This window comes from Pseudovibrio sp. Ad5 (genome assembly GCF_001623095.1).
Taxonomy (GTDB): Bacteria; Pseudomonadota; Alphaproteobacteria; order Rhizobiales; family Stappiaceae; genus Pseudovibrio.
In genome coordinates, this window is sequence record NZ_LMCH01000066.1 from 1 (window position 1) to 228,587 (window position 228,587).

At 51.6% G+C, this 228,587-nt stretch carries 218 protein-coding genes and 4 tRNA genes (1 of these 222 running past the window's edge); 118 read left to right on the top strand and 104 right to left on the bottom strand.

Annotated elements, in window-relative coordinates; translation table 11 throughout:
* The first annotated feature begins 1,071 nt into the window (after window positions 1-1,071).
* The gene (locus tag PsAD5_RS25055) at window positions 1,072-1,542 is read left to right on the top strand and encodes a cupin domain-containing protein (RefSeq protein ID WP_208988825.1); all 471 of its coding nucleotides are present in this window, start codon (window positions 1,072-1,074) and stop codon (window positions 1,540-1,542) included.
* On the opposite strand, the gene PsAD5_RS25060 is transcribed toward PsAD5_RS25055, so the two are convergent.
* Window positions 1,535-2,512, bottom strand: coding sequence for an arginine deiminase-related protein (locus PsAD5_RS25060; RefSeq protein ID WP_208988827.1), 978 nt, complete (start codon window positions 2,510-2,512; stop codon window positions 1,535-1,537). The genes PsAD5_RS25055 and PsAD5_RS25060 overlap by 8 nt on opposite strands.
* Before the next feature lie 436 nt (window positions 2,513-2,948).
* On the opposite strand from PsAD5_RS25060, the gene PsAD5_RS25065 reads away from it, so the two are divergent.
* From PsAD5_RS25065 to PsAD5_RS25075, 3 genes are all read left to right on the top strand, one after another.
* Complete coding sequence (locus tag PsAD5_RS25065) at window positions 2,949-3,542, top strand: NAD(P)H-dependent oxidoreductase (protein WP_208988829.1); 594 nt, start codon at window positions 2,949-2,951, stop codon at window positions 3,540-3,542.
* Between the two features lie 64 nt (window positions 3,543-3,606).
* Window positions 3,607-4,395: a creatininase family protein gene (locus tag PsAD5_RS25070; RefSeq protein WP_063294120.1), complete on the top strand. Its 789-nt coding sequence runs from the start codon at window positions 3,607-3,609 to the stop codon at window positions 4,393-4,395.
* Between the two features lie 94 nt (window positions 4,396-4,489).
* Window positions 4,490-5,695 (top strand): hypothetical protein, encoded by a 1,206-nt coding sequence (locus PsAD5_RS25075; RefSeq protein WP_063294121.1) that lies wholly within the window; start codon window positions 4,490-4,492, stop codon window positions 5,693-5,695.
* Between the two features lie 98 nt (window positions 5,696-5,793).
* Here the strand turns inward: PsAD5_RS25075 and PsAD5_RS25080 are convergent, their stop codons facing one another.
* On the bottom strand, window positions 5,794-6,450 hold the full coding sequence (locus PsAD5_RS25080) for a nucleotidyltransferase family protein (protein WP_208988831.1): 657 nt from the start codon (window positions 6,448-6,450) through the stop codon (window positions 5,794-5,796).
* Window positions 6,451-6,790: 340 nt separating this feature from the next.
* Window positions 6,791-7,462, bottom strand: a complete 672-nt coding sequence (locus PsAD5_RS25085; RefSeq protein ID WP_208980862.1) for a nucleotidyltransferase family protein — start codon at window positions 7,460-7,462, stop codon at window positions 6,791-6,793.
* A gap of 409 nt (window positions 7,463-7,871) precedes the next feature.
* Between PsAD5_RS25085 and pyrC the strand changes: the two genes are divergently transcribed.
* Both pyrC and PsAD5_RS25095 read left to right on the top strand, forming a co-directional pair.
* Entirely contained in the window at window positions 7,872-8,918 is a 1,047-nt protein-coding gene (gene pyrC / locus PsAD5_RS25090) for a dihydroorotase (protein WP_063286651.1), read from the top strand.
* Between the two features lie 195 nt (window positions 8,919-9,113).
* On the top strand, window positions 9,114-9,809 hold the full coding sequence (locus PsAD5_RS25095) for an orotate phosphoribosyltransferase (RefSeq protein ID WP_057461032.1): 696 nt from the start codon (window positions 9,114-9,116) through the stop codon (window positions 9,807-9,809).
* A gap of 142 nt (window positions 9,810-9,951) precedes the next feature.
* On the opposite strand, the gene PsAD5_RS25100 is transcribed toward PsAD5_RS25095, so the two are convergent.
* Window positions 9,952-10,491, bottom strand: a complete 540-nt coding sequence (locus PsAD5_RS25100) for a chloramphenicol phosphotransferase CPT family protein (protein WP_063286650.1) — start codon at window positions 10,489-10,491, stop codon at window positions 9,952-9,954.
* 408 nt (window positions 10,492-10,899) lie between these two features.
* Here PsAD5_RS25100 and PsAD5_RS25105 point away from each other — a divergent pair, with 408 nt between their 5' ends.
* Window positions 10,900-13,773: a M16 family metallopeptidase gene (locus tag PsAD5_RS25105; RefSeq protein ID WP_063294122.1), complete on the top strand. Its 2,874-nt coding sequence runs from the start codon at window positions 10,900-10,902 to the stop codon at window positions 13,771-13,773.
* 51 nt (window positions 13,774-13,824) lie between these two features.
* Here the strand turns inward: PsAD5_RS25105 and PsAD5_RS25110 are convergent, their stop codons facing one another.
* Genes PsAD5_RS25110 through gstA form a run of 3 tightly spaced genes read right to left on the bottom strand, consistent with a single transcriptional unit; the run spans window position 13,825 to window position 15,043 of the window.
* Window positions 13,825-14,046, bottom strand: a complete 222-nt coding sequence (locus tag PsAD5_RS25110; protein ID WP_057461730.1) for a tautomerase family protein — start codon at window positions 14,044-14,046, stop codon at window positions 13,825-13,827.
* Window positions 14,046-14,435, bottom strand: a complete 390-nt coding sequence (locus PsAD5_RS25115; RefSeq protein ID WP_057461729.1) for a nuclear transport factor 2 family protein — start codon at window positions 14,433-14,435, stop codon at window positions 14,046-14,048. The genes PsAD5_RS25110 and PsAD5_RS25115 overlap by 1 nt, the downstream gene beginning before the upstream one ends.
* On the bottom strand, window positions 14,435-15,043 hold the full coding sequence (gene gstA, locus PsAD5_RS25120) for a glutathione transferase GstA (RefSeq protein WP_063294123.1): 609 nt from the start codon (window positions 15,041-15,043) through the stop codon (window positions 14,435-14,437). Before gstA ends, PsAD5_RS25115 begins: the two co-directional genes overlap by 1 nt.
* A gap of 128 nt (window positions 15,044-15,171) precedes the next feature.
* Here gstA and PsAD5_RS25125 point away from each other — a divergent pair, with 128 nt between their 5' ends.
* Window positions 15,172-16,053, top strand: a complete 882-nt coding sequence (locus tag PsAD5_RS25125) for a LysR family transcriptional regulator (protein WP_063294124.1) — start codon at window positions 15,172-15,174, stop codon at window positions 16,051-16,053.
* A 30-nt stretch (window positions 16,054-16,083) separates the two neighbouring features.
* On the opposite strand, the gene PsAD5_RS25130 is transcribed toward PsAD5_RS25125, so the two are convergent.
* Window positions 16,084-16,875 carry an MBL fold metallo-hydrolase gene (locus tag PsAD5_RS25130; protein WP_084406049.1) on the bottom strand — a complete coding sequence of 264 codons (792 nt, stop codon included), beginning with the start codon at window positions 16,873-16,875 and terminating at the stop codon, window positions 16,084-16,086.
* Window positions 16,876-16,989: 114 nt separating this feature from the next.
* On the opposite strand from PsAD5_RS25130, the gene PsAD5_RS25135 reads away from it, so the two are divergent.
* Window positions 16,990-17,982 (top strand): GlxA family transcriptional regulator, encoded by a 993-nt coding sequence (locus tag PsAD5_RS25135; protein WP_063294125.1) that lies wholly within the window; start codon window positions 16,990-16,992, stop codon window positions 17,980-17,982.
* Here PsAD5_RS25135 and PsAD5_RS25140 read toward each other — a convergent pair.
* Together PsAD5_RS25140 and PsAD5_RS25145 are read right to left on the bottom strand one after the other, a co-directional pair.
* Window positions 17,979-18,464, bottom strand: a complete 486-nt coding sequence (locus tag PsAD5_RS25140) for a RidA family protein (protein ID WP_063286643.1) — start codon at window positions 18,462-18,464, stop codon at window positions 17,979-17,981. The genes PsAD5_RS25135 and PsAD5_RS25140 overlap by 4 nt on opposite strands.
* An 81-nt stretch (window positions 18,465-18,545) precedes the next feature.
* A complete protein-coding gene (locus PsAD5_RS25145) occupies window positions 18,546-19,520 on the bottom strand; it encodes a hypothetical protein (RefSeq protein ID WP_063294126.1) in 975 nt (324 codons plus the stop codon).
* Between the two features lie 371 nt (window positions 19,521-19,891).
* On the opposite strand from PsAD5_RS25145, the gene PsAD5_RS27740 reads away from it, so the two are divergent.
* The 4 genes from PsAD5_RS27740 to PsAD5_RS25160 all read left to right on the top strand — a co-directional run bounded on the left by PsAD5_RS27740 (window position 19,892) and on the right by PsAD5_RS25160 (window position 23,180).
* The gene (locus tag PsAD5_RS27740; RefSeq protein WP_063300249.1) at window positions 19,892-20,203 is read left to right on the top strand and encodes a hypothetical protein; all 312 of its coding nucleotides are present in this window, start codon (window positions 19,892-19,894) and stop codon (window positions 20,201-20,203) included.
* Window positions 20,204-20,227: 24 nt separating this feature from the next.
* Window positions 20,228-20,680: a cysteine rich repeat-containing protein gene (locus PsAD5_RS25150; protein ID WP_057461724.1), complete on the top strand. Its 453-nt coding sequence runs from the start codon at window positions 20,228-20,230 to the stop codon at window positions 20,678-20,680.
* 407 nt (window positions 20,681-21,087) lie between these two features.
* A complete protein-coding gene (locus PsAD5_RS25155; protein WP_082830561.1) occupies window positions 21,088-21,360 on the top strand; it encodes a hypothetical protein in 273 nt (90 codons plus the stop codon).
* A 41-nt stretch (window positions 21,361-21,401) separates the two neighbouring features.
* On the top strand, window positions 21,402-23,180 hold the full coding sequence (locus tag PsAD5_RS25160) for a M10 family metallopeptidase C-terminal domain-containing protein (RefSeq protein ID WP_153041422.1): 1,779 nt from the start codon (window positions 21,402-21,404) through the stop codon (window positions 23,178-23,180).
* Window positions 23,181-23,230: 50 nt separating this feature from the next.
* Here the strand turns inward: PsAD5_RS25160 and PsAD5_RS25165 are convergent, their stop codons facing one another.
* Window positions 23,231-23,827: a DJ-1/PfpI family protein gene (locus PsAD5_RS25165; RefSeq protein ID WP_063294129.1), complete on the bottom strand. Its 597-nt coding sequence runs from the start codon at window positions 23,825-23,827 to the stop codon at window positions 23,231-23,233.
* Window positions 23,828-24,067: 240 nt separating this feature from the next.
* Here PsAD5_RS25165 and PsAD5_RS25170 point away from each other — a divergent pair, with 240 nt between their 5' ends.
* On the top strand, window positions 24,068-24,544 hold the full coding sequence (locus tag PsAD5_RS25170; RefSeq protein ID WP_063294130.1) for a hypothetical protein: 477 nt from the start codon (window positions 24,068-24,070) through the stop codon (window positions 24,542-24,544).
* A gap of 38 nt (window positions 24,545-24,582) precedes the next feature.
* Here the strand turns inward: PsAD5_RS25170 and gltS are convergent, their stop codons facing one another.
* Window positions 24,583-25,839 (bottom strand): sodium/glutamate symporter, encoded by a 1,257-nt coding sequence (gene gltS, locus PsAD5_RS25175; protein WP_208986409.1) that lies wholly within the window; start codon window positions 25,837-25,839, stop codon window positions 24,583-24,585.
* 163 nt (window positions 25,840-26,002) lie between these two features.
* Between gltS and PsAD5_RS25180 the strand changes: the two genes are divergently transcribed.
* A complete protein-coding gene (locus tag PsAD5_RS25180; RefSeq protein ID WP_063294132.1) occupies window positions 26,003-26,821 on the top strand; it encodes a methyltransferase in 819 nt (272 codons plus the stop codon).
* Window positions 26,822-26,982: 161 nt separating this feature from the next.
* Window positions 26,983-27,948, top strand: a complete 966-nt coding sequence (locus PsAD5_RS25185) for a 2Fe-2S iron-sulfur cluster-binding protein (RefSeq protein WP_063294133.1) — start codon at window positions 26,983-26,985, stop codon at window positions 27,946-27,948.
* Window positions 27,949-27,952: 4 nt separating this feature from the next.
* Here PsAD5_RS25185 and PsAD5_RS25190 read toward each other — a convergent pair whose 3' ends face one another.
* Both PsAD5_RS25190 and PsAD5_RS25195 read right to left on the bottom strand, forming a co-directional pair.
* Window positions 27,953-30,871: a putative bifunctional diguanylate cyclase/phosphodiesterase gene (locus PsAD5_RS25190; RefSeq protein ID WP_063294134.1), complete on the bottom strand. Its 2,919-nt coding sequence runs from the start codon at window positions 30,869-30,871 to the stop codon at window positions 27,953-27,955.
* Between the two features lie 196 nt (window positions 30,872-31,067).
* On the bottom strand, window positions 31,068-31,532 hold the full coding sequence (locus tag PsAD5_RS25195) for an RrF2 family transcriptional regulator (protein WP_208860038.1): 465 nt from the start codon (window positions 31,530-31,532) through the stop codon (window positions 31,068-31,070).
* Window positions 31,533-31,865: 333 nt separating this feature from the next.
* On the opposite strand from PsAD5_RS25195, the gene PsAD5_RS25200 reads away from it, so the two are divergent.
* From PsAD5_RS25200 to PsAD5_RS25225, 6 genes are all read left to right on the top strand, one after another.
* Window positions 31,866-33,200 (top strand): globin-coupled sensor protein, encoded by a 1,335-nt coding sequence (locus PsAD5_RS25200; protein ID WP_084404321.1) that lies wholly within the window; start codon window positions 31,866-31,868, stop codon window positions 33,198-33,200.
* 435 nt (window positions 33,201-33,635) lie between these two features.
* On the top strand, window positions 33,636-34,982 hold the full coding sequence (locus PsAD5_RS25205) for a substrate-binding protein (protein WP_193757817.1): 1,347 nt from the start codon (window positions 33,636-33,638) through the stop codon (window positions 34,980-34,982).
* Between the two features lie 117 nt (window positions 34,983-35,099).
* Entirely contained in the window at window positions 35,100-36,128 is a 1,029-nt protein-coding gene (locus tag PsAD5_RS25210; RefSeq protein ID WP_057461714.1) for a branched-chain amino acid ABC transporter permease, read from the top strand.
* A 7-nt stretch (window positions 36,129-36,135) separates the two neighbouring features.
* Window positions 36,136-37,290 carry a branched-chain amino acid ABC transporter permease gene (locus tag PsAD5_RS25215; RefSeq protein ID WP_373456209.1) on the top strand — a complete coding sequence of 385 codons (1,155 nt, stop codon included), beginning with the start codon at window positions 36,136-36,138 and terminating at the stop codon, window positions 37,288-37,290.
* Window positions 37,291-37,302: 12 nt separating this feature from the next.
* Entirely contained in the window at window positions 37,303-38,058 is a 756-nt protein-coding gene (locus tag PsAD5_RS25220; protein ID WP_057461712.1) for an ABC transporter ATP-binding protein, read from the top strand.
* Window positions 38,055-38,834, top strand: coding sequence for an ABC transporter ATP-binding protein (locus tag PsAD5_RS25225; protein WP_063294136.1), 780 nt, complete (start codon window positions 38,055-38,057; stop codon window positions 38,832-38,834). Before PsAD5_RS25220 ends, PsAD5_RS25225 begins: the two co-directional genes overlap by 4 nt.
* Before the next feature lie 200 nt (window positions 38,835-39,034).
* On the opposite strand, the gene PsAD5_RS25230 is transcribed toward PsAD5_RS25225, so the two are convergent.
* On the bottom strand, window positions 39,035-40,030 hold the full coding sequence (locus PsAD5_RS25230) for a hypothetical protein (RefSeq protein WP_208988833.1): 996 nt from the start codon (window positions 40,028-40,030) through the stop codon (window positions 39,035-39,037).
* Window positions 40,031-40,322: 292 nt separating this feature from the next.
* On the opposite strand from PsAD5_RS25230, the gene PsAD5_RS25235 reads away from it, so the two are divergent.
* A complete protein-coding gene (locus PsAD5_RS25235) occupies window positions 40,323-41,573 on the top strand; it encodes a cyclic nucleotide-binding domain-containing protein (RefSeq protein ID WP_057461710.1) in 1,251 nt (416 codons plus the stop codon).
* Window positions 41,574-41,625: 52 nt separating this feature from the next.
* Here the strand turns inward: PsAD5_RS25235 and PsAD5_RS25240 are convergent, their stop codons facing one another.
* The 3 genes from PsAD5_RS25240 to PsAD5_RS25250 form a co-directional block, all read right to left on the bottom strand.
* Entirely contained in the window at window positions 41,626-44,811 is a 3,186-nt protein-coding gene (locus PsAD5_RS25240) for an efflux RND transporter permease subunit (RefSeq protein WP_063294137.1), read from the bottom strand.
* Window positions 44,812-44,814: 3 nt separating this feature from the next.
* Complete coding sequence (locus PsAD5_RS25245) at window positions 44,815-45,969, bottom strand: efflux RND transporter periplasmic adaptor subunit (protein ID WP_208986407.1); 1,155 nt, start codon at window positions 45,967-45,969, stop codon at window positions 44,815-44,817.
* 219 nt (window positions 45,970-46,188) lie between these two features.
* Complete coding sequence (locus PsAD5_RS25250; RefSeq protein ID WP_063294138.1) at window positions 46,189-47,109, bottom strand: SDR family NAD(P)-dependent oxidoreductase; 921 nt, start codon at window positions 47,107-47,109, stop codon at window positions 46,189-46,191.
* Window positions 47,110-47,316: 207 nt separating this feature from the next.
* Between PsAD5_RS25250 and PsAD5_RS25255 the strand changes: the two genes are divergently transcribed.
* From PsAD5_RS25255 to PsAD5_RS25270, 4 genes are all read left to right on the top strand, one after another.
* Window positions 47,317-48,102, top strand: a complete 786-nt coding sequence (locus PsAD5_RS25255) for a potassium channel family protein (protein ID WP_063294139.1) — start codon at window positions 47,317-47,319, stop codon at window positions 48,100-48,102.
* A 160-nt stretch (window positions 48,103-48,262) separates the two neighbouring features.
* Complete coding sequence (locus PsAD5_RS25260; RefSeq protein WP_208980856.1) at window positions 48,263-49,093, top strand: alpha/beta hydrolase family esterase; 831 nt, start codon at window positions 48,263-48,265, stop codon at window positions 49,091-49,093.
* Window positions 49,094-49,290: 197 nt separating this feature from the next.
* Complete coding sequence (locus tag PsAD5_RS25265) at window positions 49,291-50,574, top strand: CaiB/BaiF CoA transferase family protein (protein ID WP_063294141.1); 1,284 nt, start codon at window positions 49,291-49,293, stop codon at window positions 50,572-50,574.
* Window positions 50,575-50,576: 2 nt separating this feature from the next.
* On the top strand, window positions 50,577-52,214 hold the full coding sequence (locus tag PsAD5_RS25270; protein ID WP_063294142.1) for a thiamine pyrophosphate-binding protein: 1,638 nt from the start codon (window positions 50,577-50,579) through the stop codon (window positions 52,212-52,214).
* Between the two features lie 69 nt (window positions 52,215-52,283).
* Here the strand turns inward: PsAD5_RS25270 and PsAD5_RS25275 are convergent, their stop codons facing one another.
* Together PsAD5_RS25275 and PsAD5_RS25280 are read right to left on the bottom strand one after the other, a co-directional pair.
* Window positions 52,284-52,808: a DUF302 domain-containing protein gene (locus tag PsAD5_RS25275; protein ID WP_063294143.1), complete on the bottom strand. Its 525-nt coding sequence runs from the start codon at window positions 52,806-52,808 to the stop codon at window positions 52,284-52,286.
* Window positions 52,809-52,921: 113 nt separating this feature from the next.
* Complete coding sequence (locus tag PsAD5_RS25280) at window positions 52,922-54,127, bottom strand: YeeE/YedE family protein (protein WP_063286624.1); 1,206 nt, start codon at window positions 54,125-54,127, stop codon at window positions 52,922-52,924.
* 466 nt (window positions 54,128-54,593) lie between these two features.
* On the opposite strand from PsAD5_RS25280, the gene PsAD5_RS25285 reads away from it, so the two are divergent.
* Both PsAD5_RS25285 and PsAD5_RS25290 read left to right on the top strand, forming a co-directional pair.
* Window positions 54,594-55,979 carry a tetratricopeptide repeat protein gene (locus PsAD5_RS25285; protein WP_063294144.1) on the top strand — a complete coding sequence of 462 codons (1,386 nt, stop codon included), beginning with the start codon at window positions 54,594-54,596 and terminating at the stop codon, window positions 55,977-55,979.
* A gap of 100 nt (window positions 55,980-56,079) precedes the next feature.
* Window positions 56,080-57,231, top strand: a complete 1,152-nt coding sequence (locus PsAD5_RS25290) for an OpgC family protein (protein WP_063286622.1) — start codon at window positions 56,080-56,082, stop codon at window positions 57,229-57,231.
* Window positions 57,232-57,442: 211 nt separating this feature from the next.
* Here the strand turns inward: PsAD5_RS25290 and mdoH are convergent, their stop codons facing one another.
* Window positions 57,443-59,317, bottom strand: coding sequence for a glucans biosynthesis glucosyltransferase MdoH (gene mdoH / locus PsAD5_RS25295; RefSeq protein WP_063294145.1), 1,875 nt, complete (start codon window positions 59,315-59,317; stop codon window positions 57,443-57,445).
* A 114-nt stretch (window positions 59,318-59,431) separates the two neighbouring features.
* Here mdoH and PsAD5_RS25300 point away from each other — a divergent pair, with 114 nt between their 5' ends.
* The 4 genes from PsAD5_RS25300 to PsAD5_RS25315 are packed head-to-tail and all read left to right on the top strand — an operon-like array spanning window position 59,432 to window position 62,767.
* Window positions 59,432-60,409 (top strand): zinc-dependent alcohol dehydrogenase, encoded by a 978-nt coding sequence (locus PsAD5_RS25300; protein ID WP_063294146.1) that lies wholly within the window; start codon window positions 59,432-59,434, stop codon window positions 60,407-60,409.
* Window positions 60,410-60,427: 18 nt separating this feature from the next.
* Window positions 60,428-60,847: a 6-pyruvoyl trahydropterin synthase family protein gene (locus tag PsAD5_RS25305; RefSeq protein WP_057461690.1), complete on the top strand. Its 420-nt coding sequence runs from the start codon at window positions 60,428-60,430 to the stop codon at window positions 60,845-60,847.
* A complete protein-coding gene (locus tag PsAD5_RS25310) occupies window positions 60,840-61,949 on the top strand; it encodes a glycosyltransferase family 4 protein (RefSeq protein WP_063294147.1) in 1,110 nt (369 codons plus the stop codon). The genes PsAD5_RS25305 and PsAD5_RS25310 overlap by 8 nt, the downstream gene beginning before the upstream one ends.
* Window positions 61,946-62,767, top strand: a complete 822-nt coding sequence (locus tag PsAD5_RS25315) for a hypothetical protein (protein WP_063294148.1) — start codon at window positions 61,946-61,948, stop codon at window positions 62,765-62,767. Before PsAD5_RS25310 ends, PsAD5_RS25315 begins: the two co-directional genes overlap by 4 nt.
* A 33-nt stretch (window positions 62,768-62,800) precedes the next feature.
* Here PsAD5_RS25315 and PsAD5_RS25320 read toward each other — a convergent pair whose 3' ends face one another.
* Window positions 62,801-63,370: an NUDIX domain-containing protein gene (locus tag PsAD5_RS25320; RefSeq protein ID WP_063294149.1), complete on the bottom strand. Its 570-nt coding sequence runs from the start codon at window positions 63,368-63,370 to the stop codon at window positions 62,801-62,803.
* A gap of 84 nt (window positions 63,371-63,454) precedes the next feature.
* On the bottom strand, window positions 63,455-64,282 hold the full coding sequence (locus PsAD5_RS25325; RefSeq protein WP_063294150.1) for a RibD family protein: 828 nt from the start codon (window positions 64,280-64,282) through the stop codon (window positions 63,455-63,457).
* Window positions 64,283-64,419: 137 nt separating this feature from the next.
* On the opposite strand from PsAD5_RS25325, the gene PsAD5_RS25330 reads away from it, so the two are divergent.
* Window positions 64,420-64,977: a cytochrome b gene (locus PsAD5_RS25330; protein ID WP_057461680.1), complete on the top strand. Its 558-nt coding sequence runs from the start codon at window positions 64,420-64,422 to the stop codon at window positions 64,975-64,977.
* On the opposite strand, the gene PsAD5_RS25335 is transcribed toward PsAD5_RS25330, so the two are convergent.
* Together PsAD5_RS25335 and PsAD5_RS25340 are read right to left on the bottom strand one after the other, a co-directional pair.
* Window positions 64,967-65,743, bottom strand: coding sequence for a precorrin-6A/cobalt-precorrin-6A reductase (locus tag PsAD5_RS25335; protein ID WP_063294151.1), 777 nt, complete (start codon window positions 65,741-65,743; stop codon window positions 64,967-64,969). The genes PsAD5_RS25330 and PsAD5_RS25335 overlap by 11 nt on opposite strands.
* Window positions 65,743-66,861 carry a cobalt-precorrin-5B (C(1))-methyltransferase gene (locus tag PsAD5_RS25340; protein WP_063294152.1) on the bottom strand — a complete coding sequence of 373 codons (1,119 nt, stop codon included), beginning with the start codon at window positions 66,859-66,861 and terminating at the stop codon, window positions 65,743-65,745. The genes PsAD5_RS25335 and PsAD5_RS25340 overlap by 1 nt, the downstream gene beginning before the upstream one ends.
* A gap of 107 nt (window positions 66,862-66,968) precedes the next feature.
* Between PsAD5_RS25340 and cobA the strand changes: the two genes are divergently transcribed.
* Together cobA and PsAD5_RS25350 are read left to right on the top strand one after the other, a co-directional pair.
* On the top strand, window positions 66,969-67,808 hold the full coding sequence (gene cobA / locus PsAD5_RS25345) for a uroporphyrinogen-III C-methyltransferase (RefSeq protein WP_084404320.1): 840 nt from the start codon (window positions 66,969-66,971) through the stop codon (window positions 67,806-67,808).
* The gene (locus tag PsAD5_RS25350) at window positions 67,805-69,163 is read left to right on the top strand and encodes a cobyrinate a,c-diamide synthase (protein WP_063294153.1); all 1,359 of its coding nucleotides are present in this window, start codon (window positions 67,805-67,807) and stop codon (window positions 69,161-69,163) included. The genes cobA and PsAD5_RS25350 overlap by 4 nt, the downstream gene beginning before the upstream one ends.
* A 9-nt stretch (window positions 69,164-69,172) precedes the next feature.
* Here PsAD5_RS25350 and cobM read toward each other — a convergent pair whose 3' ends face one another.
* Genes cobM through PsAD5_RS25385 form a run of 7 tightly spaced genes read right to left on the bottom strand, consistent with a single transcriptional unit; the run spans window position 69,173 to window position 75,778 of the window.
* Entirely contained in the window at window positions 69,173-69,952 is a 780-nt protein-coding gene (gene cobM / locus PsAD5_RS25355; RefSeq protein WP_063294154.1) for a precorrin-4 C(11)-methyltransferase, read from the bottom strand.
* Complete coding sequence (gene cobJ / locus PsAD5_RS25360; RefSeq protein ID WP_063294155.1) at window positions 69,949-71,802, bottom strand: precorrin-3B C(17)-methyltransferase; 1,854 nt, start codon at window positions 71,800-71,802, stop codon at window positions 69,949-69,951. Before cobJ ends, cobM begins: the two co-directional genes overlap by 4 nt.
* Window positions 71,775-72,497, bottom strand: coding sequence for a precorrin-2 C(20)-methyltransferase (gene cobI, locus PsAD5_RS25365; protein WP_208988835.1), 723 nt, complete (start codon window positions 72,495-72,497; stop codon window positions 71,775-71,777). Before cobI ends, cobJ begins: the two co-directional genes overlap by 28 nt.
* Complete coding sequence (locus PsAD5_RS25370; RefSeq protein ID WP_063294157.1) at window positions 72,494-73,720, bottom strand: bifunctional cobalt-precorrin-7 (C(5))-methyltransferase/cobalt-precorrin-6B (C(15))-methyltransferase; 1,227 nt, start codon at window positions 73,718-73,720, stop codon at window positions 72,494-72,496. Before PsAD5_RS25370 ends, cobI begins: the two co-directional genes overlap by 4 nt.
* Window positions 73,717-74,403, bottom strand: a complete 687-nt coding sequence (locus PsAD5_RS25375) for a precorrin-8X methylmutase (protein ID WP_063294158.1) — start codon at window positions 74,401-74,403, stop codon at window positions 73,717-73,719. The genes PsAD5_RS25370 and PsAD5_RS25375 overlap by 4 nt, the downstream gene beginning before the upstream one ends.
* A 2-nt stretch (window positions 74,404-74,405) precedes the next feature.
* Window positions 74,406-75,515 carry a sirohydrochlorin chelatase gene (locus PsAD5_RS25380; RefSeq protein WP_063294159.1) on the bottom strand — a complete coding sequence of 370 codons (1,110 nt, stop codon included), beginning with the start codon at window positions 75,513-75,515 and terminating at the stop codon, window positions 74,406-74,408.
* Window positions 75,515-75,778: a DUF6732 family protein gene (locus PsAD5_RS25385; protein WP_063286606.1), complete on the bottom strand. Its 264-nt coding sequence runs from the start codon at window positions 75,776-75,778 to the stop codon at window positions 75,515-75,517. Before PsAD5_RS25385 ends, PsAD5_RS25380 begins: the two co-directional genes overlap by 1 nt.
* A gap of 436 nt (window positions 75,779-76,214) precedes the next feature.
* On the opposite strand from PsAD5_RS25385, the gene PsAD5_RS25390 reads away from it, so the two are divergent.
* The gene (locus tag PsAD5_RS25390; RefSeq protein WP_057461659.1) at window positions 76,215-76,748 is read left to right on the top strand and encodes a glycine cleavage system protein R; all 534 of its coding nucleotides are present in this window, start codon (window positions 76,215-76,217) and stop codon (window positions 76,746-76,748) included.
* Window positions 76,749-76,867: 119 nt separating this feature from the next.
* A complete protein-coding gene (gene guaD, locus PsAD5_RS25395; protein ID WP_063294160.1) occupies window positions 76,868-78,193 on the top strand; it encodes a guanine deaminase in 1,326 nt (441 codons plus the stop codon).
* Between the two features lie 26 nt (window positions 78,194-78,219).
* Here the strand turns inward: guaD and PsAD5_RS25400 are convergent, their stop codons facing one another.
* From PsAD5_RS25400 to PsAD5_RS25425, 6 genes are all read right to left on the bottom strand, one after another.
* Window positions 78,220-79,605, bottom strand: coding sequence for an MFS transporter (locus PsAD5_RS25400; protein ID WP_208988837.1), 1,386 nt, complete (start codon window positions 79,603-79,605; stop codon window positions 78,220-78,222).
* Window positions 79,606-79,821: 216 nt separating this feature from the next.
* Entirely contained in the window at window positions 79,822-81,570 is a 1,749-nt protein-coding gene (ggt, locus tag PsAD5_RS25405; RefSeq protein ID WP_063294161.1) for a gamma-glutamyltransferase, read from the bottom strand.
* Between the two features lie 35 nt (window positions 81,571-81,605).
* Entirely contained in the window at window positions 81,606-82,325 is a 720-nt protein-coding gene (locus PsAD5_RS25410; protein ID WP_063294162.1) for an aspartate/glutamate racemase family protein, read from the bottom strand.
* A gap of 100 nt (window positions 82,326-82,425) precedes the next feature.
* A complete protein-coding gene (locus PsAD5_RS25415) occupies window positions 82,426-82,764 on the bottom strand; it encodes a hypothetical protein (RefSeq protein ID WP_057461653.1) in 339 nt (112 codons plus the stop codon).
* A 147-nt stretch (window positions 82,765-82,911) separates the two neighbouring features.
* Window positions 82,912-83,475: a UbiX family flavin prenyltransferase gene (locus PsAD5_RS25420; RefSeq protein WP_063294163.1), complete on the bottom strand. Its 564-nt coding sequence runs from the start codon at window positions 83,473-83,475 to the stop codon at window positions 82,912-82,914.
* A 5-nt stretch (window positions 83,476-83,480) separates the two neighbouring features.
* Window positions 83,481-85,049, bottom strand: coding sequence for a UbiD family decarboxylase (locus tag PsAD5_RS25425; RefSeq protein WP_063294164.1), 1,569 nt, complete (start codon window positions 85,047-85,049; stop codon window positions 83,481-83,483).
* Window positions 85,050-85,198: 149 nt separating this feature from the next.
* On the opposite strand from PsAD5_RS25425, the gene ubiT reads away from it, so the two are divergent.
* The 3 genes from ubiT to ubiV all read left to right on the top strand — a co-directional run bounded on the left by ubiT (window position 85,199) and on the right by ubiV (window position 87,732).
* Window positions 85,199-85,735: a ubiquinone anaerobic biosynthesis accessory factor UbiT gene (gene ubiT / locus PsAD5_RS25430; protein ID WP_057461648.1), complete on the top strand. Its 537-nt coding sequence runs from the start codon at window positions 85,199-85,201 to the stop codon at window positions 85,733-85,735.
* Window positions 85,736-85,806: 71 nt separating this feature from the next.
* Entirely contained in the window at window positions 85,807-86,826 is a 1,020-nt protein-coding gene (gene ubiU / locus PsAD5_RS25435; protein ID WP_057461646.1) for a ubiquinone anaerobic biosynthesis protein UbiU, read from the top strand.
* Window positions 86,827-86,835: 9 nt separating this feature from the next.
* On the top strand, window positions 86,836-87,732 hold the full coding sequence (ubiV, locus tag PsAD5_RS25440; protein ID WP_063286599.1) for a ubiquinone anaerobic biosynthesis protein UbiV: 897 nt from the start codon (window positions 86,836-86,838) through the stop codon (window positions 87,730-87,732).
* A gap of 33 nt (window positions 87,733-87,765) precedes the next feature.
* On the opposite strand, the gene PsAD5_RS25445 is transcribed toward ubiV, so the two are convergent.
* Window positions 87,766-88,440, bottom strand: a complete 675-nt coding sequence (locus PsAD5_RS25445) for a GntR family transcriptional regulator (protein ID WP_057461644.1) — start codon at window positions 88,438-88,440, stop codon at window positions 87,766-87,768.
* Window positions 88,441-88,627: 187 nt separating this feature from the next.
* On the bottom strand, window positions 88,628-89,071 hold the full coding sequence (locus PsAD5_RS25450) for a YqaA family protein (RefSeq protein WP_063286598.1): 444 nt from the start codon (window positions 89,069-89,071) through the stop codon (window positions 88,628-88,630).
* Between the two features lie 204 nt (window positions 89,072-89,275).
* Here PsAD5_RS25450 and PsAD5_RS25455 point away from each other — a divergent pair, with 204 nt between their 5' ends.
* Complete coding sequence (locus PsAD5_RS25455; protein WP_063286597.1) at window positions 89,276-90,286, top strand: proline racemase family protein; 1,011 nt, start codon at window positions 89,276-89,278, stop codon at window positions 90,284-90,286.
* Window positions 90,287-90,463: 177 nt separating this feature from the next.
* Window positions 90,464-91,726 carry a glycerate kinase type-2 family protein gene (locus PsAD5_RS25460; protein ID WP_063294165.1) on the top strand — a complete coding sequence of 421 codons (1,263 nt, stop codon included), beginning with the start codon at window positions 90,464-90,466 and terminating at the stop codon, window positions 91,724-91,726.
* Between the two features lie 42 nt (window positions 91,727-91,768).
* Here the strand turns inward: PsAD5_RS25460 and PsAD5_RS27935 are convergent, their stop codons facing one another.
* On the bottom strand, window positions 91,769-92,125 hold the full coding sequence (locus PsAD5_RS27935; RefSeq protein ID WP_153039921.1) for a hypothetical protein: 357 nt from the start codon (window positions 92,123-92,125) through the stop codon (window positions 91,769-91,771).
* A 194-nt stretch (window positions 92,126-92,319) separates the two neighbouring features.
* On the opposite strand from PsAD5_RS27935, the gene PsAD5_RS25465 reads away from it, so the two are divergent.
* A complete protein-coding gene (locus PsAD5_RS25465; protein WP_063286657.1) occupies window positions 92,320-93,255 on the top strand; it encodes an AraC family transcriptional regulator in 936 nt (311 codons plus the stop codon).
* A 150-nt stretch (window positions 93,256-93,405) separates the two neighbouring features.
* A complete protein-coding gene (locus PsAD5_RS25470; protein WP_063286595.1) occupies window positions 93,406-93,774 on the top strand; it encodes a hypothetical protein in 369 nt (122 codons plus the stop codon).
* Between the two features lie 62 nt (window positions 93,775-93,836).
* Here the strand turns inward: PsAD5_RS25470 and PsAD5_RS25475 are convergent, their stop codons facing one another.
* Window positions 93,837-95,171: an MATE family efflux transporter gene (locus tag PsAD5_RS25475; protein ID WP_063294166.1), complete on the bottom strand. Its 1,335-nt coding sequence runs from the start codon at window positions 95,169-95,171 to the stop codon at window positions 93,837-93,839.
* 251 nt (window positions 95,172-95,422) lie between these two features.
* Between PsAD5_RS25475 and PsAD5_RS25480 the strand changes: the two genes are divergently transcribed.
* Entirely contained in the window at window positions 95,423-95,884 is a 462-nt protein-coding gene (locus tag PsAD5_RS25480; protein ID WP_063294167.1) for a hypothetical protein, read from the top strand.
* A 96-nt stretch (window positions 95,885-95,980) separates the two neighbouring features.
* Window positions 95,981-98,638: a hypothetical protein gene (locus tag PsAD5_RS25485; RefSeq protein ID WP_063294168.1), complete on the top strand. Its 2,658-nt coding sequence runs from the start codon at window positions 95,981-95,983 to the stop codon at window positions 98,636-98,638.
* A gap of 46 nt (window positions 98,639-98,684) precedes the next feature.
* Here PsAD5_RS25485 and PsAD5_RS25490 read toward each other — a convergent pair whose 3' ends face one another.
* Together PsAD5_RS25490 and asd are read right to left on the bottom strand one after the other, a co-directional pair.
* Window positions 98,685-99,482, bottom strand: coding sequence for a phytanoyl-CoA dioxygenase family protein (locus PsAD5_RS25490; RefSeq protein ID WP_063294169.1), 798 nt, complete (start codon window positions 99,480-99,482; stop codon window positions 98,685-98,687).
* 91 nt (window positions 99,483-99,573) lie between these two features.
* On the bottom strand, window positions 99,574-100,467 hold the full coding sequence (gene asd / locus PsAD5_RS25495) for an archaetidylserine decarboxylase (RefSeq protein WP_063294170.1): 894 nt from the start codon (window positions 100,465-100,467) through the stop codon (window positions 99,574-99,576).
* 225 nt (window positions 100,468-100,692) lie between these two features.
* Here asd and PsAD5_RS25500 point away from each other — a divergent pair, with 225 nt between their 5' ends.
* The 3 genes from PsAD5_RS25500 (at window position 100,693) to PsAD5_RS25510 (ending at window position 105,558) form a co-directional block, all read left to right on the top strand.
* Entirely contained in the window at window positions 100,693-104,337 is a 3,645-nt protein-coding gene (locus PsAD5_RS25500; RefSeq protein WP_063294171.1) for a hypothetical protein, read from the top strand.
* A 127-nt stretch (window positions 104,338-104,464) separates the two neighbouring features.
* Window positions 104,465-104,941 carry a hypothetical protein gene (locus tag PsAD5_RS25505; protein WP_063286588.1) on the top strand — a complete coding sequence of 159 codons (477 nt, stop codon included), beginning with the start codon at window positions 104,465-104,467 and terminating at the stop codon, window positions 104,939-104,941.
* A 161-nt stretch (window positions 104,942-105,102) separates the two neighbouring features.
* Entirely contained in the window at window positions 105,103-105,558 is a 456-nt protein-coding gene (locus PsAD5_RS25510; protein WP_063294172.1) for a hypothetical protein, read from the top strand.
* 178 nt (window positions 105,559-105,736) lie between these two features.
* Here PsAD5_RS25510 and PsAD5_RS25515 read toward each other — a convergent pair whose 3' ends face one another.
* Complete coding sequence (locus PsAD5_RS25515; protein WP_063294383.1) at window positions 105,737-106,000, bottom strand: hypothetical protein; 264 nt, start codon at window positions 105,998-106,000, stop codon at window positions 105,737-105,739.
* 454 nt (window positions 106,001-106,454) lie between these two features.
* On the opposite strand from PsAD5_RS25515, the gene PsAD5_RS25520 reads away from it, so the two are divergent.
* Window positions 106,455-107,042, top strand: coding sequence for an AlbA family DNA-binding domain-containing protein (locus tag PsAD5_RS25520; RefSeq protein WP_084406050.1), 588 nt, complete (start codon window positions 106,455-106,457; stop codon window positions 107,040-107,042).
* On the top strand, window positions 107,042-107,731 hold the full coding sequence (locus tag PsAD5_RS25525) for a hypothetical protein (RefSeq protein ID WP_063294173.1): 690 nt from the start codon (window positions 107,042-107,044) through the stop codon (window positions 107,729-107,731). The genes PsAD5_RS25520 and PsAD5_RS25525 overlap by 1 nt, the downstream gene beginning before the upstream one ends.
* 16 nt (window positions 107,732-107,747) lie before the next feature.
* Here the strand turns inward: PsAD5_RS25525 and PsAD5_RS25530 are convergent, their stop codons facing one another.
* Both PsAD5_RS25530 and PsAD5_RS25535 read right to left on the bottom strand, forming a co-directional pair.
* Window positions 107,748-108,206 (bottom strand): hypothetical protein, encoded by a 459-nt coding sequence (locus PsAD5_RS25530; RefSeq protein ID WP_208988838.1) that lies wholly within the window; start codon window positions 108,204-108,206, stop codon window positions 107,748-107,750.
* Between the two features lie 11 nt (window positions 108,207-108,217).
* Window positions 108,218-108,406: a hypothetical protein gene (locus PsAD5_RS25535; protein WP_057461619.1), complete on the bottom strand. Its 189-nt coding sequence runs from the start codon at window positions 108,404-108,406 to the stop codon at window positions 108,218-108,220.
* Window positions 108,407-108,565: 159 nt separating this feature from the next.
* On the opposite strand from PsAD5_RS25535, the gene PsAD5_RS25540 reads away from it, so the two are divergent.
* Window positions 108,566-108,955, top strand: coding sequence for a VOC family protein (locus tag PsAD5_RS25540; RefSeq protein WP_057461617.1), 390 nt, complete (start codon window positions 108,566-108,568; stop codon window positions 108,953-108,955).
* Between the two features lie 9 nt (window positions 108,956-108,964).
* Here PsAD5_RS25540 and PsAD5_RS25545 read toward each other — a convergent pair whose 3' ends face one another.
* Complete coding sequence (locus PsAD5_RS25545) at window positions 108,965-109,636, bottom strand: helix-turn-helix domain-containing protein (protein WP_057461615.1); 672 nt, start codon at window positions 109,634-109,636, stop codon at window positions 108,965-108,967.
* 312 nt (window positions 109,637-109,948) lie between these two features.
* Here PsAD5_RS25545 and PsAD5_RS25550 point away from each other — a divergent pair, with 312 nt between their 5' ends.
* Window positions 109,949-111,649 (top strand): thiamine pyrophosphate-binding protein, encoded by a 1,701-nt coding sequence (locus PsAD5_RS25550; protein WP_063294174.1) that lies wholly within the window; start codon window positions 109,949-109,951, stop codon window positions 111,647-111,649.
* A 5-nt stretch (window positions 111,650-111,654) separates the two neighbouring features.
* On the opposite strand, the gene PsAD5_RS25555 is transcribed toward PsAD5_RS25550, so the two are convergent.
* Window positions 111,655-112,317 carry a Crp/Fnr family transcriptional regulator gene (locus tag PsAD5_RS25555; RefSeq protein WP_082596559.1) on the bottom strand — a complete coding sequence of 221 codons (663 nt, stop codon included), beginning with the start codon at window positions 112,315-112,317 and terminating at the stop codon, window positions 111,655-111,657.
* Between the two features lie 96 nt (window positions 112,318-112,413).
* Here PsAD5_RS25555 and deoD point away from each other — a divergent pair, with 96 nt between their 5' ends.
* Complete coding sequence (deoD, locus tag PsAD5_RS25560; protein WP_057461610.1) at window positions 112,414-113,142, top strand: purine-nucleoside phosphorylase; 729 nt, start codon at window positions 112,414-112,416, stop codon at window positions 113,140-113,142.
* Window positions 113,142-113,384: a YgjV family protein gene (locus tag PsAD5_RS25565; protein WP_057461608.1), complete on the top strand. Its 243-nt coding sequence runs from the start codon at window positions 113,142-113,144 to the stop codon at window positions 113,382-113,384. Before deoD ends, PsAD5_RS25565 begins: the two co-directional genes overlap by 1 nt.
* Window positions 113,385-113,494: 110 nt before the next feature.
* Here PsAD5_RS25565 and PsAD5_RS25570 read toward each other — a convergent pair whose 3' ends face one another.
* A complete protein-coding gene (locus PsAD5_RS25570) occupies window positions 113,495-114,331 on the bottom strand; it encodes a nuclear transport factor 2 family protein (RefSeq protein ID WP_193778174.1) in 837 nt (278 codons plus the stop codon).
* 76 nt (window positions 114,332-114,407) lie between these two features.
* Here PsAD5_RS25570 and PsAD5_RS25575 point away from each other — a divergent pair, with 76 nt between their 5' ends.
* The gene (locus tag PsAD5_RS25575; protein ID WP_063294176.1) at window positions 114,408-115,316 is read left to right on the top strand and encodes a LysR family transcriptional regulator; all 909 of its coding nucleotides are present in this window, start codon (window positions 114,408-114,410) and stop codon (window positions 115,314-115,316) included.
* Between the two features lie 109 nt (window positions 115,317-115,425).
* Here the strand turns inward: PsAD5_RS25575 and PsAD5_RS25580 are convergent, their stop codons facing one another.
* A complete protein-coding gene (locus PsAD5_RS25580) occupies window positions 115,426-115,878 on the bottom strand; it encodes an Lrp/AsnC family transcriptional regulator (RefSeq protein ID WP_057461604.1) in 453 nt (150 codons plus the stop codon).
* A gap of 120 nt (window positions 115,879-115,998) precedes the next feature.
* Here PsAD5_RS25580 and rocF point away from each other — a divergent pair, with 120 nt between their 5' ends.
* Both rocF and PsAD5_RS25590 read left to right on the top strand, forming a co-directional pair.
* The gene (rocF, locus tag PsAD5_RS25585) at window positions 115,999-116,925 is read left to right on the top strand and encodes an arginase (RefSeq protein ID WP_063294177.1); all 927 of its coding nucleotides are present in this window, start codon (window positions 115,999-116,001) and stop codon (window positions 116,923-116,925) included.
* A gap of 37 nt (window positions 116,926-116,962) precedes the next feature.
* Window positions 116,963-117,991 (top strand): ornithine cyclodeaminase, encoded by a 1,029-nt coding sequence (locus tag PsAD5_RS25590; RefSeq protein ID WP_063294178.1) that lies wholly within the window; start codon window positions 116,963-116,965, stop codon window positions 117,989-117,991.
* A gap of 140 nt (window positions 117,992-118,131) precedes the next feature.
* On the opposite strand, the gene PsAD5_RS25595 is transcribed toward PsAD5_RS25590, so the two are convergent.
* Window positions 118,132-118,836: a hypothetical protein gene (locus tag PsAD5_RS25595; protein ID WP_063294384.1), complete on the bottom strand. Its 705-nt coding sequence runs from the start codon at window positions 118,834-118,836 to the stop codon at window positions 118,132-118,134.
* 1,027 nt (window positions 118,837-119,863) lie between these two features.
* Here PsAD5_RS25595 and PsAD5_RS25605 point away from each other — a divergent pair.
* Window positions 119,864-120,169: an NIPSNAP family protein gene (locus tag PsAD5_RS25605; RefSeq protein ID WP_057461598.1), complete on the top strand. Its 306-nt coding sequence runs from the start codon at window positions 119,864-119,866 to the stop codon at window positions 120,167-120,169.
* 27 nt (window positions 120,170-120,196) lie between these two features.
* Here the strand turns inward: PsAD5_RS25605 and PsAD5_RS25610 are convergent, their stop codons facing one another.
* Window positions 120,197-120,799 (bottom strand): hypothetical protein, encoded by a 603-nt coding sequence (locus tag PsAD5_RS25610; RefSeq protein ID WP_063294179.1) that lies wholly within the window; start codon window positions 120,797-120,799, stop codon window positions 120,197-120,199.
* 373 nt (window positions 120,800-121,172) lie between these two features.
* Between PsAD5_RS25610 and PsAD5_RS25615 the strand changes: the two genes are divergently transcribed.
* Window positions 121,173-122,159, top strand: a complete 987-nt coding sequence (locus PsAD5_RS25615) for a nucleoside recognition protein (RefSeq protein WP_208988839.1) — start codon at window positions 121,173-121,175, stop codon at window positions 122,157-122,159.
* Window positions 122,160-122,259: 100 nt separating this feature from the next.
* On the top strand, window positions 122,260-123,423 hold the full coding sequence (locus PsAD5_RS25620; protein WP_063294180.1) for a nitroreductase family protein: 1,164 nt from the start codon (window positions 122,260-122,262) through the stop codon (window positions 123,421-123,423).
* 10 nt (window positions 123,424-123,433) lie between these two features.
* Here PsAD5_RS25620 and PsAD5_RS25625 read toward each other — a convergent pair whose 3' ends face one another.
* From PsAD5_RS25625 to PsAD5_RS25695, 15 genes are all read right to left on the bottom strand, one after another.
* The gene (locus PsAD5_RS25625; protein WP_208988840.1) at window positions 123,434-124,573 is read right to left on the bottom strand and encodes a hypothetical protein; all 1,140 of its coding nucleotides are present in this window, start codon (window positions 124,571-124,573) and stop codon (window positions 123,434-123,436) included.
* A gap of 136 nt (window positions 124,574-124,709) precedes the next feature.
* Window positions 124,710-125,438 (bottom strand): MBL fold metallo-hydrolase, encoded by a 729-nt coding sequence (locus PsAD5_RS25630; protein WP_063294181.1) that lies wholly within the window; start codon window positions 125,436-125,438, stop codon window positions 124,710-124,712.
* A gap of 190 nt (window positions 125,439-125,628) precedes the next feature.
* A complete protein-coding gene (locus PsAD5_RS25635; protein WP_063294182.1) occupies window positions 125,629-126,924 on the bottom strand; it encodes an amidohydrolase family protein in 1,296 nt (431 codons plus the stop codon).
* A 27-nt stretch (window positions 126,925-126,951) separates the two neighbouring features.
* Complete coding sequence (locus PsAD5_RS25640; RefSeq protein ID WP_063294183.1) at window positions 126,952-127,893, bottom strand: ABC transporter permease; 942 nt, start codon at window positions 127,891-127,893, stop codon at window positions 126,952-126,954.
* A gap of 3 nt (window positions 127,894-127,896) precedes the next feature.
* Window positions 127,897-128,988: an ABC transporter permease gene (locus PsAD5_RS25645; protein ID WP_063294184.1), complete on the bottom strand. Its 1,092-nt coding sequence runs from the start codon at window positions 128,986-128,988 to the stop codon at window positions 127,897-127,899.
* Entirely contained in the window at window positions 128,985-130,532 is a 1,548-nt protein-coding gene (locus PsAD5_RS25650; protein WP_063294185.1) for an ABC transporter ATP-binding protein, read from the bottom strand. The genes PsAD5_RS25645 and PsAD5_RS25650 overlap by 4 nt, the downstream gene beginning before the upstream one ends.
* A gap of 79 nt (window positions 130,533-130,611) precedes the next feature.
* Window positions 130,612-131,622 (bottom strand): BMP family protein, encoded by a 1,011-nt coding sequence (locus PsAD5_RS25655; protein WP_063294186.1) that lies wholly within the window; start codon window positions 131,620-131,622, stop codon window positions 130,612-130,614.
* 610 nt (window positions 131,623-132,232) lie between these two features.
* On the bottom strand, window positions 132,233-133,225 hold the full coding sequence (locus PsAD5_RS25660; RefSeq protein ID WP_084406051.1) for a Gfo/Idh/MocA family protein: 993 nt from the start codon (window positions 133,223-133,225) through the stop codon (window positions 132,233-132,235).
* Window positions 133,226-133,388: 163 nt separating this feature from the next.
* Window positions 133,389-134,276: a peptidylprolyl isomerase gene (locus PsAD5_RS25665; RefSeq protein ID WP_063294187.1), complete on the bottom strand. Its 888-nt coding sequence runs from the start codon at window positions 134,274-134,276 to the stop codon at window positions 133,389-133,391.
* Window positions 134,277-134,282: 6 nt separating this feature from the next.
* Window positions 134,283-134,996: a respiratory nitrate reductase subunit gamma gene (gene narI / locus PsAD5_RS25670; RefSeq protein WP_063294188.1), complete on the bottom strand. Its 714-nt coding sequence runs from the start codon at window positions 134,994-134,996 to the stop codon at window positions 134,283-134,285.
* 2 nt (window positions 134,997-134,998) lie between these two features.
* Window positions 134,999-135,721, bottom strand: a complete 723-nt coding sequence (gene narJ, locus PsAD5_RS25675; protein ID WP_063294189.1) for a nitrate reductase molybdenum cofactor assembly chaperone — start codon at window positions 135,719-135,721, stop codon at window positions 134,999-135,001.
* On the bottom strand, window positions 135,718-137,259 hold the full coding sequence (gene narH, locus PsAD5_RS25680; RefSeq protein ID WP_057461585.1) for a nitrate reductase subunit beta: 1,542 nt from the start codon (window positions 137,257-137,259) through the stop codon (window positions 135,718-135,720). Before narH ends, narJ begins: the two co-directional genes overlap by 4 nt.
* A complete protein-coding gene (locus tag PsAD5_RS25685) occupies window positions 137,256-141,005 on the bottom strand; it encodes a nitrate reductase subunit alpha (protein WP_063294190.1) in 3,750 nt (1,249 codons plus the stop codon). Before PsAD5_RS25685 ends, narH begins: the two co-directional genes overlap by 4 nt.
* 25 nt (window positions 141,006-141,030) lie before the next feature.
* Window positions 141,031-142,416: a NarK family nitrate/nitrite MFS transporter gene (locus PsAD5_RS25690; protein ID WP_063294191.1), complete on the bottom strand. Its 1,386-nt coding sequence runs from the start codon at window positions 142,414-142,416 to the stop codon at window positions 141,031-141,033.
* Window positions 142,417-142,478: 62 nt separating this feature from the next.
* Window positions 142,479-143,825: an MFS transporter gene (locus PsAD5_RS25695; RefSeq protein WP_063294192.1), complete on the bottom strand. Its 1,347-nt coding sequence runs from the start codon at window positions 143,823-143,825 to the stop codon at window positions 142,479-142,481.
* A 235-nt stretch (window positions 143,826-144,060) separates the two neighbouring features.
* Between PsAD5_RS25695 and PsAD5_RS25700 the strand changes: the two genes are divergently transcribed.
* The 4 genes from PsAD5_RS25700 to PsAD5_RS25715 all read left to right on the top strand — a co-directional run bounded on the left by PsAD5_RS25700 (window position 144,061) and on the right by PsAD5_RS25715 (window position 148,187).
* A complete protein-coding gene (locus PsAD5_RS25700; RefSeq protein ID WP_063294193.1) occupies window positions 144,061-145,002 on the top strand; it encodes a LysR family transcriptional regulator in 942 nt (313 codons plus the stop codon).
* A gap of 365 nt (window positions 145,003-145,367) precedes the next feature.
* Complete coding sequence (locus tag PsAD5_RS25705) at window positions 145,368-146,201, top strand: bifunctional allantoicase/(S)-ureidoglycine aminohydrolase (protein ID WP_063294387.1); 834 nt, start codon at window positions 145,368-145,370, stop codon at window positions 146,199-146,201.
* Between the two features lie 6 nt (window positions 146,202-146,207).
* Window positions 146,208-146,711: an ureidoglycolate lyase gene (locus tag PsAD5_RS25710; RefSeq protein WP_063294194.1), complete on the top strand. Its 504-nt coding sequence runs from the start codon at window positions 146,208-146,210 to the stop codon at window positions 146,709-146,711.
* 30 nt (window positions 146,712-146,741) lie between these two features.
* The gene (locus tag PsAD5_RS25715; RefSeq protein ID WP_063294195.1) at window positions 146,742-148,187 is read left to right on the top strand and encodes a uracil-xanthine permease family protein; all 1,446 of its coding nucleotides are present in this window, start codon (window positions 146,742-146,744) and stop codon (window positions 148,185-148,187) included.
* A gap of 43 nt (window positions 148,188-148,230) precedes the next feature.
* Here the strand turns inward: PsAD5_RS25715 and PsAD5_RS25720 are convergent, their stop codons facing one another.
* Window positions 148,231-149,427, bottom strand: coding sequence for a Gfo/Idh/MocA family protein (locus tag PsAD5_RS25720; protein ID WP_063294196.1), 1,197 nt, complete (start codon window positions 149,425-149,427; stop codon window positions 148,231-148,233).
* Window positions 149,428-149,615: 188 nt separating this feature from the next.
* On the opposite strand from PsAD5_RS25720, the gene PsAD5_RS25725 reads away from it, so the two are divergent.
* Complete coding sequence (locus PsAD5_RS25725) at window positions 149,616-150,221, top strand: class I SAM-dependent methyltransferase (RefSeq protein ID WP_208981648.1); 606 nt, start codon at window positions 149,616-149,618, stop codon at window positions 150,219-150,221.
* 8 nt (window positions 150,222-150,229) lie between these two features.
* Here PsAD5_RS25725 and PsAD5_RS25730 read toward each other — a convergent pair.
* Window positions 150,230-150,319: transfer RNA gene (locus PsAD5_RS25730), tRNA-Ser, on the bottom strand.
* Window positions 150,320-150,486: 167 nt separating this feature from the next.
* Complete coding sequence (locus tag PsAD5_RS25735) at window positions 150,487-152,481, bottom strand: methyl-accepting chemotaxis protein (protein ID WP_208981647.1); 1,995 nt, start codon at window positions 152,479-152,481, stop codon at window positions 150,487-150,489.
* A 584-nt stretch (window positions 152,482-153,065) separates the two neighbouring features.
* Between PsAD5_RS25735 and rplU the strand changes: the two genes are divergently transcribed.
* The 11 genes from rplU (at window position 153,066) to PsAD5_RS25790 (ending at window position 159,503) form a co-directional block, all read left to right on the top strand.
* A complete protein-coding gene (rplU, locus tag PsAD5_RS25740; RefSeq protein WP_057461735.1) occupies window positions 153,066-153,641 on the top strand; it encodes a 50S ribosomal protein L21 in 576 nt (191 codons plus the stop codon).
* 46 nt (window positions 153,642-153,687) lie between these two features.
* Window positions 153,688-153,957 (top strand): 50S ribosomal protein L27, encoded by a 270-nt coding sequence (gene rpmA / locus PsAD5_RS25745; protein WP_057461576.1) that lies wholly within the window; start codon window positions 153,688-153,690, stop codon window positions 153,955-153,957.
* Between the two features lie 156 nt (window positions 153,958-154,113).
* Window positions 154,114-154,719, top strand: a complete 606-nt coding sequence (locus PsAD5_RS25750; protein ID WP_063286544.1) for a GNAT family N-acetyltransferase — start codon at window positions 154,114-154,116, stop codon at window positions 154,717-154,719.
* Window positions 154,720-154,953: 234 nt separating this feature from the next.
* On the top strand, window positions 154,954-155,544 hold the full coding sequence (locus tag PsAD5_RS25755; RefSeq protein ID WP_082830551.1) for a GNAT family N-acetyltransferase: 591 nt from the start codon (window positions 154,954-154,956) through the stop codon (window positions 155,542-155,544).
* A complete protein-coding gene (locus PsAD5_RS25760) occupies window positions 155,541-156,107 on the top strand; it encodes a GNAT family N-acetyltransferase (protein WP_063286543.1) in 567 nt (188 codons plus the stop codon). The genes PsAD5_RS25755 and PsAD5_RS25760 overlap by 4 nt, the downstream gene beginning before the upstream one ends.
* The gene (locus PsAD5_RS25765; protein ID WP_063286542.1) at window positions 156,104-156,670 is read left to right on the top strand and encodes a GNAT family N-acetyltransferase; all 567 of its coding nucleotides are present in this window, start codon (window positions 156,104-156,106) and stop codon (window positions 156,668-156,670) included. Before PsAD5_RS25760 ends, PsAD5_RS25765 begins: the two co-directional genes overlap by 4 nt.
* A complete protein-coding gene (locus PsAD5_RS25770; RefSeq protein ID WP_063286541.1) occupies window positions 156,667-157,227 on the top strand; it encodes a GNAT family N-acetyltransferase in 561 nt (186 codons plus the stop codon). The genes PsAD5_RS25765 and PsAD5_RS25770 overlap by 4 nt, the downstream gene beginning before the upstream one ends.
* A 1-nt stretch (window position 157,228) precedes the next feature.
* A complete protein-coding gene (locus tag PsAD5_RS25775; RefSeq protein WP_063294197.1) occupies window positions 157,229-157,777 on the top strand; it encodes a GNAT family N-acetyltransferase in 549 nt (182 codons plus the stop codon).
* A gap of 5 nt (window positions 157,778-157,782) precedes the next feature.
* Complete coding sequence (locus PsAD5_RS25780) at window positions 157,783-158,367, top strand: GNAT family N-acetyltransferase (protein WP_063294198.1); 585 nt, start codon at window positions 157,783-157,785, stop codon at window positions 158,365-158,367.
* Window positions 158,367-158,945 (top strand): GNAT family N-acetyltransferase, encoded by a 579-nt coding sequence (locus PsAD5_RS25785; protein WP_063294199.1) that lies wholly within the window; start codon window positions 158,367-158,369, stop codon window positions 158,943-158,945. The genes PsAD5_RS25780 and PsAD5_RS25785 overlap by 1 nt, the downstream gene beginning before the upstream one ends.
* Window positions 158,946-158,951: 6 nt before the next feature.
* A complete protein-coding gene (locus tag PsAD5_RS25790) occupies window positions 158,952-159,503 on the top strand; it encodes a GNAT family N-acetyltransferase (RefSeq protein WP_208988841.1) in 552 nt (183 codons plus the stop codon).
* A gap of 50 nt (window positions 159,504-159,553) precedes the next feature.
* On the opposite strand, the gene PsAD5_RS25795 is transcribed toward PsAD5_RS25790, so the two are convergent.
* The 4 genes from PsAD5_RS25795 to PsAD5_RS25810 all read right to left on the bottom strand — a co-directional run bounded on the left by PsAD5_RS25795 (window position 159,554) and on the right by PsAD5_RS25810 (window position 162,209).
* Complete coding sequence (locus PsAD5_RS25795) at window positions 159,554-160,279, bottom strand: hypothetical protein (RefSeq protein ID WP_063294200.1); 726 nt, start codon at window positions 160,277-160,279, stop codon at window positions 159,554-159,556.
* Window positions 160,280-160,388: 109 nt separating this feature from the next.
* A complete protein-coding gene (locus tag PsAD5_RS25800) occupies window positions 160,389-160,976 on the bottom strand; it encodes an OsmC family protein (RefSeq protein WP_063294201.1) in 588 nt (195 codons plus the stop codon).
* 100 nt (window positions 160,977-161,076) lie between these two features.
* Window positions 161,077-161,709, bottom strand: coding sequence for a TetR/AcrR family transcriptional regulator (locus PsAD5_RS25805; RefSeq protein ID WP_057461564.1), 633 nt, complete (start codon window positions 161,707-161,709; stop codon window positions 161,077-161,079).
* A 293-nt stretch (window positions 161,710-162,002) separates the two neighbouring features.
* Window positions 162,003-162,209: a cold-shock protein gene (locus PsAD5_RS25810; RefSeq protein WP_057461563.1), complete on the bottom strand. Its 207-nt coding sequence runs from the start codon at window positions 162,207-162,209 to the stop codon at window positions 162,003-162,005.
* An 857-nt stretch (window positions 162,210-163,066) separates the two neighbouring features.
* Between PsAD5_RS25810 and PsAD5_RS25815 the strand changes: the two genes are divergently transcribed.
* The 11 genes from PsAD5_RS25815 to PsAD5_RS25865 all read left to right on the top strand — a co-directional run bounded on the left by PsAD5_RS25815 (window position 163,067) and on the right by PsAD5_RS25865 (window position 174,279).
* Window positions 163,067-163,612 carry a GNAT family N-acetyltransferase gene (locus PsAD5_RS25815; protein WP_063294202.1) on the top strand — a complete coding sequence of 182 codons (546 nt, stop codon included), beginning with the start codon at window positions 163,067-163,069 and terminating at the stop codon, window positions 163,610-163,612.
* A 276-nt stretch (window positions 163,613-163,888) separates the two neighbouring features.
* Complete coding sequence (gene obgE, locus PsAD5_RS25820; protein WP_063294203.1) at window positions 163,889-164,935, top strand: GTPase ObgE; 1,047 nt, start codon at window positions 163,889-163,891, stop codon at window positions 164,933-164,935.
* Window positions 164,935-166,065 carry a glutamate 5-kinase gene (gene proB / locus PsAD5_RS25825; protein ID WP_063294204.1) on the top strand — a complete coding sequence of 377 codons (1,131 nt, stop codon included), beginning with the start codon at window positions 164,935-164,937 and terminating at the stop codon, window positions 166,063-166,065. Before obgE ends, proB begins: the two co-directional genes overlap by 1 nt.
* 52 nt (window positions 166,066-166,117) lie before the next feature.
* Window positions 166,118-167,413, top strand: a complete 1,296-nt coding sequence (locus PsAD5_RS25830) for a glutamate-5-semialdehyde dehydrogenase (protein ID WP_063294205.1) — start codon at window positions 166,118-166,120, stop codon at window positions 167,411-167,413.
* Window positions 167,410-168,075, top strand: coding sequence for a nicotinate-nucleotide adenylyltransferase (locus PsAD5_RS25835; protein ID WP_084404626.1), 666 nt, complete (start codon window positions 167,410-167,412; stop codon window positions 168,073-168,075). The genes PsAD5_RS25830 and PsAD5_RS25835 overlap by 4 nt, the downstream gene beginning before the upstream one ends.
* A gap of 126 nt (window positions 168,076-168,201) precedes the next feature.
* Window positions 168,202-168,633 carry a ribosome silencing factor gene (gene rsfS, locus PsAD5_RS25840; RefSeq protein WP_208860027.1) on the top strand — a complete coding sequence of 144 codons (432 nt, stop codon included), beginning with the start codon at window positions 168,202-168,204 and terminating at the stop codon, window positions 168,631-168,633.
* 155 nt (window positions 168,634-168,788) lie between these two features.
* Window positions 168,789-169,271 carry a 23S rRNA (pseudouridine(1915)-N(3))-methyltransferase RlmH gene (gene rlmH / locus PsAD5_RS25845; protein WP_063294206.1) on the top strand — a complete coding sequence of 161 codons (483 nt, stop codon included), beginning with the start codon at window positions 168,789-168,791 and terminating at the stop codon, window positions 169,269-169,271.
* Window positions 169,272-169,553: 282 nt separating this feature from the next.
* Window positions 169,554-170,930 (top strand): murein hydrolase activator EnvC family protein, encoded by a 1,377-nt coding sequence (locus PsAD5_RS25850; RefSeq protein ID WP_208981645.1) that lies wholly within the window; start codon window positions 169,554-169,556, stop codon window positions 170,928-170,930.
* Window positions 170,927-172,261 carry a S41 family peptidase gene (locus PsAD5_RS25855; RefSeq protein ID WP_057462750.1) on the top strand — a complete coding sequence of 445 codons (1,335 nt, stop codon included), beginning with the start codon at window positions 170,927-170,929 and terminating at the stop codon, window positions 172,259-172,261. The genes PsAD5_RS25850 and PsAD5_RS25855 overlap by 4 nt, the downstream gene beginning before the upstream one ends.
* A 175-nt stretch (window positions 172,262-172,436) precedes the next feature.
* Window positions 172,437-173,660 carry a divergent polysaccharide deacetylase family protein gene (locus tag PsAD5_RS25860; protein ID WP_208980847.1) on the top strand — a complete coding sequence of 408 codons (1,224 nt, stop codon included), beginning with the start codon at window positions 172,437-172,439 and terminating at the stop codon, window positions 173,658-173,660.
* A gap of 118 nt (window positions 173,661-173,778) precedes the next feature.
* Window positions 173,779-174,279, top strand: a complete 501-nt coding sequence (locus PsAD5_RS25865) for an RNA pyrophosphohydrolase (RefSeq protein ID WP_063294207.1) — start codon at window positions 173,779-173,781, stop codon at window positions 174,277-174,279.
* Between the two features lie 111 nt (window positions 174,280-174,390).
* On the opposite strand, the gene PsAD5_RS25870 is transcribed toward PsAD5_RS25865, so the two are convergent.
* Window positions 174,391-174,708 (bottom strand): DnaJ family domain-containing protein, encoded by a 318-nt coding sequence (locus PsAD5_RS25870; RefSeq protein WP_063286529.1) that lies wholly within the window; start codon window positions 174,706-174,708, stop codon window positions 174,391-174,393.
* Window positions 174,709-174,823: 115 nt separating this feature from the next.
* On the opposite strand from PsAD5_RS25870, the gene PsAD5_RS25875 reads away from it, so the two are divergent.
* The 3 genes from PsAD5_RS25875 to PsAD5_RS25885 all read left to right on the top strand — a co-directional run bounded on the left by PsAD5_RS25875 (window position 174,824) and on the right by PsAD5_RS25885 (window position 177,004).
* Window positions 174,824-175,276, top strand: a complete 453-nt coding sequence (locus PsAD5_RS25875; protein ID WP_057462746.1) for a MarR family winged helix-turn-helix transcriptional regulator — start codon at window positions 174,824-174,826, stop codon at window positions 175,274-175,276.
* Window positions 175,277-175,333: 57 nt separating this feature from the next.
* On the top strand, window positions 175,334-176,389 hold the full coding sequence (hisC, locus tag PsAD5_RS25880; RefSeq protein WP_063294208.1) for a histidinol-phosphate transaminase: 1,056 nt from the start codon (window positions 175,334-175,336) through the stop codon (window positions 176,387-176,389).
* Window positions 176,390-176,521: 132 nt separating this feature from the next.
* Window positions 176,522-177,004, top strand: coding sequence for a helix-turn-helix domain-containing protein (locus PsAD5_RS25885; RefSeq protein WP_063294209.1), 483 nt, complete (start codon window positions 176,522-176,524; stop codon window positions 177,002-177,004).
* A gap of 6 nt (window positions 177,005-177,010) precedes the next feature.
* On the opposite strand, the gene PsAD5_RS25890 is transcribed toward PsAD5_RS25885, so the two are convergent.
* Window positions 177,011-177,700 (bottom strand): TetR/AcrR family transcriptional regulator, encoded by a 690-nt coding sequence (locus PsAD5_RS25890; RefSeq protein ID WP_063294210.1) that lies wholly within the window; start codon window positions 177,698-177,700, stop codon window positions 177,011-177,013.
* A gap of 118 nt (window positions 177,701-177,818) precedes the next feature.
* On the opposite strand from PsAD5_RS25890, the gene PsAD5_RS25895 reads away from it, so the two are divergent.
* Window positions 177,819-178,733 carry an oxidoreductase gene (locus tag PsAD5_RS25895; protein ID WP_063294211.1) on the top strand — a complete coding sequence of 305 codons (915 nt, stop codon included), beginning with the start codon at window positions 177,819-177,821 and terminating at the stop codon, window positions 178,731-178,733.
* 12 nt (window positions 178,734-178,745) lie between these two features.
* Here the strand turns inward: PsAD5_RS25895 and queG are convergent, their stop codons facing one another.
* Together queG and PsAD5_RS25905 are read right to left on the bottom strand one after the other, a co-directional pair.
* A complete protein-coding gene (queG, locus tag PsAD5_RS25900; RefSeq protein WP_063294212.1) occupies window positions 178,746-179,882 on the bottom strand; it encodes a tRNA epoxyqueuosine(34) reductase QueG in 1,137 nt (378 codons plus the stop codon).
* A 20-nt stretch (window positions 179,883-179,902) separates the two neighbouring features.
* Complete coding sequence (locus tag PsAD5_RS25905) at window positions 179,903-180,595, bottom strand: glutathione S-transferase family protein (protein WP_057462740.1); 693 nt, start codon at window positions 180,593-180,595, stop codon at window positions 179,903-179,905.
* Window positions 180,596-180,744: 149 nt separating this feature from the next.
* Here PsAD5_RS25905 and PsAD5_RS25910 point away from each other — a divergent pair, with 149 nt between their 5' ends.
* Window positions 180,745-181,554: an undecaprenyl-diphosphate phosphatase gene (locus PsAD5_RS25910; protein WP_063294213.1), complete on the top strand. Its 810-nt coding sequence runs from the start codon at window positions 180,745-180,747 to the stop codon at window positions 181,552-181,554.
* A 47-nt stretch (window positions 181,555-181,601) separates the two neighbouring features.
* On the opposite strand, the gene PsAD5_RS25915 is transcribed toward PsAD5_RS25910, so the two are convergent.
* Window positions 181,602-182,789, bottom strand: coding sequence for a hypothetical protein (locus tag PsAD5_RS25915; RefSeq protein ID WP_063294214.1), 1,188 nt, complete (start codon window positions 182,787-182,789; stop codon window positions 181,602-181,604).
* A gap of 250 nt (window positions 182,790-183,039) precedes the next feature.
* Window positions 183,040-184,026, bottom strand: coding sequence for a complex I NDUFA9 subunit family protein (locus tag PsAD5_RS25920; protein ID WP_084406053.1), 987 nt, complete (start codon window positions 184,024-184,026; stop codon window positions 183,040-183,042).
* Window positions 184,027-184,256: 230 nt separating this feature from the next.
* On the opposite strand from PsAD5_RS25920, the gene PsAD5_RS25925 reads away from it, so the two are divergent.
* The 8 genes from PsAD5_RS25925 to ptsN all read left to right on the top strand — a co-directional run bounded on the left by PsAD5_RS25925 (window position 184,257) and on the right by ptsN (window position 190,336).
* A tRNA-Leu gene (locus PsAD5_RS25925) sits at window positions 184,257-184,343 on the top strand.
* 112 nt (window positions 184,344-184,455) lie between these two features.
* Window positions 184,456-185,076, top strand: coding sequence for a ribonuclease D (locus PsAD5_RS25930; RefSeq protein ID WP_057462737.1), 621 nt, complete (start codon window positions 184,456-184,458; stop codon window positions 185,074-185,076).
* Window positions 185,077-185,328: 252 nt separating this feature from the next.
* On the top strand, window positions 185,329-185,991 hold the full coding sequence (gene lptC / locus PsAD5_RS25935; RefSeq protein ID WP_208980846.1) for an LPS export ABC transporter periplasmic protein LptC: 663 nt from the start codon (window positions 185,329-185,331) through the stop codon (window positions 185,989-185,991).
* On the top strand, window positions 185,988-186,557 hold the full coding sequence (lptA, locus tag PsAD5_RS25940) for a lipopolysaccharide transport periplasmic protein LptA (protein WP_208981640.1): 570 nt from the start codon (window positions 185,988-185,990) through the stop codon (window positions 186,555-186,557). Before lptC ends, lptA begins: the two co-directional genes overlap by 4 nt.
* Before the next feature lie 70 nt (window positions 186,558-186,627).
* Complete coding sequence (lptB, locus tag PsAD5_RS25945) at window positions 186,628-187,371, top strand: LPS export ABC transporter ATP-binding protein (RefSeq protein ID WP_244271713.1); 744 nt, start codon at window positions 186,628-186,630, stop codon at window positions 187,369-187,371.
* A gap of 74 nt (window positions 187,372-187,445) precedes the next feature.
* Entirely contained in the window at window positions 187,446-188,984 is a 1,539-nt protein-coding gene (rpoN, locus tag PsAD5_RS25950) for an RNA polymerase factor sigma-54 (protein WP_063294215.1), read from the top strand.
* Window positions 188,985-189,202: 218 nt separating this feature from the next.
* Window positions 189,203-189,793, top strand: a complete 591-nt coding sequence (gene hpf / locus PsAD5_RS25955; protein ID WP_084404313.1) for a ribosome hibernation-promoting factor, HPF/YfiA family — start codon at window positions 189,203-189,205, stop codon at window positions 189,791-189,793.
* 75 nt (window positions 189,794-189,868) lie between these two features.
* The gene (ptsN, locus tag PsAD5_RS25960; RefSeq protein WP_057462732.1) at window positions 189,869-190,336 is read left to right on the top strand and encodes a PTS IIA-like nitrogen regulatory protein PtsN; all 468 of its coding nucleotides are present in this window, start codon (window positions 189,869-189,871) and stop codon (window positions 190,334-190,336) included.
* Between the two features lie 151 nt (window positions 190,337-190,487).
* Here the strand turns inward: ptsN and PsAD5_RS25965 are convergent, their stop codons facing one another.
* Together PsAD5_RS25965 and PsAD5_RS25970 are read right to left on the bottom strand one after the other, a co-directional pair.
* Entirely contained in the window at window positions 190,488-190,748 is a 261-nt protein-coding gene (locus PsAD5_RS25965) for a BQ00720 family protein (RefSeq protein WP_008548441.1), read from the bottom strand.
* A gap of 161 nt (window positions 190,749-190,909) precedes the next feature.
* On the bottom strand, window positions 190,910-191,338 hold the full coding sequence (locus PsAD5_RS25970) for an Hsp20 family protein (RefSeq protein ID WP_057462731.1): 429 nt from the start codon (window positions 191,336-191,338) through the stop codon (window positions 190,910-190,912).
* 352 nt (window positions 191,339-191,690) lie between these two features.
* Between PsAD5_RS25970 and PsAD5_RS25975 the strand changes: the two genes are divergently transcribed.
* Complete coding sequence (locus tag PsAD5_RS25975; RefSeq protein ID WP_063294217.1) at window positions 191,691-192,257, top strand: MAPEG family protein; 567 nt, start codon at window positions 191,691-191,693, stop codon at window positions 192,255-192,257.
* A 104-nt stretch (window positions 192,258-192,361) separates the two neighbouring features.
* On the opposite strand, the gene hutX is transcribed toward PsAD5_RS25975, so the two are convergent.
* From hutX to PsAD5_RS26035, 11 genes are all read right to left on the bottom strand, one after another.
* Window positions 192,362-192,856 (bottom strand): heme utilization cystosolic carrier protein HutX, encoded by a 495-nt coding sequence (gene hutX, locus PsAD5_RS25980; RefSeq protein ID WP_063286518.1) that lies wholly within the window; start codon window positions 192,854-192,856, stop codon window positions 192,362-192,364.
* Window positions 192,853-194,223 (bottom strand): heme anaerobic degradation radical SAM methyltransferase ChuW/HutW, encoded by a 1,371-nt coding sequence (gene hutW / locus PsAD5_RS25985; protein ID WP_063294218.1) that lies wholly within the window; start codon window positions 194,221-194,223, stop codon window positions 192,853-192,855. Before hutW ends, hutX begins: the two co-directional genes overlap by 4 nt.
* 199 nt (window positions 194,224-194,422) lie before the next feature.
* Complete coding sequence (locus PsAD5_RS25990; RefSeq protein WP_057462727.1) at window positions 194,423-195,526, bottom strand: sn-glycerol-3-phosphate import ATP-binding protein UgpC; 1,104 nt, start codon at window positions 195,524-195,526, stop codon at window positions 194,423-194,425.
* 2 nt (window positions 195,527-195,528) lie between these two features.
* Complete coding sequence (ugpE, locus tag PsAD5_RS25995; protein ID WP_057462726.1) at window positions 195,529-196,371, bottom strand: sn-glycerol-3-phosphate ABC transporter permease UgpE; 843 nt, start codon at window positions 196,369-196,371, stop codon at window positions 195,529-195,531.
* A 10-nt stretch (window positions 196,372-196,381) separates the two neighbouring features.
* Window positions 196,382-197,263 (bottom strand): ABC transporter permease subunit, encoded by an 882-nt coding sequence (locus PsAD5_RS26000; protein ID WP_057462725.1) that lies wholly within the window; start codon window positions 197,261-197,263, stop codon window positions 196,382-196,384.
* A 177-nt stretch (window positions 197,264-197,440) separates the two neighbouring features.
* The gene (locus tag PsAD5_RS26005; protein ID WP_063286516.1) at window positions 197,441-198,748 is read right to left on the bottom strand and encodes an extracellular solute-binding protein; all 1,308 of its coding nucleotides are present in this window, start codon (window positions 198,746-198,748) and stop codon (window positions 197,441-197,443) included.
* 685 nt (window positions 198,749-199,433) lie between these two features.
* The gene (locus PsAD5_RS26015; RefSeq protein ID WP_063294219.1) at window positions 199,434-199,922 is read right to left on the bottom strand and encodes a fasciclin domain-containing protein; all 489 of its coding nucleotides are present in this window, start codon (window positions 199,920-199,922) and stop codon (window positions 199,434-199,436) included.
* A 121-nt stretch (window positions 199,923-200,043) separates the two neighbouring features.
* Window positions 200,044-201,459, bottom strand: coding sequence for a cryptochrome/photolyase family protein (locus PsAD5_RS26020; protein ID WP_063294220.1), 1,416 nt, complete (start codon window positions 201,457-201,459; stop codon window positions 200,044-200,046).
* A gap of 259 nt (window positions 201,460-201,718) precedes the next feature.
* Window positions 201,719-201,794, bottom strand: a tRNA-Ala gene (locus PsAD5_RS26025).
* Window positions 201,795-201,919: 125 nt separating this feature from the next.
* Window positions 201,920-201,995: transfer RNA gene (locus PsAD5_RS26030), tRNA-Ala, on the bottom strand.
* A 132-nt stretch (window positions 201,996-202,127) separates the two neighbouring features.
* Window positions 202,128-202,505: a TIGR02300 family protein gene (locus PsAD5_RS26035; RefSeq protein ID WP_063286512.1), complete on the bottom strand. Its 378-nt coding sequence runs from the start codon at window positions 202,503-202,505 to the stop codon at window positions 202,128-202,130.
* A 205-nt stretch (window positions 202,506-202,710) separates the two neighbouring features.
* Here PsAD5_RS26035 and aroA point away from each other — a divergent pair, with 205 nt between their 5' ends.
* From aroA to rpsA, 3 genes are all read left to right on the top strand, one after another.
* Window positions 202,711-204,066: a 3-phosphoshikimate 1-carboxyvinyltransferase gene (aroA, locus tag PsAD5_RS26040; RefSeq protein WP_193757816.1), complete on the top strand. Its 1,356-nt coding sequence runs from the start codon at window positions 202,711-202,713 to the stop codon at window positions 204,064-204,066.
* The gene (cmk, locus tag PsAD5_RS26045; protein ID WP_063286511.1) at window positions 204,063-204,698 is read left to right on the top strand and encodes a (d)CMP kinase; all 636 of its coding nucleotides are present in this window, start codon (window positions 204,063-204,065) and stop codon (window positions 204,696-204,698) included. The genes aroA and cmk overlap by 4 nt, the downstream gene beginning before the upstream one ends.
* Before the next feature lie 195 nt (window positions 204,699-204,893).
* Window positions 204,894-206,591 carry a 30S ribosomal protein S1 gene (gene rpsA / locus PsAD5_RS26050; RefSeq protein ID WP_063286510.1) on the top strand — a complete coding sequence of 566 codons (1,698 nt, stop codon included), beginning with the start codon at window positions 204,894-204,896 and terminating at the stop codon, window positions 206,589-206,591.
* A 162-nt stretch (window positions 206,592-206,753) separates the two neighbouring features.
* On the opposite strand, the gene PsAD5_RS26055 is transcribed toward rpsA, so the two are convergent.
* A complete protein-coding gene (locus tag PsAD5_RS26055) occupies window positions 206,754-207,956 on the bottom strand; it encodes a GNAT family N-acetyltransferase (RefSeq protein WP_208988843.1) in 1,203 nt (400 codons plus the stop codon).
* 383 nt (window positions 207,957-208,339) lie between these two features.
* Here PsAD5_RS26055 and PsAD5_RS26060 point away from each other — a divergent pair, with 383 nt between their 5' ends.
* The 6 genes from PsAD5_RS26060 to PsAD5_RS26085 all read left to right on the top strand — a co-directional run bounded on the left by PsAD5_RS26060 (window position 208,340) and on the right by PsAD5_RS26085 (window position 213,121).
* Complete coding sequence (locus tag PsAD5_RS26060) at window positions 208,340-209,044, top strand: SDR family oxidoreductase (protein WP_063294222.1); 705 nt, start codon at window positions 208,340-208,342, stop codon at window positions 209,042-209,044.
* Window positions 209,045-209,912: 868 nt separating this feature from the next.
* On the top strand, window positions 209,913-210,224 hold the full coding sequence (locus tag PsAD5_RS26065) for a chorismate mutase (RefSeq protein WP_063294223.1): 312 nt from the start codon (window positions 209,913-209,915) through the stop codon (window positions 210,222-210,224).
* A 222-nt stretch (window positions 210,225-210,446) separates the two neighbouring features.
* On the top strand, window positions 210,447-211,454 hold the full coding sequence (sppA, locus tag PsAD5_RS26070) for a signal peptide peptidase SppA (RefSeq protein ID WP_057462716.1): 1,008 nt from the start codon (window positions 210,447-210,449) through the stop codon (window positions 211,452-211,454).
* On the top strand, window positions 211,447-211,749 hold the full coding sequence (locus tag PsAD5_RS26075) for an integration host factor subunit beta (protein ID WP_057462715.1): 303 nt from the start codon (window positions 211,447-211,449) through the stop codon (window positions 211,747-211,749). Before sppA ends, PsAD5_RS26075 begins: the two co-directional genes overlap by 8 nt.
* A 135-nt stretch (window positions 211,750-211,884) precedes the next feature.
* Window positions 211,885-212,115 carry a LapA family protein gene (locus PsAD5_RS26080; protein WP_057462714.1) on the top strand — a complete coding sequence of 77 codons (231 nt, stop codon included), beginning with the start codon at window positions 211,885-211,887 and terminating at the stop codon, window positions 212,113-212,115.
* Between the two features lie 43 nt (window positions 212,116-212,158).
* Window positions 212,159-213,121, top strand: coding sequence for an ornithine cyclodeaminase family protein (locus PsAD5_RS26085; RefSeq protein WP_063294224.1), 963 nt, complete (start codon window positions 212,159-212,161; stop codon window positions 213,119-213,121).
* 101 nt (window positions 213,122-213,222) lie between these two features.
* Here the strand turns inward: PsAD5_RS26085 and PsAD5_RS26090 are convergent, their stop codons facing one another.
* Together PsAD5_RS26090 and PsAD5_RS26095 are read right to left on the bottom strand one after the other, a co-directional pair.
* Window positions 213,223-213,861, bottom strand: coding sequence for a trimeric intracellular cation channel family protein (locus PsAD5_RS26090; RefSeq protein ID WP_063294225.1), 639 nt, complete (start codon window positions 213,859-213,861; stop codon window positions 213,223-213,225).
* Between the two features lie 315 nt (window positions 213,862-214,176).
* The gene (locus tag PsAD5_RS26095; RefSeq protein ID WP_063294226.1) at window positions 214,177-214,845 is read right to left on the bottom strand and encodes a hypothetical protein; all 669 of its coding nucleotides are present in this window, start codon (window positions 214,843-214,845) and stop codon (window positions 214,177-214,179) included.
* A 308-nt stretch (window positions 214,846-215,153) separates the two neighbouring features.
* On the opposite strand from PsAD5_RS26095, the gene PsAD5_RS26100 reads away from it, so the two are divergent.
* On the top strand, window positions 215,154-215,546 hold the full coding sequence (locus PsAD5_RS26100) for a hypothetical protein (protein ID WP_057462710.1): 393 nt from the start codon (window positions 215,154-215,156) through the stop codon (window positions 215,544-215,546).
* Between the two features lie 90 nt (window positions 215,547-215,636).
* Here PsAD5_RS26100 and grpE read toward each other — a convergent pair whose 3' ends face one another.
* From grpE to PsAD5_RS26130, 7 genes are all read right to left on the bottom strand, one after another.
* Window positions 215,637-216,275, bottom strand: coding sequence for a nucleotide exchange factor GrpE (grpE, locus tag PsAD5_RS26105; RefSeq protein WP_063294392.1), 639 nt, complete (start codon window positions 216,273-216,275; stop codon window positions 215,637-215,639).
* A 203-nt stretch (window positions 216,276-216,478) separates the two neighbouring features.
* The gene (trxA, locus tag PsAD5_RS26110) at window positions 216,479-216,799 is read right to left on the bottom strand and encodes a thioredoxin (RefSeq protein ID WP_063286502.1); all 321 of its coding nucleotides are present in this window, start codon (window positions 216,797-216,799) and stop codon (window positions 216,479-216,481) included.
* Window positions 216,800-216,911: 112 nt separating this feature from the next.
* Window positions 216,912-220,382, bottom strand: a complete 3,471-nt coding sequence (addA, locus tag PsAD5_RS26115) for a double-strand break repair helicase AddA (RefSeq protein WP_063294227.1) — start codon at window positions 220,380-220,382, stop codon at window positions 216,912-216,914.
* Complete coding sequence (locus tag PsAD5_RS28400) at window positions 220,382-220,915, bottom strand: PD-(D/E)XK nuclease family protein (protein ID WP_208988844.1); 534 nt, start codon at window positions 220,913-220,915, stop codon at window positions 220,382-220,384. The genes addA and PsAD5_RS28400 overlap by 1 nt, the downstream gene beginning before the upstream one ends.
* Window positions 220,884-223,505, bottom strand: coding sequence for a double-strand break repair protein AddB (gene addB, locus PsAD5_RS26120; RefSeq protein ID WP_208988846.1), 2,622 nt, complete (start codon window positions 223,503-223,505; stop codon window positions 220,884-220,886). Before addB ends, PsAD5_RS28400 begins: the two co-directional genes overlap by 32 nt.
* A gap of 97 nt (window positions 223,506-223,602) precedes the next feature.
* Window positions 223,603-224,292: a hypothetical protein gene (locus tag PsAD5_RS26125; RefSeq protein WP_063294228.1), complete on the bottom strand. Its 690-nt coding sequence runs from the start codon at window positions 224,290-224,292 to the stop codon at window positions 223,603-223,605.
* Window positions 224,293-224,448: 156 nt separating this feature from the next.
* The gene (locus PsAD5_RS26130) at window positions 224,449-224,985 is read right to left on the bottom strand and encodes a winged helix-turn-helix transcriptional regulator (RefSeq protein WP_063294229.1); all 537 of its coding nucleotides are present in this window, start codon (window positions 224,983-224,985) and stop codon (window positions 224,449-224,451) included.
* Window positions 224,986-225,025: 40 nt separating this feature from the next.
* Here PsAD5_RS26130 and PsAD5_RS26135 point away from each other — a divergent pair, with 40 nt between their 5' ends.
* From PsAD5_RS26135 to PsAD5_RS26150, 5 genes are all read left to right on the top strand, one after another.
* On the top strand, window positions 225,026-225,403 hold the full coding sequence (locus PsAD5_RS26135; RefSeq protein WP_063294230.1) for a VOC family protein: 378 nt from the start codon (window positions 225,026-225,028) through the stop codon (window positions 225,401-225,403).
* A gap of 158 nt (window positions 225,404-225,561) precedes the next feature.
* Window positions 225,562-226,830 (top strand): glycosyltransferase, encoded by a 1,269-nt coding sequence (locus PsAD5_RS26140; protein WP_206599750.1) that lies wholly within the window; start codon window positions 225,562-225,564, stop codon window positions 226,828-226,830.
* 272 nt (window positions 226,831-227,102) lie between these two features.
* Window positions 227,103-228,035: an IS110 family transposase gene (locus PsAD5_RS26145; RefSeq protein ID WP_063294232.1), complete on the top strand. Its 933-nt coding sequence runs from the start codon at window positions 227,103-227,105 to the stop codon at window positions 228,033-228,035.
* 44 nt (window positions 228,036-228,079) lie between these two features.
* Window positions 228,080-228,319: a hypothetical protein gene (locus tag PsAD5_RS27940; protein ID WP_153041423.1), complete on the top strand. Its 240-nt coding sequence runs from the start codon at window positions 228,080-228,082 to the stop codon at window positions 228,317-228,319.
* 241 nt (window positions 228,320-228,560) lie between these two features.
* On the top strand, window positions 228,561-228,587 hold the beginning of the coding sequence (locus tag PsAD5_RS26150) for a hypothetical protein (RefSeq protein ID WP_063294233.1). 300 nt of this gene lie beyond the right edge of the window; 27 of the gene's 327 nt are visible here — the first part of the coding sequence; it begins with the start codon at window positions 228,561-228,563; its stop codon lies beyond the right edge, outside the window.

Sequence of the window (228,587 nt, forward strand, 5' to 3'; positions counted from 1 at the left end):
AAATCTTTGGTGTTCTGAAAAACGTAAACTAAGTCAGCTATTCCGTAACAGCGTCTTGTTACCAAGACACTCGCGAATAACCGCCGTCCACGTTTCTCTTTCTTCTTCCGTATTCAATTGTCAATGAACAGGGCTTTCACCCACACTCAAAAGAGTAAATCACTCACCAACTCAATCATTTCCGATCGAGCCTGAGCGATCAATCCTTTCGAGGAACTCAAGAGCGCATCGTGCCGTCGCCGGCAGCGCCGTCGCTCTCGATGAGCTGGGTTATAGGCCTGAGCCCTCCAACCGTCAACCAGAAAACGACAAAAAAACCCAAAAACATCACCCACCTATGTGTAAAACATACCTAATCCGCAGAAACCCGCCGTTTCAATTCCACACCGTCCCTGTGGGGGATAAATCTATCTAATCAATCTCCCCCAACGAGAGGTTTAAAGGCGCCTTATTTCCCCGTAATCACACCAGCCATTCTCCATGCTCCAACTCCCGGCCACCAAAGACTCAGGGAGAACATTACAGGAATAGACCGCGATCAAATCAGGCTGCACTCTCTCAGAACGCTGGCAAGCAGACTTCGGAGCAATCCGCGTTCTTTGAAAACTGAATAATGAATGAGGGTGCATGGTGGTCGTGGCACAGGCTGCAGCGCCTGAACTCGCCGAGATGGCATTAATGTGCTGAGACGCCCAATGGAAAGCCCCGCCATTGCGTTCGTTTGCGTGATTTTGCGTGAAACAGCGTTTTTGTGCGTTCAAATGTTCAAAACGGCAAGGAAACAGTGCGTTTGGGAAGACGGAGGACTAAGAACGGCATCATCAAACGCCTCCTGCTCCGACCAACTGAGAGACAGCACTTATCCTCCTTCTATCAAATCTTATAAACGCAAACCAAAAAACTATCCCCGCCGAAGTGGGCCTACTGCTTATAGAAATGGCGAAAAATTCTGCGAGATAATTTTAGTTGCTTCTTATCAGCTGGCTTCATGAGGAGTTTAACATGCTCTCAAATCCCGGCACCTTGGATTTTCAGTTGAGCTATGTTCTGGCCGGAACATTGGAGGTCCCTATGAAGACCATTATACTCGCTGCGACTACACTGTTTTTTGCAGGCTTAGCTCTTCCTTCTGCTCAGGCCGGACAATGTCCTCCTGGCCAGGAAGGTTCAGCCATTGACGATAGCGCTCCAACGGAAAACTATTTGGTAGAGACTGAAGAACTCGATGCTATCGATCTTGGCAAAGAGAAGGTCAACATCCCTGATCATAACCTTCGTATGCGGACCATTACGGTTCAACCGGGAGGGCACGTTCTTTTACATGGTCATGAAAATCGACCGGCTCTGGCGCTGGTCACAGAAGGCGAGTTTGTTGAGTATAGTAATGAATGCGGTGTGCCGGTCATTCATAAGCTTGGTGAAGTGATCAACGAAAACTCTGAGGTGCAGCATTGGGTCAAAAATAAAGGTGACACGCCAGCTGTTCTGACGGTCACCGATATTGTGGACTTAAACGATACTCAGCAGGGAAACTTTAAGTAGCTTCAGTTTCCAGCTCAGGTTCAACTTCGCGCAGGTTGAGATGGATGCCTGCCATAGCGCAGCGGGCTGAGCCGCCTGCTTGTTCAATGGTATCCAGCTTCAACTGAACAATCTTGGTGCTCTGCTCAATCAGATCGATCTGATCCTGATGTAAAGAAGAGTATGCTCCCTCGGACATAACAAGAAGCAAGCCTTCTGTTTTGCTATGCAACTCAATGGAACGTCCTGAACAGGCTTCAATTTGCTCGTTGTTCAACTGAACAACCTGACGTCCAGACTGCTCTAAACGGCGAAGGATCTCTGCTTTTATTGCAGGATCAGTGATCAAGTCTGATCCAATCAATGCGATGCCAGTGCCAATGCAAAGAATTTCATTGGTGTGAGTAACAGGCTTGCCATCAGTGTGTTGCGCCTGAAAAATCACAGGCTCATATTTGAAATGATCACAGAACTGTTCCAGAGCCTGCTGATTTGCATGACTTGACGGGACTGCATATACAACGCGCTCGACGTTATCGAACACCATTGCGCCCGTTCCTTCGAGGAACTGCTGCTCATCTTCCAGCTCTGAAAAATCAACTACATCCTGAACGCGGTATTCGGATTTAAGAAGCTCGATTACATCACTACGACGTTCTTTTCGACGGCTCTCCGCCTGCATTGGGTAGATGGTGACATAACCGCCTGCATGCGTTGATAGCCAATTGTTCAGAAAAACAGAGTGTGGTGTATCACGAGACTTATCTTCGAACAGATGAACATCAACACCATGCCTACTCAACTCATCTGCTGCGGCAGAAATCTCAACATATGCCTGTTCTGCAAAATCGATGTCTTTTTGAGATTCACCAATAAGACTGCGAGCACTGCTCTGAGCTGCATCTTTGCTTGTGCTGAAAAACAAAGGGCGGATCATAACAACGGCAGATGGAGCCTGAACGGATCGGAGAGTAGGTCTGTGGTTCGTCATTGGTTCTGCTTCTTTTTGATGAGTTACACAGTGCACCATTCATAGGGCGCAGATTATTTTTGGGAGGATTGGAAGCGGTTTTCATTTTTGATTGGCGATTTCGCTTCTTCTTACCGGGCTCATCTCCTCCTGATGGCTCGCGGCTTGTTTTCTGAATTGGTCTTTCAGAAAGTACGCACTAAAAAATATACAAAATTGTGTAAATATTGAGGCATTACCCAAAAAGCACCGCTGAGTAAGCATAGTAAAACCAAGAAATACGTAGATTTATACTATTATTATCATCACGTTACAGAAAACATTAGCTGAGTTAGGGAGGATTACGAACTAGACGATTTTCATGCGATCATGATGATGAAACTCAATGAGAAGCCAGCCTCAACTCATTTAAGGCGTGGTAGAAATTGATAGAAAAACATTTGAACCGGATAAGAACATGCATACGCTGATCGTCTATTGCCATCCAAACTCTGAAAGTTTCAGCAAGGCTGTCCTTGAACAGGTGGTAAAGACACTCAGGCTTCAAGACGTCAGCCTGGATCTCATTGATCTTTATGAGGAGGGTTTTCAGCCAATTTTAACCAAGGGCGAACTGGATAGCTATTTGGATACCTCCCTCAACCAGCAAGGTCTTGAGCACCACATTGACGCGTTGCAGCGCTGCGACACGCTCATCTTCATTTATCCAACCTGGTGGTATGGCTTGCCTGCCATGATCAAAGGATGGCTTGATCGCGTGCTGGTACCGGGTGTTGCTTTTAAGCTGACTGAAGAGGGGGCGATCAAACCAAATTTGCAGAACATTAAGAAACTTGCCGTTTTTACCACCTGTGGTGCGCCAAGATGGCTTAGTTTTCTTATGGGTATGCCCGGCAAGAAAACCGTTTTGCGGGGCGTGCGTGTGCTTTGCAACCCATGGGTAAAAACCAGATACGCTGCCCATTACAACATGGACAGCTCTACTGAAACCTCAAGGCTTCGCCATTTAAAGGTGATTGATCGAAAAACCCGCAGCCTTTGCAAAGCTTAGCCCCTCTTCTCAGGCCAAACCAAAGATGGCCTGCGGACAGCGACTGACTCTAGAGGTATCTGCCATGTTTCCTCGACGCTATTGGATGGATTTTAAAACCTCAGACTTTGAGAATATTGATGCTCAAAGGACGATTGCGATTTTGCCGACAGCTGCTGTTGAGCAACATGGTCCCCATCTCCCGCTTGGAGTGGACACATACATTAATGAGGGTATGCTTGAGACCTTGTGCGCCCGTGCACCGGAAACGCTGGACTTCCGTATTTTGCCTTTACAATGCATTGGGAAGTCTGATGAGCATATTCATGCGCCCGGGACACTGTCGCTAAGAGCCGACACAGCGGCAAAACATTGGATCGACATTGGCACTTCGGTTGCGGCCTGTGGCATCCGGAAAATGATCATTGCCAACTCTCATGGCGGGAACCTGGACTTGATCGGCATTGTCGCGCGGGAGCTTCGCATTCGCTGCAAGATGTTGGTTGGCAAATGTCATTGGTCCAGCTTGGGAGCGCCAAAAGGGCTGTTTAGCGAGGAAGAACTGAAGTTTGGGCTGCATGGAGGCGATGAGGAAACTTCGTTGATGCTGCATTTTCGGGCAGACCTTGTTGACATGTTGCATGCACAAGACTTCCGCTCAACAGCTCAAGATCTTGATGAGAATGCCCGGCTGGGGCCAACCGGGCTCCCTTCTTATGGCTGGATTGCTTCTGATTTGAACCCGCATGGGACAGTGGGAAATGCTGCAAATGCAAGTTCAGAAAAAGGGCGTTTGACCGCCGAGCATCAAGTGGATGGTTTTATTGAGTTTTTACAAGAGACAGCGGATTTCGACATCAATCGGTTTGATTAATGTTTCCTGTTGTTAGCTTTGGCGAAATTCTTTGAGGCAACCAGGAGAACCTGTTTTAATTGGTTTTAGTCAGTACTGTATGTGGAGTCGAGCAATGCAATTTCTAAAAGTGATTTCAGTTTTTTTGCTCACACTTTTCAGTACGCCAAGTATCAGTTTTGCAGCAGACAGTCTCAGCCTTTCAGGCGGGCAACAATGGCTTGTTTTTGCCAGCAAACAGGATGCGACCGAAGCTGTGCAGCTGGCGGAAGGCTTTCAAGAAGCTCTGCAAGGGACACCCTATCAGGATAAAGTGCGGGTGGTTCGCTCAGAAAACGGCTGGTTTGGAGTGGTTGTTGGCCCTGTAAACTTTAAAAATCTGCAACTGGCACGCCAGCAGATTTCGATTGATTTGCCTGAGGATGCTTATCTGTCTCACGGGCGCCGCTACTTGGAGACTGTTTGGCCCGCCAGAAACTTGCGTTTTGGAGAGTTTGAAGCGCAGAACCATTTTTCTCTGAAACTCGAAAAGCTGCGTGTTGATGCGGGCCTCATCACGGAACAGACTGACCCGAATGATGAATTCTCAAAGAATTCAAAGGTACAGGTTGTTGGATGGACCGGGCAGAATAAAGTGTTCTCGTTTGAGACGGAGCCAAGTTATTTTCCTCAGTACGGCCAGAGCGTTGAGGTTATTCGTCTTGCCAAGGAGACTGAGTTTCCTCAGGTCGTGATCAAGCAGTTTACGGGCGGGGCGCATTGCTGCGTGGAGCAACAGATCATCACGCAAAATCGAGAAGGGAGCTGGGTGATGGTTCAGGGTGCGGTGCTGGATGGCGGGTATGGCTATAGCTTTGAGGACTTGGATGGTGACGGCACACTTGAGCTTGTGAGTGCGGACAACAGCTTCTTTTATCTTTTCGCGCCATACGCAGGCAGTTTTGCGCCGCTTTACATTGAAAAGCTCTACTACGACGAAATCACCGATGTGAATATGGACCCAGTCTATCAGGCCGCTTTTCGTAAAGAACTGGCCTATCTCGAGGAGTTAGCTGGCTCTGAGAAGTCGCTTTGGGGCGAGAATGGTTTCCTTGCAGGTTGGGCAGCTCTTCGGGCGCGGTTGGGAGACGGGATGGCGGCTGTCGCACAAGCCACAGAGAGAAGCCGGAGTGATCAAGAAGATTTCCGGAAGTATGCCTGCCCGGATGGAGCGCCAAGTTCAAAGTGCGATTACGAGAATGCAGTTGCTCTGCCGTTTCCGGTTGGTTTAACCGTACATTTGATAGGAAGAGGCTATTTGCTAGTTCAGCCGCTTCGTTAGGACACAGTCCATTCACGTGCGAAGATCTATCTCTTTGTTTGCACACGTATTCCTGCCTAGAGGCCGGAACACCTTTTGGGAAAACGCCCCAGCAAAAGCTATCTGAGAACAACTCCCGGCCACATGGCTTCAACGCGGCGGAGTTTATAGAGGAAGTGCTCTTCGTCGCAGTATCCGGTATTGCGTTCCATCTTCATTGAAAAAACGCCAGACAAACCGAACGGTGCCAGAACGGTGAAGGTTCCGTTGGTCTCCAAGCGGACGCCGAGCGCATAGGTTTGGACGGGATCGCGTACCAAAGCTTCTGCAGTGCATGTGACTGGTGTTCCATTGCTCATCCGCTCGCTATCATGATGGATGACATGGCCTGCCTGATTGGACAGGTGCACCTGATAAGGCCCAGCGCTCAGGATCTGACGGATATGGCGCAGGTAGGTGGCTTCTTTTTCGAGGGCTTGCTCTGATGGATCGTAGTAGGTGATGTAGAGCTGGTGATTGCCAGCCATGGCGGGCTTGCCCTTCAACGCAGTCCAAAGAGGCCATGCGATGGAGGGGCCGGAGATGCACCAGTCCGGCAGGCGGAGGGATCTGATGCCCTTCATTGCGGAAATCAGATGCGCGTTGGAGCGCAGGACCAGCTCAAGTAACCGCTTGCGATCCTCCTCACTGGTGAGTTGAGGGTCCGCGAGCGTTGCCTGATCCAGGTACTCCAAGTTGGCATTGGCCAAAGCTAAGTGACGCACTAATTTTGGCATAGCCCTGATGACGCCTGCACCGGTTCATTTCAGAGTATCGGGTGATCAAACCGGATCACTGGTGATGCTCTGACACTTCATGTTTATGCATATCCTGATCCGAGGACTGGAACCCATGCCTCGGGGAGATGCTCTACTCTTTCTAACTACTAAAAGATTCCAATGAGATAATCCATTGGTGGGTTGGGCCTTGGTAAACAATGTTGAGGATCAATTGCGGGTCGCTTGTTGTTATGGCTCGGTTCGTTATCTCAATTCTTACAAGTGGTTGGCGTGCAAAAGCCCACTTTTGAGATCGAAAAGCGGGCTTTTGGGTAGGCGGATAAAATTTGGGGGCAGCCTACCAAGGGACGATTGTTAGTTCTGGCCAGTGCTTGGTGAGACGGTTGGCTTTGCGGGTGAAGGTTTCTTCGTTGGGCAGGACTTTGTTTGGGAGCATCTGCATTTGGAAGATGGGTTCCAGTCCGAAGGGGGCTTCGATCTGCAGGCGGTCATCGTCGTGCAGGCGGGCGGCGACGGAGTGGGTTGTTGAAGCGTAGTAGAGGAGAGACTCCAGCGAGCAGCCTAGTTTGGGGTAGTCCATGCCGAAGTGCTTGGGGAACCAGAGGTGCACGCGGGCCTGATTGCGGATTTCAACTGGAAGCCCCAGCGGTTCGCAAGCTTTGGCGAGGCTGGTGATCACACGGTCTTCGGCCTCGTAGGACGTGTCAGCCTCATCATGGTAGATCAGGTCGTAGTCTTTGATGCCGTGTCCGGCCTCCCTGCCCGTCAGTGCGTTCCAGACACTTTGGTAGATTGCGCCTGACGCGAGCCAGGCATCTGGCAACCGGGCGTCACGCAGGGTCTTCAGCAGATCATAGAGCACGGTTGAGCGGATGACCTCTTCGATAAAGTACACGCGCCCCTGCTCACCTGCGCCATGGTGAACAGGGGAAACACGTGATGGCAAGGAGGTGATCTTCTCCTTGAGAGTTGAATGGCCGGATGAGGCGAAGGTCGTGAAAACTGACATGGACACGATTTTCATTTGAAAGAGATCAAGCTGTGAAGACTGCCGTAACGACTCGCCTGCAAAAACCAGAACTAAAAGTGAATTAACTTAGTACATAACAGGAACATTATGATAATCCACCCACCAGATCAATCCATGTAAATTTGGGGCTTGGCGACCTGTGAGAATTGACAGGTAGATTCGCATAGGATTTGTGCGGGGCACTTTGAAACTATGAAGATGTGGATAGTGGGAAGTACCTAGCTGCGTACTTTTCGCAATGTTACGCAGCGCATTTCACCCGAAGGGCTAGTTCCCATAACTACGTATTTGTGCGAGATGCTCGAAAGCATCAGTTTTTCCTTGAGATTTGGTGGCATTGGGCAGTAAACCGGTGTCGCGCAGCCTTTCGACCACACGGAGCATGAAGATGACCGAGACCCGCCTGACCATTAGACGGCCTGATGACTGGCACCTGCACTTACGTGATGGCGAGATGCTGAAGGCCGTTCTGCCGTCAACTTCTGCAAACTTTGGCCGCGCGATCATCATGCCTAATCTGGTCCCACCTGTTGTCACCAGCAAGGATACTGCCGGGTATCGGGATCGCATTCTGGCAGCCATGCCAGAGGGGCACGACTTCACTCCCCTCATGACGCTTTATCTCACAGAGACCACCGATGCGGATGATCTGGAGCAGGCAGCCAAGTCTGGTCTGGTGACTGCGGTGAAGCTTTATCCTGCTGGCGCGACAACCAACTCACAAAGTGGTGTGCGCGACTTTGATAAGGTGGCGGGTGTTCTGGAACGCATGGCCGAGATCGGTTTGCCGCTTCTGGTCCATGGTGAGGTCACAACGTCTGACGTGGACATCTTTGATCGTGAAGCAGTGTTCATTGAGACTGTGCTGGACCCGATCCGCCGCAAGTTCCCTAAGCTGAAAGTGGTGATGGAGCACATCACCACGGAAGAAGGCGTCAATTATGCCAAGTCTGGTGGTGACAATCTGGCGGCGACGATCACCACGCACCACCTGATCATCAACCGGAATGACATTCTGGTCGGTGGCATCAAGCCTCACTTCTATTGCCTGCCTGTGGCGAAGCGTGAGAAACACCGCCTTGCGCTGCGTGCTGCGGCCACTTCTGGCGATGCCCGTTTCTTCCTTGGAACGGACAGCGCCCCGCATCTTGACCAGAACAAGCTGTGTGAGTGTGGCTGTGCTGGCATCTTCTCCGCACCAAATACCATGAGCTGTCTGGCACATGTGTTTGAGCAGGAAGGCGCACTCGACAAGCTTGAGGCATTTTCCTCTCTCAATGGTCCGGCGTTTTATGGCATGGCACCAAACGAGGCGACCATTGATCTGGTAAAGGCCGATGAAAAGGTCAGTTACCCGCCGAGTATTCCAACACCGGACGGGCCGGTGACCCTCTTCAATCCGGGATTTGATATATTCTGGAAGGTTGAGACCTAAAGATGAGTTTCAAAGCAGTTTGCACCTAATATGGCCGGGGCAAGCTGCTTTTTTTTGACGTGAATGCGTGCGATGCCAGCTCCCTGTCATCCCACACATTCCAGATCTTTGTTTTCGCGCGTATTCTTATCCGAAAACCGGAACCACTTTTCGGGAATACGCTCTAAACCACCTACTGTGACTTGAGGGACAGCGATGTTTTCCAATTCTTTTCCTGACCGCGAAGTGATGGCGGAACTGACCGCAAAAATGCTCATGGAAATCAAGGCGGTGAACTTCCGTCCAGAAGAGCCGTACATTCTGGCATCCGGTCTTGCGAGCCCGGTTTACATCGACTGCCGTAAACTGATCTCCTACCCGCGCATTCGTGGCACCCTGATGGAGTTTGCCGTGGCAACCCTGCTGCGTGATGCGGGCTTTGAGAAGTTTGATGCGATTGCAGGCGGTGAGACGGCTGGTATTCCGTTTGCTGCGTGGATTGCAGACAAAATGGCACTGCCAATGCAGTATGTGCGCAAAAAGCCAAAGGGTTATGGCCGTGATGCGCAAATTGAGGGTGATATTCACGAGGGGCAGAACGTTCTGCTGGTGGAAGACCTGACCACCGATGGCGGGTCCAAGATCAAGTTCTGCGAAGCGCTGCGCAAGGCGGGTGCTGAAGTGACCGACACGCTGGTGGTGTTCTATTACGACATCTTCCCGGAAACGAAAGGCAAGCTGGCAGAACATGGTGTGAACCTGCACTACCTTGCCACATGGCACGACATCCTGCGCGTTTGCCGCACAAACGATTACTTCTCAGCTGAGAAGGTGAACGAAGTTGAGAAGTTCCTCAATAATCCGCTGGAATGGTCCGCCGCCAACGGTGGTGTCAGCGAACTGCCGCTCTAAGCGGTTCTTTAGCCAGACATATTGGTTTCATGAAAACGCAGGGCCTTTGCTCTGCGTTTTTAGTTGGCAGGCTTAGCCGTATTAACAACTCTAATTCAGTTTCAAAGCCTCAGCCATCTAAACCATGCAACAATCGGCACCCTCACCGCGTCGCAAATTCAGATTTTCTAATGCCGGAGCGCCACCCTTCAAGAATGGCTGTTACATTGTGTTCTGTTGATGCGGTGTTTCTGATCTCAAGATCGTAAACACGATCAACATGGACTGAGTGGAAATCTTGCTCTGCACTCCCGATGGGTCGGTCTCCTCTGGCGATTTCACGTTGCTTCAACGCTTCTAAATCACAATGCAAACCAACAAAGTATACATCAAACGGCTGAAACAGCTCTTTTAGCTCCGGAAGCCAATCAGGATTGTCGAGAATATGCTCCACAATCAGATTATTGCCAGCATGGGCATACGCAGCTAGTGATGCGTGAAAGCCTTCAAAGAATGCTTTTCTCAGGTTGGACCAATTAAAATCCCCATTTTTGAAGCGTTTCGTCGGCAGTACTCCCCCATCCCGCAGATGATCGATTGAAATATGCCAGAACGGCAGCTCAATCGCGTTTTGCAGCGCAACTGCAGTGGTTGACTTTCCGCTACTTGAGGGACCGTGCAGAATAATAATTTGCCCGTTCATATTGGTATTCCATAAAAAATCAAAAGCTTAGAAATGCGGACTGATCTCATAAATCCAGAGAGCCCGTGGATGGCGAGTCAGCCAACCAAAATCATTGCACACTTAAATCTGATACCAAACCAACCATAGTTTTTTATCCACCTGCGCTGCTTTGCCACAAAAGCAACATGAACCAAAAGCATATGAAAAACAGCAAAGTTTATGATAATTACGCAGATGTAGCTTTTATGAGGTGAAGACCTCGCGGGTACTCGGGTTCAGCTTAGGAATTATTTTGTGACGGGCTTCAACAAAGTCTGCAAAACCTGCGCGCTGAAGCATGGGGGTGTGCTTTCGTGAACATCTTCACACCGGGAACACCAATACAAGAGCACATAGGCAATTTGGGCAGGGCGCAGGGAAACAACAATGCACGTAATCAGACACCTTATGGTGCCAGCACTGCTGAGCACTGGACTGGTCTTTTCTGTTCCTGTTTATGCGCAGGATGCCGCGGCCCCTCAGCCCAAGCCGGCGTTGCAGGTTGCTCAAGATCAGCAGTCCTATTGGTTTCCTGAGACTGACCTTAAACTGCATCCCAGAATAATCTCTCGTCAGCTGCCCAATGGTATGCGGTATTTGCTGGTTCAGAGCCAATCCCCCAAGAACCAGATTGAGGTTCGTATGGCGGTTGATGCTGGCTCTTCCTTGGAAAAAGGGTTGGAACCGGGTGCTGCTCACTATTTGGAGCATATGGCGTTTAACGGTTCTACCAATGTGCCGGAAGGCGAGATGGTGGCCTTGCTGGAGCGCGCGGGACTGGCGTTTGGCGCTGGAACCAATGCAGCGACCACATTGAACAGCACCACATACCGCCTTTCCCTGCCCTCAGCTGATGCGGAGTTGCTGGACACTGCGCTGTTTATTATGCGTGAGACAGCAAGTGAACTGACGCTCTCAACAAGTGCTATTGACCGTGAGCGCGGTGTTGTCGCCTCTGAAGTGCGCGGCAATTACGGTCCGAGCTATGACGCGCTGGTTGCCAGATTTGATTACCTTTATCCGGGCATTAAACAGCGCACTTTGCTGCCGGTTGGCACAATGGACGGCATTGATGCCGTTGACCAGGCAACCCTGCGCGATTTTTATGAGAGCTATTACACGCCCGGTCGGACCACAGTGGTTGTGACTGGCGATATTGATGTTGAAGCAACAGAAGCTGCTATTCAAAAGCACTTTGCGGATTGGGAGCGCCCTGCGAATGCAGAGCAGCTGGACAGCGAAGAGCCGGATTTTGGGAGATTGAAGGTTGCCGAAGCCCCGCGTGCTGCGCTTTTTGTAGAACCGTCTTTGCCTACCGTGTTGAGCATCTATCTCGTCAAACCTTCTCAAGAGCTGATTGATAACCAACAAAACCGCATTCAGAACACGCTGCGCAGGATCGGGATCAGTATTTTGAAAGAGCGGCTGCGTGATGCAGCCCTTGCCTCTCACGATACTATGGTCACTGCCGGCACGGATTATTACAGCGAGGACTTTGCCGACACCGTTGTTGCCAGCGCGACCGTTGCCACCGACAAGTGGCAGGACGGTTTTGCGTTGCTGGAGCAGAAACTTCGGCAAACACTGGCTTATGGCGTGACACAGGAAGAAGTTGACCGGCAGTTGGTGAACCGGCTCAACTCGCTGGAAGTTGCGGTGAAAGCGGAAGAGACTATTCCAAACCGTGCAATCGCCAATATACTCGTACGCGATGTGCTCAATGAGAGTGTCACCACATCCTCTGCTGATGATCTGGCCTTCTTCCAGAAACACTTTTCTGATCTGAAAGCGCCGCAAGTCTCAAAAGCACTGCTTGAGCTTTGGGAAGGCGCAAAACCAAACCTGTTTATGACGACTGCCGAGGCCTTTCCAAATGCTGAAGAGACCATTCTTTCCGTGTTTGAAGAAAGCCAGAAGCAGCCAGTTGCAGCCTTTGAAGCCAAGTCGTTGACCAGCTTTGACTATGAAAGCTTTGGCCCCAAAGGCAAAGTTGCCCAGCAGACAATCAGCAGTTTTGGGCAAATCCGCTCTTACACTTTTGAAAACGGCGTGGTGCTGAACTTCAAGCGGACTGACTTTGACAAGGGTAAGGTGTTTGTGTCTCTGCGCACGGGCCGCGGTATTGAAGACCTGCCGGCTGATAAAGATGGCTTGGCCGGTTTCTTCCAGAGCGCGTTTATTGTTGGTGGTCTTGGCAAGTACTCGGTCGCTGATCTGGACAAGGTACTTTCTGGTACTCAGGTTGGCGTTGGTCTTTCCTTTGGCGAAGATGGTATTTCCGGGCAATACGGAACAACGCCGGACGATCTGAAGCTGCAATTGCAGGTGGTCGCAGCGTATTTGACGGATCCGGCTTATCGTCCTGAGGGGCAAGCGTTTTACCAAAAGAGCCTGAAAGAGACCTACAAGAACTCCCGCAGTTCTGCTGAAGCTGTTCGTGGCCGCGAGTTCTCCCGCATTTTGCATAGCGGCGACAAACGCTGGGGTGCAGGAAGTGAAGAAGATCTGCTGGAGCGGAACTATGAGGAGTTGAAGCCAATCATCTCCCGCATCGCACAAAAGGGCCCGATCGAGATTGGTATTGTAGGCGATCTTGAGGTTCAAACCGCTCTGGATGCGGTTGCCGAGACTTTCGGCGCTTTACAGCAATCCTTTGAGGCTCCAAAGCATAGCTACGCAACTGGTATTGAGTTTCCAGAGGCGCAGGCTGTATCTTTGACCCATGAGGGTGACAGTGACGCGGCGCTTTTGCAGCATTATTGGAAAACCAGCGATGATGCAGATGCAACGCAGAGCTATACGCTGCAGTTGTTGCAGGGCGTCATAGAGCTACGCCTGCGCGATAAACTGCGTGAGGCTATGGGCGCGACTTACAGCCCTTATGCGTTCAGCATGAACTCCAATACAATCAAAGGCTTCGGCTATATTGGAATGTCCAGCAAGTTGAAACTGGATGATGTGGATGCGGCGGAGACTGTTTATCAGGATATCGTCAAAGAGCTGCAGGTGAAGGGCAATATCACAGCGGATGAGTTGCTGCGTGCGCGCCAGCCTATTCTGGAAGCCATGAACAATGCCGAACACAGCAATGGATTGTGGTTTGAACTGGCAAGTCAGGCTGTAAGCTATCCTGAGGCGATCCAGCGCTATCAGAATTACACGACAATTCTGGAGCAGATCACCCCGGACGATCTAGTCGTGACAGCATCGGATTTTCTGGTGCCAGACCGGAATGTGACGCTGAAGATTCTGCCGCAATAAGGCGAACTGAAAAACGCAGGGTTTGGGCCCTGCGTTTTTGCTTGAGGTGTTTTAAGAGACCTGCTGGCGATACTGGATGACTGGCAGGCCGCCAATGCCCCAGTCTTCAAGAGCAACCTCATCAATCACCACAAAGGTCGTGCTTGGCTTTTTGTTGAGCACGCGGGACAGAAGCTCTGTTACGCCTTGGATCAACTCGGCTTTTTCGTCTGCGGTTGGGCCTTTGCCATCCGGTCCACCTTCCCTGGTGATCTTGATGTTTACATATGGCATCAGCTTGCCTCCGGCTTTGCGATGTAGGTGAAGATCTTGGTCATGATCCGCCAACCGTGCTGGTCTTTGGTCAGAGTGAGGAAGTCCAGATACTCGCGGTTCATCATGGTCATTGAGGCTTTGACGAAAGCCATTTGAGAGCCGCCGAATTCCATAGAGTGGATGCGGTCCTGTCGCGGCTCCCCTTTGCTTGCGGGCGGGATACGGCGATCCACCATTTCGAAGTACTCGCTCAGGGACTTATGCATGTAGTCCCCTTCGATCATGTTGACGTAGCGCGCATCGGGGTGGAATACCTCAGCCAGAGCCTTGGTATCGGCGTGATAGAGGCCGTCAAAATAGCCTGTCATCACTTTCTGAACTTCTGCAATGGCTTGTGGGTTGCTCATCAGATCAGGCCTTCAGCTTTCATTGCTGCCTGTGCCGATGGGCGCTGGCTTGTGCGCTGGACAAAGGCAGCGAGGGACGGCCAGTTGATCAGATCGACGCCGACGAAATTCGACCAGTTGCAGACGACGAAAAGATAAGCATCTGCAACAGAGAACTCCGCGCCCAGGAGATAGGCTCTGCCGTCACTGAACAGAGCCTCCAGATAGTTGAACTTGGCGGCAACGTTCTTTGCGGCCTTTTCCTTGTCCTGTGTGGTTGCTGATGCGGTGAAGAACGGGGTGAATGCTTTATGGAGTTCTGAGCTGGTGAAGTTCAGGTACTCCTGCAAACGCGTACGGGCAACGGTTCCAGCTGCTGGAGCAAGCCCGTGTTGCGGGTGATTGTCTGCTAGGTATTGGAGGATTGCAGCGCCTTCGGTGAGCACTTCTCCTGAAGCCAGTTGGAGGGCCGGAACATAGCCTTTCGGGTTGATGGTTTTGAAATCTACGCCCGTGCTGGTCTTCCCTGCATCTGTGTCTACGCTGTCGATCTCGTAGGTGGCTGCGATCTCATTCAGCGTGATGTGTGTTGCCAGGGAACATGCGCCGGGTTTGTAAAACAGTTTCATTGGAAGCTCTTTCCTCAAGGTGTTTGTTATCAGGCTTTGAGGAAGTAATGCCTCTCATGATTAATTGATAATATTGAATATTCACGATAATGATTAGAAATTCAGATCATGTTGGATGAACGTATTTTATGACTTATGAGCAGCTGGTTGTTTTGCATGCGATTGTGACAGAAGGAACTTTTCGCGGTGCGGCGGATCGCTTGCACAAGTCTCAGTCCGCCATCAGCCACATGCTCAAGAAGTTAGAGGCCGAGATTGATATGGTTCTGCTGTCCAGAGAGGCGTATCGGCCTAAACTGACGCCTGCGGGAGAGGTCTTTTACCGGCAAGCCATCCGCGTGATGCAGCAGATGAATGAGCTGGGTAGTCTGGCGAAAACGCTGAATGCAATACAGGAGGCTGAAGTCTCGCTGGCGATTGCGGCAACGTTGCCGTTACAGCGCGTTCTTGAGGTTATTGGCCATGTGCGGGCGAAGTTCCCTGCAACCCATATTCACCTGTCGCGCGAGAGCATGAGTGGTCCGATTGAACGGCTGCTCCACGATCGGGCTGATATTATTATCGCGAGCATGGATGGTGTGCCCGTTGAACAGGTGGAAGCAGTGTCTTTTGCGGATGTTACCATCCTACCTGTTGCGCACCCCGCGTTTGAACCTGCACAGAGTAAGCATATGAAAACCATAGCTGAAATGCAGACATATACGCAGATTATCGTGGCGGACAGCGGCAGCGGGGCTCTCAGCCAAAGCCGGGATTTGTTGCCGGGTGGTTTGCGTTGGACGGTCACGGACTTTGCGGCCAAGAAGGAGATCCTGCAGGCCAAACTCGGTTGGGGCGGCATTCCCGAACATATGATCATCGAGGAACTGGCGCGTGGCGAACTGGTTCAGTTGAACGTTGAAGGCTTCCAGCCACGCCAGTCCCGCCTGTTTCAAATCCGCAAGCGCGACAGAGACGTTGGCGTTGTCGCGCAAGCCATCTGGGATGACCTGATGGGAACCGAGAGCTGAGCAGGCACGCGCCGGATCGCCTCATTGTGGTCAGGCGAACTCCGGCTGTTTGTTGAACGTGAGTGTTTCGCCGTCTGCCGGGATCAGGAGTTTGTCACTGACACCAGATTTTTGCGCCAGATCCCGTAGTTGCGTTCGCTTTACAGGGCAATGGTTTATGGCTTCCAGATGGTTTGCGATAACTTGTCCCGGCGCTAGTCTGATGAACTCCATGATCTCATCCAGCGACATGAGGATGTCCTTGCCGATATCCAGACTTGCGTTGCCTGCTGCGACAACTGCGATGTCGGGCCTCAGGGTTTTGAGGCAGTGGCGGACATCTTTGGTGAGGACAGTGTCGCCGGAAATGTAGAGCGAAGGTGCATCGGGCAGCTCGAGAAAGTAACCCACGCCGGGGCCCATGAATCTCGCAATCCAGCCGTAGCCGTGAACCGTTGGGATTGGGGTGATGTAACCGTCGAAGAAGGGTTGGCGTTGCTCATCCTTCAGCGGCACGGTGGGAATTCCCCTTTTCCCAATGAAACTCTCATCATCCAAACGGCAGTAGGTCGGGATTTTCTTGGAGAGCAGAAGTTTCTTTGCTGCGCCATCCAAATGATCTGAATGGCCGAGCTGACAATGCGTTACCAGTGCCGCAGTAAGCCCTTCAAGGTGCTGCTGCGCACCATCAGGCAGCGGAACCATCGGATTTCTCCGGCTTTTATGTCGGATGAAGCTGTAGCTTGGCAGTGATCCAACCTTACCCAACATGGGATCAACCAGTATGCGGTGTTGCTTGTGCTCAATGATGAGGGTTGCATTGCGAAGAAAGTGAAGTTTCATCCTGACCTACTGCTCTAACCTGACCTTGGTCCGTTGATCCTAGTTTTTGGCAGGAAATTTGATATAGTCCGACTAGACACAAATCATACATAATCCGCCACATGAGATTTGAGCATGACTTCAACCATTGCGATTTTGCTGCTGGAGAACTTTCTGGGGCTCGCAGCCTTTGGGTCCGCAGACATGTTCAAGACTGCAAACCAGATTGCAGAGGTGCGTGGCGACGAGGTCATGCCGTTTCAGGTCCGGACTTACTCATTAGATGGCGAGCCTGTTCGATCTTCAAACGGTATTTTGGTGACACCCGATAGCTCCTTAGAGGAGATTTTTGCGCCTGATGTGGTGTTTCTTCCCGGCATTGGCACGACCTCAGCGCCGCAATGTACGATCAGCACAAACTGGTTCCGTGGTGTTGCTGAGCAACTTCAACGCCATTCTCAAAACGGCAGCATCATTGCTGCGAGTTGTACCAGCACGTTTCTACTTGCTGAAGCGGGACTGCTGGAGGGAAAGCAAGCCACAACAACCTGGTGGAAGCAGAAGGAATTTAGCGCGGCTTATGAAGGTGTGGAGCTGGCCGGTGATGAAATTCTCGTTGATGCAGGCAATGTCATTACCAGCGCTGCGGGCACTTCTTCTTTGGACCTTGCACTACATCTCATCAACCGGCTGGAAGGCCCTGCCCTTTCCAGATTATGTGCGCGATTTATGGTTCTTGAAGAAAACCGAGGCTTGCAGCAGCCCTTCATGATCCCGTGGCATGAAAAAACACGGGATGAGACGATTGAACGTGCGGACCAATGGGTGCAGAACAATTTGTCCTCACGCCCCCTCAAAGTACAGGAGCTTGCTGGCTTTTTGGGTATGAGCACACGCAGCCTGTTGCGGCACTTTAAGCGAGAACTGTCACTGTCTCCGCAGCAATTCATTTTGAACATCCGCTGTGAGCGTGCGAAGTCTCAGTTGGAGTATACGACGACACCAATAGCCACGATCTCTGAGGCACTGGGCTATTCTGACGAGAACGCGTTCAGACGCTCGTTCCTTTCGCAGGTTGGCGTCTCACCAGCCCAGTACAGGCAGAAGTTTCGCAGGCAAGCACCTTAATCAGCAGGTGCTTTTTCTGGCACAATTGCAATCGCATCCACTTCAAACTCAATGATTTCCGTTGCGAGGACCGGCACTGGAATGAGTGTGCTTGCTGGTGGGCTGGCACCAAAGATTTCGCGGCGCTTTTTGTTGACATAGTCCAGTCTGGACTGGTCATGATCTTTAATCAGTACGGTGATTTTCACCGTGTCTTCCACGCTGCTCCCAGCAGCTTCGAGCGCTTTGATCAGGTTGTCGAACGTTCGGTCGACCTGTTCCTCAAAGGTGTTTGATCCATCCTTGGAAATGCCCACCTGACCCGCCACATATGCGATGCGAGCACCCGGAGCGACAACGACAATCTGCGCGTACCCAGACTTAGTTGAATCTGACAGGGTGTCAGGATTGATGATGGTCTTCTGGTCAGTCTCTGCAGCCAATGCTGAGCCACTCAACAAGATTGCAGCGCACATTGCGAGGGCTTTGCCTGTGGTTTTCATGGGGCACTCATTTCCTGATTGTGTCGTTCTGTCGTAGGCGGCGTGTTGGCCAGCGGCGATTAGCTCAGCTTGCGCCTAAGGTCACTTTTTGCCGGATTTGCCTTTGGGTGGTGCTTTTGCCTTGGGCTCTACTTTGAAGCAGGCTTTCATCTTTTCAACTTCACCCTTCAGCTTCGGAATATCTGAGCGCACAGACTTTACCTTGCCGTTCTTGAGAGCGGTCTCGACCTTCTTGATCAACTTGTTTGCGGAGGCTTTGTGTTTGTTGAACTCGGCGACTTTGTCCGGATTATTCAAAGTACCCAGCTTGCCAGACAGGTTTTTGATGTTCTTTTGGGCATCCTCGACAGCAGCTTGATATTCTTTCTTCCGTTTTGCGATGTCCTCACTGTTACCAGGTCGCAAATCGAGCATCACGGTTTTGGCTTCTTCCAACTCTTCTTCAGCTTCGAGGAATTTGTCAGCTTCCAACGTCTTCAAAGTTTGATCCAGCCCATCTCTGGCTTCTGAGTAGATATCCTCAAACTCTTCGCGGGCGTTCTCATCCTGAATTTTTTCTTTTTCCTTACCCAGCTCGCCCAGTTCAGCCTTGGCAGCATCAATTTTCTCACGCAACTCGGCGTAGGCCTCTTCCGGATCTTTTGCTGCGGAGTAATAAGCTGCTTCCAGCGCATCCCTCATGAACTCAAGCTGGTCCACGGCGTCACTGATTGCGCCTCCAGCATCGCCACTGCCCATACTGGCCTGTGCTTTGTCGATATTACTATCGACTGCAACATAGGCCTGATCAAAGTGTTGGAGGTGCACCGCAAGCTCTCGGTCAAGTTTCGCCTTGCCGGCAATCTCAGATCGCCTGGCATATGTATCCTTCAATGTTTTGCGTAGGTAATTGATGTGATCCGCGACAGGCGTTTTGCCATCAATGCGCAGGTTCTCTTTGGGTTCGCGCTCAAAATTTTTCGTCGGACCAGTCCACTTGAGGTTACAAGCGCTTAGTACATTTTCCACCCAGGCTTTGACCTCTGGTGACATGGTTTGTGCGTCTACATCCGGCATTCAGCAACTCCAGACCAATGCGGTGACAGCTTAATTTCTTTGCGACCCATTATGCTTAGCTAGAAAGCTCATGCCTCCATATATGAGAGTTTGAGTGAAAACAGCTTGAAGGAGATCTCTCAAGCTTTGAGCAAACTTGAAGCGTTCACCCCATAAAAACTTGATGCTGACTTGAACAGGTGCCCCACGAAGTGGCCTGAGGTTTTGTATGACTAAAACGCGAGGAGCCTCTGAAAGATAACTCTAACGTTTGTCCTTAAGCATCTTCAAATGCGTGGAAGCCGACGGCTGAAGCGATTGGCAAAAACCCAATGCACCCGTTCATCGGACTGGTTTGGTGCCAAAGACCACATCAACTCAGGGAAACAAACATGCGACTGAAACTACTCGCAGCAGCGGTCATCGCAGGATCACTCGGCTATACCAGCCAGATCGACTTTACCGAGCTTCCAACAGGCGTGGCTCTCCTCTTTTCTGTCGGCAAAGCTAACGCCCAAAACCCTCATCTCAATCAATCAAGACGCGTATCACGGCGAACATCTCGCAGAACATCCAGACGCACCAACTATCGTCAGTCCATATCTGGCTGCAGCCCATACAATTCTTACTACAATTGTGGCGGCGTCTATTACAGACCTGTCCTTCAAAACGGCGTGACTGTCTATATCGTTGTTAATCCGTAATTTTTCTATTCTGGAGACCCCAAAATGATTAAATCACTCGGAGCTGTCTTGTTCGGTCTTGGCTTGTTGGTTGCGGCCACCGGACACAATGCGATGGCGCAGGATACAGCAGGAAAGAATGCAGCCCAAGGCGTTTTTGAAGCCTGTGAACCAGAGATAAAATCTCATTGTAAGGAAGTGACACCCGGAGAAGGTCGCATTTTTGCATGCATGTATGCCTACGAGGATAAACTCAGTAAGCAATGCTCCACTGCGATTGATGATTTCGCCGATGCCCTGGACTTTTTCTTCGCGAACGCCAGACAGGCTCTGGCAATTTGTGCTCCAGATATTGAAGCTCAGTGTTCAGAAACAGAAGTTGGCGGTGGTCGTGTTCTAACCTGCCTGAGTGAAAAGCAGGACAAGGTTGGCGCTGAGTGCAAAGAAGTGATCGAAGTCTTCAGTGAGAAGTTTGGCCTGAAAGATGAGGACTCTTGATTGCCGTAGCGTAGATTGCTGGCTGATTAGAAAAACAATTAATCAGCCAGCTCATCCACGTGAAATCTAATGAATAAAACTAACCCAACCACCATAGGCGCAATATAATTACATTAATTGACGTAATTTTAGTTGATAATAATACACGATAAATCTACCTAATCTATCATTTATGCCAGATCTTTGATGAATAATGCTTTTTGCATGTATTCACCTAAGGATATTTCGTTTTTCTGCCCCTTCGTCAACTGTTAGAAAATTCACGTACGCATGATCATTACATAATGTGTGGGAGGCCATCGGTAGACGTCATTTCTACCGGTCATGAATAACTATTGTTTGTTGCCTGACCTGTGTTTTGCTCTTCTCTGATGGTCCATGAGCTTTTGAACTGGATGCTGTGACACATGAAGAACGCCAGATTGCTTATTGCGGTTGTTGCTTTCTGTTTCTCCGCTTTCGGCGTGAGAGCCTCAATGCCGGTTAATCCTGACCGGCCCTACTCAGACCCCACTTGTTCCTATGCCATTGAACGGTTGAAGGAGGCTGTGGCTGGCAGCCCCTTGCAAAGCAGCAAGGAGCAACAGCGGACTGTTCAATATGCCATTGAGCAAGTGGAACGTGCGTGCCTGGAAGATGCTGGGCGGACGGACGACCTTCCGAAGCCCCAGCGAAAATGAACTCATTCATCTGAATGTCCATTTTAAGCTGGAGAAACATAATGACAAATCTCTATGAGACCAGAGATGCCGCAGACAACGCGTCTACATCCTACCGTTTAAGGGATACGGGGCAGGATGCGCAGAGATCGGACAACAATATCTTCGAGACAGTTCAGGGCACTATTGCCAGTGACGGCGACCACGACTGGTATGAAGTTGAGCTGGTTGCCGGGCAGACTTACACCTTTGCTGCTATTGGCACTTTTGATGGCGAAAGCCGCTTGGTTGACCCTTATCTGCGCCTGCGGGATTCCGATGGGAACTTGTTGGTGGATGATGATGACGGCGGACCGGGCACGCACTCCACCATTACGTTTACCGCAGCAACCAGCGGAACTTTCTATCTTGATGTGGCGTCCTATGGTGATGAAGGCACCGGCCAGTACGGCTTGTCTGCTGTGGAAGGCGACAAAGCTTATTATGACGGCAATATGGGTGCTGGTGCCTTGCTTCGCCCTGGCCTCTCATGGAGTGGACCGGGTACAGCTGCGACAGTGACTTATGGCTTCCGTGAGAACAACAACGGGGTTGAAGACACGTTTGCGCATGTCATTGATGAGCAGATTGCAGCTATTGAGAAGGTGTTGGCCTCCTACTCAGAAATTGCCAATATCTCGTTTGATCGGGTGAACCCGGGCGGATACACCGACGATGCGACCATGCTGTTTTCCAACTACAACTCCACCACGGATGGTGCTGGTGCCTATGCATACTATCCAGGTTCGCCGGACGCTGGTGAAAATGAAGGCGACGTTTGGTTGAACACGAACAGTGTTTCAACTGATGAGTTGCCAACCGGCTCTTACAGCCACTTTGCTGTGATGCACGAGATCGGCCATGCTGTGGGGCTGGCCCATCCGGGGGACTACAACGCTGGTCCGGGTGTTCGCATTACTTATGATGAGCATGCTCAGTTCCGTCAGGATACGCAGCAGTATTCTGTGATGAGCTATTTTGATGAGAGTAATGCCGATTCCAACCTCGGTTACGGCGGTTTCCCGGATACGCTCATGCCGCTGGATGTTCTGGCGCTTCAGCAGCTTTACGGGGTGAATATGACCACCCGTGCGGATGACACGGTCTACGGCTACAACTCCAATGCTGGTGGTGCCTATGATTTTTCCGAGGGCATGCCCAGCGCGGTGACCATTTGGGATGCCGGTGGTAATGACACCATCGACATGTCAGGTGCTGGTAAGGTCAACCAGATGATCAGCCTCATTGATGGCTCCTTCTCCGATGTGGGTGGTGGCCTAAGTAATCTGGCAATTGCTTACAATGCCGTTATTGAAAACGCGATTGGCAGTGGCGGTAATGACACCATCATGGGCAATGCGGCTGGCAATACTCTAGTTGGCAAAGCTGGCAATGATACGCTGCTCGGCAACGGTGGCAAGGACAAGCTGATTGGCGGAAACGGTCACGATACCCTGCGTGGTGGCTCTGGTAACGATGTGCTGAAAGGCGGTGCCGGGGACGACACTCTGGACGGAGGCTCTGGTGCGGACAAGTTGATTGCAGGTGCTGGTGACGACACGCTCACAGGCGGTTCAGGCTCTGACAACTTCTGCTTCTTCAATCTGGGAGGTGATGACACCATCAACGACTTTGAACTTGGCAGTGATCTCATCATGATCAAGAGCCGCATGGCAGAGTTTGCCAACCTCACCATCTTTGACGATGGCGGAGATACCGTGATCACCTTTGGAACAAACTCCATTTCTCTGGTGAATGTGGATGCTGCACTCCTTGGCGAAAGCGACTTTGCTTTCGTGTAGTCAGCAGAAACTGGTCAGTGCCCTATCAACCCAGGGCACTGACTCAGGTTTTAAGAGGTAGCCTCAGCCATTGCTGGTTCCAAATGCTCTGCGCCAAGCATGGCCTTAAACTGCTGAAGAGCGTCAGTGGCGAGCCCGGCGGCTTCAAGAACAGCTGCTGAAAAGGATACCGGGGCCGTTCCAGGAGCGGAAATCACACCACGATCCGAGATGGCGGATGCACTTGACTGGTAGTGTTCAGCACCTTTGTAGTTTTTCGCATTTTGCTGCAGGAATTCTGCGTTGTTTGATGTGTGTCTCGCTTCATTTAGCAGACCTGCTCTGGCAAGAGCCAATGTGCCACCGCAAATTCCAGCTACAGCACCACCGCGCTCGTGGTGAGCCCTGAGCAGATCTGCGATATCCGGAGCCTGTTCAGTTTCCCAGATTGTTCCCCCAACAACGACAATAACACTTGGTTCAAACGTCCTGATCTCATCCAGCTTACGCGAGACAATCGCAGCCAGCCCGCCTTGCGATTTCACTTCACCGACCTGAGGGGTGAAGAACTCAACCTGCATGCCGAAAAATGGGCCGCCAGTGCCAGCAATCAATGCGTATTCCCAATCGGCAAAGCCTTGGGTGAGGATCACTGCAATCTTCGTCATTTCAAATATCCTTTTGAACAATCATCCGGGTTGATCGCCATCGCTTACAATAGATTCTGTTCACTATATGTTCCAGAGACAGGATTGGCTATCCCTTTCTTATGAGAACGACAAAACAGATGCTCTTGCTTCCATACAGGCAGATTTCTTTGATCTGAACTACCACATCAAATCCCAGGGATTTAGGTCTTGGCTGAGATGTGTTGCCCTGTGAGTTCAAGTTGAGTTGGGGAGGCATAAATGGGGCAATGGAAACTTCCTGTTCAGGCTGCGATTGCAGCACTGATGATGGGGTGTGCCACGTTTGTTGCTTTTGCAATTGATGGCAAGCCGCCACAGCATTATCCAGAGCTGGTCGGGCAATGGGTGGTGATCAAGAAAGATGCTGTTTACTGGCATCGGGATATCCAAAGTCAGGAGAACGGACCTTCTCATTTGCGAATAGATGAGCAAACAGGACCGGTGCTGGAGGGAGTTTTCTTCTGGCAGGTCAGTCCCGGGTCCGGGCGAGATCATGATGGGCTGTCCGAGGTCTCAAAATCCAAAGAGCCTGTGATTGGGATGATCGGATGGGATGGCGCGTCCATTACACTTGTTGAGCACCCTGACACAGGCACTATGCAGGGGCGCATGATAAACTCTGACACAATGGAGCTGGTGCACTATGAGGCCGGACCGTATGCAACGATCTCGCGATATTTGCTCGTGCGACCTTAATTACTCCAGCCATGTTTTGAACTTCAACTTCATGCTCATCAAAGCGCAATCAGGTTTGAGATCACCCAGGTGTTCATCAGGTCAATGAAGAAGCCGCAGGTGAGTGGCACAATGAGGAATGCTTTAGGCGATGCACCAAACTGACGGGTGACGGAGGTCATATTCAACACGGCTGTGGCCGTGGAACCGAGCGCTATCCCGCCAAAGCCTGCTGCGATAACGGCTGCATCATAATCCTTGCCCATGGAGGTGAAGACGATAAAGAGTGCATAGCTAATGGCAAGCGCGATTTGCAGAGACATCACCAGTGCGACGAAGCCCATAAACTGCCAGACCACCAACAGGTCCATGGTCATCAGCGCGATGCTGAGGAAAATACCGAGGCTGATGTCTGAGATCATCGCCATGCCTTTTTCGCGGCCAACATTGTCGTAGTTGCGAAACAGCAGGCGGCCCACGTTGTTTATGATGATGCCTGCGACAAGAATTGGCACGAATACCGGAATAACGACACCAGCTTCCTGCAGGCCAAGATACATCATGTAGCCGATGAAAATTGCCATGTTTATGAAGAAGACGGCGCCCAGAACATCGTAGTAGTGCAGATTCAGCTTACCATCATCCTTGAAATTCTGCCCGACAGCTTCGTCTGTGCTAAGGGATCCTGCCAGTTTATGCCGTTTCATGAGGTACTGAGCAATTGGTCCGCCGATGATACACGCAGACACGATGCCAACAGTGTTACAGGCAATGCCGATCTCCTGCGCATTTGCGACGCCAAGTTCTGAAGCAAAAATTGGTGCCCATGCAAGCGTTGTCCCTACCCCACCGGATAGCGAGACTGACCCGGCGATGATGCCTGTGTGTACTGGATAGCCATAGACGCTGGCCGCCCCCATACCGACAAAATTCTGAACACCAAGAAACACCGAGGAAATGATGATGAGAATGACAAGTGGTTTGCCACCTGTAAGAAGGTCACTCACCTTTGCACGAAGGCCAATTGCCGCGAAGAAATAAATCAGAAAGAAATCAATCGGTTCTGTCGAGAATTTAAGTTTCACACCCCACCAGACCGTCAGCACAGTAACAAGAATGGCGCACAGCAATCCGCCAGCCAGAGGGTCAGGGATCGTCAGTTTGCGAAGGGCTACACTTTTTCGAACGAGCTCTCGTCCGACAAACAAAACAAGGATTGCAATTGTGATTGTCGTAAATGGATCAATCTCAATTAGTTCAGGTTGCGCACCTTCCATACGGGCCTCACTGTTCACCAGCCTTGGTTCTATCAGCATGACCTCACTTGCCGTTTAAAAGTGATCTGCGTATTTTAATCGGGGTGATCCATTTTATTTACTCTGATGCGGCAACAAAACCTTATGTATTGCGTAGATTTTCGAGAATTTCTTGTGTAAGGAAGACCTTCAATTTCAATATTACAGCGGCTCAACTGTCCCCATGACTAAACTAGACAATGAAGCACTTGCTGACGCATATAACCGGGCTCTGGATCTGGAAAAAGCAGGCAAGTTTGACGAGGCTGCTGAAGCCTACAAAGCAGTTCTGGAGTTAGATCCGGAAGATCATGGTGGCGTGGCCGTTCGTCTGGCAAGTATGGGCAAAGGAAATGCGCCCCTCAAAGCGCCGGATGCTTATGTGAGCACGCTGTTTGATCAGCATGCCGAAGTGTTCGACATGGTTCTGGTGGATCAGCTTGGCTATTCCGTTCCACTGATGGTGCGTGACAAGATTGAAAAGCTGGAACTCGGCTCCTTCAAACGTTTGCTGGATCTTGGTTGCGGAACTGGCCTGTCCGGCGAAGCCCTGAATAATCTGGTGCCCCATAAAACCGGCGTGGACATTGCCGAGGGGATGGTTGAAGTTGCGGATGAAAAGGAAATCTACGACGACCTTTACGTGGGTGAAGTGGTTGAATTTCTCAAGGTTGAGGAAGAAGAGCGCTGGGACCTCATCGTCGCGACTGATGTGCTGCCCTACATGGGCGAACTGGAAGAGTTTTTCGCCGGTGTAGCGGACAATATTGAAGCCAATGGCGTCTTTGCATTTTCCTCTGAGACACTTCCTGCAGAGGAGTTAGGCGAGCAGAACTTCATGGTGGGCAAGTACCATCGGTTTGCGCATGCTGAGAGCTATGTTCGGAACTTGCTGGAGAGCAGTGGTTTTACCATTCTTGATCTTTCGCCAATCACCGTTCGCTTTGAACAGGGTGAGCCAGTTCCGGGTCATCTGGTTATTGCGGCCTACAAGAAGAGCTAAGGGCGTAAAAATAACTAGATAAAGTCAGGTGACTATTAATTGTTAAAATTGTATTAATGTCGCGAATGACTTAGATTTCCCCCTAGGAAATAAGCGTGTAGTTCTATAACTTGCACAACCGTAGATACGTCCGTCACATACGCGGAGCAACATGGGTGCCCATGACCAGTCTTAATATCAATGGCAGATCAATTGATGCCAAGCTTGGTGAAACACTTCTAGAAGTCGCTGAGCGTGGTGGACTAGCTTTGCAGTGTGACTGCGGGAATAGCACTTGTGAAAGCACGCGCGTTACTGTGATTTCCGGTGAGGTGGAAGCCAATGGCTCTCGGCTGAAAAGTACCGTTCTTGCTTGTAAGGCAACGGTTGCTGGCGATGCTGAGCTGAAGCTGCCCGCATCCTCTGAATTGCAGTCGCTTAAGGGGCATGTTTCTGCAGTGCGGAAGGTTTCGGATGACCTTTTCGAGTTGCGCCTGAGCTTTACCAAGCCGATTTCATGGCGTCCGGGCCAGTATTACCATGTCGAGTTTCGTGGTCAGGAACGGGTGAACCTGTTTGCCAGTTTTGCTCTGGATGCCGGGACTGAGTTCAATACGCTGATCTTTCTCATAGAACGGGCCAACACCCCTGATCTCTTCGCAATGCTTGCGAAGAAGGGCGATGTGAAGGGGCGGGTTGGCATCACCGGCCCTTATGGCTCTTCCTTCCTTGGGCATGATGACGAGCCGCTGATTATGGTTGCCGGACCGAACAGCCTACCTCCGATCTGGGCGATGGCTTTGAGTTCTGCCATGGGGCAGCCGCGCCGTGAGAAGGTGCTCATTCTGGATCAGTCGCTGAAGCAGGACCAGTTTCAGCAGGTGTTTAACTGGCTGAACCGTCGTGGCATACAGCCGATCTTTGCGAACCTGCAAGGTGATGGCGCAACTGAAACCCTGCAGGCACTGCTGCCAGATCTGACCGAGTTTGACATGGCTTACATGGCTGGTTCACGCAACTTTATTGCCAGCCTTGAGCATGTTTTCATCGATGCGCAAGCCACTTACGGACGCATTCCAAACTTTCAGCCATGGGATGATGCAGCCGAGCAAGTTAATGGCTCCGCCGCGATGGAACCTGCTGAGTGAAGATTTAGCCTGCGGCTTTCTTGGTCAGTTTTGAGTTGTTGACCTGCGCTTCCAGCGTGACGCCGCGTGCTTCTTCCAGCATCCAGAAAAGCGCCTGATTGGGAGGTGCAGGCTTGCCAAAGTAATAGCCCTGCGCTTCAGAACATCCCATTGCCGTCAATTGCTCTGCGATCTCTTTGCTTTCAACGCCCTCTGCTGTTGTTGTGATGCCGAGGCTGTTTGCAAGATCGATGACGGAGTTGACGATGAAGCGGGAGTCATCATCTTCAGTCATACTCATCACGAAAGACCTATCGACTTTGATCCTGTCAAAGGGGAAGCGGCGGAGTGTACTCAGTGAAGAGTAGCCTGTTCCAAAGTCATCCATGGAAATCTTAACGCCGATTTGTTGCAGCTTCGCCAGAGTCTGGCGCACCCGCAGATGATCTGCCAGCAACACAGTTTCTGTCACTTCCAGCTCAAGCCGTCCGGGATCCAAACCCGTATGAGCCAGCACATCATCAACAACGGGTAGTAGCTGCTCGCAGTAAATTTGACGTGGTGACAGGTTGACTGCCAAATTCACCCGCTTGGGCCAACCGACAGCCAGAGAGCAGGCTTCATCCAGTACCCATGCCCCGATTTCCAGAATCAGACCTGTTTCTTCTGCCAGGGGAATAAACTCGAATGGTGAGATGAAACCGTAGCGCGGGTGGTTCCAGCGCAGTAGTGCTTCAAACCCCGAGATTTCGCCGGTTGCCAAGATGACCTGTGGCTGGAAGTAAACCTCCAGCTCCCGATTTGCAGTGGCTTTGTAGAGATCAGTGATCAGGGTCTGACGCTGCTTGATTTTGGCAGCCATATCATCTTCGAAGAAGCGGAAGGTGTTTCGACCGTCATTTTTGGCCTGATACAAGGCAAGATCGGCAAAGCGGATAAGCTCATCCACGTTTTGATATTCCTTGCTGAATGTCGCGATACCAACACTTGCGGCAACCACAATTTCATGACCTTCCAGGAAACACGGAGAAGCGATGACTTTCAGCACTTCTTTGGCAAGCTGTTCCAGATCTTCACGAGAAGCAGGCAACTTAGATAGGATCGCAAACTCATCACCACCGAGACGGGCGACCATTTCTTTGTTCGCCACCTTTTCTCGCAGGATTTTTGCGACGTGGCACAAGAGCTTATCACCAACTGCATGACCCAATGAATCATTGATGGTCTTGAACTCATCAAGGTCCAACCACAATATGCCGAAGTGCTCATCTTGTGCCAGAGCAGCTTGTTTCATCTCTTGCAAGCGCTCATTCATCAGCAAACGATTGGGCAGTTTGGTCAAGGCATCGTGCGTTGCGAGATAGCTCAGGTGATCACTGATGCGCTGCCTGTCGGTGATGTCTTCGAAGATCGCAACCCAGCCGCCGCCATCTTGCGGTTCCAGCGTCATCAAGATGACCTGCTCACTTTGCAAAGTGAGTGTAAATGTGCTGCGAACGGTACTCGGCCAGTGTTGTTGTGCGACGGAGTTTTCGCCATCATCCTGCAAAAACTCCTGGGCCAGAGGCATACATTGGACCATTTCATCCCATGTCATGCCAATTTTACCTTCGCCTTGTTCACAAGCGAAGATGTCATCAAAGCGCTGATTGAACACAATCAATCTTTTCTGTGTATCGAACATACACAACCCATGGGACATATTGTTCAATGCAGCGTCGAATAACGTATTCTGCTTCACCAATTCCTGTTCTTTTTTGCGCAATTCCTTGTTCTTGCGCTGGATATTGAGGCGCAAACTGTCACGCTCCCGAGCGGAGGCTTGGAGCACTTTAACAGCGCGGGCGATCTCACCGACTTCATCCATCCTTCTGGTGCCCTCTACCCGCACATCAAAATTACCGCCCGCCACATCAGAGAGGGCATCTGCGATACGCTGCAGTGGCTGGGACATTTTGCGGGAAACAAACAAGGCTACGATGAAGATGATAAGACAGGCGGTAAAGCCCAACACAATAAGCCGCTGGAAAGTCTGAGCGCTGGTCTCTTCGCCCACATTGCGTAGGCGTTCCTGCGCGTCCAGCAAGACTTCCAGTGGCTTGAAGGCGCAAATCACGAGCGGTGATGGACCGTTGTCGCAGTACTCGAATGCAGTGTTCAGGATCTTAAGTTTACGCAGGTTTTCAGGCATTTGCAGCGCTTCGACCGGTGCATGTGGCGAGGCACCAACCAGCTTGTCCTGATAGAAAATCGCAATCTCGGCACCTGAGATTTTGCTGTATTCGTCAATCACACCAGAGTTGAAGGGAAACCACCGCTGCGCCACCAAGGCTCCACGCCACTGGGTACCCGGGTCGATGAGTGAGGAATAAAGGACCTGAGAGACGCCTGCATCAGGCTCCCCCGGCAATAACGGGCCAAATTGGGTGGCTGGAAGAAGCGTGTATCGGACGGCTGGACCTGTGCCCGTGGACGGCGTCCAAACAGTGCTAAGCGACTGTTTCAGATGAACTTTGAGGAGTTGCTTCTGGATCAGCCCCGGATCAGCGCGCTTGGATGCTCCGACGATCTGGCCACGGTAGTTCAGCAGGATAATGGCATCAAGCGGCGTGCCTTCCTGCACCAGTGACAGGATGTTCACATCCCCTGCCCAGACGCGTGTTTCTGCAGCTTTTACGATGTCACCGCGCTCACCAATGGCAGAAAGGCTTGCTGCTGTTTCGGATAGCTGAGACTGAATACGGTGTCTCACCAGCGCTACGTCACGCTCAAGCGTGGTGGAGAATTGGTTTACGGCGATCTGGGAGAGCTGTTCGCTTTGGAGTTGGAGCGTTCTTTCCCACTGAATTACAACGAGAAATGTCAGCGCGAAATAAGATAGAGCAATGGCGACAACAGAGATGATTGCTAGTTTAAGAGAAATTGAGTGCCGGACTCGTCTCATAGAAATTGCCTGCGCCGAACAGTTTGCTATTCGCCAAATGAACAAAAACCTCGTGCGTGAGGGCACAGAGGTCTCATGAACAAGGCCTGATTGTCGCGAAACTGTCTTAAGCAGGCGTGAGCACTACCAAACTATGAGTTTTGTCGGTTAATGCTCACGAAAGCAGGTTGGTTAAATGCACTTTAATTGCATCGTACTAGGCAGAGAGCTCTAGCTTTCTCTCAGCGTTCACCTCAACGCTTGTCCTAATTTCGTCTGCGTTTTCAATAATCTGCGTCAAGTTGATTGCATCCAACTCTTCCATGAAAGAGTTCAGCGCATGCTTCAGCTTGCCTTTGAAACGGCAGACACCCGATAACGGGCATGGTTTGGCGGGATTGCATGCAAAGCACTCCACCAGTGCGAAGTTATCTTCAACATTCCGTATGAGTTTACCGATGTTGATAGAAGCTGGCGCATGAGCAAGCATCAGACCACCCAATCGCCCTCGTCTGGATTTGATGTAGCCCTTCCGGTTTAAGATCTGCACGACCTTGGCGACCTGAGGACGCCCGCTATTGGTTGCCTCAGACAAGCGGTCAATTGTCCACTTATCGCTCCGGTTGACAGCCATGAGCATCAGTATGCGTACCGCTACATCTGTCATCCCAGTTAATTTCATAGGTACCTCGACCTTACTCTAAAGCTGAAATTGCTTCATCGAATTACAGTTAATAAAAACATTTGGGGTATTATTTTTATTGATTGACACCGGTCATATACTACAAAAGAGCAGTACTCACATGGGAACATTGATCTCCATCAAAAGTTATCAAAATATAAATACAATTACCAACTACATACATCCAAACCATTACGCCGGGTCAATTAGAATCTACATTCTATACTTAGCGTAAATAACTTTTTTTGCGTTTTTTTCTTTCGTGACCCCAATATTTCCTTACGTAATAACTGAAAGAAACGAAAACTATGATTTATTAAGCATGGATTTTTAATGAGCGAAACTATCGATGATCGATTGACGTATCACTGTATATCTTCAGCGGAGTTGGAAGAACTTGGAAACTCCCAGGATATCATCATGGCGATCATGCCGGAGGTCTTGGATGAGTTTTATAGACACATTCGAAACTTTCCTGAGACCATGAAGTTTTTCAAGAATGAAGAGCACATGCGCCATGCGCGGGAGAAGCAGCATGAGCATTGGCGGCTCATATGCAGTGGAAAGCTGGATGATGACTATGCACAGTCTGTGCAGCGGATCGGCAGAACGCATCAGCGGCTCGGCCTGACACCGCAATGGTATATCGGAGCTTACAGCAGGTTGGGGACGTTGCTCAGCGCAGCTCTTCTTGAGCAGTCTGGTGGCGGCTTGTTCTCCCGTTCCAGCCGGCCAAGCAAGAACCTGCCTCGCATCCTCAACAAGGTCATCTTGCTTGATATGGACCTTGCGCTGGCGGTTTATGACCAGACCGGGGAAGAGGCGCGTCAAGAGTTTCTGACGGACCTTGCAGAGCATTTTGAAGGATCCGTGGGCCAAGTCACGTCTTCCATTGCCAGCGCTGCAGATCAGCTACATGGGTCTGCAGTTTCTCTTTCCGGCAACTCAGAGCACACCAACGAGATCAGCTCCAGCGTGGCAGCAGCGTCTCTGGATGCCTCTCAAAATGTGGAGGCGGTGCGCTCCGCAACTGAGGAACTGGGGACTGCCATTTCCGAGATTGCTGAACAGGTTCACAAAACAACGATTACAGCCTCCAACGCGACACTCGCATCCACAAAGGCCTTCCAGCAGGTCAATCATCTGTCTCAAGTGGCAATCGAGATTGGTGATATTATTGATTTAATTACTCAAATATCGGAACAAACCAATCTGCTCGCCCTCAACGCAACCATTGAGGCGGCGCGTGCCGGTGAGTTGGGCAAAGGCTTTGCTGTGGTTGCACACGAGGTGAAGTCGCTTGCTCAGCAAACAGCAAATGCAACTGTGCAGATCAGCGATCAAATCTCTGGGATTCAGGAGAGCACAAGCGAGTCCAAAGAGGCGATCTCTGAGATCAAAGAGATCATTGAAGAGATGAATGACAGTGCAAATGCCATTGCCAGTGCGGTTGAACAACAAGGCATCGCAACGCAATCCATTGCAGTGAACATCAAAGATGCTGCATTGGGAACCACGCAGGTGTCAGATAGCATCGGCCAGGTACAAAAAGCGGCGGATGAAACCGACAAAACCGCTTCAGGCGTGCTTGATGCTGCACAAATTTTATCCAATCAGGCTGCTGATCTGCGTTCGTCGGTTGGCACTTTTCTCGGCAACTTGAGATAGAAAGCCTTCGCACTTGCGTTAGCTGCACTACGAAAAACTGGTGTTTGTCCTTCAACCAAAAGACAAACACCAGTGCTCTGCATACCCTGAGAAATTTAAACGACATTCTTCATGAATTCAGTATTTTACAGTTTTAATGGACACCTTACGTAAAATGCATTTATTTCATTCAGGTCACATTTGCAGCGCAACACTTCCTTAAAACTAAATAGGACAAAAGATTTACAACATATAATAGAATCTTACTTTGTATTAACCTTTGGTTTAAAAACCATAAGTCGAATTGCGATTCATTATACTACCGAACTAGGCTTTCCTTTGCGTGAGCTGACGTAACTGTTTCTGGTGAACAAGGAATGGTGAACGCGGCAGGTTCTTAGGAGGACGGGACCTCTATCACGTCATTTCGGGCATTTTGCCTTTCGGGAGGATTTCATGAGCATTATTCGTAGGCCGATGAATCGGCGTAGCCTATTGAAGGCGGGAGCAGCCAGTGGTCTGGTTCTGGCGACCCCAACTATTATCAGCCGCAGCGCCTGGGCTGAAACCAATTTCCGCAATGACCCAACCAATTCCAAAACAGTCACTTTCGGTTTCAACGTGCCACAAACAGGCGCCTATGCTGACGAAGGCGCTGACGAGCTGCGTGCTTATCAGCTGGCCGTCAAACACCTGAACGGTGAAGGTGACGGCGGTATGCTGAGCACCATGAAGCCGCTTTCGCTCAATGGTAACGGCGTTCTTGGCAAAAAAGTTGACTACGTCACTGGTGATACTCAAACAAAGTCTGATGCGGCTCGCGCCTCTGCAAAGCGCATGATCGAAAAAGACGGCGTTGTCATGTGGTCTGGTGGCTCTTCTTCCGGCGTGGCGATTGCACAGCAGTCTCTGGCGCAGGAAATGGGCGTTGTGTTTATGTGCGGTCTGACCCACTCCAACGACACCACCGGCAAGGACAAGCGGCGTTATGGCTTCCGCCACTTCTTCAACGCTTACATGTCCGGTGCAGCGCTTGGCCCAGTGCTTGACAAAGAGATGGGCAAAGACCGTCGCGCTTACCACCTGACAGCTGATTATACATGGGGTTGGACACAGGAAGAGTCCATTGCCAACACCACTGAAGGCCTTGGTTGGGAAACCGTCAACAAAGTCCGCACTCCATTGGGTGCTGGTGACTTCTCTCAGTACATCGCACCTGTTCTGAACTCTGGTGCTGATGTGTTGATCCTGAACCACTACGGTAAGGACATGATCAACTCGCTGACACAGGCTGTTCAGTTTGGTCTGCGTGACAAGCTTGTCAATGGCAAGAACTTTGAGATCATCGTTCCGCTGTACTCCCGCCTTATGGCTCAGGGTGCAGGCGAAAACATCAAAGGCATTTACGGCACAACCAACTGGAACTGGTCCTTGCAGGACGAAGGTTCCAAGGCCTTTGTTAAGTCGTTCGGCCAGGAATATGGCTTCCCACCATCCCAGGCTGCACACACCTGCTACGTTCAGACGCTGCTTTATGCAGATGCGTGTGAGCGTGCGGGCACCTTCAATCCAGCAGAGGTTATCAAGGCTCTGGAAGATCACCAGTTCGACGGTATGGGTAACGGCCCAACTCTTTACCGCGGTTCTGATCACCAGTGCTTCAAGGATGTGCTGGTCGTGAAAGGTAACGAGAACGCGACTTCCCAGTTTGACCTTCTGGAAGTTGTTGAAGTGACACCTGCTTCTCAAGTCACGTATGACCCAGAGATCTTTGGTGGCGAGCTTGGACCTTACAAGGTCTAACAGCACCGTTTGCCCGGCTGCAGTTTCTTGCAGTCGGGCAATGGCTCCTGCTTGAACCACTGATGTTCCGCATTGGATGCCTTGCACCTTCTCACGAATTTAAAGGGAGAAGAGCGGATGGACGCCATCGTTCTTCAAATTCTCAACGGCCTTGATAAGGGCGGTGCCTATGCTTTGATTGCGCTTGGGCTAACGCTTATCTTCGGTACGCTTGGAGTTGTGAACTTCGCCCATGGGGCCTTGTTTATGCTCGGCGCATTTTGTGCCGTAGCTTTCAATAAACTGATCGGCCTTGAGCAGGTTGTCGTCGATCCTACCAAGACCACGGCCTGGGGTACGCCTTTGGAAACCCGTGTACCTTACATTGAGGTTTGGCTGGGTGACACTGGCACGACGATGCTCAACTACTCCGTTCCATTGTCGATCGCATTTGCCATTCCGGTCATGCTGCTGGTTGGGTATGTGATGGAACGTGGTTTGATCCGCCACTTCTACAAGCGCCCACATGCTGAGCAGATCCTTGTGACCTTTGGTCTGGCCATTGTTTTGCAAGAGATCATCAAAACTTATTTCGGGGCAAACCCTATTCCGCAATCTGCACCGGACATGGTGCGCGGCGCGATGGACCTGGGCATTTGGATCGGCTTTGATCCGGGAACTGTCGTTTATCCGCAGTGGCGCATTGTGTATCTGTTCTTCTCGCTTAGCGTGATTGGCGGGGTCTTTGCCTTCCTGCAGTTCACCACCTTTGGCATGGTTGTTCGTGCTGGCATGGCTGATCGCGAAACTGTTGGCCTTCTTGGTATCAACATTGAGCGTCGCTTTACGCTGGTCTTTGCCGTTGCTGCCGTCGTCGCTGGTCTTGCTGGCGTTATGTACACGCCGATCCTTCCGCCAGATTACCACATGGGTATGGACTTCCTCGTGCTGTCCTTCGTGGTGGTGGTCGTGGGGGGCATGGGCTCTTTGCCCGGTGCGGTATCTGCTGGCTTCCTGCTGGGCATCTTGCAAAGCTTTGCGAGTATGAATGAGGTGAAGACCATTCTGCCGGGTATCGACCAGATCATTATCTATCTAGTTGCAGTTATTATCCTTCTGGTTCGTCCACGTGGACTTATGGGCCGTAAAGGTGTGATGGAGACCTGAGCCAATGATGACCAAGATTTCTCCACGCTCCGACCTGCTCATGCTTGTGCTGTTTACAGCTGCAATCCTGACGATGCCGATCTGGCTGGCACCGATTGGTGCCGGGTATCCAGACCTCTTGCAGAAGTTTGCAATTTTCGGCCTGTTTGCTCTGGGCTTCAACCTGCTGTTTGGCCTGACTGGCTATCTCAGCTTTGGTCATGCAGCTTTTCTGGGCATCGGGTCTTACGCCGCGGTCTGGAGCTTCAAACTGTTGGGAATGAACCCTATTCCAGCACTGCTCTTTTCTGTGGTGTTTTCCAGCCTGTTTGCGGTAGCCATTGGATATATCTCGCTGCGCCGGTCAGGCATTTACTTTTCCATTCTGACGCTGGCGTTTGCGCAGATGAGCTATAATCTGGCGTACTCTGTACTAACCCCAATCACCAATGGTGAGACTGGCTTGCGGGTGCTGCAATCTGACCCACGGTTGTTTGACAGCTCTTCAGAAGCGTCCGGTCCGTTGATTTCCAATCTATTTGGGATTGAGATGACCGGGTACTCGGGTTTCTACTTCTGTGCTGTTCTGCTCATCATCGGATTTTACATTTCACAACGCATTTTCCGCAGCCCCTTTGGAATGATGCTGCGTGCGGTGAAATCCAACCAGAACCGCATGAGCTATACCGGCCTCAATACACGGCCTTACACCCTTGCCGCGTTCGTCATTTCCGGCACGTTTGCTGGTGTTGCAGGTAGTCTGCTGGCCGTGACGGATCCGCTTGCGGGTGCTGAGCGCATGCAGTGGACGGCATCTGGTGAGGTGGTTTTGATGACCATCCTGGGTGGTGCCGGCACTCTGCTTGGGCCGATCCTAGGTGCAGGTCTCATCAAGTACTTCGAGAACATCTTCTCTGCATACAACGAGCAGACACTGCATGCCATTTTCTCCTTCCTCCCTGACTTCATGGAGGGAGCTGTGGTGAGCCTAGCAAGCTTGTTTGTGGGCGAAGGCTGGCATTTGACGCTTGGTTTGTTGTTCATGGTGATCGTGATCTTCCTGCCGGGCGGCATCATGGAAGGCTTCAACCGGATAACCAAGCTGTTCCGCCGGAGACCTTCACGTGTTGGCAAGAGAGCAGGTCATTCGCATTCTCCAGCATCAGCCAATGCAGCGGAATAGAGAGAGGCAACCATGGAAATTCTTAGTGTTAAGGGTGTGAACAAGCGCTTTGGTGGCCTGAAAGCTCTCGATGACGTGAACCTTTCCATCGAGCAAGGGCATGTGCATGCCATCATCGGGCCAAACGGCGCGGGCAAATCCACATTGCTCAATTGCTTTGTAGGGCGCCTGATCCCTGATACGGGCTCTGTGACCTTTCTGGGCAAGGATCTCATCGGCGCTAAGCCGCATGAGATCAATCAGGCGGGTGTTTCCCGCGTGTTTCAGACACCGGAGATCTTTGGTGATCTGACCTTGCAGGAAAACGTGATGATCCCAACGCTGGCCAAGCGAGATGGGGCATTCACTATGAACGCCTGGGCTCGTGTGGATGGTCAGGGCGAAATTCGCGATAAGGCCATGCATATGCTTGAGGATGTTGGCCTTGCCGAGAAGAAAGACATGAGAGCGGACTCGCTTTCTCGCGGCGACAAGCGGCGTCTGGAACTGGCGATGTGTCTGGTTCAGGACCCAAAACTGCTGCTGCTGGATGAGCCAACTGCTGGCATGTCGCGAGCTGATACCAACAACACCATTGATCTGCTGAAGCGTATTGGCGAGCGCGGCATCACCAAGATTGTTATCGAGCATGACATGCACGTGGTGTTCTCCCTCGCCAGCAAGATCAGCGTTTTGGCGCAGGGCACTGTGATTGCTGAAGGGCAGCCGGAAGACATCAAAGGCGATCCACGCGTTCAGGAAGCTTATCTGGGAGGGGCGCACGTATGACCATTCTCGAAGATCAATTCAAAGGCGCGACCGCGCCGGGTGTTACACCAGTGCGCTCCAAGGGTGGTGCTCCGGCTTACTTCTCAGCATGGGACCTTCACGCCTACTATGGTGAAAGCTATATCGTTCAGGGTGTTAGCTTTGATATTCGCGAAGGCGAGATCCTTGCGTTGCTGGGACGAAATGGGGCTGGGAAGACGTCCACTCTTCGCGCTATTGCCCGTGCCAGCGACCCGCAACTGACACATGGCGAGATCTGGCTGGATCATAAGCCTATTCATGAGATGCCAAATTATCTGGCAGCCCAGAACGGGATCCAACTGGTGCAGGAAGATCGCCGGATCATTCCGGGGCTGACCGTGGAGGAAAACCTTCAACTGGCGCAGATTTCGGAGCCACACGGGTGGTCGATTGAGCGTCTTTACGATCACTTCCCTCGCCTTGCCGAGCGTGCCAAGCAGGAAGCGGTGACCATGTCTGGCGGTGAACAGCAGATGCTGGCTGTGGCCCGTGCACTGGCTCGTGATGTAAAGCTGCTGTTGCTGGATGAGCCGTACGAGGGCCTTGCTCCGGTGATTGTTCAAGAGATTGAGCGCATTCTTGAGAACGTGAAGGAGCTGGGCATCACGACGATTATCGTGGAGCAGAACGCTGTAGCGGCCCTGCACCTTGCGGACCGCGCGGTGATTCTGGATATGGGCGAAGTGGTGTTTGATGGCACGGCACAGGATGTGCTCGACAACGAAGAGCTTCGTCAAACCTATCTGGCGATCTGACGTTTTTGCTTGAGCGTCAGCTCCGCAAAAGCAGGTTGCGTTAGTTCTGAGTCTGCAACTTGCTTTATTTTGCAGGGTGTCTCTGAGCATTTTTCAGCATGTTCAGAAATCCCGATCAAGTTCCCCCAAGGGCTATTGACCCTTTACCTGAGCCAGAGGATTCGTTCCTCTGGTCTTTTTCTTTTTCGGGGCATCATTTTTCAAAGGGTATCTAAGAACTGCTGATAGGTCAGAGGACCTTGGCGTGCAGGTTCATGACCCAGAAAGCGGTCTTGCCAGAAACTCAGGTAGAGGCTGGAGAAGTCAAAGGTTTCTGCCAGAATACGTTGTTTCTCTTCAAGCAGACGTTCACTGGTCAACTCACTCCAATCTTCAAGAACCACGACTGGCAAGTCCTCGAATAGCGGGTTCAGGCTTGAGGATTTGACGATGGGAATCGCCCCAAGAAACAGCGCTTCCCAAGTGCGGTGGCAGTCCATGCCGTCCCCAAAAGGGCTGATTGTGAAGAGGAACTGTGCGTTTTTACGCCAGGATTGCTCTCGGGGAAGATGGTCACCTTCGAAGTAAGCGGTAGAGTTATCCGCTATCTCCATCACCTCTGCTCTGTCTCCACGATGGGCTGCATGGTGCCAGTTGCAGTAGCCTCGGGCTTCTCGAGCCTCCAACGGCGCGGCATCGGTAGCTACGACGCGCAGGCACTCTTCCTGCTCAAGCGGTGTCTGGAAGTCCCCCCAAGCGTGAGATTTGCGGGCTGTCATGGTGTGGTAGTCCAAGCCAATAGGCAGGTTGAAGACCTTTTCGTGCTCGATAGCCAGGTTCTGCGCGTACCATGCAACCAGCAGCGGATGGGAGAGCAGGTTCTTCAGATCGAGTGAGGACAGCGTGTTTGGCAGGGTCGTGTCCGGCCCAACGGGCAGATCACTGTCGCCGCTGAGCAGGACGAATGGCTGGCGAATGTGCAGTAGTTTGGTTTGGACGAAATGCGGCAGGGCATCAGTGGTGATGTAAAGCGTGGCACCTTCATGGTGATGCTCCAGCAACTCATCATCGAGCTCAGGCACCGAAGATTTCAGCTTCTGGTTCCGGCTTTGGCAGGCTTTGGCGAGGCCTCTGCTGGAGATAAACTTGCAGTGGTGTTCCTCTCTGTCTCGCGGCATCCACTGATAGGATTTGTATTGCAGCAATGAAAAGACCAACCAACCCTCCTGCGCTTTCCGATATCTAAGCGTGCACTGTTGTTTGGCGCCACTCTGAAATCTTTCCCACCATTTCCAGAGAACTCCCTATCCCCTTAGAGCTTGGTGCGTATTCTTGGCCAGACACTGCGGCTAGTTTTGGGGAATACGCCATAGAGTTGAATGGAATTTGAGAGATCCCATTGGTGCAGGATTACCATGATTTACCAAAGTGCATGCAGGATGGAACTGGCGCGCTAAAATCCATTGCAGTGCTTTTCAGCCAAGGATTTTACTGAAAGAAGGCCCATAGATGCGCTTCCTGTCCCAGCGCGATGAGGAACAGTCTCCTAAAAAAAACAAATCACAGCTTGAGGTGAGCTATGGCAATATTCCGCGCCATCGCACGCAGTTGCATCAGCGTCTTCTCGACCTGGGCTTGCCGACACAGCCTGTTATTCGTGAGGTGCTGGATTGTGCCCAGTACTACTCCCTCAAAGCCCATGAGGATTTGCTGGTACAAGGGCAAAGTGCGGACCGGTTTTTCATTATCCTTGAGGGAGATCTGGAGGTTATCAAAGAGGATCAGGATGGAGCCGATACTGTTCTTGGACACCTGAAAGCCGGTGATGTGGCGGGAGAACTGGCTTATATTCGCGCCCATGTAGGACCGCAAAGTTACATCGCAAGTGTACGAGCCAAGCGGGATACGGTTGTCGCTGCATTGAGCTGGAACCGGTATGGCACCTTGCCGACCTCGACTGAAACCAACTCCATGCTGTTTCGCTATTTTGCCCGGCAGGCGGCGCATCAGCTGGAACAAAGCAGCTCCCGCGTGTTGGAAGAGATCAAGATCCGATCCCGTCGATTGCAGGCCTATGCGGTTTTGCTGGTGGCGAACATGATCGCCATGTCGTCGTTTGCGTTGTTCATCAGCCTCTACAAAAATACGTTTGATGATTACGGCTACGGCTTCATTGCGATGACGGTTTACAGTTTGAGCCTGAACTTCATTCTCGCGGCTATTCTGTTTTACATCATGAAAAACCTCTATTTGCCGCCACGCATCTTCGGGCTTGAGTTCAGTCATCTCCCAAGCCAGTTTGGTTATGGGGTGGTTATGACTGTTCCGATTATTCTGGTGATGGCAGTTATCCGGTACATTGTGCACCCCTCAGAAGAGTCGTTTTCCTTCTACTTTCTCGCGCATCAGGTACAGGGGCCATTCATGGGGTGGCCAGAGGTGGCGTTTGCGATTTTTTATGCACTGGTGATGTGCCCTATTCAGCAGTTCATTGTGAGGTGTGGCATGCAGGTTCCTGTGACAGCCGCGCTGGGGCCGCATAAGCTTTCCTCTGTGTTCTGGGGCAACTTTGCTGCTTCTGTTGCCTTTTCCATCATCCATCTGCCCTATTCCAAACTGGCCGTTTTGCTGACGTTTATGGTGAGTTTTTATTGGGGCGTGATGTTCCAGTATCGCCGGTCATGGGTGGCGGTTTCCACCAGCCACGCGATTGCCGGGCTTGCGGCATTTTACTGGTTCGCCTTGCTGCGTGTAGCCTAACAAAAAAGGCGCCAGAGGCGCCTTCTTCATTGTCATCAGGATCATTCTCAGATCAATTTTCAGATGGTTTGTCTTCCTTGGCATCAATGGCCAGTTCACCACCGGAACCTCTTGCCGCACCGCCTTCCTCAATGGTCCAACCAGCCTTTTCGCGCATCCATTGGAAGCTGACGTAAAGGGTCGGGATGAGGAAGATACCGATAGTTGCTGAGAACAGCATACCTGCCAGCACCGGCACACCCACCGCAACCATGGCTCCAGCACCCGGGCCGGATGCAATGACCAACGGAACAAGACCTGCGGAGAAGGCAAGTGATGTCATCATCACCGGACGAAAGCGCAAGCGAGCACCTTCAATCGCGGACTCGTAGATTCCCATGCCATCAATGCGTTTTTCGAGTGAGAACTCGTTCATCAGGATCGCATTTTTACCCGCCAGTGCGATCAGAATGACCATACCAATCTGCGCATACAGGTCGAACGCCAGACCAAAGATCCAGAGGCTCAGCAAGGCACCTGCCAAGGCCGGAGCGACCGAAAGCAGAACGGGAATTGGTGTGTTCCAACTTTCATAAAGCGCCACAAGGAACAGATAGGCAAACAGGAAGGCAAGTCCCAGTACCAGTGCAGTTTGACCCGCAGCTTCTTTCTGTTCCAGTGCCAGTCCCGTCCACTCATAGGCATAGCCTTTTGGCAGGGCTTTGGCCGCGACACCATCCATCGCCGTCAAAGCTTCACCCAAGCCTGCACCGGGGGCTGCATTGCCGTTGAACGCGACTGCGCGGTAATTGTTGTAGCGGGTGATGGTGTTTGCCCCGCGTGACAGCTCAGTGTGCACGACGGAGGACAGTTCAACCATCTCACCTGTGTCTGAACGGACAAAGATGGAGCCGATGTCCTCAACACCAGAGCGATACTTCTGCTCTGCCTGCAGGCGGACGGTCCATGTGCGACCATAGAGGTTGAAATCGTTGATGTAATAACCGCCCAGCGTGGCTTGCAATGCGTTGTAAACACTTGCCACGTTCAGGCCAAGCACCTGAGCACGCTCACGATCCAACTTCACATTCAATTGCGGGGTGTTTGCATTGAAGGTGGTGAAGAAGGAAGCGATATCCGGCGCTTCATTAGCCGCTACAATCAGGGAGCGGGAGATTTGCGCAAGGACCGTTGGATCCTGACCTTCCAGCGCCTCCATGATGAACTCAAAGCCGCCTACCGTGCCGAGACCATCGATTGCGGCTGGATTGACCGGGAAGAAGGTTGCTTCGGGAATACCTGCCAAAGCTCCGTATGTTCTGTAAACGAAGGCGAAAGAAGACAGTTCACGTGATGGACGTTCTTCATAATCCTTGAGTTTGACGAAGAAAACGCCTGCGTTTGGTGATGAGCCGCCACCTGCCAGCAGGTCGAGCCCGATGATCATTGTGGTGGAGTTGACTGCCGGGTCTTTGCGGATGATATCGTCGGCTTTGCGCATGACCGCTTCAGTACGGTTGCGAGACGCACCCGGTGGCAGATTGACCAGCACCATGGCGTAGCCTTTGTCTTCATCCGGGACAAAGCCATCTGGGGTGTTGGAAACAACCAGGAAACCAAAGAGCGCGAAGCCCACCACGACAGGAAGCGAAAGCAGCGACATTTTTGCGATGCGCTTTATTAAGCCAGCATAACCATGGCCGACGTCATCAATCTTTTTGGAAACCTTGGCCATGACGCCTGTCAGATCTTCTGACTTCATCAAGATGGCGCAAAGAGCTGGAGACAGTGACAATGCGTTGATGGTGGAGATCACCATTGCCGCGGAGATGGAGACCGCGAACTCTCTGAAGAGTACACCGGACGATCCCGGCAAGAAGGCCACAGGCACGAACACGGAGAGCAGCACCAGCGTGGTTGCGAGCACGGGGGCTGCAATTTCGCTGACCGCTTTTGATGTTGCCTGAGCCGGTGTGAGATCGGGGTGCTCATGCATAATGCGTTCAACGTTCTCAACCACGATGATCGCATCATCCACTACGATGCCGATGGCAAGCACCAAGGCCAGCAGTGAGATGGTGTTGGCCGTGTAGCCCATCATGAAGGCCACTGCGACAGCACCGATGATGGATACGGGTACCGCTATCAGCGGAATGAGGGTTGCACGGAACTTACCGAGGAAGACGTAGACCACGATGGTCACAAGCACGAAGGCTTCCAGCAGCGTGTGGATCACCTTCGAAATCATCTCATTCACGAAGAGGGAGGTATCGAAGATGGAGATGTATGTGAGGTCTTCCGGGAAGCGCTCTGCCAGAAATGCGATACGCTCGTTGACCGCTTCTGACACAGCCACAGCGTTTGCACCCGGAGACAGGTAAATCCCCACCATCGCTGTTGGTTGCTGGTTGTATTCTGCCAATATGTCATAGGAGGCGCTGCTGAGTTCTACGCGGGCGACGTTTCTCAGGTGAACCACAGAGCCATCAGGATTTGCACGCAGAACGATGTTCTGAAACTCTTCAACCGTGTTCAAACGGCCTTTCGCCGTGACGGTGAGCTGGAGCTGCTGATCAGCGGCCAGAGGAGCTGCACCGATACGACCGACAGCAGCTTGTTTGTTTTGTGATTGGACCGCAGAGATTACGTCTTCTGCTGTCAGGTTGAGGGCTCTGAGTTTGACCGGATCCAGCCAGATGCGCATGGAGTAATCCTGCGCGCCGAATACGCTGGCATCACCCACACCTGGAATACGCTTCAGTTCGTCTACGATGTTGATGGTGACGTAGTTGGAAATGAAGAGGCCATCATGTGTCTCATCTGGCGAATAGAAGGAAATCGCTTGCAGGAGGTCACCGGCCTTTTTGGTGACGTTGACACCCTGATCCCGGACTTCCTGCGGTAGCTTGCTCTCAATGGTGCTTATTCGGTTCTGAACGTTCACCGCATTGATATCGGGGTCTGTTGTCAGATCGAAGTAGACTGTAAGCGAGTAGGTGCCATCACTGGAAGACGACGACTTCATATAGCGCATGCCGTCTACGCCGTTGACTGCCCCTTCAACAAGCTGGCCAACACTCTCTTCCACCGTTAGCGCATCCGCACCGATGTAAGTGGCATTTACCTGCACGGTTGGGGGAGCAATGGTCGGGTATTGTGATACCGGAATTGAGTAAATCGAGATCGCACCGACCACGACTATGAGAATCGAAATCACCATCGCCAGCCGAGGCCGGCGAATAAACATGTCATAGATCATGGTTTATTGACCTGCCAGCTGTGCGTTGACTTTAATTCCGGGACGAACTTTCTGGATGCCGGATGTGATCACCAGATCACCTTTTTTGAGGCCACTTCCAACAATAACAAGGCCGTTGATCTGATCGACGACGGCGATGCGCTGTTGCTCAACCACGTCTTCGTCATTCACCTTCAGCACATACGGGCCTTCCTGATCCAGCAGCAGTGCGGATTGAGAGACAACCAGAACAGGCGTGGCATCTTTGGCGTTGGCAACGACATCAACCAGCTGGTGGTCAAACAGCAAGTGGTCAGGATTTTCAAAGATAGCATAAGCGGTGACGGTGTCTGTGCCTGGATTGGCTTCTGCTTCAAGGAAGTCCAGCTTTCCGTTGTGCTGGTAGAACTTGCCGTCTGACAGGCGAATTCGAATGAGTATGTTATTGGTGACGAAGTTGTTGGCGCGCTGAGATTGCAAGATCAGTGCTTGTGGAACCGGGAACGCCACGCGAATGGGGTTCAAAGACGTGATGGTTGCCAGAGTTCCGCTGTTGGCATTGACGTAGGCCCCTTCTTTAAAGGCAGCGGTTCCGATCTGACCATCCAGCGGAGCGCGGATTTCGGTGTAGCTCAGATCCAATTCGGAGAGCTTCAGGTCTGCCTGACGCAGAGCCAGTGCGGCATTGGCCTCTTTCAGGTTTGCGCGGGCTGTGTCGAGTTCGGAGACTGAAATTGTATCCCGGTTGACGAGCTGCTCCTTGCGGTCAAAGTCAACTTTTGCCAAATCAACCTTCGCCTGAGCACTTTCCAGATTGGCTTGGGATTGCTCTACTGAGAACTCATAGGGCTCCTGCTGAATCACAAAGAGCAGGTCGCCTTGCTGAACTGTCTGGCCTTCTTTAAATTCCAGCGGCTCCAGAAACCCGCCGACACGGGCAATGAGTGCGACCTGACTGATTGCCTCGGTACGGCCAGAGAAAACACGTTCTTCTTCAATAACTTCTTCGCGTGCAGGTTCAACAATAACACCTGGAGGGGGGGGGGCTTCCTGAGCAAAGACTGCCGAGGAGAAAAGAAATGTGCCAAGAGACGCCCCCAGAAATGCGAGGGCGGCTTTGCGCGTTGATGAAAGCAGATTTCCATTCCGGCCGGCAGGGAATTCCATTTTATTGTTCATTTTTTACTCTTACACATTGAGAATTGCTGGCAGCACTTGCCTAACATTACCTAAGGGAAGTGACTCAATCCTTGATGGCGTTGGGCACAGCTCTATCCTTCGCTGCCAAGGTCCCCTGGCAACGTTCAAATCAAGTCAGACTGAGAAGTGCATTTGTCCTCCCACTTTCGTGAGGGAAAGCCCGTGACTGGTGTCACAAAAAGCGGTTTCTGGAAATTTTTACCCCTTGTTCGCCTGTGCCAGGTGCACAAGCTGAGTGGTTTCTGTCCAGAATTGCTGGCGGATTTCTTTGCTCAGGATTTGCGTGTCCGGCGGGATTTTTGTTCCGCATTCGTAGAACCCTCCGGTCTTGCCCGCAAAGTCCGGAGAGAGCAGCATGTGCATAGCTGGTAAGGCCGCATAGGGGGCAGACTTGCCGACCAGCGAGCTTTTCATGCCTAGCCAGAACCGTCTCATGGCGCTGTAACCCTGCATTTGCTTTGTCAGCACAAGGCCGGGTCCGAACGCGTTGATGCAGATGTCTGTGTCCTTCAGCTGATCAGCCAGTTCCATCAAGAAGAGCAGATTGCAGTTGGTGTGTGCACTTCCTCGGTTCCAGCTGTCGAGCTCACAGTCAGGATCGTTGAGGATGTTCAGGTCGGGTAGTTCGAACTTTGTCACCGGGCTTGCAAACGAGACAACCCTTGGCGCAGATTGGTCCTTGAGCAGCGGTGTGATCTTATTCAGCAGCTGAAATCGGCTGAGGTAGTTAACAGCAAACCCAGCCTCAATCCCCTCTCCTGTGATGCCGCGAAACCCCGGTGTTTCGGCAGCGCAGAGGACGATACGGCTCAGGTTCGGCAGCTTTTGCGAGATCTCATCGGCGAGACGGTCCACCTCTGAGATGAGAGAGAGGTCTGCCACAAAACCGCGGTGGGAGTGATGGGGGCCGGCGTCGCCAACATCCTTGAGGACGGCACTCACTTTCTCCTTAGAACGCCCCACAATGACGAGGGTTTGGCCAGCATCTGCCAGACGGATTGCAAGCGCTCTGCCGATGCCATCCGTCGCGCCCGTTACCAGACAGGTGTTGTTGGTTGCCCGCCATTCCTCCAAATACCCGGGAGGTGGTGGCACCGGAATGGCTTTGGCTTTCTTCATGCCAGAAGTAGAGCAGAAACCTTTTAATCAGTTGCAGAATTTTTCGATAAACTCACTGAGGGAAAGCGTAAGTTTTTTTGCGGGGTCAAGATAGCGCCGCTCACACGAAAGTTTATGCGTGACGAGCTTGAGTGACTTTGCAGAAGTGCCCACATTTGCTAGTAGATTTTATCTGGGCGCGCTATCGGGATTGAGGGATCTAATTTAATGCAGGAAGCAATAACCGATTTCAGGGGCGCTTTGCGACGTCTGTATTTCGGGCAGACCACTGCTGGACGTTCCTGGCGTATCGGCTTGCTGATGTTTGATGTGGTCACGATCCTCTACTTCGTGCTGTCTGCAACGCTTCCTCAGCTGGAGAGCTATCCGCGGCTGGACTGGGCCATCGGGTTCATTCTGCTGATTGATTACGGGTTCCGCCTCACAATTGCGCTGAGGCCTGCCCGAGCGGCCTTTGACAGCACGGCCATTGCAGACCTCATTGTGATCCTGTCTTTGTTTGCTGAAGCCCTCATCGAGAACCTCGGCTTTTTGCGCGTGATCCGCATGTTGCGGTTGCTGCGCTCCTACCATGTGGTGAAGGATCTGCGGGAGACGTTCTCGTGGTTCAAGGAGCGTGAAGAGATCATCAACTCGGCGATGAACCTGCTGGTCTTCGTGTTTATGGTGAGCGCGGTTGTTTATGTGATTGAGGCGCACCTGAACCCGGACATCAACTCCTACATGGATGCGCTGTACTTTACCGTCACAACGCTGACGACGACTGGTTATGGCGACATCACCATGACGGATACGATGGGTCGCGGGATTACAATCGTCATCATGGTGTTTGGCGTGGCGCTGTTTTTGCGGCTGATCCAGACCATTTTCCGTCCGTCTAAAGTAAAATATGCCTGTCCTGATTGTGGCCTTAATCGTCACGATAATGACGCCGTTCACTGCAAGCATTGCGGCAATACTTTGCACATTCCCACGGAAGGGGAATGGCAGTAGGCCCTCTCGCGGTAAGCTGTAAATGACGGCATCAATTTTGAGAGTAAGACCGCCCTTGAGGCGTATGTTAGCATAAACAAAATTAATCTCGGCAATTCCTGGATTTATCCATGAGTTTCAATAGGTTTAATCCGAGAGAGCGGCAAGAAGTGGAATGGGCATGAGCCTTCTTACAAGTGCGATTACGTTTGCTACCGTGGTTATTTCCGGGTTGGTTCCCAATGCGACAATGGCAGAGGAAGCGACCTGTGGTGTGACTGCTCCCTGTGACGTTGAGAGCGGTGAATACTATGTTGCACTTCCGGATTCTCCTGCTGATGACGAACAGATTGGCGCCATAATCTACCTGCACGGGTGGAAGGGCAAAGCTGATCGCGCCATCGAGAATAAAGCTTTGCGTAATCTTGCAAACGAGCTTGGCGTTGCTCTCATTGTGCCGCAGGGCATTGGCGGTTCCTGGTCCTATCCGGGCTCCCCAAGTCAGGATCGTGACGAGTTCAAGTTCTTTGATGAGATGCTGACAGACGTTTCTGACCGCTTCCCGATTGATCGTGAGAAGATCCTGCTCTCAGGCTTTTCCATGGGTGGTTCCATGGTTTGGAATCTGGCCTGCTATAAGGGTGAGAACTATGCTGGCTTCGCGCCGATTGCCGGTGCCTTCTGGGATCCAATCCCAGCAGCCTGCCCTTCTCCTTTGACCAACCTTTACCACACCCACGGGGTTGAAGATAAAACCGTTCCGATGGTGGGCCGTGCTATTGGTGCGAACTGGCGTCAGTCCGATGTATTTGACAGTCTGGATGTCTGGAAACGACAAGCTGGTCTCTATGATACTGAGCCGACATCCATCAGCGCTGGCGAGTTGCAGTGTGATGTGTGGTCTGCCAAAGGCGAGAAGCTTGAGCTTTGCCTGCATGATGGCGGACACTCCATGAAGGCCAACTGGATCCGGCGTGCATGGCTTGATCTTGCCAACACAAAGCACTGGTAAAACCCACAGGTCCATCACGGTAGAAACTTCAAATTTCACGGGCCATCACGATACTGTGTGATTTTTCAGATTGTTGTGGTGGGCCTTTTCTGAGTGCTCTAACGTCTCTCCAAAATCTGCTGGATTGCTGTACATGACAGGGTCAGTCACCCTCCATTTGCGGTCAATCTTGCCTCAAAACCAATGGATTAGACGGTTTGAATTCTCTAGTAGACGGTGAACAGCACCAGTCCTCTACCACCAAAGGACCTTTGGATGGCCTTGTGGTGCTTGACCTTTCGCGCATTCTGGCAGGCCCAACCTGCACTCAGCTATTGGGTGATATGGGCGCTGAAATCATCAAGATTGAACACCCAACACGCGGGGATGACACCCGCAAATGGGGGCCTCCCTTCCTGAAAGGCAAAGGCGGCGCGGATACTGGCGAAAGCGCGTATTATCTCAGCTCCAACCGCAACAAACATTCTCTCGGCATCGACATGCGTTCTGAAGAAGGCGTGGAGATGCTCAAAGAGCTGGCGGCGACCGCTGACATCGTTATCGAAAACTTCAAGGTTGGTGACCTTGCCCGCAAGGGCCTCGGTTATGACGACCTGCGTGCGAAGAATGATCGGCTGATCTACTGCTCCATTACCGGTTTTGGCCAAACTGGCCCTTACTCACATAGAGCGGGCTATGATGCGCTGATTCAGGCCATGGGCGGGATCATGAGCATCACGGGCCTTCCTGAGGAGGAAGGTGGCAGCCCAACCAAGATCGGTGTCGGCATCGCTGATGTGATGTGCGGGATGTATGCCTGCAACGCTATTCTGGCAGCTCTGCACCACCGCGAGAAAAGCGGTGAAGGTCAGCACATCGACATCTCCTTGCTGGATTGTCAGGTGGCATGGCTGATCAACCAAGGCCTTTCCTATCTGACCGACGGTAACATCCCAAAACGGCTTGGCAATGCGCACCCAACCATCGTGCCTTATGAGACCTTCCCGGCCTCTGACAAGGACTTCATGGTGGCTGTTGGCAACGATGCGCAGTACCAGCGTTTCTGTGAGATTCTAGGTTGTCCTGAGTTGAGCACTGATCCTCGCTTTGCAACCAACGCTGACCGCGTGCGCAATCGTGCTGAACTGGTGCCTTTGCTGCGTCAGTTCACAATCAAACAAGGTGCCCAGCATTGGACGGATGAGCTAGAGGCTGTTGGCGTTCCGTGCGGCCCGGTGAATGATCTGGCTGGCGTGTTCAGCGATCCGCAGATTCTACATCGGGGTATGAAGATTTCTCTGCCACACAAACAGTCTGATGATGGTCGGGTAAGCTTGATTGGTAACCCAATCAATTACAGCAAGACACCTGTTACATACCGGAAGGCGCCGCCGACCCTTGGCGAGGACAGCCTTGAAGTGCTGACCAAGTATCTACAAAAAACCAAAGAAGAAATTGACGATCTCGCTGCTCGCGGTGTCGTGTCACTGGGAGATTCATAATTATGCGCGGCGCTGATCTTATTGCTCAAAAACTGCATCAGGCTGGCAGTCAGTATGCCTTCGGGATTCCGGGTGGCGAAGTGCTGGCCCTTATGGATGCTCTGAACCTTGCTGGTTTGAAATTCAATCTGGTGAAGCACGAGAACGCTGGTGGCTTTATGGCTGAAGGCGCATGGCATGGCCTTGCGCGCCAAGGCACGGATGCTCCTGTTGTTTTGCTGGCAACGCTTGGGCCGGGTGTGACCAACGCCGTCAACGTGATTGCCAATGCCTTTCAGGATCGCGTTCCGCTGATCTTCCTGACAGGCTGCGTAGATACTGCTGAGGCTGAGACCTACACTCACCAGGTGATGGACCATCAGCAACTGCTGCGTCCTATTGTGAAAGCCAGCTTCAAAGCAGCTCCGGGTGCGCTGAATGCCATGATGGATAAGGCGATTTCCATTGCCATGTCTGGTCAACCGGGACCCGTGCACATTGATGTGCCGATCTCCGTTGCCGAAGGTGAAAGCGACGAAACACAGAAAACACCGAACTATGGTGTTCGTGCTGCGCAGCTGCCATTTGGTGATGTGCTGGAGCAAGCGCGTGATTTGCTGGGCTCTGCTCAGCGCCCAATTGCAATTGCTGGTGTTGATGCCGTCAATGTGGATGCTGGCAATGAGATTGAGGCGTTCTGTGAGGCCTACCAGATTCCGCTGATCACCAGCTACAAGGGCAAGGGGCTCATTCCTGAAGGCCATAAACTTTCGCTTGGTGGAGCAGGCTTGTCGCCCAAAGCTGATAAGAACCTGATGCCTTTGCTGGCTGATGCGGACCTTGTTGTGCTGATCGGCTATGACCCCATTGAAATGCGCGTGAACTGGCGTAATCCGTGGAGTGAAGAGACATCAGTTATTGAGCTGACACCGGTGCTGCGCAGCCATGGTATGCACCATGTGAGCCATACACTGGAAGGCGATGTGAAGCCGACCCTGATGGCTCTGACACCAGAAGATGAAGCCGGTATTGTTCCTGAAGAGAGCGATTGGCTTCGTGACCGTATCGCGCCCGCCAAGGAAAAGCTGAAGGCCGACTTTACTGCGGAAGAAAGTGGTTGGGGCCCAGCCACTGTGTTCCACGGCCTTCGGGAAGCCCTGCCGGATACCACTGTTGCAACTGCGGACAGTGGTGCGCACCGCATTCTGGTAAGCCAAATCTGGGAGAGCCACTACCCGCGCACCATGCTGCAGAGCTCTGCGCTTTGTACGATGGCATGTGCCTTGCCGCTTGGCATCGGGCATAAGATGGCAAAACCAGAAGATCCAGTTGTTGTGTTTGTAGGTGATGCTGGTCTGGAGATGGGTCTTGGTGATCTGGCGGTTCTACGAGATATGCAGGTGCCGTTTATTGTCTGCGTGCTGGTCGACGAGAGCTTGTCTCTGATTGAGCTGAAGCAGCGCGCGAACCAGAACCCTAATCTGGGCGTGGACTTCTCTGCAACCAACTTCCCTGCACTTGCTGACGCTTATGGCGGGCATGGTGTTTGGGTGGATGATGCCGAGAGCCTGAAGAAAGAAGCGAAGGCAGCACTGGAGCGCGATACCTTCACTGTTCTTGCTTGCCGCATTGACCGCAGAGCCTACGACGGAAAATTATAGAGGCATTCGCCTTTTCGAGTGTGTCACGGGAAAGGTGACACACTCTTTTTTTGATTTCTAAAGAGTGCCTCAGGTGTTGTCTGTGGCACGGTCTGCAATGCGCTGGAAGATCACATCCAGTTCCTCGCTCAGTGAGACCAAATCCTCAGAGGCTGTGGCTCGGTAAGGCTGGAAGACAAAGCTCGGTGTTTTCCAGGACAGCGTCGCAGTGCCATCCAGATTTTCCGTCAGATAGAAACGAACTGGCGCCTCAATACCTGCCTGCACACTTGCTGCCAGCATGCGTCTGGCGAAGTCGTTACGAAAAACCCCAATCACATAGTTGCCCGGGATCTCGAAGCCGTTTGCTTTCGCACCCCGGGAGGCACTTGCCATGCTGACGAGCAGCATGTCTTCTTCGCGAATGGCTTTTTTCAGGGAGTCCAGCAGTTCATCAATCGCCATGGTGGTTTCGATAACCCGCCAGCCATTGCGCGGCAGCACCTTGCCCTGCTGAGCCTGCTCTGTGGTGATTTGAGCCTGGGATGGTTGAAAAGCGGCCATAACGAACATCAATGTTCCAACAAAGCCGAGCATCCCCGTAAGGAGTTTCATGGTTCAATCCTTTTCGTAATGAAATGAGTTTAAAAGCGGGAGTTGAACAGGCTGTTGTTCAAGCTCCCTTGATTTTAATTGGCCAAGTTTTAGTCGTATCCGGCAACTGGCTTCTATTTAGCGGTAACAGGTGCAGGATCCATTCCGATCAAATGACGGACACGGGTTCCAACCATGGACCCGGCAAAGGCGAAGACGAGCCATAACCATCCATGTATGGAGCCGGAGGTTATGCCCCCGAGATACGCTCCGATGTTACATCCGTAAGCAAGGCGCGCGCCGTAGCCAAGCAAGAGACCTCCGACCACTGCAGTTCCAGCATCTCTGAGATTAATTTTTTTCACCGGATTGAACTTTCCGGCCAACCCAGCAGCAATCAGAGCCCCGAGCACAATGCCGAAATTCATGACGGATGTGGAATCGGCAAAGACAGATCTTTTGATCGCCCCAACCTGCCATTGCCAGTAAGGCCAGGTCTCTACCGGGATACCAATGGCATAGAAAAACTTTGCGCCCCAGAGTGCGAAGCCGGATGTCACGCCCCATGGGCGCTGCAGCACGATGAACGTAAGAACGCAAACTAACGCCAACATCAACGCACCCAGAACATAGCCCCATTGGCCCTGAAAAAACCCGGTGGTTTTGCGGGATTTCTCTAGTTCACCCCATTGTTTTTTCTCGATAAACACCGAGAATATCGCAAAGGCGACCAGAGGCACAATGGTGATCAGTAGCGCAGGGACGACCCCATAGCCACGCACAAGCGAAAATGCCGGTAATCTTGGAAGAGAATTCCAGAATGAAAGATGCGCTGTTGCAATTACGCTGCCCAAAATGAAGAAGGCAAGAGTGATCACCATGCGTGATGAACCGCCTCCGACAGTGAACAATGTGCCTGATCCACAACCTCCGCCGAGCTGCATTCCGATGCCAAAAATGAAGGCTCCGACAGCTGCTCCAACACCGAATGGAAACACAAAGCCACCGGTGCGGATGCCAATGTCTGGCCCGTATTGAAGGAGTGGGAAACTTATTAGACAAACCAATGAGATAAGCAGGAATTGAGCACGAAGGCCCTGCCCTCTTCGCTGGGTGACAATACGGCGCCACGCTGCCGTAAATCCGAAGCTCGTATGGTACAGCGCAACGCCTGCCAGAGCACCGATCAAAGCACCGCCAAAAACGCGCCAGCCGTTGTTCTGGAGTCCCAATAGAGCAACACCGGCCAACGCGACCAGCGCTCCGATGACGATCACAGATTGCGGTGATTGAATCTGTTGATCGATTTTTGTTTGTTGATAGCTACTCGTATTCGCCATGAATTCGCCACGTACTTAGTCTCAATTGGAGTAAGGACATTACACAGTGGGGACTAACTAGAAAATCAAGAAGCAGTGAACACTATTTCATCCGACAAACAGAAGATTATCACAAGGTAATAAATACTGGCATAATAGAGCTTAATATCTAAAATCTTACTTATTATCACTATTAATAATAGTAGGTTTTTACAAGTAAGCTTCTATTTGACGCATATTTTTTCTTAGTGAATAGAATAGTGTTTTCTATTTCTTCATGAGGTTGAACTATATTTTCTACATAAACAAAGCTTGCTGATATTAAACACCATTTTGTGTGTTGAACGTCATCGCCAGTTTTGAAAGGGTTCTGATCAACAGATTTCCTGGCAGACCTGTGTCGTTAGTAATGTAAACCCAATGGCTTATCTCATAAGCGATTGCACATTGCACGAAATACCGGTCGCCTCAACCACGGGTCGCATCCATGCGCATTGATGACCAGTTCGAATACACGGTAACACTCTCCGATAAGAGTGCATTAACACACTGGAACAACACTATTCTTGCGTTTTTGGCACATAGTGCTGCAACGCCGGAGCATCTTGCGAAAACACTGGAGGCCGATCCAGACTTCGCTCTGGCTCAAGCCGCGCGTGGCCTGTTCTGCCTACTGCTTGGCAGACGTGAAATGACAGCAACTGCTTTTGAAGCTTATGCAATTGCTGATAAATGCCGCAGAGATACACAGATTACAGACCGTGAAGACGCTGTTGTTGAGGCTTTGAATGACTGGCTTCAGGGTACGCCGACCAAGTCTGCTGATCGCCTTGACGAACTGCTTCTTAAATACCCACGCGATGCATTCCTTCTGAAGCTCGTCCACGCTATTCGCTTCGTTCTTGGCCAGCCATCCCGCATGCGCTCCTCGATTGAAGGTGTGATCTCGTCTTACGAAGACGACCATATCGCAAAAGGCTACGTGCACGGTTGTTACTCCTTTGCGCTGGAAGAGACTGGTGATTTTGACCGGGCTGAACGGATCGGCAAAGAAGCCGTTGCATTTCAACATGATGATGCCTGGGGCCTGCATGCAGTTGCCCACGTGCTGGACATGACCGGCCAGACCGAAGAAGGCATCAAATGGCTTGATGACCAGCCAAAGGCTTGGGAACACTGCAACAACTTTGGTTATCACGTTTGGTGGCACCTTGCGCTGCTGCACCTTGATCGTGGCAATGTTGAGCGTGTTTTCGAGCTTTATGACCAAAAGTTCCGTAAAGATCACACAGACGATTATCGCGATATTTCCAACGCAGCTTCCATGCTGGTTCGCCTTGAGCTTGAGGGCATCAAGGTTGGTAACCGCTGGGAAGAGCTGGCGAGCATCAGCGAAAAGCGTGTCGACGATTCCTGTAATGTTTTCGCAGACTTGCACTACATGCTTGCTCTGCTGGGAGACAACCGTCGTCAGTCCTCTGACCGCCTGTTGACTCGAATGCGCACATTTGGCGAACAAGACACCAACGAGATGGGTCTCGTAACGAAGACAGCAGGTTCTCCAACAGCATCTGGCTTGATGCAGTTCAAGAACGGCAATTACTTCAGCGCTTACCACCACCTCGCAGAAGCACGTCCGCTGCTGCGTACCGTTGGTGGCAGCCACGCTCAGCGCGATGTATTTGAACGCCTCACCATTGAAGCCGCTTTGCGCGCTGGCCTTTGCCAGGAAGCAAAACGGATGATTGATGAGCGCACACGCTTGAGAGGCGGATCAGACACCTATGGTGAAACCCGCATGGCTCAAGCAACCCGCATGACGGAAGCCACCGACCTCATGCAAAGTGAACACCTACGATTCCGTATGGGATAAATGGAGGTGCAGCTTCGGGGGATTTCGGAGCTGCATTTCATCATCTATAGTTTTTAGTTTCAGAGACATCGTGAACCAGCACAGTATACCGCCGACCCCTATGAAAACGGCCAGCCGACCAAGAGATCCACGCCTCGATTTTTTTCGAGGGATCGCAATGTTCATCATCTTCATAGCCCACCTTCCTGCAAACGGGTGGGCTCTTTGGATTCCGGCGCGTTTCGGGTTCTCCGATGCAACCGAGATATTTGTGTTTTGCTCTGGCATGGCCTCCGCAATTGCCTTCGGGCGCGTCTTTGAACTGCATGGCCTGGTCATGGGCAGCGCGCGTGTTCTTTATCGCGTCTGGCAAGTTTATTGGGCCCATATCTGCCTGTTCCTCGCCGTTGCGGGCATGCTTGCCTTCCTGCAAATCAACGGCTGGACCAGCGACGACTATGTCGGGAAGCTGAACCTTTGGCACTTCTTCGAAGATCCGATCTTCCAGCTGCCAGGTTTGCTGACCCTTACCTATGTGCCGAACTACTTCGATATTCTGCCAATGTATCTGGTGATCCTTGCGATGTTGCCGGTGATCATGATTGCCTATTACAAGGCCGGACGAGGTGCGGTTGCAGCAATCATCATTGCATTTTGGCTGATCGCAACCTTCCGACTGGTGGATTTCCCTGCTGAGCCATGGTCCGATCGCCGTTGGTTCTTCAATCCTTTTGCATGGCAGTTGCTGTTCTTTACTGGATTTGCCTTCATCAAGGGCTGGATTCCGGCTCCTCCAGTCAAGAAACGTCTCTTGTTCCTGAGCGCCTCGATTATTATTCTTACGATTCCGTTTGCTTACTTCCGCATTCTCAATGAGGTGCCTGAGCTCCGCAGAATTGCAAATGATATCAGCGACCTCACCGTAAAATCCGAGATGGGCCTCCTGCGCTACATCCACTTCCTTGCCCTTGCTTATGTGGCTTGGGTGGCTGTTGGAGAAGGCGGGCAACGGCTGCTCATGGGCGGTTTTGGTGGCAAAGTTGTCCGGGTCATCAAGAAGGTAGGCCAACAGTCTCTCGCTGTTTTCCTTGCTAGCCTCATTCTTGCGCAGGGCATTGCAATCTTCCGGGATGAGCTCGGTTTGAAAGGCACGGTCACAGGTGGAATCATGGCAAACTTGCTTGGTTTTGCAGGCTTAATTGCCGTCGCCTATACCGTGGCATGGTTTAAAGGTGAGCCATGGAGAAAGCCAAAGGAAAAGCCGGCTTCCTAAAGCAGTTCGCATTTAAGTTGAAACACCTGAACTGCTTTAGTCTTTGTTTTTGCGTATCTTTATCCGAAAATCGGCTTCCACTTTTCGGAGATACGCTGTAGCTTTGCCAGTTCAATAGAAACCCAGAAATCAGAAAGCCGGTTGCGTGCCATTTACGCAACCGGCTTTTTCCTGGAAACCTGATGGCTCTCACCACCTTCAGCTTATTCTTTTATCGCGTGGCCGCAGCTCGGTTTGCCTTGGCAAGTTCCAACTCTACACGGCGCTGCTCTTTATTGAGGCCTTGCAGTTCAAGCGGCGTTTTCTTTTCTTCAGGCAACACCCAAAGTCCGGAGTGTTTAAAGTACATACCGAGCGCTGGTTTTGAGGTGATCATTGCAAACGGTATTGTTAGCAATGGTCCAAGGATTACCGGAAGCAGAAGCCACGTATCTGCAAAGGTATAATCCATCATCCAAATCACACCGCAAAGGCCGAAAAGAGTTTGGGGCCAGAACTTCTTCACTGCCAAAATGAGCGGAATACCATGAGGTTGTCTTTCCTGCCCTCCCCATTGCGTTTTTCGTCCTGCGAACAGTTGTGCAATAAAGATGCTGTGCGCAATTGCCATGACTGGTGCTAGCAACATGGAATAGACCAGCTCGAAGAATGCGCTGACAAACACCGAGAAAGAGCCGCCATACTCCCGGCGTTCGTTCCGAACCGTCAGGACATGGACAAGCGTTGCGAGCTTAGGTGCAAAGACCATACTCATGATGGCCACAATCAGGATTGTGCCGTAAAACTGTTCGAATGCCATCGTCTCGGGCGCTGAAAAAGATGCGGTTAAAATCGCCATTGCGATAAAAACGAGCCATGCCGGAGAGCCAGCAAACATGAGGATTGCAAGGCCGAGTTGGATCCGTCCCAACAGCTTAAAGCCGGGCTCTCGGAGCAACTTAAAATACTGAAGGTTTCCGTGACACCAGCGCAGATCTCTGCGGATAAACTCGATTAAATGAGGTGGGTTTTCTTCATAACTACCACCTTCTACCGGCCATACGCGCACCTCATAGCCCGCGTCTGCCATCATCGCTGCTTCAACCTGATCATGACTGAGGATCGGGCCGCTCAATGCGTCATTTCCTGGCAGAGGCTCCAGCATGCAGAACTGCGTGAAGGGCTTTACACGAAAAATCGCATTGTGTCCCCAATACGGACCTGACGAGCCTTGCCACCACGCTGCGCCAAGTGTGTAGGAGCGCATTCCCAAGCGCATGCCCCACTGGAAAACACGGGTGAAGAACGAGTTGGTTGAAAGTCCCAGAACAAGTGTTTGCAAAATACCCAGACGCGGATTTGCATTCATTTTGCTTACAAGGTGGCATAGGGATTCTGCTGAGAGGAAGCTATCAGCATCCAGCGTGATCGCATATTCATGCCGTGTCCCCCAGTTGCGGCAGAAATCTTCGACATTTCCTGCTTTGAAGCCGGTATTCTTTTCACGTCTACGATAAAGCACTTCAATCCGATTTTGCCATCGCGCCCGCAGTAGGGAGAACTCCCGCATTTCTTGCCGGATATGCTCAGGATCATTGCTGTCACTCAGGATGTAGAGAGAGAAGCCGTTGAGCTTTTCCAGACGATCCAGATCTTGAAGCATCGCTTCCAGCTTGGCAGCCACTTCAGGCGAGTCTTCGTTTCGCACGCAGGAAAGCAAGGCGGTTTGCTTGTTCTGTAAGGGCTTTTTTAGGTCAAGTGTACCCAGCGGCGTGCCAGCGTATACCTGAGCGGTGGAGTTTGAAGAAAACCTCATGAGCACTAAGCCAATGACAGCATGCCAGAAGCCGATGACAAGCCATGGTAAGGTTACCAGAAATGCGAGAAGCATCATGACTTTTGAAAGGGCAAAGCCGTTGAGGAACAGTGTGAGTGACATGATGGTGGTCAACACTGCTAAAGAGGTTAGAACGAGCCCTCCAAAGATCAGTCTGCGCCTGAATAAGCGCTTATTTTCCTGATGCTTGTCGATGATGTTGGTGGAGAGCAGCTGGTCAACAAGACTAGTGCGGGCGTTCTCTTCAGGAACCCGTGATTGTTTTGTCATGTCCTACCCAAATTATTATTGTTTTTAGAGGCACCTACATTTCTGCTAGTTTCCTTTGTTCACGTTTCCCTAGAGTATATTTGTGAAAACTTAGCGATCCGGGGAGCGCGTTTCTTGTCTGAGTTAGCCAGAGCGCTTTGGTACACTGCGCCTCAAACCATTGAAATAAGAGAGGAAAAACTCTCTAAATCATCTGGTAACCGTGTTTACTTAAAAACTCATGCTTCCGCGATCAGCCGAGGTACTGAGGCCATTGTCTATCGTGGTGATGTGCCAGTAAGCGAGCGGGAGCGGATGATAGCTCCGTTTCAGGAAGGGACCTTTCCGTTTCCTGTTAAATACGGCTACGCAAACGTTTCTGAAGTGATTGAAACAAAAGATGATTTAAAAGCGGGTCAGCGCGTTTTTTCTCTTTTTCCGCACCAAAGCAACTTTCTGCTCCCCGCAGATGCGCTCTATCTTATCCCTTCTGATTTGCCGAGTACCCGCGCTACTTTGGCAGCAAACATGGAAACAGCGCTGAACATCATGTGGGATGCAGCTATTCTGCCATGTTCCAATGTTGCCGTGGTTGGTGCTGGCACTGTTGGCTCACTGGTTGGCTATCTTTGCGCTCGCATCGCAGGTGCGAACGTGACTATGATTGACGTCAACCCGAAGCGGCAGGACATTGCAGACGAGTTTTCCTGCGCATTTTCCTTGCCGGAAGTTGCTCCCGAAAATCAAGATGTTGTCGTGCATTGCAGCGCCTCTGAAGCTGGTTTGAACACTGCGATCCGAATTGCAGGGAGAGAAGCCAGAATTGTGGAGGCGTCCTGGTATGGCTCGCGCCCTTCCGGCCTTGTTCTTGGCGGGAGTTTTCACAGTCAGCGCCTCAGTCTTATCTCATCTCAAGTCGGTCAGGTTGCCCCCATCATGAGGCCACGCTGGACGCACCGCAGGCGAATGGAGGCGGCAATCTCTCTTCTGAAAGATGACGTACTCGATACTTTGCTCGCGCCTCCCATCGAATTTGAAAAAGCGCCGAAGGATTTGAAAGACGTTCTTTCAGGCAAGAAAGATACTTTATGCCAACCCATTGTTTACACTTAATTTTATGAGGACTTTGAGATGTATTCAGTCGAAATCAGCAATCACATAATGATCGCGCACAGCCTGAAGGGAGAGGTGTTTGGTCCCGCCTCTCAGCTTCATGGCCTTACTGCACACGTCCACGTCGCTATATTTGCAGAGGAACTGGATGAGAACGGGATTGTCATCGACATTGGCAATGCGCTTGATGTGCTGGCAGAAATCCTGCATCCGTTCAACTACAAGAATCTTGATGACCTTCCCCAGTTCAAGGGGCGAAACACCACAGTCGATTTTCTCTGTAGCTACATTTACCAGCGCGTGTGCGATGCTGCTTATCTACATAAACTGGGCCGCGAACCGAGCGAACTTAGCAAGGTACGTGTTTCAATTTCCGAGAACCCTAATGCGCGTGCGTCTTATGAGGCTCCGTTGACTGCATCCGAGGCCCATGAGTAACTTACATCCTTCTTCAGGCCAGACGGCAGAAGCGACTGCCAGATCTTGCTATTTTGTCTTTCCGGGTGATCTGAACACGCCTACAGGTGGTTATCGATATGATCGTGAGATCATTCGGGGGCTGCAGAAACACGGCTGGAATGTCTCACTCATTAGCCTTGAAGGCACCTACCCGGTCCCATCTGACGCCGACAAAAAGCTGGCGCTTGAAGTCATTGAGGAGATTGAACCATCAGCTTTGATCATCGTGGATGGTTTGGTGCTTGGGGCTTCGTCTGATCTGGCGCAGAGTATCGCTGAGCGTTCCAATCTCATTGCGCTGGTTCATCACCCACTGTTTCTGGAAAGTGGGGTTGCCCCCGAGCTGGCAAAGGTGCTCCGCGCGGCTGAGACGAAAGCTCTCACGTTTGCAAAGCATGTGATTGTGACCAGTCCTTCGACACAGAAGACGCTTGTCTCTCAAATGGACGTTCCTGCGGAGAAGATCAGTATTGTTCTGCCCGGTATTGATCGGCCAACTGTCTCGGAGAGCGCTGCAACCGCGAACGATACTCTGGCAGCCCCAAAGTTGCTTTGTGTTGGGTCGTTGGTACCGCGAAAAGGGCAATTGCATTTAGTTGAAGCACTGGGGCAATTGAAGCAATTGGACTGGCATCTGGATCTCATTGGAGAAACGCGGTTTGATCCGGAATATGCGAGCCAAGTGCGATCTCAGATCAAAAAGCATGGCCTCACTGAGCGTATTCGCGTTCATGGAGGTATTCCCAAAGCTGAATTAACGGGTTTCTATCAATCAGCCGACCTCTTTGTGCTCCCAACATACTATGAGGGATACGGGATGGCTTTTGCCGAGGCTATGAGTTTTGGGCTCCCGATTATTGCAAGTGGCGAGGGAGCTGTCGCATCGACGGTTCCGCCTACAGCCGGCTTTCATGTTGGTGCGGGCGATCCTCTAGCTTTGGGCAAGGCCATCGAAACACTTCTTCAAAACAAAAAGTTACGCTCTCAACTTTCAACTGGGGCCCTTGCTGCTGCTCGTGCATTGCCAGATTGGAATGACAGCACAAAGGCCTTTGCTTACACACTGGAGGCTCACAGGTGAGTGGATTTTCCTCTGAATGGCTCTCATTACGTCGTAAAGCAGACCGGCGTGCTCGCAACAAAGACGTCATGAAAAAGTTTTGTAGCTGGTTGGTCGAGCATGCTCCCAAGGGTGGCCCACTCCGGCTCATAGATGTGGGCGCTGGAACCGGTTCCTTTCTGCAGGATCTGGCAGAACACATTGAGTCAAACAGGGAGCAGGTGTGGTTACTGATCGATAACGACCCTGAACTTCTCAAAGTTGCAAAACGCATCTCTCCTCCCTTGCCTCATACGAGAACGAAAACAGATGTTTGCGAACTGACTGATGCCGGCTCACTGGATATTCTGGAAGGGCATCATGGGGTTGTTACCTCGGCCTTTCTGGATCTTGTGAGTGCAAACTGGCTGGATAGCTTTGTTGCACGTATGCGTCAGCTGAAACTCCCGTTTCTTGCAGGGCTTTCGTACAACGGTATCCTACTGAGCAAACCACACCACCCGACAGACCGGCTTATTCAGCGCGCATTCAATCAGCACCAAGCCACAGATAAAGGGTTTGGGTCTGCATTAGGGCCGCTTGGTGGGTTCCATGCTCGTGAGCGATTGCTTAAGGCGGGGTATACTTGCTTTACCGGACGCTCTGACTGGGTGTGCGCACCTGAAGACGATGCTTTGCAGCTGGAGCTGATTAAGGGGTGGGCCCAAGCGGCACGCGAAGTTGGGGTATCGGATACAATCGTGGATGATTGGCTGGAATTTCGTTTAGCAGCACTTGGCAAAGGTAAATCACAACTGCAGGTCGGGCATGTTGATATTGTTGGCCTTCCGCCTCAATGAGGCTATGAAGACCTTTGCTTCCAGCACTCTGAATTAGAGGCCTATGTTCTTCAAGATCAATGCCTGTGTGAGCATGAATAGGCGTGGGCAGCGGATTTCCTGTTTCTCGTAAAGGCTTCGCAGTTCATGGAATGACAGCTCGACAACTTCAATATCTTCGTCTTCATCCAGATCGCGGCCTTCAATATTCAGGTCGCCAGATGTGTACTCAGCGAGGAAAAAATGCGCCCGCTCTGCAAGACGTGCAGGGTTGATGAAGACATTCGCGATCTTGGTGAGATTGGTGAGTTGGCACCCAAGCTCTTCCTGAGCTTCGCGTATACATGCTTCTTCTATGGACAGATCGCTGATCTCGATTCCGCCAGCGCATGCCTCCAGGATAATCTCTTCCTCCATAATGTAGGGCGCGACTCGGAGTTGCTTAACGATCAGGACTGTTTTCGCTTGAGGGTCATAAGCCAGCACAGCAATTGAATCGCCGTAGACCCATACCGGATCTGTCGTAATGTGCTCGCGTCCATCTTCGTGAACAACACGCACTTCAACTTCCTCAATCCGCCCTTTAGCTTCCCAAAGGGTCGTGCGTCTTATGAGCTCTGGCATGCGTGTGTCCTTATTCGGAAATTCACGCAAATTTATACGGGCACTTGCCGGTGAAAGGAAATGCTTTTCAACCCTTCGGAAAAGTTAATTGTTCAGGCTCAGATCTGCCAGCATATCAACACCCAAAGGATGCCAAGTGACATCGGGGCGGATAGCCTGTGCGAGATAATCAATCGCAGGCAACTGAAGACCTCTTGGTCCTGATCCGATGATGAGCGGAGCGATCATCAAGTGAAGACGATCGATCATTTTCAGCTCGATAAAGCGAGACAGCGTCCAAGCACCGCCTTCAACGAGGATGCATCGAAACTCTCGCAGTAAATGCCGGATTTCAGCACAGGACAAACGGCCTTTTGCATTTGGCTGTAGCTGAAAGCATTCCACTCCATCAGGATAACGCGCATGGGCATCTGTTCGCGTAATCACAATGCGGCGGGCATTTGTATCCTGCAGGAGTGTACTGTCGCGAGGCATACGGCCATAAGGGTCGATGACAATGCGTGCCGGGTGACGTCCACTGACATGCCTGACAGTGAGCTGAGGGTTGTCCGCAACCGCAGTTCCCACTCCCACTACGACAGCATCACAAATTGCCCGGAGCCGGTGAAGATGGATCAATGCTTCAGAACAACTCACATAATTGGAGTCTCCGGTGACCGTTGCAATGCGGCCATCAACTGACTGTCCAAGCTGACCAATAACAAATTGCTTTTGCGCCATGCAAAGAGGTGCGAACACACTGCCATAGCCTTGCAGGTCTGGTGCACGCCTCTCCACCGACGCTGCTAAGACCTCCTGCCATTCATCAGGAGACAAATATCCCGAGGACTGTTCTAGCGGCTTTTCGCAGGTCAACTGAGAATTATTCGGATGATCTTGTTGATGTATTGGTGTTGTGTGGCCCCTGTCCATCAAGCCCCCTTGTTTTACCGAGTTCACAGCTCACCTCACCTAAGGTTAGCCTAGTGGTAACGAACCTTGATTAATCTGTCGATCAGGAGATTGCAGGGGCTCTTCAGGAACCTCTGGGATTATCAGGAGAATAGAGCATGGCCTATAAAGTTGCCGGGTATTCAGCCATGGCGAAGACGTATCACTGGATCGTCGCCATTCTGGTCTTAATCATGGTTCCCATGGGACTGGTGATGACGGATCTGGGGCCTGGAGCCCTTCAGAATACGCTCTACTTCTATCACAAGAGCATCGGTATCCTGCTCTTCCTGCTCGTGGTTTTGCGCCTTCTTCAACATTGGATTACGCCTGCTCCACCGCCGCCAGCCTCTCTTTCACCAGCTCTGCGGATCGTCTCACGTTCAGTACACGGGTTGCTCTATCTCGTGCTGATCGTAAATCCGATATTAGGCTGGGTGGGCCTCTCCCTTTACGGAGCACCAATGCCATTTTTTGGCTTGTTTGATCTGCCGAGTATCGTTTCGCAAAATCGTCCAGTGTCAGAAAGCGTTCTGGATTTCCACGCAACTGTTGGTGTTGTGTTTGCATGGCTGATCACGCTGCACATTTTAGGCGCGCTCTATCACTGGCTCATCGCTAAAGATGGGATTATCGAGCGGATGACAACGGCGCCTTACCAGAAGCCTAAAGATTAGTTTGGCAGTGTTGCGTATTTTTCACGCAAGCCTTTAAGGTCTTCAAGACCTCATCAATCGACGCACATAAAATGCCGTCGGATGGCTTTGGGCGCTTAAGCATCGCAACTGGCATCTGTAGCTCACGAGCGGCTCTGATTTTGCCGTAGGATGCTGATCCGCCGCTGTTTTTGCTGATGAGCCAGTCTACTTGCAGCACCTTAAAAAGCTCGGATTCTTCGGACCAGCTCTCATTTGGCAATCCTTCAATGTACTCCGCGTTTTGAAGCACTTCACTCCCACTCGGGCGATTTAAGGTACGGATTACAAATGTAAGGTCCGGGCGTTGTTTCAGCGGTGCAGTAATCTTGGCACTGGCAGCAAAAAAGACCTTCGCTCTGGGTGGAATCAGATTCAGTGCTGCTTCTACGTTATCTGCAGAATACCAAATATCATCATTGGCTTGCTCCCAAGCGGCTCGTTCAAACCGGAGCAACGGAATCGCGAGGTGCCTTGTTGCTTTGGCCGCATTACAGGATATTTGAGCAGCATACGGGTGGGTTGCATCGATAACGGCAGCAATGCCCTGAGTTTGGAGGTAGTTCGAGAGGCCATCGACACCACCAAAGCCTCCGGTACGTGTCATCACCGCAAGGTCTGCTGGGTTTTTGGTTACTCCAGCGAGTGAAGCAATGACTTTGAATTCGGCATTCACAGCCAGTGCAGCAATCAGCTTTCTAACTTCTCGTGTACCTGCGAGCACAAGGATTTTGGGCTTCTCTGGCATCAAAACTGCTCCAGTTTTGCAGGCTCTTCAGCCGGGACATGACCCAATACCTGACCTTGCCGATCCACCACGATAATCTCAACGCTAACAGCAGCCCCACGAAGGATGCTTAAGGCCGCACGTTGGGCTCCCTGCGCAACGACCTCGCCCATACGAATATTTTCTGCAGCAGCTCTTTGAGTAACATAAGAGACTAGATTTGCCTCTCTTGTTTCCGCGAGAAGTTCTTTCGAAGCTCCGGCATGATCCAATACATCTGCCAGTGCATCAAAATCGACTGCTGAGCGAGCCGAATGCAGGTCCATAGCCCCTTGTGCAAGCTTCGTCAGCTTGGCGATTCCACCAGAGATGGTTAGCTTCCGAACAGGGTGCGCACGCAGATATTTGAGCAGGCCACCCGCGAAATCTCCCATATCAAGATAAGCCTGCTCGGATAAATCTGGATAGTGGGCACGCAACACATCTTCTGAGGTTGCTCCTGTTGCAGCTGCGACATGGGCTAAGCCCGTGGCACGCGCAACGTCTACACCACGATGAATGGATGCTATCCAGGCAGCACACGAAAATGGCCGGACAATACCTGTTGTGCCGAGGACAGAGAGGCCGCCGATTATACCAAGCCGCGGGTTCATGGTCTTTTGAGCCAGCTCTTCACCGTTTTGGATGGATATCTCAACATCTACAGCAAGAGTTACGCCGTACTCATCTGCCACTTGTTGCAGCTCACGGGTCATCATTTGGCGAGGCACGGGATTAATGGCAGGCTCACCAACCGGGATCGGCAGCCCGGGTTTCGTGACCGTTCCAACGCCAGGACCAGCGAGAAAGCGAATTCCGGTAACCTTTGGGTTGAAGGTCACTCTGGCCTGAATAAGCGCTCCGTGGGTTACATCAGGGTCATCACCAGCATCCTTGATGATGGCAGCTGATGCAGAATTTTCAGTCAGTTTTTCGAAGGCGAGTGCGAAGGATGGCGTATCACCACGAGGCAAGGTGATGCAGATCGGATCCGGAAAATCTCCAGACAACAAAGCTGTATACGCTGCCTTTGCCGCTGCGGTTGCACAGGCGCCTGTTGTCCAGCCTGTTCTCAGTTTTTTTTGCCCAGTTTCAGCCATCCGGCGACTATACAGATTTAGCGGGATATACCAAGAAGAAGGCTTTGGACTTCCAATTGGTTTCCAATTAAATTGCTACGCAAAATCACATAAATCATGAGAACCACTTGTTTGATATCTCCCTCCCCCACTTTGAATTTCCGGTGCTTGAAGCTGGATGGGTTTGGCTTGCTGGTGCCGGCCCCGGAGACCCTGGTCTGCTGAGCCTGCATGCCTTGAATGGCTTGCGACAAGCGGATGTCATTGTCTATGACGCATTGGTGGATGAACGCATTCTTCAATTTGCGGCTGAAGGTGCTGAAATCATTTATGCTGGCAAGCGCGGTGGCAAACCTTCCCCCAAGCAGTCAAGTATCTCGATCAAGCTGGTGGAGCTTGCAAAATCCGGTAAGCGTGTCATGCGCCTCAAAGGTGGAGATCCGTTTGTATTTGGCCGCGGTGGGGAGGAAGCTCTTGCGCTGGTGGATGCTGGCGTTCCCTTCCGTATCATTCCGGGTATCACAGCTGGCGTTGGCGGGCTGGCATATGCTGGAATTCCATCTACTCACCGAGGGATTAATCAAGCAGTTACGTTCCTCACAGGTCATGACCAGAATGGGGTTGCGCCTGATGAGCTTGACTGGGATGCTCTTGCCAAAGGATCACCTGTGATCGTGATGTATATGGCGATGAAGCATATTTCTCTCATTACTCAGAAGCTTATGAGTGGTGGCCGACGTGCAGCTGAACCTGTTGCTGTCATCTGCAATGCCACACAGCAGAACCAACAAGTGCTGGAAACAACGCTTGCTTCTTGCGCTGAGGATATTGAAAGTAGTGGCCTTAAGCCACCTGCGATTGTTGTCGTTGGTGATGTGGTGAATTTGCGTGAGCAACTGAACTGGATTGAGCCAGTTTTTGCGCGCACCTCGCAAACCTCTCAATTGAAAGAAGAGCCTGTCTTATGACCATTGCGAAGGGTTTCGTTATTGCAGCGCCGTCTTCCGGGTCTGGCAAAACAACGATTACACTGGCGCTGTTGCGTGCTCTTCGTGATACCGGGCTTCGTATCGCCTCCGGCAAATCGGGACCAGATTATATTGATCCGGCTTTCCACAGTGCGGCTTCCGGGCGGCCATGCCTGAACTATGACGCCTGGGCGATGTCATTGGCGCAACTTTCACTCAACGCCACGGAACAGGAAAAACACACTGACGTTGTGGTTGTTGAGGGAGCTATGGGACTTTTTGACGGTGCAGCTGATGGGTCTGGCTCTGTTGCAGAGCTTGCGGTTCATCTGGGTCTGCCGATTATTCTGGTGGTTGATTGCAAGTCTCAGGCTCAATCGGTCGCTGCCCTTGTCCATGGGTTTCTTACATACCATCCGCACTGCCACATCAATGGCGTCATTCTCAACCGGGTCGGGTCTCCGCGTCATGAGCGCATTTTGCGGCGTGCTCTAGAGCCTTTGGATGTCATTGTCTTAGGCGCGTTTTATCGCTCAAAGAGATTGGAGTTGCCTGAGCGCCATTTAGGGCTTGTGCAAGCCAGTGAGCGTGAGGATTTGGAAGAGTTCCTAAATGCAGCTGGTGAGGTGGCTGCTGAAAGTGTGGATGTGCCAGCCTTGATGCGCCTCGCGAAAGTGCTTGCTATTCCTGCCCGGGAAAACAAAAAGCTGACAGGCATTTCTCATTTACCTCCGCTTGGGCAACATATCGCGATTGCTAAGGATATTGCCTTTGCTTTCAGTTACGAGCATCTGCTCAGTGATTGGCAGAGGCAAGGCGTTACACTTTCCTTCTTCTCTCCGTTAGCAAACGAAGGCCCATCAGAAAATGCTGATGCAATCTTCCTAAGTGGCGGATATCCGGAACTTCATGCGGGGCAGTTGTCTCAAGCAGACATCTTTAAGCGCGGAATAAAATCTGCAGCAGCTGCAGACAAGCTCATTTATGGTGAGTGTGGCGGCTACATGGTACTTGGTGAAGCGCTGACAGATAAAAGTGGGCAGTCCCACGAGATGCTTGGTTTGCTGCCGATTGAAACCAGCTTTGCGAAGAGAAAGCTGCATTTAGGCTATCGGAAACTGAAAGCAACAGAGGCCGCAAAGTCTGCTGGCTTTCCTTGGATGAACCCGTTGGGTGCGCATGAGTTCCACTATTCGACGCTGACGGTCAAATCAGAAGCACCGTCACTTTTTGATGCTCAGGATGCGGAGCATCACGATCTGGACCCTCTGGGCCACATCAATGGGCGTGTCATGGGGTCTTTCGCGCATGTGGTGGCAGAAAGAAGCGAAGAATGGTGGTCCGCTTCTTTCTGATCTGATTGGCTAAGCAGTCACTTTTGCTTTCTTCTTTGGACGAAGAACGTGAACGTGGTTGGCATCATAAAGCGCACTGTCACGAAACTCTTTCCCAGCCTTCAAGGCTGGCCCGACGAAGATGAGAGCCGTTCTTGTGATCTTTGAGGCTTTTGCTTTTTCACGAATGTCCGCCAATGTGCCATGAATGAATGCCTCATCCGGCCAGCCCACGCGGTAAGCGATGATCACCGGACAGTCTTCACCATAGAGCGGAGCTAGTTTCCGATAGATCTCTCCCAGATTTCTGACACTGAGATGGATTGCCAATGTAGCGCCAGAGCGGCCAAGCGTTTCTAGATCCTCCCCCTCAGGCATGCCTGAGGACTTCATAGAGGTTCTGGTTACAATGATGCTCTGTGCGATTTCTGGGATCGTCAACTCGGTTTTCAAGGCCGCAGCAGCCGCGGCGAACGCAGGTACACCCGGAGTTACATCATACTCAATGCCCAGATCATCCAGTCTGCGCATCTGCTCCGCAGTGGCACCATAAATGGATGGATCGCCGGAGTGGACCCGTGCCACATCCAGATCTTTTTCGTGAGCCTTTGCAATTTCGTCGATGATTTCATCAAGGGTCATGGAAGCTGTATCCATGACCAATGCATCGTCTGGCGCTGCCTCAACAATAGCAGGCGGTACCAATGAGCCTGCGTAGAGGCAGACTTTACATTTTTCGATGAGCTTTAGCCCGCGTACCGTAATCAGTTCGGGGTCACCCGGCCCTGCTCCAATGAAATGAACCGTCACGCTGCTGTCTCCGTTTCTTTCTCTGGTGCATCGATCTTTTTGGCATAACCCCGTGGCGTGTACACAAAATGCAAGGACTGGCCGTTGCCCCCCAAGCGGCTTTGGCTACATCCCACAATGACCGTGGTCAGCATGTCGACATCATCGACTTGCAGTTCCTTCAGCGTTGTTGTGGTGATGACCTCATTCTCTCGCCCGATGTTTGCGCCGAGTATAACTGGTGTATTTTCAGGGCGATGTTCTAGCAACTTCTCCCGTGCCCAAGCCAATTGCGTGCGGCGGCGCTTGGAGACTGGGTTATAGAACCCAATCACGAAGTCACCGATTGCTGCACCTTCCAGACGCTGCTGAATTGTTTCCCATGGGGTGAGAAGGTCTGACAGAGAAATGGCACAGAAGTCATGTCCCAGCGGCGCACCAATGCGGTTGCTGAGAGCGATCATTGCGGAGATACCCGGTGCAGATGCAACTTCGACGCGACGGGCCGCATCGCTAACGCCGCCGTTATCCTGTGCGCGGTCTAGTAGTTCGAAGACCAGGGCTCCCATGGCATAAACACCGGAGTCTCCTGAACAAACCAGCGCGACGTTGTGGCCCTGTCCGGCTCTTTCGAGTGCAAAGCGGACGCGCTCTTCTTCTGCTCCCAATGGGAAAGCGTGGCGCTGCTTACCTCTGATCAGGGATGAGACGAGATCGAGATAGAGGCCGTAGCCGACAACTTCATCTGCCTCAGCCAACCAACTGGAGGCTTCTGGCGTACGCCATGCTTCTTGCCCCGGCCCAATGCCGATGACATGCAGGCGGCCTCTGGCTCTGCCAAGTTTCTCGTGTTTCACGGGGACCAACGCTCTGGCGATCGCAACTGTAGCGTTTGCAGTCTTCTGCTTTTCCAGCACGAGTTCACCGGATACACCGACACCAGCCAATGCAGAGCCTTCGCTCACGCCGTGACACCCAACCTCGGCAAAGACCACGTCAGACGGATTTTGCAGACGATCTTTTTGTTCATTGAGTTCGTCAGCTGTGAACAGACGGAAAGGCTTATTGTAGCGAACAGCGAGCTTGTTCATGGCCACTTCATCGGCCTTCAGGTCAATACTCGCGAAAGCTGCGACAGCTCCCATCGAGATGTCTGCCTCTTCCAAGCCTTTTTGAAGGAGCTCATCCAGCTCCTCAAGAGAGCACCCTCGGGAACAGCCAAGACCGACCACGTGAGTTTGAGGATGGAACACGAGCTTTCCGTTGTGTCCATCATGGGGCTGCTCGGTTGCAACAATTTCCAGTTCGGCATCATCCGCAACAGGAAGGGTGGCAGCCTCCAACCAGTCTACCTGACCGGAGAGTTTTACGGTGTCGCCTGCCAGCATATGTGCCATAACAGACTTGGCATCTGATGGATTGGCGAGCGTCCAGCCTTCTGGTGGATCATCAAGCGCAACACCAAAGACAGTGTCGCCTGCAGTCGTGATCGCGGCATGACCTTGCAGGATCCCTGCAATTTCATGAGCTAAGGCGTTGGCACCGCGATGGCCACCAAGCAGCGGAACAACGCTTGAGCCATCTTCTGACACTGCAATGACAGGTGGTTCGTTTCGCTTTTCTGCCAAGACAGGCGCGAGAGCGCGGATGAGAATTCCCGCGGCACAAATACCGATGATTGGTGTTCCTGACTGAAACAGGGACCGCAGATGGTCCATCGGCTCAGAGAAGGACAGATGATAATCTACATTCGGCTTTGAACCGTTTCTTGCAAAGCCGTGAATGAGGCTTTCATCCAGTACAGTGGAGAGCTTCTGAGCGGTTTTCAGAGCGACCGGGCTGATCACAACGATTGCGGGTGCAACGTCCATGCCTCTTCTCCCTTATATACAATTATCATTGAAAAATACGGTGCTGTTTCATTTGGATAGTCAGCCAGGCGGGCCACCACCATTTCCGGTAGGGTCGCCCGTTCGACGTATCCCGCAGCACCAAGTAATCCCAGTTTTTCAAGCAGAGCCTTAACGCGCGATAGATGGCGCCCGACCTTCATGATGACGAAAGCGTCGGACTGCTCAATGCGGTGTTGAAGTTGCTCATCTTCCAGCGGACCGGGAATGATTGTCAGCACTTCATTGCGCGCAGCGAGGGGCCTGCCGAGCGCTGCAGCACAGGCATTGACTGATGATACGCCCGGCACGATTTCGCAGGCAAAGTTACCGCGCAGACGTTCGTAGAGGTACATGAACGAGCCATAGAGAAATGGATCGCCCTCACACAGAACGACAACATCTTCTCCCGCTTTCAATTTCTCCGAGATCGTCTCTGCCGCCTGATCGTAGATTTCCTTTGCGGGAAAACGTTCGACCTTCATCGGCATTTCAATCGGGACTTCTGTTGTTCCCTCTTGAATATACGGTGCTGCAATTTGCCGAGCAAAACTGGGCACTCCAACTGCCGCCGGGTATGCAATAGTTTTTGCAGAACAAATGAGCCGGTGAGCTTTTAGCGTTAAAAGCTCAGGATCTCCTGGTCCAAGACCAACGCCATAGAGCATACCAGTCATGACTTTACCAAGCTCCATTGTGTTACCGGCATCAATGGACGCCAACCCGTGAGACCGCCAATGGGATCGGCTCTTGAGATTGCTATACGGCTTAGATCTCCACCGTACTTCTTCCAGCCCTCCGCCAGCACTTGCTCTCCTTCCAGAGTAACAGCATTGGCAACCAAGCGACCTCCTGATGGCAGCGCTTCAAAGCATGTTTTGAGTATACCCGCTGATGTGAGGCCACCTCCGACAAAAATCGCATTTGGCTGCGGCAAATTATCAAGTGCCTCGGGGGCTTTGCCCTCAATCAGCTGAAGCGTAGGAGTCCCGAGAGCTGCTGCATTTCCACGAATGAACACATGCCGTTTTTCCAACGGCTCAATGGCAAGAGCCTTGGTGTCCTTTGCAGCCCGCAGCCATTCGATACCGATGGATCCACTGCCAGCGCCAATGTCCCACAGGAGCTGCCCCGGAATAGGTGCAAGCTTGGCAAGCGTAACAGCCCGTACTTCCTGTTTGGTCATTTTTCCATCATGACGGAACGCAGAATCCGGCAGACCGGGCGTGCGTGACAAGACAGGCGTGTTTGGAATTGGTTTGGCTTCAATCGCAATCGTGTTCAGCTCGGCAGCTTGATCAGAATACTCTTCAGCCTCGCGGCTTATTACTTTTTCCTGCGGGCCACCGAGATGCTCAAGTATCGTCAGGGTACTCGCGCCATACCCTTCATCAGCCAATAGATCTGCAATCTCACCCGGAGCTGCACCATTAGACGTGAGTGCGATGATGCGGGCGCCGGGATAGAGGAAACCGCGCAAGGTATCCAGAGGGCGGCCATGCAAGCTGAGGGTTTCGACATTTTGCAGAGGCCAGCCTAAGCGGCTTGTAGCCAAAGCGAATGCTGAGAGATGCGGGATGACCTCGATCTCCTCAGCACTGAACTGACGATGAAGTGTTGCTCCGATACCAAACCATTGCGGATCACCCGTCGCCAACACCACTGTGTTTTGACCACGGTTTACCGCAAGTTCTTCAATGCCTTTAGAAAGTGGAGATGGCCATGCTTTCATCTCACAACTGATGTTGCTTGCACCATCTTGCAAAAGTTCCAGATGCCGTGCTCCACCATAGATGAGAGAGGCAGCTTTCAGCGCTGATTTGGCTGTTTCAGACAGGCCGTTAAAGCCATCCTCACCAATGCCGATGATTGTGAGCCAAGGTGCTGTTTGACTGCTCATTTTGATGTCTCCTGCACCTTTTCTTCAGGCAAGCCTGCTGCCATTGCATTGACTGCTGCAGCTGCAATTGCAGAGCCACCTCTGCGCCCCTGAAGTGTTAGAAACGGCATGCCGAGTGAACTTGTCGCCAGTGCTTGCTTGGATTCTGCGGCTCCCACGAACCCAACGGGAAAGCCGAGAATAGCTGCTGGCTTTGGTGCACCATTTGCCACTATCTCAAGAAGATGAAACAGCGCCGTTGGTGCATTGCCAATGGCGATAACAGCACCTTCCAGATGCGGTCTCCAATGCTCAACAGCCGCAGCCGACCTTGTTGTGCCGAGCTGTTTTGCAAGCTCGGGCACGTCTGGCTGGTTCAAAGTGCAGATGACTTGATTGTCTGCTGGCAGGTATTTGCGGATAATACCATGTGCAACCATCTCGACATCGGTCAGTACCGGGGCGCCGTTTCGCAGAGCCTCATTTGCTTTGGCAACTACATCCTCAGAATATGACAAATCCTGCGGAATGTCAGTCATCCCACAGGAATGGATCAGGCGGACTGCAACAGGCCTCAAGTTATCTGGCAGGCACTTTAAGTCAGCCTCTGTCCGTACGATTGAAAAGGACTGCCGATAGATTTCGGCAGGATCCTTAATGTAATCGTAGGGTGCCAGAACTTCTGGATTCACGTTCTGGCCCATTCTCAGGCATCATCCTTCAACATGGATTTTGGCCCAAGCGGGTGATCTGCATGAGGATACGGATGATGATGGTGATCATGTCCGTGGTCATCACCGTGATGATGGTGGTGTCCATGCCCGTGGCTGGGGTCATGGGAGTGACTATGCGCATGATCGTGAGCATCCGCGCCCTTGCTGTCACACTCTCCAGTACACGTCACATCACACAGCTTGCATTCAGCTTCATCACCCAAGCCTTCCACGTGATGGTGGTGGCTTTCCTGTGGCAAACCGATCTCAGCCTCAAACCCAAGAACCTGTTCTCTGTACTTACAAAGCTGGCAGTTCATGTTGTTTGAACCCTGAACAATCTCCGTCACACGCTCCTGCATAGTGTCGATGACCTTCGGGTGATCGTTCAGATAGCCTGCTTTGATAAACTCAACATCCGGGTGGCGTGCGGCAACTTCATCGGTGAAGTTGTAAATACGCTGTACAAGAACGCCAGTGAACAGGAAGTATGGGAACACAACGATACGCTTGTAACCAAGCTTAACAGCATGCTCCAGCCCCGGTTCAACGAGCGGGAAGGTTACGCCAGAATAGCATGTTTCCGCCCAACCAAAGCCGAAACCTTCCCACAACATGCGGGTGATTTTGGCAACGTTGGAATTTGCATCCGGATCTGATGCACCTCGACCAACCACCATAAGCAGGGTTTCTTCCGGCTTCACCTCAGGACCAGCTGCATCGATGGCTTCCTGAATGCGTGCTCCTGCGGCCTGTACCATACGCGTATCGACGGCCAGTTCGCGGCCATATTCGATGGACACTTCAGGGTGTTTGGCCTGATAGGTGTTGAGCACAGACGGAATATCGTTTTTGGCGTGTCCAGCAGCAAACAGCATGCCCGGAACTGCAAGAATGCGCGTGCACCCCTGCTCGCGCAGATTGTCCAGACCTGAATGGATCACAGGATTTGCGAACTCAAGGTATCCATAGTCTACTGGAAGATCCGGAAATCTTTCACGCATACCTTTTGCAAGGCGGGCAAATTCGGCGACTGCACCTTTGTTTCGACTACCATGTCCGCAGATCATGACGCCGAGTTTTTCTTCTGTTTTTATTGTCATTATGCTGGCTCTGCTTCTGTACCATCTGGGGAGAGAGCACCATCGCTCTCAGCATTTTCCGGCGAGTTCTCTTCAGAGGAAGAGGATCGTTTTTTTGCTTTGGCAGCCAGACCAGCGATGATTGCAGCGCCGGTGACTGCGGCTACGCCAATCCAATGGCTGTGGCCAGCAAGCTCACCCAAATGTCCCGCATGTGCAAAGGCAGCAGACGAGGAAAGCCCCATCACTCCTGCGAGGAGCGCGGGCTTCAAAAAATAAGACATGTTCTATCTCCAACATGCAGCGGTGCCTTCCATTGCCATTGGCAACAGGGGTTTATCGCTGTCATTTAAGGAGACGTCGCAAAGACAATAGATGGACCAACGAAATAGAACATCAGCCGCGCACCATAAGTCCGCAGCTTCACACATTACTTCGTCAGACAGCTTCGATTCTGGCCCCCGATGTGGGTCGACCGCCCCCGAAATCCATTTCAGTCCGTCACGGGACGCCGTCCATAGTTTTACGAGGAGCAAGCTAGTTGGCGCCCCTAGAGATAGCAAGATGATAATTTGCGCAATTGGTCGATACCAGAGGTTTTCTTAGGTGCAAAAATACGGGTAACTTGATCGAAGTGTTTGACTTACACCTGCATCTGGCATTGCTATTATAGGCAAGGCCCTAGCCTATCACAGGGGTCGCTTTTGTGGAGAATGCGTTATGAAAAAAGAGCTTGTCCTCACCGTCGTTGCTGATGACCGCCCAGGTCTGGTTGGTGAAATCTCCAAGGTGGTTGCTGATCACAAAGCGAACTGGATCGACAGTTCCCTCTCGCGTCTGGGAGGCCAGTTTGCGGGGATTGTTCGTGTACATGTTGAAAAGGCACAGGCAGCAGATCTTTCAGCCGCTCTGACCAAGCTTGAGTCTGTGGGGCTTACCATTGGCATTCACGTTCACAACACGGGTGATGCGCCAGCAGGTGCTCATGCGCTTCTTCATATTCTGGGACAAGATCAACCCGGCATGATCAGCCGTGTCTCCAGCGTGCTGGCAGATCTTCATGTGAGCATTGAAACTCTGGAGTCACTGGTTGAACCGGGTTCCATGAGTGGTGATCTTATGTTCCGCGCAAATGCTCGCATTATTATTCCGCCACATCTGTCGCCAGCAGAAGTCTCTGAGGCATTGGAAGGTATTGCGGCTGATCTGATGATTGACGTTGAACTCAATGAGGCAGCAGTAGAAGAGGACTGATCTCTTACACGCATCACGTTGTTCTCAGATCTCTCCCGGGTAATTACGTATTTACCCTCGATCCCTACCGGGATTTACGCTAGATATGGCTGTTTGGTTCAATTCCCGGGGAAGATCTGATGCAAGACACTGTTCGGACGATTACAGCGCTTCGCGGCCATGTATTCCAATTTAGCGGCGATCCGTTCTGCGATAATCCGGCAGAGGCACTGACAGACTGGTCTGATGGGCTGGTTGTTACCGAAAACGGTAGGATTACCGCAGTTGGCGACGCGGCAGAGCTTATTAAGACGCTGCCAAGTGATGCTGTGGTTCATGATCACAGCGGCAAATTCATTCTGCCGGGCTTTGTGGATTGCCATGTCCATTATCCGCAGACAGAGGTTATTGCTTCCTACGGCGCTCAGCTGATCGAGTGGCTCAATACTTATACCTTCCCAGCTGAAGCCAAATTTGGCGATATTGACTACGCACGCCGTGCTGCCGACGTATATTTGCAGCAAAGCTTTTCAAACGGCATCACCAGTGCTTCCGTTTACTGCACCATTCATCCTGAGTCCGTGGATGCGCTGTTTGAGCAGGCTGCGCGATACAACATGCGCATCGCTGCCGGTAAAGTCATGATGGACCGCAACGCGCCAGAAAACCTGCGTGATACGGCGCAGACAGGTTATGATCAATCCAAAGCATTGTTGGAGAAATGGCATGGGCAGGGTCGTGCGCTCTACTCCATAACTCCCCGCTTTGCACCAACTTCTACTCCTGAGCAGATGGAAGCGACCGGAGCGCTCTGGAAAGAGCATCCTGAAGCTTTGCTACAGACCCATACTTCTGAGAACCGTCAGGAACTGGAATGGGTGGGAGAGCTATATCCTGAGCATCCTGATTACGTTGGCGTTTACGAACACTTTGGCTTGCTGGGAAAGGGCTGTGTGCTTGGGCATGGGATTTATCTGAATGATCGTGAAAAAGCGCTTATTCATGAAACCGGGACATCGATTGCGCATTGTCCAACCTCGAACACCTTTATTGGCTCTGGATTGTTTGATGTACGCGGTTCGCATTTTACACACGAGCCAATCACTGTAGGGCTGGCAACAGATGTGGGTGGTGGGTCCAGTTTCTCCATGCTGACCACAATGCGGACGGCCTATGAGGTTGCCCAGTTACAAGGCTACTCATTGCACCCGGTACAGGCCTATTATCTGGCGACGGTTGGTTCAGCCAAAGCGCTCTATCAGGAAAACCGGATCGGTAACATCAAAGTGGGTATGGAAGCAGATTTCGCTATTATTGACCCACTCTCAACACCACTGATCCGCCACCGCATGGCTTACGCCAATAACGTGATTGAGCAGCTGTTTATTCAGATGATCCTTGGCGATGATCGCGCGATTGCAGCGACTTATGTGGATGGTAAGCGGGTCTATTCTCAAGCAGGATAACGCTACGGTCAGAGCTGGTGATTGCATCAGCTCTGTTTTTCACTGTCGAGAGCACCTGCATCTTTTCCAAAGTACATAAAAGACAGCAGGTAGCAGAGCAGAGTGACAGCTGCCGCGGTGCCAAACACATATTCATAGCTTTCCGTGAAAAGAAAAATTGAGCTGGAGACAGACATTCCGATTGTGCCACCCAGCATTTGAGAGGTGATCATAACACCACTCGCCTGCCCCTTTTTCGTCAACTCAACCGAGTCCACTGATGACTTCATAGATGGTAGGAACAACAAGGGCATTGCAGCTCCCCATGCGAGTAGTGCCGGAAGCAGCAGCCAATAGTTATCCTGTGAGATAAAGACTGTTAGCCAAAGCGTAGAACTGGACAGCACCAGCAGCCCCCACATGGCCGGCGTACGAACACCAAACTTATCGACGCAAACACCACTCAAGCCAGCTGTTGCAGCATTCATCACGACTGCCGACATCAATGCCAAACCTGCAAAGAACGGAGCAAAGCCGAGTTTATCCTGAAAGTACAAAGCTCCAAAAATGAACATTGCAATCTTGGAATATTGCGCCTGAAAGACCACAAATGCCGCAACTGCGAAGGAAGGCTTCTTGAAGAAACGCACTTGAATGAGCGGTGCTTTTATATGCAGTTCATTCCAGAGGAAGATGGCTAACGCGGACACCCCAACAACGAATGACAAGACGATATCTCTTGATGTCCAGCCCCATTCCGGCGCTTGCATGATGGCCAGCACGAAGAAGAAAAGCCCCACAAGCAATGTGATGATGCCGAGCCAGTCAAATGAGTAATCCGAAAGGCTTTTATCCTGTCCGTGTGCAATGCGCCCTTTCAACGGAGCAAATGCGATAACCAAGCAGACGATCAGAACAAAGGGTGGGTTGATCCAGAAAATCCATCGCCAAGAGAAATAGCTCGTGAAGTAGCCACTCACGAGTGGCCCTGAAGACAGAAAGATAGTGGCGATTGAGCCGAACACGCCCAATGCAAAGCCTCTGCCTTCAGGTGGGAATATGCGTGAAATAGCAACAATGGGCAGAGGGAACATGATTGCAGCGCCAATCCCCTGCACTACGCGCGCGCCTACGAGGAAGCCTCCGTTTGGAGCAAAACCACAGGCCAGCGACGCTAGACCGAAGATGATCATGCCAGAGAGGATGAGGTAATTGATGTTCACCAGATCAGCGAGTTTGCCACCCAGAGCCACCAAAGCTGCGAACATCAGCAGATAGGAATTCACCACCCAATGGGCTTGAGTGAGCGTCATCCCAAACTCTTCTGAGATGGTTGGCAGAGCCAGACTGACGACTGTTTCATCCAACAAAGCGAGCCCAAGGATGAAACTCATTGCAGCCAGCAGCACCCACCGATGCACAACCGATAGCATGCAAGTATCTTTTGGGGGATGTTGGAGTAGCTCCGTCATTGGCACTAGCACCTCGCAGGCCAGAGCCGACAGGCACAGCCAATTTCAAGAGTTTCTAGCTATCACAGAGGAAGGAAGACACCTAAGAGCGTACTTTGGTACACGCTTAGCAGGGTGCTAAGACTCAAGAGACAATTATGCCGATCTCTCGAGTCTCAGCTTCGTTAATTCTGGTTTTTATTCACCCAGAGCAAGACCTTCGCGGCGTGGATCTACGCCACCTTGCAGGCCATCTGCCGTGATCACAATTCCATGAAGACCGGAATTGAGGTCGCGAATATTGGTTTTGTAACCCATAGCATCCAGTGCTGGCTGCAGCTTTTCAGCGGCGGTGCCCTTCTCAAGGTCATAGGTACCAAAGCGATTGACCAGATGCGGCATAGAGATCGCCTCCTGAATATTCATGCCCCAATCCAGGTTCGCAACCAGTGTTGTTGCAACATAGCCAATGATGCGACTGCCGCCCGGAGACCCAACAACAACGAATGGTTTGTCGTCCTTCATCACGATTGTCGGAGACATGGAAGAACGTGGACGTTTGCCCGGCTCAACGCGGTTAGCAATCGGCACACCGTCACGATGCGTACGGAACGAGAAGTCCGTCAACTCGTTGTTGAGCAGGAAACCATTGGTCATCAGGCGTGAACCAAAGCCGTTCTCAATTGTGGTCGTCATGGAAACAGCATTGCCGTTTGCATCTACGATAGAGAAATGACTGGTTGATGGCAGTTCAATGCTCTCATCGTCAGCCAGCAACATGGCGTGATCCCATGTTGGGTTCCCCGGTACCACCTGCTCTTTTGACAATGCTTTGTCACCACTCAGCAACTCTGCGCGCTCTTTGAGGTAAGCAGGCGCAACGAGGCCTTTGGTTGGCATTGGCACATAATCACTGTCCGCCATGTAGCGACCGCGATCAGAGAAGGCGAGACGGGATGCATCACCAATCAAGCGCCATGCATTTGGATCGCCTGAGTTCATGGAAGGCAGGTCATAGCTGTTGAGCTGACCGAGGATTTGACCAACAGTCAGAGCGCCAGAGGATGGTGGGCCCATGCCACAAACTTCAAAGGCGCGGTACTCTGCACAAACAGCGGCACGCTCTTTGATTTGGTAGTTTGCCAGATCCTCAAGAGCCAGTTTACCCGGATTGCCCTTAGCAGACTGAACAGTCTCAACGATGGACTTTGCAATATCTCCGGAATAGAAACCGTCCGCTCCATTTTGAGAAATTGCAGTCAGTGTCGCTGCATACTCTGGGTTTTTGAGCAGGTGCCCAACTGGCAAAGGAGTGCCACCCGGCAGGAAGTAGTTTTTTGTTGTTTCGAAACGAGAGAGGCGCTCTTGATCATTGGTGATCAAAGCGTTCAGGCGTGGCGAAACTTCAAAGCCGTCTGTTGCGAGTTTGATGGCAGGTGCAACCAGATCTGCCCATAGCAGAGAGCCCAATTTCGCATGAGTATCATACAGCAGCTTTACTGTGCCTGGCGTTCCTACAGATAGGCCGCCAACAACTGCATCATAGAATTTGAGCGGTTCGCCGTTTTCGTTTTGAAACAATTCTGGTGTTGCGGATACAGGCGCTGTTTCACGACCGTCATATGTGGTCAGCTCGCCCGCTTCTGCGTCGTAATAAACGAGGAAGGCACCACCGCCGATCCCGGAGGATTGAGGTTCAACCAATCCCAACATGAGCTGCACAGCAACCATTGCATCAATGGCGTTTCCGCCAGCTTTCAAAACATCAAAACCCGCTTTTGATGCATGAGGGTTTGCAGCAACCACCATAAACTTCTGCGCGGTTACCATTTGCTTGTCGGAGATTCCGCTTGCCATTTCCGGCGCAATACTGTCCGCCGCCTCCTGCGCTTGCGCAGGTAAAGCAAGCCCTGCTGCCAGTACGGCAGAGACCCATAGTTTCTTCATTATTTTCCCTCCTGAAGCGGGCAAATTCCCGCTGATTAGACTAGCTCTTCAAATTCACTTTCATTCTTCAATGCAAAATCCAAAATTCCACGCACATGTTCCGTGGTGCTATCAATGACCGGAGCTGAAATATCCTCCTGCCCCACCAACAGTCCAAGCTCTGTGCACCCCAGAATGACACTATCTGCACCCTGGTCCTGTGCTTTTCTGACAATCTGCAAGAGTGTGCGGCGAGAATCCTCATTAATCTGACCCCGACACAACTCATTATAGGCGATGTCATGGACGACGGCTTGCCCTCCATTGTCAGGGATCACTACCGATAATCCGTAGGTATCCTGCAATCTTCTGATGTAAAAATCCTGTTCCATAATGTAACGCGTTGCAAGCAAAAGTGGTTTCCTGCGTTTTACCTTTTGGATGGCATTCGCAGTTGTTTCAGCAATATGAATGAATGGGATCGTCAAACCATCCTGGATGTAGGAGGCGACTTTGTGCATTGTGTTCGCACAGATCACAATGCAATCAGCACCGGCACCTTCTAATTTCAGCGCCGCCTGTTTTAGCAGGTTACCCGCTTCTTCCCACTCTCCGTGAGCAAGAAGCAACTCGATCTGAGAAAAATCAAAAGACCATAAAACCAACTCAGCAGAATGGAGTCCGCCAAGCCGTAAACGTGTTTGCTGATTAATCAGTCTGTAATAAGTAGCAGTGCTCTCCCAGCTCATTCCTCCTAATAAGCCAATCGTTTTCATATATTCCTCGACATACAATACTCGTCGTAGGAACTATGTTGGCAAATTGCGCCGACTTAGAGAAGGTCGTTTTTTGTGCAATTGAGCTGGGAGACCTAATTTAAGGCACTCTGCAGGTGATGTCCTCGCCGTCTTTCGCTTCACAACATGACCATTCGGTGTAATCTTCCAGGCATGCCTCACCACCTACAGAGCGGCGATTGCAGAGCTTATTCGTCTGGAAGGTGTAGCGATCATCCGCATCGATATCAGTAAATCTATGAATGGGTCCGTTGGGAGCCTCCGGTCCAATTGTGACCTGAACTTCGCAGAGTTCGGTATCAGTGGTATCCAGAGTGATAGATGTCGCATTTGCTTTCTGACCTAGTGCTAACACTAGGAAAAGAGCCGAAAATACGAAGAGGCCAAACCAGAGGGGGCGCTTAAAACACAGGGACATTATCTTCACCTTTAGTATTTTTCTATTAAAATTGAATAGAAATTACCTATTCAATTCCGAGGTAAAGGTAGCTATCGCCGGTAAACTTAAGCCGCAAAGTGGACGATGAATTTTCATAAGATTACAGTAAAGTAACCTAGGATAATTCTATTGCCACTTAGTCATGTTCACGCCGGGATCAATTCCTAGTGCATTAATGCCGCGAGCAGCAATTTCTTTGAGCATATCCGCTTTGTTTTGCATATCTGCATAAAATGGAGGCACCGGCGGTGCGATAATTCCACCCATCCGAGTCACCTTGAGCATCGCCTCCAAATGCCCCTCATGCAAAGGTGTCTCACGCGGGACGAGAACCAACTTGCGGCGCTCTTTGAGCACAACATCAGCAGCGCGTGTGAGCAGGTTATCCGAGAAAGAATAGGCCACACCTGATAGTGTACGCATGGAGCATGGCGTGATGATCATACCGTCAGTGTGGAACGAGCCGCTTGCAATAGCGGCTGTCATTTCATCAGGTGCGTAGGTGATGGATGCAAGTGCTTTGAGCTGCTCAACACCATCCTTGCCAAGCTCATGTTGGACAGAAGCAACGGCTCCTTTTGAATGCACCAGATGCGTTTCGACACTCAGCACTTTCAGGATTTCCAGCGTTTTCAGAGCAAGTTGAGCTCCGGATGCGCCCGATACTCCGACAATGATACGCTTCGTCATGCAGCCTACTCACTTCCTTCAGGAGAATTCTTTATCTCTGAAGGGGTGATAGCATCCTTTGGTTGATCCTGGTTTTGTTTTTTAGGCAAGCCACCGGGGAACAGTTCATCCCAGCGATCTTCAACCTTCTTGGTCAGCTCTTCCGGCATACGCATCACTTCTGGCCAGTCAGTGCGCGTTTCTGATCCGATTTTGGTCGTTGCATCAATACCAAGTTTGCCTCCCAGACCCTCCAAACCAGATGCAAAATCCAATGTGTCGACAGGCGTGCGATCCAGAACAACGAGATCACGAGATGGGTCCATGCGGGTGGCAACGGCCCACATCACATCGCTCCAGCTTCTGCAGTCTATGTCTTCATCAACGGTGATGATCAGCTTGGTCATGGTGAATTGAGGCAGCAGCGACCACATGCCCATCATCACGCGGCGTGCCTGACCGGGATAACTTTTTTTGATCTTGAGAACTGCAATTCGATAGGAACACGCCTCAGGCGGGAGCCATAGATCGACGACCTCTGGAATTTGTTGTTTCAGCAATGGCAAGAAAACATCGTTCATGGTTTCGGACAGGACTGCAGGTTCGTCTGGCGCTCTGCCGGTGAAGGTGCTCATGTAGACTGGATCCTTGCGGGCGCGGATACCCGATACTTTGAAAACTGGGAACTGATCAGGGTCGTTGTAGTAGCCGGTATGGTCCCCGAATGGGCCTTCCTCAGCTGTTTCTAATGGCTCCGCAAAGCCCTCCAGAACAATCTCAGAGGATGCTGGCACATGCAGGTCAACGTGCTTACATGGGATCAGCTCTGGTCGTCCACCGGACAAGACACCGGAAATCATCAGTTCGCTGACATCGGAGGGTGTTGGTATGACAGCTGACAAGATTGTTGCAGGATCAGCACCAATGACAACGGCAACCGGCATACGCTCGCCACGTGCCTGCCAGAGGCGATGGTGGGCTGCTCCACCACGCATGGCGAGCCAGCGCAGGATTGCTTTGTCTTTGCCGATGACTTGCGCACGGTAGATACCCAGATTGTACTGAGAGGGATCATCTTTTCCCGGAGGGCGGGTGATAACGATGCCCCATGTGATCAGCGGGCCGGCATCGTTTGGCCAACACATCTGCACAGGGAACTGTTCCAGATCAACCGGCATGTCTATCAGTGGAGATGACCGCAAGCGTTTTGGACGAGCTGCCCAAGCTGCCTTAGCAACAGGTAGCGCATCGATGAAGCCTTTTAGGCCCTTTGGCGGTTGCGGCGAGCGAAGATAGGCCAGAAGTTCACCTAGGGCCGGAAGCTCATCTGGTGCACAGCCGAGCCCTAGAGCGACGCGCTCTCGCGTGCCGAACACATTGGTCAGAAGCGGCATTTTGCTGTGCGTTCCCGAACATGTGATCGTATTATCAAACTGAAGCACGGGACCGCCCTGCTCAATCACCTGACGATGGATTTCTGTCGCTTCAAACTGAGCTGAGACCGGCGCCTTTACTCTCACAAGCTCCTGCTTTGCTTCCAATACATTGAGAAAGCTGGAGAGTGTCTCGAACTTCTTTTCGGTACGCCAATACATGCCATTTCCAGATTACTAGGCAAACTCGGGATCTGTTCGCTGGGTTAACACACATTTGAAGGGTGTTGTCGCTCTGGTCCTTGACCTCCATCAATGATGAGTTCCGCTAGGATTAATAGGAGAGGATACTGATCAGTGGAGATTAAAGTATGTTCTTTAAACCGGACCGAGGCCTGTTTCCTCCTGCCCTGCAAAAAGCTCTCGGCATATTGCCGGTTCCTCCGCTTGGCTTTGCTCTGACCCGAGCTGTGCGTCGGCTTGCCCATAATCGCCCAGACCTCTTCGAGCGTTTGGACACATACAAACGCACGCATTTCATAATCGACCCGATTGATATCCCGCATGTCTTCCGCATGATCCCGAATGGCGAACATGCAACGGTTGAGATGTTCAAGCGTAAAGATGCGCCTGATGGTGCGGCGCGTATTTCTGGACCACTCATCGTCCTGTTAGGGCTGGTTGATGGCACCTACGATGGTGATGCCGTTTTCTTTACCCGCGATCTGGTGATCGAGGGTGACACGGACGCTGTGCTTGCGCTTCGCAACACCATGGAGGAAGCCGATCTCTCTCCTGCTGAGTTCCTTGGTTTCAATGGTCGCCCACGTGAAGTCGTGGATGGAGCGACCAACAAGACATTAGATCATCTGCGCCGACTACTCGACGCACCAACTGCCACTTCCTGATTGCCGCTGCAGGGTGAAGGCGCCCTGCGCGAACCAAGTGGTTCACTCTGTTATTTTCTGGAAGGTGTTTTATGCTTGGACAGCGCAACGATAATAATCCGTCACTGGAGCTTGTTTGCCCAGCCGGTACACCAGCTGCTCTTAAAGCCGCCGCAGAAGCGGGCGCACACAGCATTTACTGCGGTTTGCGCAACGAAACCAACGCTCGAAACTTCCCCGGTCTGAATTTCTCTGAAAAGGAGCTGAATGCCGGGGTTCGCCTCGCTCACAAGCACGGTTCGCACGTTCTTGTTGCTGTGAACACGTTTGCCCGGGCGGGTGACACACACATCTGGAAGCGCGCGGTTGATGCTGTTTCTGCATCTGGTGCTGATGCGATCATTGCTGCCGATATTGCAGTGCTTGACTACGCACAAGAGAAGCATCCGAACCTGCGTCTGCACCTTTCCGTACAAGCTGCTGCGGCAACACCGGAGTCAATCAGCTTTTATCAGGATACCTTTGGCGTGCAGCGTGTGGTTCTTCCACGTGTCATGTCCGTTGAAGAAATCGTCAAGCTCAATAAAGAGGTCACGGTCGAGACTGAAGTCTTTGTGTTTGGCGGCCTATGCGTGATGACGGAAGGGCGCTGCGCTTTGTCTTCATACGCTACAGGCAAGTCTCCAAACCTGACTGGCGTTTGCTCCCCTCCAGGCGATGTTTCTTACGACGAGGACGGCAGCAATCTTTATGCCCGTCTGGGCGGCTTTACCATTGATGGTTTTGGTGAAGGCGAAACTGCTGGATACCCAACGCTTTGTAAGGGACGCTTTAAAGCAGAGGGAGAAACCTCCTACCTGTTTGAAGACCCTGTTAGCCTGAATGCTGCAAGCTTGTTGCCGCGCCTTCAAAAAGCAGGTGTGACCGCAGTTAAGATTGAAGGTCGCCAGCGCGGTAAAGCCTACATTTCACAGGTAGTGAAAGCCTTCCGTGCAGCTGTTGATGCCATGGATGCAGGCGGCAATGCGGAAGAAGAAGTTTCAGCCATGTTGAGCGCAATGACAGAAGGTGGACGCGAAACCACCGGCGCCTACAAAAAGATCTGGAGATAAGGACCAATCATGAGCAAGATCGAACTTTCCATTGGTCCTAACTTCTTCAACTGGTCCAACGAAAAACTCGTCGACTTTTATGCGCGTGTAGCAGATGAAGCTCCAGTTGAGCGCGTTTACATTGGCGAAGTTATTTGTGGCAAACGCATGCCGTTTAACGACAAGGTGTGGCCTGAGATTTATGAGCGCCTCACCAATGCAGGTAAAACAGTTGTCTTCTCAACGATTGCGCTGCCCGTCACCATGCGTGATCGTAAGTCCATCAATGCCCTTTCAGCAGATTGCGAACTGGTAGAAGCTAACGATATTGCGAGTGTTCATAAACGCTCTGGTGAACCTTTCGTTGGTGGGCCGTTCCTCAACATCTACAATGAGCAGACAGCGAAGGTTCTCATAAACCTGGGTATGGAAACGTTCTGCCCGCCCGTTGAACTGCCGATCAAGTCTGTTGAAGCGATTGCGCAGGCTCTGCCAGATCTCACCATCGAGCTGTTTGCATTTGGTCGTCTGCCACTGGCTGTCTCTGGTCGCTGCTACCATGCACGCGCTCACAAGCTGCATAAAGATAACTGTCAGTTCATCTGTGACCGTGATCTTGACGGCATGGATGTGACGACACTGGATGATCAGAAGTTTCTTGCAGCGAATGGTATTCAGACACTGTCTCACAGTGTTCAAGCCATCACGCTTGGCCGCGACGAGCTTTTGACAAAAGGCGTTGGCCGCTTGCGTCTTTCACCGCATGATATTGATATGATTGCGATTGCCGAGATCTATCGTGATCTTGTTGACGGAAAGATTGAAAGTACCGAGGCCGTAGCACGTCTGCAAACACAACAGCTGCCAGGTGCGCTGGCAAACGGATATGTGACCGGAAAACCCGGACACCTCTGGGAAGCAGACTAAGATTTCAGGAAAGGCGGGGCTTCGGTCCCGCTTTTAGTTTGACGGGACCATTCCGCTCATCACGTCAAAGATCATTTTACAGATTTGCTCTGCGGCCTCAGCACGCAAGCTTTTCTGAAACTCGACAGCTTCCGCCGCTTTGCCTTCTTTGATGAACTTCAACAGCTCCCAATGCTCTTGCGCGGAGTTGACAGGGGCACCATGCGCTTTCAGCAGCATGTTGCGTGCGCGTTGCGATCTGTCCCAGAGCTGTAGGAAGACAGTTTCCAGATGCACGTTGCCGCTAAACTTGACGACATCCTCGTGAAACTTCTTGTCAGCAGATGTCCAAACGCTGAGGTCTCCACGTTCAAGTGAGAGATCCATCAGGGTAACAGAGTCCTCCAGTGCACGCGCCTGCTTTTCGCTAATTGGCTTTTCAGCAAGCTTGCGAATGGCAAGTCCTTCAACAACTTCAAGGATCTCATAGATCTCTGAGATATCGCCGACGGTGATTGGAAGAACGCGCATACCCTGACGCGGGCGCATTTCCACGAGCCCGTCTTTCTGCAGCATTAGCATGGCCTCACGCACTGGCGTACGGCTCATTTCCAGCTGGGTAGCCGCTTCCTGCTCGAGCACCTGCGTACCCGGACCGAGCCGGTTTTCGAGGATTGCTTGCTTCAGTTTGCGATAAGCGATGGAGACGTTAGACGTGGACGAAGGCATTTCCAAAAGGTGAGTTCGAGTAAAGATCGTTTTTCTCTATCACCCCCCTTCTGCATTGTCGATATTTCCGCTAAGTCATGATAAATTGCATTGCACATATAAAATTAATTTTATCTATAGAACCCATAGGGTTCGGCCATTTACTCTAATCAGAATTGATTATTTAAAACCACGCTTAATCCGTGGGTTATCCCTGCCAAAACGTGACTGCGTAATACACAAACAGGTATCGGGCAACTTTGCCGATTGCGACCAGCACCAGAAAGTTCATGAATTTCATGCGCAAAGTGCCGGCAATGAGTGTGAGTGGGTCGCCAATGATTGGCACCCATGCGAGCAACATTGAGGCTTGTCCATATCGCTTAAACCAGCGCACAGCTTGCTTGAATTGATGCTCTTTTACCGGGAACCACGACCGGTCTTTATAGTGAGACAGAAAACGTCCGCAATACCAGTTGAACACTGAGCCGGCGACATTGCCCAGCGAAGCCGATGCGATCAAGATCACCGGATCCCAGCCTCCCGCTAGTAACAAGCCGCTGAGGACTGCCTCTGATGAGCCCGGAGCTAGCGTGGCAGCTAGAAATGAAAACGCAAACAAGCCACCATAAACACCAAGAGCCACGAGCATCTTAAGAAAAACTCCAAATCACTTGAGCAGTAATATTTCACAGCATATTGAGCCATCCTCCTGTGCACGCTATGAAGGGGCTCGTTTTGCTTGAGCGCATTTTTCCGATCAATTGCAACTAATTAAATGGAAAGCGCTGAAGGAGCTCTATGCTAAGACAAACAATTCGGAAATAAGGCATTCCGACTAGTTCTGGGGGAGAACATGGATAAACAACAGAAAATAAGTGTTGTCGACATGCATACAGGCGGCGAGCCGCTTCGTATTGTAACCGACGGCTATCCGGAGATCCCCGGCGACACCATTTTGGCAAAGCGTCGCTATGCACGAGATAACCTTGACCACCTCCGGCATTTTTTGATGTTTGAGCCTCGTGGTCATTTCGATATGTACGGCGCGATCCTCGTTGAACCGTCTCACCTGGATGCTCATTTTGGTGTGCTCTTCATTCACAATGAAGGTTACAGCACCATGTGTGGTCATGCGGTGATTGCTCTGGGGCGATACGCAATTGATCATGGGCTGGTTGAGGCCAAGTCGCCCATCACTGAAGTGCGCATTGAATGTCCTTGTGGGTTGGTTGTTGCTTCCGTCGAGGTCGATAACGGTGTTCCTGATGCAGTCTCCTTCCATTCCGTGCCAGCATTCCTTCACTCCCGCGACGTGACGGTTGATGTGAAAGGCATGGGTGAGCTGACCGTCGATGTCTCCTATGGAGGCGCATTTTATGGTCTGGCGCCTGCTTCTGCGTTTGGCTTGGATGTACAGAAATCCCGAACACGTGATCTGGTTGATGCTGCAAACGCCGTTAGCAATGCTATCCGTGCAGCAGTGACGCTTCAGCATCCGGATGATGCTGATCTTGCATTCCTGTATGGAACTATCCTGACAGATGGAAATGACGCTTACAGCGCTGACCCAACTGCGAACATCTGCGTGTTTGCTGACAGCCAGGTAGACCGCAGCCCAACCGGGTCCGGTGTAACCGCACGATTGGCTGCACAAGCCGCTAAGGGTCTGATTAGCAAAGGGCAGACGCGGCGATTTGAGAGCCTGATTGCAACAAGCTTTGAAGGCACTTATTTCGCGGATGCCAAATGCGGACCACATGATGCGATCATCGCGCAGGTAGCAGGCAAAGCACATTACAGCGGAGAAGCAACCTTCTGGCGGGAAAATGATGACCCTGTTGGTAACGGCTTCCTGCTGAGATAACTCTCTGTAGTTTTTCAGGTTTCGATGAAGTTTCGAAAAATAACAGGCTCCGCTTTCTCACCAGAGAGCGGAGCCTGTTGTTTTTTGCTGGAAATGCCTGCGGGTTAAAGCTAGAAAATACGAAGAAATTCAAAAAGATAACCGAAACTTTTCGGTAGCAATCGGGGGTGATCAGCAATGGCAGTTGATCCTAAGCGTTTTCTGAGTGGCCTGTTTCATGCGGCCATTGAATCCGCTCAACCTGAGAAATGTATCCCGAAGTTCTTACCTGACACTCCCAAAGGACGGCTCATCGTTATTGGTGCAGGGAAGGCCTCTGCAGCCATGGCACGGGCCGTAGAAGATAACTGGCAAGGAGATCTCAGCGGTCTCGTAATCACTCGTTATGGCTATAACGTTCCCTGCAAGTCCATCGAAATTATTGAAGCTGCGCATCCAGTGCCTGATGACGCGGGATTGGCTGGTGCCAAGCGCATGTTGAAGCTTGTTTCTGATCTTTCTGCTGATGACACAGTTCTCTGCCTCATTTCCGGTGGCGGTTCTTCGCTCCTACCTTTGCCGTTTGAGGGGCTTTCGCTGGAAGACAAGCAGTGCATCAACAAGGAGCTGTTGCGGTGTGGCGCTACGATCAGCGAAATGAACTGTGTGCGGCGACATCTCTCGCAGATTAAAGGGGGACGTCTGGCTGCTGCGTGCCATCCTGCTAAAGTGATTAATCTACTGATCTCCGACGTTCCGGGTGATGATCCGATTAACATTGCGTCTGGCCCAACGGTTGCAGATCCAACCACGTGCGCAGATGCGATGGCGATTGTGGAGCGGTATAAGATTGGGTTGCCTGTAAGAGCATTGGAGGTTCTTGAAAGTGGCGTTGGTGAAACACCGGATAAAAGCGACCTGCACCTCGGATCTGTTGAGACGCATATGATCGCTACACCGCAGTTGGCGCTGGAAGCCGCAGCATCTGTTGCCGAGAAACAAGGTGTTCCAGCTTATATATTGGGTGACAGCGTTGAGGGTGAGGCTACGGATGTAGGTATTGTGATGGCCGGGATTGCCAAGCAGGTTGCCTCGCATGGACAGCCGTTCAAAGCCCCTTGTGTGTTGCTTTCTGGTGGTGAGACGACAGTCACGCTCAAGGGCAATGGTCGTGGAGGGCGGAATGTGGAGTTCTTGCTCTCACTGGCGGTTGCATTAGATGGCCAGCAGGGTGTCTACGCGCTCGCTGGAGATACAGACGGTGTTGACGGGATTGAGGAGATTGCAGGGGCTTACTGTGATCCCTCTACCCTACAAAGAGCCTGGGGCAAGGAGATCAATCCGCGGCTGTCACTTGCTGACAATGACGGGCACGGGTTCTTTGAAGCAATTGGCGACAGCGTCATCACTGGCCCAACTCTGACAAACGTGAACGATTTTCGTGCGATCTTGATAAGATAGTGCCCGAAGCTCTTTAAGTCTCTGCGAGCCTCGGGCAACAAATTAAGGACCCCAGGCTCTGACGCCCTCAACTTTTATTGGACGAACGCGAGCACATCCCTGACTCATAAGGGTACGTTCAACATCTGCATTCGAATATTCACGACCTTGAATCGCAGGAACTCTAACAGTCCATGGACCTGCCGCCGCTACAGGGTTCTCACCTTCAATCCGTGTTCTGTTGGGCAGACATCCCAAGATATAGTTGCGCATGGTGTCTACAACTGGGTTACGCCCCCTGCCACCAAATCGGAATTCAAGTACGTGATCGGATGCAGCATACGCAGGTGTTGTTGGCATCGCTGTCAGCCCAGTTACAATAATCAGCGCTGTAATGTGGCAATATTGTCTTAGTTTCATTTTTTTCTTCTTTATTCTGTTTAACAGACAGAAGCATTTTGCTTCGCAAGCTAAGACGAGTAACGCTGACTTTTGTGAAACTAGATAAGCTTACAACACGCCAATACGATTTCAGATAATGTAGATCATTCGCAATATCGATCAGATCGTTCAGGGCAGTAGACGTTTAAGCACCTCTCATCCATAATTGGATGATGCTTGATACGCTCAGTGACATCCTTACCCGCCTTTCCGTCAAAGGCACGCTTTACTTCCGCACCTCTTTTACGGTGCCGTGGGGCGTTGCCGTGCCTTCCTTTGAGAATGTAGCCCGCTTTCACTTTGCCCACCGAGGAGATTGCATGGTGCGGGTGAAGGAGACCGGCAAGAAAGTGTTGCTCGCTCAAGGTGACTTACTGATCGTTCCTCATGGTGCCGCGCATGACATCTATTGCGGGCGCTCTGAAGAGGAAGTCATCCTGCCGCTGGATCGTGTTCTGGAGCTTTCCGGTTACAACGGTGAAGGTGTGTTGGTTTACGGCGGGGAGCAGGATGAACGTGAGACGCAATTAATTTGTGGTCACATTTCGCTAGCCCGCAATGCTCGCCATCTCATTTTTGATCAACTGCCTGATTACATCCATATATCAAACTATGGTGAAGCTGCTGGGCGTTGGATGGAGGCTACACTGCGGCTGATAGGAGATGAAACACATGGCACGCGCCTTGGCGGTGACCTGATCGCACTAAAAATGACCGAGGTTTTGTTTGCTCAGGCGCTGCGCAGTTTCATTGAGCAGGAAGGTGAAAAGCACCTCGGGCTTGCCGGGTTTGCTGATCCGCAGTTGAGTAGAGCACTGGCGGCCTTTCATAAGGCGCCTGCGCGCGAGTGGAGTGTAGAGGGTTTGGCGCGGGAGGCCGGCCTTTCGCGAACTGGATTTGCGACGCAGTTTTCCAGCAAGATGGGCCTTACACCCATGCAATACCTGACGAGTTGGCGCATGCAGATTGCTCAGCAGGGCTTGGTCGATGATCAGATGAGCGTGTCTGAAGTGGCAGCGCTTGCCGGATATGCTTCTGAATCTGCATTTACGCGGGTTTTCAAGAAGGAAGTAGGTTTAACACCAGCGGCGTATCGCACATCTCATTGAGAGAAATCAGCTCAATTGTTCCATATTTATATCCATTCTGAACGATCTGCATATTTCTTTGAACGTCCTGAAATTGAGCAAAACGGGGGCTTCTCCTAATCTGACTGTGCCTAAAACGAAAGACCGACACAGTCAAAAAGGAACCCTGTCATGTCCCTCCGTTTCGTTACAAAAAGCATCCATGCTTATCTGGATTATCCCGTTGCCTTTGCGTTGATCGGTTTGCCCTTCATTCTTGGTCTTGGAGCAGCCAATCCATTGGCACTCTGGCTATCTGTTGGCACAGGCACAGCAGCGTTGATCTTGACGCTTCTGACAGATCATCAGTTCGGTGTGCTCCGTGTGCTGCCTTACAGTTTCCATCTGGCCGTTGATGGAGCGGTTGGAGCGCTATTCCTGTTGGCCCCTTTCCTCTTCGGCTTTACCGGCCTGGACGCCGCTTACTACTTCGCAAACGGCTTGGCGGTTGTGATTGTTGTGAGCTTGCACAAACCAGAGACTGAGATGGCAACGGCTTGAAGCAAAGCCCTCCACGGCTTGCCCAGCCAATAAACCGTAGGTGTCTGAGAGAGACCTGCGGTTTATCCTGTTTTTGCTGAAGCTCTTGCCAATGCAGGTTCCGAATAGCCTTTCCAGAAACTGTATTGCGTCAGGAACAAGCCAACGCGATAAATAAAGTCCGCAAAGATTACACCTGCCAGTCCGTAACTCATTGAGACGCCGAATACATAGGCCAGTGGCAAAAATATAAGCCATTGCGTGATTGCTGAGACCGTCCAGGCTCGCCCGAACAGTTGGGCACCTTGCAGAACATAGTTCATCACTGCTCCTGCAATGTTGATTGGTAAGATTAAGCAGGAGAGAGTGAACACCATAATGAGTTGTGGTTCATCCAATGCTTCTCCCAACAAAAGGAGCAGGACGTCCTCAGAGAGCACCATGACGAGCAGAGCGTAGATGACAATTGGGTAGGCCGCGCCTGAGATCATCTTCAGGCCAACTTGTTGAGCTCTCGACAGGTCTTTAGCCCCAACTGCCTGACCTACCTGACTGATCGCGACGCTTCCCAAAGCATTTGCCACATAAATCGGGATGAGTGTTGCCTGAGTGATAACCTGATAGACGGCCAAAGCTAAAACACTGAGATGCCCGACAATCCAATAGCTTGAGAAAATGCCAAGAGCATAGATTGTGCTTTGGGAGGCTGACAGGAATGCCTTCTTCAAAATCTCAGCAATCAGAGGCAGAGATAGTACGCCAAGCCTGAGTTTTTGCTGCGAGATCGCTTGTAGGGCTGCTGACACATAGAACACCGCTGCAAGCGCGAATGCGATGAAGGTGCCAAACCCAACTCCTGAAATTCCCAGTTTAGGAGCTCCAGCCCAACCAAATGCCAGTATGACAGTTGCAACGGCATTCACGATCTGCGTTCCAATGCCGATGTAGGAGACTGTCCACGCCTTACCGACAGCAATAAGCAAGCCGCGGGAGGCACCGCACATATAATAAAACGGCGTCGCATAGAGGAGAAACTCCAGGTATCGCCTTGAGGCTTCTCTAACCTCAGCGTCTGGATTCATGAAAATGAGTATGTCTTCGAGAAAATAGATTGAAGCTGCTGTTAACAAGAGGCCAAAGCTTACGCCCAAGATCAGACAGATCACAAACGCGTCCAGCACTTCGTTGTTTTCTCGACTGGTCAGAAATCCAGCAGTGAAGGATTGGATTGCGATGGAAAAGCCGTTGGAGAATGAAAACAGGACATAAAACATCATGCCACAGATGCCGACTGCGGCAACAGCGGATGCACCGAAATAGCTGGAGACGTAAGTGTCTGTCCAGTTGGTGAACAAGGCAGCGCTGCCAGTGAGGAAGAGCGGTAATGCCCGCAAATACATATGCTTAAACGAAATCATCGAAGTATGGATTACCGGAGGAAAGGTAGGAACTTAACTTAGCCAGCATACACCGTTCCCATGAGAGCGATAGATGAAAATAAGTAATTCAACCTATATTTTACCTTAGCTCTCAACCTGCCTCCGTTTTTCTACATTTTCTGAAAGTAACTGTTCCGATCAGCACAGTAGCTCCTCTGTAGAAGTGCCAATCTCAACTGCATTGAGATCTTCATTCCAAGATCTCTTCCACTCATGGTGAGGAGTATGCCATGGCTGAGACGACTGCATTTGATGAGTTGGTTCGGGCGTTTTCGTCCAGTTTTGATCTGGACCTGCCAGAATCGTGTAGTGGTGCCTATTTTTTCTGCGTCGATGAGCGCAGTCATCTGATTTTGTGCCAACATCATGAGGATTTTATCATGATGGCGCTGACGAGTGGTCTGCGCAAAGTTGACCTTTCTGCTGACCAAGCTCTCATGCTTTTGAAAAGCAACGGCAACGCATTCACTCAGCCACATATCATCGCGTCGATCACCGGACAGCGCGTTTCTCACTGGACTGAGGTTTCTACGGGTGGTGGCGTCGAGCTTATGCGCAAGGCGTTTGATCTGCTGCTTGATGCAAACGCACGACTGGAGCGCGCGCAGCCTTCTGCTGACGAGAGCGCAGACGATGTAATCCATGTGCCTTTGCCCAAGTACGGCTCAGACATGGTGATCATTGGTTCCTGACCACTCTGACAAATCAATAGAATTTACTGTTTTCACGTTGGTGTTCCGGCACTCCTGAACAATGGAGGCCAACACCGGGAATTTATGAGGTGTCCCGTGGGTCGTTCTCCAATTCATTCAAAAATTTCGCAGCCTCAGGTCAATCCAGACCAACAAGGGGCCACACCTAAGAAAACAACCAGTTCTCATAAAGGGCATATGCTGGGCCATGCCGAGCCAAAGAATGTGCATCGCTTGCTGGATCAGCTGGATGAGCTGAACGGAAAATCTACAAAGCACAGCCGTCCAGCAAAGGCCGGGGCGAAAGACCCTCAATTGCGCCCACTCGCTTATCACAAGCATCATAAACCGGAGGGTGAACCATCTAACCCGACGGATGGAATGTCACGCGCCGCAAAGAAGCTTCGCTATGAAGGCTACCGATTACCTCCAGAGAAGTTGATGGGGCACGGTGCGAGTAATACCGAGGCGTCCTCACAGCAGAGTGCAAAGCCAGTTCCAACCGAAGCAGAATCCCCGCTCACTGCACATGCGAACACGCTTGATCACATGACATCAGATCCTGATCTGAGCGATTACGTTATTGTTGACACTCCCAAGCCTGAGGGAAGCCAGACGGCTGCTGTCAACGGCACGTCCCAAGCTGTTGGGCAGCCTAAGTTGGAGACTGTTGAGCAACCATCTGCACCTCAGCCACGCAGCGAACCATTAGAGTTAAAACCACATCCGGCAATGCTGGCTATGCATGAGTTGGATTTGGCGGTGAGCCCGGAGCTTGAGCAGCAATTCCAAGCGTATCAAGAAAAGAAAACGGCCTTTATCAATGACCCGACAGGTACTGCACATGAAGGACCGGAAGCTGCAAAAAAGCAACGACTGATCACAGGTCTGTTGGGTATGGCTCAAGACAAGGCTGACACATATCTGCGTATGCAGTTTAGAACCGGGCTGGACAATGATGCACGTGCGTTGGCCAAGCAAATCTTTGAAGATGCCGCTCATGATCCTCGCTTCCTTGCCTTCCTGAAGGTCGCAGCACTGGCTGCACCAGAGGATTTATCCAGTAATCACAAAGAGCTGCTGGTGTTCCTGAGCCAGAACTTGAAGGCCCTGAACAAAGAAGTTGTTGGCGATGTCAACACGCTCTTGCGCCAGAATGCTTTTAGCAAGGGTTTGAGTGAAGCAGTCGATACTGCCAGAGCACACGCTGTGACCGAGCAGGATGTGCGTTATCTGAATGATATCGAGAAAGATGTTGTTGCTTATCGAATGGCAACTTCCAAGCAGCTGGGCGAAGCGCTGAATGCCAGCAATGATTTGCTGGCTGCCATGAGCTTTGGAGATGCGATCCTTTCCAGCACAGAAAGCCTCTCACATGAGAATGGCCGGGCGCAGTACGCGTTGGCCAGCCTACGTGAGGTGGCATCGCAGTTGACTGAGCAGCATCTGGCGGACCATCACAGCGCCAAGAAGACTGAGGCATGGATCGCTAAGCAGCCGTGGGCGGCGCTGATCTCCGTTTCCATTCAGAAAGATGGCGGATATTACGACATCAACACAGAGCTGCGTCACGATCCTGCTCCGAGAACAGTAGGCAACAGTACATTCTTCGACAACAGTGATGTGGTTCCGCAGCAGGGACTGACGAAGAGTGAGTTGCGCGATAAACCTCAACTGGTTTTGAATGGCCTGCGCTCCAATGAGATGATGGAGGCCCTGAAACTGGTGCCGACTGGTGAGGATGGCGTAGATGAACTGCCGATCGTTAAAAAGCCAAGTGATCTGGCGATGGCTTGGAGCAGTACGCTCGTAGCGGCTAAGCAACGGGGTGATAACATCTCGGCCATGTTGCCAGACTACTTCATTCTGAAGCAGGTTCGCTATCACAAGATTGAAGGCTTCCTGATTGAGAACGATATGCTTGAGCCAGCCTGGGTGGTTGAATACAAGCCGACCTCTCATACCATGTCAGAAATCGGCAAGATGAGAGCGCTGCCGCAAGCTGCTGCCAAAAACCTCGCATCGCTGACTGTCAATCTGAATGAATTGAAAGACAGTCAAACCAAGCAATCCGGCGAGCTTTCTTCTATGAGAGAGCGTCTGGACACCTTCTTGAGCACAAAAGGTAATGGCCTGCTGATGAGTTTTGGCAAGGCTCATTTTGCGCTGGATAAGCTGATGGAGCATGTTCGCGATGACGTTCATGCACGGATTGAAAAATCGGGTGGGAGCCTGAAGAAGATCCAGAAATGGATTTCAGAGCAACCTTGGGTCGCTTTGTTTGATGTTTCCATCACGCGTCCTGAAGGAGGCAAGAAGAGCGAGTATCTGATTTCTGTCAAGCAGAAGACGGCTCCAGAACCTGCCAAACCAGATTACACAACAGTTACAGTTGAAGATCCGGAAACGCAGGAAGCAAGCGCAACAGCTCAGGAGACGCCTGATGAATTTCCGGGGCTGACAGGTTCCTTGCGGGCTTTATTACAACCGGAAACGCGGACGCAATTGATCCTGAAGCCAACAGGTGAAATCAGCTTGGGTGCAGAGATTGTCGATAAGCCAAGCAAACTGGCACGTGAGTGGGGTGAGCTGCTCGCCAAGAACAGCCATGCTCAGGATGAGCTGCCAGATTTTCTGGAGTTGCGTGAGGTTCAGTATCACAGCGAAACCAGAAACGTCTTCCGGAAAGGTCATCTGAAAACGTGCTGGGTGCTGGAGTTCAAGCCGGACGCTCTGAATGCTGGTAGGAGCTAAAGCTTGGGGAGTGCGGTCAACTGACTGCACTCCTGATCTTTAATCGTCAACGCTTGTAGATGATTGGGAACCAGTCTTCTCGCAGGATTTGCCCTGGCTTCATATCATGACCCGGGAATGGCGGAGATGTGCGGCCCGGGCGTTCGATATAACGGGCATCGTCGCCCAGCAGACGCAGTGAGAATGCGCGGCGGCGCTGTTCAGTGGTATTACCGCGTGCGCCGTGCAGCGTGTAATAGTTGAACGCGACTGCATCACCCGGTTCCATCTCCCATTCGCGGATCGGCATTCCTTCTGCATCAGGGTCCGGGATTGGCATATACTCGTCGCTGTCGCCATAAAAGTTCTGCTCGGACAGCCAGCGAATTGGCAGCACGGGCTTTTCCCAAAGATGAGAGCCAGCAACACTGCGCAAGGTGGCGCCGGTTACCGCGTCCATTGGCGACCAGAAGCTGACGGTTTGCTGTCCCTCAACAAAGTAGTAGGGTCCATCCTGATGCCATGGCGTTGCTTTGGAGGTTCCCGGTTCTTTGACGAGTACGTGGTCGTGGAACATCTGAACGGTTTGGGATTGCATCAGGTCTGCTGCTGCTTCTGCCGCTGGTGAGTTGTTCACCACCTCGACAAACTCAGGAATACGCTGCCAGTTGCAGTAGTCATCAAAGAAGCGACCGCCCTCGCCTTCCTTCAGGTTTTCTGCTGCATATTCTCCCGGCTCTGCCATGTTCCGCTCAATACCAGCCCTGATCAGATCTACATGATCCTTAAAGAGGCCCTTGATCAGTACAACACCTTCGCGCTGGTAGGTATCGATGTGGTCCTGAGTGATAAGTGAAGATAGCATAGCCCCGTCCAGTCTGTTAGCGAAGCCGACAGTCTGGACGAAGAGTCACGCTGGATAAATACAACTTATGCTAGGCGATCTGGAGATTTTCTCAGGCAACCGTTGCGAAGGGCTGACCGACTTTAACCAGAGTTTCTTTACCTGCAGCACTGTTGGCGACAAGATCTTCGCTAAAGTTTACCGCACCCGGCTCAAACAAGACAACAACTGTTGAGCCACCAAACTTGAAGTAGCCTTTTTCATCCATCTTAGCGACGTGGCCGGAAGTCTTTGTGTTTACAATGCTACCGACACCAAACGCGCCGACTTCCACGTAGCACATGGTGCCCGCATTTTCGGTCTTGAGCAGTGTGTAGCTGCGTTTGTTTTCGCCGAACACATCTGGACCAGCGCCCAGAGCAATCGGGTTTACAGAGTGGTAGGCACCCTGAAAGTCTCTTGCGTTAACAATTTCGCCCGCACAAGGGAAGTGATAGCGGTGATAATCTGCCGGGCACAGGCGCACGATTGCCAGTGAACCACCGATAAAGCGATCTGCGATATCTGGCAGCATTTTGCGGATGGAGAATGGATGGCCTTTCACTGGGGTAAAGGTGTCTTCATCCAACTTAGGGAAGACCAATACACGACCATCCGCCGGGCTAACGATGGTGTTTGCGCCAATATCGAACGGGCGTGTGCCTTCTTTCAGGTGACGGATGAAGAACTCATTAAAAGACGCAAAGCTCTCCTGCGGGTCTGCAAACTCTGCTGTGTCGATGTTCAGCTCATCAATCGCGCTCTGGATTTTGCCTTTGGAAAGCGGGCTGTCATAATACCAGCCCATGGCCTTGCTGAGCGCAGCGGAGCGGAACAACAGCTTTTCGATCAGGCTTGAGCTGGAATCCTGATAGGCCCAACGGATCCACTTCTCCCCCAGAACCGTTTCTTCAAACTCTGTGCCGGTTTCACGGTCAATAACGATAATGGGTTGTTTCTCAGACATCTGGCAGCCTTGCTCGCAAATTACGAGGCTTTACTAGGTGAGATACTCAGAGAAGGCAAGCCGCGCGGCAAGTAACCATTCGTTTTATTTCAATATCTGCAAGTGGTCACAATTCTATCTTCACTAGTTCGCTCAAATCTCATGCCAAACGCCCGATTATGCCTCAAATCCAGAACATCAGAGACTAAGTTACAACCAACAATCCATCACGTTGCGGAGTTTCCTATGCCGGAGAACAAGCTCACTTCAGAACAGCACCACTGGGCGCAAAAGGTCTACAGGCGTTTGCAATGGAAGTTCCCATTGGTGGAGGGAGATCCCACTGAGGAGGGTGAATTTGAAGACATCCCGCTTGATGACGTTTCCCTTGATGCAACGGCTGAGAGTAATGAAGAGGTCACTCAAAAAACCGATGCGGAACCAGATGATGAGCTGACTGCCCGCAAAAAAGCGCACGATGCGGAACTCGGAAATCTCTTCAAGCGTCTCAGAAAGGCTGCCAAGTCCATCAGGGTTGCCGGAAAACGCAAACCTGTCTTTACCGAAGAGGATGAAAGTCAGGATCTTTTTGAAGCAGCTAAGGAGTTGGGAGAAGAACAGATTGAGCTGGCTAAAGATCTGGTTGGAAAAGAGGATGAGAACGGTTTCACGGATCTTGGCGCAATCAAAGCGCACACCGACAAGGCGGACCAATACCTGAAGACAATGCAATCCGCCTATCAAAAAGGGCGCGGTAATGCGGTTGAGGAGCTGGTTGAGCTTAAGAAAACTGCAGCATTGCAACAAAAGCGCGTTGAGGATGTCTACAAAGAGCGCGAGCCTGTCTTGCTCTGGAATGTGGACTTGTCTGCAGTCGATAAGGCTTATGACGCGACGCGAGATAACTTCACGGAAATGAACAGAGCGATCTCCGGTTATGTGGTGTCAGAGGTCGACAGGACGCTCTCAGTTGCAAAAGAGAGATACACTGTTCTGAAAGATGCGATGGACAGCGCAAAGCGATACGCGGATGCTGCTGGTACCGCGCTTTTGCTGAAGGTGTCGATCGCTCAGCGAGAAATTCGAGATCTGGCTGGTCAGCGCGTCACATTGGATAATAGCCCACAGCAGCAAAGTACCTTTGATAAGGTTTATGGCGAAGCAGCGGCTGCAGCAAAGAAAGCAAACGATGCAGTTCTCAGCAACCGCGGCATAGACTGTGAGAACGCGCTGGAGGAAACTGAAAAGCTCATTTCGCAGATGCAGCAGGTGTTGTTGCAGGCAGTTGTTGGAACTTCAGAAATCGAGATCACTCCACCGGAAGGTTTCGATGAGGAGGAACTCAAGAGACTTTCAGGTGAAGTCACCGCTCAGGAAAGCGCTGTTGAGGGACTTAACGGTCAACGGGATATTGTAAAAAACCACGGTGTCAACTTCCCCTCTTTCGAGGCAGCTTATCAATCTGCCCGTACGGCGATCCTAAGCGCGCGTACCGATCTCCTGGCCAAGAGTGTCCGTCTTGCTCAAGAGAGCATCATGGACATTCGTGACTGTGCGGCTGACATGCGGGACTACATAACTGAAGCGGAATCAATGCTTCAGATTCAAACTCAGCAAATTGAGGATCTTCGCAGAACACTCGAACCACTGGCAGACACGCGCAAAGACTTTGAGAGATACGCGCAGGCTGACGAGAAGTTTGGTGGCAAGCAGTTGGTCCGCTTTGATGCCCTTTGCGGTGAAGTGACTGCACTTATTGATTACGCAGAGGCCTGCGTGGGTGGCCAGCGGGTTGAGGAAGCTGATCAGGCTATTGGAAACTCACGCAATGGTTTGAAAAAACTGGAGAAAGAAACCCGTAGCTTGCAGTGGATGCCGCAGGTCAACACTGCTGCGACTGAAGCTGAAGCCCGGGAGATGCTGCAAAAGGCAATTGCACGTATCAATGTGGAACTTGAAGATTATGACAGTATGGGCAGTGTCTTCAGAGACAACGAAGAGCGGCTGATCTACACCAACCTGCATGACAAGGCTGCAGGCTTTGCCGAGCAAGCATCGGTCCTTATGGAACGGAAGAGGTTTGAGGCCTCAGAGGAAGCGCTCGACAATGCTCGTATTACGCTCGATTCCATGGAAATTGCCTATGAGCGCGGCGCGAATACTGCTGCAAAAGTTGAGGGTTATCTTGCAGATGCCGAAGCTGCGAAAGACCGGATCAATGCTGTGTATGAGCAAGGGACCGCTCTGCAAGATCCTGACCATAAAAACGACTTCCTGAGCTACAACAGCATTGCCAATGATTTCGCCTTTCAGGTGGAAGGGTTGATTGCAGAAGGTAAAGTGAGGGATGCACGGGCCATTTTGAGCAATCTCAAGGTCGCTTTGGCAAATCTGGAACGCTGCGTTACGCAGGCACCGCGGAAGAAAAAGAAAAGAAAAGCTGAACCCGCACCGAACCCAGCGCAGCAACAGGCACCTCTTGATCCTCATAGTGCGGAGCGGGCTGAGCTGGCGCAGCAATTTGATCAGACCTGCGCCGCTATCAATACGATTTTCAGTCAGGCGCGACCGCATTGTGTTGATGAGTATGTGACTGATCTGGAAGCTGCCTATGCTGGCGCGATGCAGCATCATGAAGAAGGCAGTACGGCACTTGCAGGAGATGATCTGGAAAGCGCACGTGCATCTCTTTCTGAAGCAAAGAAAGATCTGATCATCCTGCAGAAGATACAGGTCAACAGCCGACAAATCCTGAGCTCATTGTTGAATGGTTTGTCTGAAGGTGCGGCATACTACGAAAACATTATTGCCGGAATTCATCAAAAACGCGCTGAGTTTGATGCCTGGAACATCGACCTGACTTCATTTGATAGCTGTTACAAAACCTCTCAGGAAACGCTGACTAATCTTCGCAAAGCGATCAAAGACCAACTCGCCGGCTTTGCCAAAACCATGATGGACAAGATTGAGGATGACCGGAGAGCTTTTGAGGAAGCTTATGAAGCAACACGCATCGATCGGGATAATCTGCGCTCTGAAATGATCCTGGAAGTCAGTGACAGACAATCCTTATTGTCAAAGCTGTATGCCGAGCAGTATCGCTTTGACGGAAATGAAGCGCTTCTTGAGCGCTTTGCGACACATCACGCGAGGGCATTGGTTTGCATCCAGATCATGCTGGATCATCTGAAAATAGATGAAGGGAAGGAGGCGGAGAAGCAGTTCGACCAATTTAATGAGTGCGCATCGATCTTACAAGAGATGTTGCAGCAGGCTCCTGCGCCAGCTGTTGAAGAAGAAAGCAAAGACCAGACACCGGATCTTGATGCCAAGGAAGATGTTAAGATTGGCATTGAACAAATCTATCGCGAACTCAAGTCCTATGACAGAAACAAGGACCTCTTTAAGAACTCCGAGGAGCTCGCTAAATTTGAGAGCATGGTCAAGAATGCCGAAGCTTATCTCAGCAAGGCAGAAGATCTCGCCCGGATAGATGAAGCCAGGGATGCTCTTGAGAATGCCCAGATTGCTATGGAGAGCGTGCGAATTGCGTTTGAACGTGGGCAACGTACTGCTGCAAAAATCGACGGATATCAGATCAAAGTTGAGGAGCTGACTGATACCGTCAACAAACTTTTCGGCCAACGCAGTGCTATTCAGGATGATGACGATCTGGCCCTCTTTATAGACAACAACGAAACAGCCAGTGAGGCAGCTTACAAGATTGAGAGTTTCCTGAGCAAAGGCAGAGTAATGGAAGCAGAGGTGCAATTTGGCTTCCTTAACACCATTATCGCCAATATGGAGCGGAAGCTGAAGCAGCAGACAATCAAGAAACGTAAAGCCATTTTCAAGCGTCGTGGAGCTGTGCGCCACGGCAAGAAAAAGTAGTCTGCCTGTGTACATTTTCGCTGGTGTTTCAGCATTTGTTACAAGCGGTGTTTGAATACGTTTGGCAACATTTTTCTGTAATTCTGCCCCGAGTTGTTTGCATTTTAATTCGGGATTGGAACGCAGAATGAGACGCTTTTTCACGACAGGTTTGTGCCTGGTCGCCATTGCTGGTTTGGCGGGTTGCCAGACAACAACGCCCGGGCAAGGTCGTCTGGGTGGCAAAGCGGTTAACTTTGAAGTGACCGAGAATTTCTTTGGCAGTGGCGGAGCAGCGACAACGGCCACATTGCCAGATGGCGAGGTGTTTACCGGTAAGCTCGTTACTGCGAAGAGCCAGACCACCAACATTGGAGAAAGCGACTTCGATGATGGGTTTGATGATTTCGACGACTTCGATGATTTTGACGGCTTTGACGACGGGCCGTTCTTCGTCTCCACCTTCTCAACCACATACAGCCCTTATGCCCGCGGTGTTTTGTTTAGCGCGAAGCGGAGCATGCGCTGTGTTGTAACGCTTTCCAATCCGGCTGATGGTTTCTCTGATGGTGGTGTTGGGCAGTGTAAGCTCTCCACTGGAGGATCGTTCCCAGTCGAGTTTTAGAGAGCGAAATTTTTCTCACACTGTGCTTTTTGTGATTGCCGACCAAGTTGCCCCTGACCTACAGCCGGTTCAGGGGCTTTTGGCTGCGGTGACTGCGTTATTTGAAACGACTTCCAGACAGCCAAAACCGACATTTAACTTTTCGGGATTGGTGAATTACAATGAAGACTATTTTCAAGATCGGTGTGTGCGTTGCTGCTGTTGCAGTTTTGGCGGGTTGTCAGTCCACCACAACCGGACAGGGACGTGTTGTCAGCAAAGACGGCAAGAACTCCCAGAGCGTGACTTTTCAGGTGACGGAAGAATTCCTCGATGATGGCGCGGCCTCCGCTGTGGCGACTCTTTCCAGCGGCGAGTTTTTCACCGGTAAGCTGGTGACAGAAAAAAAGCAGACCGAGAGCGTTGAAGACGGGTTCTTCTATGACGATGACGACGATGATTTCTTCTCCTCCAGCTCTTCCACCACGTACAACTCAAGAGCTAAAGGCGTGCTGTTCAGCGCTGCTCGCTCCATGCAGTGCCAGATTACTCTGAGCAACCCAAGCTCTGGTTTTTCAGATGGCGGCGTTGGCGAGTGTAAGATTTCTACTGGCGAGACTGTGCCGGTACAGTTCTAAGCAGACCTTAGCTAAAGCAGTTCGCATTTAAGCTGAACTGCTTTAGCTGTTGTGCTTGCGTATCTTTATCCGAAAACCGGTTTCCACTTTTCGGAGATACACTGAAAAAGCCTGAGAAGCGCATTGCCTCTCAGGCAAGTTCAGCAGAGGTTATGCCTCTGCTCACTCTCTATGCTTGTTAGGTTTTGGTGAGGTCCAGCGCGCAAGGCTCGAGCAATTCCGATATCTTCTCGCTACATCCCTGCACATCTTCTATGTGGCTGCGCACAGTATCAAACAGCGTCAGCAACGCTTCATATTCCTGCGTGTGCTCCATGCGCTCACTCATCACCACACTCATGGAATAAACCAGATTTTTGAGGTGGTTGGATGAAAGGTTGAGCTGGTCCACTTCATTGCGAAGGGACATATGGGCACTTTTCTCATCTTCAGTTTTGGTCATCATTAAGCCTTCTCTGTTGGCTTGTTGAACAAACCACTCGACAGAAAGCTTTCGACAACCCACTGGCGAGCGGGAGGTTCGAAACCTGACAGAGACAGGCGGGTTTATTCCCCCGCGAAGGGTATTGTATTCACCGCCCTCCCGCCCATAAGCGAGAGTTTGCGTTTGAAGACCTAACTCCAGACACAAAAAGACCGCCAATAAACGGCAGCGGTGACCGCTCTGTGAGAGGTTTCGACGCCTCAAACTAAGGATGCGCCGTCTTGCTGCGGGTGTCAATGAGAGGAAATGGAATTACCCCATAAAGGCAGGGGGTTGGTGTAGGAATGGGAGCTTGAAAGACTAAGAGCGTAATTCCGCGCCACAACATTGCACAGATGCCCTTCTGCCTTTAGCATCGCATTTTAAGGATTCGTACTAACCTATTTATTTTGGTCATCGGAGAACGAGTTGAATGAACACCGCTGAATTGGAAGTTCTACTCGAAGGCGCTATAGAAACCGATAGGCTGGAATTTAAAGGGGCTATGCTTTGGGATAAGCACAGTTTAGTAAAAGATATCCTGGCTATGGCAAATCTTCAAGATGGCGGAACGATTATATTTGGTGTCGAAGATGGAACCTTCGCGAGGCAAGGACTAAACAACGACCAAATTGCGAGTTTTGACATCGATACTATGAAAGATCAAATTGCTCCATACGCTGATCCTTTTGTTAACTTTCATTGCACAATTGCGCAAGATAACGATGGTAGAAATTATGCTATCTTAAGCGTCCAGCCATTTGAGGAGCTGCCTGTAATTTGCAAGCGTGACGGAACTGACGTTAGTGCAGGAGTGATCTATTTTCGTCCTCAAAGCGGTCGTGCGCAGAGTGCTCAAGTGTCAAACTCAAATGACATGCGAAAAATTGTGGAGCTATCGATTGCTCGCAGAACGCAGCAACTTCAAATGATAGGACTATTGGAAGCTCCAGAGCAAGCCGAAGAAACTGTGACCGAAGACAACCAGCAAGACTATGATGCAGAATTGGGAGACCTCTAATGAAAGAAGGCCTCTTAGATAAAATTCGAGGTGCAGGATATTGGCGGATCAATATGCGCCCATTGCGGCCAGAGCAAAAACGTCGATCTTTTGATGACTACGAAATTTTAGTTAAGCAAAGTCGAGTTTCTCTTAGAGGGTGGGATTACCCGCACATTAGTCGCAATCCCGATAATGGTGGCTTAGAACGATTTGGAGACTATGTTGAAGCTTGGTGCGACTGGCAACATCATTCTGAGTTTTGGAGAATGTATAAGAGTTCTCAGTTTCTCTATTACAAGAATATGTGGGAAGACACAGCTGAAAGCCAAGATCGCGATAGGCCAAAGGGTAAACTATTAAGCGTCTTTAATACGATTTACCAAGTCTCTGAAATTCTCGAGTTCTCTAAGCGGCTATACGAAGCTGGTCTTTACGAAAGCGGAGTTAAACTCATTCTATCTCTTGAAAACAGTCAAGCTAGGCAGTTGTGGTTCAGCAAACCAGAAAGAGGTGCATTTTTCGATGAGAAAAGGCTCAATATTGAAAGATTATTGATTGAAAGAAGCATTACGAAAGTGGAGCTAAGTCAATACTCCAATAAAGTCGCAACTGAGGTTATTATTGAGATTTTTGATAACTTTGGTTGGAATCCAGATAAACACCAAATAGAAGTCGAGCAGCAAAACTTTTACAGCAAAAATTGGTAGCAACTACCCTCGCTCCTCATTCCACCTTTTCCGGCATGCCTTTGCCGTTGTTCCACCAGCGGTTTGGGTTGGTGCTGTTGGGGTTGTAGGCGGCGCGGCTGGCCCAGTCTTCGCGCAGGAAGATGACGGGTTCTTCGTAGTGGTGAGCGTAGATTATGGCGTCCATGACTTTTTCGAGCACTTTCGGGTCGCGCTCAATGGAGATTTTGAGCTCTACCATGGGGTAGGTCTCTGTCATGCCAGCCTGAAAGCCCTCAATGTGGGTTGTGGTGGTTGAGTTTGGTTCGGGCTGGGCGGTTTCCTTGCCAACCGCCGAAATACTGGCGTTGCGCTGGTAGCGCCCAAAGCTGAGCGGGTGCACTTGCATGACGGCGTCTAATATGCGGTCAGTGTCCTCCTCCAGCGTCTGGATTTCGATTGTCCAGACTGGCTCGAAACTTCCTGATTTTGCCTTGTATTCTGATAAGTCGTGCATCATCCCTCTCCTTACTTTGTGTCCTGCGTTTTGCCGCTAAATGTGCCGTAGAGGCCTATGATGCCAACAATGCAAATCAGCAGGCCCGCGATGACGTTGAACAGCGTGCCTTCATAAAACGATGTGTAGGCGAAGTAGGCGCCGTAGATGCTGATGAAGCAGGTGATGAGCACGTACAGAACTTTGCGGAAATTGCGCATGAGACAGCCTCGCTGGCAGGAACCTGAGGGAGCCTAGCAGATTCCCTCCGCTTTGCATTCAAGTTTGACCAGAGTTTCGCCGATGAAAGTGTCGCTTTTTTTCAATACGTGGGCACCGTGCCTGACTAGGGTCATCCTCATGAAAACAGGAGGAAATCCATGCATTTGAAATACGTTATTCTGTACGTTGAGAGCCCTCGTGAGACCATCGACTTTTATTGCAAGGCGTTTGATGTGGAGGCGGGTCTGATTACTGAGGGAGGGGATTATGGCGAGGTGAAAACTGGCGAGACGACACTGTCCTTCTCCTCCTTCGAGTTGATGAAGAACCTTGGCAAAAACCCATCGCAGGCGGATGCAAGCAATCCGTGCTTTGAGATTGCGTTCCAGACTGACGATGTGGCAGGCAACCTTGCAAAAGCATTGGCAGCCGGTGCTGAGCTTGTGCAGGAGGTCAAAGACGAGCCATGGGGGCAGACAACATCCTACGTGAAGGACATGAACGGCTTTCTGATTGAGATTTGCTCGCCAGTGACGGCCCCGGCTTGAGGCTGAGGCTCACCCAAACGCGATGGACTGAGCCTGCTGCTTGAAGCCGGAGTTTGCGGCAAATTGCATGGGTGAGGTGCCGAACCAGCGCTGGAACTCGCGAGTCATATGCGCCTGGTCGGAGAAGCCGTTGTCGAGGGCAAAATCAGCCCAACCTTCTGCGGTTTCAATAGCACGCGCGGTTTTGCGGATGCGGGCGAGCTGGCGCCAGTAGACAGGCGAGCGACAAGTGTGGCGTGCCAAGGTGCGCTGCAAGGTTTTGAGCGTCACCCCCAACGCTCCAGCGGAGGCGGCAATGGACAATTGCTCCTCCGCGATACAGCCCAGCGCTTCGGATACTCTGGTGTTGAGGCGGGTGTGGTCTGCAAGCAATTTACAGATGGTGGCTTCATCCCAGGAGCCCAGCACGCTCAGCGCTTTGATCAGGTCTTGTTCGTTTACCTGCGTGCCCGGCTTCAGGCGAAAGCCGATCATGCGCTTAACAGTTATGCGTTCTGTCTGGTGCGGCTCATCGAACAGCTCTGACACATGCCACGACGGGCGTTTGCCTTCTACTTCCGTGACGATCAGATCTCTGCACCCATCCGGCAGGATTGGTCCGGAGACACCGAGTTCACCCGAATGATGCCAGACCTGAGCAAGCGTTTCAGGCAGGGACGCGCATGTGTGATCGTGCTGCAAACTATCCCTCCCCTGTTTGCTTGGTGGTGCCTTCCTTCATTCATAGTATGCTGCCTGTGTTCCTTCAATTGTAATTGCAAAGATTGGTTAGCTCATGGCTGAGATCACCAGGTGTTTGGAAGAACACAACGGCACCATGAATACACCGCATGAAGTGCTGTTGTTTATTGCCGAATAAGTTATTTCAGTGACTGAAATGCAGTAATTTTTTAAAGCGGATGGAAACGCTCAGTATCGCTAAATGCAAGCCAGTAGGCGGTTTACTCAGATCTCATGCGAGAATGAAAGAAACTGCTTAAGAGGAGCGTTTCCATGTCATCTCAATCAACGAAAGTGTCTGTTTCTACCTATCTCTTTCTTCGTTTGAAAGAGGTTGGTGCCAACCATGTCTTTGGGATTCCCGGCGATTATGTTCTGCCTTTATTTGATGAGCTGATCGACCAAGATCATGGCGTGGAGCATATTCTAGTTTGTAATGAACTTAATGGTGCGTATGCAGCGGATGGTTATTCCAAGATGTCTGGCTTTGGTGCTGTTGCCGTGACTTACGGTGTTGGTTCGCTTAGCACTGCCAATGCGGTGGGTGGATCATTCGCAGACAGCACACCAATGATTGTGATTGCAGGCACCCCGACAATTGAAGTTCTGACCACGCCTACACCACGCAAATTGCACCACGTTATAGATACTAATTTCGATGCTTGTCTGGAGGCTTTTCGTCCGATTACAGCCGCTTCTCATCGATTAACCCGGCTGGAGACTGCTTCGGCTGAGATTGATGATCTCATCCGCACAGCAATGCAAAGGAAAAAGCCTGTTTATCTTGAAATTCCTTACGATCTTCAACTGGCTGAAGTAGAAAAGCCAACAGAACCTCTTGATCTTTGGCTCAATCAATCCTCACAGGTGAACCTGAAAGCTGCCTTGTGTCATACAGTTGGCTTGCTCAACAGCTCACAGACCCGCAGTGTTGTGACGGGACATCTACTACAGCGAGAGAAGCTGATTGAAGAAACCAAGAGCCTTGTTGAATGCCTCAATGCCAGTGTCGCGACAACATTTGTTGGCAAAATTCCCGCTTTTGAAGGTCATCCGAATGCGGCAGGCATGTATATGGGTGCCATGAGCTGCGACGCGACAAAGACGACTGTTGAAACGGCAGATTTGGCCCTTGTCGCGGGCATGACACTTAACGAATTCGACACCGGTGTTTTCACCAGCAAGCTTGGCGAAGAGCAGGATTGCATCTGGATGGATTTTGACCAAGTCCTCATCAACAATCATGTCTATGATAAAGTCTATTTGCGAGACTTTTTGCCGGCCCTGCTCAAAGAGGCAAAAAATGATCAGGCTGGAACACTCGAAATTTCCAAGACTGCGCGGCGCTTTAGCTTTCAAAGAAGCGACAGGTTTGATCCAACGGACAAAAACCTGACAATCGACCGTCTGTTTGTTCAGTTCGCAAATTATGCCAAAGCTGGTGATGTCATGTTTGGAGATACAGGCGGGTACATTAATGCCTCTCAGGCAGAGTATCCTGTTGGTGTCGATATTCATGGTTGCGGAAACTATGGATCACTGGGAGCCGGCTTCGCTTTGTTTTGCGGAGGTATTTTTGCAAAGGAAGCATCAGGACGACGGTGTTATATGATCACTGGCGATGGTGCCTTCCATATGACTGCACAAGAGCTTTCAACGCTGATCAAATATGAAACTGACTGCGTTCTCTTTGTTCTGGATAACAAAGGTTATGGGGCTGAGCGGCAGATCTATCCTGGTAAGGAACGCTCCTATAACAACACACCCGTCTGGAACTACGAGGAGTTAGGCTCAGCATTTGGCGGTGTAGAGGGCCAAACCTGTAACAGTTTCGTAGTCCGCACCGAAAAAGACATGGCTGAACTGCTAGACAATCTAGATAAGCCCAAAAGTGTCAACATTGTCCGTATCATTCTGGACCCTTGGGACTCCGCCTCGTTCAACGTCAAATTCAGCGAAGCACTGCGACATTGAATGGCTTACCGCTCTTCTTCTTCGGCCAGATAGCGTTCCAGTTTGGTGTGGTTGGCGACTTTGAGTTCGCGGCCTCGTTTTTCGACCAGGCCGTGTTCGATCAGTTGACTGACGGCACGGCGGTAGACGCGTTCTGAGCAGCCGAAGCGCTCGGCTTCGCGGAAGACGCGCTCGAACTGGATTGGTGGTTTGTTGCCGCGCTCACGGAGGAGCAGGTCTTTGGCGATGTTGTAGGCCAGCGGGTACATGAAGTGCGAGGTGACCCTGTCCATAACACCCTGATAGGTGTCGGCCAGACATTGGCTGAGCCAGATGCCCACATGAGGGTGTTGCACTAACAGGGCTTCCAGCTCTGCAATCGGGATAACGCGCACGCTGACGGGACCATCGCAGCGGATGTCGAACTGAATTGGTTTGCCCGTCAAAAACTCGATCTCACCGTAAAGGCGATCTTCGATATTGAATCTGCCGTGACTGAAGCGCCGCCCATTGGCAGCGGTGTAACTGACCGTGCAGAAGCCATCGTCGATCCAATACAGGTGTTCAAGGTTTTGGCCTTGCCGGAGCAGGTAATCTCCGGGCTCCATATAGCGTAGAAGAAACGGACCAGTTTTGACCCATTCTAATACTTCCTTATGTCCAATGTCTGCGAGCGATTTAATTGTCATTTTTGCATTATTTAGTTCAGAGATGCGGACAATTGTCCTGTTTTTGAATCGGAGATATTTCTACCTTTCTCCTTGCAAGCTGCATAGGAGAATCTGATGACACCGCATATCAACGCCCAGACTGGAGACTTTGCTGAAACAGTCCTCATGCCGGGTGATCCGCTTCGCGCAAAGTATATTGCAGAAACCTATCTGGAAAATGTACGCGAAGTAACAAACGTGCGTAATGTGCTTGGTTTTACTGGTGAATACAAGGGTAAGCCAATTTCAGTTATGGCACATGGTATGGGTATGCCATCCATCTCTATCTATGCGCATGAGCTGATCAACTTTTACGGCGTGAAACAAATCATTCGCGTGGGCAGCTGTGGCGGTGTTGATGAAGAGCTGAAACTGCGCGATCTGATTGTCGCAACAAGTGCCAGCACCAACTCCGCAATGATCCGCGATCGCTTTGCTGGTTACGATTATGCTGCTGCACCTGATTTTGAATTACTGAAGGCCTGTTCTGATGCTGCTGGCGAGCTAGGTCTGTCGCCGCGCTTTGGTAACATCCTCTCAGGTGATCTTTTCTACGGCTCCAATCCTGCACTGCTGCCAGCGATGCAGAAAATGGGCGTTCTGGCAGTTGAAATGGAAGCTGCGGCTCTGTTTGCAATTGCTGCGGAATTCCGTGTGAAAGCGCTGTGCGTGCTGACCGTATCCGATCACCTGATCACGGCTGAGGAAACCTCCTCTGAAGAACGCCAGACCAGCTTTAACCAGATGATGGAACTGGCTCTGGAAACTGCATATGCAACAACACCAGAAATGGCTGCGGCATAATGAATATGGAACTTGTAGGCTATCTGGCCTCAATTACTGTGATGACTTCCCTCCTGATGGGCAACGTCCTGTGGCTTCGTGTGATCAATATGGTCGGTTGCATCCTGTTCACCATTTATGGTGTCGCAGTTGATGCTTACCCGGTTGTTTTGCTCAACGGCATGTGCGTGTTCATCAACATTTACCACTTGGCAAAACTGAGAAAGCAACAACAACAAGCACTTACGCCAGCAGAAGCGTAAGGCACTCGCCTCCCATCAAGCCAAGGTAATTGTAAACTTGAAAGCCGGAGAGCGTTTCATCGCCTCCGGCTCTTTCATTTCATCCTTCAACAGCCGAAACATTTAAAAGCCTAGAACATACCGTTTTCATGCGAAAAATCTTTCGGAATTTCCTGCACGATGTCCCAGTGTTCTACAATCTTTCCCTCATCATCATGCCGAACAATCTCGATCACTGCATTCCCCCAGTCCGCATACTCTACCAGAGCAAATGTGAGGTCCCCTTCAGACACGGCTTGGTGCACGGTGACATTGCTGAGTTTACCGTCACTGTTCTTGAAGAACCCAAGGATTGGCTCAATCCCATTTGGAACCTGCGGGTTATGCTGAATATACTCTTCACCAAAAAGACTTTTGAGAGTCGCGACATCACCCGCAATGCCTTTAGCAAAGAAATCAGTAGCCATTTCTTTATTCCGAGCAAGGTCTGCCTCGGAAACATCTGCATTCGGGTTCCCTCCGCCATCAATCATCGAATTGCCATTGGCGGTTTTTGATTTCGATGTTTCAATCTGGCTCGCATCCCAATGTTCTATGATTTTCCCGTCCTGGACACGAAATAAATCTCCAACAATCATTGTGTGTTCACCAATTGTGACGCGTGACTGCGTCGCAACAAGATTGTCTTGAGCAACAACGCGCACGACTTCTCTCGCAGGGGTAATTTCATTTTCCCGCATCTGCGTGATCGCTTCGCTCAGACCGTCAACACCGTCCTTAACCTCTGGGCTGTGCTGTATGTATTGCGGGTGATAATAGGTCTCAATCAGCTCAGTCTTTTGTGCGTCGAACACTTTTGCCAGAGCATTTAGCACCAGTTCTTTGTTGTTTTTTTCCAACTCACCGGCAAGACCAGCAGAAGACAATAAGATCAAACAGACTGCTGTCAGTTTCGATAGAAATTTCATCGGACGCTCCATATGTAAACGTCGAGATATAGACGGCCTTGTGAGTTCTAGCGATAACACCTATTAGATTCAGGTTATGAAGATTTTCGATCACCTTACATTAGATGGCTCAACCCTTAGGCAGTTGGTAGAGTTGAATGAGACCCGCTCCGTAACCCGCGCTGCTACTCGTCTGGGAATGACGCAATCCTCGCTTAGTTACTCTCTAGAACGTGCTCGAAAGACCTTGGCTGATCAACTTTATATCCGAGTGGGCAATAGCATTGAGCCGACAGAACGGATGCTTCAGATCTTGCCGGTTGCGCACCGTATTTTGAGAGACTACGACACTCTCGCCATGCCTGCTTCGTACCTACCAAAGCAAGATGTAGGGACACTCAAGATCGCAGCGAATGCATTGGAGCGGGATCTCCTGGTCAAGCCGATGTTCAATGAACTTCGGAAACTCGCACCTTGCATGACTCTGGAGCTGCGCTCTACCGGATCCTGGCTGGAAGTTCGCGAAAATCTACGAAACCGAAATGTTGATTTGGCATTGTTCCCCACACTTTTGAAAGAGGGTGGAGATATTATTCAACGTAAGTTAGTCGATATGGAAATGGCAGTTTTCTATGACAGCTCTGTGTGTTCTGCACCTCAGACTTTAACGGAATATTGCGCTGCAAATCATGCGGTGGTTTCTCATGGTGAGATCAGGAGCTCAGGAATTGATCAGCTGTTAGCCGAGCAGGGCTTGAAGAGAAACATCGCGCTACGCGTTTCTGACTTTGATAGTCTGGGTGTTCTTCTGAAAGGTACAGATCTGATTGTCTGTCTTCCCTCAATGCTTCAATCCGGCTCCCTTAGCAGTCTGTCAATTGCGTGCCCCCCTTTGCCTGTGCCGCCAATGTGTCTCGCTCTGTTTGTGCATGAAAGCCAATTATCTAATCCGAGGCTTTCTTTCTGGAGCGACAAGTTGACGAGAGGCATAAACTCGAAAGCCTAAAGCAGTTCGCATTTAAGTTGAAACACATGAACTGCTTTGGTCTTTGTTTTTTGCATATCTTTATCCGAAAACCGGTTTCCACTTTTCGGAGATACGCTGTTCTCTGCCCTCAATCCAGCATCACGTTGCGGCGGGCTTCGTTGGTGCGTTTGGTGGAGAGGAGCAGGTTGGTTTCACTGGCTGAGATGCCGTCAATCAGACGGATACGGCGCAGCACATCATCGAAGTGGACCAGCGTGTCGGTTCCCAGCTCCAGGATCAGATCCCACTTGCCGTTTGTTGTGTGCAAGGCAGTGACCTCGGTCATCTTGTTCAGATGATCGACGATGCGCTGGGTGCCTTTGCCCTCGATCTTGATCATCATAATGCCACGAACAGGTTGTTCAAAGACATCGCCCCGCAGCACGACTGTGTAGCCGAGAATGTCGCCGATGGACTTCAAACGCTCCATACGTGAGCGCACAGTCGAGCGAGAAATCTTCAGCTCAAGGGCAAGATCAGAAACACTCGCACGCGCATTTCTACGTAGTATCGCGATGATTTTTTGATCTATCTCATCCAAAGTGCGTAACCTTACTTACCAATCTGGCCAATGCGACCACCATTTTGATCACAATGCCAGCTTTTTACCGCCACTTCCACAAGGATAATACCCCATATCGGATTTAATCGGGAAGTGGGAATGAAGAATACCGTTGTGCTCGTCGGGGCACCTGTACAGACAGGAACCAACATTCAGGGCTGTTTGATGGGCCCGGATGCTCTGCGAACTGCCGGACTGCAAGACTCCCTGGAAGCACTGGGCTACTCCGTTATAGACCGGGGCAACATTTTACCAGAGGCAAGTCGGGATCGGGTTCATTCCAACGGCGCTGTCCACCATTTGAGTGAGACAATCAGCTGGACTGAGAAGCTCCATGACGTGGCTTTGGCGGAAGTCCGTGAAGGTCATCTCCCGGTCTTCCTTGGTGGCGATCATTCCATGGCAGCTGGAACTGTCAGCGGTATTGCCCATGCGGCGGCAGAAGCTGGTGAAGAGCAGTTTGTGCTCTGGCTGGATGCGCATCCTGATTTCCATAATCTCAGCACAACGACCAGCGGCAATCTGCACGGCACGCCCGCGGCTTACTTTTGTGGTCTCTCCGGTTTTGAGGGGTATTATCCGGAGCTGAACACATCGATCAAGCCAGAAAATATCTGCATGATGGGCTTGCGGTCCGTCGACAATGCGGAGCGGGCTGCCCTGCAGAAAACCGGCATTGAGACCTATGACATGCGCCGGATTGATGAGAACGGTGTCGTCAAGCCAATCAATGAATTTCTGGAGCGTGTGAAGGCCGCCAATGGCCGTCTGCACCTGAGCTTTGATGTGGACTTTCTGGACCCGGACATTGCACCAGCAGTGGGCACGACTGTTCCAGGCGGTGCGACCTTCCGTGAAGCGCATCTGATTATGGAGATGCTCTGCGACAGTCAGTTGGTCACCTCTGTGGATCTGGTTGAGCTGAACCCATTCCTGGATGTGCGTGGCCGGACAGCGACTTTGATGGCGGATCTGGTTTCCAGCTTGTTTGGCAAGCAGGTGCTGGACCATCCAACTCGCGCCTGACCTCAAGCAACATAATAAAAACTTTAGGAAGTCCCATATGGTCCAGTTCGTAAGCGTTTCTAAAATTTTGGATTTGGTCAACAAACACGGTGTCGAGACTGTCTTGAAAGGCATGACCGAGTATGTGGAGGAAGATTACCGCCGCTGGACTCTGTTTGACAAAACACCTCGTGTTGCAAGCCATTCCAAAGTTGGCGTTATCGAACTGATGCCGACCAGCGATGGGGAGCTCTACAGCTTCAAGTATGTGAACGGTCATCCGAAAAACACCAAGGAAGGTAAGCAGACTGTGACTGCGTTTGGCATGCTTGCTGATGTGGACACGGGCTACCCGTTCTTCCTCTCCGAGATGACCGTTCTGACTGCCCTGCGTACTGCAGCGACTTCTGTTATGGCGGCAAAGCATCTGGCGCGAGCAGATTCCACGACCATGGCGATCATCGGCAATGGAGCTCAGTCTGAATTTCAGGCTCTGGCGTTTAAGGCGGTGATGGGCATTACCAACTTGCGTCTGTTTGATACGGATGCGGAAGCAACAGAGAAGTGTGCTGCAAACCTTGACGGTAAAGGCTTTACCATCACCATCTGCCGCAGCTCTGAAGAAGCGATCACAGGTGCGGATATCATCACCACAGTGACCGCTGATAAGCAGCAGGCCACCATTTTGACCGACAACATGGTTGGAGCTGGCGTGCACATCAATGCCATTGGTGGTGACTGCCCCGGCAAGACCGAGCTGCACAAGGACATTTTGCTGCGCTCTAAGATCTTCGTTGAGTATCCGGAACAGACCCGCATTGAAGGTGAGATCCAGCAGCTGGATGATGACTATCCGGTTGTTGAGCTTTGGGAAGTGATTACGGGCGCTGCTGAGGGCCGCACCACAGAGCGGGACATCACCTTGTTCGACTCCGTAGGTTTTGCCATCGAGGACTTTTCCGGCTTGCGCTACATCTATGATCTTGTGAAGCAGGACGAAACAACTCAGGACCTTGAGATGATTGCTGAACCGGCTGATCCGCGCAATCTCTTTGGCCTTTTAGAAGTTAAACAAGCTGCCGAGTAAGAGCAGCGGTCATCGTTAAAACTATCCCTTGCCCGGGGTTTGTAAGCGCCTGCCCACCTAGCAGGCGCTTCTTTTTTGCTTTGTTGGCTTAGGAGCTTAGCAAAGGCAGGCGACTAAGGTTCGGCGCTTTTCCTGATCATTTACAGGATAGACTCGATGTGAACTTTCTTTGCTTCTTCCCAGATCGCATCAATGAAGATACTGATGGTCTCGCGCAGTTCAACGCTGTTGTTTGGATCGACCTGTTCAGCAAGGAGCTCATCAAACAATCCTGCTTCTACAACTCGGCCTTCCACGACCTCTGCAATCTCAGGGGTGTACTTTTCTGAGATAAACTGTGTGATCACATCGAGGGTATCCACGGCTGCCTGCCTGATCTCATTATCAGGGACGGAGAAGTTCCCTTCCAGCAAGTTTGCCGGAAGCACAGAGGCCACGTCATGGTTTTCCGGTTCTGCTGCTTTTACTTCAACTTTGGAAACGAATGGCGCAAGTGGATCGCTATTCAACTTTTCGTCTGCATAGTGAACACCGGTTACGACCTGCTTTGATGTCAGGCTGTGGTTTTGGCCAGCTGAGAAACCGCAGGCGTTGCAGGCCTGATCGTACGCTTGTGTTCCAAGCGTTTCGCCATATTTGTCCAGGAGTGCAGTGCGGAACGCCCCCTGATCTGCTGCTTTTTGAGTATCTAAATTGCCTTGCAGAGCAAGCCAGGAGACAAAACGACCCTGAATAGACGTGCTTGCCTGACGGGTTTGCACATTCCCATCCGCAACCGTCAGCTTTTGAGAAGGCGCTGAATCAACCGCGATATTCTGAAAATTGCTCAAGCTAACTGAAGTCATAGTGTCCATCCCATTCTGCTGGTTTCTTTTGTAATGGGATTAGGCTAACGCTAAGTCAGAAACGCCCCTGTTTTATTCATCACAGCGCTCATGACACCTGAGTAACAACTCTGTCAGATAGGGGATGAGAAGCAGTCATTGTTGGCCATTTTTATGGAGTAAGGAGCTGAAAGGCTTTGACTTTATGAGAGGCAACGCGAACTGGACCACGCCCGCCTAAAACCGTGAATAACTGAATTAATTTCAGCCAACCCAAGCTGGTTTGTTCAGTTTGGCGCTGCTGGAGAGTTCCGAATTGAACCGCAACTCAAATCTGCCAGTTATTGAAGTCAGAGTTTAAAGGCAAGCATGACAATCGTGAGTGAGAGCCCAAAGCAGTCTTTCTTCATGCTCTCACCAAGTTACACCCATGCCACTTTATCTATGCGGGCTCTGGATGCATCCTCACTCACTTGTTGCGCCGATTGTAGCAAGCCCGCATTTTTGCTGTCTCACGAGAGCTTAACTTTGCTTTTGGGCGATAGATATCAAACTCAAATGTTTCGCTACGGCCAGCGTCAGCACGAAACCCCTGAGGTGCATTTGGTTTGATCTCTTTCAAGCATGAACCGTACGCTTTGAAAGAGATAAAGGCGCGCTTACTTTGTTCGCTTGAGCCACAAGCGCCCAGAAGGCTGAGCATTGCGATTGAGGCCAGCACAAGAGGCGCAGATTTCATTTTCATAAAGCAGAGCTTTCGTTGTTTGGGTGACACTTCTTATGATTTGATCGCTTCACGTTTACGACAAAGCCAGTGCTCTTGAATTCGCCAATTTTGGTTGCTTCAAAATGAGCGCTACTGAGCTTCTGACATGCCGAAAATCGACGGCATGGATACCACAAAAAATGAGAGGCACAACATGGCGACGGCGCTAAATGCTCGTTAGAAGCAAATTACAACTTCAGGCACAACCTTGCCGGAATACCCGCTCTGATATAAGACTGCGCCCACTTGTTATGGCTTAGGTTTAAAGGGGCTCGTGCGGCTATGATTACTTGTTATGTGCATTATGAGTTGAACCCGGCAAAGGTTGCTGAGTTTGAGCATTATGCCCGGCTTTGGATTCCGTTGGTTGAGAAGTTTGGTGGCCAGCATCACGGGTATTTTCTGCCCCATGAAAGCGCGAATGATTTGGCGTTGGCTTTGTTCTCGTTTCCATCGCTCGCAGCCTATGAGCAGTATCGCAAAGACAGCATGGAAGACGAAGACTGCCAGAAGGCCTTTGCCTATGCTGAAGAGACACAGTGCATCCGCCGGTATGACCGCCAATTTTTGCGGCCTGTGCTGAAGTAACCCGGGGAGTGGTGCCTGAGGTGAAGTCTACTTTGTGTGTTTCAAAGAGTATTCGACCACCTTGTCGCCTGCGATAAGCAACAGGAGTTTCTTGGAGTCTCGTTTCACTTCAACAGGGCATTTCTTTGAGGCTTCGGCTTTGATTTCCGTGAGTTTTTTGTCGAGAGCGGCGAGTTCGCGTTCGGCTTTCCGGAAGTCATTCCGTTTTTTGCTAGCTTTTTTCCAATGGGGGGCAAGCTTTAGGAGGTTGGCTTGGGCTTCATCATACTCTTTGTCTTCACTGAGCTTTTTGACGTCGCCTTTGTTTTTCTTGCTTGCCTCATTCAGCTGAGCGACCAGCTTGTTATAAAGCTTGTCGAGGTCCTCAAAACCGCTGCTTTCGCGCTCCAGTGAGTTTTTGAGCCGTGTCAGCTTTCCATGCGCTTCAGAGATTTTGGAGACTTTTGGGGAGTCCTCAACGGCTGCCTCATAGCTTTTTTCAAGAAAGGTCTTATTGCCCAACTCCTTGTCAAACTTGGTAATGTCCAGCAGGTGGATGCCGTGTTTGTGGTCCATCTTCTGTTTGAGATCAGAGAAGCCACTGCGGAAATCAGAAAGGTTCTTAAAGGTCTTCAGGGTTTTTCCGGCCATTTTTTTTCACCTGCTTTTGCTCTTTCAAAAAACGCTAAGGCAAAACAGGCAGGCTCAAAAGGAAGAGGTCTTTCGTTAGTTAAGCAAAGCAGAACCGGAGGTGACAAAAGCAAGAGTTACAGCGAGACAATTCGCATTGGTCTGTCTGAAAGACCAGGCCGGAAACTGCACAGGTCTTCCCCCGCGCACAAACGTTCCTTTGAGAATTTAAAGTGGGTGGGTTGAGTAAAATACTATTTCCTCAAAACCTGAAATATCCTAGTAGTTTTGCTGGGCAATGCAGCAAGGGCCGACCCTTTTGATTTTCCCAACCTCCGTTCACTCGCAGTGCTTTGAGCAAGACGAAGCGCGCGCAGCATTGGTTTGTCAAAAAATGAAAAGCTTCACCGCCGCTTGTCAAAAGATTGCAAGAGACTCCGTCGGTCTGTTCTGGATTATGGTCAAGACCATGGTTCCCGTGATGATCCTTGTGCGCATTCTGATGGAATTAGGGCTGGTTGATTATCTTGGCGTTGCGCTTGAACCATTGATGGGCCTGATGGGACTGCCTGCTGCGACGGGGCTTGTGCTTGCTGTTGGCTTGCTGGTGAGCACCTATTCTGCCGTGGCTGTGATGCTGACCATTTTGCCACTGGTGTCGCTGAGTGTTGCTGATGTGACCGTGCTGCTTTCTGTGGTGCTGATCGCCCATGCATTGCCACTGGAGCAGAGTATTTCCCGCCGTGCCGGGATCAGCTTTGTGTTTTCCTCCAGCCTGCGTTTCGTGGTGGGCATCACCTACGGCATGGTGCTGAACCTGATTTACTCTGCGGGTGGCTGGCTGCAGCAGCCGATCCAGCTTGACTGGCTGCCTTTCGCACCAACGATTGAAGAGACATGGCTGCAATGGGGCTATTCCAGTGCGTCTCTGCTCTTCACCATGTTCTGGATTATCATGGGGCTGATCATCTTCCTGAAACTGCTGGAACTGATGAAGATCACCGACCTGATTGGCTGGCTGCTCTCTCCGTTGCTGCGCCTCATGGGCATCAGCAAGGCGGCAACGCCGATCACCATGGTTGGTGTTTTGCTTGGGCTTTCTTACGGTGGTGGTCTCATCATCAAAGAAGCGCAGGAAGGCAAGTTATCCTCTCGCGATGTTGTGTTGTCGCTCTCCTTCATGGGCATCTGCCATGGGTTGATTGAGGATCCGCTGGTGATGATGGCGTTTGGCGCGCACTGGTCCGGCGCATTGGTTGGGCGCTTTGTGTTCTGCGTTGCAGCGATGGCGCTGATTGGTCGCTTGATCCAGATGATGCCGGAGGACGCATTCAACCGGTTCCTTTACCGCCCAGCGAAAACAGCCAAGGCGGTTGGCTGATACTCTATCCTGTTCCTGATGCTTGGTTACGTTTCAGGAACACGCCTCGCTTAAGATGTTTTGCAGTGAGCCTCCTCTGGTCTGATTGCGGAACACGTGCATGAACGAAACACCTCCTCAAGAGACGCGCACTCCTAACGAGGCCTGGTTTGAAACCAGGTGGTGGTGGCGGGTGAAGATGTGGCTGCAGTGGACCAGCTGGCTGCAGTACCTGCCCAATCTGGTGGTTGTGGTGCTGTTGCTGGTGTTGGCTGGGATCGGTGCGCTGGTCGGGTGCTGGTCATTTCTGTTGGTGGATTCGCCGATTGTTCTTGCGGCGCTGTTGTTTTTCAATCTGATCTTCGATGTGGTGACAGTTCGGTATGGCTTTCACCCGGAAGAGCCACTGCCAACCAGCCTTGAGCATCTGGATGCATTTGAGTTGCTGCGGACGCGGGTCTCGTGCCGGTCCTTTCAAAAGCGGCTTATGAGCGAAGAGCATCGCCAAATGGTGCTTTCAGCGGCAGAGTGGACTAGCAAGCCAGAGCATTGTCTGGGCCCTCACCCCATTCGCTTTGAGTATGTCGACAATCCGCTGGTTGTTTGGCCTGCAGTTGGGACGCATGAGTTTTTGGTGGCTATTGCACCGCGTGAGTATCATGAGATGGCGGTGGTGGATGTGGGGCGTAGTTTGCAGAAGGTGGTGATCGAGGCCACACGGCAAGGGCTGGCAACCTGCTGGATTGGGCCGGGAGCGGACCACAAGAGCATCATCAAACATCTGGGCGCCCGGTTTGATCCTAAGAAGGATCACATCATCTGCGTTTGCGGGTTTGGGTATCGCTCCCGCTACACCCCGCTGGCGATCCGGTTCATTCAGAAGACACAGCGGCATCGGCTGGATGTGCAGGACTTGTTCTTTGCAGATACTGGTTTCACCAAGCCGCTGAACACGAACGCACGGCCCTATCGGGATTTCGGGCGATGCTATGAGGTGTGCCAATGGTCGCCCTCCTCCTACAATGCACAGCCGACACGGGGTGTCGTGCTTGCGGAGAATGCGAGGATACGGCGGGTGGATTTTTGTGCGGCGACGCATTCACGGTACTATGCCATGGTGGCCTTGGGGATCTGGCTGGCGAACTGGGAATGCGGGTGTGAGGCGCTTGGCACGGCGGGGCGGTTTGAGCAGCTCTCCTGTGAGGAACGTGGTAAAGGACCGTTTCCGGATCTGCCACGCTATGTCATCTCGTGGGTGCCTGAGGAGACGAGCTCCTCAGGCTGAGCTTATCGGCTTAGACCCAGCGGACGTGCTTTGTGGTGTTGCTGGTGTGGTCGGCAGCTGGTGGGCTGGCGTGTTTTTGTTGCGGTGATTTCAGCTCGCTCAACGCATCCTCAATGATATCGTTGAAACTCTCGACCGTGACGGAGCTCAGGAACGTCTCATCCTCCCGCTTCTCAATGAGCCGCTCAATCGCGAGATCGCGGATTGGCGGGATATTGGCCGTAAAGTAGGTGCCTGTCGCCTCGCTGTCCCAACCAATGCCGGGGACGCCGTGCTGCTCGGCCAGTGCGGGGAAATTCTCCCAGTTCAGCTGTCGTGACAGATCATGGATGGCGACTTCTGCATTTTCTGGCAGAGAGTGCAGGAAGCTTTGTTCTGCGTATTTCCAGACCTGCTTTTCAAAGCGCTCAACGGCGATCTTCATCGGGTGAGGTGTTTCGGAAACTCTCAGGGCCTCCCCTTTCTCGACAGGTCTTGGGTCTCGCAGCACATTACGATAGATACTCTGCAGCAGTTCATTGCCCCAAGCCTTGGAGGTGGCATTTTCGGCCAGGAGAGGATCATACTTCCCGGCAATCTCTGTGCTGAGACGGGCCATCAGTTCCCGTTCTACGTGGAAAGGGTTCCGCTCCGTGTATTTGCCATCCGCGCGAGCAGCGAGAAGTTCGGTGTTTGTCTCCGGGGTCTCAATGATCTCACTTTGAAACGAAGGAACCGTCTGATGGGCCTTGTTTTGAACCAGATTGTTGATCGGATTGTGCTTCACATCTTCAGAGAGGGCCTTGATGCGCACTGCTGAGCTTTCGTTTCTCAGCACCTGATGTTCTGCAAAGGTGACGCCTTCCTGCACTTGCCGGGATGTTAGGCTGTGGCTTGTGCCAGGATTCTGGTCGCAAGCCCGACAGGCGGCCTGATAGGCTTTTTCGCCCAGCGTTTTGCCGTAGTGGTTGGTGAGCGCCAGACGGAAGGCGCCCTGATCTGCTTGCTTTTGCTCAGCGCCTTCGGCCTGTTGCTTGACCCATGTGACGAGCCGGCCAGCGATTGCGGTGCTGGAGTGGGTTTTCACCTGTCCCTCAGCAACCGTGAGCTTGCCATCCTGCGGGATGGTGTGTGCGGCGGAGACAAAACTGTTCAAACCAATCGCTGTCATTGTCCAACTCCCATGATGTCAGCGGCCCGGGCGTACTGCCCTCCCACCTTCCAGAGTAAGCAATGACTTTGCAGGTTGCTGTTCTGAGCGTCACAGGAGATGACTGGATTTTATAGGGAAGACTACGGAGTTGGCACTATTTGTCATGCTCCTTCAGGAAGGCATAGATGATTTCGTGAAGGCGTTCGCCGTCGAAGCTAGGAAAGTGACCGCCATGGATGGTGCGGACGGGGATGTCCAGCAGGCGCTTCATACTGCTGATGTAATCCGCCATGTTGGAGTGGTAGCAGTCTGTCACCAGCGGGCCGTCATAGACGATGTCTCCTGCGATCAGGGTTTCTGTCGCCTTCTCCCATAAGGCGATACCGCCGGGGGAATGGCCGGGTGTATGGATGACCTCGAAGTGTCGATCTCCGGTGGTGAGCACTTCGCCATCTTCCAGCAGGTGGCTGGCAGGGGCTGGTTTGACGGCGTACTCGGAGGACTTGTAGGGCTCTGGCGGAAGCGCATCGAAGATATCGTCAGTTGCGTAAGGATCAGCCAGCGTGTTCTGACGGGTTGGATGGGCCAGCAGGTCAGCTTCTGCGATATGGATCAAGCGATGCGGAAACTCGTGGTGGCAGCCGATATGGTCAAAGTGGGTGTGGCTGGCGACAGCCATGACGGACTTTTCAGCGGTGAGCGCAACATGCTCGCGCAGGCTGACCACGCCCATGCCGCTGTCCACCAACAGATCCTTGTGGCGTCCACGCACATGCCAGATGTTGCAGCGGTAGAACTGCTTGATGTAGGGCTCATCAATCAGCGTGATGTCATCTGCCAGTTTCGTGGTGCGATACCACTTCTGGGCCGGAATGCGTTCCACCGCTCATCCCTCCTGCTTGATCAGAGAGGTTCATCATAACCAGCTGTGGCGCAGAGGGGGATAACTTTATTTACTGGGAGTTTTTCCGCCCCGCAGGGTGCTGCGGGACGAAAGAACTCAGGAAAAACGCATTCAACGCAAATGAACGCACATAGCAACGCAAGCGCGGTTTTGCGGAGTTGTCCCCGTTTTAGGCGTTGCTGCTTGGTGAGTAATCCGCGGCATTCACAGTTTTTGGGCGACCTTCCAGCGAGAGGTTGGTGATGCGAGGCGCGGTTTCGGCGATGACTTTACCGCGGCGGACGACAGCGAGGCGGGTTGCTTTCATGCGGATAGCCTCAATAGCATCTTGTGCCTGTAGCAACACAAAGTCTGCGTTGCCGCCGACTTTAACGCCGTAGCCTTCCAGCCCCATGATCTTTGCGGAGTTGGTGGTGACGGCCTCATAGCAATAGCGGAGGTCATCACGACTGGAGAGCTGGCCTACATGCAGGCCCATGCCTGCCACTTCCAGCATGTCTGCGTTGCCCAGCGAGTACCAGGGGTCCATCACACAATCATGACCGAAACCAACGGTGATGCCGAGTTCGCGCATCTCACGCACGCGGGTCTGGCCACGACGTTTTGGGTAGGTGTCGTGGCGCCCCTGAAGCATTATGTTGATCAACGGGTTGGCAATGGCACAGACATCAGCTTCCGCCATCAAAGGCAGCAGTTTGGAGACGTAGTAGTTATCCATGGAATGCATGGAGGTGAGGTGTGATCCAGTCACCCTGCCCTGTAGCCCTAAGCGCTGTGTCTCGTAAGTCAGTGTCTCAATGTGGCGTGAGAGTGGATCATCAGATTCATCGCAGTGCATGTCTACTCGCAGGCCACGTTTTGCTGCGATTTCCATAAGGTCCTTCACGGAGCGGGCGCCGTCTTCCATGGTGCGCTCAAAGTGCGGGATGCCGCCAACCACATCCACACCCATATCCAGTGCGCGGAGCAGGTTATTTTCTGCCGTTGGTGAGCGGTAGAAGCCATCCTGCGGGAAAGCGACCAACTGCAAATCGATATAAGGCGCAATGCGTTGCTTTACATCCAGCAGGGCCTCCACGCCCAGCAGACGGTCATCACAGACATCCACGTGAGACCGGATTGCCAGCAGGCCCTGAGAGACTGCCAGATCGCAATAACGCAGGGCACGCTCGACAACCGCATCGATGGTGAGTAGAGGTTTCAGCTCTCCCCAAAGGCTGATGCCTTCCAGCAGGGTGCCGCTCTCGTTCATTCTTGGCAGGCCAAGAGAAAGGGTGGCATCCATATGGAAGTGCGGGTCAACAAATGGCGCTGAGACCAGCTGGCCCTGTGCATCAATCACACGCTCCGCTTCTGCGGTGATGCCCTTTTCAATCGCGGTGATTGTGCCGTTTTTCACCGCGATATCTACACCAGCTTCGCCAGTGGTCAGAACTGCGTTTTTGACAAGGAGATCCAGAGACATGAGTGGTGCCTTTCTTGCTTTTCCAGCTTAACGCTGACCACGGAAATAAGGTTGCAGCAGGGCGCGTGGGTAGTCTGCCTTGCGAGCCACAAGCACCAGCGCCACGATGGATAGCAGATATGGGATCATCAGGAAGACCTGCGATGGGATCACCGCGCCGACCTCGTTTTGCAGGCGGATCTGGAAGGCATCAAACGCGCCAAACAGCAGTGCACCCAGCAAAGCCTTGCCCGGTCTCCAACTTGCAAACACCACCAGTGCAATGCAGATCCAGCCGCGTCCGTTGATCATGCCAAAGAAGAAGGCATCAAAGGCGGACATGGTGAGGAAGGCACCGCCCAGCGCCATCAACGCAGACCCAGCCATGATTGCCCCGATACGCAATGCGAATACCGAAAGACCCTGCGCTTCAACAGCGGATGGATTGTCACCCACCGCGCGGATGGCGAGGCCAAGTGGGGTGCGATAGAGCACGTAACTGACCAGCAAGACCATGGCGAGTGCCAGAAAGGTCATGGAGGTTTGCTGGAAGAGGGCTGGGCCAATGAAGGGCAGGTCTGAAAGAACCGGAATATCAAGCGGTTGGAACGCCTCAATACGAGGTGGACTAGACACCTTTGGCAGGGCTGTACGGTAGGTGAAGTAGCTGACCGAGGTTGCAAACATGGTTATGCCAAGGCCGGAGACGTGCTGCGATAGGCCCAGCGGCACCGTGAGGATGCCATGAAGCAAGCCGAAGAAGGCCCCGGCCAGTGCCGCGATAAGGATGCCGCCCCAGAGGCCCGCGCCGAGCCAAACAGCCATCCAGCCACACATGGCACCAACGACAAAGATGCCCTCAATACCGAGGTTGAGCACCCCTGCCCGCTCGCAGACCAAGGCACCTAATACACCAAAGATGAGCGGGGTTGCAATGCGGATGGCAGCGGCCCAGAAATTGGCGGAGAGAAGAATATCAATGTATTCCATGGCTTATGCCTCCCCTTTGGCGACAAGTGGTGTCTTTTTAGGCCTGACAAAGCGTATTTTGAAGCGCACAAAGAGGCTGGAAATCAATACGCAGATCAAAGACATGGCGACTACAAGATCAGCAATATAGCTGGACACGCCCATGGCACGGCTCATGCTATCTGCCCCCACAAAGACTGCTGCAATGAAGATGGCGGCCACGACCACACCAACGGGTGAGAGACCTGCAAGCATCGCAACGACAACGCCGGTGTAACCGAAGCCCGGGGAGATATCGGCAGTCAAGTACCCTTTGAGGCCAGCCACTTCGCTGACGCCAGCAAGGCCTGCCAATGCACCGGAGATCAGGCCGACTTTGATGAACGTGGAGGTGACCGGAATGCCAGCATGTTTTGCGGCAGAGACGTTTTCACCAGTTGCACGGATTTCAAAACCCCAGACGCTACGCTTCATCATGATGTAGATGATCAGGGCTGATGCCAGTGCGATCACGAGGCCCCAGTGGATGCGCATGCGGGCGAACATCTTGGGCAGTGTGGCGGCGCTGGTCATGGGTTCTGACTGTGGCCAGCCCATACCCATGGGATCTTTCATTGGCCCTTCCAGCATCATCTGCACAAACAGCAGCACGACGAAGTTGAGTAGCAGTGTGGTGACCACTTCATCCGCGCCCAGCTTCGTTTTCAGCAGGGTTGGGACGAGCATCAAGGTGCCGCCAGCAATCATGCCTGCCAGTATAATCAGCGGGATCATGATGTAGGCGGGCGCGGAGATTGCGCCGGTGCCAATGGCGACTGCTGCGAGTGCGCCCACATAGAGCTGGCCTTCTGCGCCAATGTTCCAGAGCTTGGCACGAAAGGCGACACTTACGGCCAGACCCGTGAAAATGAGCGGCGTTGCGCGGGCCAAAAGCTCAGAGAATGCGAACTTGGAGCCGAATGCGCCTTTGAAGGTGTGCCCGTAGGCGGCGAAAACTTCTCCCCCTGCTGCTGCAATGGGGATCGCGGCAAGCACGAGCGCGGTGATTCCTGCGATAATTGGCAGGGCAAACGCGAAGAGCGAAGAAACATTGGTACGAGGTTCAAACCGGATCATGCTGCTTGTTCCCCTTTTGCGGAATGTCCTGCCATCATCAGGCCAACCTGTTTCTTATCCAACTTTTCCGTCTCCATTGGCTCGCAGATATGCCCGCGATGGATCACGGCAATCCTGTCGGATAACTGGAAGAGTTCGTCCAGATCTTCAGAGATGAGAAGGACACCAGCGCCTCTGTCTCGCGCCTCTTGCAGGCGGCGGTGCACATCAGCCGTTGCGCCAACATCCAACCCGCGGGAGGGCTGGGCGGCAAGGACGATATCAGGTTGCTGATCCAGCGTTCTGGCGAGGACGATTTTTTGGATGTTCCCGCCGGAAAGCAAACGGGAGACAGCAAGCGGGCCAGAACAACGGATGTCATAGGCCTTGATAGCCTCCTGAGCGCGCTTGCGAATTTCGTTGAAGCGAAGAAGGCCGAAGCGTTGGTAGGCGGCCCCACGAATTTCCTCCAGAACGAGGTTTTCCTCTACCGACATGGCGCCAACGATGCCGTCGTGGTGACGGTCTTCCGGGATGCGGGCGACGCCGGATTTGATGGCAGCCGCAGCACTGGCCTTGAGCGGTTTGCCGTTGAGCAGGACGGAGCCAGAGGTAGGGATTTCCAGTCCTGAGATGACCTTAGCCAAGGTGCTTTGGCCGTTGCCGGAGACGCCTGCGAGGCCGATGATTTCCCCCTTACGGAGGGCGAGATTGACGTTCTCGATCTGCTCGCGGCCATCCCCAGCGCTGACACCGGCAAAAACCAGCGCTTCGTCTTCCGGATAGCCGGGTTTGCGTTCTGCGGTTTGGACGGAATGCCCGACCATCACCTCAGCCAATTGGTGGCGATCACACTGCGATGTCGGCAGGTCAGCAACAATCCGGCCTCCTCTGAGAACCGCAACACGATCAGACGCGCCCAGCACCTCGGCCATCTTGTGGGAGATGAAGATGATCGCCATGCCTTTGGCGGCGAGCAGCTTCAAGGTTTTGAAAAGACTGTCGGATTCCTGAGGTGTGAGAACCGCTGTGGGTTCGTCCAGCACCAGAATGCGGGCGTCGCGGTAGAGCGCTTTGAGGATTTCGACACGCTGTCTTTCACCAACAGCGAGCTTGGAGACGCGCAGATCCAGATCAACTTCTAGGCCGGAGCTCTGCATCAGCTCCTGCAGTTTTGCCCGCGCTTTGGAGCGGCTGAAGCGGCGTGAAAACAGGCTCTCAGTGCCCAAAACGATGTTCTCAAGACCCGTCAGGTTCTCAGCCAGCGTGAAGTGCTGATGAACCATACCTATCCCCGCTTCAAGGGCCGCCTGAGGAGCACCGGGCTCCAAATCTACCAAAATACCGGAGGAGTGGCGTACCATGACACGTCCTTGATCAGCCACATAATGACCGAACAGGATATTCATGAGCGTGGTTTTCCCCGCTCCGTTCTCACCCAGCAACGCAACGATTTCCCCGGCATGCAGGTTCAGATTAACGTTTCCATTGGCAACCAGATCACCGAAGATCTTGGTTATGTTTTGAAGAGATAAAAGCGGATGCCCGCTCTCAGTTTCTGGCATGGGATACCCTTGGACTGACGAGGTTATGCGCGTAGCAGGCGGAGAAGACGGGCCGGGATATCCCCCGGCCCGATCAGCGTTAATTGGAGGATTTTGGCTCTTCGTCGTTGATCTCAACGGTAAAGGACCCATCCAGAATGCTCGCTTCGACAGCTTTGACCTTGCCAAGAAGGTCAGCATCCACCAGCGTTTCATCAACCACCAGCGAACCACCAGCATGGCCCATGAAGGAGTACTTGCCGTAGTCTTCAGCCTTGAAGTTATTCGCCTTTACAGCCGCAATCGCAGTGTCAATTGTTGGCTCCATATGCCAGATGGCAGAGGCGAGGATGGTGTTTGGATAGTCGGCAGCGGTGTCGATCACATTGCCAATCGCGAAGATACCTTTTTCCATAGCCGCATCAGACACACCGAAGCGTTCTGCATACAAAACATCCGCACCGGCATCGATCATGGCGTAAGCGGTTTCTTTCGCTTTTGGCGGATCGTACCAGGAGTTGATGAAGTTGACTGTGAAAGTCACCTCTGGATTGGTTGCCTTAGCACCATTCATGAATGCGTGCATGAGACGGTTCACTTCCGGAATAGCAAAGCCGCCGATCATGCCGATTTTGCCGGACTTGGATTTCGCACCTGCGATCATACCGGACAGGTAGGATGGTTCGTGAATGAAGTTGTCGAACACCGCGAAGTTTGGCTCAGCTGCCGGGAAGGACGAGCCCATGAGGAAAGCTGTTTCCGGGTATTCTGCAGCCACGTTGCGCGCTGCGCGTTCTACTGCAAACGCCTCGCCAACAATGAGCTGATGACCAGCTTCGGCGTACTCACGCATGACGCGCTCATAGTCGGTGTTGGCTGTGTTCTCAGAATAGACATAGGTGATGTCACCGCGTTCTGCCGCTGCGTTGAGCGCTTGGTGGATACGTCCAACCCATTGCTGCTCAACAGGAACGGTGTAAATCGCTGCGACCTTGAGAGGTTCGGCAGCTAAAACTTTTGCTGGTGAATAAACCGCGATTATGGCCGCAAAAACAGCTACGGCTGCGAGAACATGACGTCTCACCAAACCGTTCAAACGTGTCGCAAACATGCACACCCCCTGAAATCAATAATTGTGCAGGGCTGCAGATCAGACTGCAGCCGCAATCTGCCCTATCTCGCATTTTAAGTGAAAAGGTCCTGAGCAGGACGAAGGCATTAAAAATGGCTGTATACGAGACAAAGCGGCTAATGACTAGATGCCTCAGAAGTATTTTTTGCGTGACGGCACGTAAATTAATGCAGATCACACAGTACTTTTCTTATGGTATTCAGCTATTTATCGACTGTATAAATATTATTGGACCACTATATAGCTGTGGATTGAGCTAAGTGACGATAAAACACTCGAATCGAAGCAACATTATGAAATTTTACTTTTCGGTCAAATAATTTCAATCAATATTATTTTGCAATATTTTCCATGGATTGAAAAATAGCACACAGCGCCTAGTGATTGCTCTGATTGCCTAAATTGCATCCACGTAGCAAGCTGATTTTATGCAGGAATTGACGCTTGCTGCTCATGGAGCAGGCAATACAAGCCTCAACGGATCACTGAGAAAAATTTGGGAATTGTTGTAGTCGCGAGTATTTTGGCACCCCTCGCAGGCTGCACAGAGGAGTGCAATCGCACCCCTCACATTGCAATATCATGTCGCTTAGGCAGTCACGGTTGCAGCTTCCCAGTCAGTCAGAATCTGCATGATCTGACGGCTGTCCTCAACACTCGGAGCCGGACTTTCCAGCGCCTTGTTGCCAGCTTCGATCGCTTCGCGGATCGCTCTGACCTGATAAATAAAGGCGTTGCCGTCTGCCGTAACTGTGCGCGTGTCACCCGGCTTTTCGTAGGGGGTGACCGTGAAGATATTCCCCTCAGCTTCCGGTAGCCATGGGTTGGAATTCAACACCAGACTTGCCTTGGAGCCAAGCACTGTGAAACCAGCATGCAGACCGTAGTCTTCCGCCGTGTGAAGCTGGCAAACAACACCGTTATTCAACCGCAACGTTGCTGCTGACTCGCAGATGTTCCCATCAGCACCACGACGGCCCATTGCCGATATGTTATAATTATCAAAGATATGGGTCGGGAATGCAGTCTGTAACAGAAGATGCATCAGCGAGGTCGGATAGCAACCAAGGTTATAAAGTGCCCCCTTGCTGTGTGGGTTCACGAACCTGGCAATTGACGCGCAGTACTGAGCTGTAATCGACTGGATCTCACCCAACTCCCCAGAGGCAACCACATCGCGAATAGCAGCTGCAAACGGGTGGTTCAGATACATCAACCCTTCCACGAAGAATACACCGTTCTCGGCAACCGCTTTCAGCGCCTGATCGGTTTTTTCCATGTCAATAGACAGCGACTTTTCGCAGAGAATGGCTTTCCCCGCATTTACTGCCTTGATCACGTACTCGTGGTGAATGTGGTTTGGGAGAGCGATGTAAATGATATCAACGGCTTCGTCTTCAATCAGCTCGTTGAAGTCATCAAAGGTATGCTCAACATCGTACTTTTCTGCGAAGACTTTCAGAGGCACTTCTGACCGGCCTGCCACGGAATGTATCCGCGTCGATCCTTCCGCTTGTATAGCGTCTGCCATTGTCAGCGAGATGAAGCTTGTTCCGAGAAAGCCCCAGTTCAGTTTCGACATTGTTTTTCTCCAGAACACAGGATCCCGAGAACATCACGGGAAGAACTCCGGAAATAACCCTAATCACATTTAAGGAAGGAGAAAATACCAGAGATCAATAGCTTACTGCTTATCCAAGTTTATCGATAAAAGAGCAGGTACTCGTCGCTAAGTACTTACAATTTTACTGAACCAACGGGCTGTCAGAACCAAGTAAATCAATACCTTTTATCTCAGCAGACCCTGCCAGGATAGTGATGTATTGAGACACTGCTTTGGACCAGCTTGCGGCTTCCAACCATGCTCTGATGGTTTCCTCAACATGCTCGAATGGCAGGGTATTTCCCTCAATCTTCCTGTTCAGGAAAATGATGTGGTAGCCGAACTTGGTCTCAACAGGTTCGCCTGTCATCTGTCCTGCATGCATCGATTGGAGCGCTTTTTCAAACTCCGAAACTGTGCTTCCCTTGGTCAATTGGCCCAGATTTCCGCCCGTTTCTTTTGAAGGGCAAGCGGAGTACTCCAGCGCCAGATCTGCAAAGGCTTCTGGTTTGTCCTGAAGCAGTTTAATGACATCGTGGGCACGGGCTTTGGCTATACTGCGGGCAGTGTGTTGCTCTGACCCAGCCGCAAACAAGATATGGCTGGCTTCATAGATTGGCTCTGAACTGAAGCGAGTCCTGTTGTTTTCGTAGTAGCGCTGGCACTCATCCTTGGAAGCTGTCGGGATCTCGACCTCCTGCTCAATCAGTTCTCTGATCGCTGCATCTTCAGGTGTCTCACTTCCGTCATCCATCTGTTCTGGTGCAGCCTCAATGTTTAAGGCCTTGGCTTGCTGCAACAACAGTTCGCGGACGACTAACGCTCTCGCGGCAGCTTGCACCGCCTGACCTGGGTTCTCAGCCGGATGGTTTTGGGCCTCTGCCAGAATGTCTTGCTCTGAGATTTGGACCCCGTTGACCGACACATCGGTAATGATCGGTTTGCTTTTTGGAGGCACCTTAGTGCTCGGCAGATCCGCATCGGCCTGAGCACCTTCATTCAGATTTGGGTTGGTGTAGAGATTGGCCATTTCACCTCACTCAGCAGGATGGCGTGAATTGGTGGAGTTGCGCTCACGCACGATCTGGTAACCGGGACGCCACAAGTATCTTGCCGGAACGCTGAGCATATGCACCAAGCGTGTGAACGGGAAGATGAGCAAGATCGTCAGCCCCACGAACAAGTGCAACTTGAAGATCCATGAAGCATCAACGACATAGCTTGCTGCATCACCACGGAATGTGAAGATGCCTTGTGCCCAGCTCATGAATTTGACCATTTCCTCACCGTCCAGATGCATGAGGGAAACAGGTATAGTTCCAAGACCCAGAAGCAACTGGAAGCCCAACAGACATATAATGAAGGTGTCCATTGTGCTGGAGACTGCTCGTACACGCGCATCATACAAGCGACGATGAATGAGCATCCCTGCACCCACAATCGCCATCAGGCCAGCAATACCGCCGACGACGACAGCAAGAACCTGTTTGGCACCGTGACTGATACCCACCAGATCGAACAGGACTATTGGGGTCAGCAATCCAACCAAGTGGCCAAAGAAGATGATCAACACCCCCACATGAAAGAGCACTGAACCCCAGACCAACTGCCTGCGGCGCAGGAGCTGGCTTGAACCAGCACGCCAGCTGTAAGGCTCACGATCATAACGGATGATTGTGCCAACAATCAAAACCGAGAGGGCGATGTATGGATATATTCCAAAGAACAACGTGTTGAAGAAGCCAGACATTTCTAGTTCTCCCCTTGAATGTTCTGGGTCGTGGTATCAGGCGGGCGTCTGTCCGCAGCTCTCATTTGCATTCTTAAGCGATCAGGGCCGCAACTGCCCTCTCCTGCATTGCCACCAAACTTGACGACCTCTTCCTGCCAAATGCGATCCATGGCTTCGAGATCATTTGGGTCATCTTCGGGCTCTGCAAGAATATTGGAGAGGAGCTCCTTGGAAGGTGCCGCTTTGCTGATTTCAGCAACAACCCCAAACACATTGGCATAGATTGAGCCCTTCTTTTTGAGACGCAAACGAAGGGCCTCAAAGATATGCGCAGTCTGGCCAAGCAGTTCCTGCCCCTCTGTAAATGGTTGATGCGCCAGATATTCGAGGAACAATGGGATGTAGTCAGGTAGTTCCGTGGTCTCTACCGCGAAACCGTTTGTCAGGTACATCTCACGCAGATCGACGAGAGCTTGACCGCGGTCTCTGCTCTCACCATGCACATGCTCAAACAGGTGTAGTGAATGTGAGCGGGTCCGATCAAACAGGAACACGTATCTTTCCTGCACCTCATAGAGATCTTTAGTAGCCAGATCATCGCAAAGAGTGCAGATCATTTTCTGGCCTTTTGCAGAGAGCAAGCGATCTGAGTTTACCGCTTTTTTCAGTGCTGGCAGGTCATCCAGCAGTTCTTGCGTCGGGTAGTTGAGCAAGAGCGAGAGGATTTTTAAGGAGACGATCATCCGCGCATCTCCTTAAATATATCCGTTGGGGTTTCGACAGTTTTCTTGCGGGAACCACCGAACAGGTCAGTTCCATCACTGCCGCCAGAGCAACCATTGCCGAAGGAGAAACCACAGGAGCCACGAACATCGTAGGCATCCTCGGACACTTCACGGTGAGTGGTTGGAATGACGAAGCGATCCTCATAGTTGGCTATCGCCATGATCTTGTACATGTCTTCAATCAACTCAGAAGTCAGACCCACTCGTTCAGCGATAGCTTCATTGACTACGCCATCAACTGACTTGGAGCGCATGTAGGAGCGCATGGCGAGCATCCGTTCCAACGCCGTGACAACAGGCTCGTCTTTGCCTGCTGTGAGGAGGTTGGAGAGGTAGCGGACCGGAATGCGCATGCTCCGGACATCCGGCAGGTCACCATCCCAACCGATCTTACCAGCCTCTGCGGCTGACTGGATTGGGGAGAGAGGTGGAATGTACCAAACCATTGGCAGTGTGCGGTATTCCGGGTGAAGTGGGAAAGCCACTTTCCAGTCGATTGCCATCTTATAGATCGGCGATGCCTTGGCAGCCTTGAGCCAATCCTCAGGAACACCATCTTTGCGGGCCTGTTCGATTACCTTTGGATCATGCGGATCAAGGAAGACCTTCAGTTGCTCTTCGTAGAGGTCTTTCTCATCCTTGGTAGAGGCTGCTTCTTCGATCTTATCCGCATCGTACAGGATCACACCCAGATAACGGATGCGGCCCACACAGGTTTCTGAACAGACTGTAGGCTGCCCTGACTCGATGCGTGGATAGCAGAAGATGCATTTCTCTGATTTGCCAGAGGACCAGTTGAAGTAGATCTTCTTGTAAGGACAGCCAGAGACGCACATGCGCCAGCCACGGCATTTTTCCTGATCGATCAGGACGATTCCGTCATCTTCACGCTTATAGATGGCACCTGATGGACATGCAGCAACACATGTTGGGTTGAGGCAGTGCTCACACAGACGTGGCAGGTACATCATGAAAGTGTTTTCGAACTCGCCGTAGATTTCCTTCTCAATACCCTCAAAGTTGTAATCCTTTGAGCGCTTGGAGAACTCACCACCGAGAATTTCTTCCCAGTTTGGTCCCCATTCAATTTTTTCGATCCGCTCGCCGGTGATCGCTGATTTTGGGCGAGCCGTCGGGAACTGAGCACTTTCAGGAGCGCCCTGCAGGTGCTCGTAATCATAATCAAACGGCTCGTAGTAGTCGTCGATTTCTGGCAGGTCAGGGTTTGCAAAGATCTTCGCCAGAATGCGCCATTTGGCACCCATCTTGGGAATGATCTTGCCATTGCGTTTGCGAACCCAGCCACCGTTCCATTTCTTTTGGTTTTCCCAGTCTTTGGGATAACCAATACCGGGTTTGGTTTCCACGTTGTTGAACCAGGCGTATTCAACGCCTTCTCGGTTGGTCCAAACGTTTTTACAGGTCACTGAACAGGTGTGGCAGCCAATGCATTTATCCAGATTCAGCACCATTCCGACTTGTGCGCGGACTTTCATTCTGCTGCCTCCTGACCACTGTCATCCAGCGGTTCTTCCATCCAGTTCACTTTTTCCAGTTTGTGAACCACAACGAACTCATCGCGGTTGGAGCCAACCGTTCCATAGTAGTTGAAGCCGTAGGATTGCTGCGCGTACCCGCCAATCATGTGTGTTGGTTTGGTGACGGTTCTGGTCACCGAGTTATGGATACCGCCGCGTTGTCCGGTGAGCTCTGATCCCGGTGTATTCACGATCTTTTCCTGAGCGTGATACATGTAGATCGTGCCTTCCTTCATGCGCTGAGAGACCACCGCACGCGCCACAAGCGCACCGTTGATGTTGAAGACTTCGACCCAGTCATTGTCTTCAATGTCAGCTTTTTGCGCATCAACCTCTGAGATCCAGACCACCGGACCACCACGGTTGAGCGTGAGCATCAACAGGTTGTCGGTGTATGTGGAGTGGATGCCCCACTTCTGGTGCGGGGTGATGAAGTTGAGGACCAATTGCTTTCTGCCGAGAGATTTATCGTCGATCACCGGTTTGACGCCTTTGGTGTCTATCGGCGGCCTGTACACGCAGAAGCCTTCGCCAAACGCACGCATCCAGAGGTGATCCTGATAGAGTTGCTGACGACCGGAGATCGTTCGCCACGGGATCAGCTCATGCACGTTGGTGTAGCCTGCGTTGTAGCAAACATGCTCAGATTCAATGCCGGACCATGTCGGCGAAGAGATTATCTTACGTGGCTGAGCGACGATATCGCGGAAGCGGATTTTCTCTTCTTCCTTCGGCAGTGCCAGATGGGTGTGGTCTCTGCCAGTGAACTCAGAGAGAGCAGCCCAAGCTTTGACAGCCACTTCACCATTGGTTTCCGGGGCCAGAGACAGGACAACCTCACTTGCATCGATATCCGTTTCGATCTTAGCCAAGCCTTTGGTTGGCCCGTCTTCCAATACCTCACCATTTAGGCCTTTGAGGAGGTCTACCTCGTGTTCGGTGTTCCAGCTGATGCCTTTGCCACCGTTGCCGAGTTTGCTCATCAGTGGGCCAAGAGCCGTGAAGCGCTTGTAGATGTTTGGATAGTCTCGTTCGACAACCACAACGTTTGGCATAGTCTTGCCGGGTTGCGGATCAATATCACCCTTCTTCCAATCCGCTACGTCGAATGGCTGGGCGATTTCACCAGCGGTGTCGTGCAGGATCGGGACAAGGACGACGTCCTTTTCCTTGCCGAGAACTTCTTGTGAGACCTCAGAGAAGGACTTGGCAATACCCTTGAAGATCTCCCAGTCACTGCGGGCTTCCCATGCAGGATCAGCTGCACTGGAAAGTGGATGAATGAAGGGGTGCATATCCGAGGTATTGAGGTCGTTTTTCTCGTACCATGTGGCTGTTGGCAGAACGATATCCGAATAGACGCAGGTGGTGGACATACGGAAGTCCAGCGTGACCAACAGGTCCAGTTTGCCTTCCGGTGCGTTGTCATGCCAGACGGCTTCTTTCGCCCGCTGGCGGCCTTCCTCTCCCAGATCCTTGCCCAGCACACCATGCTCAGTGCCGAGCAGATGACGGAGGAAGTATTCGTGACCTTTACCGGAAGAACCGAGCAGATTGGAGCGCCAGACAAACAAGTTACGTGGCCAGTTGGCCTCGTTGTCGGGGTCTTCACAGGACAGTTTGAGACTGCCTGATTTTAGCTCCTGAGCAATATAGTCTTTTGCTTCTTTGCCACTCTCTTCTATCGCCTTAGCAACCTGAAGTGAGTTGGTTTCAAGTTGTGGAGCTGATGGCAACCACCCCATACGCTCTGCGCGGATGTTGTAGTCGATCAGCGACGCATCCCAGTCCCCATCCGGGGCTGTGGGGGACAGGATCTCATCTACCTTGAGCGTCTCATAGCGCCACTGGTCTGTATGCGCATAGAAGAAGGATGTTGAGTTCATATGCCGTGGTGGGCGTGTCCAATCCAACGCAAAGGCGAGTGCTGTCCATCCGGTTTGTGGGCGAAGCTTTTCCTGCCCCACATAGTGGCTCCAGCCACCACCAGATTGACCAACACAGCCGCACATCACCAGCAGATTGATGATGCCACGGTAGTTCATATCCATGTGGTACCAGTGGTTCAGACCAGCACCGAGGATGACCATGGAACGTCCGTTGGTCTTCTCAGCGTTTGTCGCGAACTCGCGAGCCGTTGTGATGATATGATCTTTGGGAACGCCAGTAATTTTCTCTGCCCATGCAGGCGTGTAAGGCAGCTCCTCATCATAAGACTTTGCAGAGTTTGGATCATCTAATCCACGATCCAGACCGTAGTTGGCAATGAAGAGGTCGAAAACGGACGCGACAAGCGCTTCGCCCTCCGCCAGCTTCACTTTCTTTGCGGGGACTTTGCGCACCATCACGCTTTCATGGTTGGTTCCCGCAAAGTGGTCATGCTCACGATTGCCGAAGTATGGGAAAGCCACGTCAGCGACTTCATCATGATCAGCTTTGTCAATGAAAGACATGGCGAGGTCCGTGTCTTTGCCGGCGCCGTCTCTTTCTTCAAGATTCCATTTGCCTTTTTCACCCCAACGGAAGCCGATGGAGCCATGCGGAACCACAATCTTCTTCGACTTGCGGTCCAGGGCGACGGTTTTCCATTCTGGATTATTTTCTTCCCCCAGCTTGTCCGCAAATTCGGAAGCACGCAGGAGGCGTTCCGGGATGTATTTGCCGTCTTTTTTGATGAGGCGAACCAGTAGCGGCATGTCGGAGTACTTACGACAGTAGTCCTCGAAGTATTTTGCCTGCCTGTCTAAATGGTATTCACGAAGGATGACATGACCCATGGCCATCGCCAGAGCTGCATCAGTGCCTTGCTTTGGATGGAGCCAGAGATCCGAGAACTTGGCCGCTTCCGAGTAATCTGGGCAGACCACGACTGACTTGGTGCCTTTGTAGCGAACCTCGGTGTAGAAGTGCGCATCCGGTGTGCGCGTTTGTGGAACGTTGGAGCCCCACAACATCAGGAAGCCCGCATTGTACCAATCAGCGGATTCAGGCACATCGGTTTGCTCACCCCATGTTTGTGGTGAGGCAGGAGGCAAATCGCAGTACCAGTCGTAAAACGACATGCATGTGCCACCGAGCAAAGACAGATAGCGGGTTCCAGCTGCATAAGAAATCATGGACATAGCCGGAATTGGCGAGAAGCCAACAACGCGGTCAGGGCCCCATTTCTTCGCAGTGTAAGCATTTGCTGCTGCGATAATTTCGTTGACTTCTTCCCAAGTGGCTCGCACAAAACCGCCGTGTCCGCGCACTTTCAGGTAATCTGCGCGCTTTGCGGGATCATCCTGAATGGCTGCCCACGCAGCGACCGGCGATTTCACTGTCCGCTCGTTACGCCATAGCTTGAGGAGGCGAGAGCGTATGAGTGGATGCTTCACCCGATTTGCGGAGTACATATACCAACTGTAGCTGGCACCACGAGAACAGCCCCGTGGCTCATGGTTTGGCAGGTCCGGGCGCGTACGCGGATAATCCGTCTGCTGGGTTTCCCAGGTGACAATCCCGCCTTTGACGTAGATCTTCCAGGAACAGGAACCAGTGCAGTTCACACCATGGGTCGAGCGTACGATTTTGTCGTATTGCCATCGCTTTCGATAGCTGTCTTCCCAGTTTCGGTTCTCATTGGTTGTAACACCGTGCCCGTTTGCAAAGGTACCAGTGTCCTGTTTTGCGAAGAAGTTCAGTTTATCGAGTAGTAGAGACATCTGAAATGCCCTTCACGTTATTTGCTTAGCACGGAACGGAGGCACCCTTGCGGGTGTAGAAGAACCACGTGATCACCAGACAGATCACGTAGAAGATGCCAAAGGCCCAAAGCGCGGCATCCGGACCACCTGTGTAGGCGATGGATGTTCCGTAGGCTTTGGGGATGAAGAAGGCACCGTAGGCTGCAATTGCAGAGGTAAAGGCGATGATGGCTGCGCTTTCACGTTCTGACTGGCGCAGATGAGCTGCTGCATCCAGCTCTGGCATCAAGAGGCCGACCTGTTGGCGCATGATGGTCGGGATCATCTGGAATGTAGAAGCGTTGCCTACACCTGTCAGGAAGAACAGTGCCATGAAGCAGGCAAAGAAGCCCCAGAAAGCTCCCGGCTCTGTTTTGATGGACAGGAAGAACAGCACGCCACCAACAGCAACCGCCATAAACAGGAAGGTCCAGAAGGTTACACGGCCACCGCCGTACTTGTCGGAAACCCAACCCGTACCAGCCCGGGAGAGTGCACCAACGAGTGGTCCAAGGAATGCGAAGGTGAGTGCATTTACTTCCGGAAACTGTGTCTTCATGAGCAGCGGGAAGCCTGCGGAATAGCCGATAAAGCTACCGAAGGTTCCCGTGTAGAGAATACACATGATCCAGTTGTGCGCTCTTGAGAAGATGATGGATTGTTCTTTAAAGCTCGCTTTGGCATCAGCGATATCGTTCATGCCGAACCATGCGGCCAGCGTAGCGATGATGAGGAATGGAACCCAGATAAAGCCAGCATTCTGGATCCAGAGTTGGGATCCATCCTCAAGGATTTGAGGAGCACCACCGATTGCACCGAAAACACCGGCTGTGATGACAAGCGGCACCACAAACTGCATGACGGAAACACCAAGGTTTCCGAGGCCTGCATTGAGCGCAAGCGCGTTTCCTTTTTCCTTCTTTGGATAGAAGAATGCGATATTTGCCATTGAAGAAGCGAAGTTACCGCCCCCGAAACCGCAAAGCAGGGCTAACAGAAGGAAGATGCTATAAGGCGTGGTGGGGTCCTGAACTGCGTACCCGATACCCAGAGCCGGAAGAAGCAGCGATGCTGTGGTTAGCGTTGTCCAAAGGCGACCACCAAAGATAGGGACCATAAAGGAATAAAAGATCCTGAGCGTCGCGCCAGAAAGGCCTGGCAGAGCAGCCAGCAGGAAGAGCTGGTCTGTCGTATAATCAAAACCGATGGCGGGTAGCCTTGCGACAACAACACTCCAAACGAGCCACACTGAGAAGGCAAGCAAAAGTGCCGGAATAGAGATCCAAAGGTTCCGAGAGGCGATCGCCTTTCCTTTGGTTTCCCAGAATTCCTGGTCATCCGGTCGCCATTCAATTAGTGTGTGCCCTTTTTGAGTGTTGTTATCAGACATACATTCATTCCTTTTGGCTACATGCCCTCTCCAGACCGAATGTCCAGAAAGGGCTTCGCTGGTTACGGATACTTTTCTACGCCTGCAGGTCCGTCCGGACCTTCAACCGGCTCGTCCGGGAGATCAGACAAATCTGTTTCGTCTTGCAATTCTGGATAACGCTTGCGCTCCATCCTGCGGATGGCGACGTGCATCCACACAGTTGAGACCGCAACAATGATGAAGAGAAGCATGAAGGGTGCCGTCCAAACGCCAGTCCAGTCGAGCAGAACTCCAAAGGCGATTGGCAAGAAGAAGCCACCAAGGCCGCCGATCATGCCTACGAGGCCTCCGACAGCACCAACATGATAGGGGTAGTAAACCGGGATGTGCTTGTAGACCGCTGCTTTACCAAGGCTCATGACAAAACCCAGAACGACGGTCACAGAGACGAAGGCACCAACACCAAGACCGAAGTTAAACTCGATTGGGCCGTCAATACCGCTGACAACATATGAGGTTTCTGGATAGCTCAGCAGGAAGAGGCAAAAGAGGGAGACGATAAATGTGAGGTACATGACAAAGCGTGCGCCCCATTTGTCTGACATCCAACCGCCCAGAGCTCTGAAAACAGACCCGGGCAGTGAATAAAGGCCAGCGAAAACGCCAGCCGTCGTGAGCTCCAGTCCGTAAGCCCCGGTGTAGTATCGCGGTAGGAATGACGCGAGCGCAACAAAGGCGCCAAAGACGAAAAAGTAGTAGGTCGCAAAACGCCAGACTTGCAGGTTCTTCAACGGAGCGAGCTGTTCTGCTGCAGATACAGCTTGCTTGCCTTCTTTCTTACGCTCCTGCTGAGACGGGTCATCTTTACTGAGCAGATAAAACAGAACAGCTGTGACTGCCAAAACAATTGCATAAACGCGTGCTGTGCCTTCCCAGCCAACTGCTACGACCAGAAATGGTGCTACGAAGTTGGTAACTGCTGCACCGACATTACCGGCACCAAAAATACCAAGTGCAGTGCCTTGTTTCTCTTTTTCAAACCACTGGGAGACATAGGCTACGCCGATAATAAAAGAGCCGCCGGCCAATCCGAGACCCAAGGCGGCTAACAGAAACACTTCATAGGTTTGTACTGAGGTGAGCAACCAAACACAGACTGCTGTAATGAGCATCTGCAGTGGGAACATAATTCGTCCACCGAACTGCTCTGTCCATACTCCAAGGAAAATGCGGCTCACAGAACCGGTGAGCACTGGTGTGGCAACCAATAAGCCGAACTGAGTATCGGACAACCCCAATTCGCCTTTAATGCGCACGCCAATGATGGAAAAAATGGTCCAAACTGCAAAACAGATAGTAAAAGCAAAGGTACTGAGACCCAATGCCCTATATTGATCGGAGCGAGTAACACCCTCAAGTGAATGCATAGTATTTGATCCTGAATTCTAGCAGGTAAGACAATCCACATAGAATCTCAGGAGCTTTAGCACCCAAAAGTAGAGCAACTCATAGAAAGAACAGGATTAAACGAGTAAAATTGAAATACAACTTGGAGTAAAACTATGTTTTATTTCCAACTCACCACGCAATGAAAAACACCTATCCAGACTACTTTGATGCTGGTATGTTTCGTGTAGAGGTGGGGATTTCAAAGTTAAAGCAATGTCTTACATCAACAATGTCAGGATGTTTGTGCGCGTGTTTGAGCTTGGCAGCATGTCTGCTGCGGCAAGGGACATGCATGTTTCTCCTGCAGTTGCTTCCTCCCGTATCGGAGAGCTTGAGAAGCACCTGGGTATTCGCTTGTTTAACCGCACCACCCGCACCATCCAACCCACTGAGCAAGGTAGCATTTTTTATCCTGGCGCCCGTAAAATGCTGGAAGCAATGGAAGAGGCTGAAGCGGCTGTTCAGGAGGTGACACACACTCCACGCGGCTCAATCTTTGTTTCTGCTCCACTCGGCATAGGGCGGCGTTTGATCGCACCGCTTATTCCTGAATTCCACGATGCTTATCCTGAAATTCATGTTCGCCTCAGGCTCTCGGACCGTCCTCTTAACATTACTGGAGAAGGTTTGGATCTGGCATTCATTCTGGGACAGTTACCAAACTCTGAAATGCGGCTGAAAAACCTGTTGGACTGTCCTCGGGTACTGTGTGCCTCCCCTACCTATCTTGATCAGCGAGGTGAGCCACAGCAAGGGGCAGATCTCCAAAACGGAAAGCATGATTGCCTACTGCTCCAGTTTCCCGGTTCCGCTGAAAGCCGATGGACGCTTCAAACTTCTGAGGGCTTACAGAGCTTCACAGTTGGTGGCCCGTTCACCTCTGATGACGGCGATGTGTTGGTGAACTGGGCACTCGGTCATCACGGCCTCATCAATGCCCCCTTGTTTGATGTTGTCGATCATTTACTCAGTGGAGACCTTATCGCCGTCTGCACTGCTACCCCTCCTGCTGATGTGCATTTAGCATGTCTATTTCCGCACAAACGCTATCAAGATCCTAAAATCCGGCTCTTTCTTAATTTCATCAGTGAGCGATTGAAGACGTATCTAAAAGACAAGAGTTCTCAATACTCTACTCATCTTCTGAATAAGTAATTCTTGATTGAAAAGTCGTTTATGTATCTATTTCTTTTTCCGGCTATCCGCGAAATACTTTCAAAATAATTTTGATAATCCAACTCATTTATTAGGCTAAACTGATAGATGGGAGGAGTTTGGTGGCCCTGCCAGCTGACGAGCTTAATGGACACGGTTGATACCAGCACATTTGCCCAGTGCTTCGAACAGTGCCTCGTCGATCCCTAATTCGACGAGTGCACCTCCCCGGCAAGGAATTCAACTTAATTCGGGTTGCTGCACTTACGCGGACTGCCATAGCGTGAGTGTCGTACAAGGAAGTAAACTTACATATGAGTACCCAAACACTGCCACCCCGCACCTTTGATGCCTCTTCTGAGGGCATGTCGCCTTCTTCTTTCTACGCACCTTCGGGAGGCTTGCCTCCGCAAACGCAAGTCATGACAGACCGGGCAGTGTTTACTAATGCATATGCCGTTATTCCCAAAGGCGTGATGCGGGACATCGTGACCTCAAATCTGCCTTTCTGGGAAAAGACGCGTGCCTGGATTATTGCCCGACCACTCTCTGGATTTGCTGAGACGTTTTCGCAGTACATCATGGAAGTTCAGCCAGATGGAGGCTCCCTTAAACCTGAACCAGATCCTGAAGCGCAGGGCGTGATGTTCGTTGTTCAAGGTGAGATTACGATCACGATGGGCAATGAGGCTTTCACACTTACTGAAGGTGGCTACGCCTATCTGCCTGCTGGAGCCCAATATGAAGTGCGCAACAATAGCTCTCTAGCTGCCACCTTCCATTGGGTTCGAAAGCGCTATGAGGCTGTCGAAGGCATTGCAAAGCCCGACGCCCTGTTTACCCATGAAAAGAATGCTGTGGTTGCTCCCATGCCAGACACCAATGGAGCCTGGACGACGACGCGCTTTGTAGACCCCAGCGATATGCGCCACGACATGCACGTCAACATCGTGAACTTTGAGCCCGGTGGCTGCATTCCGTTTGCTGAGACCCACGTGATGGAACATGGCTTGTATGTTTTGGAAGGGAAAGCAGTCTACCGGCTGAACAACGATTGGGTTGAAGTGGAAGCCGGTGACTTTATGTGGCTGCGCGCTTTTTGTCCGCAAGCTTGCTACGCTGGCGGTCCAGGCCGTTTCCGGTACTTGCTTTACAAAGACGTCAATCGACATGCCCAACTCGGCTCGTTTCAAAGGTGATCAGATATGGGTAATGAGGTCACAACAGAGCGCACCATACGGATTGAGAAGCTTACCTCTGCGGTATTTATGCCGTTTGGTGAACTGATTGAGACCGGCGGGACATCACCTATCCTAATCAACGAAGGCCGATGTGAGCGTTTTTCTGATCTGGCTGATGTTGAGTTTATTGGTGGCCGCGCTGGTATCAGCCTGTTTCAGGCAGAGCTTCGCAGCCTGCCGCACACGCTGACGATGTTGGAGCGCCATCCATTAGGGTCGCAATGCTTCATTCCGATGAACCAATCAGAATATCTTGTCATAGTCGCCGAAGATGAAGGTGGACGGCCTTCATCACCTCGTGCGTTTATGGCGAGTTCAACCCAGTCCATCAATATCAAACGGAACACATGGCACGGCGTTCTGACCCCCATCAACGGGTCAGGACTGTTCGCTGTTGTCGACCGGATTGGGGACGGAAATAACCTAGAAGAACACTGGCTGGAGGAGGCCTACTTAATAACGGAATAACACTGTGCGTCATTAGTAGGAGGGGACTAAATGACCAGCAATTCCATCGGGACATCAGAACAACTGCGTGATCCGAACTACACACCTGCCTTACATAAGGCGGTTCCACTTGGCATTCAGCATGTGCTTGCCATGTTTGTCTCAAATGTTACTCCGGCGATCATTATTGCCGGAGCTGCCGGATTTGGGTTTGGCTCTGATGCAGGGGCGCAGGGTTTCCCGGACATGACATACATGATCCAGATGTCCATGCTGTTTGCCGGAATAGCTACGCTTTTTCAAACAATTGGAATGGGAGCAGTCGGAGCCCGCTTGCCGATTGTGCAGGGTACCAGCTTTGCTTTCATACCCATCATGATCCCACTCGTTGCAGGTAAAGGTGTTGAAGCTTTGCCTGCTCTGTTTGGAGGCGTGCTTATTGGTGGTTTGTTCCATGCCATTCTAGGGATGTTCATTGGCCGCATTCGCTTTGCCTTACCACCACTGGTGACTGGTCTTGTCGTAACCATGATCGGTCTGGCGCTGGTGAAAGTGGGCATTCAGTATGCTGCGGGTGGTGTGCCTGCCATTAGCAAGCCTGAGTATGGAAGTATGCTCAACTGGTCTGCTGCGCTCATTGTAATTCTCGTCACGCTTGGCTTGAAGTTCTATGCCCGCGGGATCTTAGCTGTATCTGCCGTGGTGATTGGCATCCTTGCAGGATACCTTTACGCGATGATGGTTGGCATGGTGACTGTGGATGGGATTGCTGCAAGCGTTGGTCGCTCTGCATCTTTTGCCCTACCGATGCCGTTCGCCTACGGCTTTGATTTCAGCCTTGCTGCTGTGGTTGGCTTTTGTCTCATGGCGTTTGTGAGTGCTGTTGAAACTGTTGGCGATGTCTCTGGCATTACCAAAGGCGGTGCAGGACGTGAGGCGACCGACAAGGAGATCCAAGGGGCAACCTACGCTGATGGTTTTGGCACAGCCATAGCCGGTGTTTTTGGTGGTTTGCCGAACACATCCTTCAGCCAGAATGTGGGGTTGATTGCCATGACAGGCGTGATGAGCCGCCACGTGGTGACCATTGGTGCTTTATTCCTCATCGTGTGCGGACTGATACCCAAGGTTGGAGCAATCATTCGCACAATTCCTATCGAAGTGCTCGGCGGAGGTGTGATCGTTATGTTTGGAATGGTGGTCGCTGCTGGCGTCTCCATGCTCTCCGACGTCAACTGGAACCGCCGGAACATGGTGATCTTCGCGATTGCGTTATCAATCGGCCTTGGTTTGCAGCTGGATCCAAAAGCTGTTCAGTATCTGCCTGACACGCTGCGCATTTTGATGACGAGTGGCTTGCTTCCTGCTGCTCTGATCGCGATTGTACTCAATCTTGTATTGCCAGAAGAGCTTACTGCCGAAGCAACGGAAGAAGTTTCAGGCGGCATGGCCTCACAAGAGGATCCACCACTCAAACCAGCAGGCTCCCAAGCCTAAAGAAACTCCCCTCGCCGTTCTGTTATGGCGGGGGGAGCATCTCTTATAGTTTCTGCCATGAACCGCCGTTCTGAGAGCTTTTCACGGCTGTTTCGATGAAGTTCAATCCATCCAGTCCATCAGATACAGTCGGAAGCAGTTTGCTGCGCTCAGGTTCTGACTGACCTAAAATGCGCGCAGCCAAAACATCAGCAAACTCGTTATAGATTGTTGCGAAAGCTTCCAGATACCCTTCCGGATGACCACCTGGAATGCGAGAGACTGCATTTGCGGCTTCTCTTGCGTCTGGGCCGCCGCGTGTGATGCGGTAGCTTGACTTCCCATAGGGTGAGTAAACCAGATGGTTTGGGTCGGCCTGCACCCACTCAACACCGCCTTTGTCTCCATAAACACGCAGTCTCAGCCCATTTTCGTTGCCCGGAGCAACCTGAGACGCCCACAGCATTCCTTTGGCACCATTTTCGTAGCGCAGCAGCATCTGCACATCATCATCCAGCGCTCTACCCTCTACGAAACTTGTCAGCTCCGCCAAAACTTCCGTTGCTTTCATGCCGGATACGAAGGAGGCAAGATTGTAGGCGTGCGTTCCGATATCTCCGATACAGCCGCCTGCTCCGGATCGTTTTGGATCAGTACGCCAGCTGGCTTGCTTTTGGCCTGATTGCTCAATCGGCTCAGTCAGCCAATCTTGCGGGTACTCCACTTGAATCAGACGAACTTTCCCGAGTTCACCTGCCTCAATCATCTCTTTCGCCTGCCGGACCATTGGGTAGCCGGTGTAATTATGCGTCAACAGGAACAGCTTGCCGGTTTCCTCAACCAGTTGAACAAGCTTATTGCTTTCTTCACTCGTCGTTGTCATCGGCTTATCGCAGATGACATGGATACCGGCCTCGAGCATCGCGCGAGCTGCCGGATAGTGCATATAGTTAGGCGTCACAATGGCAACTACATCAACCGGATCATCCCGAAGCGGTTCTTTTTCTGCCATTTCTTCGAAGGAGGTATAGGCACGATCAGATGAGATATAGAGTTCTTCAGCTGACGCTTTTGCCCGCGTTGGATCAGAAGAAAGGGCACCAGCAACAAGCTCATAGCGATCGTCCAAACGCGATGCGATGCGGTGAACTGCGCCGATGAATGCACCCTGACCGCCGCCGATCATTCCCAGACGCAGCCTACGTCCCAATTTTTTCGGAATATCCAACACTTGTTGTGGCTCAGCAGCTTCGACGGTCATTATGCATTCTCCATATTTCTCAGGTGCAGATATCGGTTAGCGCAACAGCACCACCTGAACCTGTAGGATCATTAAGTCTGAGATCGGTAATTGCAAATGCTCTTTTGCAAAAGTGTTGGTCATTTCAGAGAAACTGTTTCAAAATCCAGACTGATTTGTTGCTGACTTAAGGGAGAGTTGAAGGTCTTATGCCGAATTCATCAGAGACCACCCGAGCCTATTACGAGAAGAATGCAGAGAGCTTTATCGAGCGCACACTACATCTGGACATGGAGGAGCACTACCAACGGTTCCTCAAGAGAGTGCCGCCAGGTGGGCGAGTTCTCGATGCGGGATGCGGGTCCGGGCGTGATGCCTATGCTTTCAAGCAGCTTGGCTTTGAAGTTGACGCCTTCGATGCATCTGCTGAAATGGTGAAATCGGCTAGTAAACTGATCGGTATAGCTGTCCAGCAAAACACATTTCAGGAATTTATCAGCGAGCAGGTTTACGATGCTATCTGGGCTTACGCCTCTTTGCTTCACGTTCCTTATTCTGAACTACCTCTCGCACTCACCAATCTCTGCAATGCCCTCAAGAATGGCGGCACCTTGTTTGCTTCTTTCAAATTGGGAGAAGGAGAAGTAAACCGCGATGACGGGCGTCGCTTTTCCATGATGACCGAAGCTCACTTCAGCAACATCCTACAGCAGGTCCCGAACCTACAGCTTCAAGATGCCCGCATTACGCTAAGCAACAAGCCCTACAGCCCTCACGAGAAGTGGCTTACGATGATCATTGAAAAAGTAGGCTAAAGAACAAATGGCGGAGAGTGAGGGATTCGAACCCTCGGAACACTTGCGTGCTCAACGGTTTTCGAGACCGCCCCGTTCGACCACTCCGGCAACTCTCCTAATTGATCCTCGTGGTGAGGATTGCCGGACCATATAAAGAAGCTTTCCCTTCGGCAAGCCCTGCGACCGCTATGCCGCAGATAACTCACAGCTCGCGCGTCACCAGCCAATGAAAAACGCAGTGAGCGAACCCACTGCGTTGAAATGACTGTCCATTTCTGGAGAATTATGCGGCTTGAACGTTTTCAAGGAAGGCTTTGATCGAGCGGTTAAACTGATCAGCTTCTTCAGAGATGCTGTCTGCCTGATTGTTGATGTCTTCTGCAGTTTTGGTGGAGTTTTCAATAGTGCTGGCAACTTCCCCCATTTCGGACTCGCCAATACGGGACTGATCAGATGCATCGGTCACAGAACGCGCGATTTCGCCAACAGTTACAGACTGCTGTTCTACAGCTGCTGCCACTGCTGAAGAGCTGGTGGATAGCTTCTCCATCATGCTCGTCACTTTTTCGATGGAGCCAACGGCATCAGTAGACACCTGCTGGATCGCATGGATCTGTTGCGAGATTTCTTCCGTTGCGGTGGTGGTCTGGTTTGCCAGATGTTTCACCTCAGAGGCCACAACCGCAAAGCCTTTGCCCATCTCGCCAGCGCGCGCTGCCTCGATGGTGGCGTTGAGAGCAAGAAGGTTGGTCTGGTCTGCGATATCCTTGATCAGGCTAACAACTTTTCCAATACGGGATGCAGTTTCAGCCAGCTCCTGAATTGTCTTGGACGTGTTGATGACAAGCCCACCGACTTCATCGGCAACGTCTTTGGAGTTCACCGCTTCAGACGCTACTTCCTTAATGGAAAGAGACATTTCCTCACTGGCAGATGCCACAGTTGCCACTGATGTTGATGCATGGCTGACTGCATCACCTGCTTTGCCAGCTTTATCAGAGACACTTTCGACAGTGACATTCAAAGCGAAGGAGGCTTCATGCAAAGACTGGATCGCGGAGTTAAAGCCATCGCCTGCGGCCGTTGCTGCTTTTTCAAACTCTCGCACCAGAAGAGCAACTTTCTGCTCACGTTCCTGACGACGCTTGTTGTCTTCATCGCGCTCATCGTTCAGCTGATTTCGCTCAATAGCGTTGGCACGGAAAACTTCCAGAATCTTCGCCATTTTCGCGAACTCATCCCGGCCTTTAGTGCCTTCGATATTGATTGAGACGTCCCCTTTTGCCAGAACGCCCATGGCCGTATGCAGGTTCGCCAGCGGGCGAGAGATGCGCCATGCTATGTAGCCAGCAATCATCAGGCCGATAATGCCCATTGCGCCAGCTTGCAACAAGAAGCGCTGCATGCTTGCAGCTGATGCCTCATTATGAAGCGCAGTTGCTTCCGCTTCACCAGCCGCACCAAAATCATTGAGCTGTTGTGCAGCCGGGATCATCTCGTCCAGTTGTTCCAGAGCGAAGACCATCTCCTCCTGAATGTCAGCATTCAGAGTTTCAATCTGCTCCAGCGTCTCTGTGTAGGTTGCCCAGAGCTCGCTCACTACCTGAGATGTTTCTTCTGGCATTTTCGCTGTTTGAATGACCATGCCAAACTGCTCGATGCGGCTTTTGAAGGTACTCTTTTCAATTTCATACCCGTCAACGCCAATGGTCCATTCCATGGCCTGAAGATCTTTTAGCAAACCAGCGACACGATGAGTGTCTTTGCTGACGTTCAGTTTCCGGCGTGCCTTATTAATTTCGAGCTGCATTGTGGAACTAGCCCCCTGAAGGACTGAAATGAGACCTCCATCTGAGCTGGTTCCACGCTCTAGTGTCGCTTCAACCACTGCGCCAAACGTCTCTGAAAACCCGTAGGCATAGCCTTCCAGGTTATCGTAGAGTTCGTCCTCAATGCCTGAAACATTCAGTTCACGTGTTTCTTCTACCAATACAACAACGCGCTCACGAGCATCTGCTGCAATGTCAGATGCCTCTGCTTTTGGATGAAGCAAAAACTCCCCACCAATTGCGCGCATACGATCTACTGCTGCACTAATCGCCTGAGCGTTTTGCATCAGCTGGTTATAGGTCTGCGTATTTTTTTGAAACTCAGCATTCTGGCTGTTCATTTGGGAGAGGGAAATCAACGCCCCACCCAGCACAAGTATCGGCAACAACCCAAGAGCTGTAACTCTAGTTACGACGGAGTATATCCAGGCGAACTTTGGAATGCGCATTTTATGCCCCCCGCACGTATGCGGTTTAATTCATTGGATGATAATGATCGCGAGATTGTCACATACATTCCATATTCGGCGCTCATTTCTCCCCTAAGCACTTGTATGGAACATGCACAAATCTCTTTGCGCTATTGTTGGCTGGCGAAGGTTTATCGATCCTTAAAACAATCATAGAATGAACCTTAAAACGCAGCGGAATAGGTATTTGGACGTAACAATTAGATCGTAGGTATAAATCTGACAGCGCAACCATAGCGCGAATCACTCCGATGCAGGAGCGTTCTTTGACAGTTGAGTATTCGTGACATAAATCTCACCTCTCGTATTTCTAATATAATTGGCGAGATTCTGCGTTGACATTCCAGAATGCCTGCGTATATTCCAGCAGCTCATAAATTGCGGGGAAACCCGTGTTTTCGCGCTGTCCGAGGCAAGACATCGAAACCGCCTTCTGGTTTTTTCCAGAGTTTGCGGTCGATCTCCCCGAAACGGGACGTTCCTAGAGCATAAAGGAAACGGTCGACAAAGTTCGCAGTTTGCTGCGACGCCAAAGGGTGCGCTTAGATAAGAAGGACATGCGCATGTTCGCAGTCATCAAAACAGGCGGTAAACAGTACACTGTTGCTGCTGACGATCTTCTGAAGATCGAAAAAGTTTCTGCCGAAGCTGGTGAAACAGTAACTTTTGACGAAGTTCTCATGGTTGGTTCAGATGCTGAAACCACCATTGGTGCACCAACCGTTGAAGGCGCTTCTGTTGTAGCTGAGGTTGTTGAGCAGGGTCGTGATCGTAAGATCATCATCTTCAAAAAACGTCGTCGTCAGAACTCCCGTCGTCGTAATGGTCACCGTCAGGCTTTCACTACTGTGAAAATCACCGACATCCTGACCAGTGGCGCTAAGCCAGCTAAAAAAGCCGCTGCTCCTAAGAAAGCTGCCGCCGCACCAGCTGCTGAAGGCTCCGACGATCTGAAAAAATTGCAGGGTCTTGGCCCAGCAATTGAGAAAAAGCTGAATGCTGCAGGTATCTCTACCTACGCACAGATCGCAGCTCTTTCTGCTGAAGACATCGCCCGCGTTGAAGAAGAAACTGGCACTAAAGGCCGCTTCGAACGTGATAACTGGGTTGCACAGGCTAAGGAACTCGCAGCGAAGTAATTCGCGCAAGTTTCTGTCCTAGAGATTAAACGAGGAGTACTTCGTTATGGCTCATAAAAAAGCTGGCGGTTCATCCCGCAACGGTCGCGACTCAGCTGGTCGTCGCCTTGGTATCAAGAAGTTCGGTGGCGAAGCCGTGATTCCTGGCAACATCATTGCACGTCAGCGTGGCACTAAGTGGCACCCAGGCGCAGGTGTTGGCATTGGTAAAGATCACACCATCTTTGCAACCGTCGAAGGCAAAGTTGCATTCGAAGAAAAACGCAATGGCCGAACATTTATTAATGTGATGCCGGTGGCACTCGCCGCCGAGTAACGCTGACGTGATAATCCAAATCGTCGGCGTCTCATCAGACCCCGACGGATTTGGAAAAATCCGGTTCAGATCGAAAGATCAGAAAAAGGGGAGATGGGACGCCATCTTCCCTTTTTCTTTGTCCAGTGGGATGGGCAGTAGACCGGAGTTAAAACCATGGTAGTTGAATACGAAGAAATCCCAGAAGAAAGCAGTTGCGTTGCGGCCGGGTCGCCGCAGGACACCGCGCGTCTTGTCATCGACCGAGCGCGCAAGGATGATTTGGCTGACATCCTGTTTTTAGCCAACAACCGTCGGATCGCTGAGAAACTGACGAACATGCCGCATCCCTTCACGTATGAAGACGCTAAAGCGCTCGTGAAACGGTGTGATGTGCAGTTGCCATCTCAGGCGACGTTCGCGATCCGCATGAAGAACACTGGCCGTATTATTGGCGCTATCGGTTTCAACCCGCTTGCCGAAGACTTTGGTGCTGTGCACCTGGGTTATTGGGTGGGCGAGCCATTCTGGAACCAGGGATATGCGACAGAAGCTGTTCAGTCTGTTATCGAATTCGCGTTTGCTAACGGCGTTAAGGAGCTCTCCGCTTCTTGTCGCGTGAGCAATCCTGCCTCGCACCGCGTGCTGTCAAAGTGCGGCTTTAAGCAGGACGGAACGACAAAGCTGCATTCTCTCGGCGCTATGGCCGTGGTGGATGCCACACGCTTTACACTGACCCGCAGCCAATGGATCGCGAATACGCGATGGGGCTCTGCTGGTTAAGTGATGCCAGATCAGCAGGTTGCAGTGACAGCAACCTGCTTTCGGCAGCGTGATTGTTGTTTGGCTGTAACGGCTTACCCTCAACCACACAAAACCAGCAGGCTTTTACCTGATCCTGATGCAGTCGCTCTGTCTGCAATCCGGGTCATCAAGGCCATGCTGCGTTTTACCCTCACTTACCTACTCCAACGAACGATTAGAGAAATATGAGTTTGATTTACAAGGCCTTTTACAATGTTGACTACAACTATAGATACCCAAAGACTGAGGCTTCGCCGTTACAAACCTGAGGATCTTGAACCTTATTGGGAGATTGGTCACTCTGACTATGAAATCATTCGCTGGCTGACCGGTGCAAGCTGGCCTGCACAGAGGAGTGAGCTGAATGCAGTGGCAGACTTCGCACTGAACGCTAATCCTCTCACTGACACTTTTCCGTTTGCCATTGAACATAACGGCCTACTTATTGGTGGTGTTGATGTTCAAAAACCCGGTGATCTCAATGAGTTCCCGGAGCTACCAACCATTGGGTACTGGCTTTCCCAGAAAGCTCAGGGTCATGGACTTATGCTTGAAGCATGTGTTGCTGCGCTGCATTGGGGCTTTGCGCGCGATGCCTGTGACACCTTCGCAGCCCGTGTGTTTGCGACGAACTACCCTTCTCAGAAACTACTGAAAAAGCTGGGTTTTGAGCCTGTTGGAGTTTGCATCCGTTACTCCAAATCTCTGCAACAAGACGTTGAGAATATCATCATGCATCTGCCGCGGGATCGGTTTGAGGCGTTGCATGGTGATGCGCATGTGATGATGGGAGCAGCACTATGACCACTTTTCCTCGTTTGAGAACGACCAGCCTGACACTGCGAGAATGGCGAGAAACGGATGCACCTCGCGCGCTAAAACTCTTTCAAAATCAGAATATTACACGCATGCTAACCTCCAAGCCACATCCCTTTACAAAGGCAGATGCCCAGGCCTTTTTGCATAAGGCTATGCCTCACAATTTGAATGAAGTTTTGAATTGGGCAGTCGAGCTTAAAGGAGAAGTGGTTGGTGGTATTGGTGCCGGGCCGCTTGATAAAACACCAGACATGGGTTGGTGGCTTGCTGAAGAACATTGGCAAAAAGGCATTATGTTTGAGGCCGCTAGCGAAGCTTTGCGCTACCTTCTTCTTGAACGCGAACTCCCCAAAATCATTGCGGATGCATTCAACGATAACAAAGGGTCTCAAGCCCTGATGCGCAAGCTTGGTTTTGTTAATACCGGGCAAGGAATGGGGAGCAGTCTAGCTCGTCTGGCTGGCACTTATCCTACAGAAGAGTTCGCCATATCCCCGCTTGATTTCATCGCAGCACAACAGCTCAGAGTGCAGGAGGCAGCACAATGACCACTTTTCCTCGTTTGAGAACAGCCAGTCTGACACTTCGGGAATGGAGAGAGACGGATGCGCCTCGCATTCTTAAACTGCTGCAAAATCAGAATGTTACTCGAATGCTGGCGAGTGCTCCGTATCCTTATACCAAAGCGGATGCTGAGGTCTTTCTGCAAAGGTTTATGCCCAGAGACCTTGGCCATGGAGTGAACTGGGCCGTTGAGCTGCAGGGTGAAGTGGTTGGTGGCGTTGGTGCAGGCCACCTTTCCAGAAAACCTGAACTCGCCTTTTGGCTTGCAGAAGAACATTGGAAAAAAGGCATTATGTATGAGGCAGTTAGTGAGGTTCTTCGCTACCTGCTGCTGGAACGTGAGCTGCCTTCCATCTTTGCCGATGCCTTTAGCGACAATGCGGGATCTCAGGCACTGATCCGAAAACTTGGATTTGTTCATACCGGACAGAATGAGGGACGAAGTCGTGCCCGCCTCGCGGGCAATTATCCGACAGAAGAGTTCCTAATATCCCCGCTTGATTTCATCAGTGCACAGCAGTCCAGAGCGCAGGAGGCAGCGCAATGATTTTTCCGGAATTACAAACCAACCGTTTGATTTTAAGAGCACTTCAGCCGGATGATTATCCTCGGCTGCGGTTCCTGTTTTCTGATTTTGATGTGGCGCGGATGACTGCCAGCTTTCCGCATCCGATCACTAATGAGTGGGCGCATGAGTTTATCACTCGTAGTCATTCTAATGATCTGAATTCGGATGTGGTTTGGGCGATTGATAATGGTACGGGCTTCATCGGGTCCATTGGTGCACACCGGATCGGCAAATCTGCTTCTTTGGGCTATGCGCTTGGAAAATACTACTGGCGGCGGGGTTATATGAGTGAAGCCGTGCAAGCCGTTGTAAACTATCTACAAAATGAGCGTAGCGTTGAAAACGTTGATGCGTGCGTTTTTTTGGAGAATCCTGCGTCATTCCGCGTTCTTATGAAGAACGGCTTCGTTCCAACCTCTGTCTGCACGCATTCCTGCGCTTCCAGAGAGTCCGACGAAATTGAGACCCAAAATTTCGAACTCAAGCTGGCACAGTCTGCTGAGCAACCACAGCTTGCCGTGGCGGGGATAAGATAGAATGGCTTTTCCAGAGCTGAAAACAGACCGTCTTCGATTGCGCATGATTGAAGACGGTGATCTGGATCGCCTTGTCCAGCTGGCGAACTCTTATGCGATTGCGAGCATGCTCTCTGGCATGCCGCATCCGTTTACAGAAGAGACTGGCAGGTTCTACATCCATCGCGGCAAAACCAATGATCCTGCCAGTGTTGTGTTATGGGCCATTGATGATGGAACTGGCCTTGTCGGTTGCATCTGGTCAAAGTTTGAGGATGTAACTGGCTGGACCGGTTATTGGATGGGTGAGCCTTATTGGGGGCGTGGTTACATGAGCGAAGCGCTGCGCACAGTTCTGCGTTTCGGGTTTGAGCAGCGCTTTATTACGAGCTTTGAGGCTGGTGTGTTTGCCGACAATCCCGCCTCCTCTCACTTATTGGATAAGATGGGCTTCAGCAAAGTGGGCGAAGAAACTATCCCCTCTAAAGGACGCGGTGATATCATGGTTCCACATCTCCGGCTTACATTGCCCAAAGCCGATTTTGTGGACCTCGCAGAAGCGGAAGGTTGAGCGACATGACAACCCAAAGCACCTTTCCTGTTCTACGCAGCGAGCGGCTTGTTTTACGGGAGATGCGGGAAGCTGATCTTGCGCTGCTCTGTTCATACCTGGGGGACTTTGAGGTCTCCAAGTCGCTGAGCAGTCAACCGCATCCGTTTTTGGAAGCGGATGGGCGGGATTATATTGAGCAGGCGCTTGCCAACAACACAGCTGAGAATGTGACCTGGGCAATTGAGCTTGATGGGCAGTTTTGTGGTGGTTTTAAAGCGAAGGAGTTGCATGGAGCTGCGAGCGTTGGCTACTGGCTTGGGCGCGAGCATTGGGGCAAAGGGCTGATGAGTGAGGCGCTGCATTTAGCCCTGACTTATCTGTTCCAAAAACGAGGCCTCGAAACACTGCAAACTGGCGCGTTTCGTTGCAATCCAGCTTCTTTGCGTGTGTTGCAGAAAGTTGGTTTCGTTACCAAAGGGCTACGCACCAATACCAGCAATGCGAGGGGCGGTGAGGAGCTGGAAGAGGAGTTTTTGAAAGTTTCCATTGACCAGTTCCGGACGGAAAGTGACGAACATTCGCCTTTTAAAGATAAAGAGTTGCTGTGATGAAACAACGAAACAGCACTTACACAACCTTCCCCGTTCTACGCAGCGAGCGCCTAGTCTTGCGCGAGATGCGGCCTGAGGATTTGGAGAGGCTTTGTGCATACCTAGGGGATTTTGAAGTCTCCAAGTCGCTGAGCAGTCAACCGCATCCGTTTTTGGAAGCGGATGGGCGGGATTATATTGAGCAGGCGCTTGCCAACAACACAGCTGAGAATGTGACCTGGGCAATTGAGCTTGATGGGCAGTTTTGTGGTGGTTTTAAAGCGAAGGAATTGCGTGGAGCTGCGAGCGTTGGCTACTGGCTTGGGCGCGAGCATTGGGGCAAAGGGCTGATGAGTGAGGCTTTGCGTGTTGTTCTTGATTATCTGTTTGAAGCGCGGGCGCTGCATGTGGTGCGGACCGGAGTGTTCAAGGAGAACCCGGCCTCCCTGCGGGTGCTGACCAAGATGGGTTTCAAGATTACTGGTGAGGCCAAGCACGCCTGCCGCGCGCGGGGCAATGTGGAGCTCGATGAGATCCAGCTGCAAGTGACCCGCAATGACTTTCTTCGACTGACTAATTCAGACAAAAAATCGTGAGTAATGATGATGTTTCCTGAACTCAAAACAAACCGCCTGACACTCCGCCAGTTTCAGCAGGATGATCTGAAATCGATCTGCGAATACATCAGCAACTTCGATGTCAGCAAGATGCTGACTGTGGTGCCCCACCCTTACACAAAAGCGGATGGAGAATGGTGGTTGAACCACATCAAGGAGACACCGCTAAGCGAAGAGACAAACTGGGTTATTGAATCCGAACATGGGTTCTCAGGGGGCATTGGAATACGCATCCCAGAAGATGGCTTCCCGCGCATTGGGTATTGGCTGGGGCAACCGTTCTGGGGCAAAGGCTATATGAGCGAGGCAACTGAGGCGGTGGTCAATTACTGTTTTGAGGAACTGGGTGTGAGCAAAGTGACTTCCGGCGCATTTGAAGAAAATGACGGGTCCCTGAATGTGCTGGCGAAGAACGGTTTCCAGACAATCGGCTCGGAGCCAGAAAAAAGTCGCGCTCGCGGAGAAGAAGAAGTCACTCTCATCAATGTGGAGCTCACCCGTCCTTTATGGGAAGCCATGCGGGCGGTGACGGTTTGAAGATGAATTGCTTGTCGCGTGCCGATGGGTGCGCGCGACAAGTTTTGGGATTAGTCGAATAGCAGCGGTATCATGATGTGCATGGTGCTGTGCATGAAGATGAGAAAACCCGGACCGGCCAGAAAAAACAGGCTCCCCATTATGATGCCGGGAACGAGAATGCGTGTGGCGATCAGGTTCCACAATAAGATGCTATCCAGTTCTCCAAGCTCATGAAGGAAGACAAAAGCTAGTGCTGCGATGAGGATTGCAGTGCCAGCAGACCAGAACACGCGATACCTGTACTCAACGCCTGCCAGTAGTTTGAACATTCCGAAAAAGACCAGCGCACTCAGTAACATGCGGAAGACGAGTTCTTCGCCGTAACCTGCAACCATGCCAAAGAGATAGCCTGGACGAGAGCTTTCTTCTGCCGGGACAAAGTCAGGCAGTTCACTCCCGAAAAACGCCCAGATAATGCATGTGATGATGATTGCTGTGCTTACACCGCTCACGATCTGCAAACCGGGCGTGTGCTTTATCAAGCCTGCGCAGCCGAGTTTGTTAAAGCAAAACCAGCCCAAAAGCAGCGAGGTGAAAATGATGAGCCAGGTAGAGACGTAAATCGGCACGATCTTGATGAACGGATCTGCCCAGAAAATCTGACTTGTGTCCTGTTCGGTGAAAACCAACAGGCCAATGCAATAGAGAACAAAGACCTGAGCCCAGACGATTGTTGCCATGAGCTGGTTGCGAAAGGTGGTGGGGAAGTAGTTGTGTTGGGAAGAGGATGTCATTGTATTTCCTCCGTCCTTCTCGGAGACATTGTTGAGAAGGTGAAATGGAGAGGAGGGCAACATCTCAAACGATTATGCTTGAGAGGCTGCCCTACACATCAATTCTGGCTCAGAGTTTCTGGCCGTTGTTGATGATGGTGGTCGATGCCGGGACTGCATTTACGACGGTTTGAAGCGCCATGCAGGCTTTCTCACTCGCCTCCACCAAAGAGGCAATCAGAGATGGGTCCTCTTGCGATTCGATGATGATGACTGTCTCGACGCCTTTTGAAACACCAAGCATGTCCGAGCCTTCTTCAGCGGTCATTCCCGGAATTCTGGACTGGAACTTCATTTTCTGCTCCAGCTTGATGGAGGAGATGTTCAGCTTCCGGGACTGAGCCAACCCATGCACATGCGTGAGCAGGCAGAAGCCGATACCCGCGGCCAGGTAAGACAATGGTGCGGGAGCTGTATCCGTGCCGCCAATGGATGAGCCTTCGTCGCAGAGAACTTCAAAAGCGCCAAAGCCAGGGACGTTGGGCTGGACCACGCCGGTCTTGACCAAGCCGTCGCCTGTGAGCTCTGCGAGGAAATCGACCTCAAGCTCCATGCCGTCTTTCGACTTTTTGATTTTGTTTAAGCTGATGTGCTGGGGCGTTGGCATGGCCGCTGCCCGGGTCACGATGAGATGTGTCACAGTGTTATTATCAAGCATCTCTATCTCCGTAAGTGTACGATACTGTACCGTACACTTAGCAGATAAAAATCACTTTCGTCAAGCATGACTGTTTTCAGCTGGTCGGCGCTAGTTGAGATCAGGCGCCATATGCTTTCATGAAATCATGCACACATTGGCGAACATGATCTGAGATTTCCTGTAGAGTCGGTGCGGATTGAACGCCCAGCAGAAGAGCGAGGTGAGTGTCCTCGCGCAACATACCCATGAAGATAGCCGCTGCGTTTTCAGGGTGTTCGATGGCGACGATACCCAGACTGCTCGCCAGTTGGAGCTGCTGTGCAATGCTGGAGGTTGCCCGTTTGGGGCCAAGCTGGAAGAATGATTTGGTAATATGAGGAGCGCGACTGCCCTCACCTATCAACATGCGCCAAAGGCCAAGAGTTCTATCATCATAGATGAGGGTCAGAACGGCCTTGCCAAAGACAAAAAGAATCTCTTCAAGCTCCTGACGGGAGCCACCATCTTCGTTTGAGTCGAGAGGTTTAATGGAGAGGACAGGCCCTTCAGACAGGTTGCTGACAATCTCTGCCAACATTGCTTCTTTGTTTTTGAAGTGTCTGTAGACTGTGGTTTTGGAGGCGCGGGCGCGTCTGACGATCTCATCCATCGAGGTGTTGGCATAGCCAAGTTCGATGATCGCATCAGCTGCAATTTCTAAAAGCTCATTTTTCCGCTTTTCGCCGCGCGATACCTTTTTCTCTGATTCCATGCAGGTTTTCCGTCTCTCACGTGGGTACGATACCGTATCTTACACTAAGCTCTAGTGAGTTTGGTGAGGAGAAACAAGATTGCAAGGGACTGGAATGTGGAGGCGTTCAGCTGACATCACGGCGAAGCATGATGTTGGGAGCCGGATTTGGGGAGGATGGTATTCTGTAGAGGGTCGTTTTGGCTGAATGGAAGCCTGATGGCTATCTCATTGTTGGTTTATTGATGTCTGGGCCAAATTCCAGACAAAAAAAAGAGCGCATTGCTGCGCTCTTTTTCACTGAACAGCTCGAATTATACGGTTTCGAGGTTTACAGCGCTCTGACGGCCATCACGACCAGCTTCCAGTTCGTAAGTTACGTCCTGGCCATCAGCCAGAGTAGACAGACCGGAGCGCTCTACTGCAGAGATGTGAACAAATACGTCTTTGCTTCCATCTTCAGGTGCAATAAAACCGAAACCTTTAGTGCTGTTGAACCATTTCACGGTGCCTTTAGCCATCGTGATATCTCCTAGTTAGTGTGCCGCTGCGACATGCAGATGGCTTTGGTTGCGTCAGGGCGAAATCGAGTGCACTGACGCCTAAAAAGGAGACAGGGTGTCGATAGTCTTAACGTAGAGACGGCATTCCACATATTGACTGATAAGTAAAGATCCAGCTTTCCATTTGATGCCTGTAGAACCAATTTTTTTAAATTCTCTGTGTTTTTACTGAGTCAAATCCTAACTTATTCCCTGATGTTTTCACAAAACGCATAAAAGTTGAGGGAAAACCCGATGTTAGGTCACCTTGTGGTTGCATTGCGGGTTTTGCCGATATTCGCGCAAATATTCCTCACTATGTGAAAAAAATTCCATGAACATGCTCTAAGCGCTTGCAATAGGGAGTGGTCCGAGATAGTGACCGCCCCCAAGCTTTTAAGTTCCTCTCGGATTTAGAAACCTCCAAGATGCTGTTGTCTGCTTACTTTGTTCCCCTGTGAATAAAGGTGCAGGCATTGATCACCTTTGATTCTCCGATCTGTGTGTGTTTATCGGGCAATTGAAGATGGGTCCTGCTCCTCTGATCTGGCTGGCGCGCCTGTTTATGCGTTCCGCGACTTTCAGCAGATGGCAGGATAGGGTCTTTGAGCAAGGTTGCGGCAACAGCCTTTTGCTCCCTCGTCCCTTTGTGATCGTACCCAGCACTCGTGGCAGGGATTCACTTGAGATCTCAGGAACCAAAAGCAAGGGTTGGATAGCACCGGCGCGTTGCAAGCACATGGCTCGACGGGTTTGACGCTATCTTCGTGTACTTAAGAGAAAGAGCGCCAGCGACAACAAGCCAAGCGTTCCAAGAAGAATAAGAAGAGATTGTCATGTTCCCGGAGTTACAATCCGAGCGCTTGATCCTACGCGATTTTCGCGAGAGTGATTTTGATATTCATAATGCGTCTTTGAATGATTTCGATGTGAGCAAGATGCTGACTGTCGTTCCGCATCCTTATACAAAGGATGATGGTGACTGGTGGTTTGACCATTGCCGCACGACATCTCACAGCGAAGAGATCAACTGGGTGATCGACAATGGCGAAGGCCTTGTCGGCGTCATTGGCATCCGCAATGTCTCGACAACACCGCACCTCGGTTACTGGCTGGCTAAATCCCAATGGGGTAAAGGTTATGCCAGTGAAGCAACCAACCTGGTTTGCGATTACGTGTTCAACCGGCTGAATGCAGCTGCGATGAACACCGGCCTGTTCACCATTAATCCGAAGTCTCTGAATGTGCTTCAGAAGAACGGGTTTGAGGTGACTGGCGAGACTAAAGAGAAGAACCGCGCACGTGGCGATCTCAAAATGGATTACACCACAGTTACGCTGACCCGGGACAGATGGACATCAATGCAGGCGATTGCAGCCTGACGGTCCAGTCTCTAAAGCAGCTTGTCTTTAGAGATTTGTTCTTGCGCATCTGGATTTTGAAAGGCTTGCGAATTGATGTTCGTGAGCCTTTTGGCTGTTCAGGGCAGTAAACCATAAATCAGGTTGCTTATTCTTTTCCGGAAAGCGCTAGACACTTTTCGGGAACACGCTTAAGCAATAAAATTAGCCAGATTTGCCGTTCCGCCCTTGGCGGGAGCGCAATAGGGCTTTATGACGTCCTCCAAAGAACGTCACAGGTGGACGAAAGAGAATAAAATGAAATTCCTCGATCAGGCAAAGATCTTTGTAAAGTCTGGTGATGGTGGCGCGGGCAGCGTCAGCTTCCGCCGTGAGAAATATGTTGCCGAAGGTGGACCCGACGGCGGTGATGGTGGCCGTGGTGGCGATGTATGGGTTGAGTGCGTTGATGGCCTCAACACACTGATCGACTATCGCTACGCACAGCACTACAAAGCAAAAATCGGCATGCATGGCATGGGCCGCAACAGAACCGGCGCCAAGGGCGACGATGTTGTGCTTCGTGTTCCTGTAGGCACTCAGATTCTTGAAGAAGACAACGAGACCGTTCAGGCGGACATGACCGAGATTGGTCAGCGCTTGTTGCTTCTGAAAGGTGGTAATGGCGGTTTCGGTAACGCGCACTTCAAATCCTCAACCAACCAGGCACCGCGCCATGCGAACCCTGGTCTTGAAGGTGACGAAAAGTGGATCTGGCTGCGCCTGAAGCTGATTGCGGATGCTGGCCTTGTGGGTCTGCCAAACGCTGGCAAATCCACCTTCCTCTCCGCTGTATCAGCAGCACGCCCAAAGATTGCGGATTATCCGTTCACCACGCTGCACCCGAACCTGGGTGTGTGTGAACTCGACAATCGCGGCTTTGTGCTCGCTGACATTCCGGGACTCATTCGTGGTGCACACGAAGGTCATGGTCTTGGCGACCGTTTCCTTGGCCACGTGGAGCGGACTCGCGTTCTGTTGCATCTGGTGGATGGCTCTGGCGAAGAAGACCCGGCAGATTCTTACCGCACCATTCGCGGTGAGCTGGAAGCTTATGGCCATGGTTTGGATGAGAAGGCTGAGATTGTTTGTCTTTCCAAAGCAGATGCACTGACAGAAGAGCTGCGCGAAGAGCGCTTTAAGTCTCTTGAAGAAGCCTGCGGTCAGAAGCCTTTGATCATTTCGTCTGCTAGTGGTGAAAACATCGACACTGCTCAGCGCATGATCATTCGTGCAATTGACAAGGATAAGCAAGACGAGGCCAATGCCATTCCTTCTGATGGAATTGAGGAGTGGCGCCCGTAATGGCTCGAAGTCTGAGCGACTATAAGCGCATCACCGTCAAAATCGGCTCTGCCCTTCTGGTAGAAAAAGGCCGGTTGAAGCGTGAGTGGCTGGAATCGCTGGCAGATGACCTTCAGGCTCTTTCCGAAGCTGGGAAAGAAGTGCTGGTGGTCTCTTCCGGTTCCATTGCTCTTGGTCGTGGTGTGCTTGGTCTGCCAGCTGGTCCGCTCAAACTGGAGCAGGCGCAAGCCGCCGCTTCTGTGGGCCAGATTGCACTTGCTCAGGCGTATTCTGAAATTCTCGGTGCGCGTGGTTTAACGGCTGGCCAGATTCTGCTGACGCTCGGCGACACGGAAGAGCGTCGCCGTTACCTCAATGCGCGCGAGACGATTGGCACTCTGCTGAAGATGGGCGCTGTCCCGATCATCAATGAGAATGACAGCGTTGCGACCTCTGAGATCCGCTATGGCGATAACGACCGTCTGGGCGCCCGTGTGGCGACCATGGCGAGTGCGGATCTTCTTGTGCTGCTGTCTGATGTGGACGGGCTTTACACCGCCGCTCCGCAGACAGATCCTGATGCCATCTTCCTGCCTGAGGTTCCTCAGGTGACGCAGGAGATTGAGGCTATGGCCGGTGCGCCGGGAACAGCCTTCTCCTCTGGCGGCATGAAGACCAAGATTGATGCAGCCAAGATTGCGCAGAGCGCTGGTACATCCATGATCATTGCCAGTGGCAAGACCATGAACCCACTCAACGCGATTGAAAATGGCGCACGGGCGACATGGTTCCCTGCTCCATCCTCACCCGCCCGCGCCCGCAAAACGTGGATCAGCGGTCACCTGAAGCCGCATGGCACCATTCAGCTGGATGCAGGTGCGCTGAAAGCTGTGAAGGCGGGCAAGAGCCTGCTGCCAGCAGGGGTGACCAAAGTGGATGGCACATTCACACGTGGTGATGCTGTGCGTATAATAGATGTGGACGGGCATGATGTGGGTCGCGGCCTTGTGGCCTATGATTACGGTGAGGCCTCTCTCATCATCGGGCGCAACAGCAAAGAAATTGAAGCCATTGTTGGCTATCCGGGACGGGCAGAAATGGTCCATACGGACGACCTTGTGCTCTCTACATCTGATTTGGACAATTCATAGAAACTGTTTAGGTTGACCAAGTTCAACCAGTGATGACTTAAGGGTTTTGCAGATGCTGAATACTTCTGAAGTGGCAAATGCGGACAACACCGATGTTCGCGACCTGATGGCAACTCTTGGCAGACAAGCACGCGCTGCTGCACGTACTCTTGCCATTGCCCCCACAAGCCAGAAGAACAAAGGCCTGGAAGCGATGGCAGCTGCCGTTCGCTCTGCAACCCCTGAGATCCTCAAAGCGAATGCGATTGATCTGGAGAGCATGCAGGCCAATGGTCAGCTGGCATCCTTTGTTGATCGCGGCACATTGAACGAAGAGCGCATTGAGGCCATTGCCTGCGCGCTGGAAGACATTGCCAAGCTGGACGACCCTGTCGGTTCTACGATTGCGGACTGGAAACGCCCGAACGGTCTGGACATCTCTCGCGTTCGCACGCCTCTTGGTGTGATTGGCGTTATCTATGAGAGCCGCCCGAACGTGACTGCGGATGCAGGAGCACTGTGCCTGAAGGCTGGTAATGCTGTTGTGCTGCGCGGTGGTTCTGACACCATCAACTCCAACCTTGCTATCTATAAAGCTTTGCAGGCTGGCCTTGCAGACGCCGGACTGCCGGTAGATGCCATACAGATTGTGCCGGTGAAAGACCGTGCTGCTGTTGGTGAAATGCTGAAAGGCCTGGACGGTAATCTTGATGTAATCATTCCACGTGGTGGCAAGAGCCTTGTTGCCCGTGTTCAGGATGAGGCCCGTGTGCCTGTGTTTGCGCATCTGGAAGGTCTGGTTCATATCTTCATCGACAAAAAGGCCGATCTGGATAAGGCGATTGAAATCACCGTCAATTCCAAGATGCGCCGGACGGGCATTTGTGGTGCTGCCGAGACGCTACTGGTTGATGAAGCTGTGGCAGCAACCATTTTGCCGCCAATTCTTGCTGCTCTTCAACAGAAGGGCTGCCAGATACGCGGTGATGAAGACGTTATGATGCTTTGCCCAACCGCTTCTGAGGCGACTGATGACGACTGGTCGACTGAATATCTAGATGCGATCATCTCTGTGAAGATTGTTGGCGGGCTGGAAGATGCGATTGAGCATATTGGGATCTACGGTTCCAATCACACGGACTGCATCATCACAGAAGACCAGATTGCGGCCCGCAAATTCCTTGCAGAAGTGGACTCGGCTATCGTTCTTCACAATGCATCCACACAGTTTGCGGATGGTGGTGAGTTTGGCATGGGCGCCGAAATTGGCATCGCAACTGGCCGCATGCATGCACGCGGACCTGTTGGTGTGGAACAGCTGACCAGCTTCAAATACGTGGTTCGCGGGAACGGCCAAACACGTCCATGACGAACCCCGACCCCACAATGCGCGATAACCACGGCAAGCTTGGGATTGTGCAACCAGACTGGATGCGCCTTCCCTATGCTGCACCGGGCAATCGCATTGGTTTGTTTGGCGGGTCGTTTAATCCCCCACATCCCGGCCATCTTATGGTGGCGGAGACGGCATTGCGGCGCTTGAACCTGCATCAGATCTGGTGGCTGGTCACGCCCGGAAACCCACTGAAATCTCACCGAAACCTCGCGCCCCTGGAAGAACGTGTTGCCGCCGCGCAGGCTTTGGCACGGCACCCACGCATGAAGGTGACGGCCTATGAGAAGGTACTTGGCACCTCTTACACGGCAAGTACGGTGGAGCAATTAAAGCTGCGCAGACCGCATCTGAATTTTGTCTGGGTTATGGGTGCAGACAATCTCTCCAATTTTCACCATTGGCAAAACTGGCAGAGCATTATAGAAGGGGTGCCTGTGGCAATTGTTGACCGGCCTAAAGCGACCCTTTCGTCTCTTTCCGCTCAAGTTTGCCAAAGGTATGCCTTTGCTCAATTAAAAGAAAAAAGTGCAGACCAACTGCCTGAGTGCAAAGCCCCGTGCTGGACCATTTTACGTGGTCCGCTGGATGAAACCTCTTCCACCCTCCTGAGGAATAGAGGACACACCCCAGGGTAACTTTACGCTTTTTACGGCAAGTAGCGTCTTGAAAATGCCATAGGGACCTGAGTATTCTTCTTGACGGAAGGCTTGAGTTTGTGCATTTCAGGCTTTTCGACCGGCAGAGTACTGCTTTCTCTAACCATGGCGAGGGCTCTTAAGCTGACCATGACAACTCAACATGAAGGGACGGACACCATCGCTCCTCTTCAACCGCATGATCCCACCAATGAGGGGGACGTGCTTGCACTGATCCTCAACAGCCTGGAGAATTCCAAGGCTGAGGATATCGTATCTCTAGATCTTACAGGCAAATCTGCTCTGGCTGATCACATGGTTGTGGCTTCTGGCCGCTCTCATCGCCATGTGGGTGCTGTTGCCGACTACCTGCTCCGTGATCTGAAAGATGCTGGCTACGGTAACGCTCGCGTTGAGGGCATGCCGCATTGTGACTGGGTGCTCATCGATATCGGTGATGCAATCATTCACATTTTCCGCCCAGAAGTCCGCAGTTTCTACAATGTAGAAAAAATGTGGTCTGCGGATAGCTCTGCACCGACGCAGTTCATCGGATAGTATCAGTGCTTCTTTGAAGCACTGACTATTACACCAGTCAATTCTCTGCCCCTTTGGGGGAATGAGGGAGTCTGGGCAAATGCCGCTGATGCAGGTGCTGCTCCATCTGCATGAGATCTTTTTGTGGGTCACTACGATCTAATCCCGGAGACTTTATGAAAGTCACGATTGCCTGCGTCGGCAAAATGAAAGCTGGCGCGGAAAAGGACATGCTTGAACGCTATCTGGACCGAGCCCGCAAAGCTGGCCGTTCCGTTGGCATTACTTCTGTGTCCGTGGTCGAATTTTCAGAGAGCCGGGCTGCCCGTACGAGTGATCGAAAAGACGAAGAAGCGCAACTGTTGCTCAATGCGCTTCCTTCCGGTGCGATCCTGATTGCACTGGATGAGCACTGCAAGGCACTTTCCAGCGAAGCCTTTGCCAAAAAGGTTGGCGGTTGGGCCGATCAGGGTATTTCGGATATGGTGCTCGCCATTGGCGGAGCCGACGGCCACGGCCAGGCACTGCTGCAACGCGCAGACCTGAAGCTCGCTCTGGGCTCCATGACATGGCCACACCAACTCGTCCGGATCCTGTGCGGCGAGCAAATCTACCGCGCAATCACCATACTGACAGGGCATCCGTATCATCGGGCGTGAATGGTGCGGAGGTTGCCGCTCTTATTCCAAAACCTTCCACTAAGACTGTTTTGTATTTGCCCATTCCGGTTTCACCTGCCCGAATGGCTACTGTAGATATTGATGTTTTTACTGGAAGTCGCTAAGCCTTCAACGTGGTTGACACTTCCTTAACGCTGTCTGGAGCATTATCCTCGGCGTTAACTTTGAGGCTGCGTGCCTGTTGTTTTGCAGGGTTGGTCTACGTCGATATTTTAGTATTAAGGTCAGCGTTTTGCTCTGCGCTGCACTTTGGGAGTTCAGTTGTTGCGTCTTAGGGGAAACCTGATCCTCCGATTGGTGACAAGCTTTGCCTTGTTTTTTGCGGTAGCGCTTGTTCTGCCGCTGCAAAGTACTGCGCAAAAACTGACGAACGTTTCCTTTAAAATTGAAGATGGCAAGATTGATCCCGAAGATCCGGCTGCGATTGCCCTGCTCCAAAAAAAGGAACGGGAAAAAGAGCTTCGCAGCCTGAATGAGAATATCTCCCTCTCCAAAGAAAAACGTGAAGAAATTCAGAGATCCATTCGTGCGCTGGAGCGTGATGGTGAGAGCCTGAGCGGAGAGTTGATCCGGACCGGTGAGCGTATGAAAAAACTGGAAAACCAGTTGGAAGCCACTGAAGCGCGTTTGGGCCGGCACAGAAAAAATGAGCAATCTGTCCGGGCGTCATTGAATGAACGTAAAGATGTTTTAGCTGAAGTTTTAAGCGCTTTGCAACGGATCGGTCATCGCCCGCCGCCAGCAATGGTCGTGCGTCCTCAGGATGCTCTTGGTGCGGTACGCAGTGCGATCCTGCTCAACTCAATCATGCCAGAAGTGCGGATTGAGGCGGAAGCGCTGGCGAGTGATCTTGCTGAATTGTCTCGGCTTCGAGCAAAAATTGAAGCAGAGCGCAACCGGGTTCGAAGTGGTGCAATACAGATGGCGGAAGAGCGCCATCGTGTTGAATTACTTTTAGAAAAGAAGAAGGCAGCACGGCAGGAAAGCCTTGCAGCGCTGGAAGCCGAGAAGGCTCGCGCCAGGGAACTTGCCGAAAAGGCAACCTCTTTGAAAGAGTTGCTTGCTAACCTTGAAAGAGAAGTGGATAGCAGCCGTCGTGCGGCAGAAGCAGCGCGACTTGCGGACATTGAGCGGCAAAACCGGATCGCCTCCGGTGATCCGTTTGCTGATCCGAGCCGATTGAAACCGGTTGTTGCTTTTTCGGATACCCTTGGGCTTTTGCCTGATCCGGTGTCTGGAACACTCCTGCAAGACTTTGGGGTTGCAGATGGATTTGGCAACGTAACAACTGGCCAATCCATTGCGACACGCCCGAATGCCCAGGTCACCTCCCCCACTGATGGTTGGGTGGTGTATGCAGGGGATTTCCGCTCTTACGGGCAGATGGTAATTGTTAATGCAGGCGGCGGATACCATGTCCTTATGTCCGGGCTGGACGATGTCATGGTGGAGTTAGGGCAGTTTATTCTAGCTGGAGAGCCAATCGCTAAAATGGGAGAAACGCGCCTCGCAAGCGCTAATAACCTTAATTTTAGTTTGGACCAGCCGGTTTTATATGTAGAATTCAGGAAAGACGGCACTGCAATCGACCCCAACCCATGGTGGTCACGCGCCGAAAACGAAAAGGTTCGCGGATGATACGGAAAGCATCGCTTTTGTTGGTTGGCGTAGTCATGGGGGCTACGGCGGTCGTAACATATTCTCAGGCACCATTCAGATTTGCTGAACCAGCTTCTGCTGCGTCTCCTGATACCTACAATCAGCTTAATCTGTTTGGCGACGTGTTTGAACGTGTGCGCTCTGATTATGTAGAGGAGCCAGCTGACTCCAAGCTGATCGAGACCGCTATCAACGGCATGCTCACCAGCCTTGATCCGCACTCCAGCTATCTGCCTCCAAAGAGCTTCCGCGATATGCAGGTGCAGACCCGCGGCGAGTTTGGTGGCCTTGGTATTGAAGTGACCATGGAAGACGGCCTTGTGAAGGTTGTTGCTCCTATCGACGACACTCCGGCTTACAAAGCAGGCGTACAGGCAGGTGACCTGATTACCCATCTTGATGGGGAACAGGTTATGGGCCTTACCTTGAATGAGGCTGTCGAAAAAATGCGCGGTCTGGTGAACACAGACATCGTCATTACAGTGCGTCGTGAAGGTATCAACGAACCAACCGATATCACCATCACCCGTGATGTGATCCGCATTCGCTCTGTTCGCTGGAACAAAGAAGACGACATCGGTTACATCCGCATCACGCAGTTTAACGAACAGACCTTTGATGGCCTGGAAAACGCTGTTGATGAGCTGACTGCTGAAATCGGCGAAGATAACCTGAAGGGCTTTGTGCTGGATCTGCGCAACAACCCAGGCGGTTTGCTGGATCAGGCGATTGCTGTTTCTGATGCGTTCCTGAACCGTGGTGAAATTGTTTCTACCCGTGGCCGTAATGCTGAAGAGACCCAGCGCTATAACGCTCGCAATGGTGACCTGACTGAGGGTGCGCCTGTGATCGTTCTGGTGAATGGCGGTTCTGCGTCAGCCTCTGAGATTGTAGCCGGTGCTCTGCAGGATCATCGCCGCGCAACTATTCTGGGCACACGTTCCTTCGGTAAAGGTTCTGTACAGACCATCATTCCACTTGGTGCGAATGGTGCTATTCGTCTGACAACTGCTCGTTATTACACACCGTCTGGCAACTCCATTCAGGCTAAGGGTATCCGCCCTGACATCATTTCCTTGCAGGAACTGCCTGATGAGCTGAAAGGCCGTGCTGAAACCAAAGGCGAAGCAGGTCTGCGTGGTCACCTTCAGGCTGAAGAAGGCGATGAAGGTTCTGGCAGTCAGGCTTACGTGCCACAGGACAAAGACAAAGATGTGCAGCTGAACCTGGCAAAATCCCTGCTCCGCGGCGAGAAGACTGATGCAGCCTTCCCACCAAGTGCAGACAGTGCAGCAAACGAATCCAAATAATTCAGAGTATCGAGCGCTTCATCCGGAGCGCTCGATTTCTATCTATTTGTTTTCAGGCATATACCTCTCCGAAAACCGGTAGCCACATTTCGGGGATATGCTATAAAGTGATTAAGGACGCCGCGCTAAACCTTCGTTTGGCGCGGCGGAATTTTATGACAGGGTGGGGGCACCAATGGTTAGGAGCGATTTGACAGCTCCGCTTGGAATGAACAAGCGTCGGAGCATCGGGCGATTGCCGCTCGGCCTGATTGGTGTCGCCATCATGACTGTTATTTTCACCACCGGCTTTATCTGGATCGGCATTGTTGATGACCCCAACGGTGGCGAGCCGATGGCGACTATCGAGCTTTCCAGTGCTCTTGATGGTGTTGCTCCCAGTGATATCGAGATTGTTGACCTACCGGATGGTTCTCAACTGGCCCAGATTGGGTCTGACCAGTTTAATGCTAATGGCTTTGGACAGGATGGCAGCTATCGTCCCTCTCGCCCGGCAGGCGCAAACGCGCAAGATCAGGCCAGTGGACCGACATCACTCGTCGATCTGGCCCGGCGTGTTGATTATGAGGGGCTGGATGGTGGCTTCTCAAGCGAGTCTCTTTCTACCGACCCAATTGATCAGCTGCTCGAGCCCAACAAGTTCGGCTCCCTTCCAAAGATCTCTGCTGAGGGTATTCGCCCGCTTGATGCCTATGCACGGCGGCCAAACCCTGCAGCGCTGACACAGGCGCGGATTGCTATTTTAATCAATGGTATCGGGCTTAACTCCGACATGACGCTCAAGGCCATTGAGGATCTCCCTGCTGACATCTCTTTGGGGCTTTCTCCATATGGTGATGACATCAACAGCTGGATGAAATCCGCCCGCCTTTCCGGGCATGAAGTGCTTCTTCAAGCTCCAATGGAGCCGTTCGATTATCCTGACAACGACGCTGGCCCGCAAAGCCTGCTGACCAACCTGGACAGGAAGCAGAACGAGGAGCGTCTCTCCTGGGTTCTTGGGCAGACCAGCAATTATGTTGGGCTTGTCAATTTCATGGGCGACCGCTTCACCTCTAACGAGACCCGTATGAGTGAGTTCCTCAGCAAAGTTCGTGATCGTGGCCTGATGTATGTTGATGACGGTTCGTCTCCCCGCTCCAGAGCAAGCGAGGTTGCCGGGACGCAGAAAGTGCCATTTGTGCAGGCCGATCTGGTTCTGGACCAGAACCTGAGCGCCGAAGCCATTGGTACACAGTTGCTGGAACTGGAAACAATTGCTCGTCAACGCGGCATTGCCGTCGCAACTGCGACTGCTTTCCCTGTTACGTTAAATGCGTTGGAGGCGTGGTCGCAGCGGCTAGAGGAGCGCGGTCTTTCTCTCGTTCCAATCAGCTCTGCTATCAATTCCACACGCTAGAGCCTGTTGCGTTCATATGAACTCACGCATCATGCTCCAATCTTTCTTCTGCGCGTAGTCCCGAAAACCGGAGCAATCTTTCGGGAATACGTACTCAACTCTCTTTATTGGACCAGACATGACCGATTACAGCGCTCTTCCTTTTCGCCCTTGTGTTGGCATCATGCTTATCAATAAGGATGGCCTTGTCTGGGCCGGCAAACGCTATGGAGACGAGCAGCCAATTCCAGAAGAGTTTGCCTGGCAGATGCCGCAGGGTGGTCTGGACAAAGGGGAAGACCCGCTGGAAGCTGCGAAGCGTGAACTTTATGAAGAGACCTCTGTGAAGTCCATCACACTGCTGGCTGAAGCGCCTGACTGGTTCTCCTACGATTTCCCTGAGGAAATTCAACGCCAAGTGCGCAAGGCTAAGTATCGCGGCCAAACACAACGTTGGTTTGCATTCCGCTTTGATGGTGATGACAGCGAAATCAACATCCTGACTCCACCTGACGGGCATGCGCAGGAGTTTTGTGAGTGGCGCTGGGAAAAAGCCGAGAACCTTGCCGGTCTGGTGATCCCGTTCAAGCATCAGGTCTATCTGGATGTGGTTGAAGCGTTCTCTGAGTTCACAAGCTGATACGGCTTGGAGATGTTGTACCATCTCGCCCCTGTGGATTTTCCTAGTACGTAGAATATCGGCAACCATCAGGTTTTGCTTAGCGCATACACTTGAAGTGCGCTCGGCAACTCATGTGAAGAACTTTTTTCGGGCTTCCTGCTCGATCGCATGACGGAGTTGCAAGTCTGCCAGTTTTGCCATTTCGGATTTCCAGTCTGGCGTGCCTTCAGCTTTTTGAACAACAAGCCGCTGAGCATCTATCTCTTTCTTCAATTCAATCTCGCGCGGTACAGCCCCGGCATCAGCCATGATCCTCATGCCTGCAGCTGTATCAAGAGAACCAGGTGCACGTGCTGGCAGCGGCTTACCCTCTCCCTCAAGATTATTCAGCTGCCCTTCTGCTTGTGCTTTTAGGATTTGCCGCTCTGCAAGATTTTTAAAACCCATGATCTGTACTCATTTTCCTTTGAGATCACCTGAAAATCTGTAGGGTAGACGTAAATCAGAACACTATATTTGTCAATTTTATTGACAATAAAACTAATTAAAACAAGTAAATCAAATGCTTAAAAAACCAGAATCTAAACCAGAAATGCTTTATGCTGGCATTCAGATGACCAGACCGTTGCTCCGTACCATCAGCAATCGGGTTGAGGCGGATCTTGAAGGAACCGATCTTACTGTCGGTCAGCGTGCTGTGCTGGAAGCTGCGCTTGCTTTGGAGCAGGCAACAGCTCCACAACTCACTGATTTTCTGCAGCTGAAGCGCCAGTTTGTGGCCAAGGTCCTCAAAGAGTTGCTGGACAAGGAGCAAGTGGCACAAGTGAGCAATCCGCGGCACAAGCGCTCCGTGTTTTATTGTTTGACACCATCAGGCAAAGCGCTGATTAAAAAAGTTCGCAAGGCCGAGATGAAACGGATAGAAGAGTTCGCGAAGGTATTTTCCGAGGAAGAGGTGGAAACCTATTATCGCATGCAGTGCGTTTTGAATGATGCATTGTCCAAGCGCTCTTAGGATCTACCAGTTTAAAGATGCGCGATTGATTGCGGTTTGCTGAGATTGGATTGAGATATGAGCAGGTTCTGGAGCCCGATTGTCCAAAAACTGGAACCCTACATCCCAGGGGAACAGCCGAAGCAACAGACCTTTATCAAACTGAATACCAATGAGAACCCATGGGGGCCCTCTCCGCGTGCTTTGGAAGCAATTGCTGCGGCCACAGGCGATGCGTTACGGTTGTATCCTGACCCGTCAGCTTCTGACCTGAGAGCGGGTATTGCCTCCTCTCTTCAGCTGACCTCTGACCATATCTTCGCAGGAAATGGCAGTGATGAGGTGTTGGCGCATGCGTTTCATGCCTTCTTCAGCGGGAAAGCGCCAATTCTCTTTCCGGAGATCACCTACGCGTTCTATCCAACTTATTGTAAGCTTTACTCGATTGAACATCAGCTGATGCCTCTCGGCGATGACTTCCGTATCAACCCCAGCGACTTTGCCGGGACTTGTGGTGGTGTGGTCATCGCGAACCCGAATGCGCCAACCGGTCTTGCCATGCCATTGGAGGATATCGAGGCAATCCTCAAGGCAAACCCGGATGTGGTGGTTCTTGTCGATGAGGCTTACATCGATTTTGGTGGGCAAAGCGCGGCTCAGCTTGTACCAGATTATGACAACCTGCTTGTGGTGCAGACTTTCTCAAAGTCTCGCAGCCTTGCAGGAATGCGTGTTGGGTTTGCCGTGGGGCAGCCGCATTTGATTGAGGGATTGCACAGGGTCAAGGACAGCTTCAACTCCTATCCACTCGACAGGCTTTCACTTGCAGGCGCGCTTGCTGCCTGGGAGGACACGGAGTGGTTTGAAAAGACACGCGACCAGATTGTTGCAGATAGAGAGAAGCTCACCGAGAACCTTCAGGCGCTCGACTTTACGGTGCTGCCATCTTCAACAAACTTCATTTTCGCCTCTCACGCGCATGTTCCGGCGGAGCGGTTACATGCCGACTTGCGAGACCACGGCATTCTGGTTCGGCACTTCAAGAAAGAGCGGATCAACGACTGGCTGCGTATTTCTATCGGAACCTCTGAAGAATGCACCACACTGGTGAAAGTGCTTCGGACGATGCTCTGAGTATATTTTGTTATTTTACAGGGCGTTAGATTTAAATGTCCTGCTCGTGTCGTGGTCATGTCGGCTGTTTGTCGTGGTGTTTTATTTAAGAAGCTTCCAGATTGCTCCTAGTTGAAGAACAGGAATTTTTCCGTGATTGTCAGAAAATTACGCATTGAAAAAGGGCTCTCTCAGGAGCAGCTCGCACACATGGCAGGTATCAGCACGCGAACACTGCAGCGTATTGAGCGCGGCGCGAATGCGAGCCCCGAAACCCTGAAATGCATTGCTTCTGCTCTGGACACGGATTTTGGTGATCTCAGGAAGGAACAGGACATGCCCTCAGCATCCAATGGAATTTTACCCGAGCTTTCCGGTAGGGAGCAGGAAGCTATGGAGTATGTGCGGGACATACGAAGCTTTTACATGAACCTGATTCAGTACGCCGTTGTGATCACAGCTTTGGCAGTGTTGAACCTGCTCACATCGCCGGGTTACCTCTGGTTCCTGTGGGTTGCTTTTGGGTTTGGCATCGGCCTTGTTGCTCATGGTTTGAGTGTGTTCGAGGTCATCAATCCCTTTGGTGGCGATTGGGAAAAGCGTCAGATAAAGAAACGGCTGAGGCAGCGACAGTAGCCGTTGTTATTCCAACACCGGCTCCCAGTTCTGCTCTTTCGCCAGAATACCGAGCAAGCACAGCTCGATAGCGCTGGCCAGCGTATCCTCAAAGTTCATCTTCAGATGAGCCAGTTCAGGATGTTCCAGCGCTGCCAGCGAATTTTTGCGGTCTGCTTTCATCGGCCAAAGCCCTGCAACAATTGTGAAAACGTACTGGACTGCTGCAAGAGCTCCTGCCTCACTCATGTGTGGAAGGGCAGCGGTCAGTATCTCTGCCATCTGTCGGTGGCGATGCAGGAACTGCAGCTTCGCTTCTACAATGCGCTGTGTTGAGAGATTGTGCTCCAGAATTGGCGAAAGCTGGCTGACCAACAAACACAAGCGCGGATGCGCGAAGCACACCTTGGCCCAAAGCTTTGCAATACCTTTGAGATCTCGTTGGCTTTTAGGCTCACTCAGGGACTTTTCGAAGTCGGCAATCATGAGATCCGCCTCTTCCTGAAGCAAGGCGACAAGAATTTGCTCCCGGCTTTCATAGTATCGATAGAGACTGGATTTTGCGAGGCCAACCTCCCGCGCAACAGCGGAAAGGCTCGTGTTTTCAATACCTTCTCTATCCATCAGGATGCGTGTTGATGTGAGGATCATCTTCTCTCGTTCAGCAAAATGTTCCGCTGTCCGCGCACGCTTATAAGCCTTTGATTTTTCGCTCATATTCTCAATCACTCTTCGACACATCATATAAACGACCAATGGTCGGTTATTGACTCTCACAAACTCTCCAAATAAACTACCGATGTTCTGTTATTTTGACAATCTCAGGAGAGATACTTTGCAACAACAGCCAAATAATAAAAACAGTCAAAACCTTACAGGCAAAACGGCTGTGGTTACGGGCGGTAATGTGGGTCTCGGTTTTCAATCTGCTTTGGAATTAGCTGAGAGCGGTGCACATGTAGTGATTGCTTGCCGGTCTGTTGAAAAAGGCGAGACAGCAATGGCAAGGATTCGCCAAAAGGTGAGCTCTGCTTCGCTGGAGGTGATACCGCTTGATCTGACCGACCGGGACAGCATTCACCAGTTTGCTCAGGTTTTCAGCAGCAAGCATGACCGACTGGATATTCTGCTCAGCAATGCAGGTGTCGTGAACCTGAAAGAGCTGGCGCGCACCAAAGAAGGTTGGGAAATGCACTTCGCAACCAACCATCTAGGGCACTTTCTTTTGACTGGTTTGTTGTTTGAAACGCTCGTTGCAACACCTGATGCACGCGTGGTGACCGTTTCCAGTGGTGCATACAAAGCTGCAAAAATGAACTTTGATGACCTGCATTGGGAAAACCGCCCATATGCACGGATTGGTAGCTACGCAGAGAGTAAGCTTGCCAATCTCCTGTTCATGTCTGCTTTGCAACGCCGATTTGATGCGGCTGGCTCATCCGCTAAGTCTATGTCTGCTCATCCCGGTCTTGCGGCGACAGAGCGGCAACAATCTATTGGCATTGGCGGATGGTTGTCCCGTGTAATGGCACGACCAGTCTCATTTGGCGCTCGCCCTCAGATGATGGCAGCCACAGCTCCTGACCTTCCAGCCTGCACCTTCCTCGGTCCGCGCTTTGGCATGTGGGGTTCCCCAAGCCCAATCAAGCTTTCCGGCCTAGCTATTGACGAAAAGGTGCAAGAGAAACTCTGGGCTATTTCGGAGGAACTCACTGAGTTTCAGTATCCCAAAGCCACCGAAAATGCCTGAGGGTGTGGCACCCTAGGAAGAGGTGCCCTGATCCCATTCAGCTTTAACCGTTTCGCTCTGCTCATTAGAGAGCGCTGCTGACTTGTGCTTATTGTACTCGTCAGCAGAGACAAGTTGGACCAAAGCCCAGACGGCTGTCACGCGGACGGTTTCATCTTCGTCTTGCAAGTGGTTTAGCACGTGGGGGATGAGTTTTTCTTCTGCGCTGTTGCCTGCTGCGATGAGGCAGTTGCGGATGAAGCGGTTGCGGCCAATGCGCTTGACAGGGGAACCAGAGAAGAACTTGCGGAAGGTTGGATCGTCCATTTGCAGCAGCTCTGCAAGGGCTGGTTCCATCAGGTCTTCGCGGGCCTGTAATTTGGCTTCACTAGCGGACTGCGCAAACTTGTTCCATGGGCAAACAGAAAGGCAATCATCGCACCCATAGATGCGGTTGCCAATTGGTTTGCGGAATTCCAGCGGGATTGGGCCGTGGTGCTCGATGGTCAGATAGGAAATGCAGCGGTTAGCATCTACTTGATACGGCGCTGGGAAAGCCTTCGTCGGACAAACTGTGAGGCAGCGTTTGCAGTTGCCACAATGGTCGACTTCCGGCTCATCCAATGGCAAGTCCAGTGTTGAGAAAATCGCCCCGAGGAAGAACCAGGAGCCAAGCTCTCTGGACACGAGGTTGGAGTGCTTGCCTTGCCAGCCGAGCCCAGCGGAATGAGCCAGAGGTTTTTCCATTACCGGGGCCGTGTCCACAAACACCTTAACATCCCCACCGCCTTTGGAAACCAACAGGCTGGCCAGCTCTTTCATTTTGCCTTTGACGATGTCGTGATAATCGCGGTTGCGAGCATAGACTGAAATGTGCGCTTTATCTGGCTTATCGCGCATTTCCATCGGGTCGATGTCAGGCCCATAATTCATCGCCAGCATGACAACAGAGCGGGCTTCCGGCCACAACTCTAACGGGCTTGAACGCCGGACTTCGGTTTCCGGCATCCATTCCATTGTGGCGTGATAACCCTGCTCAATGAAGTGATGCAGGCGCTCTGGCGCAAGTGGGATTGCATCCGCTGTGGTGATGCGGATGTCATCGAACCCGACTGCACGTGCGCGTTTGATCAGATCCGCCTTGACGCGTGCAGCTTGCTTCTCCGTCAACTGAGTGTCTGAATGAGATTTTAGAAGTCCAGATCCGCGTAGGTCTTTGCTGCTGGCATGCCGAGCATCTTGTCCGCCAGAATTGGGCGGAAGCTCGGACGAGATTTCATCCGTGCGTACCAGCTCTTCACGTTTTCGTCCTCGGACCATGGAACTTCACCAAGATAGTCTGCACAGGAAAGAAGACTTGCTGCAGCCAGATCAGCGAATGTGAGCCGATCACCAGCCAGCCACTTTCGTGTCGCAGCAAGGTATCCGATGTAGCGCAAGTGGTTCAGCATATTGACCCGTGCAATCCGAAGAATGCTTGAGTCTGGCTGTCCGCCACCCTGGCTATCCGGCATCTCCTGTTTGTAAATGCGTTCTTGCACGATGTAGCCAATAACCTCACCGAGGAATTTTTGCAAAAACCAAGAGACGAGACGACGCGTTTCTGCACGTGCTTCAGGATGATCCGGCAACAAGCGGCTGTTAGGAATCGCATAGCCGCGAGTTTCGTCCAAGTATTCCATGATAACCATGGGCCCGCACACAGCAGGGCCATCATTTTCCTTCAGAACGGGGAGCGTTCCTGCTGGGTTCATCATGAGGAAGTCGTGACGACGTGCCCAAGGGTACTCCGTCTGACATTCAAACGGAGTTCCATATTCTCCGAGCGCTAAGCGTGCGAAGCGCGATTCAGGAGAGAAAGGATGATGATAGAGCTTGAGCATTGTTCTGATTTATGAGCAAACCTGTAACTAAAAGGTTGCTATAGAAACGTAATTTGTCTCAAAAGAGTCTTGAGACGGTAAACCATACGAAAACACGGGGACAACCTCACCAATGTCATCTGGGGAAAATTCGTGGAGACCATCGTTTAATGACAACTGAAAGTATCGTCGGCGCATTGCTGCTCGGCATCATTGAAGGCCTGACTGAATTCATCCCAGTTTCCTCCACAGGGCATCTGCTGCTGATCGGGCATTTTATCGGGTTTAAAAGTGAAGGTCGCGCCTTTGAGGTGATGATCCAGCTTGGAGCTATTGCAGCTATCCTGACTGTCTACTTCACACGGCTCACAAGAATTGCAGTTGCACTGCCAACAAGTGCAAAAGCTCGGCATTTCACACTAGGCGTTTTGCTTGCTTTTCTGCCTGCTGCAGCGATTGGCGCACTGGCCTACGATTTCATCAAAGCGGTTTTGTTTGAAACTCCCGCTCTGGTCTGCGTGACGCTGATTTTCGGTGGCATCATCATGCTGCTGATTGATAAAATGCCTTTGCAAGCACGCTATACCAACGTGGAAGACTATCCGCTTTCGCTTTACATCAAGATCGGCTTTGCTCAGTGCATGGCTATGATCCCCGGCGTATCTCGTAGTGGCGCTACGATTGTCGCTTCCTTGCTGATGGGCACGGACAAGCGGTCTGCGGCGGAGTTTTCATTCTTCCTTGCAATGCCGACCATGGTTGGTGCGTTTGTTTTTGATTTTCTGAAGAACAAGGACGCCTTGGGGCAGGATGACTGGACCCTGATTATCATCGGGCTCGTCTCTTCCTTCATTGCCGGTTTCTTCGTTGTACGCAGCTTGCTGGATTATGTTTCCAGGCACGGCTTCGCTCTGTTCGGCTGGTGGCGCATCATTGTAGGCGGGCTTGGACTGTTGGGGCTCATCCTCACTCAGAGCTAACCGCAGCTACAAATCACCTTCAAAGCGTCGCAAACATGCGGCGCTTTTTATTTCAGATCAGAAGCCGGGGTATGTTTGAAGCTGTACCCTTTGTTCAACCATTCCTGAAACCTGTTCTGTGTGTCGGGATCGCTGAGCTCGTAATGAGTAACCAGTCCAGATTTTGGAATATCCTGATCTTTACGCAGCAAGGCCATGTCCAGTGTTTGACAGTTGGTGTGATAAAGCTCGACGGATCCTTTGTCCGTCTTTTGAAGATAGGCGGTATGAGAGATGTGGCCCGTTTTATCATCAACAAAATTGAGAACGCCGGACTCTTCAACTTTGGTGTGGTCGAACTCTTTTTCGACTGTTTCGGGAGATACGCCCATCAACTCAGGATATCCTTCCGGGTAGCCATTTACCTTGTTCTCCCCCATCAGGCTCGATCGCAAAAACTCTGGCAGGTTGCCCTCTAAGACACCGACTTTCATTGCCGCGTTGTAGCAAACCTGCGGGCGCCAGCTCTCTCTCTTTTTATCATAGTCAGCAGTAAGGCTACCCTGAAGCTTTTCATCGCCCATACGTTTGCTTTCAGGCTTGCTTGCTTCCGCTGAATCCAGCCAATCCATCTCTTTACGGAGCTTTTGAAGAGCTTTGTTGCCTGACTTCAGTGCCTTGTTGACATCATCAATATTGCGGGCCTGAACGCATGCTTCTGCGTGGGCGAGCTCCTTGTTTACATCCTCACAAGCTGATGTGAACTTGTTAAGCTTTTTAGCATTGGCCTTACTAAAATAAGCACGCTTCACAAACTCGCCCTTACGGTCTGCATGTTCATTGTATTCTTCTCGCAGACCGCCCACTTCATCGGACAGTTCAGAGAGCGTTCTTTCTGCATCATTGATCAGTTCTGAGTGTTCCGAGACGCACTTTTGCAAGAGAGAGACGGTAGAGATAACAGCATTCTCATTCTTGTCATGGATCGCAGCCAGAGCCGCCTTGAGAGCGGATTGAGTCGCTTTATCGCATTTTTTGAAAGATGAATTCAGTGCCTTATAATTTCTCAGAATGTCACTTTTAGCATTTAGTTCAGAAATAGAATGCTCTAGCTGAGAAAAGTCCGCAGGTAAGGCAGCTTCAGCTGCTGCTTCGCCTGTCTCTGCACCTTCTGCACCGCCTGCATTGATACGCAGGAGTTTAAACATATCCTCTGTCCATCGATGCTCTTCTGGGGTCAAGTCGGTCAGCGGCATGGTCTCATTCCAGTTTTGAAGGCTCTACTGCTAAGGAAACTACTTAGTATCGAACAATATGCGCTAGTATGATGAAGGCAAGACGGCTTTTAGAACTGGTGGTGAACATATGCTTATGCAGCACCTGTGAGCTTAGGTTAAAATTGAATGAGCCGCTCCATTGAGGTTGCGACTACGCAAATCACAGTCGTCTCAGGCACGAAAAAACCCCGCCAGAGGCGGGGCTTTGTGGCTTAAAATCTAAAAATCACTATGACTTAGCAGGTCTTTTTGCATCGTACTGCCCATGTGGGCGGAACTTATCGAGATACGTTGGCAGAATTGCTTCCATGGAATGCGGCTCAATGCCAAGCCCTTCAAAAGTACGCTTCTCCGACTGGGCTTCCCTGCTTACAACGTTATCGCTTTTCAGAAGATTGACCTGGTCAACAGTCAACATGGGCTTTGGCAGCAGCTGCATGAACTTTGCCTGAATACGGGCGATCAGGAACGGCAAAGTAACAAGCATGCGTTTGCGATGGATGACCTGCATCAGCAACTGCAAGCATTCCTTGAAGGTCGCGACCTGAGGGCCGCCTAGCTCGTAAATTTTGCCAGCTTCAGCCTTGCCCTCGATGGCATTCGCAATAGCGAGCGCAACATCACCCACATAAACAGGCTGGAATTTGGTATGACCGCCGCCGATCAGAGGCAATACGGGGAAGAGCTGCGCCATGCTACCGAAGCGGTTGAAAAAATCATCTTCTGGACCGAATACGATGGACGGACGGAAGATGACGGCATCTGGCATTGCATCCAGAACGGCCTTTTCGCCCGCAGCTTTTGTTCTTGCATAAACAGCCGGGCTGTTTTCGTCCGCGCCAATTGCAGAAACGTGCACCAGATTATCAATGCCCTGCTCTTTGCAGACCTCGGCCACTGTTGCAGGGCCTTTTGCCTGAACACTGTCAAACTTCTGAGCACCACTCTCATAGAGAATACCCACAAGGTTGATGACTGCGCAGGCGCCTTCAACAGCGCGCTCGACAGATTTTTTGTTACGCACGCTCGCAGCGACAGGCATGATTTGCCCAACAGCCCCCAGCGGCTGCAAATGCTCTGCAAGATCAGGATGACGAACAGCGGCGCGGACGCTGTATCCGCGCTCTGCTAAGATCCTGATAACGTGACGACCAATAAATCCTGACCCGCCAAAAACGGTTATAAGTTTCCCGTTAAGCGCTTGCGCCATTTTCATCCACCTTTGCCAAAGTTTTGCAGGTACGCGTATTAGCGCGCATAACCCTCAAAAAAGCTATAATTCATGGGATGTTAATACGCTCAAGGTTTTGGGATGTGAAGGCACTCTGTGGAGAAATTAAAACTCTTTGCAAATGTGTGATTGACAATCTCAACCCAGATCACTAGAACCCAGCCTCACAGAGCGGCGCTGCCAAGCAGCAACCCTCTGAAAGAAAAAGATGATATGCCCAGATGGCGGAATTGGTAGACGCGCTAGCTTCAGGTGCTAGTGCCCGCAAGGGCGTGGAGGTTCGAGTCCTCTTCTGGGCACCATCTTTTCTTCACAAAGCTCTCCCTAAAAATTACAGAGTAACTTGACCGTTTGGTGTAGAAGAGACAAAACACGTCTCATGTACCAAATCGCGCTTATTCTTCGAGAGCAACAATGACAATCAGATATCACAAGAACGATCTTCCAGACCTTTCCAATTATGCTTCAGCTGACGCTGTTGCAGTAGACTCCGAGACTCTAGGTCTGAACCCACACCGGGATCGGTTGTGCGTTGTGCAGCTTTCTTCTGGCGACGGCTCTGCTGACGTGGTGCAGATTGAGCGCGGCCAGCTGGTTGCTCCTAATTTGCAAGCGCTGTTTGAAGATGAGAGCAAGCCAAAGATTTTTCACTTTGCCCGCTTTGATGTTGCCATATTGAAAGAGTACCTGGACATTTCCGTTTCTCCGGTCTGGTGCACAAAAATCGCTTCCAAGCTCGTGCGTACCTACACAGACCGTCACGGTCTGAAAGATCTTTGCCGCGAGTTGATTGGCGTTGACCTTTCCAAACAGCAGCAGAGCTCTGATTGGGCAGCTGAAAAGCTGACAGATGCACAGCTGGCCTATGCTGCATCAGATGTTCTGCACCTTCATAAGCTTAAAGAACGCCTTGAATTTATGCTGGAACGTGAAGAGCGTACCGAAATTGCGCAGAAGTGCTTCGAATTTCTGCCGACACGCGCGCAGCTTGACCTTGCAGGATGGCCTGAGAACGATATTTTCGCACATTCTTAAGTGAAACTCGAGTTTTCTACCAGTATTTGCGGTTTAATGGGCTTCAGCATTTGTAATTTGTTGAAGCCCCCCCATTTAGGCAGCTAGTGTGTACTTACTGCTTCCTTTCGGGTTTTTACCTGAAAATTTGCGTATCAACGGAAGCGGCTTGTGCCTGTAAGATACTGGTTACTCACTGTACGAGAGACCGGAAAATGGCAACCGGACAGCGATCCCCGTCTGTATCGCGTCCAGAATGTTCCAGGACTATGAATGACAACAATGGAAAACATGCCCAAAGAGTTTGCGAATGAAGCGCAAACACGGCTTGAAAAAGCGCGCAAATCTGCGCGTCGACATTCCATTCTCGTTCGCATTCTCCGATTTGCTCTTCCTGCTGGCGGATTACTGATCGCCGCTGGTGTGATTGGCATGATCGTTTTCCAAAATATTCTTGCCGGCCTGAGCATTGGAGATATCAGCCTGACAACCGAAGGACTGGTCATGTCCAACCCGCATCTGTCGGGAAATGATGGTGATCGTTCATACAACGTTCAGGCGGATCGGGCTATTCAGCGTATCACAAACCCGCAAGTGATTGATTTGGAGAATATTGTGGCCGAAATCACAATAGCTCCCGGGGAAACTGTTAGTATCACCTCTCGAAACGGGACGTTTGATACAGAGATGGAAACCCTGAATCTCACCAATGGGATTACGGTCGCGTACAGTAAAGGCTATTCCGCAGAATTTGAGTATCTCGATATTGATATGAAGACAGGTACAATCCAGACCAACGATACAGTTGATGTCATGTCTGATGGTGGCTATATCGATGCTGGATCTATGGAATTTGATCAGAAAAACAATGTTTTGAATTTTCGCCGGGGCGTCAAGATGAAGCTTCTGCCCTGGGCACTGGAGAACGGTCAATGATTAACCGGATGAGAATATTCTCTCTATCTTGTCTTATGGCATTCGGGCTGGCTGGAATGGCCCACGCACAAACGTTCTCCGATTCATTTGCCGGATTTGGTTCTAACAATAAAGAACCTATTGAGATTGAAGCGACGAACCTTCAGGTTCGTGACAAAGACAAAAGCGCTATATTCAGCGGCAATGTTGTTGTTACCCAAGGTGAAACTAAGCTGGAAACCCAGCGCTTGATCGTGTTTTATGCTGGCTCCATGGCCAATGGTACAGCGGATGGCCAGGCCGTTCAGCAGTCCATTTCCCGTCTTGAAGCAAAAGGTAAGGTCCTGATTTCCTCCAAGGATCAGGTCGCAACTGGTGACGATGCCAGCTTTGACATGGACAAGCAGGTTGTTGTGATGACCGGTAAGCGCGTTGTTCTCAGCCAGGGACCAAACGTAATTGTTGGCAAGCGCCTTGTGATCAACCTGGAAACAGGCAAAGCAAATCTGGATTCTAGCGAAACTGGCGGTAACACCGGTCGTGTGCGGATGCTTTTGCAGCCGAACAGCCTTGAAAATAAGAACTAAAGCAAAATAGGCCACGCTCTTGAGTGCACACCCAATTGATCCTCAGATCCCAACGCACCAGCCAGAAGGCATCAAGTACGCCGACCCATCAGAGGCGGTGCTTGAAGTTGATGGCATCGGCAAGAGTTACGGACGTCGTCAGGTTGTCAAACATGTCAGCTTGAATGTACGGCGTGGCGAAGCTGTGGGACTACTGGGTCCAAACGGAGCTGGTAAGACAACCTGCTTTTATATGATCACCGGTCTCATTCGTCCGGATCATGGTTCAATTCGCCTCGATAACTTCGACATGACGCAGCTGCCAATGTACCGCCGTGCGCGTCTGGGAGTTGGTTATCTGCCTCAGGAAGCCTCGATTTTCCGTGGTCTCTCTGTTGAAGACAACATTCGTGCTGTTTTAGAAGTGGTGGAGCCGAACAAGAAGCGTCGTGAGGAAGATCTCGACTCGCTTCTAACTGAATTTGGTGTCACACACCTGCGTAAATCGCCAAGTATCGCACTCAGTGGTGGTGAGCGCCGCCGTGTCGAGATTGCGCGCGCTTTGGCAACTCGCCCGTCCTTTATGCTGCTTGATGAGCCGTTTGCGGGTATTGACCCGATCGCGGTGGGTGACATTCAGCAGCTCGTACGTCATTTGACCCAACGCGGTATTGGCGTGCTGATTACAGACCACAACGTTCGTGAAACGCTTGGGCTGATTGACCGCGCTTATATTATCGCGGCAGGTGAAGTTCTGACAGAAGGCAAGCCACATCAGATCGTTGCAGATCCGGATGTAAGGCGTTTGTATCTCGGGGAACAGTTCACTCTTTGATTTCCAACCTATGCCGAATTGCGTAGAAGAGTGTTGCAGGCTAGCTTGCAGCACTTGGAGGACGAAATAACTCTATGGCAATCGGTCCAAAATTAGAATTCAGACAAAGCCAACAGCTTGTCATGACGCCGCAACTGATGCAGGCGATCAAGCTGTTGCAGCTGTCGAATGTGGACCTGCTTGCACACGTTAATAGTGAGTTGGAAAGTAACCCCTTTCTAGAGCGAGATGACAGCCCGGATGGCGCTGGTCCCGCTGGAGAGACCTCCAATTCAGAAAGTACTCCAGAAGCTGACAATAGCCCTGCAGAGATGCAGGAGGGGGATTGGCTCAATAACGAGCTGGAAACAACTCCGGAAGCAATATCGAGCAATCTGGATTCTGAACTCTCTAACGTCTTCCCTGATGATAATGGCGAGCACCAGGCCGTTGATCCGGTTCAGCAGAAGGCGGATAACTGGCAGGCACCGAGCCACAGCACTTCCTCAGGAGCCTCTGACTACAATCTTGAAGCGTTTGTCGCCGCAGAAATCTCCCTGAGTGAGCATCTTCAAGAACAGCTCGGTTTTGTGCTCACGAACCCTGCCGATGTTCTGGTCGCTTATCAACTCGTCGATTGCATTGATGAAAATGGCTATCTACGCATTGACGGTGCTGAGATGTCTGCGCGCCTCGGGGTTTCAGAGCGAGATCTGGAGCGGGTTATTCTTGCTTTGCAGGCGCTTGATCCGGTTGGTGTGTTTGCGCGTGATTTGTCTGAGTGCCTAAAACTGCAACTCAAAGAAAAAGACCGCTACGACCCTGCCATGCAGGCGCTGGTCGAGAACATTGAGTTGCTGGCTTTGCATGACCTCGTAAAGCTCAAACGTATTTGCAAAGTGGATGATGAAGACCTCAAGGACATGATCCTTGAGATAAAAGAGCTCAATCCGAAGCCTGGCGCTGCATTCAATACGGAAATTACCCAGCCGATTGTGCCAGATGCATTTGTTCGGCCTGCTTCAGATGGAGGCTGGACCGTTGAGCTCAACACAGAGAGCCTGCCTAAGGTTCTGGTGAGCCAGAGTTACTACTCCGAGATTTCTCAGGGCTCCAGAAACGATAAGGAACTGGCGTACTTCACCGATAGCCTGCAGACCGCAAACTGGCTGGTCAAAAGCCTTGATCAGCGGGCGCGGACAATTCTGAAGGTGTCCTCTGAGATTGTTCGTCAACAGGACGGTTTTCTTACTTATGGTGTACAGCACCTTCGGCCAATGAATCTGCGCGTTGTGGCAGACGCCATTGGCATGCATGAATCCACCGTCAGCCGTGTCACATCCAACAAATACATCGCTACGCCACGTGGCATTTTCGAGCTGAAATACTTTTTTTCTGCCGCAATTGCCTCTTCTGAGGGCGGTGAATCGCACTCAGCGGAATCAGTCCGCTATCGAGTTAAGCAACTTATTGACGCTGAAGATCCGAAGAAGATTCTTTCAGATGACGCTCTTGTAAAAATTTTGAAAGACGACGGTGTGGATATAGCGCGACGAACTGTAGCTAAGTATCGGGAAGCATTAAAGATTCCGAGCTCAGTTCAGCGTCGGAGAGAAAAGAAAAGCCTGACCTAACCCACTGATATTTCTCATGGTTTCAATGAGACATAATAGGGTCCCGATCAGTTAATAACCTCTATAGGATGTTTCTCTGTTCTCATAGATTTTTCTAAGAACTCGAAAACAGTAGCACTTTAAACTTAGCTGGTCCAAACTACATGTGTTGAAGGGTTCTTTACTCTTTGGCTGAAGAACCTGTCAGCGAATAAGTCGACACAACATAAGAGGTTCCCATGACAATTAGAATTTCGGGGAGGAACGTGGACATTGGTGACGCAACCAGGACACACGTTGAAGACCGGATTTCCGATGCACTGGATAAATATTTCCCAGGAGCATACACGGGTCATGTGACAATCGCTCGCGAAGGCTCAGGCTTCCGATCCGACTGCACAGTCCACCTCAGCACGGGAGTTGTGCTTCAGGTTTCGGGTGACAGTCAGGATCCGCGACAAAGTTTCGACAAAGCAGCCGAACGCATTGAGAAAAGGCTAAGGCGCTACAACAGAAAGTTAAACGACCACCACACAAATGGCCTCCCTGCAGAGTGGGAAACATACGACGCAACATCGTATGTTCTTGCTGATCCTGAGCAGGAAGAAGAGGTACCTGCCGACTACAGCCCACTTGTGGTTGCAGAAACTGAAGCGAAAGTGAAAACACTGACTGTCGGAATGGCAGTTATGGAGCTAGATTTAAGTGAAGCTCCCGTTGTAGTGTTCCGCAACGCTGGTAATGGTGAGGTAAATGTCGTATTCCGTCGTCACGATGGAAACGTTGGCTGGATTGATCCAAATCTCGCTAACGGGGCTGCTCCTAACTGATAATCATGGTCATCACGACCCTGTACAAAGCCGGTTTTCACCGGCTTTGTATTTTGCATGGACACGGATCAAGGAATGGATCTGAACGAACTTCTTCGTCCTGAGGCTGTCATTGCCAACCTCAAGGCAAACAGCAAGAAACAAGCCCTGCAGGAACTTGCAGAACGGGCCTCTGAGATTTGCGGAGAAACTGAGCGCGATATCTTTGATACGCTGCTGCAACGCGAACGTCTCGGCTCTACAGGTGTCGGAAACGGCATTGCAATTCCGCATGGAAAAATCGTGGACCTTGACGGGTTACACGGCCTGTTTGCGCGACTGGACAAACCGATCGAGTTCGACAGCTTGGATGACCAGCCTGTTGATTTGATCTTTGTTTTGCTTGCGCCAGAAGGCGCTGGAGCGGACCACTTGAAAGCTCTGGCACGTGTTGCACGACTTTTGAGGGATTCTGATGTTGCAAGCAAGCTGCGCGCAACAACAGATGCTGCTGCAATTTATTCTATTCTGACCCACCCACAGGCTTCGCCTAACGCAGCTTGAGGCACGTCAGCTCAAAAACAAAAAAGCCTGGATCGGACGCATTCCAATCCAGGCTTTTTCTTTGCCTAATTCACTGGGTCTGAAGAGTTTTTCTACGCTTTGAAACGCTGTCTTTCTCTATTACTCCCTCTGAGAGCTCCCAGTAATTGGTTTAGTGGACGCTCAAAGCTTCCAGATCATTCTCAATTGCGTTTGCAATTGCTGCATTGCGTGTATCAGTCAGAACCAGTGGTGTTCCGTCAGCAGCCAAAAGAGCCCAAGCAGGAAGGTCTGCATCCTGCAGCTCTGCATCAGGGAACATCTTCTTCAGGTCATTTGGAGAAACGCGCCTTACATAGGCGACTTCACCAGCTCCGAGTTCTTCAAAATTTTCGTACGGGTCGTCGGCCAGCACAGAAGGGGCGCGTGTCATCGCCTTCTCCTTGAGAGTTACTAGAGCAGGCTGCGCATGTTTTCGCTTCAAGCTCTAAGTCTTTATAGTCGCGCGCATCTTTGCCCAAAAATCGGTTTTCCGCTTTCCGGAGATACGCTTCAATATTCAGATCAGCGCGAAGAAAGGATTGCTCCTTTAATTCAGTCCCCCGCCGAGATTTCAATCCGGCGAACGATACGCTCTGGCTCAGGACGAGCAAGATCAATAGACAACAGACCATCTCGCAGGTCTGCCCCTAAAATCTCAATGCCTTCGGCCAACACAAATGCGCGTTGGAACTGTCGTGCAGCTATACCCCTGTGTAGGTATTGGCGAGTTTTGTCTTCTTGTTGGCGACCACGGATTACCAATTGGCTTTCCTCAACAGAAACATCCAGTTGGTCACGTGTGAAGCCAGCAACCGCAAGCGTGATGCGGATGACTTCACCTTTCTCTTCAGTGGCAACGAGGCGTTCAATATTGTAGGGTGGGTAGCCATCATTGGCTGCTTTGCTCACCCTGTCCAATACGCGCTCAATATCATCGAACCCCAACATAAATGGGCTCGAAAACGCAGATACTCGCGTCATAATCCAAGTCCTTCTTCAAGCGACCCAGCTCCAGACCCTCATTAGGCATCCGGTGTGAGAGCATCTCGCCCTCGGTCTTTCCTCTGGAATATGGCGGTTAGCAGCGAAGGTTTCAAGTTAACTTAATGATACTCAATTAATTCTCCCGGATCGCAACGGTATTCTCAGGGCCCAAGACGAGCTTGGGTGGTAAAGCCGCAGGATTTTAAACACTGCGGCCTTGAGCCTTTGGTCTGTTTGGTCCTTCGGTTCCCTTCCTCTGCTGCCATGCCGGGAATGACAGGTTTACGTCCCCCTTAAGAAATCGTAGCGTCTGCTTTTGGAGAATGTTGCCTCAAGGGGGGTGATAGGAATGGACATTGCTGAGGTAGATAACTCACGTGCCACTTTGATGGTGAAGGCTTATCCGTTTGCGCTGATCGCTATCAGCCTGCTCATCAACCTATTCGTCTTCGGCATTAAACCGCTCGTCATCACCCTTCCCTCTCCAGAAGCAATCAAAGCCTTGATCATTGCTGCGGTTCTACTTCTTGGCAATCACACCTGGCTGATGACTGTCACAGAGCTGACGCGCGCTAAGTATGATCTGGCGACAACACCAGAAGAGTGGGAGCAGAAAGGCGGGCGCCCGTCTTCAATTGCTCAGGATGCTCGTGACGCGCTGGAACGTCGTCACAATGCTCACCGCAACACCACCGAAAACATGGTCTACTTTCTGCTGTTGGCAGCTGTTGTGGCTGTCGTTTCGCCTGTCACTCTTATGGTGCAGGTTTGGATAGTTGGATTTGCCGTTGCCCGGCTTGGCTACACTTACAGTTATCTGTCAGCCCAAACCGGCCTACGAGGCTTGTTTATGAGCCTGAGCTTGCTCAACCTTTATGGGATAGCCAGTTATCTCGTAATGGCGATGCTTGTTTGATCCTCAACGCCAAACAGAAAAGCCGGGGCAATGCCCCGACTTCTGCTTTTCACAGATCACCGTGAGCGAAATCGGTGGTCTATGATTTTCGACGTCTCACAGGCTCACCAGCTCGCGAGTTCATCAAACTTTTCAATCTGATCCGGCTTGATCTGACCTTCCTCATCACGGCCAAGGAAGATTTTCAGATAACAGTTACCATCTGCATTCAGGAAATTGATGGACACCGCCAGCTTGGAGAAGAATGGGCGCTTCAAGAACATGATAGAGTGGCACGCATCTGCCTTGATATGGCCGGAGAAGCCGCCTTCTGTCTGCTTAAGATTATAGAACCCGCGCGCATAGCTGCCTTCCGGGAACGGACCTTTCACTTCAAAGATCATATCTCCAGTGTTTGCGATGCTTGTGACGTTGCCCCAGGCAGGGATCGCCTTGATCACTTCGTCAAAACGTTCGCCTGAATGTTCACGCCACATTTCTTCTGGCAAGCAGCGGATTGTGTCAGCCATTGAGAGGCCGTGCTCCTTGGCAATGCTCTCCAGAATGCCTGCGGGGTTTTCTGCAAGTTTCTCTTTTAGCTCTGTGATTTGTGCGTTTATGCTGCCTCTTCCTCATAGGTTTTGGTTTCTGGCTGCAAGCTTGCGGAATGCAGCTTAAAGGCAGCCTTGAGATAAGTGAGAAGGGTTTGGTGCCAGAAGCGCCCTGCTGTGGTGAGGGAGATGAGCTCCTCACCCGCGATCAGGCCAGAGCACTGCCAGTTACTCAACAATGGATCTATGGATTTGCGAAAACCACGGGCGCTGACTTCTGTGCGCTCCAGATGCCCGAGGTCGAGGCGCATTTCTTCAATCCCAGCAGCTAGGAAGTTGAGGGGAGAAGACAATGGATCGGCTCTGTGCAAACGCGACAATGGCTTCTCCCCCTCCTCCAGACACCGCATGTAGTCCACGATTCCTCCATGGATGCCGTAGGAATATCCGTTGATGTTGCCGCTTGCCCCGGAACCGAAGGCTAGGCAGTCTGCGCCAGACTTGATCAATGTGTTGTAAAGATTACGCTCTCGGGTCTGTCGACCCCAATGACTGGAAGAAATCTGTTTCCAACCGTGGTGATGCATGTACTCTAAACCCTCGCCGTACATGGCTCCCTGCTGCGGCAAGGACGCTGCAGGGTCGCAAGCCCCCTTCTCAATCGCTTTTGAAAGGGGACTGCCGGGAAAGACTGCGAGTGTGTATAGATCGACACCATCCAAACCCAGATCCACAACAGTTCGTAAATCATCACGCCAGATTTCTGCGGTTTGATAGGGCAGACCTAATATCAGGTCACAGACGATTGCAGCACGGTTGCGGTCTCTCAGGCCTTCAAAAAAGCGGATTGTTTCTGATCCGCTCGCCTTACGGCCCTGTCGCTTGCGGACTTTAGTGTTGAAGGATTGAACTCCAGTTGAAAAGCGGTTGGCACCTGCATCCAGACATGCATCAATCTTGTCATCATCAAAGTGGAAGATGCGCCCCTCAACTGTGATCTCACAATCGGCTGAGAGAGGATAAAGTTCTCGGATACGACGGATCACTCTTGCGAGGTCTTTCGCATGTAGGGCTGTCGGAGTGCCGCCGCCAAAATAAACGGCGTTGATTGGTGAGCTTTGAGAAGCGGGGGAAGATGCCTCTAATTCAAGTTCTTTGATTAATGCATCAGCATATGGGGCTGAGTGTTCTTCATGCCATTTGTTGCGGTAGAACCCGCAGAACAGGCAGTGATTGGCGCAAAATGGGACATGCAAATACATGACGGCCATGCCTGACCGTTTGAATTGTTGAATTTCCTGCCATACAAGCTGGTGCTCCTCTTCCGACACAGCCTCACCAGCAGAGCCGGGCATATGGGCACCACGGCGCTCAAATGCATAGCGGAGAGGATCGTCTGTTTCCTGAGCGAAGAACTTTTCCAGCGCAGCTTTCATCGGTCAACCTAGCTTTGTTAATTTGGTTGGCTCGCAATGCGCTGGCTAAATATGAGTATCTACATCAAGTTTTGTTTTTGAGAAGAGAAGTTCGCTCACGTGCGATAAAATGGCACAGGTTTTCGACTGCATCTATGTGCACCACACGAAAAAGGCCCAGCAGATGCCGGGCCTTTTGAAAGTTATATCTGAGCAGCGTTTAAGCTGTTTCGAGTGCGCCTTCCAGCTCGATACGTTTGCCGGATTTGGTGTCAAACGTGTGAAGCTTTTCTGGCTTTGCTGTCACCTTCAGGATCTGGCCTGGTTCGAAGTGCAGCTTACCAGGAGCACGCACAACAACGTCAACGCTGCCTTCACCAATGGTGCCGTGAACGTAGCTCTCAGCGCCCACAGGCTCAACAACATGCACAGTCAGTGCAGTGTGCAGTCCGGAGTCGAACTTCTCGCTCAGCTCTTCGATGACCAGATCTTCCGGACGAACGCCGAGGATCAGGTCAGACAGATCTGTGTTTAGCTTCACGTCAACGGTTGCGCCATTGTCGAGCTTCCACTCATTGCCGCTCTTTGCCAGAGGCAGCAGGTTCATCGCAGGAGAGCCGATGAAGGTAGCAACGAATGTAGACGCTGGCTTTTCGTAGACATCAATCGGAGACCCGATCTGCTCTACAACACCGCCGCTGAGAACAACGAGGCGATCTGCCAGTGTCATTGCTTCAAGCTGATCGTGGGTCACGTACAGACTTGTGGTGCCTAGTTCTTTCTGAAGCTTCTTGATCTCCATGCGCATCTGCACACGCAGCTTTGCATCAAGGTTAGACAGAGGCTCATCAAACAGGAACGCGGCAGGTTCGCGAACAATCGCGCGACCCATTGCAACACGCTGGCGTTGACCACCGGAAAGCTGACGTGGCCGACGATCAAGGAAATCTCCGATTTCCAGAATTTCAGCCGCTTTGCGAACGCGCTTTTCGATCTCATCCTTAGGGATGCTGCGGTTTTTCAGGCCATACGCGAGGTTGCCGTAAACGGTCATGTGCGGATAGAGCGCATAGTTCTGGAACACCATTGCGATGTCACGATCAGCGGGCTCTACATTGTTGACCAGGCGATCCCCGATGAACAGCTCACCATCTGTGATGGTTTCCAGACCTGCCACCATGCGCAGCAGAGTGGACTTACCGCAACCGGAAGGGCCGACGAGAACAATGAACTCACCATCCTTAATGTCGATGGAGATGCCTTTTACCGCTTCTACGTTGCCTGCGTAGATTTTGCGAAGGGTATTAAGTTGAATGCCTGCCATTTTTATTTCTCGCTTTCCACGAGCCCTTTAACAAACCAAGACTGGAAGATCACCACGATCAGAACAGGTGGAAGCATTGCAAGTACTGCAAGCGCCATTGCCTGGTTCGTATCTGGGATCTGCGCACCAATCCACACCTGCAGAATCTGCTTCATACCACGCACCAGCGTGAAGAGGCTTTCATCTGTGGTGATGAGTGTTGGCCAGAGGTATTGGTTCCAACCAAACACGAACATGATGATGAAGATTGCAGCAATCATGGTCTTGGAGAGTGGAACAAGAATGTCGATGAAGAACTTCAGCGGTCCTGCACCATCGATACGCGCAGCTTCAACCAGCTCATCCGGAACGGACTTAAAGAACTGGCGGAAGTAGAAAGTGCCTGTTGCAGACGCAATCAATGGGATGATCAGGCCTGAATAGGTGTTCGCCATACCGAGGCCCTGTACGATCTCGTAGGAAGGCAGAATGCGCACTTCCAGAGGTAGCAGCAGGGTGGAGAAGATGATCCAGAAGAAGAACGTTCCAAGCGGGAAACGGAAATACACGATTGCGTAAGCCGCGAGCATGGAAATGATGATCTTACCGAAGGCAAAGCCGAGGCCGAGAACCAAAGAGTTCCACAGCATAGTCAGACCAGTCACAGACTTGGTAAAACCGCCAGCTTCTGTCAACACCTGCTTATAAGTGTCAACGAAATGGCCGCCTGGAGAGAGCTGCAGGCCATCTTTGTAAATGGATACAGCATCATGACTGGACGTCATGAGTGCGTAGACAACTGGCACCAGCATAAAGAGGGCGCCGAGAACGAGGATCACGTGATCCCAAAACTGTGAGCGTTTCATCTATCCCTCCTTAACTGTAGTGCACGCGACGTTCGATCATGCGGAATTGAACCACAGTGAGAGCGAACACGAGTATCATCAAGATCACAGACTGTGCTGAGGACCCACCAAGGTCGTTTCCGCGGAAGCCATCAAGGAACACCTTATAAACGAGCGTTACAGGGTTGTTGCCTGGCTCACCCTTAAGCACCAGATCGATAATACCGAATGTATCAAAGAGCGCGTAAGTGATGTTGATGATCAGCAGGAAGAAGCTGGTTGGAGCCAACAGTGGGAAAGTCACAGTCCAGAAGCGACGTGAAGAAGATCTACAATCAACCGCAGCTGCTTCCTGAACGGATTTTGGAACACTCTGGAGACCAGAGAGGAAGAAGATGAAGTTGATCGGAATTTGCTTCCAAACCGCAATCACGGTCATAGCAAATGCAGTATCAAAATAGTTCACACCGATCTGCATGTTCCAACCAAGGGCGTGGGCAAGATCGTTGAGTGGGCCAATGTGCTGGTCAAACAGCATCACGCCTACAAGGCCTGCGACGGGAGGGGCGATCGCATAAACCCACATGAGCAGAGTGCGGTATGTGGAGGCGCCTTTGATAACGTTGTCTGCTTTGACTGCCAGCAAAAGAGCAATGCTGAGAGAAAAGAATGTCACCGCAGCTGAGAAGATCAGCGTGAACCATGCAGTTCTGCTGTACTCGCTCGCGGAAACAACATCTTTAAAGTTGTCTAGGCCAACAAAGGTGGAGCCGAAGCCAAACGGGTCTTCAAGATAGAAAGACGCCCTGATTGCTTCTGCGGCTGGCCACAGAAAGAAGACGCCAACAATTGCCAACTGCGGAAGCAGCAGCATGTATGGCATCAATGGATGTGAGAATTGAACTCGTTTCATGGACTGGCCTGGTCGCTGTTTTCGTTGTGGTGGCCGGTTGCTTAGCAAGCCTGACCGCTTGTTCAGAAAAGCTCACTGCGCTCTTTGACGCATGGGAACATTCTATTTCCAAAACAACCTGAGACCGGAGACACTTAAAAGCGTCTCCGGTCTTAGCGAAAGTCTCAATGCTAAGTCTTAGTTAGACGTCTTAGCAAAGCGAGCCAGAAGCTTGTTAGCTTCGTCTTCGATGGTCTGGAATGCGTCGTCTACGGATTTGTCACCGGAGAAGATTTTACCGTATTCACGGTTCATCACGTCACGCACCTGAACGTAGAAGCCCATGCGGTAACCCTTGGTGTTGTCTCCACCTGGCAGTGTCAGCTGCTTGATGCCGATTTCAGCTGCAGGTACGCGGTCGTAGTACCCATCCTTAGTTGCCAGCTCATATGCAGCGTTGGTGATTGGCACGTAACCAGTTTCCTGGTGCCAGTAGTACTGCATTTCTGCGGAAGTCAGGAAGGAGTAGAAGTTCGCAACACAGTCGTTTTCTGCTTTTGGCTTACCGGACATTGCGAAGAGTGCAGCGCCACCGATGAAGGTGTTGGTGCCTGTTTCGCTAACAGAAGCCCAATGAGGCAGGTAGGTTGCGGAGAATTTGAAGTCTGTGGATTTTGTCAGGCCACCGAAGGAACCTGAAGAACCGAGCCACATTGCAGCGGAACCGTCCTGGAATACCTTCTGGTTGTCACCCCAGCCAGTGCCGTAGTAACCGAACAGCTCAGCGTCGAGCCAGCCTTTAACCTTTGTGAAGTGCATTTTGATCGCATCGTTGTTCACGAGGATCTTAGTGCCTTTCGCGCCGTCGTAACCGTTGTTGTTGGTTGCGAATGGCAGGTTGTGGCGGGACATGAAGTTTTCGGTGAAGATCCATGGCAGGTGTGACTGTGCCAAAGGAATATAACCAGCAGCCTTCAGCTTAGGAGCGATCGCTTCGAACTCTTCCCAAGTCTTAGGAGCTTCAACGCCTACTTTCGCCAGTGCTTCTACGTTGTAGTAGAGGATCGGGGTAGAGGAGTTGAACGGCATGCCGATCATTTTGCCAGCTGCGTCAGCGTAGAAGTAACGAACACCAGCAATGTAATCTTCGATGTTGAATTCAACACCAGCGTCTTTCAGAAGGTCTTCAGCTGGAACAACTGCGCCCTTTGCACCGATGATGGTAGCGGAACCTGCATCAAATACCTGAAGAATGTTTGGCTGTTCGCCAGCACGGAATGCCGCAATACCAGCAGTCAAGGTTTCTTCGTAGTTACCTTTATAGACTGGGGTCAGCTGACACGCGTCCTGAGACGCATTGTATTTGGTGGAGATTTCGTTGACAACTTCACCCAGACGGCCGCCCATTGCGTGCCACCAGTTGATTTCTGTCGCAGCGAAAGATGCTGTTGAAGACATTGCGAGTGCTGCAAAGGTTGCGACACCAGTTGCTTTACGAAGAGTCATTTTTGTTGCCCCCCATTGGGAAAGTTGAAAAAATCTAACATGCGAAGCGGAGTTAACACCTGATCCATCGCAGTGACGATCCATCCCCTACGCCTCATCTGCGATATCACTTAGGTGTTTCACACTAGGATGACAGTTTCTTGAAGTTTCGATGAATTGCAATTGGATCTTCGTTTTTTTTCATAATTATCATGAGATTGTCATGTTTCGGAAAAGTGAAACCGATCCAAGGCGACTGTTTTTTATGCAATATTTTCTGCCGTTCAGCATGATTGAAGTGTCTAAAATTGGAAGTTTTGTTTCGAAAAAATTCGATACGAAAGATTTCGAATGTTGAGCATTATGCAAAAATTTGTCGGCTAATCACTTGATATAAAGGAGAAATACCTAGACGGCGAATAAAATCTATTTTTGCGCCTTGCACGTTTCTGCGGATGAGCTGTCTTAATGCTTTAAGGCGCAGTTTTTCGAATGCGAAAGGCGCTCAAACTTATCCACAGGCGCACTGTGTGCAACTCACCGAATGCAACTTCTAATGCAAAAGTTTGCATGCTCGAAAAGATGAAATGTATTCGTTTCAATCAAATAGAGTCATCTAATCGCGTTTTGTGACAGCACTGAAGGCGCGAAACTTACGCTCCACGCCCCCAAGTTGAGCTTCTTCAGACTGAAGATATGCCCCAAACTAGTTGGAGGGTAGCAATACTGCATCGACCACATGGATAATTCCATTATCTGCAGGAATATCGGCGCTGATCACGTTTGCCTTGTCGACTGTCACACCTGACGATGTTTTTGAGACGGAAAGTGTCTTGTCTCCAGAACCCTTGATTGCCTTCACATGAATTGTCCGGCCTGGAAGGTCAGTGGACGCGAGCTTTCGTGGCAGGACATGATAGCTCAGGACCGCGATCAACTGATCCTTGTTCTCAGGCTTCAGCAACATTTCTACTGTTCCATCCGGAAGAGCAGCAAACGCTTCATCGGTCGGAGCAAAGACCGTCAGATTTTCACCGTTCGCTAATGCGCCGTCCAAACCAGCGGCCTGAGCTGCAGCGATAAGGGTGTTAAACTGCCCTGCCCCTTGAGCTACTTCTACAATAGTTCCTGCATTAGCACTCACTGATCCAGCAAGAACAAGCGAGCTTACAAAAGAAATCATAGATAAACGCATAGAACCCTCCACTCCCCAGAGATGTAAATCAGGGAATTACATTAGATTTGGCTGCGACATCCTGCCGCGCACAAGTTCTTATACTGACCGGAATTGAAGGCAGATCACTCTGATCTGAATTTTATTTTGTTTTCTCAAAAGCACGCAGCGCTTCATTTCGTGATTTTTTGAGGTCAACGATTGGCAACGGATACGTTTTTCCTAGGACAACGCCCGCATCTTGCAGGATGTCTTTGGGAGCTTCCCATGGTTTGTAGAGGTATTTGTCCGGCAGTTCTTTGAGCTCCGGGAGAAAGCGACGGGTGTAATCACCGTGGCCATCAAACTTCTCGCCCTGTAGCACGGGATTGAAGATACGGAAGTACGGGGCTGCATCTGCACCACAGCCAGCAATCCATTGCCAGCTTGCACAGTTGTTGGCGAGATCTGCATCCACCAGGCAATCCCAAAACCATGCCTCACCTGAGCGCCAATCCAGCAGCAGGTTCTTTACGAGGAACGAGCCGACGACCATCCGCAGGCGGTTATGCATATAACCGGTTTGCCACAACTCGCGCATACCTGCATCTACGATTGGGATACCCGTCTGCCCGTTTTGCCAAGCCAACAAGCGTTGGTCGTCAGAAACCCACTGAAAGCGATCGAATTTAGTATTGAGATTGTTTTGAGGAAGCGTTGGGTTATGGAACAGCAGGGAATAGGAGAACTCGCGCCAGCCTAACTCACTCCGGAAATGGTCAATGTCATGTGTCTCTTCGTGCATACTGAGCGCCCACCAGACTTGATTGGGCGAAATCTCTCCAAAATGCAGGTAAGGCGAAAGCCGTGAAGTATGCGTGAGAGCGGGAAAATTACGCCCCTCCTTGTAATTGGAGATGCCGTTTTCGAGAAACGAATAGAGCCTGTTTTGCGCCGCCTGCTCTCCATGCTCCCAACAGTTACTCAGTCGCACTGACCATGGACAGTTGTCGATCAGTCCCAGTTCATCAAGAGACAGCGCTCCATTTGTACTCACCTGATGTAACCGCATGGGTTCAGGGGTAGGTAAGGGCTTACGCGGCTCAGCCGCTTGCAGACAGCCTTTACGATAAAACGGAGTGAAGACTTTATATGGGTCACCATCTGGCTTTGCCACTTGCCATGGTTCCCAAAGAAGCGAACCGTTGAAGCTCTTAGCAGTTACGCCAATCTCTTCCAGATCAGACTTCAGCTGTGCATCATGTTCTATGCGCCAGGGCTCGTAGCATCTGTTCCAGAAAACGCCCGTCCCTTCCGTCTCCTGAAGAAGGTTCTTGATAATGACAGATGGGTCACCGCGCATTATCAACAGCTGCCCCTTCAAGCTTTTATTGAGAGCTTTTAAAGAATGGTGCAGCCAGTTCTGCGTCGCTCCACCATGTTCGCGCGCGCCTTTTTCACCGTCACTCAGGATGTAGAGTGGAATAACCGCGCCGGCCTCGCAGGCCGCAGTCAGAGCAGGATTATCACTCAAACGAAGATCCTGACGGAACCAATGGATAACAACGGGTGCAGTCATCGACAGCCTCTGCTCAAAAGAACCAGTTGCGGCAGATGTATAGCAATTTCCTTGCGTATCAATGGCGATAGAGCTTCAATTCTCATAGTGCGCAAACCGTCACTACCGCGAGATTGGCTCGATTTGTCAAACACGTTCCAAAACGACGTGAAGTCAGCCAAAAACGATGAGAGGACGATCAGGTATAATCTAAAAGCATTGTTGGGAGCTTTTTTGAAAGAGCCGGATATTCTTAGCTGAATTTTTGGCAAAAGGATTTTGGTGGAGCCTAGGAGGATCGAACTCCTGACCTCTTCGCTGCCAGCGAAGCGCTCTCCCAGCTGAGCTAAGGCCCCATACCATGCAGCATTTAAAACGGGCTTGGGTTGCCCTGCTGCGTAGTCTTTAAGGAAGGTATACATTTCTTGCGAAATGCCAGACATTCTTCGCAGAACATCAGACATTTTTTGCAAAATGTCTTTGGTGGAGCCTAGGAGGATCGAACTCCTGACCTCTTCGCTGCCAGCGAAGCGCTCTCCCAGCTGAGCTAAGGCCCCATCATTTCTTCCTTAGGCACTGAAACTTCAATGAAGTTTGTGTGCCGATGGAGGCGGAACATAGATGGGCCGCCCCCACATTTCAAGAGAATACTCTCTTAACAGCCTGCAGTTTCACAAGCTGTGGAAATTTTAGACTTCGTCGTCGTCGCGAGCCACAACGATGCCTGGTACGGCAGCGTCTTCATCATCTTCATCGTCGAGGAACACATCGGAGTCATCACCACTGATATCATCAGTGATAGTTTCATCTTCCAGCTCAGGAATATCTTCACCAGATGCTTCAGCGTCTGCTTCTTCCAGAGAAACCAGTTCTGCATCGTCTTTGACCAATGCTTCCTTAGCTTCTTCTTTCTGAACAGCTTTTACAGCCTTGGCTGTTTTTGCTGTCATGCCCAGATCAAACATGTCGCCGCACTTAGGACAGATGATCGGGTCACGTTTCAAATCGTAGTATTTAGCGCCACACGCCGCGCACAGGCGCTTGGTTCCGAGTTCCGGTCTTGCCACGGTTCTCACCTTTGTTTGTATCTCGTTGACGGCCCCCTTAGCCTCAGGTTGGCCATCATGTCAAAGATAAATCTTAGAAATCTACCCGAAGTCGTACATTCACTGCTGAAATTTCGCAATAGTTCAATGCGCCCTAGGGTGACTGTCTTTTTCTTCCGTGCTAGGAGGAACTAGTTTTTTAAGTCTCGCAACCCCGGAAATGAACATGTCCCATAATTCGTCACCGCAAATTGTGACCGCTCACAGCGGCTCTCCGCTCAATGGTCAAATCAAAGTTCCAGGTGACAAGTCTATCTCCCATCGTTCTCTGATGTTTGGCGCATTGGCGCTTGGCAAAACCACCATCTCTGGCCTTCTCGAATCAGAAGATGTGATTGGCACAGCAAATGCTATGAATGCGGTTGGTGCCAAGTGTGTTCGTCAGGAAGATGACACATGGACGGTTGAGGGTGTTGGACTGGGTAGCTTGCTTGAGCCGGAAGCTCCAATTGACTTTGGAAACGCGGGTACAGGCGTACGTCTGGCAATGGGTATTTTTGCGAGCCACCCGATTGCCGTCACCATGACTGGCGATGCCTCGCTGTCTGGACGCCCAATGGGCCGCGTCCTTAACCCGTTGCGTGAGATGGGTGTTCAGGTTGTTGCGCGTAACGGCGACCGTCTGCCAGCCTCTATCCGCGGCAGTGACACACCAATTCCAATCACTTACCGCGTGCCAATGGCATCTGCGCAGGTGAAATCCGCTGTGTTGCTGGCTGGTTTGAATACCGCTGGTACAACAACTGTTATCGAACCTGTTGCGACACGTGACCATACAGAGAAAATGCTGGTTGGTTTTGGCGCAGACCTGAAGGTTGAAGTGAACGAGAGCGGTGAGCGTATCATCACGCTGCAAGGCCAACCGAAGCTGCAGCCTCAGGATATTACGGTTCCTGGTGACCCGTCTTCAGCTGCCTTCCCGATTGTTGCTGCCCTGATCACACCGGGTTCTGATCTCACCGTTGAAGGTGTGCTTTTGAATGAGCTTCGCATTGGACTTATTACTAGTCTGCTTGAAATGGGCGCAGACATTACCATCTCGAATGAACGGGAAAGCGGCGGAGAAAAGATTGGCGATATTCACGCCAAGTATTCGCGATTAAAGGGTATTACGGTTCCAGCGGACCGAGCACCTTCCATGATTGATGAATATCCAATTCTTTCTGTTGCTGCTGCTTTTGCTCAAGGTGACACTGTCATGCTTGGTCTTGAAGAACTGCGTGTCAAAGAGTCAGACCGCCTGGCTGCTGTTGCACGTGGTTTGGAAGCAAACGGTATTCCGTGCGTTGAAAAACAGGACAGTCTGACTGTTACTGGTGGGGCAAACAATATTGGCGGTGGCACTGTTACAACACATCTGGATCACCGGATCGCAATGAGCTTCCTTATTCTGGGGCTCGCTGCACACAAGCCGGTTCAGGTCGATGATGCAGCGCCAATCGCGACAAGCTTCCCAACCTTCCTCTCCATGTTTGGTGAGCTGGGTGGCAAGCTTGAAAATAAAAATGAGGAAGCTGCATGATTATTGCTCTGGATGGACCAGCGGCATCTGGCAAGGGAACGCTCGCACGCCAGCTCGCTGCGCATTTTGGACTCCGCCATCTGGATACTGGTTTGACGTATCGTGCTGTCGCCGCTGCGCTGCTTGCGCGCGGCCTGCCACTTGGTGATGAAAACGTTGCAATCTCTGTCGCCCAGAACCTTGATCTGGGTAATTTGGATCGCAATCAGCTCTCTTCCCATGAAATTGGTGAGGCGGCCTCTCGCATTGCGGTTCTTTCTGGCTTGCGCGAGGAACTGGTGAGCCTTCAGCGTGCGTTTGCTGAGCAAGAGCCGGGCGCAGTCTTGGATGGCCGTGATATCGGGACTGTTGTATGCCCGGACGCGACCGCGAAACTGTTCATTACCGCCTCTCCGGCAGCCCGTGCAAAGCGCCGAACAGACGAGTTGAACGGCAAGGGAATTCCAGCAGATTTTAATGAAATCTTAGTGGATCTGGAGCGTCGCGACGAGCGCGATAGCACCAGAAAAGACTCTCCATTAAAACCCGCTGAAAATGCACACTTGCTTGATACGACAGAAATGGATATAGACTCCGCATTTCGTGCGGCTGTGGATATCGTCGAACGCGCCCGGAATTCAGCTGTTTCATAACAGCCTTCGGAGTTCGCGTTTGTTATATCAAGCGACTGTTACGATACCGAATTTGGACAAGTGTGACCGCTTTCGCCGGCCCACTTACTTGTAAGTGGTTGTTTTTCAACGCGAGTTGAAAACCGGGAGCCCTTGTCCTTTAGTGTTAACACAAACCCGCCGGCGAGCGCCATTCTTATGGCATCAGGAGATTTTATGGAAAATCAAAACTTTGCTGCTGAAGATTTTGCAGCTCTGTTGGAAGAATCCTTTGCGACTTCCGACCTTTTTGAAGGCACCGTTGTAAAAGGCATCGTTGTTGCTATCGAAAAAGACCTCGCAGTCATCGACGTAGGTCTTAAGGTTGAAGGTCGCGTTCCTATGAAGGAATTCGGCGCTAAAGGCCGTGACGGCGAAATGGCCGTTGGCGATGAAGTAGAAGTTTACCTTGAGCGCGTTGAAAACGCGATGGGTGAAGCTGTTCTGTCCCGCGACAAAGCTCGCCGCGAAGAAAGCTGGGTTCGCCTTGAAGTTGCTTTCGAAGCTGGTGAAAAAGTTACTGGTCAGATCTTCAACCAGGTTAAAGGTGGCTTCACCGTTGATCTGGACGGCGCAGTAGCATTCCTGCCACGCTCTCAGGTAGACATCCGTCCAGTACGCGACGTTACTCCTCTGATGCACACTCCACAGCCTTTCCAGATCCTGAAAATGGACAAGCGCCGTGGCAACATCGTTGTATCTCGTCGTACTGTTCTGGAAGAAACACGCGCTGAACAGCGTTCTGAACTCGTTCAGAGCCTGGAAGAAGGTCAGACCGTTGAGGGTGTTGTTAAGAACATCACCGACTACGGTGCATTCGTTGACCTTGGTGGCATCGATGGCCTCCTGCACGTTACCGACATTGCATGGCGTCGTATCAACCACCCAAGCGAAGTTCTGACAATCGGTCAGACCGTGAAGGTGCAGATCGTTCGTGTGAACCAGGAAACACACCGCATCAGCCTCGGCATGAAGCAGCTGGAAACCGATCCATGGGATGGCATCGAAGCCAAATACCCACTGGATTCCAAGTTCTCCGGTCGTGTTACCAACATCACCGACTACGGTGCATTTGTAGAACTGGAGCCAGGCATCGAAGGCCTGATCCACGTCTCCGAAATGTCCTGGACCAAAAAGAACGTACACCCGGGCAAAATCGTTTCTACTTCCCAGGAAGTTGAAGTGGTTATCCTTGAAGTGGACGCTTCCAAACGCCGTATCTCCCTGGGCCTCAAGCAGACTCTGCAGAACCCATGGGATGCATTCGCACAGCAGTACCCACTTAACGCCACCGTAGAAGGTGAAGTTAAGAACAAGACCGAATTCGGTCTGTTCATCGGTCTTGAAGGCGATGTTGACGGCATGGTTCACCTGTCCGATCTGGACTGGAACCGTCCGGGCGAGCAGGTCATCGAAGAGTACAAAAAGGGCGACGTTGTTAAAGCAGTCGTTCTTGACGTTGACGTTGAGAAAGAGCGTATCTCTCTCGGCATCAAACAGCTCGACGCTGATCCGTTTGAATCCGCTGGCGATGTTGTTCGTAAGGGCGCAATCGTTAAGTGTGAAGTGACTGAAATCAAAGACGGTGGTCTCGACGTTAAACTCGTAGACGGCGACCTCTCTGCATTCATCCGTCGCGCTGACTTGTCCCGTGAACGTGGTGAGCAGGATCCTACCCGCTTCAACGTTGGCGATGTGATCGAAGCTCGTATCACTCAGTTCGACAAGAAGACCCGCCGCGTTGGTGTATCCATCAAGGCACTTGAAATCGCTGAAGAAAAAGAAGCGGTTGCACAGTACGGTTCTTCTGACGCTTCCTCTTCTCTCGGCGACATCCTCGCTGCAGCTATGAAGAAGCAGAACGACGACGAATAAGATCTAGCAATAGATTTTGCGAGAAAGCCCGCTCAAATGAGCGGGCTTTTTTGTTGCGTTGATGAGTGCGTTCATTTGCGTTGTTTCGCATTCTTTTGCGCGCTTATGTTTGAAAAGAGCTTTGGAGCGTCCTGTTTCAGGGAGTTCTCCCTCTCGGCAGAGTTAGCCCCTGATCTTCTTCAGGGAGCTCATCAGGAATGCTCTCGGACCTTTTGGCATTGCAAGTACGATGCGCTTTGCTAAGGGGCGCAGGTTCTTGAGCCAGAGGCTGGCATAGAGTTGTCCTTTGAAGGAGAGCGGGCTGACGGCATCAAAGACACTGGCGACCTGTGAGGTCCATGTCATCTTGTAGCGGGAAGCTGGTTTTAGAAAATCGATCTTATCGATCCCAAGCGCAAAACACGCCTCGATGACGTCCATCTGGTGAAGTTTACCGGGACTGGATTGTTCGTAGTCCGGGTTCCAATCGGCCATGTAAGCGGAATAGCAGCCTTCGAACAGGAAGCCCCATTCGGTAGAGATTGGCAGATCACCGTGCTTCAGCTCAAAAGCGATGAGTTCGCAACCTTTGGCCTTGCCGTTGCTTAATGAGAGAAGGACATTCTGCAAGCCATCGCCTTCCAGAGCGCGCGATGAGTAACCCATGGCTTCGACCCAGTTCTCTCGCCCGTTTAGAGTTCGCAGAAGCATGATTTCGAGTTCCGGGTCTTCCTGCCGGATCACGCGGTGCGAAAGGCCTGCTGATTTGTGGAGGCGATTGCGTTGGTTGCGGATGGTTTTGCGGGAGCGGGCGGAGATGGACTTCAGATAGTCCTCAAAGCTATCCCACTGTTTCAGATCCAGCCATGGAGCGCCATCAGCCTCTCCGACCTCGGTAAAATGAGTGCTGGCGTACTCATAGAGTGCACCGCCCTCTCTGATCTGGCGGAGGTGGATCACATCTGCGCCAGCCTTTTGAAGGTGTGGCTTCAGGTAATCCAACACGGTAGCAGGGTTATAGCCGGGAGTTAGCAGTATCTCTGAGTACTGCTGAAAAGGCTCTCCTAAACCAGTCAGCGCTTTCAGGGACTTTTGCTTTTCAATGCGCAGCGGCAGAACCGCGATCAGGCTTTGCTGGTCGTAGACAGCGAAGATTTTGGCTGATTGGACCGATGCTGGATTTTCAAGCATCGCTATGGTCCAGGCATAGCTTTGAAAGACCGGGTTGCCTTTGGAGGCCTGCTCCAGCGGGTGCCATTGCTGCTGGAGTTCAGCTACCTCAACAGCAGACTGCAACACGCACACAGACGGGTTTTGAAGTGCTTTTGTTGCAGAACTCAGCTGCACAGAGGCGAGCTCGTTTGATGTGATAACATCTGCCTGCAACAAACTTCTCCCTTATCGATGCATAAAATGACTTTAATTAAAGCAGTTTGCGTATCTTTGTCCGAAAATCGGCGTCTACTTTTCGGCGATATGCTTTAAATGACTGAATCTCGTGGCTCTCGCCCTGGAGCACGTCGCGTTCATTCGCATTCACACACCGTGCTCTAACTCCTGATATTTATACATAGTTATTTTCAACCAGTTAAAAGTAGAAGTATTTTATAGAAATCTGAGCATTTGAATTTCTCACATTTCCGTTAGGGACCTCAGTTCTAGAAATATTGTCTCCTCCGCATGGTTTCTCTCAGGGTGATGACAAATCGTCACTTGATTTATTGCCCAGCAGAAAATGGAATAGTCCTGATTTAATTCAGGAGGGTTTCATGAGTGATTTGAAAGTTGCGCTGATTGTTGCTGGTGGCAGTGGTATGGGTGCTGCTGCTGCACGTAAGCTGGCAGAGGACGGTTATAAAGTCGCCATCCTCTCTTCCTCTGGCAAAGGCGAGAAGCTGGCTGAGGAACTTGGTGGTGTCGGTGTGACTGGCTCCAACCTTGAAACTGCGGACCTCCAACGTCTTGTTGATGTTGCGATGGAGAAGTGGGGCCGTATTGATACGGTTGTCAGCAGTGCTGGCCATGGGCCTAAAGGGCCGGTCCTTGAGCTCACCGATGAAGATTGGGCGAGAGGGATGGACTTCTATCTCATGAACGTGGTGCGGATCACCCGCATCGTTACCCCAATCATGGAAGCTCAGGGCAATGGCAGCTTCGTCAATATTTCCACCTATGCCTTGTTTGAGCCCGAGGAACTTTTCCCGACTTCCGGCGTGTTCAGAGCTGGCCTTGCTGCTTTTACCAAGTTGTTCGCAGACAAGTATGCTTCCTCAAACATTCGCATGAACAACGTGCTGCCGGGCTTTATTGACAGCTTGCCAGAGAAGGAAGAGCGCCGGGGTCGCATTCCAATGGGGCGTTATGGCACCTCGCAGGAAGTGGCTGATCTGATTGCTTTCCTTGCCGGAGACACCTCCAGCTACATGACCGGACAAAATATCCGAATTGATGGCGGAATTACGCGCTCAATTTAAGCTGGACAATTTTGCGAAGGCATCTGTCGCAATTTGCGGGATGCCCTTCTCTCTCGATTAATCGGAGAGATCTTAAACCTGCACGATCAGAAAGGGGCGGAAACGCCCCTTTTTTAACGCCACAACTCCTCCTCACCAGAAAGAAACAAAGCAAATTGTGTGATATGGAGCATTTACATGCGCTCAATTTTAATTAATGTAAATATTAATTCACTTTAATCAAAATAAACATAATAGATAAGCAATAGTAAATTGATGATAAGTTTTGATAACAACTTTTAATTTGCTATACACCACCTAAGATAGAGTCGGTTTTTGAAATTTTCTATTTCTGATTTCTATTTATCTTCAAGTAACATCTGTATATTACTTTACATGGCGAGCAAGAGAGTATCCCATTCTCTCAAACTCCACTGTGCTGTTTGTCTTGAAACATCGTTGAGGCCAATAACAAAAATAAGGTCCGGCAGCTTCAAGACTTCGGAATGCCCTAGCGGTCCGCCCGAAACCGCAGGGCTAACTGGAAACCCGTTTTACGCCGTCCTTGCAGCAATCGGCTTTGGGTTTCCAACAGCGCGCGGTGAACTATGCCCCTAGTTCTCGCGTCAAGAATTAAGATCACTGAACCTATCGGTTTTCAGAGCAATCGATAAAACAGTGGCCCAAAAAAGACGAAAAGTCCAACTGGCCCCATGGCCATACAGATCCCGTTCCGTTCTCAGCTCCCCCCCACCTCCTGATGAACGGAACGGATTTTTTATGCGATAAACATATGCTAGTTGCGACCATGCATTTATTTCGGGTATGACATTTCAAAAGGTGGCACTCCCCAGCCACGTCATTCAATCCGATAGGCAGCAAAAAACTAATGAAGAACTCTGCTAGCGAATGTCACGATATGACTCAGATCCGCGCAGAAATTGATCGTCTGGATTCCGAGCTGATTTCCCTGTTTGCAGAGCGCTGGACTTACATCACACGCGCCGCTGAAATCAAAAAACCAATTGGCCTGTCTGCCCGCATTGAAAGCCGGGTAGAGGAAGTTGCCAGCAACGTAAAAGCCCATGCCCGTGCGCATGGCCTGAATGCGCAGACCTATGAGACCATGTGGCGCGCACTGATGGAAAGTGCGATTGCGCACGAAGAAGACCTTATGGAAGCAGAGGAAAACGTAAAATAACATAGTATCGCCATTTTCTCTGGCATCTTAGTCGACTAGCATTACAACCAGAAATTTTCGGAGAATTAAGAGCCTACTTCCCCAAATTAACCGTTTGGCAGGGACAAAGCTTAATTTATGGTCGTGTTTTTACCGTCTGCAGAGAAAGAACACTTGGCTTATTCAAAAGCTTAGGTATTGTTTCCCTATAGTCGCTTAAATGAGTTTGACCGGGAAGACCCCATGAGTCTAGACAGTGACGTTCTTATTGATCGCAGACGCCTGAGACGTAAAGTTTCGTTCTGGCGCGTCGTTAGTTTTTTAGCACTTGCAGCTTTGCTGTTGTGGGGAGGCGCTGAGGCAACTGGCCTTGGTGAGCTTGCCCGTTCTGAAAAGCATATTGCTCGCATCGAAATCAACGGACCGATCACCTATGATCGCCGCCAGTTGGAGATGCTTGAAGCAATCGCAAAAGATGACACCGTGCAAGGCGTCATCGTCTCCATTAATTCTCCCGGTGGCACCACTTCCGGTGGTGAAGCGCTTTACAATGCGCTGCGCAAGATTGCTGAGAAGAAGCCTTTGACAGCGTCCATCACGACGCTTGGTGCTTCAGCTGCTTATCTTTCCGCAATTGCCAGTGATCACCTTGTTGCTCAATACACCTCTTTGACCGGTTCTATCGGTGTTCTCTTCCAGTATGGCAATGCAAAAGGGTTGCTCGAAAAGATTGGCGTTGAAATGGATGCGATTAAAAGCGCACCATTGAAAGCTGAGCCAAACTTTTATGAGCCAGCCACGCCTGAAGTGAAGGAAACTTTGCAGGAACTGATTGACGATACCTATATGTGGTTCGTTGGACTTGTTGCAGAACGCAGAGGCCTTTCTAAAGAGCGTGCACTTCAGCTGGCGAACGGTCAGGTTTACACCGGGCACCAGGCAAAAGACCTTGAACTGATCGATGAGATTGGTGGCGAGCAGGCCGCGCATCAGTGGCTTATTGACGAAAAAGGACTTTCCAGTGATTTGGAAATAATCGACTGGAAACCAGAATCAGACGAGCGGTCACTCCCGTTCCCTGCAAATTTATTAGGCTTTTTGGGTAGTGAGAACCAGAATTTGGTCATCTCACTTCTCAAAACAGCAAAAAGTGTCGTAGATTCAAGCCTACCGCTTGACGGTCTCGTGTCTGTTTGGCAGGCTCCGGATGCGGCAACAGTCTCAGCACTTGGGGGGGCAAAGCATGATTAAATCGGAATTAGTACAGACTATTGCGGAGCGTAATCCGCATCTCTATCAACGCGATGTAGAGAATATCGTAAACGCCATTCTTGATGAAGTTACTGAAGCGCTGATGCGCGGTGACCGCGTCGAGCTGCGTGGCTTTGGTGCGTTCTCAGTGAAGAACCGCCCGGCACGCGTTGGACGCAATCCAAGAACTGGCCAAAAAGTTGAAGTTGGCGAAAAGTTCGTTCCGTTCTTCAAAACCGGCAAAGAAATGCGCGAACGACTGAACGACGGTACGGATCACGGCGAAGACGACTGATCCTGGAGTAATACATTGGCTCGTTTCTTTCGGAATTTGCTGCTTATACCTATAGCAGCTCTACTTGTTGTCCTTGCGGTTGCGAACCGGCATTCCACGCTGATTTCGCTTAACCCCTTTAACCCAGAGGACCCGATGTTGACGTTCAACATCCCGGTTTTCTGGTTGCTGTTTGGCGCTGTTGGACTGGGCGTGATGCTTGGCGGAGTGGCGACCTGGATGCGACAAGGACGGTTTCGTAAAGAGGCTCGTGTTCAACGACGCGAAGCGAACCAACTGAAACATGAAGCGGATTCACTGCGTAAGGTGGCACAGGGTGACATTGCACCCGGTCTGCCATCACCAGACCATAAAAAAGCAGCCTAACCGCTTTATTACTCTGCCCTGACGTTTAACACGGGGATTGCGAATGCGGATCATCACAGCTCAGGACATTGAGGGGGTGATGAGCTTTCGCGATCTTCTTGAGACGCTGAGACGTGCATTTCGTGTTGGTGTGGTGGCCCCTTCCCCGCACACACAAAGAATTGCACGTCCAACCGGCCTTGATAACGGCTCTCTCACCATCTCTTCTGCATGGCATGACTTTGCGGCTCAAGACACTGTTGAGCGCGGGTTTATTGGCACGCGTCTGGAAAGTTGTCTTCCCACATCACTGGAGCATGATGCACCTGCTGTTGCTGGTGTGTATCTTTTGCAGTCTGGCAAAACGGGGACGCCGCTTGCGCTTCTGGATGGCAAAGCGCTCGTCAACTGGCGCACAGCTGCAACATCCGCGCTGGCCTCCTCGTATCTTTCGCGCGAAGACTCTTCCCGCTTGCTCATGGTGGGTGCTGGAAACCTTGCACCTTATCTGATTGATGCGCATGCTTCTGTCCGCCCCATCAAGGAGGTTCTGGTCTGGAACCGAAGCCCTGCTGCTGCTCAGCAGTTGGTGGTGCATATGCAGGGGCAACCTTTTAAGGTTTCAACGACAACGGATCTGGGCGGCGCTGTCAGAGGCGCAGATATTGTGTGCTGTGCGACGAGTGCGAACACGCCGATCATTCAAGGGGAATGGCTACAAGAGGGCACGCATCTGGATCTGGTTGGCTCCATGCATGCTGATCAGCGAGAATGCGATGATACGGCTATCTCACTGGCGCGGTTGTTTCTGGACAGCTATGACAACACACCAACAACCGCTGGTGATCTCAAAGAGCCGCTCGCTGATGGCGTTCTGAACTTGCAGGACATTGCGTCTGATCTGGCGGAGTTGTGTCAGGGCGACCGCGCAGGCCGGCGCTTTTACGAGCAAATCACGCTGTTTAAGTCAACGGGCACTGCTCTGGCTGATCTTGCCGTTGCCGGACACGTTTATCTGCGCGTTTAAAGCGTGTGGCGTGCAGGCGCGTAGCTCTAGTTCTTTATTGCGTGCGTAGTCTTGTCCGCAAATCGGAGCTGCTCTTCAGGATTACGCTGTAGCTGAGAACCTTAGTCCAGCTCATCCATGTCTTTTTTCTTCGGTGGTGTGTAGCTGGGCAGGTGCCAGTCTTTTGCGATTGCACCACCGCGCAGAACCATGGCCATGGCAAAGCCAAGGGCAGCCGCAAGGTTGCTTTGTCCGCTTGCCATAAGCGTGACGGAGTAGGTTATCGCACCAGCAAACGCAGCTGCCAGATAGATCTCTCTTTGCAGCAAGGCAGAAGGCTGGCCAGCAATGATATCGCGCAGGATTCCGCCAAATGTTGCCGATGCGACTCCCATCAGCACAGCCACCGCAGCGTTGTCGCCAAGCGAGATCGCTTTCGCAGCGCCCATGACTGAGTAAGACGCGACTCCAACAGCATCCAGCCAGCGTAGCGGACGGCCCCATGCTTCAACCTTATGCGCGTAGAACCACATGATGACAGAGACGATGAGGCAGACATAGAGGTAGCTCTCATTCTCAACCCAGAACACAGGCACATCAAGAAGAGTGTCACGCAGAGTTCCGCCGCCAATTCCGGTCAGCGAGCAAAAGAACAAAAAAGCGATAAAATCCTGACGCAGACGTGCAGCCACCAAACCGCCAGTCACGGCGAAAACAGCCACTCCCAAAAAGTCCAGATACTGCCAGATCTCAGATTGCATCTACGTCATGCCCGCAAATTCGTTGGTTTCAAGTCTGGTGGTTTTAGCCAGCCATCTTAAAAAAGCAACCGGAGAACTACACTACTTCATTTGTGAGATTTAAATAGCCTTAGATCCTGTGAAGGGTTTGGGGACAGCGCCAAGAACTTCAAATCAGCCCTGCGTTTCTTGCAGAGCTTCTGGCATCCCCGCAACAAAAAACGGAGGCCGGATAGTGACCTCCGCTTTGAATTTATTTGGGAAACCCTCATTCAAGGATGATCCGGGCCAGGCCCTCCAGTTAAGCCAATCTAGACTGGCACAGCACAAAAGCGGTTACCTCGGTGATACTGGAACTTGAAAGCTATCAAGCAAATTTTCAACGGGAGTCATCAAGCTTGAAGGATCATCTGGAAACAGATCTTTATCACCAGTAGCACTGTACACGACCTCTCCACGCAACCACTGGCACTGTAGCTTTCCAAAAAGAGGTTTACACAGTTTGGCGGGCCCAAGGGCATTTATACTAAACTGAAAATACAGAGCTCTTCCGATAGTGATTGTTTTTTGCCGGCTCTCATATAGAGGTGTCATATCAGGGAAAGAGACACGCACCTGAAAGAGATCACCTCCCGGACGGATACTTCCTCGGGATGGCGCGTATTGCCATGGGATTTCATATCTGGCTTTACCTATCCAATAAACCTGCTGAAAATCTGTTTCAACTCGAGGCAGAAATGGAGAAAGAGCTGCTAAGGCAAGTATCAAAAGCCCGCACTTATAGATGAAAGGTGCAAATGGCCGCCGCCATAACCAGATGGCGAACAATAAAACTGCAGCAAGAATTGGGATAAACACTGCATTTTGGCGCGGATAGAACAGTTTATCGCCGCGAGCCTGCATCGGAAAATAGGCTTCTATAACAACGTGATCTACAAATACCGGAGCTAGCCACAACACAGCAGCGATAGCTGCTAACCAGAAAAAGGCAGGCCATTTCCACATAGATCACCAAAGATAAATATACATTCAACTACAACTATTTACATGCATCTTCGAAGCCCGATCAGATTGCAAGCAAGCCTTGCTTCCTTTGAGAGCTGAGAGATTTCCAATTGATCGGAGCCCTAGAGTAAAGTGGTCTGTCAGTAAGGCCAAGCAATAGCGTATACTTGAACCTTTTTTCAACTTTAGATTGCTTCACCTTCTCTGAATGCATAAGACAAAGCGCAGCACAAGGCAGGTGTCGAAATCTCCAAAAGCCAACAGTTGTGCCTAGAAATAATATAGTTATGAGAATAGCGAGTTGTGTTATGGTTGCTCGAGTTATTGTTCCAATTGCGATTGCTTTCGCATTAACCGCCTGTTCAAGCAGTGCCGGTATTTCCAAAAAGAATCCTGATTACTTTGGTGCAAAAGAACGCGAAGGATCGCTTAGCGGCGTATATAACCCTGCAGGTTTTAGCTCTGCACAAGTTCGGAGGCTACTCGGTACTTTATGTCAGGGTGGACAGCTTGAAGGTTTTTCGGAAGCGCGTAGTGACGGTCTGGTCTCATGGAAGACAAACTGCGCGAACGGCATTCGTAGCGGAGTTGGCTTTGTGGAGTTTCAGCGCATAGATGGCAGCAGCGAAATCATGGTGGAGACAACTGGCTCCAACGGTAGCGGTAATCTTGTGTATACCCGCCAAAAGGTAAAGCTATAAAGCGGATTCTGACATAAAAACGGAGGCCGAATAGCGACCTCCGTTTTGAAATTCTTTGAGAAGCCCTCGGTGTTTTGAGGGCTTTGGTGTTTAGGCTTCTTTGTCTACTGTGGAGCCTGGCTCTGCTGTTTTGTCGGCAACTGGAGCGATTTTTGGGCCGCCTTTGGAGACGCCGACCATTGCAGGACGCAGGACGCGCTCGCCGATGACGTAGCCAGCCTGAACAACCTGAACCACAGTGTTGTTTGGAACTTCTGTGTTCGGCACTTCAAACATCGCCTGATGGAAGTGCGGGTTGAACTTATCGCCTTCTGGAGAAAGACGCTTTACACCGTGTTTTTCCAGGTGGTTGAGCATTTCGCGCTCTACCATTTCAACGCCTTCAACCAGCGCCTTCAGGTTCTCGTCGTTTTCACGTGCGTCATCTGGCAATGCATCGATTGCACGGCCAAGGTTGTCATTGACCACCAGCATGTCACGCGCGAAACCTGCAACTGCGTAGGCTTTGGCGTCTTTAACTTCTTTTTCAGTCCGACGGCGCAGGTTTTCCATTTCTGCCATGGTGCGCAAAGCGCGGTCCTTCAGGGCAGCGTTTTCTTCTCTCAGCGCCTCGATTGGATCTACTTCCGCAGCAACTTCTGCCTGCTCGGCTCCATTCGCAGTTTCGTCAACCACAGCTTCCGGATTTACCTGCTCTTCTGCCTGCGGAGTTTTATTTTGATCGCTCATCGTCATCCCGTCTCTTAAAACTTGCTCTTTTTACCATGGAGCAAAGCACTGCAAGGGCTGCCCTAAGGCGCCCGCGCAAAAATCTATCCGGTCTTTATTTAGTCGCTGTTTGACAAAAACAAAAGACCTCCGGCCACTTCCATGACCGGAGATCCTCAGAATGCCCGATTTTACTCAGCATTTCGTTGCAGATACCCTCAAAATTAAGAGTACTGCTTGATCCAATCAGCAATTTTGCCCTTAGGCTGTGCGCCTACGAGGGTTGCAGCTGGCTGACCATCCTTGAACAGGATCATGGTTGGGATAGAACGAACGCCGTAATTCATTGCGCTCTGCTGGTTGCTGTCGATATCCAACTTAGCAACTTTGACCTGACCAGCCATTTCCTCAGAGATTTCTTCCAGGGACGGCGCAATCATTTTACAAGGACCACACCAGGTCGCCCAGAAATCTACGAGAACAGGGGTCGAGCTCTGGAGTACTTCAGCTTCGAAGTTACCGTCTTCAACATTCACAGTGGCCATTTTTGCCTCTTTTCATAGTGCAGGTTGAGTCGCCCCAACTGAGCAAACTCTGTTGCCCTGAAAGTAAGAACGCAAGTGCCGAGCGTCAAGCGAACGAATTCTCAACATTCGACTAGAATTTAAAAGATTTCATCAGTTCCACTGGTATTTCTACCAAATGGAGACCTGACGTATAGAGGAGCAGCGCTCTTATTCTCCGATCAGGATAAAGCTCAGAAAGCAATTTTCTATAAACAGCCAGCTGCGCAACATACGTTTCGGAGACTTCGTGCACGCTCCTTGGGACGTAGGCATTTGTCTTGAAGTCGAGAATAATCACTTCTTCGTCATTGACCAGCAAACGGTCAATCAGACCGAAGATTTCAACCGGCTTGCCATCCTCTCCCGTAAGCATACCCTGTATTGGAACTTCGGCTCTGCCATTGGCGCTGAACAGCTCTGCAAACTCTGGGTTGCCCAGCGTACCCAACACATCATCCAGCAGACGTTCTTTTTTGTCCTCAAACCGTTCTGGCAGGGAACTGGCAAGGAACCTTTCTGCAGATGCCACACGTTGTTCTTCTGGCAGATCGGGCAGGAACTCCAGCAGTCTGTGAACGATGCGGCCACGGACCAGCGGCCAGTCTTCTGGTTGGCGGGCTGCTTCCAGAGCATCTTTCGGGTCTTGTTGCTCGATGTTCTCTTTTGCTTCCATCTCCTCAAAGGCGGCAGATGGTTTTACGCGGCGGATACGCTCAGGCGTACTGACATTTGTTGAGACCCAGTCCGGCATAACAGCTTGTTTCCGGCTCTCAATCTTCTCAGATTGTGGCAGGATCGGCTCTGGCTTTTCTATGCCATTCTTGGTCCAGATCCACGCTGACACTTCGCCGTTGGCATCTGTTTGCTCGCGTGCTTCCTCAATCAAACCGTTGCGGGTGAGTGTGTACCAGCATTCATCATGCGGGCCACGCTTGGGTGACCAGCCACACACGACAAGACGATCCTTGGCACGGGTGAGCGCTACATAGAGCAAGCGGCGATATTCTTCTTTCTGCTCTTCTGCCAGCAGTTCCAGCGCTTCTTCATGCCATTCGGTGCGCTGTGCTTTGTTGGGCAGCCAGACAAGAGCTGGCGCAGCCTGCATATCCCCTGCCCGCTGTTTTTCAACCATCACCGGCGCATGCAGGCTGGAGACGGGCGCATTGCAGCCATCAGCGAGAATAACGTAGGGCGCTTCCAGTCCCTTGGAGCCGTGAACCGTCATGATGCGGACCATGCCTTTGGCGGCGTTAAGCTCGCGTTTGATCTCGGTTGGCGCTTCTGCCAGCCACGCAAGGAAACCTTCCATGCCGGGGGTGCCGCTCTTTTCATAGGTGAGCGTCAATGAAAGGAACTCATCAAGCACGTCATCCACTTCCGTGCCAAGACGCTCACGGAACTTCTGGCGGTAGCCGTCGGTTCCCATGATCTTGGCGAAAAATTCGAAGGGTGGAACGAAGTCGGCGCGGTCACGCCAGACAACCAGCTGCTTGCGAATTTCCTGCCACTTCTCGCTGCTTTCTGACTTTCTCAGCAGCTCATGCCATAGAGTGCCCGGTCTTGGGACACCCGGTGTTTCGTGGGCGATTTCGAAGAGATCATCATCTACCAAGCCAAAGAGTGGGCTTTTGAGGACGCAGGCGAGAGAGAGGTCATCTTCTGGCAGCAGAATAAAGCGGCCCAGCGCAACGAGATCTTTGACGGCGATGTGGTCTGTGAGGACCAAGCGGTCAGAACCGGCTGCGGGAACATCCAAGCGTTTGAGCTCGCGGTTGAGCGCTTCCACAAACTGGCCGCGCTTGCGGACCAGCACCAGAACATCCCCCGGACCAGCGATTTTGCGTTGGTCCCAGTCCTTGATCTGTTCTGCTATGCGAGTGGCAAGGCGCAGCATGGGGTTGCCGGTGCCGATGGCATCAATCGGCTGGGTCCAGTCGTCTGGTTCCAGTGTTTCTACGGCCTCTTCCAGAGGCCAGATTTCGACGCGGCCCGGATCGTTGTGGCGGATCGCTTCGTGCACGGGTGCAACGTTATCTTGTGACAGGCCTTTATAGGTTTCCGGTGTGTCAAACACCTTATCGACCGCGCCCAGCACATCCGGTGTGGAGCGGAAGGAGAGGTTGAGCTCGATGCCTTCGAAGTTCTTCTGCGCTTCCTCAGCTCTGCGGGCGAAGAACTTGCGCATTTCAGCAAAGTAAGCCGGAACAGCGCCCTGGAAAGAGTAGATGGATTGCTTCTCATCCCCCACCGCGAAGATGGTGCGGACTTTCTCTCGCGCACTGTCACCAGCGAAGAATTCTTCTGCCAGCGCGCGGATTACCTCCCACTGGCGTGGGCTGGTGTCCTGTGCTTCATCAACTAGGATGTGATCCAAACCCTGATCGAGCTTGTATTGCACCCATTGCGCTGCCTCGGCGCGGGACAGGAGCTGCGCAGATTTAACCACCAGATCTTCAAAGTCGAGGTAGCCGCGACGGAGTTTTTCCGTCTCGTAATAGCGTAGAACCGCATCTGATAGGGTGAGGATCGCTTTGGTTCCAGAAACCGTTATGACGGCATTCAGGTGCTGCAGAGCCTCCAATACGCGCATTTGCTCGGAGAACAAGCGTTCGATCACTTCCGGAAAGGCTGTTTGGACCTTCTTGGTGGCGAGAGACTTGCGCGGACTAAGGGTTCCAGTGAGGAAGATTTTCAACCATGCGATGCGCCAGGCTTCGTCGCTTTTGTGCGTGATGGCCTGATCCAGAGCAGCCGCGCGGTCCTGATCTGTCTTTGAGCCGACGCGTAAGGCTTCTGCAAACGCTTTTACTTCGTCGTCACTCAGAGAAGAATTCCGTCGCAACGCAGATGCAAAGCCAGATATATCATCAGCCGGCATGACGGAGAAATCAGCATATAGCGCAGAAACAGCGCTTTCCAGGTCCCCATAAGGAGCGACCCAGCGATAGAATGCATCGCGGCGGCTGATCAACTCGGAGAGAGCTTTCTCGACGCCTGAATCCGGTAATAGCTCGATAAGCTGGGACAGAGCTGACCCGATGTCGGAGTCTGGCTCAATCTCTGCGCTGTGCAGAACGCTGGCTCGGGCCTCATTGAGCAGCTCTTCGGCAAGGCGGTCATCCAGTACGGAGAAATGGCCTGCAACATTGGCCTCCAGCGGGAACTGGTGCAGTAGCGCTTCGCAGAACGCGTGGATGGTCTGGATCTTCAGACCGCCCGGTGTCTCCAGTGCTTTGGCGAAGAGGCGGCGGGCATTGGCCAGCTGCTTGGTTGACGTTGGACGCCCCTCGATATCCTCAATCTCAGCAGACAGCTCAGCATCGCTCAGCTGTGTCCACTTTGCCAGGGAATCGAATACACGGGTTGCCATCTCCGCTGCGGCTGCCTTGGTGAAAGTGAGGCAGAGGATGCGGGATGGATCAGTGCCGGATAGCAGCAAGCGGACCACGCGGCGGGCTAGCACGAAGGTTTTGCCGGAGCCTGCGTTTGCACTCACCCATGCAGAATTTTCAGGGTGAGCGGCGCGTTGCTGGCTGTCGAGGGTTTTTGCTGGAATATCCATTATGCATCCTCCCCGTCTTCTCCAAGGGACCATTCCTGCACGCGGGCAAGATGATCATAGGAAGCGGCCCATTCCCTCTCCTTCAGCACACGTGCTCTGGAGAGATAGCCTTTGCGTGGGTTCTCATAGGCGGCGACGAGCTGTTCTAAGCGTTTCCATGCTTCTTCTGCCAGCTCTTCGGCGGTGCTTTCCTTCGGTACACGGCTTTCCAGCTTCACAGCATCGCTGCCACCTTTGAGCTGGATGTAGAGCATGTCGGAAATGGGCATGTCGTGGGGCAAATCCTCAAAGCCCTTACGGCGGATCATAGCGACTTCCAGTGGCAGCTGTGGTGAGAGCAGCGCTTCCACCTGTTTGGCGGAGGGCGGCTGGCCGGTTTTGTAGTCCACCACGCGCAAGCTGTTGTCTTTCATCTGGTCGATGCGATCTGCACGGCCTGTGAGCGTAAAGTTGCGCTCCGGGCGCTGCATTTCCACCTTGCCGTATTCCTCAAGGAAACGGTCATAAATTCTTCGGCGCGACTTCACCTTCATACGCGACAAACTCTTCCGCGATGCGCTCAAAGCGCGGCCACCACAGGGCGCGGATGGCGGGGAAGGCATCCAGTGGGCGGAACAGTCGGCCACCTTCGGTTTTTAGTGCTCGAACTGCCTTGTCGTCGAATGGCCCATCCCAATCCTCAAGGAAGTTTGCGAGCGCATCGTGGATGATGTTGCCTTTGTCGGCAGCGCCCGGTTCGCCGCCGATTGGGTCAACTTCATCCAGTTTCAGGACGTTTTTGGCGTAGATGAGGTATGGATCGCGGATCAGGTTTTCGATGGCTGTTACGGAGAGCTGAACAGGACGGGCTTCCACTGGTGGCTTTGGTTCCGGGCGCTTGGCTGGGCGGACTGGTGTTTCTGAGCGGTCGAGCACGAGAGCCAGCTCGATGTAGCGCTTGCCTTTGGCGCGCATCTGCTGCTCCACACTTTGGCCAGCGAGTGTCACGATGCGCTGGAGCCAGCGGGAGGCAACGGTTGGGGAGCCATCTACACGCTCAGAGCGGGACAGGACCACTTCCGGCGCGCCAAGGTTCCAGAGGAAATCGTGGGCGGAGGTGCCGATTTTACGCTCTGGCGGGTCAAGGCCGATCTGACCTTTCATGGGTCGGTTGAGCCATGGATCATTGCGCGTACGCTGCGGCCATGTGCCTTCGTTGAGGCCACCGAGGACGACGAGGTCATACCGCTGCAAACGGGCTTCCATGGGTCCGAGCAGGTGGATGCGTGGATCAGCTGGTGTGCGGGAGCGGACGGCGCCGCCGGTGATGAGAGCGCCGAACACGCCGGGCCATTCATTGGCAGGCACGCAGAGGCCAGCTGCATCAGCTTCCAGCAAGGACGTCAGGGTTTCGGCGAGCGCCTTACCGTTTTCGCCGCTGAACAGCTCTTCCGTCGAGCCGTTTTCATCAGCCCCAAGCAGCAGGACTGCATCCACGTGGGTTTTGATGATGTCTTCGACCGGGATCTCATTTGGGTTTTGCAGCAGGGCTTCCAGTGGGCCGAGGGCTTGTTCCAGACGGTCCAGCAAGGTGTTGATGGCGTTCCAGTCTTCTTCCACCAGCTTGCGCCAGCGGGAAACTGGTCTATCGGCCTTCTCCATGGCCAGATCATGAGCTGCGGCCACCGCTTCGCGCAGACCGCTGAGCCCCGGTCTTGGATGCGGGCCGCGCAGGACACCGCGTTCCAGAGCGCGGGCGGCGGAACGGACTTCCTTGGCCTTCATACCGAGGAAAGCAAGTGGGTGTTTGAGGAGTGCCAGTAGGTTGACGGGATCGAGGCCTTGCAGGGCGAGCTTTGCGGTGAGGATCGCAAGCACCATGGGCGGTGTTTGCTCCAGCGGGCGACCAGCGGTGTCATCCACGATGATGCCCCAGCGGGTCAGTTCTGATGCCACGCGCCGGGCCAGTGTTCTGTCTGGTGAAATCAGGGCAGTCATTTTGCCTGCTTCCACGGCTTCGCGCAGGAGCAAGGCAATGGAGAGGGCTTCTTCGGCTTCGTTTCGCGCTGTGATCAGCTGGGTGTCTGCAAAGGCCGTTTCACGATGTTCAGCGAGGTCTGAGGTGAAGAAGTTCTGCCACTCTTCCGTTGTTTCCGCCGGGCGGAGTGCTTCGTTGACGATCTGACAGCGCAGGCGCAGAGCTTCGCTTTCCGGCTCACCCAGCAGCGTGACGTGTTCGCGCTTGATGTCCAGCGCAAGGAGCAGTTGGCGGAGGCTGTATTGCGGGTGACCGGGAACGCGCTGTGGTTCTGACGGACTGCCGAGGGCCTCCCAGCTTTCCTCATCCATACCCATATCAAGGGCGGGCAGGACAAGGGCACCATTTTCAAGGCTGAGTACGGCTTTCATGAGCTCAGCGGTTGCAGGGAACGAGCCGGTTGCACCCGCCACAATAACCGGACCGCGTGGCGGTGATCTGCGCAGGCGGGCTGCTTCTGACCGGATGAGGGCGGAGCGGCGCTCCTTCGGGTCCATCATGCCGATGGCCTTGAGGTGCTCGGGCCACAGATCCGTGACGATCTTCAGAAACTCAAGCGTGATTTTCCAGTATTCGGCATGGTCTTCCGGCACAAGGCTGCCCAGCTCTGCCCAGCTGGCTTCTTCTGTCTGCACCTCATCCATGAGCGTGAGCAGGTTGCCCGCCAGCCACGCAGCATCTGCAGAGGAGGCCGGTACGCGCGCGGGGTCATCTTCTTTGAGCTGCAGGATCTGGCGGCGGAGTTGGCCTTTCCACGCCCAGACAAGACGGGTCATGGCCAGCTTGCGTTCCATGGTGGACATGGCAGGTGGCAGCGCCTCTCCGTCACCATGGCCTTTCAGGATATGCTCTTCCTCGTCCACGTCGCCCAGTGGCAGGATTTTGGGCAGTAAGGCGGCTTTGGAGCCCAGCGCCTTGCGCAGGACATCCGGCAGCGTTCTGGCTGCACGGCGGGTGGGCACGTAGATGGTGACATCCGCCAGCGCCAGCGGGTTATCGTCCGCCTGAAACCCCGGGATCAACTGCCCAGAGAGCAACGCCTCCACAGTTGCCTGCAGAAAGGGCGTGGATGGGGAAACGCTGAAAATATTTGGGGTGGCCGCCACCGGAGCCTCCTGAACAGAACCGAATGCTCCTTTTTAGTTCAGTTTTCAGCGGATCACACAGCAAAAAGCACGGCGCGGTTTTATATCCCCGCGAGTTTCATGGTGAAGTTGGTTTCTTATGCGCAAAGCAAACCAAGAAGCCGTACCAAATCACGAAAATAGGTGTTGCTATTATGGACAGAGTGCTGATTGCAATCATGATGAAATAGGCGGCATCATTCGATGTCTCATCACGTAACCCACCCATGACCTCGAATACAGCGTGCTCCAGATTGAGGGCAACAAGCGCTGTCACAATCAATGTTAAAGGCAGAACGGTTGCCACGAAAACAGCTCTGCCACTAAGTTTCGCAACTCTTTGCAAAAAGACTGCCAGTAATGCGACTCGCCAGCTTGCGACAACAGCAAGAAATAGCATGTTCGCAACTTTCGCATTTCCTAGCGACATAAAGCGCTCAACAGGAATGGAGTAAAGAGCGGCAGGGAGTGAGGTAAGGCTGATGAATAGAAGGATATTTTTATAGCTGAAGTTCTTAGGTTTCAAAGGCTGCGCGATAGCCCAAACCAGACCAGCCAAGACATAGATATACAAAACCGAGCCTAAGCCTGCATATTGCCACAGCTCTGCGGAGGGATGATCCCAATAACGACCGATGCCCACCAACCAGGTGACGAGCAAGCCCCAAGCCAAGTAGGCTGAATAAGACTTGCCCAGTGGCGGCTTGATTGGGCGGAACAGAAGAAAATTAATCTGATCCTTTAATATTTCGCTGAAAATTGGTTGCATACGCGTCTCTACGAGAAATCCATTCAACTAAATCACTTGGTTACCCTTGTGTGAGGGCTTGTAATTTATTCATGTTGCAATGACACATCGCCAATACGCAACTGCAGGAATGCGTTTTGTGTCCCTGTATTTTCAGGGGCCAATCCCACGCCTCACTCACGCCCGCAGGTCAATTGCGTGGTTGATTTGGATGCCGGTGTTTGCAGCGCAATAGGTGGGGAATGGGACGCGGGCGGCGGTGTTGATGTCGCGTTTGATCCATTCCCGCTCTTCCAGCCGAACCAGCGAGGCTGACAATGCGCGGTCGGTGATTGTCGTCAGGTCTGATCTTATTCCCGAGAAACGCTGAGGGGTAGCAGTGAGTGCCAGAATGGGAACCGTCCAGCTTTTGCGCAGCAAGGCAAATTCCTTTTCATCGGGAACTGCGGCCACGATCCTGCTGGCGATTTCGGCGGCTTTGACACCTTTTGGGTTCAGTCGAAACTCCGGACGGAGTGGGTGGCCGTGGCCCGGGTTTCTTTCCAGAAGTTTGAGCTGGGTGAGATGCTCAAGACTGGCCGCAAATGACGTGCGGCCAGCACCAGATGCTGCCAGTAACGGAGCCTGCCTGCCGGGAACCCCTGAATGTAACAGGGCCAGAATGTTTAGAGACCAAGCCCGAGAAGTGAGCTTGACAAGTGTCGCAATGTCCATAAAGTATAGTTACTTTATTTTTTCATAAAAGGAAAGTTTGATGTCCTTAGTTTCTTTGGAAAATACGATTACCCTCGCCATTTCTGTTCGTGACCGTCATGTGAGCGCTGAATGGTACAGCTCCATGCTCGGCTTTGAGTTGATCCATCATATTGATGAGGCTGGCTGGAGTGAGATGAAGACAAAAACTGCTGGCGTCACACTTGGGCTGGGTGAACAGACAAAGCCTACCCCCGGCAATACCGTTCCTGTTTTTGGTATTGGTGATATTGAGAGTGCGCGCGGCGCTTTGGAAGCTGCGGGTGTGAAGTTTGACGGTGCGACCGAAACCATCGAGGGCATGGTGAGCACAGCCACGTTTTACGACCCAGACGGCAACGCGATGATGTTGGCGCAGGACCTGACTGTGCCTGCGTGATACAAGCGCCAATTACACGCTCACCTCAACGGGCAACTGAAAAACCAGTGCCTCATTGAGGTGAGCGTGAGCTTTGCAAGGCGGGGCTTAGCCTGATGGCATTGCACTGAAAGCGGTCTATACTCCGCCGGATGTTGCAGCCTGCTAAGATTCTCATTTTGACCTACGGCTCTCGCGGAGATGTGGAGCCCTTTATCGCTTTGGCCTGCGGGCTTACAGCTCGTGGTCACACGGTTACGCTCAGCAGTGCTGAAAAGTATGGTGACTGGGTCAAGAGTTTCGGTCTGGTGTTTGAGCCACTTTCGAACGACACGATTGATCTGATGACCACTCCTGACGGGATTGCTGCGCTGGAGGGATCATCCGGGCTCTTAAAGAGAGTTGTAGCAGGTGCACGACTGGCGAAGAAATCCGGGCGGCTGAACGATGGACTCAACCGTGATGCGTGGCGGGCTGCCCAGGCCGTTCAGCCCGATCTCATTGTCTTCCACCCCAAAGTGATGGCTGCGCCTCATATTGCAGAAGCATTGAACATTCCGGTTGTGATGGGGTTGTTGCAGCCGATGATTGTTCCAACAAACGAGTTCCCTGTGGCGGGGATGCCCCGCTTGCCTATACCGGGCTACAACAAGCTGGGGTATGCATTCGTCAAACTCTCTTATTCGGCTTTTCGTAAATCGGTCAATGTGCTGCGAACCAAGGCTCTGAAACTTCCAGCAATTCAGCATCGCAATGAGGTTCTGTTTCCCCGTGGGGTCCTACCAATCAAGACGCTTCATGCGATCAGCTCGTGGGTTGTTCCCCGACCAAAGGACTGGCCGGATGAGGCGGTTATGAGCGGTTACTGGAGTTTGAAGTCTGACGGGGATTATGAACCGCCAGCAAATCTGCGCAGTTTCCTCGAGCATGGACCTCCACCCGTTTACATTGGATTTGGCAGTATGACGGTTGAAGACCCAAAAGCGTTGCAAGAGGTTCTTGTTGAGGCCCTGCGAAAGGCGAATGTTCGCGGTGTCCTCTCAACTGGCTGGGCTGGGTTTGATGCCATTGAGAGCGACGATACCTTGAGTGTTTCTGATGTTCCGCATGAGTGGCTGTTTCCGAAAATGGCAGCTGTGGTGCACCATGGTGGCATGGGAACCACTGCCCAAGGTTTCCGCGCAGGCGTGCCTTGCGTTCTATGCCCCTTCTTCGGCGATCAGCCTTACTGGGCTCAAAAGAGTGTTGCTCTGGGCGTTGGCGCCCCGCCTGTGCCCCGCAAAGCCCTAACCGCAGACAAGTTGGCACACTCCATTCACCTTGCAGTCAATGACGCCTCACTGAAGAAAAACGCGAGTGACCTAGCCTTGCACCTGCAAAGCGAAGACGGCGTGGGTACTGCAGTCGCAGAGATTGAAGCCAGTCTTGCTGGTGTGGGTGGCACGTGAGGGTGTTGGCTGGTCCTGTCTGCGTGCGTGTTGGCGGGACGGAGGTCCGCTATGTGGTGCCATGAGTGCTGGTGTTAGTGGGTGGGGTTCTGGATCCCTGTGTGTTTGTTTTGTGCTTGAATGGTAGCGAGGCGGAGGTCGTTGGATCCCAGATCAGAGTCCAGCACGGCTTGAGATCGTGACGCGGCCAGACCCCGCCTCGCATGTATTACCAAACCTGAACAGTTGATGGTGGCCGCTTTTGCGGACCACGTAGCACAGGGACAGGCTCCATGACCTTACACCCTTTCTATATTGGTATCGATATCTCTAAAGCCTATCTGGATATTTTTGAGGAGAGCACTTCAAAGCACTTACAGATAGAAAATACCAGTGAAGCGATTTCCGCCTGGCTTTCTGCATTACCTGACATGCCCAGCTTGAACATTATCTTTGAAGCTACGGGACGTTATGACAGGAAGCTGACACATGCTCTCCACACTTTGAAGATCCGGTTTTCCCGGGTAAATCCAGCGCGGGCGCGGGATTTTGCTCGAGCCCTCGGGCAGATGGCAAAAACCGATCAGATAGATGCACGCATGCTGGCAGACATGGGCAAATGCCTAAAACCTGACGCCACCACACAACGAGCACCAGAACGCGACCAACTAGCGGCCTTGCACAAACGGCGGGATGAGCTTGTTGATACACGTAAGAAAGAACGCCAACGCCTGGCCCAAGCTTTATCTGAGGAACATGCCAGCATCGCACGCCATATCAGTTGGCTGAATGAAGAAATTAAATTCATTGAGCAAAAGCGAGATACACTGCTCAAAGAGACAGCCGAATTTACTCATGATAACAAGCTATTACGCTCTATTCCCGGCGTAGGCCCTGTTGCTGCAACTACTCTATTAGCTTTGATGCCCGAGCTCGGGCACGCATCGCCCAAAGCCATTGCCGCTCTGGCTGGCCTTGCTCCTTTCAATGTAGACAGTGGTCAGTTTCGCGGCCATCGGGCCATTAAGGGTGGGCGCAAACGCGTGCGGAACGCGCTTTATATGGCAGCGGTTACAGCTGCACGATCTAATTCTCATTTTGCTTCATTTGCTCAAGCCCTCATAAAAAGAGGGAAGCCCTTCAAAGCGGCAATGATTGCTCTGGCGAGAAAGATACTCATCACAGCCAATGCTCTGCTCAGGGATGGTGTTCCATTCAATGCATAAACACAGTTGCCGCATCGAGTGCGGGAAGACGGCGGGAGGGGTGCGTGTCTTTCCAAACCTCACCATCGCCGTCATGCCGGACGGAGCGAAGCGGAGATCCGGTACCCAGAGCCAAGGGGACTGGCGTTGGTGAGTGGGGTTCTGGGTCCTGCATCGTGCTGCGCTTGTGCGAGATGACGAGGGAGAAGCTGGTTGGTGTCCAGCGTATCCCTGCGGCAACAGTTCTTTTGCTTTTGCAACTTTTCGTTGACAGGTGGGCGGTTCCATTCCACATTCATATGTGAGGCTTCGAAACCTCTTTCCACGCGGTACCCGCTCCCGTAACTAGCGGATTTTTTGTGCCTTTTTTCCAAAGGCGCAAACCCTTTGCTATGAGCGGGAGGGCGGTGAATACAATACTTCCTTCGGGAGGGAATAAACTCGCCTGCCGTGGTCAGGTTTCGAACCTCCCGCTCGCCAGCGGGCCGTCGAAAGCTCGTTTATCGTGCGGTTCATTCAACAGCCAACCACGTGAGGGCTTTGATTATGGACGACACTGCATGCGCCTGTGGC

Coding starts and splice junctions, on each gene's coding strand:
- PsAD5_RS25055 (WP_208988825.1), top strand. CDS start 1,072: ATGAAGACCATTATACTCGCTGCGACTACACTGTTTTTTGCAGGCTTA.
- PsAD5_RS25060 (WP_208988827.1), bottom strand. CDS start 2,512: ATGACGAACCACAGACCTACTCTCCGATCCGTTCAGGCTCCATCTGCC.
- PsAD5_RS25065 (WP_208988829.1), top strand. CDS start 2,949: ATGCATACGCTGATCGTCTATTGCCATCCAAACTCTGAAAGTTTCAGC.
- PsAD5_RS25070 (WP_063294120.1), top strand. CDS start 3,607: ATGTTTCCTCGACGCTATTGGATGGATTTTAAAACCTCAGACTTTGAG.
- PsAD5_RS25075 (WP_063294121.1), top strand. CDS start 4,490: ATGCAATTTCTAAAAGTGATTTCAGTTTTTTTGCTCACACTTTTCAGT.
- PsAD5_RS25080 (WP_208988831.1), bottom strand. CDS start 6,450: ATGCCAAAATTAGTGCGTCACTTAGCTTTGGCCAATGCCAACTTGGAG.
- PsAD5_RS25085 (WP_208980862.1), bottom strand. CDS start 7,462: ATGTCAGTTTTCACGACCTTCGCCTCATCCGGCCATTCAACTCTCAAG.
- pyrC (WP_063286651.1), top strand. CDS start 7,872: ATGACCGAGACCCGCCTGACCATTAGACGGCCTGATGACTGGCACCTG.
- PsAD5_RS25095 (WP_057461032.1), top strand. CDS start 9,114: ATGTTTTCCAATTCTTTTCCTGACCGCGAAGTGATGGCGGAACTGACC.
- PsAD5_RS25100 (WP_063286650.1), bottom strand. CDS start 10,491: ATGAACGGGCAAATTATTATTCTGCACGGTCCCTCAAGTAGCGGAAAG.
- PsAD5_RS25105 (WP_063294122.1), top strand. CDS start 10,900: ATGCACGTAATCAGACACCTTATGGTGCCAGCACTGCTGAGCACTGGA.
- PsAD5_RS25110 (WP_057461730.1), bottom strand. CDS start 14,046: ATGCCATATGTAAACATCAAGATCACCAGGGAAGGTGGACCGGATGGC.
- PsAD5_RS25115 (WP_057461729.1), bottom strand. CDS start 14,435: ATGAGCAACCCACAAGCCATTGCAGAAGTTCAGAAAGTGATGACAGGC.
- gstA (WP_063294123.1), bottom strand. CDS start 15,043: ATGAAACTGTTTTACAAACCCGGCGCATGTTCCCTGGCAACACACATC.
- PsAD5_RS25125 (WP_063294124.1), top strand. CDS start 15,172: ATGACTTATGAGCAGCTGGTTGTTTTGCATGCGATTGTGACAGAAGGA.
- PsAD5_RS25130 (WP_084406049.1), bottom strand. CDS start 16,875: ATGAAACTTCACTTTCTTCGCAATGCAACCCTCATCATTGAGCACAAG.
- PsAD5_RS25135 (WP_063294125.1), top strand. CDS start 16,990: ATGACTTCAACCATTGCGATTTTGCTGCTGGAGAACTTTCTGGGGCTC.
- PsAD5_RS25140 (WP_063286643.1), bottom strand. CDS start 18,464: ATGAAAACCACAGGCAAAGCCCTCGCAATGTGCGCTGCAATCTTGTTG.
- PsAD5_RS25145 (WP_063294126.1), bottom strand. CDS start 19,520: ATGCCGGATGTAGACGCACAAACCATGTCACCAGAGGTCAAAGCCTGG.
- PsAD5_RS27740 (WP_063300249.1), top strand. CDS start 19,892: ATGCGACTGAAACTACTCGCAGCAGCGGTCATCGCAGGATCACTCGGC.
- PsAD5_RS25150 (WP_057461724.1), top strand. CDS start 20,228: ATGATTAAATCACTCGGAGCTGTCTTGTTCGGTCTTGGCTTGTTGGTT.
- PsAD5_RS25155 (WP_082830561.1), top strand. CDS start 21,088: ATGAAGAACGCCAGATTGCTTATTGCGGTTGTTGCTTTCTGTTTCTCC.
- PsAD5_RS25160 (WP_153041422.1), top strand. CDS start 21,402: ATGACAAATCTCTATGAGACCAGAGATGCCGCAGACAACGCGTCTACA.
- PsAD5_RS25165 (WP_063294129.1), bottom strand. CDS start 23,827: ATGACGAAGATTGCAGTGATCCTCACCCAAGGCTTTGCCGATTGGGAA.
- PsAD5_RS25170 (WP_063294130.1), top strand. CDS start 24,068: ATGGGGCAATGGAAACTTCCTGTTCAGGCTGCGATTGCAGCACTGATG.
- gltS (WP_208986409.1), bottom strand. CDS start 25,839: ATGCTGATAGAACCAAGGCTGGTGAACAGTGAGGCCCGTATGGAAGGT.
- PsAD5_RS25180 (WP_063294132.1), top strand. CDS start 26,003: ATGACTAAACTAGACAATGAAGCACTTGCTGACGCATATAACCGGGCT.
- PsAD5_RS25185 (WP_063294133.1), top strand. CDS start 26,983: ATGACCAGTCTTAATATCAATGGCAGATCAATTGATGCCAAGCTTGGT.
- PsAD5_RS25190 (WP_063294134.1), bottom strand. CDS start 30,871: ATGAGACGAGTCCGGCACTCAATTTCTCTTAAACTAGCAATCATCTCT.
- PsAD5_RS25195 (WP_208860038.1), bottom strand. CDS start 31,532: ATGAAATTAACTGGGATGACAGATGTAGCGGTACGCATACTGATGCTC.
- PsAD5_RS25200 (WP_084404321.1), top strand. CDS start 31,866: ATGAGCGAAACTATCGATGATCGATTGACGTATCACTGTATATCTTCA.
- PsAD5_RS25205 (WP_193757817.1), top strand. CDS start 33,636: ATGAGCATTATTCGTAGGCCGATGAATCGGCGTAGCCTATTGAAGGCG.
- PsAD5_RS25210 (WP_057461714.1), top strand. CDS start 35,100: ATGGACGCCATCGTTCTTCAAATTCTCAACGGCCTTGATAAGGGCGGT.
- PsAD5_RS25215 (WP_373456209.1), top strand. CDS start 36,136: ATGACCAAGATTTCTCCACGCTCCGACCTGCTCATGCTTGTGCTGTTT.
- PsAD5_RS25220 (WP_057461712.1), top strand. CDS start 37,303: ATGGAAATTCTTAGTGTTAAGGGTGTGAACAAGCGCTTTGGTGGCCTG.
- PsAD5_RS25225 (WP_063294136.1), top strand. CDS start 38,055: ATGACCATTCTCGAAGATCAATTCAAAGGCGCGACCGCGCCGGGTGTT.
- PsAD5_RS25235 (WP_057461710.1), top strand. CDS start 40,323: ATGCGCTTCCTGTCCCAGCGCGATGAGGAACAGTCTCCTAAAAAAAAC.
- PsAD5_RS25240 (WP_063294137.1), bottom strand. CDS start 44,811: ATGATCTATGACATGTTTATTCGCCGGCCTCGGCTGGCGATGGTGATT.
- PsAD5_RS25245 (WP_208986407.1), bottom strand. CDS start 45,969: ATGAACAATAAAATGGAATTCCCTGCCGGCCGGAATGGAAATCTGCTT.
- PsAD5_RS25250 (WP_063294138.1), bottom strand. CDS start 47,109: ATGAAGAAAGCCAAAGCCATTCCGGTGCCACCACCTCCCGGGTATTTG.
- PsAD5_RS25255 (WP_063294139.1), top strand. CDS start 47,317: ATGCAGGAAGCAATAACCGATTTCAGGGGCGCTTTGCGACGTCTGTAT.
- PsAD5_RS25260 (WP_208980856.1), top strand. CDS start 48,263: ATGAGCCTTCTTACAAGTGCGATTACGTTTGCTACCGTGGTTATTTCC.
- PsAD5_RS25270 (WP_063294142.1), top strand. CDS start 50,577: ATGCGCGGCGCTGATCTTATTGCTCAAAAACTGCATCAGGCTGGCAGT.
- PsAD5_RS25275 (WP_063294143.1), bottom strand. CDS start 52,808: ATGAAACTCCTTACGGGGATGCTCGGCTTTGTTGGAACATTGATGTTC.
- PsAD5_RS25280 (WP_063286624.1), bottom strand. CDS start 54,127: ATGGCGAATACGAGTAGCTATCAACAAACAAAAATCGATCAACAGATT.
- PsAD5_RS25285 (WP_063294144.1), top strand. CDS start 54,594: ATGCGCATTGATGACCAGTTCGAATACACGGTAACACTCTCCGATAAG.
- PsAD5_RS25290 (WP_063286622.1), top strand. CDS start 56,080: ATGAAAACGGCCAGCCGACCAAGAGATCCACGCCTCGATTTTTTTCGA.
- mdoH (WP_063294145.1), bottom strand. CDS start 59,317: ATGACAAAACAATCACGGGTTCCTGAAGAGAACGCCCGCACTAGTCTT.
- PsAD5_RS25305 (WP_057461690.1), top strand. CDS start 60,428: ATGTATTCAGTCGAAATCAGCAATCACATAATGATCGCGCACAGCCTG.
- PsAD5_RS25310 (WP_063294147.1), top strand. CDS start 60,840: ATGAGTAACTTACATCCTTCTTCAGGCCAGACGGCAGAAGCGACTGCC.
- PsAD5_RS25320 (WP_063294149.1), bottom strand. CDS start 63,370: ATGCCAGAGCTCATAAGACGCACGACCCTTTGGGAAGCTAAAGGGCGG.
- PsAD5_RS25325 (WP_063294150.1), bottom strand. CDS start 64,282: ATGGACAGGGGCCACACAACACCAATACATCAACAAGATCATCCGAAT.
- PsAD5_RS25330 (WP_057461680.1), top strand. CDS start 64,420: ATGGCCTATAAAGTTGCCGGGTATTCAGCCATGGCGAAGACGTATCAC.
- PsAD5_RS25335 (WP_063294151.1), bottom strand. CDS start 65,743: ATGCCAGAGAAGCCCAAAATCCTTGTGCTCGCAGGTACACGAGAAGTT.
- PsAD5_RS25340 (WP_063294152.1), bottom strand. CDS start 66,861: ATGGCTGAAACTGGGCAAAAAAAACTGAGAACAGGCTGGACAACAGGC.
- PsAD5_RS25350 (WP_063294153.1), top strand. CDS start 67,805: ATGACCATTGCGAAGGGTTTCGTTATTGCAGCGCCGTCTTCCGGGTCT.
- cobJ (WP_063294155.1), bottom strand. CDS start 71,802: ATGGACGTTGCACCCGCAATCGTTGTGATCAGCCCGGTCGCTCTGAAA.
- cobI (WP_208988835.1), bottom strand. CDS start 72,497: ATGACTGGTATGCTCTATGGCGTTGGTCTTGGACCAGGAGATCCTGAG.
- PsAD5_RS25370 (WP_063294157.1), bottom strand. CDS start 73,720: ATGAGCAGTCAAACAGCACCTTGGCTCACAATCATCGGCATTGGTGAG.
- PsAD5_RS25375 (WP_063294158.1), bottom strand. CDS start 74,403: ATGGGCCAGAACGTGAATCCAGAAGTTCTGGCACCCTACGATTACATT.
- PsAD5_RS25380 (WP_063294159.1), bottom strand. CDS start 75,515: ATGACAATAAAAACAGAAGAAAAACTCGGCGTCATGATCTGCGGACAT.
- PsAD5_RS25385 (WP_063286606.1), bottom strand. CDS start 75,778: ATGTCTTATTTTTTGAAGCCCGCGCTCCTCGCAGGAGTGATGGGGCTT.
- PsAD5_RS25390 (WP_057461659.1), top strand. CDS start 76,215: ATGAAAAAAGAGCTTGTCCTCACCGTCGTTGCTGATGACCGCCCAGGT.
- guaD (WP_063294160.1), top strand. CDS start 76,868: ATGCAAGACACTGTTCGGACGATTACAGCGCTTCGCGGCCATGTATTC.
- PsAD5_RS25400 (WP_208988837.1), bottom strand. CDS start 79,605: ATGCTATCGGTTGTGCATCGGTGGGTGCTGCTGGCTGCAATGAGTTTC.
- ggt (WP_063294161.1), bottom strand. CDS start 81,570: ATGAAGAAACTATGGGTCTCTGCCGTACTGGCAGCAGGGCTTGCTTTA.
- PsAD5_RS25410 (WP_063294162.1), bottom strand. CDS start 82,325: ATGAAAACGATTGGCTTATTAGGAGGAATGAGCTGGGAGAGCACTGCT.
- PsAD5_RS25415 (WP_057461653.1), bottom strand. CDS start 82,764: ATGTCCCTGTGTTTTAAGCGCCCCCTCTGGTTTGGCCTCTTCGTATTT.
- PsAD5_RS25420 (WP_063294163.1), bottom strand. CDS start 83,475: ATGACGAAGCGTATCATTGTCGGAGTATCGGGCGCATCCGGAGCTCAA.
- PsAD5_RS25425 (WP_063294164.1), bottom strand. CDS start 85,049: ATGTATTGGCGTACCGAAAAGAAGTTCGAGACACTCTCCAGCTTTCTC.
- ubiT (WP_057461648.1), top strand. CDS start 85,199: ATGTTCTTTAAACCGGACCGAGGCCTGTTTCCTCCTGCCCTGCAAAAA.
- ubiU (WP_057461646.1), top strand. CDS start 85,807: ATGCTTGGACAGCGCAACGATAATAATCCGTCACTGGAGCTTGTTTGC.
- ubiV (WP_063286599.1), top strand. CDS start 86,836: ATGAGCAAGATCGAACTTTCCATTGGTCCTAACTTCTTCAACTGGTCC.
- PsAD5_RS25445 (WP_057461644.1), bottom strand. CDS start 88,440: ATGCCTTCGTCCACGTCTAACGTCTCCATCGCTTATCGCAAACTGAAG.
- PsAD5_RS25450 (WP_063286598.1), bottom strand. CDS start 89,071: ATGCTCGTGGCTCTTGGTGTTTATGGTGGCTTGTTTGCGTTTTCATTT.
- PsAD5_RS25455 (WP_063286597.1), top strand. CDS start 89,276: ATGGATAAACAACAGAAAATAAGTGTTGTCGACATGCATACAGGCGGC.
- PsAD5_RS25460 (WP_063294165.1), top strand. CDS start 90,464: ATGGCAGTTGATCCTAAGCGTTTTCTGAGTGGCCTGTTTCATGCGGCC.
- PsAD5_RS27935 (WP_153039921.1), bottom strand. CDS start 92,125: ATGAAACTAAGACAATATTGCCACATTACAGCGCTGATTATTGTAACT.
- PsAD5_RS25465 (WP_063286657.1), top strand. CDS start 92,320: ATGCTTGATACGCTCAGTGACATCCTTACCCGCCTTTCCGTCAAAGGC.
- PsAD5_RS25470 (WP_063286595.1), top strand. CDS start 93,406: ATGTCCCTCCGTTTCGTTACAAAAAGCATCCATGCTTATCTGGATTAT.
- PsAD5_RS25475 (WP_063294166.1), bottom strand. CDS start 95,171: ATGATTTCGTTTAAGCATATGTATTTGCGGGCATTACCGCTCTTCCTC.
- PsAD5_RS25480 (WP_063294167.1), top strand. CDS start 95,423: ATGGCTGAGACGACTGCATTTGATGAGTTGGTTCGGGCGTTTTCGTCC.
- PsAD5_RS25490 (WP_063294169.1), bottom strand. CDS start 99,482: ATGCTATCTTCACTTATCACTCAGGACCACATCGATACCTACCAGCGC.
- asd (WP_063294170.1), bottom strand. CDS start 100,467: ATGTCTGAGAAACAACCCATTATCGTTATTGACCGTGAAACCGGCACA.
- PsAD5_RS25500 (WP_063294171.1), top strand. CDS start 100,693: ATGCCGGAGAACAAGCTCACTTCAGAACAGCACCACTGGGCGCAAAAG.
- PsAD5_RS25505 (WP_063286588.1), top strand. CDS start 104,465: ATGAGACGCTTTTTCACGACAGGTTTGTGCCTGGTCGCCATTGCTGGT.
- PsAD5_RS25510 (WP_063294172.1), top strand. CDS start 105,103: ATGAAGACTATTTTCAAGATCGGTGTGTGCGTTGCTGCTGTTGCAGTT.
- PsAD5_RS25515 (WP_063294383.1), bottom strand. CDS start 106,000: ATGACCAAAACTGAAGATGAGAAAAGTGCCCATATGTCCCTTCGCAAT.
- PsAD5_RS25520 (WP_084406050.1), top strand. CDS start 106,455: ATGAACACCGCTGAATTGGAAGTTCTACTCGAAGGCGCTATAGAAACC.
- PsAD5_RS25525 (WP_063294173.1), top strand. CDS start 107,042: ATGAAAGAAGGCCTCTTAGATAAAATTCGAGGTGCAGGATATTGGCGG.
- PsAD5_RS25530 (WP_208988838.1), bottom strand. CDS start 108,206: ATGCACGACTTATCAGAATACAAGGCAAAATCAGGAAGTTTCGAGCCA.
- PsAD5_RS25535 (WP_057461619.1), bottom strand. CDS start 108,406: ATGCGCAATTTCCGCAAAGTTCTGTACGTGCTCATCACCTGCTTCATC.
- PsAD5_RS25540 (WP_057461617.1), top strand. CDS start 108,566: ATGCATTTGAAATACGTTATTCTGTACGTTGAGAGCCCTCGTGAGACC.
- PsAD5_RS25550 (WP_063294174.1), top strand. CDS start 109,949: ATGTCATCTCAATCAACGAAAGTGTCTGTTTCTACCTATCTCTTTCTT.
- PsAD5_RS25555 (WP_082596559.1), bottom strand. CDS start 112,317: ATGACAATTAAATCGCTCGCAGACATTGGACATAAGGAAGTATTAGAA.
- deoD (WP_057461610.1), top strand. CDS start 112,414: ATGACACCGCATATCAACGCCCAGACTGGAGACTTTGCTGAAACAGTC.
- PsAD5_RS25565 (WP_057461608.1), top strand. CDS start 113,142: ATGAATATGGAACTTGTAGGCTATCTGGCCTCAATTACTGTGATGACT.
- PsAD5_RS25570 (WP_193778174.1), bottom strand. CDS start 114,331: ATGAAATTTCTATCGAAACTGACAGCAGTCTGTTTGATCTTATTGTCT.
- PsAD5_RS25575 (WP_063294176.1), top strand. CDS start 114,408: ATGAAGATTTTCGATCACCTTACATTAGATGGCTCAACCCTTAGGCAG.
- rocF (WP_063294177.1), top strand. CDS start 115,999: ATGAAGAATACCGTTGTGCTCGTCGGGGCACCTGTACAGACAGGAACC.
- PsAD5_RS25590 (WP_063294178.1), top strand. CDS start 116,963: ATGGTCCAGTTCGTAAGCGTTTCTAAAATTTTGGATTTGGTCAACAAA.
- PsAD5_RS25595 (WP_063294384.1), bottom strand. CDS start 118,836: ATGACTTCAGTTAGCTTGAGCAATTTTCAGAATATCGCGGTTGATTCA.
- PsAD5_RS25605 (WP_057461598.1), top strand. CDS start 119,864: ATGATTACTTGTTATGTGCATTATGAGTTGAACCCGGCAAAGGTTGCT.
- PsAD5_RS25610 (WP_063294179.1), bottom strand. CDS start 120,799: ATGGCCGGAAAAACCCTGAAGACCTTTAAGAACCTTTCTGATTTCCGC.
- PsAD5_RS25615 (WP_208988839.1), top strand. CDS start 121,173: ATGAAAAGCTTCACCGCCGCTTGTCAAAAGATTGCAAGAGACTCCGTC.
- PsAD5_RS25620 (WP_063294180.1), top strand. CDS start 122,260: ATGAACGAAACACCTCCTCAAGAGACGCGCACTCCTAACGAGGCCTGG.
- PsAD5_RS25625 (WP_208988840.1), bottom strand. CDS start 124,573: ATGACAGCGATTGGTTTGAACAGTTTTGTCTCCGCCGCACACACCATC.
- PsAD5_RS25635 (WP_063294182.1), bottom strand. CDS start 126,924: ATGTCTCTGGATCTCCTTGTCAAAAACGCAGTTCTGACCACTGGCGAA.
- PsAD5_RS25640 (WP_063294183.1), bottom strand. CDS start 127,893: ATGGAATACATTGATATTCTTCTCTCCGCCAATTTCTGGGCCGCTGCC.
- PsAD5_RS25645 (WP_063294184.1), bottom strand. CDS start 128,988: ATGATCCGGTTTGAACCTCGTACCAATGTTTCTTCGCTCTTCGCGTTT.
- PsAD5_RS25650 (WP_063294185.1), bottom strand. CDS start 130,532: ATGCCAGAAACTGAGAGCGGGCATCCGCTTTTATCTCTTCAAAACATA.
- PsAD5_RS25655 (WP_063294186.1), bottom strand. CDS start 131,622: ATGTTTGCGACACGTTTGAACGGTTTGGTGAGACGTCATGTTCTCGCA.
- PsAD5_RS25660 (WP_084406051.1), bottom strand. CDS start 133,225: ATGTCGAAACTGAACTGGGGCTTTCTCGGAACAAGCTTCATCTCGCTG.
- PsAD5_RS25665 (WP_063294187.1), bottom strand. CDS start 134,276: ATGGCCAATCTCTACACCAACCCAAATCTGAATGAAGGTGCTCAGGCC.
- narI (WP_063294188.1), bottom strand. CDS start 134,996: ATGTCTGGCTTCTTCAACACGTTGTTCTTTGGAATATATCCATACATC.
- narJ (WP_063294189.1), bottom strand. CDS start 135,721: ATGATCGTCTCCTTAAAAATCCTCTCGCTCTTGCTCAACTACCCGACG.
- narH (WP_057461585.1), bottom strand. CDS start 137,259: ATGAAAGTCCGCGCACAAGTCGGAATGGTGCTGAATCTGGATAAATGC.
- PsAD5_RS25685 (WP_063294190.1), bottom strand. CDS start 141,005: ATGTCTCTACTACTCGATAAACTGAACTTCTTCGCAAAACAGGACACT.
- PsAD5_RS25690 (WP_063294191.1), bottom strand. CDS start 142,416: ATGTCTGATAACAACACTCAAAAAGGGCACACACTAATTGAATGGCGA.
- PsAD5_RS25695 (WP_063294192.1), bottom strand. CDS start 143,825: ATGCATTCACTTGAGGGTGTTACTCGCTCCGATCAATATAGGGCATTG.
- PsAD5_RS25700 (WP_063294193.1), top strand. CDS start 144,061: ATGTCTTACATCAACAATGTCAGGATGTTTGTGCGCGTGTTTGAGCTT.
- PsAD5_RS25705 (WP_063294387.1), top strand. CDS start 145,368: ATGTCGCCTTCTTCTTTCTACGCACCTTCGGGAGGCTTGCCTCCGCAA.
- PsAD5_RS25710 (WP_063294194.1), top strand. CDS start 146,208: ATGGGTAATGAGGTCACAACAGAGCGCACCATACGGATTGAGAAGCTT.
- PsAD5_RS25715 (WP_063294195.1), top strand. CDS start 146,742: ATGACCAGCAATTCCATCGGGACATCAGAACAACTGCGTGATCCGAAC.
- PsAD5_RS25720 (WP_063294196.1), bottom strand. CDS start 149,427: ATGACCGTCGAAGCTGCTGAGCCACAACAAGTGTTGGATATTCCGAAA.
- PsAD5_RS25725 (WP_208981648.1), top strand. CDS start 149,616: ATGCCGAATTCATCAGAGACCACCCGAGCCTATTACGAGAAGAATGCA.
- PsAD5_RS25735 (WP_208981647.1), bottom strand. CDS start 152,481: ATGCGCATTCCAAAGTTCGCCTGGATATACTCCGTCGTAACTAGAGTT.
- rplU (WP_057461735.1), top strand. CDS start 153,066: ATGTTCGCAGTCATCAAAACAGGCGGTAAACAGTACACTGTTGCTGCT.
- rpmA (WP_057461576.1), top strand. CDS start 153,688: ATGGCTCATAAAAAAGCTGGCGGTTCATCCCGCAACGGTCGCGACTCA.
- PsAD5_RS25750 (WP_063286544.1), top strand. CDS start 154,114: ATGGTAGTTGAATACGAAGAAATCCCAGAAGAAAGCAGTTGCGTTGCG.
- PsAD5_RS25755 (WP_082830551.1), top strand. CDS start 154,954: ATGTTGACTACAACTATAGATACCCAAAGACTGAGGCTTCGCCGTTAC.
- PsAD5_RS25760 (WP_063286543.1), top strand. CDS start 155,541: ATGACCACTTTTCCTCGTTTGAGAACGACCAGCCTGACACTGCGAGAA.
- PsAD5_RS25765 (WP_063286542.1), top strand. CDS start 156,104: ATGACCACTTTTCCTCGTTTGAGAACAGCCAGTCTGACACTTCGGGAA.
- PsAD5_RS25770 (WP_063286541.1), top strand. CDS start 156,667: ATGATTTTTCCGGAATTACAAACCAACCGTTTGATTTTAAGAGCACTT.
- PsAD5_RS25775 (WP_063294197.1), top strand. CDS start 157,229: ATGGCTTTTCCAGAGCTGAAAACAGACCGTCTTCGATTGCGCATGATT.
- PsAD5_RS25780 (WP_063294198.1), top strand. CDS start 157,783: ATGACAACCCAAAGCACCTTTCCTGTTCTACGCAGCGAGCGGCTTGTT.
- PsAD5_RS25785 (WP_063294199.1), top strand. CDS start 158,367: ATGAAACAACGAAACAGCACTTACACAACCTTCCCCGTTCTACGCAGC.
- PsAD5_RS25790 (WP_208988841.1), top strand. CDS start 158,952: ATGATGTTTCCTGAACTCAAAACAAACCGCCTGACACTCCGCCAGTTT.
- PsAD5_RS25795 (WP_063294200.1), bottom strand. CDS start 160,279: ATGACATCCTCTTCCCAACACAACTACTTCCCCACCACCTTTCGCAAC.
- PsAD5_RS25800 (WP_063294201.1), bottom strand. CDS start 160,976: ATGCTTGATAATAACACTGTGACACATCTCATCGTGACCCGGGCAGCG.
- PsAD5_RS25805 (WP_057461564.1), bottom strand. CDS start 161,709: ATGGAATCAGAGAAAAAGGTATCGCGCGGCGAAAAGCGGAAAAATGAG.
- PsAD5_RS25810 (WP_057461563.1), bottom strand. CDS start 162,209: ATGGCTAAAGGCACCGTGAAATGGTTCAACAGCACTAAAGGTTTCGGT.
- PsAD5_RS25815 (WP_063294202.1), top strand. CDS start 163,067: ATGTTCCCGGAGTTACAATCCGAGCGCTTGATCCTACGCGATTTTCGC.
- obgE (WP_063294203.1), top strand. CDS start 163,889: ATGAAATTCCTCGATCAGGCAAAGATCTTTGTAAAGTCTGGTGATGGT.
- proB (WP_063294204.1), top strand. CDS start 164,935: ATGGCTCGAAGTCTGAGCGACTATAAGCGCATCACCGTCAAAATCGGC.
- PsAD5_RS25830 (WP_063294205.1), top strand. CDS start 166,118: ATGCTGAATACTTCTGAAGTGGCAAATGCGGACAACACCGATGTTCGC.
- PsAD5_RS25835 (WP_084404626.1), top strand. CDS start 167,410: ATGACGAACCCCGACCCCACAATGCGCGATAACCACGGCAAGCTTGGG.
- rsfS (WP_208860027.1), top strand. CDS start 168,202: ATGGCGAGGGCTCTTAAGCTGACCATGACAACTCAACATGAAGGGACG.
- rlmH (WP_063294206.1), top strand. CDS start 168,789: ATGAAAGTCACGATTGCCTGCGTCGGCAAAATGAAAGCTGGCGCGGAA.
- PsAD5_RS25855 (WP_057462750.1), top strand. CDS start 170,927: ATGATACGGAAAGCATCGCTTTTGTTGGTTGGCGTAGTCATGGGGGCT.
- PsAD5_RS25860 (WP_208980847.1), top strand. CDS start 172,437: ATGGTTAGGAGCGATTTGACAGCTCCGCTTGGAATGAACAAGCGTCGG.
- PsAD5_RS25865 (WP_063294207.1), top strand. CDS start 173,779: ATGACCGATTACAGCGCTCTTCCTTTTCGCCCTTGTGTTGGCATCATG.
- PsAD5_RS25870 (WP_063286529.1), bottom strand. CDS start 174,708: ATGGGTTTTAAAAATCTTGCAGAGCGGCAAATCCTAAAAGCACAAGCA.
- PsAD5_RS25875 (WP_057462746.1), top strand. CDS start 174,824: ATGCTTAAAAAACCAGAATCTAAACCAGAAATGCTTTATGCTGGCATT.
- hisC (WP_063294208.1), top strand. CDS start 175,334: ATGAGCAGGTTCTGGAGCCCGATTGTCCAAAAACTGGAACCCTACATC.
- PsAD5_RS25890 (WP_063294210.1), bottom strand. CDS start 177,700: ATGAGCGAAAAATCAAAGGCTTATAAGCGTGCGCGGACAGCGGAACAT.
- PsAD5_RS25905 (WP_057462740.1), bottom strand. CDS start 180,595: ATGCTCAAGCTCTATCATCATCCTTTCTCTCCTGAATCGCGCTTCGCA.
- PsAD5_RS25910 (WP_063294213.1), top strand. CDS start 180,745: ATGACAACTGAAAGTATCGTCGGCGCATTGCTGCTCGGCATCATTGAA.
- PsAD5_RS25915 (WP_063294214.1), bottom strand. CDS start 182,789: ATGCCGCTGACCGACTTGACCCCAGAAGAGCATCGATGGACAGAGGAT.
- PsAD5_RS25920 (WP_084406053.1), bottom strand. CDS start 184,026: ATGAAAATGGCGCAAGCGCTTAACGGGAAACTTATAACCGTTTTTGGC.
- PsAD5_RS25930 (WP_057462737.1), top strand. CDS start 184,456: ATGACAATCAGATATCACAAGAACGATCTTCCAGACCTTTCCAATTAT.
- lptC (WP_208980846.1), top strand. CDS start 185,329: ATGACAACAATGGAAAACATGCCCAAAGAGTTTGCGAATGAAGCGCAA.
- lptA (WP_208981640.1), top strand. CDS start 185,988: ATGATTAACCGGATGAGAATATTCTCTCTATCTTGTCTTATGGCATTC.
- rpoN (WP_063294215.1), top strand. CDS start 187,446: ATGGCAATCGGTCCAAAATTAGAATTCAGACAAAGCCAACAGCTTGTC.
- hpf (WP_084404313.1), top strand. CDS start 189,203: ATGACAATTAGAATTTCGGGGAGGAACGTGGACATTGGTGACGCAACC.
- ptsN (WP_057462732.1), top strand. CDS start 189,869: ATGGATCTGAACGAACTTCTTCGTCCTGAGGCTGTCATTGCCAACCTC.
- PsAD5_RS25965 (WP_008548441.1), bottom strand. CDS start 190,748: ATGACACGCGCCCCTTCTGTGCTGGCCGACGACCCGTACGAAAATTTT.
- PsAD5_RS25970 (WP_057462731.1), bottom strand. CDS start 191,338: ATGACGCGAGTATCTGCGTTTTCGAGCCCATTTATGTTGGGGTTCGAT.
- PsAD5_RS25975 (WP_063294217.1), top strand. CDS start 191,691: ATGGACATTGCTGAGGTAGATAACTCACGTGCCACTTTGATGGTGAAG.
- hutW (WP_063294218.1), bottom strand. CDS start 194,223: ATGAAAGCTGCGCTGGAAAAGTTCTTCGCTCAGGAAACAGACGATCCT.
- PsAD5_RS25990 (WP_057462727.1), bottom strand. CDS start 195,526: ATGGCAGGCATTCAACTTAATACCCTTCGCAAAATCTACGCAGGCAAC.
- ugpE (WP_057462726.1), bottom strand. CDS start 196,371: ATGAAACGCTCACAGTTTTGGGATCACGTGATCCTCGTTCTCGGCGCC.
- PsAD5_RS26000 (WP_057462725.1), bottom strand. CDS start 197,263: ATGAAACGAGTTCAATTCTCACATCCATTGATGCCATACATGCTGCTG.
- PsAD5_RS26005 (WP_063286516.1), bottom strand. CDS start 198,748: ATGACTCTTCGTAAAGCAACTGGTGTCGCAACCTTTGCAGCACTCGCA.
- PsAD5_RS26015 (WP_063294219.1), bottom strand. CDS start 199,922: ATGCGTTTATCTATGATTTCTTTTGTAAGCTCGCTTGTTCTTGCTGGA.
- PsAD5_RS26020 (WP_063294220.1), bottom strand. CDS start 201,459: ATGACTGCACCCGTTGTTATCCATTGGTTCCGTCAGGATCTTCGTTTG.
- aroA (WP_193757816.1), top strand. CDS start 202,711: ATGTCCCATAATTCGTCACCGCAAATTGTGACCGCTCACAGCGGCTCT.
- cmk (WP_063286511.1), top strand. CDS start 204,063: ATGATTATTGCTCTGGATGGACCAGCGGCATCTGGCAAGGGAACGCTC.
- rpsA (WP_063286510.1), top strand. CDS start 204,894: ATGGAAAATCAAAACTTTGCTGCTGAAGATTTTGCAGCTCTGTTGGAA.
- PsAD5_RS26060 (WP_063294222.1), top strand. CDS start 208,340: ATGAGTGATTTGAAAGTTGCGCTGATTGTTGCTGGTGGCAGTGGTATG.
- PsAD5_RS26065 (WP_063294223.1), top strand. CDS start 209,913: ATGAAGAACTCTGCTAGCGAATGTCACGATATGACTCAGATCCGCGCA.
- sppA (WP_057462716.1), top strand. CDS start 210,447: ATGAGTCTAGACAGTGACGTTCTTATTGATCGCAGACGCCTGAGACGT.
- PsAD5_RS26075 (WP_057462715.1), top strand. CDS start 211,447: ATGATTAAATCGGAATTAGTACAGACTATTGCGGAGCGTAATCCGCAT.
- PsAD5_RS26080 (WP_057462714.1), top strand. CDS start 211,885: ATGTTGACGTTCAACATCCCGGTTTTCTGGTTGCTGTTTGGCGCTGTT.
- PsAD5_RS26085 (WP_063294224.1), top strand. CDS start 212,159: ATGCGGATCATCACAGCTCAGGACATTGAGGGGGTGATGAGCTTTCGC.
- PsAD5_RS26090 (WP_063294225.1), bottom strand. CDS start 213,861: ATGCAATCTGAGATCTGGCAGTATCTGGACTTTTTGGGAGTGGCTGTT.
- PsAD5_RS26095 (WP_063294226.1), bottom strand. CDS start 214,845: ATGTGGAAATGGCCTGCCTTTTTCTGGTTAGCAGCTATCGCTGCTGTG.
- PsAD5_RS26100 (WP_057462710.1), top strand. CDS start 215,154: ATGGTTGCTCGAGTTATTGTTCCAATTGCGATTGCTTTCGCATTAACC.
- grpE (WP_063294392.1), bottom strand. CDS start 216,275: ATGAGCGATCAAAATAAAACTCCGCAGGCAGAAGAGCAGGTAAATCCG.
- trxA (WP_063286502.1), bottom strand. CDS start 216,799: ATGGCCACTGTGAATGTTGAAGACGGTAACTTCGAAGCTGAAGTACTC.
- addA (WP_063294227.1), bottom strand. CDS start 220,382: ATGGATATTCCAGCAAAAACCCTCGACAGCCAGCAACGCGCCGCTCAC.
- PsAD5_RS28400 (WP_208988844.1), bottom strand. CDS start 220,915: ATGAAGGTGAAGTCGCGCCGAAGAATTTATGACCGTTTCCTTGAGGAA.
- PsAD5_RS26125 (WP_063294228.1), bottom strand. CDS start 224,292: ATGCAACCAATTTTCAGCGAAATATTAAAGGATCAGATTAATTTTCTT.
- PsAD5_RS26130 (WP_063294229.1), bottom strand. CDS start 224,985: ATGGACATTGCGACACTTGTCAAGCTCACTTCTCGGGCTTGGTCTCTA.
- PsAD5_RS26135 (WP_063294230.1), top strand. CDS start 225,026: ATGTCCTTAGTTTCTTTGGAAAATACGATTACCCTCGCCATTTCTGTT.
- PsAD5_RS26145 (WP_063294232.1), top strand. CDS start 227,103: ATGACCTTACACCCTTTCTATATTGGTATCGATATCTCTAAAGCCTAT.